The following is a 230686-nucleotide window of genomic DNA, read 5'->3' on the forward strand; positions in this document are numbered from 1 at the left end:
GAATCGTTATCAAAATCATCATACTCTTCCGTAAATTCTAGTAATCTCCAACCTAATTCTCCAGCAAATGCATGGTCATGGTCTATTACATCATGTATATAGAACTTAGAAACATCTTCTATTCCCAAATCTGATGGAACTAACTGGCTAGTTCCTGACATATATAGATTTGCATAGCGATTTTCTATATTTTGATTGCAGTATCCCTTTAACAATATCCAGTCACCTTCATTTCTTGGTAGTTTTTTTATAAAATAATTTCTCATATCCTCAATACTACTTGCTTTTATCCACTCAGGTAAATCTGATAAATTACGGGGCATATAACTTTTAGTTATTAGTGACCTTAAAGGTTTAAAACAAGGATAAGAAGGATCAATATCAATAATGGATGAACGAAATGTTCCTTTATATTCATTCTCAATATATAAATTTAACATCATCCAGCCATATAGCTCCATTAAAGCATGACGCCCATACTTATAAGCATAGTTACACTTTTGATTTCTTCTATATTTAGAATTCTCGTTTTCTTTTGTTTGTAGTTCAGTATAGAATTCTTCATCATACCCTAATTCAAGTATTCTTGTTAATAGCATTCCAAATACTTCTTCCTCTGTAAAATTAGGATCATGCTTATATGAATAAGCATATAAAGGTCTGATATTAAATTTTTCATAATCATAATCATAAATCTGATAAAAAGAGAAATTTTCTATATCAGATTGCCTCCAAAATTCATCTCTATTTTTGTAAAGTATATTTCTATCATAACTCTGACCATATAAATCCTCCCCATAACTATACAAAGTTTCTAAATCGTCCAACAATACAATATGATTAGAATTATAATTAGCTAGATAATCCTCTAAAATAGAAATACAATTATTTATAGTCGATGTTTCCTTTGCTCTCAATCCAATACCTGTTACTATAGATATAATTGATTCAAATATAAAAGGATCTTTTATTGAAAGTAATTTCTGACAAAATATTAAATTACTATTATCTTGTTCAACCCAATAAAATAATTGAGAATGATATTTCTTTCGGTATTCCATATCTGTAATACCACATAAAAGAGTTGCAAGAGTTATAATATCTTCTATCTCAAAATGCTTAGTCCAATACCTATCTGATAATAAATCTTTTTCATGCTCTAAAACACTATAATTTGAAAATTGGAAATTCCAAAACAAATCAAACTCCTTAGACGTAAGATTAAGAAAGAAAGGTACGAACAGAGAAATATATTTTAGATTTGACTGATTATACACTCTTTTGAATAAACTGTTACATATTTTCTCTTTTATAGAAGAAGTGAGATTATTCTTTTCTATTAAAGTTATAAGAGCTTTTCGTCCCGATTCAGAAGCGATAATAATATCCAAATGGTCCATAGAAGATATTATAACATTCTCATTAGGCATAAGTTCATACCATTCTTTGTGAAATTTCAAAGGCACTAAATAGAATAAACTTTTGGATATATCTTCTGCTAATGTATGTCTGTTGATTCCATATAAATAGTCTTTATTACGTTCTATAAAGTTACAAAAGTCCTTTGCATCATTGTATTTATCCAATATTGATTTTGCAATATGATAGCCAGCAACCATATCATATGAAAACTGTATTTGTTCTTCATTTCCAACTCTATCTAGCAAAAAACACATACCTTCATCCAGGAATTTCTCAGTATCCTCTTCAAAAACAGATGCAAAATCAGTATAGAAATTTAAACAACGATTATTCCTTTTCCAAATTAGCTGAGAAATTTTATTGAGATTACTTTCAATTTTAAATCTTTTAAATCTATCACTTCTACCGTTGTGTGTGGCAATCATATTCAATAATTGTTCACTATAATCTTTCATACATGAAGCTAAAGAATAGTCATTTAATTCAAAGTCACATCTCCCACGATTAGTTATACAAAAAACTTTAAGAAGTAGAGGATTATTAAAAACACCACTACTGATAATATTTGTTGGATGTATATTGTATTTTTTAAAGTATCTTTCCGTCGCTTTGTCTAAATCTTTTTCTTCTATTCCATTTAGATGAACAAAATTATTAACTTCAGTGTATTTTTTACGTCCATATATTACTTCTATATACTCATCTTTCTCTCGACATGTGGTAATAAATAGAAGATTTTTTCTTTCTGTTATTTTTCTCCTTAAAGGTGGCAGTTCATCTTTCCAACGTTGTTCATTTGGTGCACTTTCATTTAATCCATCAATAATAATAGGAAACTTACAATGAAAGATTTCTCCCATAAAGTTCATGGAATCAAATATGTCATCAATCAAAGTTCCTTGTGGCAAGTTTAAAATCTCTAAAAGTTTACTCTCACAACTACTACAATTCCTAAATTGAGAACCAGTAAGAAATAATATAGGAAGCCCTCTATTTAACATGTTATTCGCAAGAGAACAAGCAAAATGAGTTTTCCCATAACCAGCTTCTGCAAATATAGAAAAATCCTTTTGGCATAACAGTTTGATTAGAGACCATAAACAATCATCTTTATCATCTGAACTTCCTGTCAATTTGTTTTCTAAAAAGTGTATACGATCTACTAACTCATGTAAAGAATAGTCAATATTATTTCTTTTATTCTTTTTCAACATTAAACCTATTTCTTTATTGAGCAAATCTACACGTTCTCTCCTCTTTACGACATACTCATTAATAAGGATAAATATTTCTTTTATATATTCAGGAGAATCTTTTAATATTGATAAGAATGAATATAATTGTTCTATTATATTATATCTAATATGTATATCATTAATATAGCTTTCCTTAAACGTATCTGATATATATTCATATCCCCAAAGAGTTTCATCAAGAACTGTTTTTTTCTTATCGTCAATTAAGTGATTGTACAATGAAGTTATTCTATTACTTAAATTCTGCTGAGCTATATCTTCGTCAACAATGGATAATAATGACTTCTCAAATTCAGTTGGAGTATGAAGGTCAACGTCAAACTTAGTTTCCAAACATGACAATGTATCCTTTGATATTCGATCAAATAATTCTTTTCCAATAAATTTCACACCAAAATAGTACTGAAAAATACCATTATACCTGACTGGATTATCTATATAAAAATGTTCAAAGATGTCTTTATGCCATGATTCAAATAAACAATCATTCTTAATAACTTGAAGTTTTTCAATAAGGGTATCCCATTGTTTTTGCACAAAACAACCGGGACTACAAACAATCCATAATTTAGTCTTAGCACGATAATCAATAGTTTTTTCAAAACCTTTTACTAATTCACTTATATGGTTTGCATCTAAAGGTGAGTTTTCCTTATCTTTAACTGCTTTCCAATATTTAGCCTGCCACCCTATAACATCACCTATTGAAAAGTTTATTCCAGCATATTCTATGGGCTTATTTAATTCTATGTAAAATTCCGATCCAGGCGTATTGTAAAAATAACTAACAGTCCCACATTCGCCAAATTTGTGAATCGCAATGTGGAAACAAAATTTTTCAAATGACTTATCTTCATCATCTGGAAGTTGAGCCAATTTATCCCAATCTATTCTAACCGACATAGCAAGTTGTTATTTCTGGATAATATGAACAGCATCCACGGCATTGTTTATGCGAAGGACAATCTGCTCTTCTACATTTATTTTTGTTTTTTATACGGTAGACTTTTAATTTATCCAACCATATATCATAAAAATCATATTCTCGTAAATTAAACGAATCATGAGAATTATTACTAAATGAACAAGGTGAAACATTTAAATTGTGATCAATATATACGGAAAAAAATCCGCCTTCACATGTATCTATCAAATCTGGAGAAATATCTGTATGATATAATAGCATAGGAACAAAACATGCATCGAAACCTATTTTAGGTCTAATAATATTTTTTTGCCCTATTTTTTTTAAGAATTCATTCAAATTATAATCATCCTTTAAAATATTATCAATATTTGCTCTCCCAGCAGGTTTATATGTAAGAAAGATAATAGCATTAATGCCTTTAAAATATTTATTTTTCTCTCCACTAACAATACTTATGGCTTCTTTAATATTCTGAGATGAAAGTACATAATGTATATTGACTCTTATATTTTCCTTAATAAGTAAGGATACTTTATCAAAAAAAATATCATCAATTGAAGTTATTGATAATGCAACCGCCCCTATTTTATTTTTAAGTTCTTTACATAATTCAGAGGTTAAATTTAAACCATTTGTTGTAAAATTGGGAACAATGCCATGTTCTAAAGTCTTGTCAATAATAGATAAAAAATCAGGATGTTCTAAAGGTTCTCCACCGCCTATAGCGACTTGAAAAACATTTCCATATTTATGGTGATTCATAGAATCTAAAATATAGCAATAATCTTCAATACTCATAAATTCCTGATTAGGTTTACTATTCTTATAACAAAATGAGCATCCTTTTGTACAGTGATTTGATATAGAGATATCTGCTAATTCTGGAACTGGTGCAAAAATAGGATTATCATTTATTGTCTTACCCCAACGTAATGTTATTCCTGTTTTTGCATCTCCAACAAAATTATAGTTTCCAATGTGTCTTCTTAACATTAATACTGTTCTACTTGTGTTACGCCAAATCCATTTATTAATTCACTAAGTTTGTTTCTATAAATGAGTTCACCTCTTATATAGTTAAACAATTCCTCTTTATTCATTTTTAGAGGATCTGTATTATCTCCATTTTCTTCTAGCATTTGTTTTGTCATACACGTACCATCATCATCGGCAAACTCAATTAAGTAAGAATAGATTTCATGATTATGAAGATAATTAACAGTTCCGTTTTCTAATAAAAAGTCTCTAAGAGCTTCAGCCAGCCTAACTGTATCTTTCATTGTGTCTATTTTATCCCAATGTTTCAAGAAACAATTTACAATATCAACGTCCATAGTTAATATATAACTTACTGAACTGCTGTTGGTAACAAAATCACTACGAATTTTCATTTTTAATATTTTTCTTTTATGTTGATTGAAAATATTGCTTATAAATCTTATACATTTCCAATGTTTATTATCAAATATATTTCAACTCTCAAAGTTAATATTTAATTATCATAATCACAATTCATAAATTTAGTATTATAAGAAAATGATTCTAATTTATAAATATCTAGGCGGTAATATCAATAATCTATTATAATATATGCTACTTAGTACATTAAACCTCTAGCATCATTAAAACTTTAATGATAGTTTTGATATAGTTTGAATTCTCTGAATAACCAATCTCATCAAGCCAAAGCAGATAGTTACCACCTTTGTATTTATATTGTACTTTAGTGTAATAGGCCCGTACACTTTCCGTCCAATGATTGAATTCATAGTATTTTCCTGTACGTGGATTGGTAAGCCCAAAAAGATTGTGTTTGTTCCGGCATACTGATGAACGGAACCATCCGGTCTCCAGTATAGCCTGGGCCAATACGATTTTGGGATATAGGATTCCGTTTCTTATGATTTCTTTATAAAGATTTGGTATGGTAAGTTCAGAAAGATGATTTTCTAATATAGTAATATCATCTGTTTTCTTTTGCAGTTCTGTTTTTAGGGATGCTTTCCTGTCACTATTCCGGCTGTTATCATCCAATTTCTTCTGATTGTCTGGCCCGACAGTCAGGGTATCCTTTACCATTATCTTATTCTTTTTCTCTTCTGTAACATCCTTTCCTGCACGGTTGTAGGCCTCTTTTTGTCTTTCTGTTGGCAAAATTTCCGAATCTCTGGTTATCGTATAGAACTGTGCCGATACGCTTACCGGCAGTAGCATCAGAAGCAGTGAAATCAGAATAGTGTTGTGCATTTCTTTTTCAGGAGATTGCCGTGAATACATTTGTGGCATTCAGGCGGTTAGAACCGCAAATATAACAGCTTAATTACAGTAATATGGAAATGCACAACAGAAATCAGTCCGATTTGTTGCCATACGAAAAACTGGCAATACTGGGTATCGACCGTGAGAAAGCGGACAGCTTGCCCATGGAAGTGAAGGAGAAGCTGATGGCAGGTGAAGTGACTCCCATCATGCAGGTATCCATCAACGCAAGGAACGGCAGCATCATCACCATGCCGATGAAGCTACAGATGACTACAGACAATAACGGTGCTCCGGCTCTGATTGCCTATCCGGTACGTGCAGAACTGGACCGGGAACGCAACAAGGTTCTCAATCTCACTCAGCAGGAGGCTGAACGTCTGGCCAGAGGTGAGGTAATACAGAAGGCGGTCAACGTAAACGATGAAAAGACTCAGCAGTATCTGCAGCTTGATCCGGAGACGAAATCCGTCATTCACAGGCGTGTCACTGACATAAAGCTGGAGCAGCGTCTGAAGGACATGGAGAAGGTGAACGACATTGAACTGGGTATGCAGCAGAAGCAGCAGGTACGGGAGGGAAAACCTGTTGAACTGAATGTGGGCGGCGAGAAGGTTTCAGTCGGTATTGACCTGAAGGAGCAGCAGGGATTCAGGCTTATCAAGGGAGACATGAAGGAATGGGAAAGACAGCAGAAACTCCGATATGACGAGATTCATCCTGAATATCTCGGCCTTGTCATGACTGACAAGAACCGTTGGGAATATCAGAAGGTGGTAGACAAACAGGCCGTGGAGCGTGCTATTTCCCTCTCTCCATCCCGAAAGGAAACAAAAGCAAACAGCCTTAAACTCTAAAACTGATACCTATGGCCAAAAAGACAGATTCAGATAATGATACCGGTATCATCCGGCAGTTCAACGAACTGAAAAAGAAGCATCCGGATGCCATGCTGCTGTTCAGACGGAACAGTTTCTATGAACTCTATAAGCAGGATGCCGTAAAGGCTGCTACAGTGCTTGCCATCGAGATTGCAGACAGGATTCTGCCTGATTACAAGAGACCGGTAAAGGTTGCATCATTCCCACAATCAGCACTGGACATTTATCTGCCCAGACTGATACGTTCCGGAATAAGGGTGGCAATCTGTGATGCATTGGACAGTCCTTTGAAGAAGAAGGCCGGACAGGACAAGACTGAGAATAATGACAGAACCATTCAAAACAGTACAGATATGGGAAAGAAGAAAAAGGAACAGGGTGCGCAGGAAGCTCCTGACAGAACAGTGGAGAACACTGTTGATGTAAAACCTGCAAGGGAAAAGAAGTCGAAGGCCAAAGTTGAAACCAAAGCTGAGACCAGGACGGATAATGAGGCAAAGGCCGAGAAGAAGGACGAACAGAAAACGGAGAAAGCCCAGGAACGAAAGCCCCGTGAGCCGCAGATGGTGACAGCCAACGGTGAAAAGGTAACTCATGGCCATGCCTACCAGAGTACCACCAATCCTGCCGAATGGTACTTTACCGCAAAGATTGACGGACAGCAGCTCAAGCCGCAGAAGATGGATGCAGCAGACCTTGCTGCCTATCAGAACAAGGAAATGACGGTACCGCAACTCATGGAACGCTACTATCCGACAAAGCTGATGCCAAAGGTATCTGAGGAAGCCTTCCGTATGCCAATGGAGATTGCAGGACCGGACGGTTCCATAACCGTAAACAAGTTCAATGTCTATAAGGAGAAGGACGAGCAGCGTCCTGACTTTGGGAAATACAAGTTCTATGTTCAGGTTGGGGATACCAACATGTCTGCCGTGGCTTCACGCCAGGACTTGAATGCCTACTTCGACAGGGTGGCTACTCCGAACCAGCTTATTGAGAAGAACTTCGGTGAGCGTTTGCATCTGAAATCCGCATACGAGAAGTATCAGCTTCCTGAAGGTGTTGACCCCAAGGGTGTACGTGTGGCCAAGGACAGGAACGACAACAAATGGAAGGTATCGGTTGACCTCGGAGAGAAGGGACAGACTTCCCGGCATGAAATCTCCTTTGATGACGGTTATTCGCTCTTCAAGACAAAGACGGCCACAAGGGAACAGATTGCAGCCAAATATCTGAATACGGAGATAACCGGTATGCTTGCTGCCAACACCGCAAAGGTGGAGAAATCGGCTTCGATGAAAATGTAACATAATCAGAAAACTAAAATACAAGTTATATGTCAGCTAAAATGAATCATGAGGAGCTTGTGGAGCTTCTGCAGGAGGGCAAGATAGGTTTCCTCCGCTTTGTTATGGACAGTGAGAATGCAGATGATTATCTGGAATGGTGCCGTTCACACGGTACGGACCCTTCGGATGAATCGGCTGAGTTTTATGTGGAACAGACGGACATCAGGCAGATGGACCGTCAGGTAATGGATGACGACAGCTATGGCATCTGGAACTGATTCTCAGGGAAACAGCGGACAGGCGGCCATAGACCGCTTCGCTGCAATGATGATTGAGCGTATGCAGCAGATGAAGGATACCGGATGGAAACAGGGATGGATTGGCGGCGCATCGGGGTATGCCGGACTGCCGCAGAATGTGGGTGGCCGCAACTATTCAGGTTCAAATTCCTTCTTCCTTCAGATGCATACCGCAGCCATGAACTACCAGCTTCCGGTATATCTGACCTTCAAACAGGCGCATAACCTGAAGGCTCATGTCCTGAAGGGTGAAAAGGCCTTCCCGGTAGTATACTGGGATATGATGATAAAGGACAGTCACGGCAAGAGGATAAGCACGGAGGAATACCGTGCAATGAGCAAGGAAGAGAAAAAGGATATGGATGTCATTCCTTTCATCAAGTCATTCCCGGTGTACAATGTGGCGCAGACCAATCTGGCAGAAGTGCAGCCGGAGAGGATGCAGAAACTCATGGACAGGTTCAAGGTTCCGGAACTTCGGGATACGGAAGGTATGTACACCCATGCCGCACTCGACCGTATGGTGGAAACGCAGCAGTGGCTTTGTCCGATACGTACCGACAAGCGTGAGAACGGTGCCTATTATTCTCCCTCGAAGGATATTGTGGTGCTGCCTATGAAAGCACAGTTCAATATCGGTGGTTCTCCGGAAGAAACCTACCGTGGTGGAATGGAGTATTATTCTACCATGCTGCATGAAATGACTCACTCCACCATGACACCGGAGCGTCTGAACAGGGAGATGGGCGGCAGGTTCGGTGACCCGAAATATGCCAAGGAGGAGCTGGTGGCGGAACTTACGGCTGCCATGATCAGTCATTCCATGGGATTTGATTCCAGGATAACGGATAACTCGGCTGCCTATCTGGACTCGTGGATTGGTGTTCTGAAACAGGAACCCAAGTTTATCGTATCAGTCATGGCTGACGTGAACAAGGCTTCGGACCTGATTCTTGACCATGTGGACAAACAGCGTCTGGCTCTCGGCGAACAGCCTTATCTGGCAAAGAATGACCCACTGGCTCCTGTCAGTGCGGACGAGGAGATGCCTTTCAAAAATGCGGCCATTGTCAAGACCCGTTCCGGAGACTATGCCATCCGTGCGTCATATGATGGTGTGGAGCTGGGGCTGAAGAAGGTTTCAAAGGAAACGGCCAGGACATTCTTCCAGCTTACGGACTGGAAGGACAAGGAGGCTTTCCTGAACATGACGGCACGGAAGACATACGAACCGGAGATTACCATGATGGGCAGGAACCGGAATGCCGGTACAGGACTTGGTATATGAAATTCTGTATAACATCTTAAATCGGAAAGCATGAGTGACTACAAGGTTAATTTCAGGGAAATGAAATCCCGTGTAGGGATTGATGACATTGCATATGCCCTGGGATACCGTCTGGACAGGAAGGCCGGTGTCGGACGTTACATCGAGCTGGTGCTCGGTGAAGGCGGTAACAGGAGGGATACGCTGATTGTCAGCCATCCCAACGACAAGGCAGCACAGACGTTCTTCCGGCGTGACGGTTCCAAGGGCGATGTGGTGACACTCATCCGTGAGAATCTTTCATCCTTTACGGTATCCGGAAAGGATGAGTGGCAGAAGATAGCCAAGGTCATGGCACGTTTTGCCAACATGCCTGAACCTGAATACAGGGAGGACAGGGAGTATGTAAAATCGGCAGGAAAATCATCCGGAGTGTTTGATGCTTCCAGATATGAGGTAAAGCCGGTTGACACCGGAAAAATACCGGGACTGTTTTTCCGGCGCGGACTGTCCAAAGCGACCGTAACGGCTCTTTTGCCTTTTATTTCCCTTATAAGGGACAGGAACAACGGGAAGTTTGAAGGCTACAATATCGGATTTCCATATACTGACGGAAAGGGAAATGAAGTCAGGGGGTATGAAATCAGAGGACATGGCGGTTACAAGTCGAAGGCTGCCGGTACGGATTCGTCATCTTCGGCATGGGTGGCTGTTCCTTCTGGTATCAGTCCGGACAATGTAAGAAGCGTGTTTTTCTGTGAATCTGCATTTGATGCTATGGCCTTCTACCAGATGAACCGGATACAGATTGGGGACAGTGCGGCTCTGGTTTCACTGGGCGGCACATTCTCTGACAGGCAGATAACCGGAGTCATGGAACGCTTTCCCAATGCACGTGCCTTCGACTGTTTTGACAACGACCTGGCCGGGAGGATATACGGACTGCGCATGATGGCTCTGCAGGAAGATATTCAGATGAAGATAAGCAGAACTGACGGCGGCATACGGATTGAAGCGAAGGGAAAGGTATTCGAGCCTGACATGGAGCGTCCCCTACTGACCCAGGTTGCCAGGCTGCTGAACATCCGGTACCGTATGGGACAGTGGCTTCCTCCGAAGGCTTTCAAGGACTGGAACGACTGTCTGCTGAACAGGCCGATGGAGCCGGTGATTTCACCTCACAAGGAGGAACGTGAACAGAATCTGAGCGAACAAAGGAATAAAGGACGTAAAATCTGAATGATATGGACAGAATCAAGTTAAGAATAACGGTAGTGATTGCCCTTGCAGTTTTTCTGCTGAAAGGTACGGACACTTTTGCACAACAGACAGACCCGACGCTGACGGGTGCTGTTTTTGCACAGACATCCACACTGAAGAATATCTATGACAAACGCCAGAAGGCTCATGAGAAAATCATTGCTGCCGAGACTGCCGTAACGGTTGCTCTCGACAGGGTACACAGTGTGGAGGAGAAGATGCTGGAATATCTTTCCAATGCACAGGGTGCCATGCAGAATCTCTATCAGATAAAGCGTGTCGGGGAGCTGGTGGCCACGGAGATACCTCAGAACTGCAGCCTGCTGCTCAAATCGGTAGGAAGCAATCTGAAGGGGACGGCCATTGCTGCAATCGTTTCGGACGAGCTGGCTGATGCCGCAACCCAGATGGCTGCGCTTTATCCGTTCATGAGGCAGCTGGTGACTTCCGGAAGCTATGATACTGGCGGTTCTGACGGAGGCAAGGAGAAGCACAAGGTAAACCTGCTCAGTTCTTCCGAGCGGTACTACATAGCAAACGAGGTACTGACCAGACTGGAGGCTGTTAATACCGACCTCTTTATCCTGGCATGGCAGGTACGCACACTCTCATGGAACGACCTCTGGTTCTCTCTTGACTCGGAAGGATGGGCAAACGTGATGTCCGGCAAGAACATCATAGGAGGAATCGTTGCGGACTGGAACTGGGGGTTCTCATTCAATTAATTCAAACATTGTAATTTATCAGGAATATGGATTCAGAAAAGAAGATTATAGGACGCTGTCCGTTCTGCGGCGGTAACGTGGTGAAGACCTGCAAGGGGTATCGCTGCGAAAACAACACAGGTGAGCATCCTTCTTGTGTACTCAACATCAATGCCATCATCGGCAACCGGAAAATGAATGACGGGGAGATTGCCGAGTTTCTGGAGAAACGCCGAATCCTTCTGGACGGATTCTCCACCAAGGAAGGCAAGACTTTCCCGACAGTGCTGGAACTTGCTGATGACGGTGCTGTCAATATGCAGTCTGTTATCGGCAGGTGTCCGCACTGCGGCGGTGAGGTACGTGTGGGAACAAGGGCTTTCAACTGTTCCAACTACAGCAATCAGGAAGCACCGTGTTCATTCGCCATCTGGAGGAATATAGGAGGCCATCAGCTGACACTGGAAGAGGCGAAGGAACTTTGTGAGAAAAACATTACTTCATCCGAACTGGAGATGTACCGGGAGGACGGTTCTATTTACCGCAAACGCCTCGGTCTTGCTCCGGACAAACTTCAAATCGTAAAGATATGAAACAGGGAAAGAAACTACTGATACTGCCTGCAGTGGCAGTTCTGTTCGGAATGGGAACCAGCTGTTCCGACAACAGCGAAAATAAGGCACAGGATATGGCCGAAAAGGCACTGATGGCTTCGGTAGACAACCCGGAATCTGTAAAGATTGTCGGTATCAGCAAACCGGATTCTGTCTTTGGACGTGAGTATGTCACCATGAAGGAGAAGATGGCTCTTTCTGTGGCCATGATGAAAATCAGCCGCAGGTTTATGGAGGATACGGATTTTGATAATCCGGATTCAGAATGTCACGGAATGTCCGGACATATGAAACATCAGATGGATGCCATGACGGCACTCCGCTCTCTGATGGTTACGGGGGAACTGAAGCCTGCTGGTGATGAAGCCAGGCAGGAACGCAAGCCGTTCAGCGGCTGGAAGGTAAAGATAGAGTATGAAGCTACTGATTCTGACGGGCAACCGTACCGCTCTGAATACTGGTTTATTATGGACAAGGAAGCGCAATGTGTAATCAGGTCATTTGAAATTCCACTGTTATGAAGCTGAAAAGATTTTTATTACCGATTCTGACATGGAGTGGGCTAATGCTCACTTCCTGTCATTGTGAGCATGAAGAAGATGACGGTCTTTTATCTTCCCTTCAAGTCGGCAATGTGGTTTGTTCGGACGGAAATATATTGTCCATGGACAAATTCAAGCAATCTGACAAAGAAGCTGTTGCCATAGTTTTCCATGTAAACCGTAGTGCTGAAACTGACAATCTTGGTTATGCTGTTTACATTCATGATATGGAACCGTTGGCTTTTGCCGACAGTCTTGGTATTGATCAGGGTACTTCTGCATCATTGACTGATGAGGACGGAAATGAGAATACCTATTCTTTGTTCAATAATGATGAAGTCCAATCACCAATGGCTATCAAGTCTTTTGATTTGTGGAGTTATGGACAATCAGCCTATATTCCTTCTGTCCGGCAGCTCTCTTATCTGTTCGCTGTCCGGCATCAGATTAATGAATGTATAACTGAAGTCGGTGGAACTCCGATTAATCTGAATCCGGGTGAATGCTGGTTATGGTCTTCTACTGAAGTGGAAGGGCAAAAGGAGAATAAGGCCTGGCTTTACTCTATGCAGTCAGGAACTATTCAGGAGACACCGAAAGATCAACCTCATAAATCCAGGCCGATAATTTCTATATATACAACCAAATAAATAAAAGTCTAAATATAGTCATCTGTGAAGTTTCAGATACTATATTTAGACTTTCTTCTTAACAGACATTTATCAGTCACAATCAGGTTCAGCAGCCAACAAATGCTCACTCTCATAATCCTCATAAGGTTTTACCCTTCTGTCACTCAAAAAAATATGATTAAGCGTATACTCCAGTGATTTTAAAGTCTGTTCACGAAGTGCTGGTTTCAGTTGACATTCCCATACTGTTATGCAGTGCCATCCCATGGAAGCCAGCTCTTTTTGCTCTTTTATGTCACGCTCCTTATTTTTCTGGATTTTATTCTTCCAAAACTCAGAGTTTGTTTTGGGTAATACAAAATATTTGCATCCGTCATGGCCATGCCAAAAACAGCCGTTTACAAATATTACAGTTCTGTATTTCCGCAATACAAGATCAGGATGCCCCGGCAGACGAGGATGATTAAGCCGATAGCGAAAGCCTCGGCTGAACAAGAACTTACGGACCAGTAACTCCGGCTTGGTATTCTTACTACGAACTGCGGACATATTTTTATGTCGTTGTTCTCTAGTCAATCGGTCTGCCATAAATGATTATTTCAGTTTAATTATTTCCTTTAATTCTTCCACACTATAAGGTGGATTCCTCCTGTGAGTCATAGAATGACAATTGGAACAAAGTGGTACTAGATCTCGCTCAATATCTAAGTTATACCCTTCGCCCATTTTAGAAACAGGTGTTGTATGATGTACTTCTATAAATCCTTTTCCTATATCCCCATATACATCTTGAAAATTCATACCGCAGACAGCACAAGTATATCCTTTTTTATAAAGACATAGTTTTCGATTAATAGGGTTACGTTCGTATCTAATAGATTTAATTTCTTGAATGGTACCTTCAGTCTGAACAGCTTTTTGTAAGAACTCTTCCTCACTTATATCAGTTATAGTGAGAAGAGAGAATATTAATTCAAAGCTGTATCTTACCAATTCAACAAGAATAGACTCACATTCATTAACATTATCCGGTATAGGTATTTTAGTCATTTTAAAATCAAATGTTCTCCACGTAATTGGCCATTTATTTTCCAATAAATCAGATTTATTTACTGAATAACAAGATTTTAATCCTTTATCCACAAGCATCTGTTTATACGAAAAGAAAGTAGATTGCTTTTCTTCTGGTGCATGAGCCATTTCATTGAGAATATACCCACCGTGTTTTTGTGGGTATATTTCAATAACTAGCCTGATTTTATTGTGTATATAAACTTCTACACTGAAATACATCTGGTCTTCATTATAAGGAGAACACACATAATGTACCTCTCCATCTTTAAAGACAGGTTGTATTTCAAATGGCATTGAAAAGTAGTTCTCTAAATCTTGTTTTAGTTTAAGACACAGCTCTTCCATATTATTCTTCTATTGGGAGTTCAGGATCAGGTAAATCTGCTACAAGCCTCTTTAAAATTCTAGATACTGTATATCTCATATCTTCGTAGTTCTCGATTGATGACTGTGATACTGTCGTATTTTCAGCCTCTGCAAGTGCCCATAACAGATCATCAAGACCTTCAACAACTAAATTTTGAGCTAAATAAGGTCCATATATTTTTTTATAGAATGGATGGCTTTCATTGATATTAACAGCATGTTTTCCATCAGCAAGTGCTGGCTCCCATAATGCATTACCCTCAATGGTTTTAACTGGTATAACACGATTCTCCTGAGGATTTACATTATGAAGAATTGATATAGCTTTGGTAAACTTACCATTGCTATTAACTATTTCAGCACTTTCATCATCAATAGGAGTAATAGTTGAACCTTCTAGTTCGGGAGCTTTACTGTCAATATTTTGATTGGATGAGATGTGCGCACCTCTACCAGTATTATGAACATTTTTATTCTCCGTATCTCTGTATCTTTTTTCAGCTTCACGTCTGGGTGCTCCTAAAAATTTCATTATAAAGCTTGCCAATTCCCCTATTAGAAGAATACGGGACTTTTTAATATCGATACTAAGTAGTTCATCAAGTGTATAATCGAATGAAAAATCAACTCTCAGTAATGAATAGTGTGGTTCTTTCTTCAAAAGGCTGAACCAATCTCCACTGTGTATCAAACGATTTTCTCTATAAACATAAATTCCTTGAAAATCATTACTACCACGGGCAGATTTCTCAGCCTCTATGCTGGAATATTCTCCTTTTTTGGGAATAATATAAGCTGCAATATGGAATTTAAGCTGTGTACCATCTGGCATATCAACCGGTACATCTTCTTCCTGTAAGAGTTCTGTATTTTTCTCTTTAGTACAAAATGGATCCCATGGAGAAACTGATTGTGTATTTACTGTTATCTCAACATTTTGTGCACGGCTATCGTTTTTATCTAGATAGCGTTGAAATACCATAGACAGATGAAATCGAAGTTCTTCTAAGATTTTATTCAACCCATTTTGTGCATTCTTAAAATTCTTATAATTTTTCATCAGACGGTCTATCTTCTCCCAAACAAGAAGAGTACCAGAACTTCCTTCTGCTACCATATTCAACATATCCTCTTCATCTGAATCAATAACAGGAAATTGTAATAACCAAGAACCGTTATTTGCTATATAATCTAAATCCCACTGAACCTTCCTCAATTCTGAATCAGGTGAATTTCTGGAAATCAATGAGAATTGTTTGCAGAATGCTGTTGATGCAGTTTTCAGTCCTAATCCAAATTTACCTAAAGAATTTTTCTCTATTCGTTCTTTTGAACCGTATTTCATTGCATTCTTCAAACCGTCCAAATCCATTCCACAACCATTATCCGCAAAATAGACTTTAACTTGCATGTTTGGATCCATGTTTACTTCTATATTGATTTTTGTTGCATTTGCCGCAATTGAATTATCAACGATATCGGCAACTGCTGTATTAAAATTGTAACCAGTATCCCTTAATCCGTTTACAATTCTCTCAGGATCAGGAAGTAACTCAAAATCCTCTTCCGTTTTTTGTTGAACTGTCGTAATCATATATATGTTTTTTAATTATTTTTTATTGAAGGTACTAATTCTAAAGCTCTAAGAATGTCTGCCTTATCTTGGCTCTTACCATCATTCCCTATAATTGCGTATGAAGCAATATCACGTTTCCTTTCAATCCTTTCATTTACAACCTCTTCTACTGTATCAGTGTAATATAATCTATAAACAAATACAGTCTTCTCTTGACCTCGTCTGTATGCACGTGCTGAGGACTGGTCTTCAAGAGAGGGATTCCACTCCAGATTATAGTGTATTACGTGATTCGCTCCTGTTATATTAAGTCCTGTTCCAGCTGCCCTCGGGTTAAGGACCAGCATTGCCGGTTCATCTAAATGATTGAATTTATCAACTATACACTGCCTGTCTTCTATTGGTGTCTCTCCATTTATAGACCATATTTTAATTCCAAACCTGACAGGTATATCCTCTTCAAATATTTCGAACATACGTTTATATGAAGTAAAAACAATTACTTTTTCTTTCCGACTTATAATTTCTTCAACAATTTCACAAAATCTTTGATACTTAACCGACACTACAGATGGATCATCTTTACAAGAACTATCCTTTACTGCATACGGGTGTGTACAATATATGCGTAGTTGTTGTAACATTCCAAGAGAAGGATTTTCTGTATCCATTCCATCCTTCAATGCTTCCAGATAATTACAATATTGTTGACACTCTATCTCCGACATTCGAAGAGGCTGTGTAGATACTATCTTCTCAGGCAAGTCTTTAGCTACATCTGAAACAAGTCTACGTACCATTAGTGCAGAGAGTATTGGCTCAATTTTCTTACCACCTTCAATGTCATCAGTAATGTTTTTCTTGAATGTATTAAGTGTGCCAAGCAAACCAGGCTGAATAAAGTCTACCAATGACCATATATCCGTTATATGATTTTCAAAAGGGGTTCCAGAAAACGCAAGGCTTCTTACTCTATTCAACTGCTTACAGGCTCTAGTTCTGGAACTGTCAGGGTTCTTTATACTTTGAGCTTCATCCAAAACAACCATTTTCCACTTAATCATATTAAGCATATGAATATCACTTATTACAGTAGTATAGGAAGTTATGATCACATCAAATTCAGAAAAATCCCGAAAATTGCTTATCCTGTAAGGCCCATAATGAACTATAACATTAAGTGACGGTGCAAACTTCTTACATTCCCTTTGCCAGTTAGTAAGAAGTGATATTGGTGCAACAACGATTATTGGGGTCATAAACTGACTTTTCAAATATAACATTTCAGTTATTACCTGCATAGTTTTCCCCAATCCCATTTCATCTCCAAGGATACATCCGTTATTTACTTCTAACATAGTCCTTATCCATGAATATCCAGATTCTTGATAAGGGAATAATGTGGCTTTAAGGTCCTTTGGTATACTTGAATCTGTAACTACTGGCTTATGTAAAACGGATTGCTCTACATGATTCTCAACAACATCTAAGTCACCAAATATACTTTGTTCAATAACGCTTAAATACTGTTTTAAATTAATACGCCCAGAAGATACTATTCCAGACTTTGTAATTATCTCCTGAATTATACTGCTTGTTTCTGTTATATAGAACCATATATTGTCACATATGCACTGATCTATAAGCAATCCATTTACAATATCTACAGTTATCTGTTTACCTTTACGAATAGCATAAACATTGAAATATATATCACCTTCGACACTGCTGGTCAACATGATTTTTGCAGCAGCTCCTATTTTAGAGAAACGAGTAGCCGGTAAATCTACTAAAGGGCTTTCACATTCTATTCCGTCTATTCTATTCATATCAGAGAAAGAATAAATCTCTGAAGCACTTAGATGGTAAATATTGTTACCATCCTTCAGCGCCAAATGGTTATCACATATAATCCAGTTTGCCTTCATAATTAACTCATAGATTGAAACCTTTCCAGACTTGCCGCACTTATAGAGATACCTTTATTGGCTTTATAAATCTCGTTTGATTCACAAAGTTTAGTATCAGTTTGAGGCTCTGTTTTATATGGTTTTACAGTTATAGTTTTCTTTTTCAAGTCAATAGTAAAATTATCTGTATTATCTACCAACAACCTTAAAGAAAGAACACAGGAATAATACCATGCTATTGTTGCCAAATATCCAGCACTTGCATTCACTACATTCATTTGATTAAGAAGCGCAGAGAAATAAAAGTCATTTCTGTCCACAGTTTTATTTCCCGCCCACCAGGAATAATCACTTACAAATTTCCAAAGATATGTTGCAACTTTATGTTTATCATCATGTACATCAGAGTAATCATCATTAAGCATTTCCAATGCTGTAGCCATAAAACTGGATTTATCTTCCATAGTTGGAGCCTCTTTTAATCTGGTCGCATATTCTTTCATTCCTTTATGATTAAGCCCAATACGCTCACAAATCTTAAAGAACAGACTCTGATAGCTTAACATCTCCGAACAAAAATCAACAAAATATGAAGCAATTACAAACCATTGGTTAGCTATATAAATTTGTTGTCCAAAAGTATTATTTACAACTGTAGTATAACTGAAATATTCTACCGTACAGTTTTTTTTATTCAACATGTTACGAAAGGTAACTTTGAATGTATCACTCAGCTTAACCTCCTGCGCTATGAACTCATCAGTAAATCTTTTCTTTGCATCTACAAGAACCTGATGTAAATCTTTCAGAATCTGTTTTGATTCAATGACTTGTTCCGTATCTATCACTTTGTTCATATGCCTATATTTTTAATAATTGTTCGACAATTTCTTTTGATAATCTTTTGATAACAGGTATTGCGACACTATTTCCAAACTGATGATATGCCTCCTTTCTTGGAACAACTATGTGAAATTCCAGATTATCAGAATTATAATTTTGGTTATCTGCATTTTCCGGATATTTCCAGCCATTCCCTATAATTCGATAACCCTGTAAACGACCTGCTTCAGTTGGAGTTAGTTTTCTGGGATTTAATCCTTTATCAGATTGATCAATAAGAATTTCGCTACCATCTTTCCAATATCTTGCAGATATTGTACTGCTATATACGCTATTTTCATTAAAAAGTGAATAGCCAAATCCCTTACCGTTAGCCTTGTTCCTTTTCTTTCTCTCTTGATGACCAATCCATAACCTATCACTAATAGTATAGTAACTATCAATAGAATCTTCTGGCTCGAAAATATCTGAAACTTTGGTCTTTATTACCTTATCTCCAAGATCTTTCGATTTTTCATATATTGTACTACCATCAGGTGCTATTCCATAGGGGAATTTAAAAGTTGTAGCTTTAACAATGTCTTTATACCATGCAACAATAAACAATCTTTCTCTATTTTGAGGTACCCCAAAATATTTTGCATTTAAAACATCATAGTTATATGCATACCCCAATTCATCTAATGTTGCTAAAATCGTTTTAAGTGTTTCGCCTTTCATATGAGTCTTCAATCCTTTTACATTTTCCAGGAACAACACTTTTGGTGGAATACCTGAATCAATTTTTTGCTTAACAATATTAGCTATATTAAAGAACAAAGTTCCACGAGTATCTTCAAACCCACGTCTTAAACCTGCAATAGAAAAGGGTTGACAAGGAAAGCCTCCACAACAGACATCAAATGCAGGAATACTTTCTGGTATTGCTTCTGTTATATCGTTGTTAAAAAACAGATAATTCCCATAACTATCTTTTTGGAAAAGATCTGGTTCTATATCTTTATAGTTAGCTTCATATGAAATTCGTGCATATTTATCCCATTCACTGGCAAACACACATTTTCCTCCAACACTATGCATTGCAGTATGAAAGCCTCCAATACCAGCAAACAAATCTATAAATGTAAATTTATTTTTCTTCATCAACTTTTCTTTTTAACAAACGATTGTAAAGATTCCTTGGAAATCTGCAATACTGATTTATGTAAATGTTCAGGAATATCATCTATTACATCATTATTTTTTTTATCACTATTTACAATATACATGGACTGAGCAATTTCCAGAAATTTATTAAATTGTTTCAACCCCCATTGGTTATAAACAGTATACTGAAGTCCGTCATTTAGTGTTATTAATTCATCTGATTCAAGAAAATATCTTGAAGACAAATCAGCATTGTCTTTCATCCATTCCTGTACAACTGATAATGGACGTATGACACCTCTTTGTTTACTTATTATGCCCGATGGGAACACTCTTTCAAGTTCATTATATGTGATACCAGGATGTTCTTTAACATATTGCTTTACTACAGCAAGAACAAACCTTTTTTTAGGATAAAACTGGCTTCCATTAAAAGAGAAACGTGTTGTATCCTTTGTACTCGCAGAATGATTTTCCATTTCTTTAGAACAAAGCTGTTTTTGCGATACAACAATTTCAAGATTCCGCATTTCTTCTTCAATCAACACCCTGTCATATCCCTGTTGCACGAGAAAATCTGAGAATATGGATTTAAGTATATTCCTGTCCTCTGAAATACGTTTAATATCCAAACGTAATTTAGATAAAACCTCATTTTTTTCATTTAGTGAAGTTATATAGTCATGAACTAAAGACTTTTTGAAATGTTGAAACAAAAGTAAATCTGATATTTGTATTCCTTCGTGATTACTTTCCTCTAATAGGATTTCTTTACTAAGGATTATATCTTGATTATTACGATAGAAAAACTTAATACAACTACCGAAGGATATGGCTGCCTCTGTCAATAATTCATCCATTGCAAAGCTTACATTATCTGTTTCATTATACTGAAATTCTCCACACTGGATAAAAACAGGAATATAATCGGATTGCACATTTTCTCCATAAGTTTTAGACAATACAATATCAACATTAGAGCCATTAGGTAAATTATAATTCTTAATCAAAGAGCCATTAGTCTTCCTCCATCCTAGGACTCTAAAACAGTTTTCTACTGCAGAAACAAATTCAGCTTTGCTGTAATTACTGTCTAATGTATTTCTTAATATCTCAACTATTTCAAACCAATTCTCATTCATATTTAAGCCCATACAATACTTTCTTAATCATCCCGTTTTAATAACCAGAATAATGTTTTAAAGATATTTTTATCTATAAAAATCATACTCTTATTATTATGATTCTTACATTATCATGGGTGATAACCATATAATAGAAAATCTATCGGGGAATCACTATTTAATCATACTTTAGGTATCTTTATATAAACAGAGTCATTGGTGGTAGACACCAATAAATCCTTAACATCGACCTCAAGTACTCTTGCAATCTCAACTAAAGTTTCTATTGATGGTTGTGAAACGTTTGTACACCATTTTGAAACAGTAGCAGGGTCTTTTTGCAAAGCTTCTGCAAGCCATTTGTTAGTTCGTTTTTTCTCCACTAAAACGACCTTAATACGATTTATATCTTTTGCCATAAGTATATAATTGTTTGTGCAAAAATAATATAAAAAGATGTATATATGTAAGATTTATAGCCATATTTTCGAGCTATATCTCCATTTCTATTGCGTTTTATGCAATAGAATAAAGTGGTTGTCAGATTTGAGTGACTCTTGCTGCACTGAATAGCTTTACAGTATTTTAGGCATATGACATTAACAACTTATGTTACCATTAGAAATGGTCTGAAAAACGGAGACAAACAGTCCGCTCCGTTGATACAGGCTAGAGCTTGCACTTCCGAAACGGACAATTTCCTTGAAGACTTACCTTTAAATACAGGCAAGCTGTTCAGACTGTTCGTATTTCATGCGATACAGGAACAACTTGCCTTCTAAAACGGAAACTTACCGGTTGACTTATCTCGTATCTCGATACTAGGCAAGTTTCAGCCGACAGGTTTATACAACCATACAGATAAATCAGGACAGTTGCCAAAGACAGAACCATTAAGGTTGCGCTACTCTTCACTTCAAAGACTCTGACATTGGCAACTGATTATCGATAACATGTCTGAAAACGAAAACAAGCAGGCCGTTCCGATGATGCAGGCTAAAGCTTGCAATGCCGGAACGTCCTATATCCCTGAATACTCGTCTTAAAATACAGGCAAGCTGTTCCGACTGTTCGTATTTCATGCGATGCCGGAACAACTTGCCTTATGCTACGAAAACTTACCGGCTGACTTGCTTCGTATCCCGATACCAGGCAAGTTTCAACCGACAGATTCATACAATCATGCAGATAAATCAGGACTGTTGCCAAAGACAGAGCCTTTAAGGTTGCGCTGCTCTTCACTTCAAAGACTCTGACATTGGCAACCGGTTACCGGTGGTTTGTCTGAAAACGGATACTATGCTCCTCAGAAATCTTTGAATACTGAATATCAGGAAATCATTGGAGCATCATAGCCGGAACCGTTTCTTATGTGCAAAGGTACTGCGGACTGGAGAAACGCCAAGTGACGCTTGCACTTTCAGTCGGAGGACTTGACGGCAGCCTTCCGCAAATTTTCTCATACCTCAAAAATTTGGGTATTCCGTCTGCATTCTCTGACTTCACACTTGTCTTTTTCTCCCTTTGGTCCGCAGTCACAAATGCACATAAAACGGTTTTTCCCGGCCATGAAGCTCAATGAGCTTTACTGGAGGGAAAAGAACTGGAACTTCAAAATTCAAGTGTTATGCGAGCAAGAAGAATGAGTATCAAACAATCTTTTAAATTTTTACTGATATGTGCAGATTGATGACGACACAACTGGCGGAAGCTCTGGAGGGTTATCCGCTCTACTCCCAAGACGGCAAGGGAAAAGAGGCTGTTTGCCGTGCGGTTTTTGCCCTTGGTTCTGTAAGGTGGTTTATCCTTGAAGGAAACAGGGAGGATGACGATGTGATTCTATTCGGTATCGTAGTCGGACTCATGGAGGATGAATACGGGTATATTTCCCTCAATGAGCTTTCGGATGTGGAGCTTGACCTGAGTGCTCAGGGGTTTGGCAAGCTTCAGGTAAGACAGCAGCAGAACTTTCAACCGGTTCCGCTGAAACAGATTCAGGACAGCAGGCTTCAGGAATTTCTTGCAAAGTTTGAATAGGCTGTATGAAAACAGAAGTGGCCGGTCCTATCCGTCACGGACAAGACCGGCTGCTTATTATAGCAGGTAAATGAAAACAAAACTATAATTGTATGGTAAATGGAAAATTGTCGTAATATTTTTAATATCTCTGCCCGGCATGGGTGGAGCGTTTCTATGGAAAACATGGATGGAATCCGGTTTCTCAATTTCAAACGGAAGACTTCGAGCGGTGTGCCGTTCTGTTTTACCATTGAAGCCGGTAACGGTACAGCCGGCTGCATAGCTAAAGAAATATTCTCTTTCGTCAGTGCCGCTGTTCCTGAACAATGTGCAAAGGAATGGATGATTCAGTCAGGAGCAATGGAGCCGTCGGAGTTCCTTCAGGCCGTGGCTGACATGGATGATGTCAAGCTAAGGGCAAGGCTGCTGGCTCTTGAACTTGCTGCTATGAATGCCAAATATAATGTCCTGGATACCATTCCATGGGACAGACTGAACTAACGGTGTTTCTTACGCTTGCGGCCACGTTTGGGCAGGCCGGTTTCCTTGTAGGCTATCAGGTCAGTTCCTCTGAACACCCTTTTTGCCTTATCAGGTATCTTCAGGAAAGCCAGCGGCTTTTCCAGGTAGCGGATATAGGAATAGATGGTGCAGCGATGGACACCCAGATAGCGTGCTGCCTCCTTCACTGAATATGTCTTTTCGGGAACGACTTTCATTATTTCTCATGCTGATTATTCTTTCATTTATGCTATGATGTAAAGGTAAGCATCTGATTATTAGTAGTCAATACGTCAAATATGGGATTATTCCGGAGATTGTGGGAATACGATGGATTATGTGTTACCCGTCATATTCGATACGGCTGGACTAAGGCGGTTGATGGTAAATCTGTTTTTACGGAAATAAGGAAGGCATATATTCAGTGGTTGACAGCATTGACAACAAATCCAATGGAAATCCGGCATAAGGTCTGACTGGGAAAGCTGCTGTAACACAGTATATTATATTCCTTCTTACTTTTTCTTATAAAGAATATGATATTATAGTGTGTCAACGTTTGGCTATGGATTTTTAGCGGACTGAAAATTGTGGCTACACTTGTCAACGTTTGTCAACGCATGATTTCTATGTGAAGTATCTGATACACTGGCAGATACTCTCTGTCAACACTGTCACTCCTGAAACGTGTGCATTTTATTATCTGAAAACATCTGATGCGAAAGGGATACATGGTTATCCTAATGTACCATTACAGCCACAGGTTTGTTCAGCATGCCTCTTCAGATATTTTTTTGCAAAGGTATCTCCGGCATTGCAAACGTCAAACACAGGGCTGAAAATCTTCCTCAAACGGGGTTGAGCGTATTTTCAGCTTTCCTTGAAGTTTGCCTTATTGAATGCCTGCGCTTCTGAGAACTGCAAAAAATATCCTTCGGGCAAGCTGAAAAACTTGCTGACAGAAGGGAAAAAAATCAGAGCGTATGGTACAGATGGACGAAAGCATCAGAAAGCAGTTGGAAAAGCCACAGACATGGTTCTGCAAGTATTTTCCCAAACGTATTCAGAATGTGGGCGAGAAGGAAATCGCCGACAGACAGTTGGTTTATGACTTCAAGGACGGAAGGTCTCATGAAGCGGTGGCACAGATGACGGCAGCAAGAATGATTGAGGAACACGGGGACAGATGTTCTCAGTTGGTATTCATTCCGGTTCCGGCATCATCGGTAAGAAAGAATGAAATCCGGTACATGGACTTCTGCAAAAGGGTATGTGAACTCACAGGAGCGATAAACGGGTATGACCATGTAAGGGTATGCGGAGAAAGACTTGCTATTCATGAAAACCGTAAGGCTGAAAAGGAAATCAGAAGGGTGAGCATCATCGAGTTTGATGAAGAGTGGTTCAGAGGCAAGGCAGTCATAGTCTTCGATGATGTAATAACACGCGGATTAAGTTTCGGCATGTATGCGAACCAGCTGGAGAGTTTCGGAGCGAATGTCATTGAAAGCATCTTCCTTGCAAGGACTCATTATAAAGTATAGAACTATGGACAGAATATTATCAGAAAAATCAAAGTCACTGGCTTTCACGGGACACAGAAGTGTTCCCGTAGAAAGGCAGGATGAAATAAGGGCACGGCTTGCTGAAGCCGTGTTGCTTGCCTGCAGGTCAGGCATTACCTGCTTCTACTCAGGCATGGCTATGGGTTTCGACCTGATGGCCGCTGAAACTGTATTGTCACTGAAGGGAAAGTACCCGGATATACGGCTAATTGCCGTTGTACCTTTCAGGAGACAGAGCTGCCTGTGGCCGTCAATGGAAAATGAACGTTATCAGAGAATAATTTCCCAGGCTGACCGGGTTATTGTATTGAGTGAACACTATTTCAAGGGATGCTTTCTAAGGCGCAATGACTTCATGCTGGAGCATTCATGCGGTTTGATTGCCTATTATGACGGCAAGCCTTTGGGAGGAACATTCTATACCTGCAGGGAGGCAAGGAAGAGAGGCATGGATATAGTCAATCTGTACTGAAAACCAGTCCGGATTATAGTGAAAATATTATACAAAACAGATGTGCAATTTTCTTGCATATCTCGTTTATAATGCTTATATTTAGATAGTTAAATAAGTTAAAGAGGTAGTTTTATGAATAATATCTACAACCGATACATTTGGCTGTTGCATACAGTCTATCAGGAAAGAAAGGTCACTTTTGAAAGGCTTTGTGATATTTGGAAGCACCATTTCCTGTACAATGGAAAACCGTTGAGTCTGCGCACATTCCACCATCACCGGAAAATGATTGAGGAAAATTTTGATATAGTTATTGCGTGCAACAGAAAGGACTATACATACTATATCCAGAATCTGGATGAAATAGTCGGTGACAGCTGCCGTAACTGGCTGTTCAACAGCCGTATCATTGATGTGGCCCTGAAAAGCAGTCCGTGTCTGTTTCATCGTGTTGTACTGCCTGACATGTCAGGTGGTATTGAATACATGCCGGATATATCGGAATGTATTAGCGATGGACATGAACTGTACATATTCTACACGAATGACAGGGGCAATGAAGTGGAAGGCAGTTTCCGACCGGAAGGTTTAAAGTTGTTCCATAACCGATGGTATCTGCTCGGGTACAGGAACGGCACAGAATTCAGTTCCGTTCCTCTTGATGCACTGACCAAAATCTATCTCAGCGGTAAGAGATTTGATACTGACTACAAATTTTCTCTTGCCAAACGTCTTTCAGACTCCATTGGTGTTGTGGCACCGACCGGACAGCAGCCGGAAGAGGTTACACTACGGGCTTATGGCCCATTTGCTGATTATCTGAGAAAGCATCCTTTCCACCATTCGCAGGTGGAAAGGAATGATATGGGGACTTTCACGTCTTTTGACTACATGCTTCTTGTGACTGACGAACTGGTAGATGAAATACTGGCTCTTGGTGATAAGGTGGAGATTACTTTTCCGGAAAATTTGAGAATGAAATTACTTCAGAAGATTGGGCGTATCAAAAACAGGTATGCAACATAAAAATCTGCAATTGTAGAATATTACTTTTGAGTAGTAAACATTCGCTCAATCATTGCTTCAAGCTCAGGACTCAATGGACGTTCTGTGTCCATACACTCCTTCTCACCGGCAACCAGGTCACCATATATATTCTTGTAACGTTCAGCTTCACTGCCATCACAGCAAAGCATAGCCGTATCAAACTCCTTAATCATTTTCTTACGCTGGCTCTCTGGATATTCCTTAGTCTTGCCATAACTGGTAATAGTAAATGTTCTTGCCATAATCATAGGATTTATTTGTTATACCTTTGTTTATAATCTTTTTTGCTATACTAATATACGAAAATATTTTGATAATCAGAAATTTAACCGTATAAAACTTCTAAAAAGTTTAATCCAATACGGATGAAACACAACCGGAATCCGCGCATCTTTTTATCAAAAATACAACTATAACAATGAAGGTATTAATAGTACAATCCTGATTATTTAAACAAAAAACTTATATAAATCAACATTTACAACATTAAAAGATAGAAGATATAGGGGCTTTTACGTCATTTGATTACATGCTTCTTGTAACTGACGAACTAGTAGAGAAATCTTGGTTCTCGATGACAAGGTGGAGGTTACCTATCAGGAAAAGCTTAGAATGAAGCTGTTTCAGAAAATTGGACGTATTATGAATAGGTGTTCAATAAATAAAGTAATAATATTCAATATAAAGATTTATCGCTAAATTTGCAATGTTTTAGGTAAAACTATGGTAAATGTCCAGGTAAAGCTCATAAGTTTATGGTTCGATACCATCATTTGCCGCTATGGAGCTAAACTCTACAATTAAAAATTCAAAATTTTTAAATCTAAAGAAAATGAAAAAAAGTTTTTTTTAGGCAGTAGAACCTTTAGTGAAGGTTCATGCCAAAATTAAAAGTCCGAAAGGATAGGTTATTAGTAATTTTTTATCTGTAGGATTAGATGTACTAGGGATTCTTGGAATCCCTGCAGCAAGCAGTATGTCATTGGCAAAAGATAGTACAGAGTTAATAATTCAATGGATATCCCGAAAGGGAGTTGATAAAGGCAAGATCATGACTGTTATTCATGATATTTCAGCTTTTATCCCATTGTACTCGTAGTACCAATCCCTTTTAGCCTTTTCCATTGATTCTGCACAATTGGCTAATGCCATTGAATAGATAAGGAAACAGTAACTAAGATTAAAGCTTGGAGCTTCATGGTTAGTGATGGCATTTCAGGTAGCTAACCACTCCTTTTTTAAACAAAAGCGGTTTGGATTACTCCAAACCGCAACTATTATATTTAAAACAATGATTTAAACTTAAAATGATAGGTTTATACTTCCTGCATTATTTGTATACCTATCTTGTTGTTGATTTCAGTCTCTACAGCATTATATATTTCTGTTTCACTTGTTTCTATAGATATTATTAGAGAATACTTTATAACATTATCAACATTAGCCAGTTTTCTCTCTTTCCACCAACCTGGTCCTGGATAAACAACTATATGACCACAACCTGCTAATTCAGTTGCTGTACACTCAAACCAGTCCGACTGAACAGTACCTTGTTCACGGCGATTTTGCTTGATTGTCCATCTTTGAGTATCATTATCTGTTGTTTTATCTCCTTCATTCTTATTCCTTCTACATAAAAATTCTTCAACATTTTCATGTGGACTCTTCAAGTCAAAATGCAAAGTTGCTGAAGGATAACGATATTTATTTCTTCTACCGGCATAACCAGGAGAAGGCTTTACATAATAGGAAAGTGTAATTCTTATCTTTACTTTTTCTGCTCCCATCTGCTCAAGTAATTCAACAGGCCATGGGAGATCATAAAAATGCAGTTGATTATATGTATTTGAACCATCTTTACGTACATATGGTATCAATTCATTTTCAAAGATGTATGTAGCATATCTTTCATTGCTAAATAAAGCAATTTCTTCATCTGGAATGCCATAACCACATATTGACATGATATCATTGATACTTCCTATACGCTTCATTTCTTCAGTCCATCTCGCAGAATGTACCATCATACCACGTACAGACAACAAAGAAAGGTCAGGATTCACTGTCTTGATTTTTGCTGCCATACGTGCAGCCAATGCTGTGGCTGCACTGGTTGCATAAAATGGCTCCAATGATTCTGCCAAGTCTGCACTGGTCGAAATCAGGCTCAGATTAGGAGTTGTTGTTGTCTGCAGTACAGGATGATTAGCTACATTACCGCCTTCCATTACAATCTCAGGCTTGTTAAGACCATTTCTCCAACTCCAGGAGGTTCTTGACATCGGAGAAATTCCTCCAGGCGCAGCCAGAGGCTTATATCTATCATCAGTTACAACAGTCTTCTCTGTATAAGCTCCTACAGTCAGTGCATTCCATGCCTGTGCCGGACTTTTAATAGCATTAGCTTTACATGATTCTATATAATCTGAAGCGTCTATTTCTGTAGTCTCAATGTTTCCCGCAGAAACGACCACCAGACGATCACAATTCCCTCCATTGTATATACTTTCATCTAGAGCAGCAGAACTTGACGTGGATTTGCAGTCATAAGAAATGTCATCTGTAACAGCCATACATTGTATAGATGCTCCCATTTCATGAGCTTGCTGTATAGCATCCTCTATAACAGCACCATAAAAATCAGAATCAGTTTCATATCCGGATTCATATATTTTCACGGATGCCAAGTTGTTTTCAATTGCAACAGATTTCTTATGCTCATAAATTAAATCTGTCATATCACCATATAGGATAAGGCCAGCCATATCCGTTCCATGGAAGCTATGATCAATAGTGTCATAAACTCCTATTGCACTTTTCATCATATCATCCGATAAGAATGGAGCTATCAAATCATGAGCATTGTTTACACCTGAATCCAATAAGCCCACCCTTACACTGTCACTGTTTATTGAAATCTCAATTTCATCTCTAATAAGCTCACTCCATTCCCTGCTTTCATCATGGGATTTTACAAGTATTGAAGGCTGTTTATAAGGACGTATTCCCTCTATATAACCAACAGATAAAGGTAACTCACATAATTGTTGTTTTGTTGCTTTGATTAACAGAACAGCAACTCCTTCAAAGTCAAGAATATTTTTACCTGCTGATATAAGGCCAAGACTGTCTAAAGTTTTAGTAAGTTCCTCTACATTATAATCATCACCTTTGGTTACCCATATTTCAAATGTCTGCAAATGATTATCTGGTAGCATATCAAAATCTTCAGCAGAAGTATAAAGACTATGAACATCAGCTTGTTCAATAGAATTGATTGGCTCAATCAGAGTTGCATTCTTAGGGTTTCCATTTCTTGTGCAAATTTCTTCATTTGCATACTCATTAGCTTTTTTGTCCAACCAATCTTTTTTTTCTTTCTTGACATATATTGTTACATCTACATTTCCATCACCTTTATCTTCTGAGATTTTTAGAATAGATGCTCCACTACTTTTTGCTAATGTCTGAGGAACAAAACCTGAAACCATGTCAAAGTTCATATAAACACCATCTGCAACGGGTAATCCACTTTCTGATCGTTGTGACAAAGTTTCTATTGCCTTATCAATAGCTGTATTATAAATTTCTTTTATATAAGCCGCATGTTCCTGTCTGTTTCTTTCAGGCATGGTTGGCGGTTGTACAGACCTGGTTCTTGGTGTAAAAGAACGATCTTCTGCTATCTTATTTCCTAAGAAAAAATGTTTCTTTTGCATATTACCTACATATTCAACCTATTTCACGGCACAGCTGATTTCGTTTGTCAACAATCATTTTCACCATTTCCATATCTATAGGCAAATCATTTAACAGTGATTCTTTGAATATGTCGGAGCATACCATTTTTATCTCTGCATGGCTCATTCCCGTAAATAAAGGTTCAGCCTGAGAGAAATCCAGATTTTTTGCTGTATATAAATATTCACGCAACAACAACAAGCGTTGTTCTGCATCCGGCATTCTGTATTCAATGACATCATCAAAACGCCGGAACATTGCCTTGTCGATGGACTCTATTGCATTTGTAGCTGCAACAATAAAACTATCAGAAGAATCACGCTCCAACAACTGCAGGAATGTATTAAGTATTCTGCGTTGTTCACCGACCTCATTTTCCATTCCACGTTGTGCGCCTATAGCGTCAAACTCATCAAAGAGATAAACGGCAGGGACTTCATCTATAAAATCAAAGATACGGCTAAGTTTCTGACCTGTCTCACCCATGAATTTAGTGATAATCTTTTCTGTTCTTACAATAAAGAAAGGAAGATTAAGTTCCTTTGCCAATACCCCTGATGTCATAGTCTTACCTGTACCAGACATACCATAGAGTAACAGCTTACGGCGATTTGCAAGGCCATATTTCTGAAGTTCTTCTCTTCTTGTATATTCCTTTATTACCCTTTCCAGCTTCTCCTTTACAGACTTATCTGTAACCAGATCATTCAAACTGTCATATGTTTCAGTCTGAAGCAACAAATCGTCAACATCCTTATTGCGTGGAATAATTTTTAAATTGCTAAAAGAGGTCTTTTTCTGGCTTAATAATTCCTGGATAGTTCTCGCCAATACAGCATGACCATTCTTTGCCTCTACAGCTGAAATCTGTAAGGCAACCTTTCTGAATTGTGCATCATCATTGTTTAAATGATTGCGTATCAGAGATAATATTTGGTCTGCATTTGCCATCGTAATATGGTTATAAAATTATTGATGTACAAAAATACTTTGTTCCCGTCAAATAGTCAACCCTATCATTAAAAATTGCTAAATATTTATGTTTTTTTATCTAAGAACTTGGTGATTTCACCAAAATAACTAGGAGAAGTCTTTTAATACTACAATTATATTTTTGATTTGTATTAACCCCTTTACTTCTTTCATCATCAGAGTTCAGATTAATCATTTATGTAAAATCAAATTCATTCTGTTTGAAAGTGTGTTGCATTTCTGTCATCACTTCTTCCTGCATGTCCTGCACTTCAGCTACAACCTCAGTTTCAAGATCCAACCCGAAAGTCTCTTTCAACTGGAGATAATCAAAGCATAAAGCCTTCGGTCGGTTTACCTTTACCTTCTTAACCTGCTCTCCATTTACAATGTCGATGGTATAGTCAGGAAGTCCGCTGGGCAGAAGTATGGTGAATCTGTCTTGTTTCAGTCCCAAATATGAAGCATGGGATTTCAGATACGACATGATGGTGGACCAGTTCGAGCGGTTGGAAGTTGAACCTGCATTCCTACTGTTGAACAGTGATGCCACGGCTGCCGTGTTCAGATAGAGAATAGGACGTGCTTCCTTAAATTCTATATCTTCTTTTACAGACAATGGACGGAAGGATTTCATATACCTTATGCGGTAATGTGCTTTCTCAATACATTTCCCTGAAGTCTGGAATCCCTGAAGCATACTCCAGAAATCCGCTATCTCCGAACTTTCCTGAGCCAGTTCATTCTGGTTGCGTATTCCTTTGACTGCTGTTTCAAAAAGCTCCGCATAACTGAAAGGCACGTCAATGACTGTCTCCAGTGTTCTGAAGGTGGCCAGTGGAATAACCCAGTTACCGAATATACGGTCATGGATGGTTTCATTATCCAATTTCGCAGCCAGCTCACGCTTGGTAATGGAGTATATTTCCGGAAAGTTCTTTTCAAACAGTTCCCGGTGTCCCAATATTTCCAGGGTGAGGTGGGTAAGTCCCATATTGCAGACTGATACAAGGTCTTCATAGGCTCTTTTCTCATTCTGGTTGAATGATGTCTTTGAAAAGGCAAGGAAGATAACACGGGTGTAGAGTGCCATATCTTGTGTCGGCTTGTCCTGACCACATAAAGCTACACCTGTTGTGACAATGGTTTGGGCTGCCATACCGTCCGTATTCGTATTCTTCTTAGTCTGGCCGCCACCGCCCCAAAGTCCTTTCAGATAGGCTATCTTGCGGATATCAAGGTCATTCTTGTATTCGTCCAGCACGGCAAGTGTATTGACAGCCTGTGATACACGGTCGTTCATGGCCGGTACGGAAGTTACTCCGAGATTGGGCGGATCAACCCCGTGCAGAAAGAAGGACTGGAGGGAAGTAGCCAGGGTTGTCTTACCGGTTCCTTTCTCACCGAAAAGGTTCAGGATGGGAAAGTGACGGGTGCGTCTGAATATTATGTCACGGAAGAGTGTGGCAAGCAGGTAACAGAAGGCTACACTTGCATTCTCGCCGAACACTTCCATCAGTCTTTTTACGTAATCATACAGCTTTATTCCGTTGCAGTTCTCATGTATCATAAGTCTCTCAAACTGGAATATCTCCGGATTGTTGAGATAGATTTTTGAAGTGGCCGGTATATAGAAAGCCTTGCCGTTGATACCACGGACTATACCCAAATCATCAACGGTATTGAATGTACCTGCAAGGAATATTCCGTTACCGAAAGCGAAGAATCCTTCAGCCGCATTCCAGCCGAGTTTTCTGATACGTTCTGCCGTATCGGTCTTTGAATACAGGTATTCCTTTACACGGTTGAGTTTGTCAATCTTGGCCAGCCATACATAATTGCCCAGTGAGCCGACCTTCTGCTGGAAGTTGCTCAGTGAGCAGAGTTCTGACTCCTTCAGTTCTATGACCCTGCATACATTGTACATATTCCTCATACGGAAGATTCTGGTTCCGTTTATCTCATCCTCGATATGGAACAGCGGTTCCATGATGAAGTTGGAGATTCTTGACGGTTCATCATCATCTTCACCGATGGAGTAGTAACAGTTTTCTCTGACGAACAGACCGAATTGGCGCAGCAGTTCAGCTTCACGCTGCATCTCGTTCATGGCTGCAGGTTTGTCGTTCCTTCTCCTGGCTTCCCCACGTGCCTGGGTAACGGCATCACGCCATAGCTTTACCTTGCCGTGCAGTCTGGAGAGCTGTTCTATGCACTGGTCATACACAAGCTGGTCTTTTATATAGCGCAATAGGTCTGCTATTTCCGCAACACACTTTCTTTCCTCTACCATGGAACCGGCTACCAGAAAACGTTTCTGTGCCAACCAGATGATAAAATGCTTTTCTGGCAGTGAGGTATAATCCTCCCTGCTGCGGATATAGCTGTCGGCATCATTCTTGGCATATTGTACTTCTCCTTCTGCCTCGGATGGTATTTCTGCAAAAGGAAGTTCCCTGACTGTTACATGGAATCCTTTTCTTATGGCTGCAGCCCCGTTGGTCATCACCGCCTCAAATCCCGGTCCGTATGGCTTGCCTTCCGCAATATCTGAATCAGGAATGAAACAGAGTGAGGATACATATTTCTTCAGCTGTTCAAACTGGCTGTCACTCCAGGCTGTTCCAAGTGACGCTACTGTATTGTCGTATCCAATTGACTGCATTCTAAGGACATCAGGAGCACCTTCCACAATGATATAATAGTCGGCATCACGCAGTCTGGCGGCACGGTCAATGCCAAATACTGTTTCTCCCTTGGAGTAAATCATGCTTGTTGCCGAGTTGATATACTTGGGAGCTTTCCTGTTGTCTCCAATGTATCTGGCTGTATAGGCAATGATGCGTCCCCATCTGTTTCTCACGGGAATCATGATACGCTGGCGGAACATGGCGTATGTGTTGCCATCCTCACCACGCTTGAACATACCGAGTTCGTACAGCAGTTCTTCGTTCAAAGCCTTGTTTCTGCAGAAATCCATAAAGGCCTGACCATCTTTCGGTGCATAGCCTATTCCGGCAAAGGCACAGAATTCCTCATGCCATCGGCTGTATGCGTAGGCTCTGGCATCAAGGCTCTCTTCCTTGTCTGTTGCTCTTAAATTTTGTAGGAAGAAGGTCTGGACTGTATCGAGAACTGTCAGAAGTAATTCCCGGTGCCTGGCTTCGGCCATCTGTTCCTCACTGCGCTCTTCACTGATGTATTCTACCGGAATATTATGGTTTCTGGCAATAAATTCCACGGCGGTACTGAAGGAAAGGTTTTCCTTTTCCATTATAAACGTAATGGAATCACCGCCACGGTTACAACTGAAACAGTGGAAGAGATTCTTGCCTGGGGTAACGGCAAAGGAACCGGTCTTCTCAGTATGAAAAGGACAAAGTCCCATCAGGGTTGAGCCTTTTCTGGACAGCCTGACATAAGGACTGAGTACGTCTTCTATGGCAAGTTCCCTTACTTTCCGTATGGTTGTTTCGCTTATCATAACGTACTGAGCAGGTTCCAACAATCGATTATTGACTGGCCGGAGTATTTCGGACGGCTGACATTATTAGGATTGAGCGGTTGGATATACCCGTTTTCTCTGTATTTTTTGAGTGTCTTGTTGCTGATACCGAGTTCAGCACAGGTGCGCTTGACTGAATAGACACCGTTTGGATCGCACGCTGGTCTGATTTCTTTCATTATTATAAAATCATTATGAATGTGCGATAAAAAAAGACCTGTCCGGCTTTATTGTTAAGTGGCAAAACTATAAGCTGGTGAACAAAGGTTACTGACGCACATTCCTGTACCTACTATAATTGCTTTCTTTATATTTCATAGAGTATCACGGCTAAACTAAATAAATAAAGTTTATCAATATTTGATTATTAGCCATAATATGTTTATCACTTATCTTTCTTGACCGGTTTTTCTGCCTGTTTCGGCTGACTTTCATCAAAATAGTCCTGGGTGGTTCGCTGCAAGAGCCTGAGGTCTGCCGTGCGGTATTCCACCTTACCGGGTCTTTTATAGGAGACCACCTTTCCCTGACGTTTCCATCGTTCTACATTCCTGCGGCCAAAAAGTTCGTAAGCCTTCCTATGGCTGATGAATTCAGGATCATCCTTGTCGGCTTTCAATTGCCTGACAATTCTGGAGGAGAGGTCATTCAGGAATGTTTCGTATGGTATAAGATGGTCCAGAAACTGTAATATCTTCATATAAACCTGATTTGGTTTCTATACTGTTCGTTTGACCGTAATGGTATGGTTTTCCCTGTCAGTCCTGGTCTTGAACTGACGGTTGTAGATGGCACCAAGCTCTGAGGCCTGTGTACGGATGCTTTTCAAACGTGAAATGGGGAATGAAACGGATTCACCTACTTCAAGGGCAACAAGTGCCGGACGGATTTTTTCTAAGTTTTCAGACATAATTGTTGGATGTTTAATATTTAATGTTTAACTTTGTATTCACCAAATGAATAGGTTACACCACAAAGTAACATAAAATGGTTTATATAACCAAATATTTGTTTGATGATTTATTGTTTAAGATGTATTTATTGAAGGAATCGCATGGATAATGACATAAAACACGTGCATGTAGGTCAGGCTATCGACAAAAGACGCAACGAGCTTGGATTAAGCAAATCTGAGCTTGGGCGCAAAATAGGTGTACCACAGCAGCACATAAACCGCATACTGGAAAGGGAGACAATGGAAACGAACAGGCTTATTAAAGTCAGCGAAGCATTGGACTTCAATTTCTTTTCCCTTTTCTGTCCGAAACAACATCATATATCGGCACACCTTGCAGCCGTTTCATTGGATGGAAATGCAAATAATCTGATAGGTGATGCAGAACTGGCCGTACAGTTATCCAGCGAAAAGAAAGAAACAGAGAACCTGAGGGAAACAATCAAGCTTCTGAAAGAGCAGATAGAGAGTCTGAACTCACAGATTTTACGTCTTGATTCAAACCTGAAGGATAAGGACGTGATTATTGAACTATTGAAAGATAGGAAATAAACAATACTGAAATTTAAATGAATGCGTCATCTCGTTACAGAGAGGTCAAATCATTCATCCTTAATATCTATTGCAACTGTTCCAAGCATTGTATAGGATTGTATCAAGATGCATACAGATTACATACACAAATATTGCATCTTATTGAAATACAGATATGTATTGGAGAGGCACAAGCTGCGATAGAATAATAATGCTAAGAAAGTAGCAGCTTTAGAAAAAAGTCATACCAAAGCGCATACACTTCACATACACCGGTAATGTAACCTATTGGGAAATAATCGTATATGAAAGTGGCGCAGGCAGCTATTGAGGAAACTATCTAATCCTATTGGATAGTTAAAAATACAGTAAATTAGGCTGATATGTGGCATAATTGCTATATATCAGCCTTTTATTATGTTTTCATTTCTTCTCTTTGATCAAGAGACCAAATAACGAAAGCTGCTTGTGAGAGCGGAAAATTCTTAATTTTAAGTTTGTTGCCATAAGTTCCACCTCTTTTGAGATAATCTGCAAGTCTTTGAAATGATTGCTCCAGAATGTATGAATATGTTAGAAATGAGTTTCTGCAATCCTTTACTACCGTACGTAATAAGAGTTTAGAATCTTTAGTATTTACTCTTAATCATATTTATTTGAATAACAGAAAAATCAAATTATACAATCATCGGGAAACAGATTGAACAATCAAGGATATGAATAAAAATCATGCCCTTTGAGCTCTGAATTCATTCGGAGTGATTCCCACTATACGTTTGAACATGCGGCTCATATGTTGCGGATATTGGAATCCGAGACTGTAAGCTATCTCGCTCATAGGCTTGGATGTGGAGAGCAGTAACTCTTTAGCGCGGCCTATCAGCTTGTCCTGAATATATTCCGTGACAGTCTTTCCGGTCTGCTTACTGATCATGTCACCGAAATAATTGGGCGAAAGAAAAACCTTGTCAGCAAAGTATTTCACGCTTGGCAGACCATTCTCTTGTGGAGCTTTGCTGTCAAAGTATTCGTCAAGCAGACGTTCAAATCGGACAACCACATCCTTATTGGATGCCTCACGAGTAGTAAATTGACGTTCATAGAAGCGCATGCAATAATCGAGTAACAATCCGATATTGGCAGTTATCAGCCTCCGGCTGTGTTTGTCAATATTATGTTCCAGTTCTGCCTCAATCTTACGAAAACAATCCATTATGGTCTCGCGTTCTGTTTCAGACAAATGGAGGGCTTCACTTGTCTCGTATGAGAAGAAAGAATACTTTTTTATCTCTTGCCCCAACATTGTTCCACGGATAAAATCAGGATGGAACAATACGCCGTGCGCCGTAGGTCTGGTATCTTTCAACATCTCTATAGCAGCAACTTGTCTCGGTGCGAAACAGACAATGGTTCCTTCCTTGTAATCGTAGGGCTGACGGCCATAGGTAATATCTCCGCATTTTGTATCTTTCAGAAACAGTGCATACACTCCATAATTGATTTTGAAATGTTCCGGCCATTCGGTTGCTTTTGACAAATCGACGACTGCAACCATGGGATGCAATGTTTCCAACCCGAACAACTTGTTATATTTATCGACGCTATCCAATTTAATTAATTCTTCCATATCGCAAGGCATTATCGTTTTTGCAAATATAGTGCTTCTGTTTTTTATATTTATCCTCTTTCAATCCTTTCAAAACAGGGAAGGAGACGAGATATTCTTTTTTCAAATACAAAATGGATGAAAGTCTCCATCTTTCACAGCGCGAGCAGGCAATTGTGGAATGGGAGCTGTTCGAAATAGAAGAAATGGAGTGTGGAGGCACATTTGCAGTAACGAAAAGATTACTGGCAGGCTAAAAAACAGAATCATCTTATTGATTTGATAAATTCACTAATAGTCTGCCCAGTCATTTGTTTGAAAAAACGCATCAGGTGGTTAGGCTCAGAGAAATGTAACCGATATGCTATTTCTTTTATTGGCAGCCCTGAAAACAGAAGGTCGTTTTTTATCTCTTGTAATAAGCGTTGTTTCAATAAACTGACAGCAGATAGGCCAAATTCGCGCATTACAGCTTTATTTAATGAAACCCTGCTGATATTCATCATCTCTGCATAATCATTTACCCGTGTTATTTTCGAGATATTCTTTTCAAGAAGCTCTTTATAATGGTAGGCATAGTTGTTCAGAGGTGGAGTAAAAGGGAGGTTGAATAGTTTTGCATAGAATCTGTTTAGCTCTAATAAAAATTGATATAGATAAGCTACTATCATATGATAGCTATCTGCTATAGGATTCCGCAATTCCTCTTTCATGCGTTGCAACATATTAAGGAACTGAGACATTTCTTCTTTGTTCATCTCAAAGTACGTCGGGATATTATGTTGATAGCAATATAATAACCTGTACATAAAGTATTTGTCAGATAAGAAATTGTTTATGAATTCTTCTTGAAAAACAAGAAAGGTATAATCAAGTTTACTTAAGTCAATATGCCATTCTTGTAGTTGGTAAGGTGATATAATAAGAACCATATTGGGATGTAATTCAATCCTTTTTCCAGCTAACAGCATATAACCTTCAGCTTGTCTGAAGAAATAAATCTCAAAGAAGTCTGTTTTATATTGTTCATTGAGATTGAACCAGCCTGGTTTCTCTGAACTTTCAGCTGTGTTCAGCAAAAAGTCTACGCCGCAGGAACTCTTGGAATATTTCAGAATAGAAATATGCTTGGCCGTTTTGCTGGCATAAATATCAAATGAATCTTTGTGTTTCATATTGACAGTTTTTTATCATTAATGATAAAATAGACTTCTGTATAAGTAAGAATGCAGTAATTCTGAAAGATTGCACCATTATATTTTTATGATATAAACAGTCTCATATAATATATGGTTATATCGTTTATATACAATTCTTTTGCAAAGATACGAAAATAAGCGTACGACCGTATTTTATTTCTTGTACGCTAAGATTAGATTAAGCAACAGATGGCACATTACATGGTTTATCAAATGTTTCCAAAATATCTTCTTATCAAATTGGTAGTAATTAGGATATATTTGGTAGGTATCCCAGATTATAATCTTTGTTCTTTTGCATGCTGTTAAAAAATATTGGTATATGAAAGTTTTGAATTTTTATAGGATTGTATGTATTATCAGTGCTTTTATAGTTTCACCTTTTTATATTAAAGCTGTAGCACCTGATAGTATAATAAACATGAAAGGGAAAAAGATTATTCTTTTTATAGGAGACGGCATGAGTATAGCTCAATGGCAAACAGGTATGATTATGAATAATGCCCCTCTGAATATTGAGAGAATGCATTCTGTCGGTATTATGCAAACGAACTCTATATCAAATTTTAACGGTGATGGCCCATCTCATGGAACAGCCATTGCTTCTGGTGTAAATACCCGAAATGGATATATCGGTATTGATTCTAATAATAGACCAACAAAATCAATTATTGAATACGCCTCAGAAAATGGTATCAAGACAGGAATTGTATCAGCTAATACATTATTAGATGGAAGTATCTCTCCATTTATAGCTAATGTTAAGGATAGAATGCATAAGGAAGACATCGCTAAGGCATATACCAATTTATCACCGGATGTTTTTATAGGAGGAGGAATGAAGTATTTTGTCAAACGAAAAGATAATGAAAATTTGTTGGATAAGTTGAATGGAAAAGGGTTCCATATTGCAAAATCAATAAGTGAAATTCAGAAAGTTAAATCAGGGAAATTGGCAGGTTTTATTTCAGAGACTGATATGCCGGATATCTTACATGGGCGTGGCGATATGTTAGTAAAATCAGTTCAATCAGCAATAAACCTTTTGAATCAAAGCAATAATGGCTTTTTTTTATTGGTGGGTGATATGTTTGTAGATAGAGCATCTCATAAAGGTGATACAAGATTGGTTGGTTTAGAAACTATAGCTTTTGATAAAGCAATCGGTTTAGCTATAGATTTTGCAGAAAAAGATGGCAATACCCTTGTTGTTGTAGTAGGTGGTCCTGAAGCATCTGGTATGACTCTCGTAGGAGGAGATATAAATAAACAAGAAGTTATAGCAAAGTGGACAATGGAAGGGATGATTCATACAGGAACAATGGTTCCCATATTCTCTTATGGAATAAATTCTGAAAAGTTTCAAGGTTTTATAAAGAACACAGATATATTTTTTATTATTAAGGAATTATTGTGTAATAAATAAAGAAGAGTTTTCACTTATTGAATCAATAGGCATAGCAAATCTGTCATCGGATCAGCTCAAGGATATAGTTGAAAAGTATTTTATTCACTAGAAAGTATAATTGCCGATTTCTATAGACAGGACTTTGGTAAATAGTCTGTATATAAACATTCATCTGAAATTAAGTTTTTTGGTCATAAATGTTTTATAGCAGTATCCTTATAATTGGTTTCTTAAAACCATCTTCCTGTTCCCGCCACCCCTTTTCAAAGATAAATGCAAGAAACGTTTTTTCTTATAAACAATAGCCTGGTCAAACTCCAGCCCCGAGTTGAGAAGAATTTGAAGCAGAAATTCAGGACCATCCGTACAATAACAGTCGGCAGCTTCACCTTTAACGTGTTGGCTCGTCGGAACACCGCCAACAAGATGGTTAAGCTCTTCGCAACGATAACCGCTTGTGACATGAATTGGCTTCCCAAGCTTGTCACGCAAAGGGTGCAAAAGATTTTTACAAAGATTCTTTAAGTTCTCCAAACTTTTTTCATCAGGGCTATTGTCAATTGCATTTTCAATAGCAGTTTGTGAATGAGTAAGTTCGGATATGTTGAAATTTGGTGATAGTTGAATAGTGTTGTATAGCATATAGATTTTTAATTTAGTTGACAAGTTGACAAGGTTTCAGAAACAAGGGGAATATAAGGCTGAAAGCCTTTAGCATAGCCCAGGGCGTGAGCCCTGGGTCACAATTCGCCATCTAAAAACAAGCTCTGAAGGAGCGACACATTTGGCTGAAAGCCTTAAATTTTACAGCACAGGGCAACGCCCTGTGTATCAGATGTGTGTATAGGGATTAAGCCCTGAAAGGGCGGAACTTCCCCCAGTTATGCCCCTTCAGGGCGTATATAGATAGTATGGATGCCTAAAACGTAGGGCGTTGCCCTACGCTATAAAATGCAAGGCCTTCAGCCTTAATGGTTATTCCCCTTGTCTCCTCGTCCCTGATACCTTGTCCCTATACTTATAATCCACCCCAAACAATGCCCCCGCAAACGTCGAAACCTCACCGAAGGCAACCAGGACGGAAGAATGGATCTCCCCTTGAGGTGGAACCCAAAAACCGAGATATAATAACACTAATCCCGAAATGCATAATATTGTAGCAATGTATAGTTGTATGTTTTTCATGCCTCCTTTCTTTTGTTAGTTGACAAGTAAACGAGTTGACAAGGTTTCAGAAATAAGGCCGTATAAGGCTGAAAGCCTTCTTATAGCCCAGGGCGTGAGCCCTGGGTCACCAGCCACCAGCTAAATATAAGCTCTGAAGGAGCGCACCTTGATGCTTAACCTCGCTCTTTCAGAGCTGGGATGAGAGAAGAGGTGCATCGTAACCCGGGGCTCACACCCCGGGCTATAAACCCAAGGCCTTCAGCCTTGATAGCTATTTCCCTTGTCCCCTCGTATCTGATACCTTGTCTCTTTCCTACGGTTCCCCAAACCAATAAATTATAATACCTGCCTGTCTAGGCGTTAACACTCTCTGGCCTCTGTAAAATCCTGCGTCCGCGAGCTCAGCCTGTAGCTGTGTGTTTTTCTGTATCCATCGTGACAACTGTCGGCGGGCAGAATCCGGTGTACTGTTCGGGAAGTACATCAGGGCCATTTCCTTGATTGTAATTGCTTCTGCTTTCATAGCATTAAGATAGTGAAAATCTTGTAAACAGGCAAGTTTTTATTCACTTTTCTTAATGCTATTATAGCAGAAAATCAACCGTTTAGCCTTACTCCAAGTGCGGTTTGTCGCATTCTTCCGTAACCGTAACCGGCTTGACAACTGTGTAGCTAAAGTTGTTCTTCAGGTTTCGGAGAGCCTTGCCCGGCGAGAAGATGATTCTCGCTTTTCGGATGTTGGTTGCCACAGAGAATTCCTCTTCAGTTGCAGCCCCGCTTGAAGAAACCGAAGGGCGGAAGTTTCCCAGTTCGCCAAGTTCCACGATGTTGCCGTTGCTCAGCTCACGGACAAGCACGTAGTTCAGAGAGTCGATGATACTCTTAACGTCGGCACTCGACATTGACGAACGTACTGCAACCAGTTCGCATACGCTTTCCAGTTCCACATTGCTGTTGTAAACGGTGCTTGCAAAGGTCTTTTCAACCTGGGCACCACCTTTAAGGTCTGATACCTTACGTTTTACTAATCTGTACTTTACTGCCATAGATTTTAAGTTTTTAAGTTTGTTAGTTTTTAAGTTTTTTAGTTAGTTGACAAGTTAACAAGGCTGAAAGCCTATACAAATCAGGCATTAGTCTGATTTGTATAGCCTAGGGCGTGAGCCCTGGGTATAACGGTCACCATCCAATCGAAGCTCTGAAAGAGCGACACTAAATTAACCCCCCAAATCACAACAGGACATTGTGTCGCCCCTTCAGGGCTATATTGGTGGTGGGGGAAAATCTGCCTGACCCAGGGCTTACACCCTGGGCTATAACCCCAAGGCTTTCAGCCTTGATATGTCTTTTGAATAATCCATTTCCACAATTATCTATCATTTATAATTTGTAGAACTCTTGTTACTTTTTTAAGTTAGTTTTTGAACTTGTTAGTTGTCAAGGCTGAAAGCCTATACAAATCAGGCATTAGTCTGATTTGTATAGCCCGGGGCGTGAGCCCTGGGTATAACGGTCACCATCCAATCGGAGCTCTGAAAGAGCGACACTCAATTAAACCCAAAAATCACAACCGGACATTGTGTCGCCCCCTCAGGGCTATATTGGTGGTGGAGGAAATCTGCCTGACCCAGGGCTTACACCCTGGGCTTATAAACCCAAGGCTTTCAGCCTTGATATTACAAAGTTACAACTGCCCAAACCTCGCACTGTCCGCCATTGTCCGCCAGCGTGCATCTGTATTCGCCTATTGTTTTCTGTATACGCATAACAGTACGATTGCAGCAGAAATTATAATTAAAATGGTTCGTAGGCTGCTGTCTTTTCCGGTTTCCGTTTCCTTGTTTTGCCGTATTTCGCTGTTTTCATTTTTGCCTGATATCCTTTCATAGCCGTAATACGTTGATTGAATACTGTCGCAAATGGATTCAATAAATAACGTGTCATTTTCGATGGTTGCCTTTACTGTGTTGTGCGCGTTTCGTGCCTGGTATGATGCTCCGGCAGGCGGTTTAGTTATTTTCCCATCGGTTAGCGGAATGGAGAGAAACGCCTTTTTTGCAGGTATGCTCACCGTAGTAGCCTTCAGCGTTTCTGTTGAAAACATATTTCTGCTGGCGGACATGGCGTTTTCCGTTTTTCTACTGCTTCCACAGGCATAGCATACAGGAATCAAAATTGATAATAGGATTCTTTTCATTTACATTATATATTTTACGTTGGTATGATTGGTAAATATACGTTGCTTTCATAGCCCTGCTGTCCGCTTCTGTGTCCCAGTATCCGTATATGTCTTGCAAATGTTTCATTATTATGTTGGGTGTGAATTTACGTTCGGAAGAAAATTAAAATACGTTCGGAAGTAAATTGATTTACCTTCGGGAGTAAATTGATTTTCTTCCGAAAGGAAATATGAATTATATTCGTGGGTAAAATGATTCCTTTCGCCAAACGACGAATTCTTACTATATCGCCAATATTCTACAAATAAGGCAACAGTATCCCACAGTGCACCAAATTATACATATATTTTAAACTAAAAAAATTAAATGATATAAATCAAAATAATTGATAATTAGTGCTATAAATGTTTTATTGTTTAAAAATAAATTGTTATATTTGTTACTGTAAGACAACGGGAATATTCTTGTTGCCAACACCTTAAAATATATTACATGAGAAAAAACAAATCATTAAATCTAAGATTGGAAATCCAATCATGTGAAACCGTTTTAGCAGAAAATGCTGGGAAAAGTATCAATGTGAAAAATACGGGAGAAGAGCTGTTGAAACAGGCTGAAGCCTCTGGTGTTAATGAAAACCTTGCCGATGAAATCCGTAATTACATTATTGAATGCTCAGGTGCAGTGCGTTTGATGCACGAAAATCGCCGACCGATAACTGATGCTTTGACAAAACTGCAAAAGCAGCTTGTTTCGCTTGAAAATGCTATTGATCCGAAAAAGTCAGAATCACCGGCTTATAATTGTAATCAGTTGCTGAAGCAATACCTTAAGTCTGTAGCCGAACAAGCACGTGCGGAAGCAGCAAGATTGCAGAAAAACTATGAGATGTCGCAGAAACGAATCGGAAAAATCACGGACGAAAAGAAAAAGGCCGAAGCCTACAACCGTGCAGCCGAACGCCGTTCTGCCGGACTTGCCTCATTGCAGCTCAAAGCAGTGCAGATGGAGCTTGTTCCTGAAGCCTTGACTAACGAAGGCTATGTTGAGCTGTTCAAATTCTGGTGGGAAAATGTCGGTAAGGGATTGCCCGATGCAGACCTTCGCCGCATAATGCACCCGATGCTGATGTTTGCGAAACAACAGGCTAGGAAAGGTGTTAGAATTGATTCTCCATGCGTGGAATATAAGGAAGAACCTAAAGCGGCGTGATTATGGAGAAATTAAGTAGTCCGTTCCATTGGATTTGTAATCCAATGTGTATGCTATTCGGGATTTTTAATCCCGTTCCAATCAATGTGGATTGCAAATCCACCAAGAATAACCAACGGTTTGCAAATCCGTTGGAACAGAGACAGAGACAAAAAAAGTTAACCCAAGACTCACGTCTTAGGTTAACCCGTTGAAATTTATAAATATTTAAAAACAATAATATTATGACATCTGAAAAAAGGATTTTTCAAATATCAATCAAAAGTAACTACTTAAAAGTAGAAATGGAAATTTTTGATGAAAAAAACGACGATACTTATCGCACAGTTTATTTCAACGAGGCGCCGATTCACGAAGAATTTGCGCTGGCAATGCAAAACCTTGCATTCCATATTGAAAAAATCACGGGAACAAGTTATCACAATCTTGTTGTTGACGGATATTATCGCCAGCCGTCGGGAAATAGTGAGTTGCTGACTATATATGCCCATCTTTCAGTGAATTACGAGTCAACAAGCAATATATCGGTGCGTTTACATTTGGGCAAAGATGAATATGCATGGATAGACCGCCTTCTTGAAGATATGTCACTCTGCGAACGTGAAGCGTTATTGTATATCACGAAAGGCAAGCGTTACGGACTGGACAAGTTCCTGACAATAGAAAACACCAATGTAGAACCTAAAAAAGTAGCATGATTATGAAAAAATACATGATTAATGCAGACAAAGTGCGGGAGTTTATGAACTCCTGCCTTTTCGACAATGAGGCAAAGAAAAAGTACAATGAGCTGAATGTTGGTGAACATCTTAGCCGTGCTTACAGTTTCAACCATAACCACGATTACGGATATTTCTATGAAGAAGCCAACAATGCCTGGATAGCATTCGATAACCGGATGAACACGTATGAGGTTAAAATGTTTGACTCTCAGTATGAAGCTGAGCAATTCCTGATAGATTACAATGAGCTATTCGCCGCTTGACGATATGGTGTTCCGCAACACTGGTTTTCATGTCGTTGCGGAGCACCGTTTCCATCCCACGCGCGACTGGAGCTTTGATTTTGCAGTCATCGAAGCAAAAGTTGCCGTCGAGGTTGAAGGCGGTCTATATAATGGCGGTCGCCATTTCCGCCCCGAAGGATTCCTACGTGATATGGAAAAATACAATGAAGCAGCCGCCTGTGGTTGGTTGCTTATCCGGGTTTTGCCGTCGGAGTTGTTGACTATGAGGACGGGGAGGTTGATTGTGAGGGCAATAAATATGAGGAGACAAGTTGACAAGTAAACGAGTTGACGAGGATTTGAGGCTATCCGTTGCATTGGATTTGTAATCCAATGTTTATGCTGTTCGGGATTTGTAATCCCGTTCCAATCAATGTGGATTGCAAATCCACCAAAATGGAGAAGGCTACAGAGACAAGGGATATAAGGCTGAAAGCCTTTAGCATAGCCCAGGGCGTGAGCCCTGGGTCACTAGCCGCCATCCAAAAACAAGCTCTGAAGGAGCGAAACAATTGGATTTTGGTGTCGCACTTTCAGCGCTCCGTCTCTCGACTTCATGTTAGACCCAGGGCTTACACCCTGGGCTATAAGAAGGCTTTCAGCCTTGATAAATTGCTAACTAATAAACTAAAAAATTATGGCTACAGAAATAAATAAATTATCGTATTTCCCACTGGACACACAATTTTTCGAAAATGAAAAAATCGAAATGCTAATGGCAAATTTTGGTTTTGAAGCATCCGGAGTGTATATAAAACTATTGTGCAAAATATATACGAATGGTTATTATATGCGATGGAATGAAACAATTTGCAAGGTGTTTACATATTCGTTGCACTCACGTTTTAACAGTAAAAAGGTGCAGCAGATAATCGACTTTCTGGTTGAGTTTAATTTCTTTAACAAAAAGCTCTTTTTAGAGCACCAAATCTTAACATCAAAAGGAATACAGGAGCGTTTCTTTGAAATCATATCACGCCGTAAAAACTTTGTATGTGAGAATGTTGAATATCTTTTGGTGCCAATTCCAAAGCGTTTTTCTGAATCAAAAAACGCCTCAAAAATGCAACAATCATCTCCGTTGAATGATGAAAAATGTAACATTTCAGTTGATTCAACGGGTGAAAATGTTGACATTTCCAAACAAAGTAAAGTAAAGGAAAGTAAAGGAAAGGAAAGTATAGTAAAAGAAAGTAAAGTAAAAAATTTATATTCTTCTTCATCATCCGCGTGCGCGTGCGCGCGAGAAGCAAATGGAGTTATAGTTTTAGAGGAAGAAATTAAAAAGCCAAACTCATTCAGCGAAAACTGCAAGAAATGGAATGCCGAGCTTATGAAAGACGAAGAATGGCTGAGCAGCGTTGTCAGAAGCAGCGGGAAAGGATCTCCGGTGTTAAGACTGCTGCCAGAAATTATGGACTATTTTGAACAGCACATAGTGTCAATCGGCGAAACAGGTTCGATGCTTAACATCAACGACTATAAACGCCGTCTGATAAACTGGTGGAGATACCTGAAATTCCAGTCAGTTCCGGAGATATTGGAACAGCAGAATTCAAAGCCCCGTAAAAATCGTGAAGAAAAGAAATCGAAGGTTGACGAGGCTATGGAATGTGCTCAAAAAGCGAGTGTTATTGCCCAACGATTATTAGATGGAGGAGGATTGTGATATGGAAAACAGTTATGAAGAAATGATGCTTTATAAAGCAATGCATGATAGAAAGATAAAAGATATGAGCCAGAAAGAGTTGACCGAGTTTGTATCGTCCCAGATAGTGCAATGCTATTTTATGGTCGGTTACCAGACTTATGAAGAAAAGGCGGTAGGCGTAATTTCCGCAAAACTCGTATCAGACCTTTTTCAGTGTTATTCTTATCTGACATGCAAGGAAATAGAATATTGCTTTGAAAACGGAGCAAAAGGACGTTTAGGCCGCTTTAACGGAATAAATCTTTGGACATTCACAACCTGGCTTGAAAAGTACAAGACAAGCGATATTCGCCAACAGGTGCGCAAAAGGATTCAGGAAGAGCAACAGCAAAAAGCCCTTTCCGCCGACAACAGCCTTTCTTCTGCTGACCGGGATATGCAATACGCCCGCGAAGCCTTTCGCCGCTACAAAAATGGGGAAAGTCTGGAAATGCTCCGCCCGCCATATATCTACAAGACTTTGCAGGACCGTGGAATTATCCATCACACCCGTGAGCAGAAACTGGAAGCCATGGAGCGTTTCAAGGATTTCAAACCGACCGGAGGTTTTAATATCCCGGAACATGCTTGCCAGTATATCATAAAATCCCAAGCGATGGCGTGGCTGCTGATGCAGGAGTTTGATAAGTGGGGGGAGATGAGGGCGTGAAAGATGTTCATTATAAAATTTTATTTCGTATTACTTGTGTTAATAGAAATAAAAATCTTATTTTGTATGATAAATCAGAAAAAACAATAAATCATGACATTCAAAGAAGTCCTAAATAAATTCCGTAAAGAATCTTTTTCAGAAAGAGAGAAAGGCTACAAATTTGAGAAATTGATTAAAGCGTGGTTCAAGACAGATTCACGTTATAGCAACAAATTATCTGAAGTTTGGCTTTGGGAAGAATTTCCGGCAAAAAAGGATTTTGGCGGAAAAGACTTAGGGATTGATTTAGTGGCAAAAACTGATATAGGTGATTATTGGGCTATTCAGTGTAAATGTTATGATGAAAAGGCAGTCATCAATAAAGAAGAAGTTGATTCTTTTTTGGCAACATCGAGCCGCACGTTCATAGATCCTTATACTTTTCAGACTACAGTTTTCAGAGAAAGAATTTGGGTTTCTACAACAAATCACTGGGGTGCAAATGCTGAAGAATCTATTCAGAATCAGAATCCGAAGGTAACTCGTATTGGATTGATTGAACTGGAAACTTCGCCGGTTGATTGGGAAAAACTTTTGGAAGGTAAAAAAGGAGAAGACGCTAAACTGGAAGGTAAGCAGTTGATGGAACATCAGTTGACTGCTATTTCAAAAGCATCGGAATATTATAAAGACCATGACCGTGGAAAGTTGATTATGGCTTGTGGAACGGGAAAGACTTATACTTCGCTTAAAATGATGGAAACATTGTTGCAAGGGAAAGGCTTAGTCTTGTTTATGGTGCCCTCGATTGCTTTGTTGGGGCAGACTTTGAATGCATGGACTTTTGATGCTGCCAAACCGATAAAAGCAATTTGTATTTGTTCGGATGCAAAGGCTTCGAGAAAGGCAAGTAAAGATTTTGATGATAATTTTGAGTCTATTGTTGATTTGGCCTTGCCGGCAAGTACTGATGCCAAATCTGTTATGAATCAGCTTTTGGCTTATCAGGATTATGATGGTTTGGTTGTTGTATTTTCAACATATCAGTCTGTGGATGCAGTTTCGGCAGCACAAATGGAAGTTCTGAAAGCAACTGATAATGCTTATGGCAAATTTGATTTTATTGTTTGCGATGAAGCACATCGAACTACCGGTGTGAAAATATCTGATACGAATGAGAGCAATTTTACCAAAATACATTCAAACGAAAATGTTCAGGGAGAAAAGCGTTTGTATATGACTGCCACACCGCGTTTGTATGGAGAGTCAGTAAAAGTAAAAGCGTCGGAAAAAGATTTGATTCTTTGCTCAATGGATGATACATCTCTATATGGTGAAGAGTTTTATCGTGTAAATTTTAGTTATGCCGTGCAAAATGGCTTACTGACAGATTACAAAGTGCTGGTGCTGACAGTTAGTGAAAACGATTTACCGGACAATTTGGTTGAAGACATCAAGAATGGAGAGAAAAAGGAATTAAACTATAATGACACAACCAAATTAATTGGAGTAATCAATGGTTTGTCAAAAGCAGTTCGTGGTGATGAAGGTGCAACATGGAATGCAGACCCAAGGATGATGCGACGTGCGGTAGCATTTTGTTCTTCGATAGGAAACATTGAAAATCCGGGAACAAGTAAAAATATAGCACATGTTTTGCCTTTGGTTTCTCAGAAATATAATGACTCTTTGGAAGATGTGCAGCGTGAACATGTTGTTCATATACAAACAAAACACGTTGACGGTTCGATGAACTCGCAAGACAGAAATGAGATTTTGGCTTGGTTGAAGGAAGAAGCAGAAGATCCGCAGGAATGTCGTGTGGTTACGAATGTTCGTTGTTTGTCGGAAGGTGTAGATGTTCCGGCTTTGGATGCGGTTCTGTTTTTGGCTGCCCGAAACTCTCAGGTGGATGTAGTCCAGTCTGTCGGTCGTGTGATGCGAAATTTCCGTAAAGGACAAGCCGATGAAAAGAAATATGGATATATAATTATCCCTATAGTAGTGCCAATGGGTGTTTCTCCGGAAGAAGCTTTGAATGATAATGTTCGCTTTAAAGTTGTTTGGGATATTCTGAATGCTTTGCGTTCGCATGATGATCGTTTTAATGCATATATTCATCAGATAGCTTTGAATAAGAAGAAAAGCGGACGAGTAACAGCCGGCGGTGCCGGTTTGGGTAGAGTTTCCGTTATTCTGGGCCACGATGAAGTGGATACCGTTCATCTTTCAGATCAGGAAGTTGCCCAACAGTTGAGCCTGCGTTTTGGCGATGAATTGCGTGAAGGTATTTATGCCAAGTTGGTAGAAAAATGCGGGGATCGTTTGTATTGGGAGAACTGGGCAAAAGAAGTGGGAATGATTGCCCGCACTTTTATTGAGCGCATTTCGGCTTTGATTCTGAAAGAAGGTAAATTAAAGGATGAATTTGAGGACTTTGTAAAAGGTTTGCAAAAGAATCTGAATCCGTCGGTAACAAATGGACAAGCCATTGAAATGTTGGCACAACACATGATTACCCGACCGGTATTTGACGCTTTGTTTGAAGAATATCACTTTGTGAAGAACAACGCTGTGAGCCGTTCAATGCAAATGATGATTGAACTTTTGGAATATGAAGGTTTTGATAAAGATACCGAAGTGTTGAAAAAGTTCTATGAATCTGTGCGTACCAATGTCGGAAAGATTGATAATCTGGAAGGAAAACAGACCATTATTAAGAATCTGTATGAAAAATTCTTCAAAGGAGCTTTTCCTCTGACTGTTGATCAGTTGGGTATTGTTTATACTCCGGTGGAATGTGTGGACTTTATTATTCATTCGGTAAATGATATTCTGAAAAAAGAATTCGATACTTCGCTGACTGAAGAGAATGTTCATATACTTGATCCATTTACTGGAACAGGCACATTCATCACCCGTTTGCTGCAATCCGGCTTAATCCGTCCGGAAGATATGGAACGTAAATATTTGAATGAAATTCATTGCAATGAGTTGGTTCTTTTGGCTTATTATGTGGCAGATGTAAATATCGAAAGTGTTTTTCATAGTCTTTGTAAGCGAGAGGATTATTTGCCTTATGAGGGAATTTGCATGACGGATACTTTCCAACTGAACGAAAGCGGAGATAACGATATTTTCAGTATTTTATTCAAGGAAAATTCAGAGCGTGTTCTAAAACAGAAGAAAGCTCCGGTGCGTGTGATTATCGGCAATCCGCCTTATTCTGTAGGGCAGAAATCGGCTGATGACAATGCGCAGAATTTGAAATATAAGAAGTTGGAAGCGAGAATAGCGAATACTTATGCAGCAAATAGTACAGCAAACTTGAATAAGGCTTTGTATGATAGTTATATCAAAGCTTTTCGTTGGGCAAGTGATCGCTTAGCTCAAAGTAAAGAAGGGGGTATTATTGCTTTTATCAGTAATGGAGCCTGGTTGGATGGAAATGCACAAGATGGTATGCGTAAATCCTTGGAAAATGAATTTTCCGATATTTATGTTTTAAATCTTCGCGGAAATCAAAGAACCAGTGGCGAACTATCCAGAAAAGAAGGAGGAAAGATTTTTGGTTCAGGTTCTCGCACTCCAATTGCCATTACATTCTTAGTTAAGAATCCACGTAAAGAAGGACAAGCAACCATTCATTACTATGATATTGGTGATTATTTGAGCCGAGAAGATAAATTAGGTAAACTGAAAAAATATCAATCTATTTCTTCCAAGAAAATAGATTGGCAATTAATCGAACCTAATGATAAAGCTGATTGGATTAATCAGAGAGATGGGGTGTTTGATGATTTGATTCCGATTGCACCTGAAAAAAAGTTCGCTATAAATAGTAAATCGTTTTTTAATACATATGCTATTGGAATAGCGAGTAATAGAGATGCTTATGTATATAATAGTTCTAAAATAATGTTGAAATCTATCATGGTTGACATGATTGATTTTTACAATAAAGAAGTTTGTAAATATAAAGATCTGCTATGTTCTAACCCTAGTTATAAGTATTCTAAATTAGATGATATTATAAATTTAGATATAAAGAAAATTAGTTGGACAAGGTCTTTGAAAAACTCTTTAAAAAGGCAGAAGATATATATATTTAGTGAAAAGAAAATGGTTGTTTCATCTTATAGGCCGTTTTCTAAGCTATTATTGTATAATGCTCCAGAGTTTATTGAAAGTCCAGGTTTATGGTCTACATTATTTCCAACCCCATCACACAAAAACTTAGTGATTTGCGTAAGTGGAATAGGTGTAACAAAAGACTTTTCATGTATAATATCAAATATATTACCAGATCTGGAATTAATAGGAAAAAGTCAGTGTTTCCCTTTATATTGGTACGAAGAAACGAAAACCACCTTTAATAAAGGCGGAATGGACGATTTATTTGCATCAGTAAATGATGAGCCGCAATATATACAACGAGATGGCATAACTGATTGGATTTTGCAGGAAGTACGCAATCGATATGGAAGAAGTAAGGAAATTACAAAAGAACATATATTCTATTATGTGTATGGATTGTTGCATTCACCGCAGTATCGCGAACGCTTCTCTGCTGATTTGAAAAAGTCGTTGCCAAGAATCCCGATTGTAGATAAACTGGAAGAATTCTTGTCATTCTACAAAGCAGGTAAGAAACTTGCCGATTTGCATTTGAATTATGAAACGGTTCCGGCATACGAAGGTGTGCAAGTGGTGATGGAAGGAAAGAATGAAGAAGAATTCCGTGGTTTTTTGGCAGCAGGTAACAATCCATTCTATAACACCAAAGCAGACTTTGAATATTATGCTGTGGATAAAATGAAGTTCCCGAAGAAAGGACAAAAGGATACTATAATTTATAACCATAATATCCGAATTGAAAATATTCCGGCTGAAGCATATGAATATGTAGTAAACGGTAAGTCGGCAATCGAATGGATTATGGAACGTTATCAGAAAACTCAAGATAAGAAAAGTTTGATTAAGAATAATCCTAATGACTGGTCGTTCGAACATAATCAGCCACGTTATATTTTGGATCTGTTGCTGTCTGTAATTAATGTGAGTGTTCAGACGGTGGAAGTTGTGAAGGGGTTGCCTAAATTGAAGGTTTGATAATATATTGTTTTAATATAGGTGTATATAATGGTACTACATGAATATCTAAAAGAATTAGAATTATTAAGAAGAAAAGCTATTGAAGCAAAAGCTTTTCTCTTAAAGGAATATCATTATGATGAATTGAATGATTATAGAATAACTGTATTAGAGCAAATAGATAGAATACTAATATATCATAATATCAATATAGTATTCTTTATTCGTTATGTGTCGGTTCATCAATATATTTACGACCTGTTTAAAACGATAGAATCTGATTCGAAAAGAATTGCTAATGATTATATATTAAGAAATAGGCATTCTCTCATAATATTTTTACAAAGTGTAGTTGAATCTTATTATAGAGAAATATGCCACTCATTAGGATTAAGTGTACCAAATTCTTTCTCTAAATTGATAGATTGTCTTTTTAGAGAAATGAATATAGAGAAAGATTCAGATTTATATAAAGCAAATAGTATTTTAGCTAAAATCAGAAATACTCTTCATAATAATGGTATTCATCGACACGAAGATGAAAGCATAGAATATAAAGGAGATATTCATGTATTTAAACGTAATGTTTCTCATAGCTCGGCAAATTATAGCACTTTAATTTTTATTTTATCTGATATTATTGACTTTATATTAGAGATAGGGAAAAAAACTTGTTCTATAAAGTCTATTTATAATAATGGTTTTAATGATGCTCTTTAATGAAATAAAGAGGTGTGTGATGTAATACTTTTGTTAAGAAGAAAGATGAAACAAAATTCTGTATTTATAAAACTTGCACTTCCTTTCTCTTGCCAATCCAACAACTTTGGATTACATTTGAGAAGATTTATCATTTAAATAAAACAATATGCAGAAACTTACCATAAAAAATATAGGAGCCATTAAGCTTGTGGAATTTGAGGTAAACAGAATTAATGTTTTTATGGGACCTCAATCTTCAGGTAAGAGTACAATTTCTAAAATACTTTGCCATTGTCAGTGGGTAGAAAAGAGTTGTTTTTTTAATGATAAGCAATTGGAAAACTATCAAAAGCAGGGTGTTTTTTATGATTCTCTTGTTGAATATCATAAACTTGATGGATATTTTCACAAAAACGCCAGTATAAAATATGAAGGTGAGGCAATGACTATCACCTATACACATAGCTCTAAAAAAACAACTATTAAGTTGAAGGATAAAATGGTATTTTCTTATCCTAAGATATGCTATATTCCTTCGGAACGCAATTTTGTAGCAGGAGTGCCCAATTTCAGCAAGTATAATGAGGGAAACAATGTGTTACTATATTTTGCTTATGACTGGTCGGAAGCTAAAGAGGAGATAAAGAAACTTGATATTTCAAATCTTCTTAGCAGGGAAGTTTCATATGAAAATATTAATGACAGGGATTATATATTTGATAATGGTTCCAAGCTGTTGCTTACGAATGCATCAAGCGGAGTTCAATCTGTTTTGCCATTGTATCAAACGATAATCTATATGTTATCCAATTTGTATAAGAAGCCGAGGACATTATCTCCTTTAAAAGAAATGGCAAAAAAGGAATTTTCCAATGCATTGATTTTGATTGCCAATAGAATTGCATCAGGAGAGAATATTGGTAAATTCAAGGAGTATTCTAATATATTGCTTTCAATGTTCAAAATGCTTGAGAGTTATGATGTAAAAGCGATAAGCAAACTATCGGATTTGTCTCCGGAAGATTTATCTCATAATATATATGAGTCTGTCCATGTTATGGACCGTTTGTTTAATTATCATTATACTCAATTGTTTATTGAAGAGCCTGAGCAAAATCTTTTTCCAGATACACAACAGGAGTTTGTTTACTGGTTGTTGGGAACTATGCTGAATGATAAAAAACATTCAGCTATAATTACTACTCACAGTCCGTATATATTGTTTGCCATCAATAATTGTATGATGGGTGGATTGGTGAAAGATAATATTCCGGAAGAGGAAGCTTGTGATTTTGCCTCTCATCCTGCGTGGATTGATCCTAAATTAGTCTCTATTTTTGAATTGGAAAACGGTACTAGTCGCTGTATTCAGGACAAAGATGGCATCATTGAGGATAATTACTTGAATAAGGCATATAAAAAGAATTCTGAAGAATATCTGGAACTTTTAAATTATTACGAAGATGAAGAGTAAAATACAGGCTGTTTATCCTAAATCTGTCTTTCGTAGTAGTGCTGCTCCTAAATTATATATTGCTGATTTTACTGAAAGAACAGGTAGCAACAGAAAAGTGGAGTTTCATGAAACTATACCACTAGTTCCAGATGGCAATACAGATATGGACTGTCTGGTTTTTGAAAACCCGTCATTACTGACAGTTATATGTAATATCTTTGATGATAATCAGTTTAAAGACGAGGTTGGAAATGATTTGCCTCATTGTGAGTGTATTGTGTTTCCTGAAAGTGAGGGGAATAATATAGGTGCGGCTTTTGTGGAAATAAAAGACTGTAAACCTAAAAATATTTCAGAATATAAAGCTATTGTAAAGAATCAGATTATTTCTGCAGTGCAAATATTTAGAGATAAAGGGATTATAGAACATCAGCAACGTGTTTATGGTATAATATCGTTTCCAAGGAGAAATAAAGTATCGTTTAATCAAACTATTTTTGATGATGCATCTGAATATAAGAAGTTACATCAAAAATATAAAATTCGTTTTCTTCCGACAAACTGTATTTTTATTGTTGATGAAAAGAATTTGAAAACTCAATCATAAGAAAATTCTTATTATAATTTAAGTAGGATTTATTATGTCAATACTGAGTAAATAATATGAAGTTATGGAAACACATGTAAGCTTCCAAAATTGGCGTATTGACTAGCATGTTTCTTTCCCATACCTTCGTGCTAAACTTAAAACTTGAAAGATTATGTTTAGCGAAAAAGATTTTGAAAGACTGTGGTTCCTCTACAAAACCGAGGGTGAGCCCAATGGAGTTTCCATCAACTCGTTCTGCATTGGTAACAATATTCCATACACGGCATTCTATGACTGGTTCAAGAAGACACAGAAAAAGGTTGTACCTGTAGAAGTTGAAGGAATTCCGGAAGAGCTGATTCGGACAGGCAATGAAGAACGGCAGGAGGTTGCTAAAGACAAGCTCAAACGTACAACTCCCCATAAAGGAAGCATTATGGTGACGATAAGAACTCGTGAGGGCTTGTGCATACAGAAGAAAGGCTTAGACTATCAGGGGCTGAAAACACTGGTAGAGAAACTGGAGGGCTTATGCTGAGCATCAACGGTCTTCACAACTTCTACTACCTTCCTGAGCTTCACGATATGAGATGCAAGGCTCAGCGTATATGCGAGATAATCCGAGGTCGATACCACCGTGATCCATTGAATGGTGATGTTTACATGTTCATGTCTAAAGACCAGCGCAAGGTTCGCATGATACACTATGAGCGCAATGCCTATTATCTTCATGAGAAGTCCTTCATAAAGGGCTACAGGTTCATGAGGATAGAGCGCAAGGATGACGTGACAGTGTATAAGATAGACTGGAAAGACCTGGTCACGATACTTGAAACTCCGGTAATAACGAGCATAAGAATTTAATGATAAAACTCTGAATATCAGCAATAAAAGCTCTCTAAATATTTGCGTATCTCACTGAAAATGAGTATCTTTACATAAAATTTAGAGAACATGGAAACAGAGGAACTTATAGAACACATACTCAGACAGAAGCATCTTGAAGAGATGATGAACAGACCCGAAAAGGAGCATACACCCCTTGAAGGTATGGATAATGAGCAGATAAAGAGGTTCGCCCTGTTCCTGTTTGAGGAGAATCAGAGCAAGAGCAAGCAGCTTGACGAAATGATAGCACGGCTTGATGAAATAGGAAAAGACCTGAAGGAGTCCAATAAGAAAATAGACTCCCTTACAAATGCCCTGCTTAAGGCAAACAGCAAGGCTGACAAGGTTGTCCTTGAATACAAGCTCCGCGATAAGGAGTATAAAAAACTTGAGAAAAAGTATAATGCCCTTTTAGAACGTCTTTCCATTATGAATACCCAGACCTATGCCTCTTCCAAAAGTCTCAAAGGTATTGACCGTAAAAGGGTCGTAAAAGGGAAGCATGATGACAAGGATGATTTTGACGGTACTCCTACTGCTCCACCAAGCGAGGTCCCACAGCCGGACTCTTCCGCATCATGCGACACGCAGGATACTCCGAAGGCTTCCCTTTCCAAGGAAAGACCATACAGGAAAGGAATGACATACAATAAGACTTGTGTAGGTACACCGATTATACACAGGTCTGATTATACAATGCTTCCTGAGGATTCTGTTGTAATATCGTCAAGCTACCGTAAAATAAGAAGCATTGTGAGCCATATTGAGGAACATCACTTTGAGGTACTTAAGGTGAAGCATGCCGACGGCAGGATTGAAAGCATGTTCCTTCCTATGAAGGATGACGTCCGGGCAAGCCTTTATGACGAGATAGTACCGGGTACAAGCATTACGGCAAACATGCTCTCGTATCTGATGTTTAACCGCTTCCAGATGTCAACACCGGCATACAGGGAGGCGAAGAACCGTCTGTCGGATATGGACTGGAACACCTCTGTGCAGAACCTGCTGAACTGGGCCGACAAAGGTGCCATGCAGCTCAATAAGCTGATACCTGCCCTCAAGAAGATTGCCCTTCAGGACGGTGCCAACGTGAATGTGGACGAGACATGGCTCCGCTATCACGCATACAATAAGAAACGAAAGACCTATATGTGGTGTCTGGTAAACAGAAAAGCGCGTATAGTCATCTTCTTCTACGAGGATACAACGGATGATGAAGGTGTACAGAAACATGGAGGCAGGAACAGAAATGTGTTGAAGGAGTTCCTTGGTGATGCAAAAATCAAATCACTGCAGAGTGACGGTTACAACGTATATATGTATCTAGACAATGAACTTATGGATATAGAGCATCTCTGCTGTCTGGCTCATGCAAGAGCCAAGTTCAAGTACGCCTACGACCAGGGAAGTCTGCAGGCAAGAATCTTCCTTGAGCTGATAGCAAAGCTATACGGCATGGAAGAGACTTACCGTCGGGAAAAACTTACTGCGGACGAGATTTACAGCAGAAGGAACGGTAAGGAAACGACGGAAATCATCGAGAAGTTAAGGACGGAGCTTTATGATTTGCTGGCAAATCCGGATGAGAGCCGAAGCGAACTTATGAGCAAGGCCCTTAACTATCTGAAGAACTTCTGGAATCAGATCTTCTCCTACAGAAATGACGGAGAATACTCCATAGACAATATGACAGCAGAAAGAGCGATAAGACCAATCACTGTCCAACGAAAGAACAGCCTGTTCTTCGGAAGCGTGAAAGGAATACAGAACTCCGCAATCTATAATACCTTTATAGAAACCTGCAAACAGGCAGGAGTCTCCTTCAGGAATTACTTCTGCAAGCTGCTAAGAGAATTAAAGAAGGGAAGAACGGATTACGAAAACCTTCTTCCCATGACAATATGCAAATAATAATCGTTAAATTTGTGGATTCTTTTTTAGACGGGTGCCGACTGGCGCCCGTCTAAAAGGGGCTACCCTAAAATTGGAAGTTTACGAAACACATTGAAAAGAGTGGGTATTTTTACCAACTTTCCTTATTTTTGCACTAATAAGGAAAAATGTTCTGACGACAGTACAGAATGAGTACTTGAATTTAAAACCGAGAAAAGTGACAATACAAGATTTGCTAAATAGTTACTCTGCGCATCCGCAAGTGAAGATGATGGAATCTTTGCTTAAGGACAAACAGATGAAAAATATTGCGGCCAAAGGACTTAACGGCTCTTCTTCTGCTATGCTTATCGCTTCGCTGTCCGAGCGTGACAAGGGGCGTTTTTTGTGTATTCTCAATGATTTGGAAGATGCGGGATATTACTATCACGACCTTACACAGCTTATTTCAGACAAGAATGTGTATTTTTTTCCGTCGGCATATCGCAGATCGATAAAATACGGGCATATTGATGCTGCAAATGAGATATTGAGAACTGAGGTTTTGAGTATGCTTCAGCAGCCTGACAGTAATTTTATTATTGTAACTTATCCTGATGCTTTGTCGGAGAAGGTTGTTGCTAAGGAAACCTTGAAAGAGAATACGTTGCAGATTGCTGCGGGAGAGAAGGTTGACAGTAAGTTTATTTCGGACGTGTTGGACAGTTATGGCTTCGAGCGTGTGGATTATGTGTATGAGCCGGGGCAGTATGCGGTGCGTGGTAGTATTCTCGACGTTTTCTCGTATTCTTATGAATTTCCGTACAGAATTGACTTTTTTGGAAATGAGATTGAGACTATCCGCTCGTTTGATGTGGAAACGCAGCTTTCGAAGGAGAAGCTGGAGAGAATCCATATTGTTCCGAAGATAAATTCGGACAGTGGGAGTGAGGCTTCGCTGCTTGATGTTCTGCCGGAAGATACTTGTGTTGTTTCTTATGATTTGGAATGGTGCAAGGAGAGGATTTGCTCAATCTGGAAGGAAGAGCCGGTTGTTGCCGACGAAGAATCTTTTGCCAGTGCCGAGAGTATGCATGAAAAGCTGGTGCATTGGGAGAGTTTTATCAGAAAGGCGCTGGACTTCAAGAGGATTCAGACGGGAACGCATATCCTTGGAACTCCGGATGTGGTTGTGAAATTCCAGACGCAGCTTCAGCCTATTTATCATAAGAATTTTGATTTGGTGAGCGAATCTTTCGCTAAGTTTATCAACGACGGTTATACAATTTACATATTGAGCGACGTTGAGAAGCAGGCTGCCAGAATACGTGCCATATTTGAGGACAGGAAAGAGAATTTGCCTTTCACTGCCGTGAACAAGACTATTCATGCGGGTTTCAGCGACGAGCAGATGAAAGTTTGCTTCTTTACGGACCATCAGCTTTTCGACCGTTTCCATAAGTATAGCCTTAAGAGTGACAAGGCGAGGAGCGGGAAAATATCTTTGTCGCTGAAGGAGCTCAACCAGTTTTCTGTGGGTGATTATGTTGTGCATATCGACCACGGTGTGGGGCAGTTCGGCGGACTGGTGCGTACGGAAGTGAACGGAAAGGTTCAGGAGGCTATCAAGCTTATTTATCAGAACAATGATATAATTTTCGTCAGCATTCATTCCTTGCACAAGCTTTCGAAATATAAGGGCAAGGACAATGGCGAGCCGCCAAAGCTGAACAAGCTGGGCACTGGTGCGTGGGAGAAGATGAAGGAACGCACCAAGAAAAAGGTGAAGGATATTGCCCGCGACCTGATTCTGCTTTATTCGAAGAGGAAAAAGGAGAAGGGTTTTGCATTCAGCCCGGACAGCTTTATGCAGCATGAGTTGGAGGCTAGCTTTATATATGAGGACACTCCGGACCAGATGAAGGCTACTGCCGATGTGAAGGCAGATATGGAGAGTGACCGGCCGATGGACCGCCTGGTGTGTGGTGATGTGGGCTTCGGAAAGACTGAGGTTGCTATCCGCGCGGCTTTCAAGGCGGTGTCGGACAATAAGCAGGTTGCGGTGCTTGTGCCTACTACGGTGCTTGCGTTCCAGCATTATCAGACTTTCAGCGAGCGACTGAAGGATTTTCCTTGTCGCATTGATTATATCAGCCGTGCGCGTACGTCGGCACAAATCAGACAGACGTTGAAATTGCTTAAGGAGGGCGAGATAAATATTGTTATCGGCACGCATCGCCTTGTGAGCAAGGATGTGGAGTTCAAGGATTTGGGGCTTCTGATTATCGACGAGGAGCAGAAATTCGGTGTGTCGGTCAAGGAGAAGCTCCGACAGCTGAAGACTAATGTCGATACGCTGACTATGACGGCTACTCCGATTCCGAGAACTTTGCAGTTCTCACTGATGGGAGCGAGGGACTTGAGTAGCATTACTACTCCTCCGCCAAACAGATATCCGGTTCAGACTGAGGTGGAGAGATTCAATCCGGACATTATCCGCGAGGCTATAAACTTTGAGATGAGCCGCAACGGTCAGGTTTTCTTCATCAACAACAGGATTCAGAATATATATGAGATAGAGAATCTTGTCCGCCGTGAAGTGCCGGATGCAAGGGTTTGCGTCGGTCACGGGCAGATGGAGCCGGAGCAGTTGGAGAAAATCATTCTTGATTTCGTGAACTACGAGTATGATGTGCTGATTGCTACTAGTATAATTGAGAGTGGAATTGACGTTCCGAATGCAAATACTATAATTGTCAACAATGCGCAGCAGTTCGGTCTGTCGGATCTTCACCAGCTTCGCGGACGAGTTGGGCGAAGCAACAGGAAGGCGTTCTGCTATCTGCTTTCTCCGCCTTTGAGCACGTTGAGCCAGGAGGCAAGGAGGCGACTGCAGGCAATAGAGAATTTCTCTGAGCTTGGCAGCGGTATTCATATCGCCATGCAGGATTTGGACATCAGAGGTGCCGGAAATATGCTGGGCGCAGAGCAAAGTGGCTTTATCGCAGATTTGGGATATGAAACATATCAGAAGATTCTGGAAGAAGCCGTTGACGAACTGAAAACGGAAGAATTCTCTGATTTGTATGCTGAACTGACGGAAAACCAGAAGGACAGGAAAGACTTCGTGCGTGAGACTTATATCGAGAGTGATTTGGAATTGCGTTTCCCTCCTACTTATATCCCGAGCGATTCGGAAAGAATTTCTCTTTACAGGGAGCTTGATAAGATGGAAGAAGAGAGAGATATCCAGGCATTCAAGGAACGCATCGAGGACAGATTCGGTAAAATTCCGACTGAAGGTATGGAGCTGATAAGGATTGTGCGTTTCCGAAGGATGGCAAAGGGTCTGGGAGTTGAAAAGGCTATATTGAAGAAAGGGCAGATGATTCTTTATATGGTTTCCAATCCTAAGAGCCTTTATTATGAGAGTGATTCATTCTCTCACGTTCTGGCTTATATCCAGAGGCATCCGAAGGACTGTAAGCTAAGGGAACAGAATGACAAGCTGAGTATTGTGGTTAAGAATGTCACAACGGTTGGAAAGGCATGTGCCATTATGGAAGAAATCGAAAAAATTAATTGAGAATGAAAAAAACACTTGTTGACTTGTTTGAGTCGTCTGTGGCTCGTTATGGAGACAATGTCTTTTTGTGGGAAAAGACAGGTAAAAAATACGAACCGACAACATATAAGGAAGTCCGGCAGATGGTTTATGAACTTGGGGCGGGCTTCAGAGCGTTGGGAGTGAAGAAAGGCGATAACATGGCTTTGCTGAGCGAAGGCAGGAATGCCTGGATTATCAGTGAGCTGGCTATGTTTTATGCCGGGGCAACCAACGTTCCTCTTTCAATCAAACTTGAAGAGGCAAATGATTTGCTGTTCAGACTGAAACATGCCGAGGTGAAATATATCGTTGTTTCGGCAAATCAGTTGAAGAAAATCAGAAAGATTCTGAATGAGCTTCCTCTGGTGGAAAAGGTTGTTGTTCTGGACAGGATTCCGGAATTCAAGGAAAAGGAAGTATATGTAGGCGATGTTTCTGATTACGGCCGTGATTGGCTAGAAACTCATTCAAGAGAGGAGTTTATGGAAGTTGCCCTGTCATTGCAGAATGACGACTATGCAACGATAACATATACATCGGGAACTACTGCGGATCCGAAAGGTGTTATTCTTACTCACAGGAATTACACGGCGAATGTGGAGCAGTCGCTGACTTGCGTGGATTTGGATTCGTCATGGAGAACTTTGGTTATTTTGCCGCTCGACCATTGCTTCGCGCATGTTGTGGGCTTTTATATCTTTATGTCGAAAGGTGCGTCGGTTGCCACTGTGCAGGTGGGCCGCACGGGCATGGAGACGTTGAAGAATATTCCGATAAATATCAAGGAAATAAAGCCTTATCTGATTTTGAGCGTGCCGGCGCTGGCTAAGAACTTCAAGAAAAGCATTGAGCAGGGCATAAAGGCTCAGGGAAAGACTGTTACAAGGCTGTTTGAATATGCTTTGGAAACGGCTTATATCTATAATGGAGACGGCGGGGATGACAAGGGACGCGGATGGCGTTTCGTGCTAAAACCTCTTGTTTCACTGTTCGACAAAATAATTTTCAGCAAAATACGCCAGAATTTCGGTGGCGAGCTTCGTTTCTTCATCGGTGGCGGTGCATTGCTGGACAAGGATTTGCAGAAGTTTTATTATGCTATTGGTTTGCCGATGTATCAGGGCTATGGCTTGAGCGAGGCAACTCCGGTTATTTCGACAAACGGACCGAAGCGTCATAAGTTCGGAAGCAGCGGCGTGCTTGTGAAGCCATTGGATTTGAAAATATGTGATTCCGACGGAAAAGAGTTGCCATGCGGCGAGAAAGGCGAAATTGTGATAAGAGGCGAGAATGTCATGGCGGGATATTGGAAAAATCCTGTTGCTACATCTGAGACTGTGAAAGACGGCTGGCTCTATACCGGTGATATGGGATATATGAGCAAAGACGGACTGCTTTATGTGCTCGGCAGATTCAAGAGTTTGCTGATTGGAAGCGACGGTGAGAAATATAGTCCGGAAGGAATTGAAGAGGCATTGGTTGAACATTCGTCATGCATCGACCAGCTTATTCTGTATAACAACCAGAATCCGTATACTGTGGCTCTGATTGTTCCAAACAAGGAGCAGCTGAAGAAAATGCTTCCGCAAGGCGAAACGCTGCAGACTGCTGCCGGAAAGGAAAAGGCTGTTGAAATTATTCAGTCGCAGATTGCACGTTTCAAGAAAGGTGGAGATTTGGCGGATATGTTTCCTGACAGATGGCTGCCGGCTACATTTGCCGTTCTGCCGGAACCGTTCACTGAACAGAACGGTATGGTTAACAGCACGATGAAGATTGTGCGCGGAAAAGTGGAGAAGGCTTATGCCGACCGTCTGGAACAGCTTTATACTCCTGAGGGCAAAAATCCGCAAAATAAATGGAACTATGAGTCCATTAATTAAAGGAAATAATCATATCTTTACGGATAAGATAGAAATGTTAGAGTATTAATTTTATTAACACGAAAAGACATGACTGAAAAAGATGATTTTATTTATGATGAAGAAGATTCTGTAAAATTTATCCAGAATTATCTTCCACAGGAATTGAAGGGAAAATTCAGCAATGATGATATAAACTATATCGTTGACTTGATTTATGAATTCTATGATTCAAAAGGATATATGAATATGGACATGGAAGACAATGAAGAAGTTGACATTGATGAAGAAGAACTGGTTCAATTCGTTATAAAGAACGCTCTGAAGGACAAGGTAGGCAAATTCTCAGAGGATGAAATAACTTTCATTGTCCAGGGAGAATTGGCTTATTGCGATTCGATTGATATGTTTGATTGATTTTCAGTTGACAAGAAGACAAGTTGACAAGAGAATTTTTCTTCTTGTATCTGAAGTCTTGTTAACTTTTAAGTTGAGCAACTTGCGAAACTTAAATTGTTTAATTTTAAAAAGGAATTGATTATGAAAATACATTTGTTGTCAGTCGCAGTTTTATCATTGGCAGTAACAATGTCAAGTTGCGGTTCATGGAACAATATGGCTAAAGGAACTGCAATTGGAGTTGGCGGTGGAGCAGCAGTTGGTGCTGGTGTTGGTGCTTTGGCAGGTAATACGGCTTTAGGCTCGGTTATTGGTGCTGCTGTTGGAGGAACAGCCGGTGCATTGATTGGCAAGAAGATGGATAAGCAGAAGAAGGAACTTGAAGCTACTTTGCCTGAGGAAACTCAAGTTGAAACAATAAACAATGGTGAAGCTCTGAGAGTTACTTTTGATTCGGGAATCTTGTTTGCAACTAATTCAAGCACACTGAGCGAAGCTTCAAGAAGTGCATTACGCAAATTGGCGGAAAGTTTGAATCAGAATCCTGATACGGATATCAAGATCGTTGGCCACACTGACAATACAGGTAATGTGGACTATAACCAGACTTTATCCGAGAAGAGAGCCAAAAGCGTATATAATTATCTGATGGTTGACCAGGGTGTCAGCAGCAAGCGTATGGAATATGAAGGAAAAGGTATTCATCAACCTGTTGCAGACAACAGCACAGTTGAAGGTCGAGCATTGAACAGAAGAGTTGAGATTCTGATTTTGCCTAATGAAACAATGATTCAGCAGGCACAGAATGGAACATTGAAATAGTTGATAAGGGAACGAGTTGACGAGTTGGCAAGGAGAACAAGTGCTTTCCTTGTCAACTTGTTCCTTTGTCAACTTGTCTCTGAATAAAAGTAATCCGATAATCAAAATAACAATATGCCACTTAATCTACAGAAAAATTTGCCGGCAATTGATTTGCTGAAGAAAGAACATATATTCGTAATGGACTCATTGCGTGCATCGTCACAGGATATTCGTCCGCTGCGTGTTGTAGTTCTTAATTTGATGCCTTTGAAAATAACAACAGAAACAGATTTGGTTCGTCTGCTGAGTAATACACCGCTACAAATCGAACTAGAATTCCTTAAGATAAAAGGACATACTCCGAAAAATACGCCTATTGAACATATGCGTGAATTCTATAAGGATTTTGATGAAATAAAGAAAGGCTATTATGACGGAATGATTATAACCGGAGCGCCGGTGGAGCAAATGCCGTTTGAAGAAGTTGGCTATTGGAATGAGATTACAGAAATTTTTGACTGGGCAAGGAAACATGTGACTTCTACGCTTTATATATGCTGGGCAGCACAAGCCGGGCTTTATCATTTCTACAACATTCCTAAATATGATTTGCCGGCTAAAATGTTCGGTGTTTTCCGTCATACTTTGCGTGAATCATATCTTCCTATTTTCCGCGGCTTTGATGATGAGTTTTATGTGCCTCACAGCCGCCATACGGAAATAAGAAAAGATGATATTATGAAAGTGCCGGAACTGACGCTGCTGTCGGAAAGTGAGGAGTCTGGTGTTTATATGGTTATGGCTCGTGGTGGCAGGGAATTCTTTATTACAGGACATTCCGAATATTCTCCATATACGCTTAATGATGAGTATGTTCGCGACCTGAACAAAGGACTGCCAATTTCTATACCTAAAAACTATTACAGGAACAATGACCCGTCGATGGGACCGGTGGTGCGTTGGAGAGGACATGCAAACTTGTTGTTTACGAATTGGCTGAATTATTATGTATATCAGGAAACGCCTTATAAACATGAGGATATAGCTAATTTGGGAAGTTTACAGTTAATAAAATAAGAACATTTGTGGCAAAATTGATAAAAAGGAAAATAGAACTGCTATCGCCGGCTAAGGATTTGGCTTGCGGCATTGAGGCTATAAATCATGGCGCGGATGCTGTATATATCGGTGCGCCCAAGTTTGGTGCGCGTGCAGCTGCGGGCAATACGGTGGATGACATAAAGTCGTTATGCGATTATGCTCATTTGTATGGAGCCAGGATTTATGTCGCACTGAATACAATTCTTTACGACAATGAGCTTGACGAAGCCCGTGATATGATATGGAAGCTTTATGATGCCGGAGTTGACGCTCTGATTGTGCAGGATATGGGTATAACACAATTGGATTTGCCTCCGATACCTTTGCATGCCAGCACTCAGACGGATAACCGAACTGTGGAAAAGGTCAAATTTCTTGAATCAGCAGGCTTTACACAGGTCGTTTTAGCCAGGGAATTGTCATTGGAAGAAATAAAGAGAATAAAAGATTCAACAAATGTTTCGTTGGAGGTTTTTATTCATGGTGCTTTGTGTGTGAGCTATAGCGGCCAATGTTATTTGAGTGAGGCTTTGAGCGGAAGAAGTGCGAACAGAGGAGCTTGCGCACAATATTGCCGTCTGCCTTATACATTGATAGATTCTGAAGGCAAGGTCATTATGCAGAACAAGCATCTTTTGTCGCTGAAGGATATGAACCGTTCGGAATATCTGGAAGACTTGCTGGATGCGGGTGCTTCGTCGCTGAAAATTGAAGGTCGCCTGAAAGATATATCTTATGTAAAGAATGTTACTGCTTATTACAGGAAGAAACTTGACGAAATATTCAAACGCCGTCCGGAATATGTGAGAGCATCGGACGGAAGAAGCACATTTGACTTTGAGCCGGAAGTGTCGAAGAGTTTCAACCGTGGTTTCACTCCTTTTTTCCTTAAAGGAAGAAGTGCGGACATTACAGCTTTTGACACACCTAAGTCTCTTGGAGAATTTGTCGGTCATGTAAAGGAAATGAAGGGTAACAGTTTTACTGTTGCCGGAACAAAAGCCTTGAACAACGGTGACGGACTTATATTTTTCAATGCCAACGGAGAATTGGAAGGCTTCAGAGTGAATAAGGTTGATGCCAACAGAGTTTTTCCTCAGGAAATGCCGGCAAGACTTCGCCCGAAAATGGCTTTATACAGAAATTTCGACCAGGCGTTTGAAAAGACTATGGCAAGACAGACGGCGGAAAGGAAGATTCCTGTTGTTATGTCGTTTGCTGACTGCCAGAATGGTTTTTCATTGTCTGTGGAAGATGAAAGCGGTGCTCGTGTAATAATTTACCGGGATTTCAACAAGGAAACAGCAAAGCGGGAGCAGACCGAAAATATTCGCACTCAGTTGTCGAAATTAGGAAATACTCCGTTTTCTGTGGCTAAAGTTGATGTGAATCTGTCGGAAATGTGGTTTGTGCCGTCTTCTCTTCTTTCAGATATGCGCAGGGAAGCCATTGAGAAGTTGATATTGAACCGCAGAACCAGATACAGACGTGAGCTGGTGAAGGTAAGTAATTATCAGGCTAAGCCGCAATTCCCTCAGCGCTCGCTGACATATCTTGGAAATGTGGCAAATGACAAGTCGTATAAATTTTATGCGGAACGAGGCGTGGAGAAAATATCACCTGCATTTGAAAAGGTGCAAGTGGATGATGTTCCTTTGATGTTTACCAAACATTGCCTGCGCTACAGCATGGGCTGGTGTCCGGTAAGGCAAAAAGGAAAATCGCCGTATAAAGAACCATATTATTTACTTTATAAGGATACACGTTTGCTATTGGAGTTTGATTGTAAAAATTGCCAGATGCTTATAAAAAAGGATTCTCAATCGAAAAATTAAATATATAATAATGAAAATAGCAAGAACTTTATTTTTGTGTTTGTTATCTCTTGGCATGTTGGTTTCATGCGGAAAAGAGTCGCTTGATAAGAATAAGCCTGTTTATGTTGAGATTTCAACTACTATGGGTGATGTAACTGTTATGTTATATGATGATACTCCTTTACATAGGGATAACTTTATAAAGCTTTGTAGTGAGAACTTTTATGAAGGAGTGTTGTTCCATCGCATAATCAAGGAGTTTGTGGTTCAAGGTGGTGATCCTTCCAGCAAGGCACATGAACCTGGAGTTCTATATGGTAATGATGGTGGTGGATATTCTGTTCCAGCTGAAATATTGCCTAATCATTTCAATAAACGCGGAGCATTGATAGATGCGAAAGAAGGAGATGATGTTAATCCGGAAAGAGTTTCTGCCGGAACTCAGTTCTGTTTTGTTCAGGGTAAAGTTTGGGACGATAAAGGGCTGGATTCAATGGAAACCAGAATCAACCAGATTAGAAGAAATTGGCTGTATTACAAAATAAGGAAAGATTTGAAAGAAAAATTCCCTGAATATGCATCTCCAGACAAAGAAGAAGACTTGCATATAGAAGCTTCTGTTTTGCTTGAAGATACTCTTGCCAAATTGCCTGCTGTAACTATTCCGGCAGAGCAGAGGGAAGTATATAAAACAATTGGAGGTACTCCTCATCTTGATGGCTCAGTAACAATATTTGGCGAAGTGGTTGAAGGCTTTGATATTGTGGAGAAAATGTCATTAGTTGAAACAGATAAAAATGACAGACCATTGAAAGATGTCATAGTTTTGAAAACAAAAGTATTCCAAAAATGAAAAATTATAAGAGCATATTTTTAGGAACGGTTTGTGTTGCAGGACTTGGACTGACTGCATGTATTACTTTGGGTTCGGACGACTCGATTCGTGCAAAGGAAATGAAACCTCATGTTTTGTCAATGACAGTAACTCCTGAAGTTCCGTCTAAACTGGATTTCTGTGGAGAAGAAGTTGACCTGACTCGTTATAATATGCATGAAGCTCTTGACAGGGAATTAAGCTCATTTACTTATTTCCATTCAACAACTATGCTGTTGATAAAAAGGGCAAACAGATATTTCCCTATTATTGAACCGATATTGAAGAAGAATGGAATTCCTGATGATTTCAAATATCTTGCTGTGATAGAGAGTAATTTGGACCCAAGAATCCAATCCCGAGCAAAGGCTGTTGGAATGTGGCAGATATTGGAAGCAACTGGAAGGGAATATGGCTTGAACATTACGCCGACAGTTGACGAACGATGCAATGTGGAAAAAGCGACTGAAGCTGCATGTAAATATTTGAAGGACGCATACGAAAAGTATGGAAACTGGCCTTCAGTTGCTGCTTCGTATAATGGTGGAATGGGAAGAATTTCCGGCGAACTGGTAAAACAAAATGCCGACAATTATTTTGATTTGTGGCTTGTTGAAGAAACAACTAGATATGTGTACAGGATTATGGCAATAAAACAAATCTTTGAGAATCCATATAAGTACGGATTTGTGCTAAAGGCTTCAGATTTGTACAAGCCTATAGCTTGCGATGTTTATGAAGTAAACAGTGACATTCAGGATTTGGCAGAATTTGCTGTTGACCATAAAATTACGTACGCAGATTTGAAACGTTTCAATCCTTGGCTCAGAGACAGAAAGCTTGTCACACAAGGGAAAACATACAAGCTGATGATTCCGTCAAAGGCTGATATGTATTACAATACGGCAAATACATACGTTCATAATCCGGCTTGGGTTGTAGCCGAGTAAATATTAAAATACCTGTTTTCAGAATTACAGGTTTTTTGTATCTTTACACTCGTTTTAGAAACTTGTTATATTTAAATGGCAATAGACAAACAGGCAGTAGAACACGGAAAAATTTCTGTTTATGGAGCCCGTGTGCATAATTTGAAAAATATCGATGTGGAAATTCCCCGAAATTCTTTAACCGTGATAACGGGCATGAGTGGAAGCGGAAAGTCCTCATTGGCTTTTGATACAATATTTGCTGAAGGGCAGCGTCGCTATGTTGAAACATTTTCTGCTTATGCGAGAAATTTTCTGGGAAATATGGAACGACCTGATGTTGATAAAATAACAGGTTTAAGTCCTGTTATATCAATAGAACAGAAAACCACTAACAAAAATCCGCGTTCCACTGTCGGTACTACAACTGAAATATATGACTTCCTCAGACTTTTGTATGCCCGAATAGGCGAGGCTCATTCTTATATCAGCGGGGAGAAGATGGTGAAATATACAGAAGACCAGATTCTTGAACTGATATTGGATAAGTATGAAGGCAAGAAAACATATTTGCTGGCTCCATTGGTGAGAAACAGAAAGGGTCATTACAAAGAATTATTTGAGCAAATCAGAAAGAAAGGATATCTGAATGTCCGTGTTGACGGAGAAATGAGGGAAATCCTTTACGGAATGAAGCTCGACCGTTACAAGAGCCATAGTATTGAGGTTGTTATAGATAAGATGGTCATTTCCAAGAACGATGAAGCACGACTGAAGGACAGTCTGTCGCTTGCAATGAAGCAGGGAAATGGTCTTGTTATGGTTTTGAATGCTGATACGAATGAAATCAGGCATTTCAGTAAGACATTGATGGACCCGATAACCGGTTTGTCATACAGCGAGCCGGCTCCTCATAATTTCTCATTTAATTCTCCTCATGGTGCTTGTTTGAAGTGTAAAGGTCTCGGACAGCTAAATCTTCTGGATATGGAAAAGATTGTTCCGGATCCTTCTCTCAGTATATATTCCGGAGGAATAACTGCATTAGGCAAGTATAAAAATTCCTTGATTTTCTGGCAGATTGAAGCTATATGCACGAAATATGGCGTCACGCTGAAAACTCCTATCCGTGATATTCCGGAGGAAGCTATCGACGAGATTATGAATGGAACAGACGAGCGTCTCCAGATAAAAAATGAGTCAATCGGAACATCGAACTATTTCCTTTCATATGAAGGAGTTGCCAAATATATACAAATGCAGCAGGAAGCAGATGCTTCTGCCTCGGCACAGAAATGGGCAGGTCAATTTGTTAAAATGACAGTTTGCCCGGAATGCCAGGGAAAACGCTTGAATAAAGAGGCTTTACATTATTATATATGTGGCAAGAATATTGCTGATTTGTCGTCTATGGATATATCGGAACTATATGAATGGTTGTCTGATATTGAAAACAAACTGGATGACAGACAGAAGACTATTGCCTTTGAAATACTTAAGGAAATCCGCTCCCGCCTGAAATTTCTGTTGGATGTGGGACTGGATTATCTGTCGTTGAACAGAGCTTCAGCGACTCTTTCCGGTGGAGAAAGTCAGCGAATCAGACTTGCTACTCAGATTGGTAGCCAGTTGGTCAATGTCCTGTATATATTGGACGAGCCAAGTATCGGTTTGCATCAGCGTGATAATGTAAGGCTGATACATTCTCTTAAACAGTTGCGAGATACGGGAAACTCTGTCATTGTTGTTGAACATGACAAGGATATGATGCTCGAATCTGATTATATCGTTGATTTGGGACCAAGAGCCGGAAGACTCGGTGGCGAAGTTGTGTTTGCCGGAACTCCTCAGAAAATGTTGGAAGCTGACACTATGACTTCTTCATTCCTAAATGGCAAAACAACAATCGACATTCCTGAACAAAGGAGAAAAGGAAATGGACTGAAACTGGAAATTAAAGGAGCTAGGGGAAATAATCTGAAGAATGTAGATGTATCTTTTCCTCTCGGAACTTTTATTTGTGTGACAGGTGTTTCCGGAAGCGGGAAGTCAACATTGATAAACAGAACATTACAACCTATATTAAGCCAGCATTTCTACAGATCTTTGGAAGATCCTCTGCCTTATGATTCAATAGAAGGTATTGAGAATATAGACAAGATAGTCAATGTGGACCAGTCGCCTATTGGCCGCTCGCCAAGAAGTAATCCTGCTACATATATCGGAGTATTTTCGGATATAAGGAATTTATTTGTTGAGCTTCCGGAATCTAAAATGAGAGGATACAAGCCGGGAAGATTTTCATTTAATGTTTCCGGTGGCCGTTGTGAGACTTGTAAAGGTAATGGATACAAGACAATAGAGATGAATTTCCTGCCGGATGTTCTAGTTCCTTGTGAGGATTGCCATGGAAAGCGATATAACAGGGAAACTCTGGAAGTTAGATATAAAGGAAAATCTATTGCTGACATATTGGATATGACGATAAATATTGCAGTAGACTTTTTCGAGAATGTTCCGCAGATTCTATCCAAAATCAAAGTTTTGCAGGATGTTGGCTTGGGATATATCAAGTTGGGACAACCTTCCACAACATTGTCCGGTGGAGAAAGCCAGAGAGTAAAACTTGCCACTGAGTTGTCGAAGAAAGATACTGGCAAAACTCTTTATGTTTTGGACGAGCCGACTACAGGACTACATTTCGAGGATATTCGTGTTCTCCTTGGTGTTCTGAACAAGCTGGTTGACAAAGGAAACACTGTTGTTGTAATCGAGCATAATCTTGATGTTATAAAATATGCCGATTATCTGATAGATATGGGACCGGAAGGAGGAAAGCGAGGCGGCGAGGTGCTGTTTACCGGAACTCCAGAAGATTTGGCAAACTCCGGAATTGGATATACAGCTCCATTCTTGAAAAAGGAACTAGAAGAAATTAATATCGCAAACAAAAAATGATGACAGAAAAAGATACTTATCGTACTATATTCTCAATTTCTGAAGGATACTATACAGAGAAGCGCAGCCGTTTCATATCTTATGCAATACCTGTAAAGTCAGTTGAAGAAGTAAAGGAATATATTGCTAAATATAAAAAAGAATATTACGATGCACGTCATGTCTGCTGGGCATATATGCTTGGAGCTGACCGCAAAACATTCAGAGCCAATGACGATGGAGAACCATCGTCAACAGCCGGAAAGCCAATACTAGGGCAGATAAATTCCAACGAGCTGACAGATATTCTTGTAATAGTAATTAGATATTTTGGAGGAATTGAACTTGGCACTAGCGGACTTATTGTTGCATACAGAACTGCAGCAGCAGAAGCAATTGCCGCTGCTAAAATTGAAGAATGTACTGTAGATGTTGATATTACTGTGGCGTTTGAATATCCATTCATGAATGGAATAATGAAAGTTATCAAGGATGATTCTCCTGCAATCATTTCACAGAAATTTGACATGGACTGTGAGATGACTTTGCGTATAAGGAAAAGTGAAGTGGAGCGTCTTAAAAGCAAATTACTTAAGGTTGAAACAGCATATTTAAAAGAATAATTGAGATAAATAATATTAGGCAGAAATTTAAACTTTAAATCCAATTTATGGAGAAGACTTTTCATGTAATTCTAAAACCGTTGCGTCGTTTTGCAGTGCAAAAACCAAACGCTAGTTTATTGTTGTTTGTAGCTACAATTTTAGCTATGTTATTAGCTAACTCTCCTTTTGCTGACAAATATCAGCAATTCTTGCTTCATCCAATTGAACTTCAAGCAGGAAACTTTAGTTTTTTTGCTCATCATGGTGAGCCTATGACATTGTTGGCATTTGTCAATGATGCGCTTATGGCTGTTTTCTTTTTCACTATTGGTCTGGAAATCAAACAGGAGGTTTTGATAGGAGAGTTGTGTTCGTTCAGAAAGGCTTTGCTTCCTATCATCGCGGCATGTGGCGGTATGGTTATCCCTGTGCTTTTCTACCTTTTAGTTTGTCCATCAGGAAGTGCTGCATCCGGAGCTGCTATACCAATGGCAACGGACATTGCATTCGCATTGGCAGTGTTAGGTTTGTTAGGAAATAAAGTGCCATTAAGCCTTCGTATTTTCTTGACTGCATTGGCAGTTGTTGACGATATAGGTGGTATCATAATTATTGCCCTTTTCTATAGCGGTGAAATAGCTTTCCAGCCATTATTGATATCATTAGCATTGTTATTGGTTTTGTATCTTGGTGGCAAGATGAAAATATATAACAGATTGTTCTATTATGTTTTAGGCTTTTGTGTGTGGATGCTGTTCCTGGAGTCAGGTATTCATCCTACAATAGCGGGAGTGTTGGTTGCATTCACAGTGCCAGCTCGTCCGAAACTTCATCTTGATTGTTTCAGAAGAGATATGGGCGAATATCTGGAAATGCTTGACGCTTCAGAAGCTAAGTGCTCAAACAAAGCGACTGTGCTTAATTCAAGACAAATTCATGTGCTTAACAATATTCATACACTGGCAAATCACACAATCAGTCCATTACAAACAATAACAGACAAACTTCATCCATTTGTAAGTTATGTTATATTGCCATTATTCGCATTTGTCAACGCAGGTGTGACATTTGGAGATATAAATCCAGCATCAATCATAAATGTTCCTTTGGCTGTTTTCTTGGGCTTAGTAGTAGGAAAAACTATGGGTATATTCTCATTTTCTTATATATCAATCAAAAGTGGCTTAATTTCAATGCCGAAAGGAATGAATATCAAGAATCTTTTTGCAGTTTCTGCTTTGGGCGGTATTGGTTTCACAGTGGCATTGTTTATCGCTAACTTGTCTTTTGATGCAACTACACCTGAAGGAATGGATTTATTGAACCAAGCTAAGTTAGGTGTATTTTCCGGTTCATTTATTTCAGGATTGATTGGTTATTTTGCTTTGAGAAAATACTTGACAAATCCGGTTGAACAAACAGAAGATTTGTCTGAGTAAATATTCCGTATATTTGTGTAATCAATTTGCTTAAGGTAATTTGATTTATAGCATTTGGATAAGAAAATATCCTATGTTTTTCAGGCTGCATAAGATATTTCCTGAAAGACATAGGATATTTTATATATATATTTGTGTTGTTATGGTTATAGATGAAAATACAGGATTAGTCTTGGAAGGCGGTGGAATGCGTGGCGTTTTCACTGCAGGCGTACTGGATTATATGATGGATAACCAAATATGGTTTCCATATTCAATAGGAGTTTCTGCCGGTGCCAGTAATGGCATATCATATATTTCCCGTCAAAGAGGAAGATCTTATTTCAGTAATGTGGAATTGCCAACCAAACGCGACTATATTGGGTTGAAACATTTGCTCAAAGGTCACGGATATATAGATTTGGATTTCATATTTTATGAATATCCGGATAAATATTTCCCGTTTGACTTTGAGACATACAAAAACAATAAGATGCGTTTTGTAATTGTTACAAGCAACTGCATCACAGGAGAGGCAAACTACTTTGAAGAAAAAGAAGATTTTTCAAGATTAATTGAAATATGCAAAGCTTCATGCTCATTGCCTGTGATGTGTCCGATTACGTACGTTGATAATATTCCAATGGTCGATGGCGGAGTGTGCGACCCTATTCCAGTTAAGAAAGCTATAAGTGACGGCTACAGCAAGAATGTTATTGTCCTGACCAGAAACAAAGGTTACAGAAAAGAGGAAAAGGATTTTTATCTGCCTTGGTTCATATATAAACGCTATCCTCAAATCAAAGAAAGACTTAAGAAAAGATATTATCATTATAATGAGATATTGGACTTCATAGATACTTTGGAAGAAGAAGGTAAAGCCATTGTCATCAGACCTGAAACTCCATTAAAAGTAGTAAGAACTGAAAAGGATGTTTCCAAACTAAAGGATTTATACTACGAAGGATATAATTTAGCTGAAAAGTATTTGTCAAAAAGGAATTTCTGATTTTTATGCAAAATAAAACAATATATTTATATTCTCTATCTTTAATGTTGCTTGCTTCGTGTCATCCTTTGGAAACGAATAAAACTGAAGGGGAAAGACTCGAAAAGACTGCATTACAAACAGCTTCACCCTGGAAACCGGAACTCGACATTCGTTCTGATATAGCTATTATTTATGGAATGAAAACTCAGGATTATCTGGATTTCGGCGATGGAGAAGCTACATTTGAGGAGAGAGTCCGCTCATGGAGAAATAACGGATATCAGGCACATTTTATGACCGGAATTTCTTGGGGAGAATATGCTGATTATATTTCCGGTAACTGGGACGGAACGCCTCATTATGACGAAGGACAGAAAACTCTGAAAGGTGATACTTGCTGGCATCACGATAATGTTCCATATATTGTCCCTACAGAATCATTCCTTAATTATATGAAATTGTATAAAATCAAAAGAATGATTGATGCGGGGATAGATGTCCTTTATTTGGCTGAGCCTGAATTCTGGGCTTTTGCCGGATATAGTGATGCATTCAAATCAGAATGGGAAAAGTATTATGGATTTGCATGGCGCCCTCAGCATTTGTCGGCAGAAAATCTATATTTGTCTAATAAACTAAAGCATCATTTGTTTTATAATGCGATAGATGAATGTAATGCGTTTGCAAAAAAATATGGGAAAAGCAGAGGCTTGGATGTGAAATGCTTCGTCACTACTCACTCACTGCTTAATTATGCTCAATGGCAAATTGTTAGTCCGGAAGCTAGTCTTGGAGCATTAGCCAATGTTGACGGCTATGTTGGACAAGTTTGGGCCGGAACTTCGCGCTTGCCGAACTATTACAATGGAGAATTGAAAGAACGAATTTTCGAAACAGCTTATCTGGAATATGGACTGCTTGAGTCAATGGCTTCGCCAACCAACAGAAAGCTGTTCTTTTTGACTGATCCGCTGGAGGACTGGCCTCGTGACTGGGAAGAATATCTCAGAAATTATGAAGCTATTTTTGCTGCCCAACTTTTTTATCCGAAGATTGACAACTACATTGTCATGCAATGGCCGGAGCGTATATATGAAGGAGAGTATAAAGCGGGAAAAATGGTGGACAGAAAAAGTCATGTGCCTGAATATTTTTCTGCTCAAATGCAAATTATGGTTCAGTCGTTGAACAATATGCCTGCTTCGGACAATATTATTTCCGGAACTAATGGAATAAGTATCCTGACTTCTAATTCAATCATGTATCAATGTTCAGACGAGCCAATTGACGGATATTTGGATAAGGAATTATCTAACTTCTTTGGTCTTACAATGCCATTCATAAAGAGAGGAATTCCGGTTAATACTATTCATATCGAGAATCTGTCATCACCGAATATTTGGGATAATACCAAGTTGCTTTTAATGACATATTCGAATATGAAGCCTCTTGACGAAAAGGCGCATTACAACATTGCCGACTGGGTAAAAAACGGAGGTGTATTAGTTTATGTATCAAAGGATAATGATCCTTTTCAAGGAATAACGGAATGGTGGAACAGCAACGGAAACAACTGGAAACATCCGGCAGATCATTTGTTTGGACTTATGAATATGCCTGAATTTGCGGACGAAGGAACATACTCTTTCGGAAAGGGAAAAATACGCGTGATAAGGTCAAATCCTGAAGATTTTGTTAAATCAGAAGATGCAGATTTGACTCTTGTCAATACTGTAGATTCTTTATTTTATGGAGTAACAGATGAACATCTGAACATCAAGAATTTCTATGACATCCGTAGAGGTGCATACAGAGTTATTTCTGTTATGGATGAATCACCGGATTCATCAGCATTCAAGGCTTCAGGTCTTTATATTGATTTGTTCTCGTCGTATCTACCAATTGTAGATAGTATTGAAGTTTATCCGGGCGATCAAGCTTTCCTATATGATTTGTCTATGTTGAAAAATAGCGACAAAGCACAAGTAATAGCTTCTTCGTCACGAATATATGATGAAGTATGGAATGAGAATTCCTATTCATTCATTACTAGAGGACCATTATATACCAATTCTGTGTTGAGAATTTATTCTCCGACAAAAGCCAAGAATGTATGGGTCTTGAACAAGAAAGGAAAAAAACAAAAGAATATAACAATAGAATGGGACGAAACTTCCCACACATATTATTTGAAATTTAAGAATCTAAAGGATGGAGTTAAAGTGATGTTTATGCTTTAACATGTGTCAATTGAGGCTTACTATATAGAGCTAATATTTCTTGAAAATATATATAGATGTATTGAAACGTAGGTTCGGTCCTACGTTTCATTATATATTGCCCTAAATCTTGCTAGGTCCGTATATATTTTAAAAAAGAAAAATGTATTTTTATTTATGTAATAATCAGAGAGATAACATTCTCAAACAAAGACAAAGCTATTTTATTTACAAAAAAATAGAACTTTCATGCAGCATTTAATCAACATACTACATCTAATAAATAAAAGAAATCATAAAAGAAACTAGTATGAAAGGATTGATTCTATCATTTTTCGGTATTTTGTTTTGTTATTCTTTGTTCTTTGACACAAAGAATTCAGAAAATACAATGTTGTTGCCTATAGATTCTGAGATAAAAATGGAAAAAGCAAATCTTTTGAATGACACTATTAAAACTATGAATATAGGAAAGTATAAACCTTTGGTAATGCTTTCAGAATAAAAATATTTTTTCCATGAGACAGCTGCGTTATGTTTACATCGAAGCATAGCGCAGCTGTTTTTATTTTATAAATCCTCATATTTTGGAATATCAGACAGAAAAATATATTTGTTGTTGTCATAATCTATTTTGCAGCAAATATGCTTTATTCCATTGCTCAAGATGATATATTTAACCCGTAAAACCATATTATAACGCAGAGCCTGGTCAAATACTGCTTGCGACAAGTCTATCTCCGGAGATTTATACTCTATTATCATTTGAGGCTGCAATGTTTTCGAATAGACTACAGTGTCGCAGCGCTTGCTTGTGGAGTTCAGGCGAATGGAAACTTCATTGGCAATTAATTGCTTCGGATAACTTAAATAGCCTATCAGATAGTTTACGAAATGCTGTCTTACCCATTCTTCAGGCGTAATAACGATAAACTTTTTCCTCAAAATATCATATATATACGCCTTATTTTCTATGTGCTTGATTTTATATTGGAAGGCAGGCAGATTCAAATTATTCATAATTATTACACATTATATGAATGTAAAGATAATGAAAAGCTAGATTATTAGAGTAAAATTGTGTAAGTTTGTTCAACTTGAAAAATTTCTATTTTATGAAAACAAAACAAGAAATTGTTGAAAACTGGCTACCAAGATATACGGAACGAAAACTGGAAGATTTTACTCCGTATATTCTTCTGACGAATTTCACAAAGTATGTGGAAATTTTTGCCGAATTTTTCAATGTTGAAGTTCTCGGACTGAAAAGTGCAATGCCTAATGCTTCGGCAGAAGGAATTACTATTATAAATTTTGGAATGGGAAGCGCAAATGCCGCCACAATTATGGATTTGCTTTCGGCTATTAAGCCAAAAGCAGTTCTGTTTCTCGGCAAATGCGGAGGACTGAAGAAATCAATCAAACTTGGTGATTATTTATTGCCAATTGCAGCAATCAGAGGCGAAGGCACTTCGGATGAATATCTTCCGCCGGAAGTTCCTTCATTGCCGGCATTTTATATGTTGAGAGCAATTTCTTCGGCAATCCGAGATAATGGAAAAGATTATTGGACAGGAACAGTTTACACAACAAACAGAAGAGTTTGGGAATATGATAATGACTTCAAAGAATATTTGATTCAAACTCATGCAAGCGGAATCGATATGGAAACAGCAACATTATTGACCGCCGGCTTTGCCAACAAAATTCCAACAGGAGCTTTATTGATGATTTCCGACAAACCAATGGAAGAAGATGGAATAAAGACTGAAGAGTCTGACAAAAAGATAACCAAACTATTCGTTAATGAGCATGTCAAACTAGGTATTGAATCCTTATTGCAAATCATAAATGAAAATAAAACTATTCAACATATAAGATTTAGCTGGTAAATGCTTATGGCAAAAAAAGAAGAAACATCGTCATTTGAAGAATTATATAAAAGTATCAAATCAAGGAATTATTATCCCATATATTTGCTGATGGGCGAAGAGCCTTATTTTATTGATAAATTGACGGATTTACTGATTGATGAAGTTCTGACAGAAAGCGAAAAGGATTTCAATCAGATGATATTCTATGGAGCAGATTGCGATGCAATCAAAATAATAAATGCAGCCAGAAGATATCCGATGATGTCAGAATATCAATTGATAGTTGTAAGGGAAGCTCAAGTAATTAGGAATATTGATTTGCTTTCCGATTATTTGAAGAATCCTCTTAAATCGACAATTCTTGTATTAAATTATAAATACAAATCAATTGACAAAAGGAAATCTCTTTATCAAATTGCAAATAAAATAGGAAAGGTGTTTGAATCGAAAAAGATACCAGACTATAAATTGCAGTCAGTTGTATTGGGATTTGTTCAAAGCAGAAAATTGGGAATTGATGCTAAATCAACTCAAATGCTGTGCGATTATATCGGAAATGATTTGAGCAAACTCGATAAAGAACTCGACAAACTGACAATAATATTACAGAATAGCGGGGTGCAAAGAATAACACCGGAATTGATTGAAGAGAATATTGGCATCAGTAAAGAGTATAATAATTTCGAATTGATTAGAGCCTTAGCAAATAAGGAAATTCTGAAATCTAATGAAATAATTGATTACTTTGGCAAGAATTCGAAAATGAATCCAATCCAGGTCACTCTTTCTGTTTTATATAATTATTTCTCAAATTTGCTTATATGCTATTATTCAAAAGACCGGAGTGAACAAGCTATAATGACTCTTCTGGGATTGAGAAATTCATATGGAGCAAAAGAATATATTACAGGAATAAAGAATTATTCAGCAATGAAAGCATTCAATATTATTAATGAAATTCGCGAGGCTGATGCTCTTTCAAAAGGATTTGGAACCACAGGAGAAGAAGATGGCGATATATTGAGAATGCTGGTGTATAAGATTCTTCATCTATGATAATATAGTGACAAAGATAAAAAACTTGCTATAAAAATTCCTCTTAAATTACATCCGGATCCAGTCGCCGCTAGGTTCGGATGTAATTTTATTTCCTTCCGTACATAATTAAATTTTCTTCCGTACTTATTTCAATTTACTTCTAGTAGTATTTTCATGTTTTTTGCTTGGAAAATATTGCTTGAATTTTCGCATCCCTATAATTACTCATATAATTTATTCCCGAAAAGTATAACACAGCCGATAAAGTTTACAGAAGAAACCAGGCAAGTGCATAAAGGTAATATAGCCATATATATAAATCATATATGCCAAAATGACATATTAATATTATGTGAAATGTAGTTTATACCAGAAGTATATTAATGTAAAAAATTTCGATTGACTAGTAGTATACAAGATTATATTTTCACCTTTAAAAATACAATTATATACATATTTATACGGGAAAATACTACTATAATCACCTTTGTATACATAAATAAAAGTATACCAAAGTATATAGTAACATAAATATATTTATTGGTTGTAATATACATATGTTCAGCGAATTATATAGTTTTGTTGAAAGTTTACTAAAAACAAATCCATGGATAATGCGCATAATGTATACAAGTCTATAATTTGGCTATAAATATGTATTTATTAATCTATTGCGACCTAGTTTTATATCCGATTTATCTAAAGTGAATTATAACAGAAAAAATCAAAGTTTACAAATGTTCTGTATTCGAATGTAAACAATAATGTATACATTTATGATGTATATTATTATAACATAACATTTGCTTAATTAAAATCTTTGTATAACTTTGTATATAGCAAAAAATCTACTTGAAAAGGACCGATTTATGCCATAATGGCATACTTGTAATTGATATATAAAACACCTAATATATGAAGGAGCGCATTTTGAAAGTAATGGAAACTGAAGGATACAGCCAGGCACAGTTTGCTGCTGAAATCGGCATACAGCGAGCCGCTATGTCCCATATAATTTCCGGAAGAAACAATCCGAGTTTGGATGTTTTACTTAAAATTCTCAGAAGATTTCCATCAGTAAGCACTGACTGGCTTCTTTTTGGAAATGGACCTATGACAAAGAGTGCCCAACCGGCTGAACCAGCTGAAAATACAGCTGTTCCAACCGATTCCAATGTCGCATTTGCCGATAGCATTGCATCATCATTGGTACATCAAGAAAAAGAGAGAGTTGTAACAGTGGAAAAGCCTGCAAAAACGATTTCAAAAATCATGGTATTCTATACGGATAACACTTTCGATACATATACGCTTGAAAAGAAGTGATTAAAAACATCTGAAAAGTACGTGAAAAAACGTATCTTTGCATATATATGTTTCTGAGTACATTATTTATTATACAAAATAATATATGAAAAAGTTTCTATTAGATATGAAGGTTACCGCAAATGAGCGTCTTCATAAAAATTACTGTCTATTAAAATTGACATCAGAATCAGTATTGCCAGAAATGAATCCTGGACAGTTTGTGGAAGTTCGTGTGGATAATTCGCCTTCAACTTTTTTGCGTCGCCCGATTTCAATCAATTTCATCGATAAAGAAAAGAATGAATTATGGTTATTGATTCAATTGGTTGGTGATGGAACAAGAAAATTGGCTGAAGCTCGCGTTGGTGATTTAATCAATATATTATTGCCTCTTGGAAATGGATTCACAATTCCTGAAAAAGGTAATGAATCTAAGAAATTGTTATTAATTGGCGGTGGTGTCGGAACTGCTCCAATGTTATATTTGGGCAAATATCTAAAGGAAGCAGGATTTGAACCAACTTTCCTTTTGGGTGCAAGATCAAAAGATGATTTGCTGCAATTGGATTTGTTTGAATCAATAGGCGATGTATATGTAACAACTGAAGATGCTTCATTGGGTGAAAAAGGATATGTAACAAATCATTCAGTGTTGAGCAAAATCAAATTTGATAAAATATATACATGTGGTCCTAAGCCAATGATGGTGGCTGTTGCAAAATATGCTTCTTCAGAAAAAATTGACTGCGAAGTTTCATTAGAAAATACAATGGCTTGCGGATTGGGAGCATGCTTGTGCTGCGTTGAGAAGACTAAAGATGATCATCATGTTTGTGTTTGTACAGAAGGTCCAGTATTTAATATAGAAAAATTGTCATGGCTGAATTAAAAGTAAATATAGGTGGATTGCAGTTGAAGAATCCGGTAATGACTGCATCAGGAACTTTCGGATATGGAATTGAATTTTCAGATTTGATTGATATATCAAGATTAGGTGGAATTTTCGTAAAAGGAACAACAATTCAACCTCGTGAAGGAAACTTGTATCCACGAATGGCTGAAACTCCTTCAGGAATGCTTAATGCCGTTGGATTGCAGAATAAGGGCGCAAATTATTTCGCAGAAAATATCTATCCTCAGATAAAGGATATCGACACAAATATGATTGTGAACGTGAGTGGTTCGTCAATCGAAACTTACGTTGAATGCGCTGAGAAAATCGCAGAATTGGAAAAGATTCCGGCAATTGAATTGAATATATCATGCCCTAATGTGAAACAGGGTGGAATGGCATTTGGTGTTACTGCATCCGGTGCTGCTGAAGTTGTGAAAGCAGTAAGAAAGGCATATCCAAAAACTTTAATTGTTAAGCTTTCTCCAAATGTAACTGATATTACTGAAATTGCCAGAGCTGTCGAAGCTGAAGGTGCTGATGCAGTTTCAATGATTAATACAATGATGGGAATGGCAATTGATGCTGAAAAAAGAAAACCAATTCTTTCAACAATTACAGGCGGACTTTCCGGTCCATGCGTAAAGCCAGTTGCATTGAGAATGGTTTGGCAAACTTCAAAAGCTATTCAGATTCCAATTATCGGATTGGGCGGAATTTCAAGCTGGAAAGATGCAGTTGAATTTATGCTTGCAGGTGCATCGGCAATCCAAATCGGAACATATAATTTTGTTGATCCGACAATTTCTATCAAAGTAATTGATGGATTGAATGATTATTGCGACAGACATGGATTCAAATCGGTGACTGAACTTACTGGTGCTTTGAATATTTAATACATCCTTTTCTTATTACAGATAATTGGGATTCGAAATATTATGCCTTCGTGATCTCAATTATCTGTTTTTTTTATTTTATATCCTTTACTCCTTATATAATATCTCCAATATTGGCTTATATAGCCTTAAATTTGCTCAAAAAACATTTTTTGCGTGTTTATTCGTGTGTATATTGCGTGTCACAATGATGTTTTTAATCCTTGTTGTCTTTCATATTGCTTTATTATAAGATAATATTCTGTAAAATATTCAGATTATATATTTATATTCATATCTTTATGATATTCCCAAACTTTCTGAGACTCGATTTTTTTTGACTTCCCTTTATCCAGATACGAAAAATAGCCTTAATTTGCAGTTTAAGGCAAAGGATAAAAAAAATTAATTACTTGCTTTCAAGTAATTTTTTTGTTATTATGTGGAGCAACAAAAAATATCATTATGATTGAAACATTAAACGAAATATTAAAATCTACAGAAGTCACTTTTGCTTCTTCGTTATTAAGGCTGATTATAAGTTTTGCCTTAGGTGCATTAATAGGAGTGGAGAGACAGCTCCGACGCCGTGAAGCCGGAATGAGGACTTTTACTTTGATTTGCGTGGGCTCAACTGCTGCCATGTTAGTTTCAATATGGATTCCTCAGACTTATCCTAATTTTTTGAACGGCGATCCAGGACGAATAGCTGCACAGGTTCTTTCCGGAATAGGATTTCTCGGTGCTGGAGCCATTATCCAAAGTCATGGCAGTGTTCACGGGCTGACCACGGCAGCATGCATTTGGGTTACGGCAGTTATCGGTCTTGCTGTTGGTGCAGGAATGTTTTTGCCGGCGGCAATAACAACTCTTCTGACGCTTTTTGCTTTGATTACTTTAGAATATTTTGAGAAGCATGTCTATCTGAATGGAGTAAACAAAGTTTTAAGTATCAGATGTTCGGTTTCAAATCCGGATTTGAAAATTATCCGGGAAATAATAGAGAAAGAAGGAGCTTTTATTGTCAGTGTTTCGCTTGAAGCACTCTATGACACAGACGAAGCAGTAATTACATACAGAGTAAACGTTAAGTCTCTGTCTTCATACAGCCAGCTTTTTGCCAAGATAAAGAAGCTGAACTATATAAAACAAATTAGATTGATGGCGTAGACCATCAATCTAATTCATTCTTAAGCATTTTGCCAGCAATCAATGCTGCTGTTTCTACATACCTGCAGCACGGACGTCTTTTATAATATTCTGCCGTTCTTGGCGATGGAGTAGGGTCGGTTTCTGCTGCATCTTTTGAGCTAAGCAATTCTCGGCAAATTATTGTGTTATGCTTTTCCTTAAACAAGGATGCTACTTTTTGAACCATAGCATAGTTACGCTTTCTAGCTTCTTGGTCTGCCGGATTTTCAACCGGATATTTGAAGCCGGTAAGCATAGCCATTGCACTCATTGTTCCGCATACTTCACGCATTCTTCCCATTCCGCCTCCAAAAGAAACTGACATCTTCTTTGCAGTATCTATATCTATATCAAACAGGTCTGCATATGCCAAAAAAACAGATTGGGCACAATTGTAACCGGACATGAAATTGTGAACAGCTCTGTCAGCACGCTCTTCGATATCAAAGTCTTTCATTTGTGAATGATTAATATTCATAATCTACACAAGCACGGTCAACTTTCACAGGGCCGATTATATTTTTTGCCACAAATACATGTTCCGGATGATTTGCATAAGTAGCAACATCTTCAAGAGTTGCCAATTCTGTTGTAAGGATAAGATCCCAAGTTTCAGCAGGATTGCAATTGAAGTTTACTTCGATTTTCTTCAAAACATCAATTTTATCAATCAACGCTTCCAGACTTGTTTTAATGTTATTCAGAACTTCTTTCTTTTCTTCATTAGAATCAAACTCCTTAAGCTTGAACATTACAATGTGTTTAACCATAACTATATATATTTAATGAAACAATCAAATTTTTTCTTCCATATACGAATCCTTGTAACCAAGGAAATATAAAATACCGTCCAGACCTATTGTGGAAATAGACTGTTCTGCAGTAGCTTTTACTTTAGGTTTAGCGTGGAATGCTATACCAAGACCAGCAATGCTAATCATTGGCAGATCGTTAGCGCCATCACCAACGGCAACAGTCTGGCGAATATCAACATTCTCCACTTGAGCTATTAATCTCAGTAATTCAGCCTTGCGCTTTCCATCAACAATGTCGCCAAGATGTCTTCCTGTAAGTTTTCCATCAACGACTTCAAGTTCATTAGCATAAACATAGTCAATAGCATATCTTTGTTTCAGATAATTACCGAAATAAGTAAAACCACCGGAAAGAATAGCAATTTTAAAACCAACTTGTTTCAGAATTTTCATAAGTCTGTCAACACCTTCAGTGATAGGCAAATTCTCTGCAATTTCCTGCATTACAGAGACATCCAGGCCTTTCAACAAAGCACATCTGCGCTTGAAACTTTCTGTAAAATCTATTTCACCACGCATTGCAGCCTCTGTAATTGCCTTTACTTCATCTCCAACGCCGGCTCTGATAGCTAATTCATCTATGACTTCAGTTTCAATAAGAGTAGAATCCATATCAAAACAAATCAGACGGCGCATACGACGATACATACTATCTTCCTGGAAGGATATATCCATTTGCAAATCAGAAGAAAGTTTCATGAAATCGGCTTTCATTTTCTCCTTGTTTTTAGGAGTTCCTCTTACTGAAAATTCCACACTTGCCTTTGGAGTTCTTTCATTTTCATTCAAAGGAATTCGGCCTGTAAGTCGCTTTATATCATCAATATTCATATCCTGATGGGCGATTATGCGGCTTACACCGGCAATTTGTTTTGCTGTTAATTTTCTGGCTAAGATAGTTACAATGTATCTGTTTTTACCTTGCATACTAACCCATTCGCTATACTCATCTTCTGAAATAGGCTTAAATCTTATATTTACATCTAGTTCATAGCTCTTGAATAAGAGTTCTTTCAGCAAATTACCAGAATTGTTGCCTACACATTGGAAAAGAATACCCAAAGAAAGGTTGTTGTGGATATCAGCCTGACCGATATCCAATATCATAGCGTTGTTTTTTGCCAGAATTTCAGTTAGAGCTGCAGTAACTCCAGGGCGGTCATTCCCGTGAATATTTAGTAGTATTAATTCATTATTTTCCGTCATATAATTGAAGTCGTATTTAATTTCACAAAGGTAGTGAAAAGAAGCTATCAAATCAGCTGTAAACGACAGTCGGTAAGTTAAAATATGTAAATTATATGCTGTAAAACACTTGAGATATATCAAATATATGCTATTAAATACATAAAAAAGCTTGATTTTTAACTATAAAATTGTTATAGCACTTGTAGGCAAAGTTGGGTTTGCAGTATCTTTGCGGGCAATTGGATCAGTCAGTGCTGTTTGCATAGACTTTTCTAAACCTGAAAATCAGGGCTCAAATGAATAGAATCAATATTCATTTGATTATGTGAAACTAAAATATATAAATATGAAGTTTAAGACTTATGTATTTATTGCTTCACTTGTACTATTAGAGGTGGCAGCAGGTTCTAAGGATGGTAATTTTACAGAAGGTGTTAATCCGGGAGATTTAGCTCCAGAACTAATAGTAAAAGAAAAAGAAGGCAATAGTAATATTAAGTTTGCAAATTCAGAAGGCCGTTTTACTTTCGTTAATTTTTGGGCTGCATACGATGCAGAATCTAGATTGAGTAATATTTTGTTCTGTAAAGAAGCAAATGCAATTGGTTCCAATAAGCTTAAGATTTATTCAATTTCAATGGATGCAAATAAATCTGTTTACGACGCTACTATCAAAGCTGACAATTTAGATAAGTCACAACAGTACTGGAATCAAACATTTATTTATCCGGACATTCTAAAAGAATATTCTGTCAACAAGCAAGTTAAGAATCTTTTGATTGATGATAAAGGTATTATCATTGGAAGAAATTTAAAGCCGAGCGAATTGGCGAATATATTAAACCAGGCATAATCCCCATAATTCCCATTATGTTAAATAGGGAATTATAAAAGAATTATCCTTCTCTCTATTTAGCTCATAAGGACTATCTTGATTATAGTTGGTTTATTTTCTACTTTTGCAGTATTTTTCATTTCTAGTATCTAGTAATAAAAAATACTGCTTTTTTTATAAGAGTGCTTGATTAACCTCATTAAAAACAAGAATTTATGCAAAAAAATTTAGTTAGTATACCTTATATGTTATTAGGTATATTATTTAATGTATGTTTGGTTGCTGCCAACCTTTTGGAAACAAAAGTAATTCAGATTGCTGGCATTACTGCAACAGCAGGTCTAATTGTTTTCCCTGTATCGTATATTATAAACGATTGTATTTCAGAAGTATGGGGATTTAAAAAAGCCAGACTTATTATATGGAGTGGCTTCATCTCTAATTTCCTAGTGATTGCTTTTGGTAATCTGGCAATAAATCTTCCATCCGCTCCATTTTGGGAAGGTGAAGAAGCCTTCAATTTTGTGTTTGGATTGGCGCCACGAATTGCTTTTGCCAGTCTGCTAGCCTTTCTAATCGGCTCATTTCTAAATGCTTTTGTAATGAGTAAGCTAAAGCTATATCATAAAGGAAAATATTTTTCCATTAGAGCAGTCTTATCAACATTGGTTGGAGAAACCGCCGATTCCATAATATTCTTTCCGATTGCCTTTGCCGGATTAATACCTGCTAATGAGCTTTTAACAATGATATTAATCCAAGCTTCACTGAAATCTCTTTATGAAATAATTATTCTTCCGATAACAGTAAGATTTGTCAATTACGTAAAGAAAATCGACGGAAGCGATGTTTACGATAATAAGATTTCATATAATATTCTGAAAATAAAAGATGTCTGACACATATTCCTATAATAATTAAGCGTGTAGTTATTATCTGATCATTGATATAACTACACGCTTAATTTCTTTGAAAACAAACTAGGATATTCTTGTTTGAATTGGATTATCAAAAGATAATCTCAACTCTTGTTCCAATCTTTTCTCTCGAATTTATAATAACTTTCCCTCCATAGCATTTTATTATCTTTATGGACAAAGCGAGCCCAATACCATTTCCTTCGAATGATCTGACATTCTTCGCTCTATAAAATGGTTGAGTAATATTCTTCAACTCATCTTTCGGAATACCAATGCCTTTATCCTCGATTATTATGCTTCTATCTTCAACGCTCAAAGAGACATTGTTTTCCCCAGAATATTTACAAGCATTATTTACAATATTGCTTATAGCAATCTTCAGCAAATTAGGATTAGCATTCAATATAAAACCTTTTCCATCATCAATTATTTTCACCTTATCATTCTTGAACTGTCTGACAAATTGATTGATATTTATCGGTTCCACAATGCTCTTCATAATTTCTTTGTCTCCATGCGACAGAAAAAGCAGATGTTTCATCAGCATTATTATTCTCCGTGTCTCGCTTTCTATCCGCATAAGTGAGGACTGATATTCCGCTGCTTTCCTTTCTTTCAGGAGAGTTATCTCGCATTCACCCAAAATAGCAGTCAACGGATTGTTCAGTTCATGAGATGCATTTCGTATAAATGATTTCTCACTTTGGTACGCTTCGTCTATCTTGTTCACCAGCCTTATAGCATAAAGCTTTCCTACACAATACACCAATATAAATGTAACTACAAAAGCACCAAGAAGGAACCATCCCATAAATGATACAATATCAGCTCCATACTTATTATTCGACTGTATTACAACAATAAAATTACCTTCATTGTCCGGGTAATACAGTGCAACACCTCTCTGATATTCTTTACCGCTAAAATGCAGAATATGTGATTTATACAGTTCATCTATTTCTTCATCCGACAAAAAGTCTGAAAGTCTCAAGCGAGCTTTATCTGTAGAATCAGCATTTAATATAAACTCTTTCGCCGTGGGCAAACTCTGCTCATATCTCTTCTGAACCTGCTTGTAGTCAGACTCATCAAGCTCGTCGCGCTCCCAATATTTCTCAGCAGTCACTATTGCCCGTTCCGTAAGATATGAATCATAAACCTTATCTATTGAATGAGCAGTTATAAGAAAGAATATTAAGGCGACAGCCATAACAAGTCCCATTGTCAGCAAAGTATAGACCCAAGCTATTTTGTTTCCCGTCTTCATCCTTCCATCATATAACCAAGTCCTACAACTGTCCTAATCAACTTCTTGTCATGGTTCTTGTCGATTTTAGCTCGCAAATAATTCACATAAACGTCTACAATATTAGTGTTTGTGTCAAAATTCTTGTCCCATACTTCTCTAAGCAACTGTAAACGGCTGAGTGCGATTCCCTGATTATTCATGAAATACTCAAGAAGTCTGTATTCTTTCACTGTCAAATCTATAGTTTCCCCGTTTCTTGTTGCCCTTCTCGAAACCTGATCCAATGTCAAATCTCCGCACTGAAGAATTTGGTTTACTTTCGCTCCTTCTCTCCTTCTGAGCAAAGCCCTAATCCTAGCCTGAAGCTCCGCAAAACTGAAAGGCTTGCTGATATAGTCGTCCGCTCCGGCATCCAGTCCGCTGACAATATCATCCGTAGTGCCCAAAGCTGTGACCATCAATATAGGAATAGAATAGCCCAAATTCTGGCGAATCATCTTGCACAATTGTAATCCGTCTATTTTAGGCATTATTATGTCGAGCATAAACAAATCATATCTTTCTTGCTTGATAAGTTGCCATGCTTCTTCCCCATCATATGCTGCATTAACTTCATATCCACATTCTTGCAAACCACGTTTGATAAATGAGGCAATATTTACTTCATCTTCAACAATCAATATTTTACACATATATATAATCTTTCCTCAAATTTACAAATACTATAATTTTCTCTGCTTCAATTTCCCTTGTTTGTCGAATAATACTCGAGCATAAATATATTCAACTATCAGCGGAAAGACAAACAGCGTAAAGAATGTAGCACTGACCAGACCACCGATAATTACTATAGCCAGCGGTCTCTGGCTCTCCGAACCAATTCCGGTGCTCAATGCCGCCGGCATCAGTCCTATTGTAGCCATCATTGCCGTCATCAACACAGAGCGGACTCTTTCTCCCACACTACTTACTACTGCATTTTCCAAATTTAATCCACATTTCAGATTAGTTTTTATATCAGCTACAAGCAACACTCCATTCTGAATACAAATACCGAATAATGCAATAAAGCCGATTCCTGCCGAAATAGAGAAATTGAATCCCGTAATCAGCAATGCAATAATTCCGCCAACGGCAGCATACGGAACATTCAGCAACACAAGTCCAGCATCGCGTGAATTACCGAACAACACGAATAATATTACAAATATAATAGCAATACTTATGGGAACAACTTGTGCCAACCTTTTTGTTGCACGCTGCTGGTTCTCAAAATCACCAGTCCATTTCAAAGTATATCCTTCCGGCAAATCTACAGATTCCTGCACCTTCTCCTGCGCTTCTTTCACCGCGCTTCCCATATCTCGTCCACGTACAGAAAACTTCACCGCGCAGAATCTGTTATGGTTATCTCTGTAAATAATCAGCGGTCCGGTTATCATTGTAATATCGGCAAGTTCCTTTATAGGAATCATTGAGCCATCCTTTGCCGGGACAAGAATCTTGGATATTTCATTCTCACTTTTCCTGAAATCCTCTGCATATCGCACCATAATATTGAATTTCCTTTCATCTTCATACAATAGCGATGCGCTTTTCCCGCCTATCGCCATTTCAATGATAGATTGCACATCTTCTTTGGCAACACCATATCTTGCAAGATTAGACTCATTCAATTCTATTCTTAACTCAGGCTGACCAATATTTCTGATTACACCTAAATCTTCGATGCCTTCGACCGTCTTCAGCACATTGTAAACTTCAACTGCTTTCTTTTCCGACTCATACAAATCTTTTCCGAACACCTTAACTGCAATTGAACCTTTCACACCGCTGGCAGCTTCTTCAACATTGTCAGTTATCGGCTGAGAGAAATTGAAATCAACACCGGGATAAGTTTCCAGATCTTCCTGCATCTTTTCTATCAGCTGATGCTTTGTCATCTTGCTTTCCCATTCTTTTTCCGGATAAATATCAACGTGGAATTCAACGTTATAGAATCCTGTTGCATCCGTTCCGTCATTCGGTCGTCCTGTTTGCGAAAGAACTTTCCTGACTTCAGGATATTCCGACAGCTTATGTCTCATTTCGTCGGCAAGCTTTACAGATTCCTGGAGAGAAATACTTTGTGGCAAAGTAGCACGGATATAAATTGAGCCTTCATTCAGCTGCGGCAAAAACTCTGTTCCCAGAAAAGAAAAACACCAAAGCCCGGATGCTGCTACAATCGTTGCTAAAACAACAGTCCTCTTTTTAGCTCTATGACACGTTGCGAAAATATCAGATGCAGCCTTATTTACAAATTCCAAAAACGGATTATGCTTTTCCTTTACATTCTTTCTCAGCAGCAATGACGAAAGAACCGGAATCAGCGTCAGAGTAAACACCAATGCGCCAAGCAAGGCAAATCCCAGAGTATAAGCCAAAGGGCTGAACATCTTCCCTTCGACCTTCTGAAATGAAAATATAGGAATCAATGCCGTTATGATAATCAGTTTTGAGAAGAATATTGATTTCGCCTGCCTTTTTGCTGTTTTCCTTATTAATCCCATTTTGCTCATAACATTGAATGCCGGCATCCCAATCTCTTTAGCTTTTCTGTCAAGCACAACAAAAATTCCTTCCACCATCACTACAGCTCCATCTACAATTATACCGAAGTCTATTGCTCCCATCGACAACAGATTGGCGCTCATTCCTTTCAACCGCAAACATATAAAGGCAAATAGCAAAGCCAGCGGAATCACAACCGAAACAATTACCGTTGTTCTCCAGTCTGCCATAAAAATCAGAATAATAAACACCACAAATATGATACCTTCGGCAAGATTCTTCGATACAGTGTTTATTGCCAGCTTCACCAAATCCTCTCTGTCATAAAAAGGCACGATTTCTACTCCTTCCGGCAGCACTTTCTCTATCTCACTGATTGTCTCTTTCAATGAATTGATTACGCTCTCGGGATTCTCTCCTTTTCGCATAATCACAATACCTTCAACTACATCATTCTCGTCCATTCTGCCCACCTGCCCAAGCCGTGGTAACGACGATTCGCTCACCGTCGCCAGATGCTTAACCAGAATCGGTGTACCATTTATATTCTTAACTACAATATTTTCAATCTCCTTGACATTGTTGATAAGACCAATACCACGCACCACATAGGCTTGAGAACTTTTCGTAATCACATCACCGCCCACATTGAGATTACTTTTTGACACGGCATCAAAAAGCTCCAGAGTTGTAACTCCATAGCTCATCAACTGATTAGGATTGACACTGATTTCAAATGTTTTCACCTCGCCACCAAAGCTCACAATATCCGCCACTCCAGAAACAGCACGTAATCGACGGTCAATCACCCAATCCTGAAGAGTTTTCAGCTCGCGCACCGTGTGGTTGTTGCTTCTGAGCGTATATCTGAAAATCTCGCCAGTCGGTCCATACAGCGGCTGAACTTCCGGAGAAACGCCATCCGGCAAATCTGCATCATTCAAAAGATTGAACACTTGCTGACGTGCAAAGAAATCATCGACATCATCCTCAAACATTATATTTATAACCGACAGACCGAAAAGAGTCGTACTTCTGATATCCGTTTTCTTCTGAACCGAATTCATTGCTATTTCAATTGGAATAGTAATGAATTTCTCAACCTCCTCAGCACTTCGTCCCGGCCATTGTGTGATTACCGTAACTTTAGTATTTGTCACATCAGGAAAAGCATCAACCGGTGTATTTTTGTAACATATAATTCCGACAATAACAGCCAGCAACGTACAGAAAAAAACAAAGAATTTGTTTTTCAGCGAAAATGTTATAATATTATCAATCATTTCTCCAAACTTGAATAAACCAACAATGCATTTTTACCAACAATCACATCTCCTGCCTTCAGCCCGTCTTCAATATAGCAGTACTCATTATCCTGTTTGTAAACCTTCACTTCTTTCTTCGAAAGTTTGCCTTCATTATCTTTTATGACCACATATTGCCTGCCATTTTCAAATATTACTGCATTATATGGAACAGTCGGAAACAAATGACTTTCATTATCCCTGCATACATATACATTCGCAAACATTCCCGGCTTCAACAAATAATCCTTATTACTCAATTTAATCCGGACATTCATTGTCTTGCTTTCACTGTTCAATATATGATACACCTTATCAATCTCACCTTTAAATTCAATTTCCGGATAAGCAAGAGTCGTTATCCTCACACTCTGCTTTTCCCTTATTTTATTAATGTCTCTCTCATAAACATCGGCAATTATCCACACCTCGTCCAATCCGGCAATCGTAAATAACTCCTTGTCACTGTCCGGACGAATCAGATAATTCCTGTTTATATTCCTTTCCGTAATAAATCCTGAAACAGGAGAACATAGTATATACAATCCATTTTCATCAATCGGATAAATTGCTTTCAATTTATTCAGACGATTCAATTCCTCTTCAGCTTCAGTCAACTCCTGTCTATAATTCAAAACCTCTCTTTCGGACGACAATCCACCACGCAACATATCTTCAGCAGCTTTATAATTCCTTTCAGCAAGTTTCAACTTATGTTCTGCCGTTTTCATTTCCTTTACAATCGAAGCTATATCCTCACTTTCAATCAGAGCAAGCCTCTCTCCTTTTCCAACATAATCGCCCGTTTCGCCATAAACCTCCTTTACTATTCCACTGATCATAGGAAACACTGGAGTCATATTTTCCATATCAAAATCAACCTTGCCGTTCAAAAGAATTTCCCTTTTCAGAGGAATATTTCTTACCGTATCCAAATGCAAAGCTTCATTAGCCTTATTAGTGCATATATCATTGGTCTTATTATCGTTACGACTACAAGCCATAAACAGTAAATTTGCTATAACACCGGTCATTAATAAACAAAACTTCTTCATATTAATATCTGAAAACATTATGATTAGTAATATAATTTATATCTTCCATAGCCATAAAAACATCCTTTCGTATTTTGTAAGTATTCAGGCTAGTATTCTTATATGCTTCATAGAAATCAATGAATTCAATAATGCTAATATTCTTAGCAATCAAACTCTCATTTAATCCTTTTGTCAGCTTCTCCATATTGAGTTCAATCTCCTTATCCGTCTTATCATATAAATCCATAGCATTTCCCAGCCTTTTATATGAATTACTCAATTCATTCATAGCATTCATATACGAATGCTCTTCCATTATCCTGTTCTGTGCTAAACCGTGTTTCGCAATTCTGATATTTCCCTGGTTTCTGTTAAATACCGGCAATGTCAGATTTATTCCAACTGCAAAATAATCATTGATGAAATTTCCCGCTTTGTCATAAATTCCTTTAACTCTAACTTCCGGAAACGATAATGAACGTTGAAGCTTAATCTCTGTTTCGGCAGATTGAATATTCACTTTAGCCAATTTCATATCCGGACGCTCCAAAACAAATCCCTCCAATTCCGAATATGGAACACTTCCCATATCAAAATCATTCAATAAACTTTCATTTATTACCGGAGTAATATCACTAGCACATTTACCGCCCATCAGCAGCTTCACATTTCCACGAAGAGAAACAATATCATTCGCTACATCATTTCTTTCACTTTCTAACGACAGCAAATAAGCTTCAATCCTCGTTCTTTCCAATAATGAAATATTCCCTTTCTCTTCCTCCTGCTTTATTCTTGTCAGTAAATTCTGCAACGACTTTATTTCTGAATCATAAATATCAATTTCCTTGAGTCTGTAATATAGCGAAACAAATTTCAGTTTTAATTCATTTTTCAGTACCCGGACAGACTCCTCAAACAAATATTCATTCCTTTTCCTGTTATATTTTTCCAATTTAATTTTATTGTTTCTTTGGCCTGCAATATATATCAACTGTTCAATCTCAACAGCTGACTGACCTTTAGACCCAAAATCAAAATATTTCCCATTCAATCTGTTGTAAACATTTTGTTCAAACGACACAACAGGATTATCAAACAATTTCGATTGTACAATGGCAGCATCAGCCTTGTCTATTTCATAGTGCTCAGCAAGCAACTGAAAATTATTCATCATAAAAACATTCTCAGCTTCAGCAATGCTCATCTCCACACAGTTATCGTTTTGAGCCTGCAACAAAGGGCAACAAATCACTAATGCAAAACAAATCATTCTCCTCATTTCTTCACCATTTGATTATTTTGCAGCAAAAATATGTTACCCTTTTATCTGTCTTGCAACGATTATGGTTAGATTTGGTTTAGGAGGGATTAGAATGTTATTAGAGGGAAGAACAGATGTTATTATTATATTTCTGTTGAAATATATCTAATATGAAAATGATGTTTGAAATATTTTAAGGTTAATAGTCTAATTATTATATAACATTCATAAAATCAATACTATAAATATTGTTGTATTTAGTCTGAAATATATATAGACCCAAACCTTTGTTGGGCCGTATATATTTACTCACGGGTCCGTATTTATATTTTACTAGGACTAGATGTATTTAGAAATTAATAAATGAGTGCTTATATATTTTGACAAAATCAATATTAAATAGAAGTGAAAATACATTCGGAAGGAAGTTTAATTTCTTCCGAATCCAAATTGGTTTTCTTTCGGAACAAATTTAAATTACTTTCGGATAGTTTTTTCAAGAATAAAGCATCGAAAAAAACGTGCGATTTATAGGAAATATCTATAAAAAATCCCGAAAGATTCCTTTTTATTTGGCAAAGGAGTCTTTCGGGATTTGACATTAATTTGGATAATTATCTGCTCTAATTTTATTCTACAGTATATTCTCCAATCTGCTTAAATCCGTTAAGGAAATCCGAAACAGACATTCTTTTTTTCCCGGCTAGCTGCAATGATTTCAAACGGATGTATCCACCATTGACGGAAACATCTACATAGCTCTTGCCGTCTGTGAAAATCTTACCGCATGGATAAGAATGTGAGGCTTCACGTTTTTCAGTTTCGTAAACTTTCAGAACAAGTTTCTTGCCTTCCGGTGAAACCAATTCTGTCCAGGCTGCAGGATAAGGAGAAAGACCTCTGATAAAGTCATATACCTGCTTCATCGGTTTGCTCCAGTCGATATGGCAAGTATCTTTGAAAATTTTCGGTGCAGGACGTAATTCCGAAGGGTCTTTGTAGAACTCTTCCTGAGGAACAGCATCTACATTTCCGGCAAGAATTGAATCTACTGTTTCAACAACAAGACCGGCTCCCATCTGCATCAATGCATCGTGAACAATGCCGACGTTATCAGTATCCGCAATAGCCAGTTTCTTCTGCGCAATAATTTTTCCAGTATCAATTTCGTGTGAAAGGAAGAATGTTGTCACTCCGGTTTCGGTGTCGCCATTGATGACGGCCCAGTTAATCGGAGCAGCTCCACGATATTGTGGAAGAAGTGAAGCATGGAGATTGAAAGTTCCTAGGCGAGGCATATTCCATACAACTTCAGGCAACATTCTGAAGGCTACAACAATCTGCAAATCAGCATTCAATGCTCTCAGTTCGGCAAGGAAATTCTCGTCTTTCAATTTTCCCGGCTGAAGAACTGGTAATCCAACAGATTCTGCATATTGTTTTACAGCACTCGACTGAAGCACGCTTCCGTGGCGTCCCATTGGCTTGTCCGGCATTGTAATTACTCCAACTATATTATATCCTCCTTCGACCAGGGCTTTCAAGCTTTCAACCGCAAAATCGGGAGTTCCCATATATACTATTCTCAAATCTTCTTTCTTCATATTATATGTGTTTTTATTATTCGTAAATATCTTTTCCGGAATATATCAATCACCGGAGAAATTATCAACAAGAACTTCTCTGTATGAATTGAATATTTTGGACTTCGACATAAATCCTATGTAGCGGCCGCTTTCGTCAACTACGGGAAGATTCCAAGCTTTCGTGTCGTCGAATATTTTCATTATCTGGTCCATCGGCATGCTCAGATAAATCCTTGCCGGAGCCGACACCATGAATTTGGAAACCTTGAAACGGTTGTAAAGTTCCGGACGGAACATTATGTTTCTGATGTTATCCAATAATACAATACCCAGAAGCAGTCCTTTTGAGTCTACTACCGGGAATGTATTTCGACTACTCTTGGCTATTACCTTAACCATATCACCAAGCGTCATATCCGGCTCGACAGGAAGGAAATCCTTCTCAATAACACTGTCCATGCTGAGCAACGTAAGCACGGCACGGTCCTTATGATGCGTCAGCAACTCTCCTTTCTGCGCAAGACGCATTGAATAGATACTATGAGGTTCAAATATCTTGATTGTGATATATGAACCTATTGATACTATCATCAACGGCAGGAATAGGTCGAAACCTCCGGTAAGTTCAGCAATAAGGAAAACGCCAGTAAGCGGCGCATGCATTACTCCGGACATCACTCCTGCCATGCCCAAAAGGGCAAAGTTCTTTTCGGACACGTATGTGGTGAATGGGAAATAGTTGGAAACGTGGGCAAAGACGAATCCAGCTATACATCCCAAATACAAACTTGGTGCGAAAATACCACCACAACCGCCACCGGCATTTGTAGCACTTGATGCAAACACTTTAGTAAGCAATATGAGGACAAGGAAGATGACAATTCCCCAATATGTTTCGTTTAGATTATAGAACATACTGTTGTCCATCAAATCCACAAACTGGCCGTTGAGCAGCGAGGTTATTGTATCGTATCCTTCACCATATAACGGTGGGAATATAAATATCAAAACACTCAGCATAACACCTCCAAGGAGGAATTTCTTCCAGTATGTGCCAAGTGAACGATACATTCCTTCCACCTTATTCATCACACGGGTGAAATAAAGAGAAACTAGTCCGCAGAATATTCCCAACAGTATCACATATGGAATACGCTCGATGGCAAATTCTTCAGTCTGCGAGAAACTGAACATAGCTTCTGTTCCGGTGAAGATGTATGAAACTGTTGCAGCTGTTACAGAAGTGATAAGCAACGGCAACACTGATGTCATTGTCAAATCGAGCATCAGAACTTCCACAACGAACACAAGGCCGGCAATCGGCGCCTTGAAGATTCCGGCTATGGCTCCGGCTGCACCACACCCAACAAGTAGCATAAGAGTTTTCTGTTCCATTTTGAACAGGCGGCCAAGGTTTGAACCAATGGCTGCACCGGTAAGGACTATAGGCGCCTCGGCTCCTACTGAACCACCAAAACCGATTGTTACGGAACTTGCCACGATAGAGCTCCATACGTTGTGAGGCTTTATCCGGCTTTTACGCTGTGAAATAGCGTATAATATTTTGGTAACTCCGTGACTTATGTCATCACGGACAATATATTTTACAAAAAGACCGGCAAGAAGAATTCCGACAACCGGATATAACAGATACAGATAGTTGACTTCGTCTGCCGCAAAATTTCCCGACAGCAAATGCTGTATCAGATGAATGAGATTCTTCAGGATAATAGCTGCAGTTGCTGTACAAAGACCGACAAGGAAACTTATTATCAAGATGAAATGTTTCTCTTGTATTTTCTTTTCACGCCACAAGAGGAAACGATAAAAGAGATTCTCTTTTTGTGCCATAATTAGTGTTTTAATAATCAAGGTCCAGATATTCTGTTAAACACCTTTTCCTGTGATAACGGTAAGGACGGTATGAATCAGAATTGTTGTATCCAGAGCCAACGACATATTCTCATAATATAATATATCATAATTCAATCTCTCAATCATTTGGTCCACGTTTCCGGCGTAACCGTATTTAACCATTCCCAATGATGTTATTCCGGGGCGCACGTTATGGAGCAAATAATAATATGGAGCTTTGCGGACAATCTGGTTGATATAGTATCGTCTTTCCGGACGCGGACCAACCAGCGACATATCGCCTTTGATTACGTTCCAGAATTGTGGGAGCTCGTCCAGCCTGTACTTACGCATGATGCGTCCGAACGGTGTTATTCTCTCGTCTCCTTCACTGGAAAGCATCGGTCCGTTGGATTCCGAACCAAGATACATGGTGCGGAACTTATATATGTAGAAAGGTTCGCCCATGTAGCCGATACGTTCCTGCTTGAAAAACACCGGTCCAGGAGAATCTTTCTTCACCCGATACGCTATGTAGGCGAACAGTGGAAGCAAAACCACAAGTACAATTGAGGAGATGAACTTGTCCAGAAACCATTTGATATTCTTCTCTGATTCTGACATATTCGATTCTGTCACATCAATCAACGGGCTTCCGTATATTGTACGCAAGCGTCCCCGTGAAAGAGGATTGGACTTTGCCAATAGGATTTTTACGGGAACTTTATATCGGTATAAGGAATATAATTTCCTAATCAGGTCATTGACTTCAATATTGTCCATCGCTATCACCAGCTCATCAACGGAATATTTCGTGAAACATTCCGAGAGATTGTTCCACTGGCCGATAATATCTCCTTTTGGGACATATACATCCTTGTCTTCTCCATCTGGCGAGACAAAGCCCAGTATTGAATAACCTTGCTTCTTCATTTCCTGAGCCACGTTTCTAGCTTTTTCGCCACATCCTATTATCAGGACATTCAGCGAAAAACGACCTCTTCTGATATTGCTGAGACACAGCATGGTTATCGTTAGGCGCGCAGAATATGTAAGCACGAAGTGGAACGTGAACAGGAAAACAAAGAACCGGTAATATATTTGATATACCGGCGGCAAATCATTTAGGACAAACCCTAGGAAAAGAACCACCACTCCGATAGCCGAGGTGAAAAAAGTAGTAAACAACTCTCCTATCCTCGATTTTCCAAAAGGTTTGTTGTAGTATCCGGAGAAAAAATAAAGCACCAGCCACATAAAAGGAACCAGAATCTGGCCTTCCATCACTTTCGAAGATATCAGGTAACTCTTGAGTGAAGAATATCCGTATGTGACTGCCAACTCTTGATAGCGGAATATATTAAAGCACAGCCATGCGGCTGACGCCGTCAGAAAGTCCGATATAATATATTTCTCACGCTGCCAGGATTTGCTCATATCTTATCAGCGAATTACTTTCACGAGCCCGCCATCGCCAAGCATGATAATATTGGAAGGCTGGGCTTTGGTTTTGTCGTCCTGACGATAGTTAACGATATAATCAACTCCGTTTTTGATGACATCAGATATTTCATCAAAATTTGCAGGCGAAGGCTCGCCGCTTACGTTAGCCGAAGTTGATACCAAAGGTTTGCGGAATTGCTCACACAAATCATGAGAGAACTTTTCCCGAGTAATGCGGATACCAATACTGCCGTTTTCTCCAAGAAGATTAGGAGCAAGGTTTTTGCCTTTTGAATATATAATAGTAAGAGGTTTGTCTGCTACTTCAATCAAATCCCATGCAATATCAGGAACATTATCAACGTATGCTTCCAGCTTAACCGTGCTGTCCAACAACACCAGCATAGCCTTGTTGTCAGCTCTCTTCTTCAGCTCATATACACGGCGGACAGCTTCTTCGTTTGTTGCGTCACAACCAATGCCCCATATTGTATCTGTTGGGTATAATATCAGGCCGCCTGCCTGCATTATCTCACATGCTTTTTTAATATCGTCTCTCATATATATAAAACCTTAGATTTCTAAATCACAACTCCACAAAAGTACAAAATAATAAATGAGTAAAAAAATGTTATCAAAAAATTTGTTGTTGCTCTGCAAGCCACCAAACGGTAAAATCAACAAGGTTAAATTGCTGGAGTTTTGTGAAGAATAAAATCTACACATATGAAGATTTAATCATTTTTGTGAAAATATGTTTTGATATTCCTTCAAAAGATGTACTTTTGTTTCAAAATATAATTTAGAACACAAAAAATAAAGTTAGATATCATGGAAACATTAAATTGGTCTGAACTTGGTTTCGGATATATCAAAACAGATTATAATGTTCGTTGCTACTATCGCGACGGCAAGTGGGGTGAACTTGAAGTTTCTTCATCAGAAATACTGAATATACATATGGCTGCAACTTGTCTGCACTACGGACAGGAAGCATTCGAAGGTCTGAAAGCTTTCCGTGGCAAAGACGGCAAAATCAGAGTTTTCCGTATGGACGAAAATGGTAAACGTCTGCAAGCTTCATCAAGAGGTATAAAAATGGCTGAATTTCCAGTTGAGAAATTTGAAGAAGCAGTGCGCAAGGTTGTAAAACTTAACGAGCGCTTTGTTCCTCCTTATGAAAGCGGCGCAGCTTTGTATATCCGTCCTTTGATTCTTGGTTTGGGTGCACAAGTTGGTGTTAAACCGGCTCCGGAATATGTATTTGTAGTGTTTGTAACTCCTGTAGGTCCGTATTTCAAAGGTGGTTTCCAGCCTTCAAAGGTTTGTATCTTGCGTGAATATGACCGTGCTGCTCCTCACGGAACCGGTACTATCAAAGTGGGCGGTAACTATGCAGCGTCTTTGGTTGCAGGCGAAATAGCTCACGAAAAAGGATATGCAGCAGTTTTGTATCTCGACCCTAAAGAAAAGAAATATCTGGACGAATGTGGTCCTGCCAATTTCTTCGGAATCAGAGGTAATAGCTATATAACTCCTCAGTCAAACTCAATTCTTCCGTCAATCACAAACAAGAGTTTACAGCAATTGGCTGAAGACATGGGATTGACAGTTGAAAGACGTCCTATTCCTTTCGAAGAAGTTGCTACCTTCGAAGAAGCTGCTGAATGTGGAACTGCAGCTGTAATCGCTCCTATCTCACAGATTGATGATTTGGACGAAAACAAATCATATGTAATTGCAAAAAATGGAAAACCAGGTCCTGTTTGTGAAAAGCTTTACAACAAACTGCGTGGTATCCAGTATGGCGACGAACCAGATAAATATGGCTGGGTGAAAGTTATCGAATAAAAACAAACTAAAATAGAATTAAGTAATCGGGTGTGTCGAAATCAAGTATTTTGACACACCTGTTTTTTTTATGTATATGCCTAAATCTGCGTATTCATTCCAAAAATGAACCATTATGTTATGGATAAATTTTAAAGATTAAAGTCAATAATGTATATTTGTGATAATTATGCTTCTTATTTATCCATACGTGATGTAATAAGATTAAGCTGAACTAATATTTTGCATTATATAATTTACTCAAGTTTCGTAAGTTCAAGTTTTGGATTAAGATTTAGCAAGAACAGATCTGTTCATTGTCAATTTGTTTCTGAAACCTTGCAAACTCTGTAATTGGGCATCTTGCGAAACTTAAATAACTTATTTATATGGCAGACGACAAGAAGATTATTTTCTCAATGGTGGGTGTGAGCAAGATTTACCCGCCACAAAAGCAGGTATTGAAAAATATCTATCTATCATTTTTCTATGGAGCCAAAATCGGTATTATCGGTTTGAACGGTTCCGGTAAGTCAACATTGCTGAAAATTATTGCCGGCCTGGACAAAGATTATCAGGGCGAAGTAGTTTTCTCTCCAGGTTATTCTGTTGGTTATCTTGAGCAGGACCCAAAACTGGAAAGTGGAAAGACTGTCAAAGAAATCGTTCAGGAAGGCGTACAGGGAATAGTGGATATTCTTAAGGAATATGAAGAAGTGAACGAACGCTTTGCTGACCCTGAAGTTCTTGAAGACCCTGACAAGATGGATGCTCTGATTAACAGACAGGCTGAATTGCAGGACAAGATAGATGCTACTGATGCATGGAACTTGGACAGCCGCCTGGAAAGAGCAATGGATGCTTTGCGCTGTCCGCCTGAAGACCAGATTGTTGATACTCTTTCCGGAGGTGAACGCCGCCGCGTAGCTCTTTGTCGTCTTTTGCTACAACAGCCGGATGTTCTTTTGCTCGACGAGCCTACCAACCACTTGGATGCGGAATCAATCGACTGGCTTGAGCAGCACTTGCAGCAATATGCGGGAACTGTTATCTGCATCACTCACGACAGATATTTCCTTGACCACGTTGCTGGATGGATTCTAGAACTTGACCGTGGCGAAGGTATTCCATGGAAAGGAAACTATTCTTCATGGCTCGACCAGAAGACTAAACGAATGGCTCAGGAAGAAAAGCAGGCTAGCAAACGCCGCAAGACTTTGGAACGCGAGCTTGAATGGATAAACATGGCTCCTAAGGCAAGACAGGCTAAAGGAAAGGCTCGTCTGAACTCTTATGAACGCTTGCTGAATGAAGACCAGAAAGAAAGAGAAGCTAAACTTGAGATATTCATTCCTAACGGTCCTCGCTTGGGTAACAAGGTAATCGAGGCTCAGCATGTTGCTAAAGCATTTGGCGACAAGTTGCTGTTTGACGATCTGAACTTTATGCTTCCTCCTAACGGTATTGTCGGTGTTATCGGTCCGAACGGTGCCGGAAAGACTACTTTGTTCAAGATGATTATGGGAATGGAAAGCATCGACAAAGGAACATTCGAAGTTGGAGAAACTGTGAAAATCGGATATGCAGACCAGACTCACAAGGATATAGATCCGAACAAGACTGTATATCAGGTTGTATCCGGCGGAAGCGAATTTATCCGCGTCGGAGGAAAGGAAATCAATTCACGCGCATATCTTTCAAAGTTCAACTTTGCCGGTTCTGACCAGGAAAAGCTTTGCGGAGTTTTGTCCGGTGGTGAAAGAAACCGTCTTCACCTTGCCCTCACTCTAAAAGCTGAAGCTAATGTGTTGCTTCTCGACGAGCCTACGAATGATATCGACGTAAACACATTGCGTGCCCTTGAAGAAGGTTTGGAAAACTTTGCAGGCTGTGCAGTTGTTGTATCACACGACCGCTGGTTCCTCGACAGAATCTGTACTCATATTCTGTCGTTCGAAGGTGATTCGAATGTTGTGTTCTATGAAGGAACATATTCTGAATATGAAGAATACAAACGCAAGCAGCTTGGTGATGTTGAGCCTAAACGCGTGCGCTATCGCAAACTGATTGTAGATTAATCACTGAAAGTTTCGCAAGCTCGACTTATTCTCTTGCAATCGAAAGTTGAGTTTGCGAAACATTAATTTAATAATACATCTAATTATAAATACAAACTTTTTTACCATGAAAAAAAGATTATTAGCTTTTACATTGTGTGCAGCAGCTATGTTTGGCTGTGCTATTGAATCAAATGCACAAAAGACAGTTAAACTTTTCAACGGAAAAGATTTGTCAAATTGGAGTTTCATTGTTGACAAGAATTCTGTTCCAGCAGAAAAAGTATATACAGTGAAAGACGGATTGATTGAAATCAGTGGCCAGCCTTTCGGTTATATGTACACAAAAGAAAAATATGGAAACTATAAACTTCATGTTGAATGGAGATGGCCAGACGGAAAAGGAACAAACAGTGGTATTTTCCTTTTGATTGAAGAAACAAAGAATCCTTTCCCTAACGGAATAGAATGTCAGCTTCACGCTGGCGATGCCGGTGATTTTGTTCTTCTTGGCGGCTCTGACCTTGCTGAATTCTATGGCCCTCGCCCAGCTTTCCCTGTTGTTAAGAAAGACAAGGATTCAACAGAAAAACCTGCCGGTGAATGGAACGAAGCTAATATCTTTGTAAAAGACGGTGTTATCACTGTGTATATCAATGGTGTATATCAGAATACCGGAACAAACAAAGTAAAAGAAGGTCACATTGGTTTGCAGAGCGAAGGCGGTCCAATCCAGTTTAGAAACGTGACTTTGACTCCGCTTGGAGAATAATGTTGAAAGGAGACGAGATAACGATATCAAGTTGACAAGACAATAGTAAAGGCGGTGAATCCGAAGATTCATCGCCTTTCTTATTATAGTTGACGAGTGGATAAGGGAACAAGTTGGCAAGAATGAGATTAAATTATTAATCTGCTATTTTATTCTTGACTACTCAACTCCTTTACTCCTCCCAATTAATATGCCTTAGCAAACAACACACGGCGTGCTGAAGGTTTGCCTGTCACCATACACTTACCAGGAGTAGTGTCGCCATCCAATGGAATACAACGTATTGTAGCTTTTGTATCGTTCTTAACCTGTTCTTCAGTTTCAGGAGTTCCATCCCAATGAGCCATGATGAAGTAACCCTGTTCGATTTTTTCCTTGAATTCATCGTAAGTATCAACAGTGATAGTACGCTGTTCGCGGTTCTTCAATGCTTTCTGGAAAATATTGTTCTGGATTTCTTCCAACAAATTCTGAACATAAGTTTCGATACCGTCGCAAGTTACAGTTTCTTTTTCAAGAGTGTCACGACGCATAACTTCGATTGTATTGTTTTCCAAGTCACGTCCACCCATAGCAAGACGAACAGGAACACCTTTCAATTCATAGTTAGCGAATTTCCATCCTGGTTTGCGGTTGTCAGCATCGTCGAACTTAACAGAAATACCAAGTTTCTTCAAGTTAGCTACGATAACGTCAACTTTCTCACGAATCTGGTTCAACTGTTCTTCGCTGCGATAGATAGGAATAATAACAACCTGGATTGGAGCCAAATGAGGAGGCAATACCAAACCATTGTCATCAGAGTGTGACATGATAAGAGCACCGATAAGACGAGTAGAAACACCCCAAGAAGTAGCCCAAGCATAATCAGTCTTTCCTTCTTTGTCGATGAAAGTCACATCGAAAGCCTTACCGAAGTTCTGACCAAGGAAGTGAGAAGTACCAGCTTGCAGAGCTTTTCCGTCCTGCATCATTGCTTCGATAGTATATGTATCCAAAGCACCGGCAAATCTTTCACTTGCTGTCTTCACACCTTTGATAACAGGCACAGCCATATAGTTTTCAGCAAAGTCAGCATATACATCCTGCATTTTCTTTGCTTCGATTTCTGCTTCTTCGCGAGTTGCATGAGCTGTGTGTCCTTCCTGCCACAAGAATTCTGCAGTACGCAAGAACAAACGAGTACGCATTTCCCAGCGCATAACATTTGCCCACTGGTTGCATAAGATAGGAAGGTCACGATATGACTGAATCCAATTGCGATATGTATTCCAAATAATAGTTTCTGATGTAGGACGGATAATCAATTCTTCCTCCAATTTAGCTGCCGGGTCAACAACAACGCCGTCACCTTCGCTATTAGTCTTCAAGCGATAGTGAGTTACTACAGCACATTCTTTTGCGAAACCTTCAACGTGTTCTGCCTCACGGCTAAGGAAAGATTTCGGAATCAAAAGAGGAAAATAAGCATTAACATGACCAGTTTCCTTGAATTTATCATCCAGGATACGCTGCATCTTTTCCCAAATAGCGTATCCATAAGGTTTGATAACCATACATCCGCGAACTGCTGAGTTTTCTGCCAAATCCGCTTTAATTACCAAATCCTGATACCACTGCGAGTAGTTTACACTTCTCGGTGTCAGTTCTTTCAGCTCTTTTGCCATATTTTAATAATTTGTATTGAATTGTTCTTTTCTCAGTCCTGCCAGTTATCATTTTGTATTGCAAATCATTTGCCATACAGCACAACAGAACTATTTTCTTTTACAAAGTGCAAAGATATAAAAGAAATCTGAATTGATTAATTTTCTCTTCTATTTTATCTGATACAAGTTTCACAAGCCAGCTTTCAGATTACAACTCGTTCTCCTCTCCTTTTAAACAAGCTATAACAATAAATAGATTAATTTGGGAAGCTTTTATCAAAGATTAGAACGATATTTGCAATGTATTTAGAAAAGGAGTTAACGAGTTGACAAGAGTTCATAGAGACAAGTACTTGAACTTGTCTACTTAAGTAGTGCAACTCGCGAAACTTAAACAAAACATGTATAACAATATAATTAAAACAAAATGATTCTTGAATCTCTGAAAAACGCTGAACGCATTAAGAATTTACATCCTTTATTCAACAAGGCTTTCGAATATATCCTTAACACTGACTTCAGCACAATGAAAGACGGAACTTACGAAATTGACGGAAAAAACATTACGGCAAGTATCCAGCATATCAATTGTAAGGACAAAGCCGGTGCGGCAATCGAAACTCATAATAAATATATCGACATTCAGTTTCCGATTCTTGGTGTTGAGGAAATCGGATGGAAATCAGGAAACGAACTTATGGAAGTTTCCTCGCCATACGACGAGAGCAAGGACATCACTTTCTTCGTTGACAAGCCTACTACCTTCTTCAAGATTTATCCCGGTGAATTCGCCATTTTCTTCCCTGAAGACGGACATGCTCCGGGCGTTGGCCAAGGGCTGATAAGAAAAGTCGTAGTGAAAGTGATTTCTGATTACAAAGAATGATATTCAGTTGACAAGTTAACGAGATACAAGTTTACAAGGAAATAATTTCCAATTCTAATCAACTTGTATCTCGTTCCCTAATCATAATATATATATATGGAAAACACAAACCGAAGAAAATTCTTTAAACAATCACTTATGACCGGAGCTGCCGCTCTTACTGCTCCCGGTTTGCTGGGCTGCAATCAGCCAGAAGAAAAGAGCATTTCCGAACAAATAGAGAATCGTCTGATTGTGCCCAAAAAGGCGGGATTGCAGATTACAGGAACTTTCCTGGACGAGATTTCGCACGATATTCCTCACCAGAACTGGGGCGAGGCTGAATGGGACAAAGATTTCCAATATATGAAGGCAATTGGCATCGACACGGTGATTATGATTCGTTCCGGCTATCGCAAATTCATAACTTATCCCTCAAAATATCTTATTAGCAAAGGTTGTTATATGCCTTCGATGGATTTGCTGGACATGTATCTCAGACTTGCCGACAAGTATAATATGAAATTCTATTTCGGATTATATGATTCCGGACATTATTGGGACACCGGTGATTTGTCATACGAAATCGAAGACAACAAATTTGTCATTGATGAAGTTTGGGAAAATTATGGTTCGAAACACAAGAGCTTCGGAGGATGGTATATAAGCGGTGAAATAAGCCGTGCCACTAAAGGCGCGATTGATGCTTTCCACCAGATGGGAAAACAATGCAAGGATGTTTCCGACGGTTTGCCTACTTTCATCTCTCCTTGGATTGACGGAAAAAAGGCAGTGATGGCAAGCGAAGGAAAACTGACTAAGGCTGACGCTGTTTCCGTGCAGGAGCACGAGAAAGAATGGAACGAGATTTTCGACGGCATTCACGATGTCGTTGATGCTTGTGCTTTCCAGGACGGACATATCGACTATGACGAGCTGGACGCTTTCTTTGAAGTGAACAAGAAACTTGCCGACAAATACGGAATGGAATGCTGGACTAATGCCGAGACTTTCGACCGTGATATGCCGATTAAGTTCTTCCCTATCAAATTCGACAAGCTAAGGATGAAACTTGAGGCTGCCAAGCGTGCCGGATACAAGAAAGCTATAACTTTTGAATTTTCCCATTTCATGAGTCCGCAATCTGCATATTTGCAAGCCGGACATTTGTATGACAGATACAAGGAATATTTTGAGATTTAGAAATCTCTCTAATAGAAATTCAATTTATATATAAAGGGAAGTAAGTTCAGATACATCTATATATATTTGGAAATATATACGGCCCCGCGTCCGCTTACTTCTATATATATTCAGAAATATATACGGATGTATTTTTTGTTAAGTTGACGAGGCTTCTGAGACAATTTGACAAAGGAAAATTGAGCTTGCTAAATCTGATTTTAATCCCGATTTTATACATAACGACTCTTCAAAAAAAATCTGCCGACGTTTTTCCGGAAACGTCGGCAGATTTCATTTTAAACTTAGGCATCTTTTTTCCGCTCAGTCAATACGGAACTTATAAAGCTCTGCCATTGTCTTGTGATAATCATTTTGGAGCTGCAAATAATTCTGCATACTCTGATAAAGAGTTGTGATATTCACAAAATATTCAATCATTGAAATCTGTCCGCTTTGGATTGCCTTGTTCAGAAGAGAAATATTGTTCTGACGGCTCAGGATACTTGAATATTCGTCGATAGATTTCTTCAGCTCACCTGCCTTATTCCATAGCTGACGCAAATTTGCCTCAGTTGTTTCGGATACGTTGTCGAGCATATTGTCGGCATAGAATCGTTCTGCCTTTGCCTGCTGCACTTTGTGGCGATTGGCAAACAAAGGAATTGTAATGCCGACCAGCACACCATTATAGCGGCTGCCTCCGCTTGACGGATTCATTCTGTAGCCAAGAGTAAGCCCCGGCAGCCATTGCTGCTTGCTGACGGAAATCTTTCTGTTTGCAGCAATCTGTTCCTGGCGGAGAGCCTGCAACTCAGGCAACTCGCCCATTGCTTCGGTGCAGAAAGACTGGAAGTCAGTCGGATAAGTTTCATTGCCGATATACACGGTGTCGCTGACGCTCAAGCTCTGTCCGCCATTCAAGGCAGCAAGTTCCTCAAGTTTGGCAACTCGGGCAGCTTCGTTCTGTCTGAATTCATTGCGGACATTCAACAGCTCAAGTTCAATCTTGTTAGTCTCAATAATATTTGCATCTCCTTTCTCAAGTCGTGATTCATAGAATCGGCTCAAATCCTCGGCATTTGAAAGACGCAGCTGAAGAAGATTGCGCACTTGGTTGAGATAAACCAAATCCAGATAGACTTGCTTTGCCTGGAGCAATATTTGCTGACGTAAAACAGCGTGCTGGAAGTCATAAGTTGTGTAGCGCACTTTGTTAAGTTTTCCTCTCTGCACATATAATGACGGGAAATCAAAAGCCTGGCTTGCGATGAATTCTCCGGTGAATCCCATTCCCGGCTTGTTTCCCCACAAATGTGAGTAAGTGACTGTCGGGTCCGGAAGATTGTTTTCCGAAGCCGACTGCAGTTTCAATGAATTTGTCTCAGCCTCGCCTGCCTGCAAAGCTTTGTTGTTTTGCTTCACCATTTCAAGGACTTCCTGCAATCCGGACTGCTGTGCGAAGGAAAAAGGTGCAAGCGCCAATAATGATATTATGATTATGAAATGTTTCATTTTCCTGAGTTATTTAATTTTTCCGACTTATGAGCCGACAATTCTCTGTAAACAATAGGAATGATGAATCCGTTGAGGAAAGTTGACGAAAGCAATCCGCCAAGAATCACCGTTGCCATCGGACTCTGGATTTCGTTGCCCGGCAAATCTCCGTTCAAAGCAAGAGGAATCAATGCAAGAGCAGAACTCAATGCCGTCATCAGAATAGGATTCAATCTGTCCAGTGAGCCATGAACCACAGCCTTATCCAAAGCCATTCCTTCGGAACGCAACTGCTTGTAGTGGCTGATAAGAAGCATTCCGTTTCGGGTTGCAATACCGAAGAGTGAAATGAAGCCGATAATTGCAGGAATACTTATCTCGCCCGATGTGAGTCGCAATATTATCACACCACCAATCAGAGCCAGCGGCAAATTCAGAAGAACAACGCAGCTCTCTCGCGCATCCTTGAATTCGTTGAACAAAAGAAGGAATATGACAAGAATAGACATGAATGAAGTAAGCAGCAAAGTGCGGCTTGCAGCCTGTTCACTCTCAAACTGTCCGCCATATTCGATATGATAGCCTTCAGGCAACTGTATATTCTCATCCACAGCTTTCTGGATATCGTTTACAACTCCGCGCAAATCGCGTCCGGCAACATTGGCGCTGATAACAATTTTGCGCTGCACATTCTCTCTGTTGATTGTGTTTGGTCCGGCAGCCGAGCGAACTTCAGCCACATAGCTAAGCGGCACCTTCACACCATTTGCATCAATCATCAGATTACGGATATCATCCATAGTTGCACGGCTTTCGTTGGAAGTTTTCACTGTCAGGTCAAAGCTCTTTCCTTCGTCATAAACCTGGCTCACAGCTTCGCCGCCAAGCATCACATTCACATATTCGCCGAACTCAGGCAGAGGAATTCCATATTTAGCCAGCATCTCGCGCTTTGGAGTGATAGTAAGCTGCGGACGTTCAATCTGCTGCTCCACTTTCAAGTCCACAAGACCTTCGATGCCGCTGATTTGTGATTTAATCTGATTGCCGATTGCAAACATTCTGTTCAAATCCGTACCGAACAGCTTGATTGCAATATTTGCTTCTGTTCCTGAAAGCATGGCGTCGATGCGGTGAGAAATTGGCTGACCGATTTCGATATTTGCTCCGCTGATTGTGGACAGTTTCTTGCGGACATCCTCAGTCACCTCGTCCCTGCTTCTGTCGGAAAGTTCAAATGGCGCTTCAATTTCGCTGACATTCACACCAAGAGCGTGCTCGTCAAGTTCCGCACGTCCTGTCTTTCTTGCCACAGTCTGGATTTCCGGAACCTGAAGCAGCAATTCTTCTGCTCTGCGTCCTATTTTGTCGGATTCTTCCAATGAAATACCAGGCAATGTGCTGACATTGATTGTGAACGAACCTTCGTTGAACGGAGGAAGGAAGCTGCGTCCCAAAGTAAAGAATATGCCCAAAGATGCGACAAACATCACAACAGTGGCTGCTATCACACCTTTCTTATGCTTCAAAGCCGAAGTCAGTGCTTTCTCATATACATTATGAAGCTTTCTTGCCAGCCAAGCATCTTTCTCAGGAGCCTTATCCTTGTCAGAAGTATTGTTAAGCAAATAGCTGCAAAGTACCGGTGTAAGAGTAAGTGCTACAACAGTTGATGCGAACAAAGCCACGATAAAGGCAATACCAAGCGGCACAAGCATTCGTCCTTCCATTCCTGTCAGGAAAAACAACGGAACGAAGCTGACAACAATAATCAGAGTAGAGTTCAATATCGGCATTCTCACCTCGCGTGATGCTTCAAACACCACGTCAAGAATATCTTTCCTCTCGCCTTCCGGCAACAGCTTGTTCTGTCTTATTCGCTTATACACATTCTCAACGTCAACAATTGCATCGTCCACAAGCGAACCGATAGCAATTGCCATACCGCCCAAACTCATAGTATTTATAGTCAGTCCCATAAAGTGCAAAGTCAATATTGAGACCAAAAGAGACAAAGGCAGTGCCACAAGTGAAATCACCGTTGTGCGCACATTCATAAGGAACAGGAAGAGCACAATCACAACGAAAATACTTCCTTCGAAAAGGCTGCTCTTCACATTGTCGATTGAGCTGTTGATGAATCTGCTCTGGCGGAAAATATCAGTTGAGATATGAACGTCGGCAGGAAGACTCTTCTGCAAATCTTCAACAATTGCATCGAGTTTTTCTGTCAACTCCAATGTACTTGTATTAGGCTGCTTTGTAACAGTGACAAGTACGGCTGGCTTAGTTCTTTCTGATGCCAGACCAAGTTTCGGACTTTTGCCGCCAATTTTCACAGTTGCTATATCCTGTAAAAGGACAGGAATATTTCCAGGCAAAGTCTTTACCACACCTTTTGCTATCTCGTCTGCCTTCGATGTTGAGAGCACACCGCGGATAATATATTCATTGCTGAATTCATAGAGCACACCACCATTGGCATTCTGGTTCATATTGCGGCAAACAGTGAGCACTTCATCCAAACCAACGCCATAATGCTTCATCCTTGCCGGGTCGAGCAGAATCTGATATTCCTTGATATCACCGCCGATAACGGCAACCTGAGCCACACCGCCGGTTGAAAGCAGACGCGGGCGGATTGTCCAGTCCGCCATTGTTCTCACATCAAGCAGTGAAGTTGTATCGGATGTCACACCCAGAATCATCATTTCACCCAAGATGGAAGATTGCGGTCCCAATGTAGGCTTTCCCACATACGAAGGCAAACTCTCACTTACGATGGCAAGTTTCTCCGACACAATCTGTCGTGCCAGATATATATCAGTTCCCCAGTCGAACTCAACCCAGACAACAGAGAATCCTGTAGTTGATGATGAGCGGACACGGCGAACATCAGTCGCACCATTGACGGCAGTTTCAACTGGGAAAGTCACAATTCGCTCTACTTCTTCCGGAGCCATTCCATTTGCCTCGGTCATAATCACAACCGTTGGCGCGTTCAAATCCGGGAACACATCCACATCTGTATGAAAGGCAGTGTATGTTCCGCCAATCATCAGCAGCAAGGCACATATAAGCACAAGCAGACGGTTGTGGAGTGAATAATGTATAATCTTGTTCAACATAATTTCCTCCTTTCCCTATTAATGACTGTGTGAATGAGCAGGAATAGCATTTGAAGCAGAAGAAAGCTTTATCTGATAAGCTCCGTTCACCACAACTTCGTCTCCTTCGTTAAGACCGGAAATGATGCGGACTCTTTCGCCATTGTCTGCTCCGATTGAAACTTCTTGTTTCTTATAAGCTTCATCGTGAACTTTCAGATAGACGAAATACAAGCCTTGTTCTTCAATCAATGACTGACGTGGAACTGAAATCACTCCTGCCACCGGAGATGTCAGAAGATATATATCCACAAATGAGCCCGGAATAACTGTTCCTTTGTTGTCGAACTCGAATGTCACAGGAATATAGAATGAATTGCTGTCTGATGACTTTCCATAACCAAGCAAGCGGCCACCCAGTTCTTCCAGCTTATACAGTTTATCATCATAAGGAGTCTTGAAATTTGCCGACTTAATCAGAGGAAGAGAAGAATAATATTTCTCCGAAACATCAGCCTTGAGCTGAAGTCTTCGAGTCTGTGAAATTGTAGCCAAAGGCTGGCCCACTGTCACATAATCTCCTTCCTTCACCATGATATTCTTCAGATAACCTGAAATAGGCGAAACTACTGAAACACCGCCGGCAGACTGCTTTCCGTCGATTGCGTCATAAGCAATCTTGGCATTCTCATAATTCAGCTTTGCCTGCTCGAAATCTTTAGCCGAAACAATCTTGTCGCCAATCAAGCCTTTCATTCTTTCGTATTCTTTCTTAGCTTTCTCATAATTATGTCTGACACGTGCTGCCACATCTCCGTCAGACAAGGAATTTGATACGAGAGAAAGCACACTTTGTCCTTTCTGAACCATTGTTCCGTCGATAAAAGGCAATTTTCCCAATGTCACAACACCCGGCACAGTAGCAATCAATGTTGATTCAGTGCCCTGTGCAGCCATCACCTTTCCTGCAGTCTTGATAACTTCCACGAAATCAGATTTGGCAACGACTTCTGTTTTAAGACCTGCGGCTTCAGCCTTTGCTTTGCTGAAACTTATTTCGTCGTCGTGAGCATGAGATTCTGCAGATTCGCCATGGCTGTGCTCATGGTCGTGCTCTTCGTGTTCATGTTCATGCTCGTGCTCGTGAGCCTCGTGTTCGTGGTCATGACCTTCATGCTCATGATCGTGATGTTCTTCAGTCAAATGTTCGTGCTCATGGTCGTGATTAGAGTTTTTGTTTTCCGCACACGAAAACAACAGATACGATAACAGTATCCATGATAAGTATATTTTCTTCATTTTGTTTTGCTTTGATAATAAAATGCCCGAAGTCCGGCACACGCCGCCAGACCTCAAAGTCGATAATTTTTTATTGAAATATTAACCAACTCAACAGCAGTCCGCCTATATCAATATCAGCATTGCGGACCAGAAATCAAAGCAGGAGGAGCACGAAGTCCCGATATTCTGATTATCCAAGAATCATAAAGGGACTCGACATAGAAAGCCTTTCCCAAATCAAGAGTAAGACAAGGGACAATAAGGCTGAAAGGATTGATATAATTAAACAATACCAGAAGCGGTATCAAATAAAGGTCGGAAACAGCATGATATTCCAAAGCTGGAGACAAAGCCTGATTATGTCCCACGCAGCCACAATCGTGATGCTCGGAACCTTCAGTCATAGGCTCATCGGCTGCATCACTGGCAATCCAGTGATAACAAGGCATGCCATTATCATGATGATGGTGAGGCACTATCACCGACAACAACAGCAATACGCTGGCAAGCAAACTTATGTATACTGCTATTTGTTCTCTACTCATGATAATCAATTTGAGATGCACATTGGTGTGCACACGCACATTCGGCGCAAATATAGTGAAAGACGAGTGCATATCAAAATAATAATCTTGTTTTTGATATACACTCGCCTTTAGATTTAGTTAACGAGGTGACAAGAAAACAAATTGACAAGGATAAAGCAAAAAGTATTTCTCTGAAACCTCGTCCACTTTATCATATTCCTCCTCCTTCATCAGGATTAATCTGATCGTCAATAGTCTTAGGACGAAGAATATTAATGTCGCCTTTCTTCTTATACTTGATTCCGTCCGAGCCTTCAGCTTCTATAACATAGAAATAGACACCGGGCGAAACATATTTTCCACCTTTCTTTCCGTCCCATCCTTGAGCCGGGTCAGTCCAGTGATAAAGCAATTGTCCCCATCTGTTGAAAATCCAGCATGAGAATTTCACCAAGGATTTATAAACCACACGGAATTCGTCATTCACTCCCGGAGAAGTTCCCGGAGAGAAAGCATTTGGCACATCAAGGAAAGACTCTGCAACTGACACAGATATTTCCTCATACGAAGAGCATGTGCCGCTAGCATCACTCACCTCAATCGAAGCCACATAATCTCCATAGTCAGTGAATGTATATTCAACTTCAGGATCGGAAAAATATACAAAGGCATTCTCCTCGCCTTCTTCCTTCTTATAAATCTTCCATTGGAATATTGATGCTATCGGCTCATTGGTGTGTGCAGTGAAGCGTACTGTGACAGGAGCCGATAAGCCTGCCTGAGCACTCGACATATTGGCTACTTCATCCACAACCATAGTTGTGTCGGCACGGAGCAGAACTGCCTTTGGATTGAACTCATCGCTCACCACTGTGACTTGCTTGCCGAAATGAGCGGCAAACTGGTCGCCAGTCAGCTCAAAGTCTGTAGGAATATAAACTGAGTCAATATCTTTATTGAACACATTCCCGGTCAGCGTGCGGATAGTTTCACGGAACATCCTGTCCTGTTCATTCCACTCAAGAGCATTGAAAGAAAGGGAAATGTCACGGCTGATGCTCACTTTCGAGCCATTGTTTGGCGACATATAATACAATTCGTCAACAGATGGATTTGCCTTAACACGGACAGCGCCACTACATTCGTTCTTCGCAGATTCCACTTCTATGGACTGGACATTGAAAGGATGCTTCGCATAGTCAATTATCCAGACATATTCCGTCAGAACTCCTTCTTTATAGACGAAATATCCGCATCCGTCCTCGACCTGAGATATTGTGGAAGTTGTTCCTGCCTGACTGCTGCTAATCTTTTCCGCCTCAAGAGCCTTAGTCTTGTATTTATACCATTGATGCGCAGAACTCGACGGATCAGAATAGCTTATTTCCACATTCTCAACGCCGTTGACCACATATACTTTCAGCTTGTTAGGCTTGTCTTCAATCATATATGGAGTGCCGCTTCCACCTTTCACCGTGTAATATTGTGCCGATAAAGACATGCACAGCATCCAGAAAGTGACAAGCGACAAAACTTTATTACAATTCATAACGCCTTAATTTTTATCTGCTCAAAAATACGACAAATCTTTAAAATCAACTATAGGAATCCGCAGTATTGATATGGAATTAGGCGGAAACACATAAGACCTCGACACAGCAGGATGGAAATAATACTTGAATTCCCTTGGTTTCACCAAATCCGGCTTCGAAGCTGTGTTCCGATTTTCGGGCAAAGCCTTCAATTCCGTAACCGAAACTTCGTCGCCCACAGCAAATCCGGCGAAATTCAAATCAGTCTTCTCTTCATGCCAAGTTGTGTTTATCACCTTCAAAACAAGTTCTTCCGACAATGTGTCCACAGTGGCAACCGAAACTATCGACGGAACAGAATGCATTGACGTGTCGAATATATTTTCTCCGTTGATGCTGCATTTCACTCTTTCCTCGCGGCATTCCACCACCACGTCATACCATTTGTTGTTCTCAACCACAAAGTCCTTATCTTGAGCTAGTGAATCACGGACATTTCCCGAACAATGATAAAGCTCAATCTTATTGTTGTTGCCAATCACCAGAGCAATATAATCCCGGTTCTCATCCGTGAGTCCGTTGTCGCGCACATGCAATTCCACCATTCCACTACCTTTGTTTCGTCTGATTTTCGCAGTGAAAGTATAGTCATATGATGACGAATCGCCCACAAGCACATAATTCCATTTGTTCGGCGCAGCTTTCAGCACTCCGTTTCCGGCTGTCCATTCTCCGCTCAGCACCTTGCATCCATCCACCGGAACATCATTTATGCGGACATTCTCAAAATCATAGCTATTGTCGAACATAAATGCTCCGGCATATCCGGCTGTGACTATCGGGCGTTCATAAGTATCAACTGTCGATTTCAGCAAATAATTGCCTCTGTTTCTCGCAAACATGCTATACATATGATATGAAGGAGAAAGATAGACATCAGACTGGTCGAAGCTAATAGCCGGAATATATTCTCCTGTATAATGCACATTTCCCAACAGCGGAGAATAAGCCAGTCGCTTTATCGTTCCCGGATTATTCTCAATTCCGGCAAGGAACACAGATTCCGAAAGCGCAGCGCCCATTGTTCCACCATCTGATGAGCCCAAATATCCAAAAGCACCGACAAACAATGCTCCTGCCCTTCGAAGGCTCAGCGACGGGACAAACTTATGATAATTGGACAAATAGAAAGAACTTCCGCCATTAAAGTGCAAGTCGGACCAGTCGCCTCGGCTCTTCTTCTCGTCCACATTATTGCTTATGACTGTTATTTCCGGATATTCTTCCTTGATAGCAGCTTCGAACAGGCGGAAACGACGTGTGTATTCCGTTCCATAATTCTCACTTCCTATCTCGATATATTTCAGTCCGAACGGAGCAGGATGTCCATTGCGCGCACGCATAGCTCCATATGTAGAATCTGCCGGCTGATTGGCATAAGCTATGGCATTGAGAGTTTCCTGGACCATTTTCCCCATTTGCGTGATGTCCTCATATCGCGGACGTCGTTTCTGGCTGGTCACACCGCTGTTCACCACATATATTGGCTCAGCTCCCAAATCCTCACACATCTGCAGATATTCATGGAATCCCATTCCATTAGTCGTGCCATATTCCCAGACCGACCAGAAATGGCGGCGATTCTCAATCGGACCAACTGTTTCACTCCAGACAGGATAAGTTCCTGCTGTATATCCTTCTACAAAAGCTCCACCAGGAAAGCGGACGAAATGCGGCTTCAGATAAGATATTGCCTCCATTATGTCTGCCCTTTGTCCATTATGTCTGCCTTTCCATGTTTCCTTTGGGAAAAGAGAGACCACATCCAGCCAGAATATCTGTGAACTGTCAGTGCGGAAAACCAAACTTGCCCCGTCATTGTCTGCAGAGGCAGTGAATGTGTGTTTCCTTTTCTTCCATTCCAGCGAAGGATTGAATGTGTAAACATCACTCAATATATTGTTAACCGAATCCTGCAGATAAACTTTTATATTCCTTCCAGCCATCAGTGCGCTTCTTGCATAAAACGACAAGTCATATTCCTTGCCTTTCCTCACAGACAAGCCGGAATATCCGGTTGCCACAACTCCTGCACTTTTGCTTATAGAATCCACCGCAGCTGAAACACAAAGCGAGCGCTTGTTATATTCATTGATTGGCATAGTCATATCCGAGTATATTCTCGAAAAGACAGAAAGCGGCTTCCAGCCCGGAACTGAATCAGGACGCATGAATGGAATCTGGAAACCATTTGGAGTGATAAGCATATTTGTTCTGACATTATACGGACAGTTCAGAGGCGGAACTCCATCCTCGAAGCTCCTGTTCTGAATCATTTCCGCATAAAGTCCTCCGTCAACGGAGTGATTAATTTCTTCTATCGTGATGCCATACAAGTCCGAATCAACAGGCATAATCATAGCTTCCATGTCAACTGTAATAGCGGAAGATGACGGATATTCCGGATTACAGGACAAAAGAAACAATGATAAAATTGAAGATGCGATAACCTTGTATATGCCCGATTCATTCATTGTCATTAAGTATATCAAACGACAATTCACATCAAAAGACTCTTAACTATTTCCATTCATTATAGTCTCCAGCAGCGACATACGTTGTTCTTCCGAAAGCTTGTCAAGCATCTTTCTTGCTTCTTTAAACATTTTTTCATTCAAGAGATTAACTTCTTTTTCTCTTTCAATTCTTAGTTTTGCAATCTGAGATTCCAATTCCTTTATCTTGTTGTCGATTTCCTCGATTCTGTTTGCAGGCACTTTTGGAACTCGCTTCTTTCTATTAGCCTTGCGTTCATCGGCTTCTTTTTTCAACACTGAATAATATTCCTGGAATCTATAGTTGAAATCCTCGTTGTCCAATCTGTCGTTAAACATTGAGAAGGCTCTTCCCCTATCATAATTAAGAGTTTCTTTTATATCGTCATCGCCAACTGCATATATAGCTTTAACCCTGTTATCTTCTGTCCATCTCGCAAAAATTGTTTTCAATTTCAAATCTATCATAAATATCTGTTCTTTGGTTTATAAATATTGTTCAAGTTTCGCAAATGAAATTGCCGGAAAAATTAATCGAATCTTATCCTGTTTCCTTTAATTTGAGATTGCGAAGCTTTTTTATTATTTGAAAATTTCAGCAAAAGTAGTGAATTATTTCATTAGGGGTTCACTATTTTTTGATAAAAACAGGATGCGGCTCGGCAAAGCTTTCATTATTTTTGCAGACAAAATCAAAAATCAAATTAATATTTATGCAACCAAGCAATTTTCATAGCCACTGTAATTTTTGCGACGGACGAAGTTTCCCGGAAGATTTCATCAAATTTGCGATAAAGGAAGGATTCAGAGCATACGGATTCTCTTCACATTCTCCACTGCCTTTTGAGACTTTCTGGAATATGTCGGCATCCGACATGGATGAATATATCGCTGAAATCGACAGACTGAAAAACAAATACAAAGGCGAGATTGAAATATACACCGGACTGGAAATAGACTATCTGGACGAAAGCTATAATCCCGCAATTCCATATTTTCAGAATCTTCCTCTCGACTACAGAATCGCATCTATCCATTTCCTCCCAATCAGATTGCCGCTGAAAGAAGAGAATATGGTCTGCATCGATGGTAGCGTTTCCGAATTCAAAGGCAATGTTGAGCAATATTATGGTGGCGATGTCCGCAAAATAGTTGAGCATTATTTCTCGTCAATGGAGAAAATGATTGAAATCGGAGGCTTCGATATCATTGGTCATATGGACAAGATTTATATGAACAGCAAATTCTGTGACAGCTTCGGCATCAGTGAAGATTGGTTCCTTAATCATGTTGAACGAATATTGAATCTCATTGCCGAGCATAATTATATAATCGAAATCAACACAAAGAATTTCAATCGCAAGAAAGAAACTTATCCAAACAAATTGTTCTTCCAGGAAATACTGAAAAGAGAAATTCCTATCATGGTGAATTCAGACAGCCACTATCCTGATCTGGTGAACGACGGAAGAAATGATGTCCTGAAATTGCTCTCAGAAATCGGATTCCGTAAGACAAGAGAATTGGCAGGCGGTGAATGGAAAGACCTTGATATCGAATAATCAGATTAAATGATTAAAAACCTAATGATATGAACTGCAAACTTTATCCTTTGATTTGCTCTCTCTTTGCTTTGAGTGCAAATGCTGAAATCAAGCTTCCGGAGCTGATTGGCGACAACATGGTGCTGCAGCAGCAGACCAATGTGACTCTCTGGGGCGAAGCCACACCGGACAGTAAAGTCACAATTTCTCCATCATGGACCGAATCCGTCACAACCACAACGGCAGACAGCAATGGATTCTGGAAAACCACCGTTGCCACTCCCGAAGCCGGATTCACTCCATATTCCATAACTATCAGCGACGGAAAACCTGTCTATGTCAACAATGTCCTGATTGGTGAAGTTTGGTTCTGCTCCGGACAGTCAAATATGGAAATGCCTCTCAACGGATTCTGGAACTGCCCAATCGACGATGCCAACAATGTGATTGCTGACGCTCCTAATCATCCGGCTATAAGAATGGCAACTATCGAGAAGAAAAAGGCTCTCACTCCACAGAAATATGCAAAAGGCTCATGGAAATGCCCGACTACTGAAAACGCTCAGTGGTTCAGCGCAACTGCATATCACTATGCCATTGCTTTGCAGCGCACACTGAACGTCCCTGTCGGAATAATTTCATGCGCTTGGGGCGGCTCAAGAGTTGAAGGCTGGCTGCCGGAAGAAATAGTAAAGGATTTCCCCGGCGAGGATTTAAGCAAACTCAACAATCCCGAAGGACTGGAATATCTTCTGCCGACGATAATGTATAACGGACTTCTGTATCCATGCCACAACTACACCATCAAAGGCTTCCTTTGGTATCAGGGATGCAGCAACGTCGGTCATGCCGACACTTATGCCGAAAGACTTGCCATCATGGTGAAACACTGGCGTACATTGTGGAACAACAAGAATCTTCCTTTCTATTTCGTTGAAATAGCGCCTTATGCTTATGACAATGACAACGACGGAATAAACGGCGCCTTGCTGCGTGAAGCTCAGTTCAATGCTCAGTCTCTCATTCCAAACAGCGCCCTTGTCTGCACAAACGACCTTGTGAAAGATTATGAGGCTCCACAAATTCATCCTGCTGAAAAAAGGAAAATAGGCGAGCGCCTCTCCTATCACGCTTTGCAGAAGACATATAATATAAAAGGCCTTGCTGCCGACAGCCCGTCATTCAAGTCAATGGAAATCAAGGGCGACACAATAATGGTGTCATTCAACAACGCAAGCGAAGGTTTCAGCCCATGGATTGGCATCAAAGGCTTCGAAATTTCAGAAGATAACAAAACTTTCTTCGATGCAGAAGCATGGCTCGATTCGGGCAGTATGAAAATCTGTGTCAAATCAGACAAAGTGAAGAATCCGAAATATGTGAGATATGGATTCAGGAATTTCAAGCCCGGAAATCTAATCAGCTGCCGAAATCTTCCAGTCTTCCCTTTCCGAAGCAAATAAGCTGACAAAGATTAGCAAGCTATAAAACAAGTCGGCATATTTTCCTGTGAACATTATTAAATGTATTATGGAAAATATGCCGACTTATTTAGAGAAAAAACTATCCGAAATCTATTCAATTTACTTCCGAGAGTAATTTCATTTTCTTCCGAGAGTAAATCAATTTCCTTCCGTATGTATATTAATTTACTCTCGGAAAGAAATTGCATACAAATCTAAACCTTATCAACTAGTCTCCGAATCCTCGTCAACTTCCCTTTCTTTATGCTTCAATATCTCATCATCCGCCCTTCTAGTCACTTCCTCTGCCTTTTCAATAACAGAAGGAAGAAGATTCTTCCATGCAGCATCAGTAAGTTCAGCATCATTTTTCTCAAGAATTCTCAATTCCTGAACTAGATTGTTGGCTCCAAGCATTGAGAAAAGCGGAATCATTTTGTGCGCTATTTTTGCCGACGCGTCCCTGTCATTCTCTTCCAGAGCAGTCTTCATGAGTTGCAGATTCTTCTTTGTCTCTTCAGAGAATGTAGTCAATATTGAAGCGCAAGCCTCCGAATCCTCGCCCGCAAATGCAGTGAGCGATGAAAAATCCCAACTGCTCTCAGGCTCCAGATTCACAGTCAGCAAATCATTCAGCAGCGAGATAAGCTGCACGGCGGTGAACGGCTTGTTCAGGAATGCCGTGAATCCAGCCTCGATATAATGCTCATTCTCATTTGCCACACTTGCCGAAAGAGCAATCACAGGAACTGTATCCGTGCCTTCAATTCCGGAATTGCGAATCATCTTCAGCAGACTATATCCATCCATTCCCGGCATCTGTATATCAGTGATAATAGCATCAAAGCGCGAATTGCGAAGCACATCAGTCACACTCATCGGATTAGTCACACAAGTCACTTCCACATGGCTGCGCTTCAGCAACTCTTCCGTCAGGGCAAGCTGCAGCGGGTCATCGTCCACCAGAAGGCAGAAAATATCCTTATTCTCCAGCACTTCCAGTTTTTCGCCCTCGGCAGCAGAGTTTTCCTCCGTTTCCTCTTCCGTATGCGACAAGTCCATATCTGAAATAGGAAGAGGCAGAATTATAGTGAAATCACTTCCTTTGCCAACATGACTCTGCAGCGACAAAGTTCCGTGCATAAGAGTTATCAAACGTCGGGTGATTGACAATCCCAATCCGAATCCTTCAGTCGATTCCGAACCTTCCAGACGTGTGAAGTCTCCGAATATCCGGTCTCTCTCCGACTCAGGAATGCCCGGTCCCGCGTCACGTACCAGAACAGTAAGCGTCGCCTGTTTCTCCGAATCAATATGAATATACACGGCAAGGAGCACACTTCCTTCCTGAGTAAACTTTATAGCATTCGACAGCAGATTGCTCACCACCTGGCGTATTCTGATTGGGTCGCCCATATAAGCCTTTTCATTCAGCTCTTCCACGGCATCCATATCCAGTGAGAACTGCAATCCCTTTGCCTCTGCCATCGGACGGAAGCTGTCATATATCTCACGGAAGAGCGACGAAACTCTGAACGGAACAGCATGAATCTCCATCTTTCCCGATTCCAGACGGTGGAAATCCAACAAATCATTCACCAAAGAAAGAATATGTTGCGACGAGCCCGTCATATTATCCAGATAATAAGTCTGCCTTTCATCCGGATGACGGCGCTTGAGCAGCTCGATATATCCCATAATTGACGACAGCGGAGCACGGATATCATGGCTGATAGTCAGCATCAGCTTCTCACGGCTGTGCAGCAAATCTTCCACATATTTCTTTGATTTCTCAAGCTGAGTCCTGTAATACCAGCTCTTGGAAATATCCCTGATTATGACAAAAAGGAAAATCACGGCAATTATCACCGAAAGAATAGCAATAGCCGCAATCAGCCGCGAAGTCTCATGCACCAAATCCTGACGCTTCTGCATTCGGGCAAGCGAATGAGTCATTTCCTCTTCCTCAATATCTCTAAGAATCTGATTTATTCGCCTAGTCACGATGGTGTTGTTATATCTCAGACTAGCCGCACGCTGCAACAGCTGCTCCGTCAGAATCTGATGCTGGAAAGTTACAGTGTCCTGCAAGCTTCGCAGAACGCTAACAATCGTATCCGAAGGATTATATTTGAGCGAAACTGTGTCTGTCACAATATGCCTTGTCCTGTTCACAATAATGCTTGTGTCCTGAGTCTCTCGGGAAAAGGCTGCAGCCAGGCGGCGGAAGAATCCTCTTTTCTTTCGTGGCACAACCACGGTGTCTTTGCTTATCTGCACCTCTTCTCTCACCACAATCTTGTTTCCGTTCTTTCCCAAGGCTTCACGGATTTCATAATCATCATCTTTGTCTTTCTTATCCGATGAAATGATATCCGGAATAATTATAGACAGTGAATCAAGGTCTCTGTCAATCTCGCGAGAGAAAATATCACCTATCGACTCCACACCCAAATCCTTCATATAAAGCGAATCGAGCAGAGTCGAATCCTGCACGGCAATGGCACGCTGGATATTCTGAGTATATAGCCTTCCCGTATTCAGTTCATTCAGCGTTTCCAGAAGTCGCCTTGTGTTCCATCGCTTATGGTCGATAAGCATCTCAATTGTATCAATCTTCGAAATAAGGACAGAATCCGTGAGCAGCATTCTAAGGGAATCCATATTGTTCTTTGCCCTCGTCAAAGCCCTGTTGAAATATCGGAAATCATTCTCCGGACCGACAAGCTGCCCCAAAGCCTCGCTTTCATAAAGAAGAGAAAGAGTTTTGGTTACCAGATACACTTTCTGACGCGCCTTCGGATCCGGCTCATCGTCCGATGCCACTTGTTGCACCACGGAATATATATATCCGACTGCATAAACTGCTATTACTATCAGTACTAAATAGCCCCAAATTACCTTTCGGGTGATATGTTTGTTCGATGTTGACACGCTAAATAAATATTTCCGGCAAAAATACTTGTTTTTAAGTAATAAGGAAAGCCATTTTGCAGTAAAAGAAAAAACATATAATTTTGTAATGATAATTAAGTTTCGGAAGTTTCTTAATTTATAAGTTGACAAGGCTTCAGGAACAAGTAAACAAGAGATGAATCCATATTTTCATCGTCAGCTTGTCAACTCGTCAACTATAATAAATAAAATCTACTTATATGAATGTAATCGATCTGGTAAAAAACAGCAACAAAACTGCTTTCTCTTTTGAAATCCTTCCTCCGTTGAAAGGAAATAGCATACAGAAAGTTTATAATGTTATTGACAAACTTCTGGAGTTTGATCCAAAATACATTAACATAACTTCTCATCACAGTGAATATATCTACAAGACAATGCCGGACGGCAGCTTCCAGAAAGTGAACATCAGAAAGCGCCCGGGCTCCGTAGCCATTGCTTCTGCAATCCAGAACAAATATTCAATTCCTGCTGTTCCTCACATCATCTGCAAAGGATTCACAAAAGATGAAACTGAATATGCGCTGATCGACCTGAATTTCCTCGGCGTCCATAATCTCCTGCTGCTTCGCGGCGACATCAAGACTCTCGAAGTTGAGAACAAACCGGAGCTTTATCACGAGCATGCCACAGACCTTCAGCAGCAAGTGAACAATTTCAACAACGGAATAGCTCTTGACGGCTCTAAGATCGACGGCATTGACACTCCTTTCTCTTACGGAATGGCATGCTATCCTGAGAAGCATGAGGAAGCTCCAAATATGGATTCAGATATTTTCTATCTCAAGGAAAAAGTGAAGAACGGAGCAGACTATCTTGTCACTCAGATGTTCTTCGACAATCAGAAATATTTCTCTTTCGTGGACCGCTGCCGCAAGGAAGGCATCAATGTCCCAATCATCCCGGGGATCAAGCCTATCGTATTCAAGAATCAGCTTACAGTGCTGCCTAAAGTGTTCCGCTCTGATATTCCTGAACCTTTCGCTGCCGAGCTTCGCAAATGCAAGACAGACGAAGAAGCCAAGGAAGTCGGAATCGAATGGAGCATCCAGCAGTGCAAGGAACTGATTGCCTACGGAGTCCCAAGCCTCCATTTTTACACAATGATGGCATCAGACAGTGTCAGAAGAATTGCTAAAGAAATTTATTAATTAAGAAGTTGACGAGTTGACAAGGCAACAGAAACGAGAGTTATCATTCTTGACTACTTGACTCGTCAACTTTCAGCAAAACTATAATAAGAAATGCAAAACACAGAATCCGCTTATCTTGCCTCAGGCTGCTTCTGGGGCACACAATATCATCTTAATAAAATTCCGGGAGTTATAAGCACAACTGCCGGATTTATGGGCGGCAAACTCAAATCGCCTACTTATCCCGAAGTGAAAACCGGCACAACCGGACATATCGAAACTGTGGAAGTCGTGTTCGACAAGGATAAGACTTCGTTCGAAACAATTCTCCGCATGTATTTCGAAACTCACGATTTCACCCAGCGCGACGGACAAGGCCCGGACATCGGTAGCCAGTATCTTTCTGTCATCTTCTATAATGGCGAAGAACAGAAGGCAGTTGCCGAGCGCTATATCAGCATCCTCAGGGAAAAAGGATATGACGTGGCAACAGAATTGCGTCCGGCTGAAGAATTCTGGCCGGCAGAGGATTATCACCAGCATTATTATGACAACAAGGGGACAACTCCATATTGCCATATTTACAAGAAAATTTTCTGACGCGAAATGACATATCAAGAAACTTTACATTATCTGTACACAAGCATTCCTGTCTTCCAGCATAGCGGAGCTTCAGCCTATAAGCCGGGACTTGGAACAAGCATTGCCCTCGACAATTATCTGGGCAATCCGCACCGTTCCTACAAGTCTGTCCACGTTGCCGGCACAAACGGAAAAGGCTCAACTTGCCATCTGCTGGCGGCAATACTTCAGGAATCAGGATATAAAGTGGGACTTTTCACATCGCCTCACCTTGTGGATTTCAGAGAAAGAATCCGCATAAACGGAAAAATGATTTCCGAAGATTATGTGATAAACTTTGTGGAAAAGCACAAAGAATTCTTCGAACCGCTCAAGCCTTCGTTCTTCGAACTCACTTCGGCAATGGCTCTTGCCTATTTTGCCGATGAAAAGGTGGACTTCGCAGTAATCGAAACCGGACTCGGCGGTCGTCTCGACAGTACAAATATTATCAGCCCCGTCCTTAGCGTGATAACAAATATCAGCAAGGACCACGTGCAGTTCCTGGGCGACACTCTCGAAAAGATAGCCTTCGAAAAGGCAGGAATCATCAAGCCTCACACACCTGTTGTTATTGGCGACGTGTTCGAGCCGTCAGTAATGCAGGTCTTTCTGGAAAAAGCACACGAAACAGAATCTAAACTGATATCTTCAGTTGTGGAATCGCCGGTCGAAAGCGCTCATCTTGCCGACGACGGGAAGTGGAGATTTCAGACAAAAGAATTCGGCGAAATCGTGGGCGAACTGGGCGGCGCTGTCCAGGTCAACAATGCGGCAACTGTCCTCACTGCCGTGAAAACTCTCCGCGAACTTAATATCTCCATCACCACAGAAGCCGTGGCAAAAGCCTTCTCTTCCGTTGTCGAACTGACAGGCCTTATGGGAAGATGGCAGAAACTCCAGTCAAATCCAAAAGTAATATGCGACACCGGACACAACACCGGAGGCTGGGAATATCTTTCCCGCCAGCTCAGCGGCGAAAGTTCTTTCCACACTAAGCTGCGCATGGTTGTGGGAATGGTCAACGACAAAGATATAAACGGTGTCCTCGACATGATGCCTCGCAACGCTGAATATTATTTCACCCGCGCAGACATCGCACGTGCAATGCCCGAAGACGAATTTGCCGCCCTAGCGTCCAACCACGGACTCAAAGGAAGAGCATTCCATTCAGTGGAAGATGCCGTGAACGCCGCCTTAGCGGACTCAGCTCCTGATGATATGGTATTCATAGGCGGAAGCACATTTATTGTTGCCGAAGCAATTCCCCTTTTTTTATAAAAAAGAAAACTCAAAAACTCAAAAACTCAAAAACTCATAAACTTAAAAACTCAAAAACTTAAAAACTCAAATCATTATGACAGAATTGATCAATAAAAAATTGAATGATTCAAAGGTGGCACGCTGGACGGCGCTTGCCATCGTCTCGTTCACAATGCTGTGCGGATATTTCCTCACAGACGTGATGTCGCCTCTTAAACCGATGCTTGAGCAGGAACTTTCCTGGACAAGTACAGACTTCGGTATGTTCACCAGTGCCTACGGATGGTTCAACGTCTTCCTTCTGATGCTTATCTTCGGAGGAATGATTCTGGACAAAATGGGTGTCCGCTTCACAGGATTCGGCGCCTGCTTCCTGATGCTTATCGGATGCGCCATCAAATATGCTGCTGTTGCCGGATATATCGGACAGAGCGGCGAGATTCTTGGCTTCTCATCACAGGTGATGATTGCATCACTGGGTTATGCAATCTTCGGTGTCGGTGTTGAAATTGCCGGAATCACAGTATCAAAAATTATCGTAAAATGGTTCAAAGGCAAGGAACTTGCATTGGCTATGGGACTTGAAATGGCAACTGCCCGCATCGGAACAATGCTTGCCATGGCTATCACAGTGCCTTTCGCAAAATATTTCCAGAGTGTTTCTGCTCCTGTATTGCTTTGCCTTATCATGTTGTGCATCGGATTGATTTCTTTCTTCATCTACACATTCATGGATAAGAAACTCGATGCTTCAATGACCGACCAGGAAGATGAAGCAGAAGAACCTTTCCGCTTCTCTGATATCGGAGCCATCATCACAAACAAAGGTTTCTGGCTGATTGCTCTTCTTTGCGTGCTGTTCTATTCTGCTGTGTTCCCTTTCCTGAAATATGCGACAGACCTGATGGTCAACAAATATCATGTTGAAGAGGAACTTGCCGGATTCATCCCAAGTTTGCTTCCGCTCGGAACTCTCTTCCTGACTCCGTTCTTCGGAAACCTTTACGACCGCAAGGGAAAAGGTGCATCAATCATGATGCTTGGTGCTGTTCTTCTTATCATCGTTCACTTGCTGTTCACATTGCCTATATTGAACGAATGGTGGTTCGCTACTCTCATTATGATTGTTCTCGGAATCGCCTTCTCACTTGTTCCTTCTGCAATGTGGCCTTCAGTTCCTAAGATTATCCCGGAAAAGCAGCTTGGAACTGCCTATGCTCTTATCTTCTGGGTACAGAACTGGGGATTGATGGGCGTGCCTGCTCTTATCGGATGGGTTCTCGACAAATATTGCAAGCTCGACAACTCTGCTGGCGGTCCAGCATACGACTACACTTTGCCAATGGCAATCTTCACTTGCTTCGGAATCCTTGCCTTGTTCATCGCCTTCCTGTTGAAACGTGAGGATAAGAAGAAAGGATATGGATTGGAGTTGCCAAATATTAAATAATAGAGGAGTTAAGAAGTCAATCAAATAACAACAACATAAATCCAAACAAAAATGAAATCAGACATCGAAATTGCTAGAGAAACCCCTTTAAAGAAAATTAAAGATGTTGCTGAAAGCATCAACATTCCTCGTGAAGAAGTGCTTCTTTACGGAAGATATATTGCCAAATTGCCATTGGAATTGATAAAGGAAGAAAAAATCAAGGAAAATAACCTTATCCTTGTAACAGCTATCACTCCAACAAAAGCCGGTATCGGAAAAACTACAGTTTCCATCGGTCTTGCTCTTGGATTGAACAAAATCGGCAAGCAGGCTGTTCCAGTTCTCCGCGAGCCGTCACTTGGTCCTTGCTTCGGTATGAAAGGTGGCGCTGCCGGTGGTGGATATGCTCAGGTGTTGCCTATGGAAAATATCAACCTGCACTTCACAGGCGATTTCCATGCAATCACATCAGCACACAACATGATTACTGCATTGCTCGACAACTATCTTTATCAGAACCGCAATTCTTGCAACGGTCTGAAAGAAATCAAATGGAAACGCGTGCTCGATGTCAACGACCGCAGCTTGCGTAACATCATCTCCGGTCTTGGTGGCAGCGCAAACGGAATCCCAACAGAAACAGGATTCGACATCACGCCGGCATCTGAAATCATGGCAATCCTTTGCCTTGCTTCAGACCTTGACGACTTGAAACGCCGCGTCGGAAATATCCTTCTTGGATATACTTATGAAGACAAGCCTTTCACTGTGAATGACCTTGGCGTTGCCGGTGCAATCACAGTATTGTTGAAAGATGCTTTGCTTCCGAACCTTGTTCAGACAACTGAAAATACTCCGGCATTTGTTCACGGTGGTCCGTTCGCAAACATCGCTCACGGCTGTAACTCTATCATCGCAACAAAGATGGCTCTTTCATATTCAAACTATGTAATCACAGAAGCCGGATTCGGTGCAGACCTTGGTGCTGAAAAGTTCTTCAACATCAAATGCCGCAAAGCCGGTCTCACTCCAAAGGCAACTGTCATCGTTGCAACAGCTCAGAGCTTGAAGCTTCACGGCGGTGTTCCTGAAGCAGAAATCAAAGAAGCTAATATCGAAGGTTTGAAAAATGGTCTTGCCAACTTGGACAAGCATATCGAAAATATGCAGAGCTTCGGCCAGAAAGTTATCGTCACTTTCAACCGTTATGCATCAGACACAGACGAAGAAATCGCACTTGTTGCAGAACACTGCAAGCAGAAAGGTGTCGGCTTCGCTATGAACAATGTATTTGCTCAGGGAGGCGAAGGCGGTATGGATTTGGCTCGTCTTGTTGTTGACACTGTCGAAAACAATCCTTCTGCTCCTGCATTGAACTTCACTTACAACGACGGCGACGACATCCGCACTAAGATAAACAAGGTGACTAAGAATATCTATGGCGCTGCCTCTGTCACATACACAACTTTGGCAGACAAGAAAATCAAGCAGATTGAATCTCTGGGCATCTCCCACTATCCAATCTGTATCGCCAAAACACAATATTCTTTCTCATCAGACCCGAAAGCTTATGGCGTAGCAAAAGACTTCGAACTCAAAGTCCGCGATATCGTCATCAACAACGGTGCCGAAATGATTGTTGTCATCATGGGCGAAATCATGCGTATGCCGGGATTGCCAAAAGTTCCGCAGGCTCAGAAAATCGATATTGTTAATGGATTGATTGAAGGTTTGAGCTAAAAATAGAAACAAGTTGACAAGGCATCAGAGACAAGGAAATTTCACCTTGTCCCCCCTTGTCAACTTGTTCCCTCGTCACCTATTCCTCTGCACCATCTCCTTCAACGCCTCCTTCCAATATCTCACCCTCACACCAAACGTCTCCTTAACCTTCGTCTTGTCGAGAACGGAATAATTAGGGCGCTTCACCTTGCTTGGAAACTCATTGCTATGGCAAGGACGGATATCACACTCATTGCCGCTAAGCCCGGCAATCTCAATGGCAAAATCGAACCACGAGCACACACCCTCATTACTGAAATGATAAAACCCCGTCTTGTCCATCATATCCTCCTCTATAATCTTATAAATAAGAGCAGCCAAATCGCGGGCATAAGTCGGCGTTCCAACCTGGTCGAACACCACATTCAGAGTGTCACGCTCCGCAGTCAGGCGTTGCATCGTCTTCACGAAATTATTGCCGAACGACGAATAAAGCCATGCCGTACGGAAAATCATATAACGGCAACCACTGTTCAGAATACTCTCCTCACCGCGCAACTTCGTGCGTCCGTAAACACCCAGAGGATTAGTCTCGCATTCCTCATTATAAGGCACATTCTTGTCACCGCCGAAAACATAATCCGTCGATACGTGAATCAGCAGCGCATCATTCTCTTTTGCAGCCACGGCAAGATTCTCCGCAGCCTTGTTGTTCAGCAAGTCGGCAAAAGCCTCGTCGTCCTCTGCCTTGTCCACGTTAGTATAAGCGGCGCAGTTCACAATCACATCAACCTTGTTGTCCGCCACGGCACGAGCCACGGCAGCCGCATCCGTAATGTCCAGCTCCGCCACGTCAGTAAATATATAATTGTTTTTGCTTGCCTTCGCAACACATCTCATCTCGTTTCCCAACTGTCCGTTGGCACCGGTAATAAGTATATTCATAATTCCAGAAAATTTAGTTTCATCGCGGAAAGTTATCAAGAAAAATCCGAATGACAAAACATAACAAAAAAACGGCTGTTCCGTCTTTCACAAAACGAAACAGCCTGTATTAAGCAATATCTCCCAACATCACATATACTCCAAAGATATTGCCCTCAGAAACATATTCTTGATTAATTGACACATGTTTTTCAAAATGCAAAATTGCAATTATCATATTACAACAGCATTTCATAACACTGACAAACCAGTTACATTTCATATACGGAGAAAACCAATTCCCACACATCTGCCCGCCACTTGCCAACTAATTTTTTATTTGTAATTTTGCATCACATCTAAACCAATAAAAATAATCATGAGCACTTCAAAAGTTTATTTTACTAATCTGCGTACCACTCCTTCCAGCAATCTGTTGGACAAAATGGAGCGCGTTGTGCGCCGCGCAGGAATTGCAGACATTAATTTTGAAAAGCAGTTCACTGCAATCAAGATACATTTCGGCGAACCTGGCAACCTTGCCTTTATCCGCCCTAACTATGCAGCCCGCATGGCTAACATCCTTCGTTCAATGGGAGCAAAACCATTCCTTACGGACTGCAACACTCTCTATTCCGGACGCAGAGCCAATGCTGTGGACCATCTGAAGAGTGCTATGGAAAACGGCTTCAACCCAATCTCTGCACAGTGCGACGTTATAATCGCCGACGGACTGAAAGGAACTGAATGCCGCGAAATCGAAATCAACGGCGAATACTGCAAGGCTCCGAAAATCGGTTCTGCCATTGCCGATGCCGACATCATCATATCTATGAACCATTTCAAAGGTCACGAACAGACTGGATTCGGCGGCGCCCTCAAGAACCTTGGTATGGGATGCGCAAGCGTAGCCGGAAAACTGGAACTTCACGGAGCATCACAGCCTCGCATCGACCTTGAGAAATGTAAAGGCTGCAATATCTGTGTGAAAAACTGCCGCCACGAGGCAATCACACTCAACAGCCAGCGCAAGGCAGAAATCAACTACGACAAGTGCGTGGGTTGCGGCCAGTGCGTTGCCCTTTGCCAGTACGACGGTGCTGTTCTCGGCTCATGGGACACTTCTGAAAACCTGAACTGCAAAATTGCCGAATACACAAAAGCTGTGCTTCTGGACAAGCCTCACTTCCACGTGAGCTTCATTATGAACGTATCACCTGAGTGCGACTGCTGGAACCACAACGACGCAGCTATCGTTCCTGACCTCGGTATCGCAGCATCATTCGACCCTGTTGCCCTCGACAAGGCTTGTGCCGACCTCGTCATCAACGCCCCAGTCCTTCAGACAAGCAACAGACTTTCGGACAAACACAGCCACGAACACCTCGAAGGTCACGACAAATTCCATATGATCCATCCGGACACAAACTGGCAGGCAGGTCTTGAACATGCCGAAAAGATTGGAATCGGAACTCAGGAATATGAATTGATTACAGTATAAAATAGGGGACGAGTTGACAAGGTGACAAGTTAACAAGGTGACAAGGCTTCAGGAAATAAGATATTCCTTCTTGACTACTTGACTCCTTAATCCTCTGTTCCTCCGTGACTCTGTGTTTAACCCCTCGTCAACTTGTCAACTCGTCACCTAATTCACAAACCAACTGATAAAAAAATGACAAAAACAACCATCTGCGCCATATCCACCGCCCCCGGCGTCGGCGGAATAGCCGTCATAAGAGTATCCGGACCGGAAGCATTCACAATATGCGACCGCATATTCCGTGCCCGCAAAGCCGGCAAAACACTGGGCACACAGGAAGCCTACACCCTTCTCTACGGAACAATCCTCAATGCCGAGGGCGAATCCGTTGATGATGTAGTGTGTGCAGTATTCCGCGCCCCGCACTCCTTCACCGGCGAAGACACCGTCGAAATAACATGCCACGGCTCGATATATATACAGCAGAAAATAATGGAACTGCTGGTCGAAAACGGTTGCCGCACGGCAAATCCGGGCGAATACACACAGCGGGCATTCATGAATGGCAAGATGGACCTTAGCCAGGCAGAGGCAGTTGCCGACCTTATTGCCTGCACTTCAGCCGGACAGCACAAGCTTGCCCTCAGCCAGATGCGCGGCGGATTCAGCAAGGAGCTGAAAGAACTCCGCAACAAACTCCTTCACATCACATCGCTGATGGAACTCGAGCTCGACTTTGCCGACCACGAAGAACTGGAATTTGCCGACCGCAGCGAACTCAAGGAACTAGCCTCACAGATTTCATCCGTTATCCAGAGACTAGCCGACTCGTTCCGCACCGGCAACGCCATCAAAAACGGAATCCCCGTGGCAATCATCGGCGAAACAAATGCCGGAAAATCCACTCTCCTCAATGCCCTTCTCAACGAAGAGAAAGCCATTGTCAGTGACATCCACGGTACAACGCGCGACGTTATCGAAGACACAATGTATATCAACGGTCTCCAGTTCCGCTTCATCGACACTGCCGGAATCCGCGACACCGACGACACAATTGAAAGCCTCGGCATCGAACGCACGTTCCAGAAAATTCGCCAGGCAGACATCGTGCTTTGGGTAATCGACAGCACCGAAGCTTCAAAACAGATTTCTCTCCTTTCAGAGAAAATCATCCCGCTATGCGAGTCAAAGCAGCTTATCCTTGTGTTCAACAAGGCAGACTTGAGCACAGCCGCTCCGGATCCTTCCATTTCTCTGCCCGAAAACAGCAGACAGATTTCTATCTCTGCACGCGAGAAAGACGGCATCTCTTCTCTGCAGAATATGCTTGTCGAAGCGGCTCAAATTCCAAGTATCTCGCAGAATGATATCATTGTGAGCAATGTACGCCACTACGAGGCTCTCACCCTCGCCCTCGATTCCGTCCACCGCGTTCAGGATGGCCTCGAGAATAATCTCTCCGGCGACTTTATCTCGCAAGACCTCCGAGAATGTATATATTATCTCTCAGATATCGTCGGTGAGGTCACTACTGATGAGGTGCTGGGGAATATATTTAGGCATTTTTGCATCGGAAAATAAATGGCACTTTTTTGAATTGAAAACGGATGCAAAGAAAACCGTATAAAACGCAAATATCAGCAATTAAAACGCTATAAAACAGTATATTGCGGTATTTGCGTTTCTTTGCATGCGAAATCGTTGCTTATTTTGCAGTATCAGATATTTGTTTTAATTTTGTCCCCCAGATGGTCCCCCGAGACAAAAAAGGCACTAAAATTTTGTCCCTTTTTGTCCCTCGGGATTCTCGGGGGACAAAAAATGAATAGTAACGACTAATACTGTAATCAAATGGCAAAGAAAATCGATGTACAAAAAGAGCCTGTCAAGCTACGTGAGAAAGTGCTCAAAAATGGAAGTATCAGTTTATTCCTTGACATATATAGTAATGGCCGTCGCCACAAGGAATATTTGAAACTGTATCTCATCAAAGCTACCACTCAGGCTGAGAAAGAACAAAACAGAGAAACATTGGCAACTGCTCAAGCAATAAAAGCAAAACGCCAAATTGAAATTCAAAATGGTCAGTACGACTTCACTCGTCAGTTCAAGGAAGACATATTGTTTCTTCCCTATTTCAGGGAGATGATTGAAGAACGAGGTAAAAATGCTGATAGTAAAGGTAACTATGGCAACTGGAAGAGTTGTCTTCGTTACTTGGAAATCTATTGTGATGAGAAGACTACATTCCGTGATGTTACTCCTGAATTTGTACAAGGCTTCAAGGATTATCTTGACGTTGCAGACAAGGAAGACTTCAAACGTGGTCCCAATGCACCAAAGCGTGTTTACGAAAAGCTATCAACCAATACAAAAGTATCATACTTTAATAAATTGAGAGCTTGCATCAATCATGCATTCAATGAGCGGATAATCCCGACCAATCCTATAATTGGCATTACAGGGTTCAAAGCAGAAGAAGTAAAAAGAGATTATCTCACTTTTGATGAAGTCAAGCTGCTTGCAAACACCCCATGTGCTTCACCACTGTTGAAAAGAGCTTTTCTTTTCTCTTGCTTAACTGGTCTCCGTGCGAGTGATATTGAAAAATTGACTTGGGAAGAGGTCAAGAAGTTTGGAGAATATACAAGAATTGAGTTCAAGCAGAAGAAGACGGGCGGACAGGAATATATGGACATTCCTGCCCAGGCAGTCAAATATCTTGGTGAACGAGGAGAGCCAACAGAACGTGTCTTTAGTGGATTTAAGTATGGAGTTTGGATAAGCACATATTTGAGGAAATGGTGTGACGCAGCAGGAATTACCAAAAAGGAATTGACATTCCATTGTGGTCGCCACACATTTGCCGTTCTTATGCTTGATTTGGGAACAGACCTATTCACCGTCTCAAAGCTTCTTGGTCATAAAGACATCAAGACTACCCAGATATACGCAAAGGTACTTGACAAGAATAAGCAAAAGGCTGTGTCATTGATTCCTAGTTTAGATGATTAATTTATGGGAAGTATGGAAACAATGAATAGACAACATGCCGTTATAGCAATGGCCAAAATAGGAAGATTGGTTAAACAACTTCGCTATTGGATTGATGCAGAAGCTGACTCGGATCTATATTTCGCAACTTTTGATGAAGACATAAGCCAATCTAACGAATGGTCTGACATCCTCTATAAATATCTGAAAGAGAGTTCTTGTAAGACTGTTGCAGAAGAGTTTGAAAGAATCGGCTTAATAGATGACATTGAGGAATATGTAAATAATAAGAATGGTAGATTGGATGCAAGATTACGTCCAAATCTTATATGTTTCATTAAAAAGATACATAAGATAGAAGCCGTTGTAAGAAAAATCAAGGCTGAGAATAAAGGTGAATATCCTGATTTGATTCCGGCACTGGCCAACGAACGCACGGTCAATCTATTGCAGAGAGCAGTTGAAGGAGGTCTTCTTGATGAGCATTATATGCCATTAGAAACCACCACTGGTTCACAACTCAGAGTAATTGCATATGCTATAGCTACCATTATGAAGTTTCCCAATAGATGTAAGTATGTCTATTTCGAGAGACAATGGAATAGAGCGAGTTATCGTGTAGGTGCTGTCCCCTTGGCTCAATCTGAACAAGGCAGAGTGAAACACGAGTATGCAATGAGTTTATATCCTGAAGCAGATTTTTCATCGCTCCTTCAGGTATCGAGTGACAATGACACGTTCTACTGTCCTTATCCAAAGCAACGAATCAAACGTATGTACCTGGATTTAGTGGAAGGTGGATATATAGCTCACTATACGACATTGGAAGACTTTCAAGGGATATTTGATGCCAACAAGTTCGCCAAACCTGTTGAATGGATAAAAAGCCAAAGACAATTATCATACTTCTTAACCGAGGCTTTTACACCCACGAACAAAAGATTGGTATGGGTTAAAGCATGCTGCTGTTTTAGAATCTTTGGCAAGGTCCCTAATAAAGAGTGTATGGTCTCTGGTCTAGGAGAACTTAAAAGAAAGGGTGTGTATGAAACATACGATCCAGAACTGAAGAATATCGCAAAAAGATATAATGCTAAGTAGTTGTAAATAAGCAAATAAATTCTCTATGAGAACTATATATATAATTGAATTACAAATTAAAAATCAAGGAACAATGAGACGAAATTTATCTTGCCTCATCTCTCTTTTTTGACAAATTTGTAAGGCGTTCGACCTACGTCAGTCCTAAAATTGGGAGAAAAGGCCTAGCTGAATTGCTCAGCACAGCACATGAACTTTTTCAGGAAGAAGTCATTTCATCGAAGAAAAGTTATAAACGCTTCATGAATGACTTTCTAAATTCTATCAAGCATCACGACAATGAAGATGCATGGAGTAAAAACGGTCACGAGCAGAATTACAATATAGTATTGACTCTCTTGACTGAGCACGAAGGATTGGTTAGAAATTATCTCTCGAAACCGCAATTTACGGAAGATGATATAGACCAACTTATAGTTGAGTTTTATCGATTTGACATTCCACAAGGAAAGTCAAGCCCGATTGCGACTGAAGAAATCTCAAATGCACGACCAGTTGGTATTCTTAGTGTAATCAATCCTTCAAACCAAAAACATATAGAGCTTATCGTACATATAGCAAATAAAGTCAACCTGTTTAAGGAACAGATTGATGAAAGCGATGCCAAAGCTCTTATGGGTGAAATGAAGATCAGAAGCCTTAGCTCTTCAAATAATACAAGAGTAGTTCTTTTCTTTGACAGATTGGCTTCACATGGTATACTTGTAAATACATGGCAAGTAGACCTTGCTAAACGCCAAATGGTACGCAGTTCTTCTGGTTGCAAATACCTCGAACAGCACGATTACTCGTCAACTCTCTATAGATTGAAAGAACGTCCTCCGTCACCCAAAGAACGTGAATTGCTTTCTTTGATAGACAAGATTATTGAGAAGTCAAAGGAAGAAAAGTAAGAAAAAAGAAGAAAAAAATGTTGAGAATCGTGTTGAGAATGATGTAGAGAATCAACATTCTCAATTTTGTGAGCCAACTCATCTCTGTAGCTTTGCCCTCGTAACCGGTTATTACTGAGGGCAAAGCCTTTTTTATTCACTTCAAAAATTAGAAAGATGAAACAAAGAAGACAAGAGATGAGGGATTCCATTTCCCCACAAACCATCCAACATCTGGAATCAAGCGTACAGAACCTTCATTCGATGTTGACAAAGCTTGATAAAAGAATAGAATCCGAGATCAATAAGATTGACGATAAGATGTGGACACTTAAAGAAGTACTCACATCATCTGAAGCTTGCATGTTTTTAGGTATATCGCCTAGCTATCTTTACAAACTCACCTCTGCCAAGCTCATTCCATATTATAAGCCCAATGGTGGTATGATATTCTTCAATCATGCCGAATTGAAACAGTGGGCACAACAAAATCCTGTTGTCGCTAGAGCTTTTGATAAGTCTAACTCAAATACTGCATCCCTATGACTCCACGTGAACTAGAACTGTACATCGAGAGACTTAAGAGGGCTCAAGAGATGATTGAAACAAATGACATTGGTCAGTTTCAAGAGAAAATAATGGAAGTTAAGAGCTATCTAGAGCAATTCAACGGATTGCATGAATTGCTTAAGCACATGAAAGCCATTTCTGAGATTGCATATACCATCAAAGAGTTTTATACTATTGATGAAGCGTCTAAATATCTGGGCTTAAGTAAAAGCACCGTGTACAAGATTACTTCAAACAGAGAGCTTACTTACTATAAGCCAAATGGTAAAAGTATTTTCATTAAGCGTGATGACCTACTCAAATGGATTAACCGACATCAAGTACGCTCAATAGATGATATCAATGCCATTGCTGCAACTAAGGCCCATAAACTAGCAAAAGAACATCAACGAAAATCGAACAGAGTATGAAATCACTGATAGATATGAGGAATGGTGCCAAAATTGACGGTACCAATTACAAACTACTCCTGAAACATATAAGGTTGAATGTAACTGACAAATACGAGTTCCCTCCTGAGATTATTAAGGTTAATGGAACAACGGTAGCTACATTGGGAAATTTTAGTGCATCAACAGGCAAGCCTAAGAGCAAGAAAACTTTCAATGTATCTGCACTCGTTGCATCTGCCCTCTCTGGGAAAGAGGTACTGAAGTATAAGACTATTCTGCCCCAAGGTAATGAACGCATCCTCTATGTTGACACAGAGCAGAGCAAATGCCATTGTCATAAGGTCATGCAAAGGATTATGAAGTTGGCCGGCTTGCCCATTGATAAGGAAGATGACAGAATTCTATTCTTCGTCCTCAGAGAATACACACCTGAGCAAAGACGAGAAATCATCAGTTGTGCTTTACAAGAAGAAGAGAATATCGGGTTGGTTATAATAGATGGTATCAGAGACTTGATCCATGACATCAACTCACCGGGTGAATCTCTGAATATCATCAATGAGCTTATGAGATGGTCTAGTTATTACGAAATGCATATTCACACTGTACTCCATCAGAATAAAGGTGATGACAATACACGAGGACATATTGGTACAGAGCTTAATAATAAAGCAGAAACCATATTGCAGGTTTCCAAGAATGCAGAGAATCCCAATATCAGTGAAGTCAGAGCTGTGCATATCAGAGATAAAGAATTTCAGCCTTTTGCTTTTGAAATCAATGAAGATGCATTGCCACAGTTGGTAAACAACTATAAGTTTACAAAGACTAAGGAGAAAATATCTTCATATGCAGACATGAGCAATGAACAGCATCTTGAGGCTTTGGAATGTGCTTTCAAAGACAAACAAAGTATGGGATATCAGGAATTGTTGGATTCCTTAAAGACTGGTTATGCGAGCATTGGGTACGCAAGAGGACGAAATACTATTGTCAAACTCTGCAAGTTCTTGTCCAATATAAACGTTCTAATCAAAGAAGAACAAGGATACATATTTGATAAAGAACCTCTCTGCTCAGGAAGCAGTTTAGTTTAGTTTGGGTATATATATAAGTTGGACTAAACCGAATAGATATGAATATACTTGAAGCAAAGCAAATAAGCATAGTAGAATATCTTAAACAATTAGGGTATCAGCCTACCAAATCAAAGTGTGGACAATATTGGTTCAAATCTCCATTCAGATCAGAGAGAACCGCATCATTTAAGGTTGACAACAACAAGAATGAATGGTACGATTTTGGTGTGGCCGATGGAGGTGATATTATCCTACTTGGGAAGTACCTATTCAATACAAGCAGCGTTAGTGAAGTACTATCTATACTGAGCAATCAGGTTCCCTGTGCGGATTCTATCAGAATCAAGCCATCGACCATACAGCCTCCCCCTATCGAGGATATGTTTAGGAATGTAGAAGTCATCCCTCTCAACAACTATGCATTGTTGTCGTATGTCAAATCTCGTCTCGTAGACATCAACTTGGCAAAACAGTATTGTCATGAGATTCATTACAAATTACGTCAGAGAGCATATTTTGGTATTGCTTTCGCCAATCGTTCAGGTGGTTATGAAATCAGAAATTCCTATTATAAAGGATGCTACAAAAATAAGGATATAACCATGGTATATATGTGCAATGGTGTAATACAAGAACACATATGTATATTTGAAGGATTTATGGACTTCCTTTCCTATTTGACACTGGAAAAAGTTGACAACAGATTCATCTGTATAGAATCATCCACAGATTATATGATTCTAAACTCTATAGGTAATTTGAAGAAGTGTCTCGAAGAACTGGATAAATTCTCATCTATCCATTGTTATTTGGATAATGACACAGCAGGACAAAAGACTGTAGAGACAATCAGAGGTTTATATGACCATAGAGTCTTTGATGAGTCTGTAAGGTACCAGGAATACAAGGATCTCAACGACTATTTATTAGGAAAAAAGAAATAAAACGCATCAACATTAGATTTAGGGCGACTCAAAAGGTCGTCCTTTTTTATTGGCCTTTTCCTTCTCAAAGTATGATATTAAAGTATGATTTATAATATTTCAAACAAAATAGCCCCTTTCAGAGCGGTTTTTAAGAAGATTATTTCGATAAATCATATTTAAGCCTTTCCTTTGCATCAAACTTTAATCATAATTAAATATCATACTTCAAAAGATGAGTTCATACTTTATATTCGCAATTGCTCTCACGGTGGCATACATCATCTACTTTGCAGTAATGATTATGCAGGACCTTTACGGAAAGAAGAAAGACGGTAAAAATGATGTAGAGGTGTTTTCGGTGACAGATGACCCTGATGAAGGTGTACAGGTGTCAGAAAGCGACTCAGGTTTCAGCATTGGAGAGGAAGATTACACTACCGAATATTTGGAACAAGAGAATGCCCCAACTCTCGATGAAAATCCAGAGTCATCCACTGATAGTCCATCTCCAATTGCTGAGATTAAATCACAGATAGATGAAACTATGGATACCGTTGAGTCATTTATGTCAAATCCTTGCACAGATGAAAAACTACAGTTGGCCTTAATTAATGGAGGTCATATTGATGATGATACAGAGCTGGATTGGAAAAAGGTAATCAATGAATTATGAAGTTAACCATATTAAAACCATGCTTACTTATCATGATGCTTGGCATAATACCAATGAGTGTATATGCCAAATGTGGAGGTGTTAATTATAGCTGGGGTGCTGATGCTCTTGCCTCCATGCACGACTATGTAGTCACAATGATGCTTTATGTCTTATACATCTGCTATGCATTGGCTACAGTAGTTGGTATCATATCAGCTCTTCAGATAACAATAAAAATGAATATTGGCGAAGACGGTGTAAAGAAAGCCATTATGATGTTAGTCGGAGCTATACTCTTTATCATTAGTGCTTCAATTGTCTTCCCTGCTTTCTTTGGATATAGAATCTGGTAGTTATAAACTTATTGTTTCACTTTTAATTAAAATCTTATGTATCAGAAAGTAAAAAGCTTTTTTAAGAAGATGGCAGCCTCTAAGAACTTGAAGGCATTGGCCATTATGTTGTTGTGTGGTGTAGGCTCAGTCTATGCTCAGACTACAGCTGGAGACTATTCGGCAGGTACAGGAGCACTGACCACTGTAGCCGAGGAGATCGCTAAGTATGTTCCTATCGTTGTCAAGTTGTGTTATGCAATTGCCGGTGTTGTAGCCGTAGTGGGTGCAATTTCGGTTTACATCGCCATGAACAACGAGGAACAGGATGTCAAGAAGAAGATCATGATGGTCGTTGGTGCTTGTATCTTCCTTATTGCTGCGGCTCAGGCTCTTCCTCTTTTCTTCGGCATTGGAGGCTAAACCTAAGGTTTCATGAGTAAGGATAGAAAAGAGTCCTATCCTGATTACCCTATTTTCAAGGGGTTGCAAAGACCCCTTGAATTTATGGGTATTCAAGGAAGATATATTTACTGGGCGGCAGGAACCATTGGTGCAGCCATAGCAGGATTCATTATCGGCTACTGTATCGTAGGGTTTATATTAGGACTGATATTTCTGGCTACAGCATTAGTAATTGGAATTGGACTCATCTTATTAAAGCAAAGGAAAGGCCTACACACGAAACAGAACAAAAAGGGCATCTACATATATGCCTATTCAAAGAAGATTTAAGAAAGAAACCATGGCTAATACATGGCTAATTTAATGTTGAACGTGGGTAGGTTGACAAGACAGTTGACCTACCCCTATTTATTTCTAACTGATGGTTTTATATATCATACTCATATTCACAGCTCTCTGCATAGGAATGGCAATTTCTGTATATGCATTCGGTACTGGAGGTAAACGCAAGCATATCTTCCAGGATATCTATTATTCTGTTGAAGACAATGATGGCATTGGTGTACTCTATACGAAGAAAGGAGAATACTCTGCTATCCTTAAGGTTGATAATCCAGTACAGAAATATTCGGCAAACATAGATGCATACTATGAGTTCACTCAGGCATTGACAGCTATTATGCAGACGCTTGGTGAGGGCTATGCCATTCATAAACAGGACATCTTTGTTAGGAAGCAATTCAACGACGAAAGCGGAATCAATCACGAATTTCTATCAGAATCATACTTCAAGTATTTCAATGGACGTAACTACACCGAAAGTACTTGTTATTTGACAATAACACAGGAATCTAAAGGAAGTCGTATATTCTCATATGACAATAAGAAGTGGAAAGAGTTCCTTGTAAAAGTACGTAAAGTACATGACCAGCTCAGAGATGCAGGACTTCGTGTCCGTTACTTGTCTAAAACAGAGGCTAGTGAGTATGTCGACAGATATTTTGCAATGAACTTTAAGGATAAGATTATCTCTATGTCAAACTACAAAGTTGATGGCGAGACTATCTCAATGGGTGGTAGAACAGCAAAGGTTTATAGCCTTATCGATGTTGATCATACAAATCTACCCTCTATTATCCGACCATATACCAATATCGAGGTAAATAATGTCAGTATGCCAGTTGATCTATTATCAGTGATTGACAGCATACCTCATGCAGATACAGTCATCTATAATCAGATAGTATATCTCCCAAATCAGAAGAGAGAACTATCGATGCTCGACAAGAAGAAAAACCGCCATGCTAGTATTCCTAACCCTAGTAATCAAATGGCGGTTGAAGACATTAAGAAAGTCCAAGAGGTTGTAGCTCGTGAGAACAAACAGTTGACATACACTCATTTCAACTTAATTGTCTCTGTGCCTGAAGATACTGATATTCAAAAGTGTACCAACCACTTGGAAAATAGTTTCAGCCGTTTGGGTATCCATATATCCAAACAAGCCTACAATCAATTGGAGTTGTTCGTAGGGTCGTTCCCAGGTAACTGTTATACAATGAATGAAGAATATGACAGATTCCTAACTCTCGGAGATGCAGCGGCATGTCTGATGTATAAGGAGCATATACAACATAGTGAAAACACTCCGCTAAGAATCTATTACACAGACAGACAAGGAGTTCCTGTGGCTATTGATATTACAGGTAAAGAAGGAGCAAACAAACTTACAGACAACTCAAACTTCTTTTGTTTGGGACCATCTGGAAGCGGTAAATCTTTCCATATGGACTAAAACGCATCGAAAAGAACTCCAAACAAAACTTAGAGAAACGTCATAAATAGCTCATTTTCAATACATATTCATTAACATAACGCTCCAACCGCCTATTGCGAGTTTCATCCGTTTATAGTAATTTTGTACCACGGTTGTACCATGGGCAGAGGGACACACGGTTCTTAATGAGGGTTCTTATTTCCTCTTATTTCCCCTTGTTTCCTCTTAAAAGTTTCCGTCAAGGACCATCCCCCATGAGTCACTGCAAAATTCAAAAATAACGGTAAAAATGAATACTACAACTCGCATTCCAATCGTGCTGATGTCCGTAGAGGAAACAGCGCAGGCAGTAAGCATCAGCGTCAAGACAGTACGCAGTCTTATTCGTCAAGGCAGGCTAAGAGCCGTAAATTTCGGTACACGCATGACCAGGATCTATTTGCAAGACCTTCTTGAAATAGCCAAGGGACAAGGTTATCAGGTGGTTCTCCCTTCTTCCCTATCGTTAGAAGGAGCAACGTCCAAGAAAGCACAGAGGCTAAAAGATGCCGAGACTGGCTCAGTCAACAAGTTGGCAAAGTGTCGCAAGACTCCCAGGGCTGGTGAAAGAGCACCTGATGGAGTAACCCACGACACCCATTACACAATGGCAGAGGTGTTGAGCACCTTTAATATCAAGTATGGAAGATTCTATGAAGTCCGCAATCGTTACCAACTCCAGTCAGTTCACGCATGGGGAACGACCTGCTTCAAGAAAGAAGACGTGGAAAGGGTTATCGGGCTTTATAATGAAGAACAGGGTAAGAACATTTCCGATGACTGGTACACCTGCTTCGACATCATGAAACTCTACGGATTAGGCAAGACACAGGTACGCAGATTTGCGGAGACCCATGGAGTGAGAATCCGAAAGTTCAAAGGCGGAAGAGCCAACTACTATCTGAAAGCAGACTGGGAGGCTGCACGCAAGAAGGCAGAGAAAAGCAGTACTACGACCAAGGCAAAACGGAAGTGAGACACAAGTCAAGAGATGGTTCAAACAAACTCATATACGACCCATGCCGTTGCAATTGCTATGCAGCACCCATCCATGTCGGTCGAAACAAACCCACAACGCAGAGTAACGGATATAAGACAAAAAACGCATCCAATACCTGCTTTTAGTCTGATTTTGAGCGTAAAATCATACTCAAAAGCAAATTCAGGTTAAATTCTGGCTGTATTTGAAGCCATCTTTGCTTTTCTCTTTTCACGGCAATCTAACTTTGCATCGGATTTGAGAGTTAAAGCGTTGCGACCATGGCTATTCGCATCCACAGATACACATCGGTAAGAATAATAAAAGAATAACAATATGACGAACATTTGTACAAAGGTCACCGTGCGGAAACGACCTATCAAGAACGGACAGACTTCCCTCTATCTGGATTTCTATCCTCCAATCCGCAACCCGAAGACAGGCAAGCTCTCACGCAGGGAGTACCTTGGTCTTTACATCTACACCAACCCTGTTGAACGCTTTCAGCAGGAGTACAACAAAAGTATGATTCAGAAAGCGGAAATCATCAAGTGCCGCAGGACTGAGTCCATCATCAATGAGGAGTATGGCTTCCTCGACCGCAACAAGGGCAAGGAGAGCTTCTTGGAATATTTCAAGAACCTCATGATTGAGCGTGGCAGCAGCCAGAACTGGGCAACCGCCTACATGCACTTCCACAATTACACGCATGGCGAGTGCCGCTTCTGCGACCTTACCGTTCCGTACTGCCAGGGATTCCTCGACTACCTGTTGTCGGATGCCTGTATGCACAACGGCAAGCGCATGATGGGAACAACAGCCAACAACAACCTTACCAAGTTGAAGTGCATCCTTGCCATCGCATACGAGGACGGACTGCTCAAAGAGAATATCGCCAAGAAACTTGTGCGTGCCAAGGCTCATGGCAACAAGCGGCAGTTCCTCACCAAGGAAGAGTTGTTGCAGTTGTCTCAGACTCCTTGCAAGAGTGATGTCCTTCGCCGTGCAGGTCTCTTCTCCTGCCTTACAGGTCTTCGCCTTTCTGACTGCATCAGACTCCAGTGGGAGAATATCGTCAAGTTGGCTGATGGCGGCTGGGGAATGGACATTATCACAAAGAAGACTTCCACCGCTGCAATCCTGCCTATCAGCGAAGAGGCTTTGCAGCTCTGTGGCGAGCGAAGCACTGGACAGGTGTTCAAGAATCTCACGAACAGTACAGTGGCATTGTATCTCAAACCGTGGATAAAGGCTTCCGGCATCGAGAAACACATCACCTTCCACTGCTTCCGTCATACCTTTGCCACCTTGCAGTTGGCAGAGGGAACGGACATCTACACCGTGAGCAAGCTGCTTACCCATAGCAATCTTGCCACTACTCAGGTGTATGCCGATGTGGTGGACGAACTCAAACGTGATGCGGCAGAACGTATCTCGCTCAAAATACCAACAAAGGAAGAGAGTGACCAGACATAAGTGAAAAACATAATCAGGATAACAAATGGAAGAAAACAAATCATTATCGTTCGACCAACTGCCCAGTGCAGTTGGCGAACTTCTGACAAAGGTCAATACGATGATGACTCGTCTTGATGACATTGGTCAGAGAATAGGCAATGCTCCGAGCGAGAATGACCATGTTCTTATGGACATCAGAGAGGCAAGTGCCTTCGTCCGAAAGAAAGTCTCATCGCTTTATGCTTACACATCTGAAAGGCGCATTCCTTTCTACAAGAGAGGGAACACGCTCTACTTCTTCAAAGACCAGCTGATAAAATGGATTGAGGCAGGTGGCTCATGGGACAAGCCTTACGAATCGACCCAGGAGGAACAGGCAGACTTCGAGGCTCATCTGGCAATGTTGCAGAAAAGCAAGAAGAACAAGCCTGCCTCCATGAAGAGGGTCAAGGGCGAGAAAAATCCTGATGGGGAAGAATGGCATGACGGATAAGAGAATCATGTAATCTACTTTTTACGAAAGGGGAAAGAGAAACTATTCATTCTTTCTTTGCTGAGTAATCCGTTTCACTAATAATCAGTTTTTCAAGATGAGTAACCAAAGCATAAAATACGGAATCCTGCTGACCAAGGAACAGCTCGATTTCTTGAAGGATGACAGGCAGGGCTTCCACCGCATGACCGCCTTCGGCACTTTTGTATCAATGGCATCCACCAAGCCAAGTGTTTATCTGAAGACAGGCTTCTCCGCTTCTCTCTCCATCGGGCAGTTTGCCATCTCTACCGTTGAGCTGTCTGCCCTTTGGAAGTGTGACCGCAAGACAGCGGCAAAGGTGGTGGAACTGTTCAATCAGGTGGGCATCCTCTCAACCGAGAGGAACAACCGCACCTCCATACATACGATACTATGCATCGCCTTCTGGTACGTTGACGGCATCAAGGAAGCCATCAAGAACCCCTTCTACAACCGTCAATCCGTGACTTCCGCCACCCAAGAGGAATCGGTGTCCAATGTCCCATCCGATACCGCTTGCTCTTCGGAAGGCAATCTTTCCAATGGCATAGGTCAGCAGAAAGACAGCAGCGTCAATCCTGCCACTACTGACATTCTGCAGCCCCATGTTCCTGCCTCTTATAATACCTCTTCCCCTTTCGTTAATTCTCATGTTATCGGGGATGGACTTTCAGATCCTTCTCCGATACCACAAGACTTCAAACAAAGGGAAAAGGAAGGTGATGACCATTTTGAGTATGAGGTTGGACAGCCGTCAGAAGATGACTGCAATCAAGGAGAAGGGGCATCACCCATTGAGTTGCTGCCGTCTCCTGTCTATGATGACGAGGGCAACCTCTTGCAGCCACCGCCCCATGAAGGACGATGCGAGGATCACACGGAGAGACATGGCGCGCATATCACCCCAAGTCACTCATGATGTCATCTCTACTTTTCCCTTATTTCGACTATTGACGTTCCCGACAGGCAAGCTATCCAGAAGCCGCTACCTCTATTAGCCGTAGTTTTTTTTCGGAGGTCTAAACAAGAAGTACCAGTGTCAGACGGTTTCGCTTCGCCCACCGCTTCCTACTGGCATTCTTGAATGTTCGCAGGCTCACATTGGCTGTCCTGTTATATCAAGTATAAACTTTATAAACCCCATCTACAATGACAAAAGACAAGAATAACAACACGGAGAAAACCTCAAGGAAGAGACCTCCGAAGACCAGACACATTGACGTTCGTTTCACAGAAGAACACTACGACTTGGTAGTACATAATGCCCGACTGTCAGGCAGGAGCAAGAGCACATATCTTCATGACTTAGGCATCGGACACAAGCCATCCCTACCCATGACCGCAGAGCAGGAGGAAGCCTTGAAGGGCTTAATCGGGGCAAGGTCTGAACTGGTTTATGTGCGCAATGCGCTTCATGCCCTGCCACAGACCGAGAGACTAAAACTCTTCAAGAGAGCCGACTTCATGGAACGTTGGCTTCAAGGCATCAACACCCTGATAGAGGAATTGAGCCGCATTAGAGACAAATTCTTGGATATGTTATGATAGCAAAAGCGTCAGCAATTCAGCATGGTCAGGCAATGACCAATTACGCAACCAAAAACAATCGCGCGGACATCGTCAAGACCAACCATCTCAGCGAGGGTCTGCCGCCGATGGGCATGTGGGACGAGATGGTGCTGCATCAGTCCATGTTCAAGCAGAGGTATGCCAAGAAGCCCATCGAACTGACGTCCATCCGCTTTGAGCTTTCCCCATCTGAGGAGGAGGCACGTAACTGGACTATGGAGGACTGGAGAAGATTCCTTGACGAGTTCATTCGTGAGATGGATGGTATCTCCAAGGTGAACCACATCGGCAAGAAGAAAGGCAAGGCTGCAACTTCGGTCAAGCCGACCAACATAGCCAACTCCCAATATTTTGCCGCCCTTCACCGTGACTCCAAGAGTGGCATTCCCCACCTGCATCTGGTGGTGAACCGCATCGACATGGACGGTAATCTCAATGATGTGAAGTTCATCGGTGAGCGTGCCGTGATGGCTGCGAAAGCCATCAATCAGCGTCATGGTTGGAAGGATGCCATGGATATTCGTCAGGAACGCATTGCAGAGGTGACCAAAGCCTGTATGGATGTGCTGCGTTCAATGCCGTTCTTTGATTGGGATGAATATGCCGACCGATTGAGGGCAAAGGGATATGACATCGAGCTTATCCGTGACAAGAATGGTCAAGGCAGGGTGCATGGCTACCGCTTCAAGTTCGGAAAAACTACCATCAAGGCTTCCGAACTGGGTGTAGGAAGGAATCTCACCGCATCGAAAATCGGGAATACCTTCCGCAAGCTGCACCCTCAGCCAACACCTGTTGCAGTTGGTCAAAGACCTTCTCCTTCTGTTTCAAACGCTACCACATTGGACAGCAGAAATACGGCATCGCAAGGTGGTCTGTCTCGTACAAGCAATGTTGCCAAACCTGACCTTCCTGCCGGATTGAGAAAGATTATTGAAGTCGATGGTGAGCGTTTCAGCATAGTCATGCCGAGAACTGCTTACGACACGATGAACAGTTGTATCGAAGTTCCCGAGAATGGATCCGCAAGCCACACTGACATTCTGAATGTAGCCATGCTGCTCTTCATGAACTACCTTGATGCTGCCACATCGATGTCTGAGTCATGTGGTGGCGGTGGCAGTCCTGGCAGTGGCTGGGGACGTGATAAGGACGATGATGACCGTGAATGGGCAAGACGTTGCGCAATGCAAGCAAACACACTCTGCAAGCCGATAAAGAGAGGCATGAAACGATAACTTTTCAAACAAGAACGGTATGGGAAGAAACAAGAAAGATGCCACACAGGATGTGCTTAACCTGTACAATCAGATGCAGGAGGACGAGAACATCGAGAGTGGCAAGGAAGAAATCAAAGTGACCCTGAAAGAGATTGAATCAGCCAAGAAAGCACTCTATGAGGCAAAGGAGGAACTGGGCAATGCCTATCGGAGGTTGGAATCAACGAAAGTGGCACTTATGGCTGCCCACAGGAGCACGGACAACATCGTGGATAGTATATGCCATGCCATAGTCAAGGCAGAGCAGAGCAACCTCAAAGTCGGCATCAACGATGAAGGAGTTGCCCAGTTGGATAAGCGGAACAACACCGCCATTTCTGCTTTCAAGCAAGCCCTTGACGAGCATGAGAAGCGGATAAACGACCTGTTCACTCACCAGCAGAAAGAGCTTAAACGAATCCGCAATATCGAGGAGGGTGCATACTTCAACGGTAGCACCTATGCCTGGATGTTCGGCTTGGCTTTCCTAAGTTGGTCTATCATCTTTGTTGAAATCACCATTTGGATATGCATCACACTTTTTTAGAAAACTCAAAACATCAGAATCATGACAGACAACGAATACAGCAAGGCAAGAAAAGCCGCTGTTGATGCCCTTATCTACTGGGCAAAGACAGGCATGAGAGAGTTCACCATGCGTGACGCAGTAAACGACTATCTGGAGGCGAGCGGTGCTAACCGCCCCTCCATCGGTGGCGAATAGACCATCCTTGCACACAGAAAAAATGCAGCCAACCGACTGGCGATTGACTGCATATACAATTCATTTTGCAATAAGATTACTTACTTTCCCTCTTTTCCATCGGTTTTATTAGATGAGTTTGTTTTTGTAGTTGCTGTTTTTGATGAGGTTGCTCGTGGAAGAAGAGTTGGATTAGAGCCTATTGACCAACGATTATTCTTCGGTTGCGACGGAGGAACATTTGTGTTTGTGCGACTGGTTTCTTTTCGCTTTTGTTCCGCTTTTCTTTTTTCCTCTGCTCTTCTCCTCGCATTTTCCCGTTCTAAAGCAATGCGATTACGTTCATTAATCTCATGAAGACGTTGATTGTTTATCCTTTGTTGCTCTTGTTGGAATCGTCTCTCATTTTCTTTTCTAATTTGTTCATTACGTTCTTCTTCAAGATATCCTAAATTCCGCAGCATTTTAGTTTAACTTATTTTATAAGTACCTGAGCAACAAAAAGTTGCTCAGGATTTTGCCATGTCAGATTTTTCACCTATCTTAGTGTTGCAAATCAAAATATGTATCAAACCCGACAGACATGGCAAAGGTAGCAATAAAATCTGAGAAACTCTCTCCTTTTGGAGGAATTTTTTCAATAATGGAGCAATTTGACTCCAATCTCTCATCTGTAATCGACTCAACCCTCGGTATGAGATGTAGGCTGTATGGTTATCAATACAGCGAAATCATCCGTTCGCTTATGAGCGTTTATTTCTGTGGCGGCTCATGCATAGAGGATGTCACCACTCATCTGATGTACCACCTCTCGCTTCATCCGACATTTCGCACATGCAGTGCCGACACGATTCTCAGAGCCATAAAGGAACTGACCCAGGATAACATTTCCTACACATCCGACACTGGCAAGACCTACGACTTCAACACGGCAGACATGCTGAATACACTGCTCCTCAATTGCCTATTGTCCACAGGGCAGCTGAAAGAGGGCGAGGGGTATGACGTTGACTTCGACCACCAGTTCATAGAGGCTGAGAAGTTTGATGCGAAACCCACATACAAGAAGTTTCTCGGGTACCGTCCAGGTGTGGCTGTCATTGGCGACATGATTGTCGGCATAGAGAACAGCGACGGCAACACTAACGTTCGTTTCCACCAGAAGGACACGTTGAGGAGATTCTTTGAGAGGATTGAACAGAAAGGATTGACAGTCAATCGTTTCAGGGCAGATTGCGGATCCTGCTCAGAGGAAATTGTGGAAGAGGTCGGAAAGCATTGCATGACTTTCTATATCCGCGCCAACCGCTGCGGTTCGCTCTACGATGACATCTTTGCACTCAGAGGGTGGAAGAGAGAGGAACTGGGCGGCATTGAGTTTGAACTGAACTCCATTCTTGTTGAGAAATGGAAAGGGAGGGCATACCGTCTTGTAATCCAAAGGCAGAAGCGAATTGACGGTGAGATTGACCTGTGGGAAGGCGAATACACCTACCGCTGCATCCTTACAAATGACTACGAGTCTTCCGAGAAAGAGATTGTCAAATTCTATAACCTCCGTGGAGGGAAGGAACGCATCTTCGATGAAATGAATAACGGATTCGGCTGGAACAGGCTTCCAAAATCCTTCATGGGAGAAAACACGGTGTTTCTTCTGCTTACGGCACTCATACGCAACTTCTATAAATTCATCATGGCGAGGCTTGACGTGAAGAGGTTCGGACTCAAAGCAACAAGCCGCATCAAGGCGTTTGTCTTCAAGTTCATCTCTGTGCCAGCCAAATGGGGCAGGACATCAAGGCAGTATGTGCTGAATATCTATTCATGCAACAACGCTTATGCTGATGTGTTCCAGAATGACTTTGGATAACACCGACAACTTATGGTCGTGACTTTGCGTATTGCCTCAAGTCGCATGGTGGGGTAAGGGGCGTTTATATGTCTTTATGGTGACATTCGATGCACTGTGCCCCCTTTTTACTAACGATGCAGATTATTTTCGCTTCTGTATCATATAGGCGCGTAGTTGCGGATTTGAGGTTATAAATGCAACTTTTTGGGTGCGGATAATAAGCAATAAAAACATTTATTTTTCAGAGAGGAAAGAGAGACAATGTCCCCCTTTCTCTCACTCTGAATGGATAAAGTTTGCTATCTTTGCTTTAATTGTCCGTCCAAAGAAAAAAAAGTTGCAGATGAGCAAACATATAACCGAGGAACAAAGGTATGCAATTTCTATGATGTTGCAAATACCGATGAGCAAAAAAGCAATAGCGGAAGCTATCGGAGTAGATAAAAGCACTGTTTACAGGGAGATAAAGCGCAATTGCGACGCCCGAAGTGGTAGCTATAGCATGGAGCTTGCCCAGCGAAAAGCAGACAGGCGCAAGCAGCAAAAACATCGCAAGGAAGTGCTTACACCGGCAATGAGAAAACGGATAATAAAGCTGTTGAAGAAAGGATTCAGCCCGGAGCAGATTGTCGGCAGGAGCCGCTTGGAGGGAATTGCGATGGTATCTCACGAAACGATATATCGCTGGATTTGGGAGGATAAGCGGCGGGGTGGCAAACTGCACAAATATCTTCGCAGACAAGGTCGCAGGTATGCCAAACGTGGTTCTAAAAATGCAGGGCGAGGATTTATCCCAGGCAGGGTGGATATTGATGAGCGTCCCGAGATAGTGGAACTGAAGGAGAGATTTGGTGATTTAGAGATAGATACAATTATTGGTAAGAACCACAAAGGTGCCATTCTTACCATTAACGACAGAGCAACAAGCAGGGTCTGGATACGCAAGTTGTCGGGAAAAGAAGCCATCCCGGTAGCTAAGATTGCAGTATGGGCACTGCGGAAAGTGAAAAACTTAATACACACAATTACGGCTGACAATGGAAAGGAGTTTGCAAAGCACGAGGAAATTGCGCAAAAATTGGAAATAAAATTCTATTTTTGCAAACCATACCACTCATGGGAACGTGGTGCCAATGAAAACACCAACGGGCTTATCAGGCAGTATATCCCAAAGGGTAAGGACTTTAGTGAAGTAACCAACAAACAGATTAAGTGGATTGAAAATAAACTCAATAATCGACCTCGTAAAAGACTTGGATACCTCACGCCAAACGAAAAATTTAAACAAATTATTAATCAGAATTCTGTTGCATTTGCAAGTTGAATTCAGCCTTGAATTCAAATCACAGAGAAGTGAATAGACAGTATTACCCGACAGAGCAACTACGACAAAGCAATGCCATCAAAAAAAATGACAGCACACACAAAGCATAGACTGATTGTCTTGCCCTAAAAGATTGATTGGAATTTATTCAGGACTGCCTATCACTTAGATAGAAGTCCAAGGTCTGCTGAAATACATAATTCAAAAATTGAAATTGCTTGACTGCAAATTTAGTAACTTTGCTTGACAAATTAACGAGAAAGAAGAGAAAATGAAAGCCGACCGCATAACATCACCTATACGCAAGCAGGGGGTTCGTGCTTCGTAAGACAGGAAAGTGGTAAATTTAAAGTTCAGTTCATCGTAGGTAGCTTAGTGGTAAAAATCCCTGCCTGCGTATAGCTGCAAACCGTTGTTAGCAATCCGCTGCGCTCCTTGCTAACAATGGCTCGGCGACTTACGTCGCTTGCCGTAAGCCGCCGCTTCGCGGACTGCTTACAACAAGCGACTTGGCTAAATAGCTCCGCTTTTGTATCTTCGATACAGCTTCGCTACTTCGCCAATTCGCCGAGCCATTGTTATGGGCCATTTTTGAATGACAATGCGAATAGATACAGACAAACAAATGAATTTACTTAGTGATAAGAACGTTGCAATAATTGGTGGTGGACCCGTTGTACTGACTATGGCAAAATTATTACAGCAAAACGGCATAGACGTTTCAGTTTACGAAAGAGACAACGACCGAGAGGCAAGAATTTTTGGTGGAACCCTTGACCTACACAAAGGTTCAGGTCAGGAAGCAATGAAAAAAGCGGGATTGTTACAAACTTATTATGACTTAGCCTTACCAATGGGTGTAAATATTGCTGATAAAAAAGGCAATATTTTATCCACAAAAAATGTAAAGCCCGAAAATCGATTTGACAATCCTGAAATAAACAGAAATGACTTAAGGGCTATCTTGTTGAATAGTTTAGAAAACGACACGGTTATTTGGGATAGAAAACTTGTTATGCTTGAACCTGGTAAGAAGAAGTGGACACTAACTTTTGAGAATAAACCGAGTGAAACAGCAGATTTGGTTATTCTTGCCAATGGCGGGATGTCCAAGGTAAGAAAATTTGTTACCGACACGGAAGTTGAAGAAACAGGTACTTTCAATATACAAGCCGATATTCATCAACCAGAGATAAACTGTCCTGGATTTTTTCAGCTATGCAATGGAAACCGGCTAATGGCATCTCACCAAGGTAATTTATTATTTGCTAACCCCAATAATAATGGTGCATTGCATTTTGGAATAAGTTTTAAAACACCTGATGAATGGAAAAACCAAACGCAGGTAGATTTTCAAAACAGAAATAGTGTCGTTGATTTTCTTCTGAAAGAATTTTCCGATTGGGACGAACGCTACAAAGAATTGATTCATACGACGTTGTCATTTGTAGGATTGGCTACACGGATATTTCCTTTAGAAAAGCCTTGGAAAAGCAAGCGCCCATTACCCATAACAATGATTGGGGATGCCGCACATTTGATGCCGCCTTTTGCAGGGCAGGGAGTAAATAGTGGGTTGGTGGATGCCTTGATATTGTCTGATAATCTAGCCGATGGAAAATTTAATAGCATTGAAGAGGCTGTTAAAAATTATGAACAGCAAATGTTTATCTATGGCAAAGAAGCACAAGAAGAATCAACTCAAAACGAAATTGAAATGTTTAAACCCGACTTTACGTTTCAGCAATTGTTAAATGTATAAAATGGAATAAAACGGCACATAACAAACAAATTGGCAATAGAGCCGGTGAAGTACTTCTATTGAACTTTTGTGCAATGTTGAAGATTAGTAATTCTATTCAACATTTGTGCTAAAAGTCGGCTCCATCGCCAATTTGCCAGCCGTTATGCGGCAGCTTAAAAAAAGACGACACCAAACCAAAAAAATCATCTTGACAACCACCCGACTTTGAACTACGAAGGATGAAATTTTTCAGGGACAACTTCCAGCATTTCCAAAAAACAGTTTAACCATTGACTTGGAGACAAACAAACAATTTGAGCATTAAGGTTTAAACCGAATTTTTCCGAAATTGACCTGACCTGACTTTTCCTGAAAATCGACTTTAAAGCTGTTTTTACAGATAAATCAGGTTTCTCTAACAGACAGGAAATAAATGCTAAGTATTTGGCTTTAAACTTAAAATCAAAAAATAAGTGTTTTCTTTTAATGTTTAACAGGGCTGATTTGACAGTTGGCGGTGGCAAGAAACTTTCAGGACCTACCTCATAGACAAGTTTCAAATCAAAAAAAGTATGATAGAGAACGGTATATGGATTGTAAAGCTTCCTCGAAAATAACTTTTGTGTAGGTTCTAATTGAAGGACAATGGAACCTCCCAGAAAATTTCCAAGACTCTCAAACATCAGGATTTTGAAAATATCGGAAGTAATGCCATAAGGAATATTTGACACCACTTTGAAAGGAAATTTCGGAACTGCAAAATTCCTAAAATCACAACCGACAACTTGAACATTTCGGGCATCAGAAAATAATTTTCGTAAATGTTCAACCAAAGCTGTGTCGTTTTCAATAGCAACAACATTGTTGGCGATTTTTAATAAATGAACAGTAAGAAACCCCTTGCCTGCCCCAATATCTAAAACCGTATCCTGATTACTTATATTTGCTTGTCTTATTGCATCTTTTATTAGCACTTTATCAATAGTAAAGTGCTGACCCGTAAAACGAACGGGCAATTTCTTTTTTGTCATTAGTAACTTCTTACAGGTGAATACTTCTTGAGTTCAACTTATACCTTAATTCCGCAACACTATTATAAATATAACTTTTTAAGGTGTTGAAGCAACTGTTCATACAACGGTTGTTACATCCTGCGCATGACATTGCATTTGCAGTTTCTGACAAGATAGGACTTGACAGGAGAGCTGCACCAGCCAAAATAGGCAGAGCACCTTTAGCGGCTCTCTTAAAGAACTCACGACGAGACTGAAGTTCTTCATTCTTACCATTTTTCTTCATAAAATAAAAAATTTAAATTAAACAATATGCCTTTCGGCATTATTTGACAATCTCAATAAAATCAGTAGGAATATACGCAGTAGCGACAAGGCACAATCCCGAGATCTCAACAACAATTCTTTGTTGTCCTGCTATTCTGGCAACTTTTCCAACCACTCCCTTGAAGTCACCAGCTATTACTCGTACTTTATCTCCACTTTTATAGTGACACTGTTCCGCTGTAACAATGCGTACATGCTCACTATCAGTACTTGTTGCTTTGATAAAATTTATCATTGCATTGTATGGTATAATAAGCGGAGGATTTTTACCGTTTGCCTCTGGAGGAAGCGTCTTATCCAAATAATATTTTATAAAAGAGATTGGGGCATCAACTGTCTTTTTCACAAAACTGTCTGATTGTTCCCTTGTGGCGTATATAAAAAGAAAGTTGGGAAGAAGAGGCTGTTGTATTCGCTTCTTCTTCCCAGCAATCACTTTTAGTACATAGTGCATCGGCACGTATGTCTTAATATCATTCTTCTTTGCTTTCTCTACGGCTGCATTTACCCTGTTATAAGTAGCACGAAGAACAAACCAGTTGTAACCTTCCTGCTGGACATATTCCGAGGACACCCCTGTTTGTGAGCTTTGGGCTTCGGGGGAGACATTGGAGGCAAATCCAATGTGAGGAGGTGAATCGCAACCTCGTTTGGTATGCGCATTAAGCAATGCGTTCATATCGGCTTATATGTCGTTGCTCGTTAATAGCAATATAGACATAAAAAGAGCGTGGAAACGTCTGTTGTCTATTCCACAGTCTGAGGCTCTAGCAATTGCCTATCATAGTTGAACAGACAACGTCAGAGCCCACGCCGATATGAATAATCATTTCCATTAGGAGACCATAATAAACAATTGTTGTGCCCGAAAAGGTACAATCCGTGCTTACAGGTCTCCGCAGGAGCGATATTATCACACCCGGGACATCTACCGTTGGCTTTGCTCAAGACTATGATAACTGTTAATTTGCTAGATTACAGACTGTCTTAAACAGAGCGTTAGTAAACGCCTTCATTATGTCTGGACTATCTTTCCCACCCAATGCCCGCTTTGTACCGCTTTGTCATTATGACTCCGCCATACTCAGCACGGCGTAGGCTGCCTTGTATGCCATCACGAAAGAACACGTCTAACCTCAATGGCTATAAACATGGCGATAATAGTCCGCTGCAAAAGTACAAAGAAAATCTCAATACAACCTCATTTTGTTATGGAAAAGTATGTATAAACCTTAAATTTAACCATAATTAACTAAATTCTTGCTCAAATCTCGTATATTTTGTGTAAGGAAATGGCCTCTTATTGGCGTAAAAAGCAAAAGACAGATGCGAATGTCACATCTGTCATTATTGTTGTCGCACATGTCTTTCTTGAAAGAAAGCCTATGGCTGGTTTATTTCAGAATGATTTTCTCCTTTGCTGGATGACATAAGGAGAATGTACTTTTGCCGTCTTTGTTTGTATAGCAGAAGTCGCATGAATTTATAATATCCATGCCAATCACCACATCATAGTCTGAATTGTCGTTAAGCAGAGCCTGAACATTCAACTCTGCTGTTCCTGTTGGAAGGATAACATGAACAAGGTAAGTCCAGGATTCGACATCACCTCCTGCACTCGAAATAAGAGCCTTGTTCTTCGGTTGTAACCCTAAAGCATTTACAACTTCCTGTGAAATCAATGTATTGGTCGCTCCTGTGTCCCACAATACATTTTCAACTTGGCAATGAACAGGAACAGCCACGTTTGCCGACAAATCTACGGCTGGACAGATAATGACGTTTGTAAGAATAGCCTCTGGCTGGGATTCGTATTCTTTTGTATATACAGCCATTCCTACCTCAACTCAATTTTTCCCGTATATGAAGTTTGTTGAGGAACAGGCTCGTCAGTGATAAGGCGAACCAAACGGACATAACCTGTCCGTGCAGCTCTATTTCCGTTAATGACGGGAGCCTGAACTGCGGTTGCAAAATCTATTGTCTTGTTCTTTATAACTTTCATATACCTACAATTTAAAAAATGTCCCGCTGGGTACGCTGTTCTTATGGGAAGCGAGCGGGATTTGTCAATGCAAAGGTAGGCATTCAATTCCAAAAAACCAAACAATTGGAAGAAAAACTAATCTAACTACCCTAAATTTAACATTTTATCAGGAAAACTACTAAACAATGAATACGTCTTTCAAACGCTATTCTATTGCCGCCGAATTATTAACCTGCATTGTCTATCAGCAATATATGCCGACTGAGATACAACTGAGGTACAAGACATCCATTTTCGCCCAATGTTGAAGCCACCAAGAAGGCTCTCTCATCCCTCTTTTTCTTTTTCGATTGTCACACTCTTTATGGCTGATGGAGGTGGGACTTATTATCAAAAATGCGCTCTTTGGATAGCAATCAGCCAAAATTACCCAAAATATTTTCATAAATAATCTTAAAACCACTTTTTACCCCTGTCATAGTTTTTTCTCTTTGCCGAGTGCTTTGAACTATAGATTTTCGCCTGTTCAAAATTTGTACCGTTTTGAATTTGTTGTTTTCAAGAGAGTGCTGTAGCTCAGCGTGTTAGGAGATATAAAAAGGCTTCCACATGCATGCCATATGAATAGTGTTGTAAGACAGCTCTGGGAGCAGAACACAGACATTGTTATGGTAGATACTGGTAACTCTTACGAAGGTCTTTGTGAATATGTGGGCGGTAAGTATATAGCATATACTGATGAGAAACCTATTACGATGAACCCTTTCAATATAAGTAAGCAGGAGTTAAATATCGAGAAGATAGACTTTTTGAAGAACTTGATACTGCTTATATGGAAAGGCTCAGACAGTCAGATACCGGAACTTGAGTTCCGCGTAGTCGAACAGCTGATTACAGAATACTATGATTTCTACTTCAATGGAGCACAACCCTACACGTCTTCACAAAAGGATTCTATTAAGAAGAATCTTACAACAATGGAGAAAAGACGAGGTACAGACTTGATGCAAATCCATGATAAGATTACCGATATGATATCGACATTGGAGAAGAGACGATTGGCATTGAACATAGAATCTCTGTCTTATGACACATTCTATGATTTTGCGTGCGAACGACTCGACCAGATTTGTGTGGAGAACAACATTACGACCATTGACTGTGACAACTTTGCATATATGCTTCAGAACTTCTATAAGGGAGGTAAGTATGAAAAGATCCTTAATGAGAATGTGGATTCTACGTTGTTTGATGAGACATTCATCGTGTTTGAAGTGGATGCAATCAAGGAAAACAAGCAGTTATTCCCGATTGTCACGCTCATCATTATGGATGTATTCCTTCAAAAGATGCGTCTGAAAAAGAACAGAAAATGTTTGGTCATTGAAGAGGCATGGAAAGCTATCGCCTCCCCTCTTATGGCCGAATACATCAAGTATCTGTATAAGACAGCAAGAAAGTTCTGGGCTAGCGTTGGAGTTGTCACTCAGGAAATCCAGGATATTATCGGTAGTCCTATTGTGAAGGAAGCTATCATCAACAACTCAGATGTTGTGATGCTACTAGACCAAAGCAAATTCCGTGAACGATTTGATGAGATTAAGGCAATCCTTGGTTTGACAGATGTAGACTGCAAGAAGATCTTCACAATCAACAGACTTGAGAATAAGGAAGGTAGAAGCTTCTTCCGAGAAGTATTTATCAGACGTGGTTCAACAAGTGGTGTCTATGGAGTTGAAGAGCCTAAAGAATGTTACATGACCTATACAACAGAACGTGCAGAAAAGGAAGCATTAAAACTGTACAAGGCTGAACTTAAGTGTAGTCATCAAAAAGCTATTGAAGCCTATTGCAGAGATTGGAATGCAAGCGGTATAGAGAAATCACTTCCATTTGCACAGAAGGTAAATAGTAATGGTAAAGTACTAAATATCAATAATTAAAAAAATGAAACGACACTTGTTCATAATAATCATACTGGCAACAGTTTCAGTTCATAGGACGTATGCCCAATATTACAGCATCAACTATGACACAAAAACTGTTGCTGCGATGGCTGCTGCCTTTGGAACAGAGGTGGTGGCAGAGAGTTATTACAATGAACAAGTAGCAGCTATACTCAAACATTATAGTGCAGCAGAAGTTGCTACGGCTGGCATTTTTGCAAGTAAGTTCCTAGAAAGGAAGGCGTTGACAGACCTTGGTATATGGAGCAGTGCCACAGAGAACTATTACTACCGACGCATTTACCACATGGTAGCAAACAAGATTATACCAAAGATATGGATTGTTGCTGGTCAAATGCTCCGTTCACCACATAATGCAATCTATTGGGGCAGTTATCTAGTGAAGATTTGTGACGAGGTTAAGACTCTTTGTATGCAGTTTGAAAGCGTTGTAACAAATAGCACCCTTTCATTCAAAGATGTCATGTTCCTTGAGTTTAAGAGTGAGATTGCCCAAATATTCAGACTGTCAGAGATCGGGAATATAGACTGGGAGCGTTTTTTTAACGATTTGAGTAAAGTACCCAACAATTTCAACTCAGAAAACTTAAAAGCAGATATAGATCACCTATATCGTGTAGGTGCCAACCTTGCTTCTGCTGGCATAACAAATCTTGGAGATGCATTATTACAGCAAAGCAACTTCCATGAACTTATCAATGGGAATGTATCCAAAGTAAAGGATATATACGACAACTATAGTGTATTATTTGAGCAACTGGAACATAACACAGGTAATACCTTGCTTGCTTTGGTTGGAGGAAAGGACAATGTTGCAGGGCTTTTTCAGCTGAGTGATTATAATCTTACATCATGGATGACTGATTATCTTGAACAGACTAAAGGTAACTATTACACCCAGCGTTGGTATATCGCCCGTAGAGACCAAGGAACAGAGACACTATGTGATTACTATCCTCCTACTGATGATAACAGCATATTAAATGGCAGTCAATGGGTGCGTTTTAACACATCAGATGCCAGTTTCTATCCGAATGCTCAACAAAGAGAACAAGTGTTATCCAATTCTGAAAGTTATGCAGGATGGTCAAGAAGCAAGGTTAACAATCTTAATTCTAAGAATGACGGCTATAACTATACCATCAACTATTACATGTCAGGGTATCTGATTAACAAAGGCAGTAAGTTAGTAAAGAAAGCCTATGCGTATGAAATCCATGTATATAGAAGTTGGAATAACGAAGAAGTGGTTTATGAAGACTACTTCGATTCATATACCATGGATCTGAATACATTCAAGGCTCAGATGAATGCCAAACTATCCGAGTATAATGAAAACGAAGAAGGATATGTTTATTATCTGGAATCTGACAGCAAGAACTACTATCAGGCTTCAGATGAGATGAAACTACAAGGTTGTGAGACCGTAACGATAAGCGTTACCTGTTCCGATGGAGCATTGCTTGGTCAAGGTTCAACACAATATAAGTGTCGCCAATGTGGAAGTTCTTTGAACGCTCATAGCAAAAGCTGTGCTATGACAACTACCATCTCAGAGAATGATGTTGACCTTTCTGAACTTCATCAAATGAAAACAGAAGCGGACAACAAAGTATCACTTCTTCAAACGCAGATCAATCAGCTTGAAACAGAGAATAAAGAACTGCTGAAGTTAATATCTGAAGCAAGCATAGAGGATGCAGTTGCACTTAGACAACGCTATAATCAGAATAAGGATACGATTGATGAACTACGTTCAGAACTAACGACTTGGCAACAGAAACAATCTGAAATCAATGACGCAATGAACGAAGCTGGTCAGGATAATGATGTAGCAACTGATGATTATTATAGAATACCGGCCATTATGCAAGATTGTAAAATCGCATATAATCTTACATGGCAAGATAACGGTAATTGGAGTGGATATACGTTCATTCGTAAAGCTACGATGCCTAACATAAATGGCATTATAACCTTTAGTGCAACCTTGAAGATTGCGAGAAAACCCAAATACTTTTTGGGCATAAAGATTCATAGAGCCATACTACAAATTAACTGGGAACTTACTTCCGAGTACTCGCAGACACATGTGGCAGAGGTTATAACTCTCAATCACGATATGTCTGAAGCTGAGAAAAAGAAAATTGTCAACGACAAAATCTCTGAGATAGCAAGGCAATATCCAAACTGTAAGATAACAACAGAATACTCATATAGTGAACCTATCGAGGAGGAGCCGAACAACGATGTAATTCATCTTCTTTGGTCCAGTGACAGACTTGAGATTGCACGTGAAGTTGACTCTAGAATAACTAAAATCTATGCGGACTTGGTTTCGCTTGAAAAGATGATGCATTACAAAAGAGACATTGTAGATGTGCTTAAGGATGTTCTTCCTCCTTTGGAATATGATTTAGGAAGAAGAAAAACGCTCATTGAAGAGTGCCATGACAGATGGATTGATAACGCTAAACTACGGAATAAGCCATGAAACAGAGATGTATCATTATAATCATGTTCATTTGTCTGATGCCTGGTGTCGCCAAAGCCCAATGGACGTTTGATGTTCTCTCCGTAGAAGCATACATCAACGACCATAAGAAGCAAAGAAGCTTATTGTTGGCTCGTTCAACATTGGAACATAGCAACAAACTTCTTCATGAGTATACTTCTGATGAAGTCGGTGGCTACAAAAATCTTAATGTGGATTTGGACAAATATACAAGAGCATTTGATGTCATTGATGTAATGTACCAATCCCTTAGAACTGCACTGAATGCACGAAGTACATATAGTGAGGTTAGCCAAAGGATTGTGGACTACAAAAATCTCTTGACAGACTTCAATGAAAAAGTGGTCAAACGAAAACATATCGAATTGGCAGACACGCTGATAATCTCAATCAATGCTAGGATGATAGAGAACGTGGCAGAAGAGGGAGAACATTTATTCAGGTCATTAAGCGATTTGGTGCTTTATGCGACAGGTGCTGCTGCATGTTCGACAGCAGATTTGATGTTAGTGCTGGATGCAATAAACAATTCAATGGACAACATTGAAAAGCTTTTGAACAGAGGGTATTACGAGACATGGAGATATATCCAGTTACGCATAGGATACTGGAAAGAAAAAGTATATAGGAAGAAAAGCAAACAGCAGATAATTAACGATGCCTTTGGCAGATGGAAAGATGCCGGGTATAACTATAACAACTATTGATATGAAAAGGTTTTTGTTGGCAATAACATTAGTAGTCAGTATGACCAAAGTTCATGCTCAGGTCTCTGTGACATATAACCATGACTCTCCAAAACAGAATCAGTTCACAGTCATGGAGGTGGGCACTGGAGCTTTAACGCCTGATGCCTATTATTGGGCATTACATAACAAGTATAGGAAGAATGCAGCTGTGAAAAATAAACTTGGTTATCGTACCACAGCAGGTATAGGATTATATAATCAAAAAGATGAAGCAGAAAAAATAGATTCTTCCTTGACCCAACGAGCCAAAATTGAGGCATTGAATGTTGCAGACAGACAGGTAGACCTTGCCTGGCAAGTAGAAGGTAACAAGATAACATCAGCAATGGAGAATTTTGGCATCAACATCAACCGTATTGTTGCTGTGGGAGGAACACCAAATGAAAGAGAGCGTTGGGATGGACTCTTTGACATGTATAATTGTGCAATAAGAGCAACAAGAGAGGCATACATGCCTAATGCTCAGCGTAAGAAGGAGTACCTGAAGATATATGCAGAAGTTGAAAGTCAAAACGATTTATTGATCAAGTACTTAGTACAACTTCACAACCGTTCACAAACCACAGAGATTTTAGAAGCAGAGAATCCTGTAAAAGTCAATAAAGCAGCCATTGCAGCTTCAGCAATGTCCCGATGGAAATCATCCAGTCAAAAAGGAGGAAGTGGAAACGGAGGAAATTCAAATGGTAACGATAATGAAGAGGTGATTATTAAATAGGTGTGTAACAAAAAAAAGAAAAACAATGAAGAATCAGTTACAAATATTCCGCAATCCCGAATTTGGAGAAGTAAGAACTCAAGTCGACGAGAAAGGTGAACCTTGGTTTTGTGCAAAGGATGTTTGCGATGCGTTGAAACATACAAATAGCCGTAGAGCGATTGCTCAATTAGTAGATGAGGGGGATGTAACCAAACGTTACACCCCTACCTCTAGCGGTGACCAACTGATGACTTACATCAACGAGTCAGGACTCTATTCACTTATTCTATTCTCTAAGCTTGAGAGTGCAAAGCGATTTAAGCACTGGGTGACATCAGATGTTCTTCCTACAATTCGTAAGCGTGGAGCATTTTTTACTAATGATGCTCTTGAGCGTGCCGTAAGAGAGCCTGATTTCTTAATCAAACTTGCATCGGCCATAAAGCATGAGAGACAGCAAAAAGAGATGTATGCTCAAAAGTGTACAGAACAAGGTGAGACTATCAAGCAATTGGAGAAACAATCTGCATACGTTGATTATGTTCTGCAAAGCCCTGGCTTACTGAATATAAATCAGATTGCACAGGATTATGGCATCTCTGCACAATGCCTTAACAGTTTGTTAAGACAGCACTTAATTCAGTACAAGAGCAACAATCAATGGATCCTTTATGCGAAGTACAAAGACAAGGGATATGTGCACAGTACGACCCATATCTTAGACAATGGCATTGTGGTAATGCATACACAATGGACTCAAAAGGGACGATTATTTCTATATGAGCAATTGAAATCCTGGGGCTTCTATCCTATTATGGAGCAGCAAGATATGATTAAGAGAACAGACTTATTCTCAATGGACTATGGCAGATAATGGTATTATTTCAACTTTTGGGATCAACTTGTTGGAAGAAGAAATTGATGATGTAATCTTTCAAACCAATGAGTTTCTATGTGATGCCACTTTTACTGGTACGCAAGGCCCATTTTGGTGGATTCTTCAGATGTGTATGGCGTTAGCTGCACTATTTTCTATAATCGTTGCAGCAGGAATGACATATAAGATGATGGTCAAGAATGAGCCATTAGACATCATGAAACTGTTCAAGCCGTTGGCTATTTCGTTCATTTTATGTTGGTGGTATCCTCCAGCAGATACTGGAATGGCCAATAGCAACAGCAGTTGGTGCTTCTTGGATTTCTTGTCATACATCCCTAACTGTATAGGCTCTTATACGCATGACCTATATCAGGCTGAAGCAGCACAGATTACGGATAAGTTCGCTGAATTGGAAGAACTCATCCATGTCAGAGATACAATGTATAGTAATCTTCAGGCTCAAGCTGATGTAGCTCACTCAGGTATATCAGACCCAAACCTTATCGAAGCCACAATGGAACAGACTGGAGTCGAAGAGGTTACTAATATGGAAAAGGATGCCAGTAAGTTATGGTTCACGTCACTAACATCAGGTATCGTAGTTGGAATAGATAAGATTGTCATGCTCATAGCCCTGATTGTATTCCGCATCGGATGGTGGGCGACTAACCAATTCTACATTTTAATCATTTCATTATCAATTGTTTATATCTGATTTCTAAAGAAAGAGTAACAAAATAGCATCAAATGATGATTTTATTTGAAAGCAGATACAAAACGCACATGTTTTTCTAAAGAGAATGATTCATTATTGGGTTTTGCTTGCACATCATTTGTTTTCGCAAAGTTACGGGATTTTTCCGAATTATTCAATTGAAAATGCTTAATCATGATTAGTGTTACATAATCTTAAAGAGAGTCTTGTATAGTTTGATATTATAAACATGACAAACTCCCTCTTCAATTAAGAAAAGGGAGTTTGTCATTACAAGCCTTATGGCTGAATCACTTTTTACGTCCTCTTTTTAGGGCTTCTTACGGACAGCACGGACATGAATTACCTCGTTACGGTCCCATGGGTTAGTAGAACCTCCCGCCGTATATTTGTAAGCTGTGGTTCCCGGATTTGTGATAGCTGTAGATGTCCAATAATCACCAGACAGATTGTCGTTCATGCTAGAAGCTTCGTTTTGGGCGGGAAGATACCATACTATGTCGTTTTGTTCAAGCACCGGACGGTAAACAGTTCCATTTGCGTTAGATTCGACTTTTACTTTATATTTATTTTTCATTGCGCAAGCACGTGCTGCAAATTCTGTCGGATTGGTTGGTAATATTTTGTCAGCGACTCCGCCCCATGCTTCCAATTGATTCATAAGAGCTGAAGCCTCATTTATGCCATTGAAAGTATAAATCTCCCATGTATTCTGTGCTCCATCACTCGTACTGGTGGCAGTATTCAAATTCCTGAGTTCGCTAAAATTAATTGTTACTTTTCTTGCAGAACCAATTATCCCCTCAACTTTAATATATGTATAGCCAGAGAAGAAATTTAAATACCAACCTATTAATAAACGCCTCCATGAGGGTTGACTCATAAAATCATATGTTACTGTCATATCTGAATCCCAGTTGAATCCCCACGGATAATCTTTGTCCTGTATTCGTTCCACGCCTATGCCGTTGTTCCATGCCGGACAATATTGTGTAAACGAAAATTCTTTGGCCTCGTAATTTCCTTGAGCGACAGGTTTCAATGAAAGCGTGATATTACGGTCAGCTTCAGTTACGTTTTCTTTTAAGAATACGTATACCTGTACATCTCCTGTTGTTGTACTTGTCAATGTGCTTATTCCGTTATAACCATCAAGCCAATAGCCCGCATCCACAAGTGCTTGTACATCATTGCTTACAAATTTGTCTTTCTCCACGAAAGTGACATTAGTGGGATCATTAGACGTTAACGTCCAGCCTCCTGCCGGCAGCTTGTCATCACTCTTAATCGTAATCGGATAAATCACATAGTGCGCATCCTGCACTTCAGGTTGGGAAACAAATTCCAATTCATATTCCGGCGTGATGGAGAGTTTGTAAGTCACGGTAGTCCCCATAGTCCATTGCGTGTCTCCGATAGAGGCGGTAAGCGTGCGGTCAACACCTGAAGCATTGGTAAAGACGACTTTTATCATCGCATCTGCAGGCAGTATCTGCGGCAGCATCATGAATGTGCCTTCTGCGCTGGTGATTTCGTCTCCGTTGCCTTCATTTCCAGTTGTCTCTTTGTCCAAAGTCTGCGAGAAATCCGCAGTCGCATCACCGAGAGTCCATGCACCGTTAGCCATATTGTAGGTTCCGGCATTTTTGACACCTTTCAATGCCACGCTCTTAATCTGTCCGGGTTGCATCTGGCTGCCCACGGCAAAACGCACGGCGGTGCAGATGTGTTTGAAGGTGAGAGGTACGGCATTGTTATTGTCACCTCGTATCTCTGTGGTAGTGGCCACCACAATGTCTTTCTGTTCGGCTGCATTTGCTGGAACTGTATAGCTGAGTTCTTTGCTTTGCGGAGTGGATGGGGTGGTCAGCTTATCGGCATCCGTTGGTGCCCAAGCATAGAATTGGAACGAATGGTCTGCTCCCGGCCAATAATATATCTGATCCGTACTCCAAACGGAACCGTTATTGGCTGCATCCTCGTCCATATAGAACTGGTCAACAAGCGTTCCATTTTTACTCCAGTATGCCAGTACATGAAACTTCTCGAAATTATCTTTTGTGACAGGCACACCGCGTGTCAAGGTTTGTTCGTCCTCGAAGCCGGACACGTTGATACCGTCTGAAACAATGGCACGGACACAAAGCGTGTCTGCCGAGTTGTCCGACCGCAAAACGAAACGGCCAGCAGTATATCCTTCGTTATCACTATCGGCATATCCCCTTGTCTGTATGCTCTTATCGGACGATATGCCAAAACAAATGTTGTCACAGGCCTTCTCCGGATTTCCGTTTTCGAGAAAGTCCTCGTTATTGCACGAGAAAAGTAGCGTGCATAACAACATCGTTGCCATGCCGCCCGCCATCCAACTCGGATTTTTCTTATGTACCTTCATCTCTTCTGTTTTATATTTGTTGGCCAGAGGCAATACGCCCCGGCTGTTAGTGAGTGTAAGGGGACATTCAACCCCTTACACCCTGTAGGATTGCATCTCTATGGATAAGGCCGTTTTATTAAACCGGCTTTACGAGGATGCGAAATGAATCTTACTCAACGGTAATGTCATTATTAGTAAAAGCACCCCAAGGATCAACTTCTGCAGTAAATTCAATCTGGAAGAGCTCATCTTCTGTAATATTTTTCTCATTAAGTTCAGCGATGAAATTGTAGCTCTTGCTTTTCTCCATTCCGGTTGTAATAGTAGAGGTGTGCTGATATTCTGTTGTCGCTCCATTCTGATCCAATACTACTGTGAATTCGACTGTATATTCAGGTGCTGCGACAGGAATAAGGTACATGTGACTGGTCTCGGCAACACCTGTACCGGCAACGAGGTCTTTGACTGCATCGCTTGCAAAAACAACCGAGAGAGTTTTGTCAGCGTCTACAACAGTCCATGCGGTATTAGCTGCAGCCGGAGTAATTGTTCCGTTCTTGTAAGCATTCGTAATCCTTACATCCTTTACGCTGATTTTTGCTGCGGCGTTTTCAGGGAATGTGTTCTTGAAGGTAAATTTCACACGTGAAAGCATATGTCCGAATGTGAAGTTTACTTCTCCCGGGTTAGTGGTAACTTCAGCACCTGTTGTTTTATCAGCAGCTTTTGAATAAAGCAGGTCGGTTTCAGAGTCGCTGACGAAAGTGATGGTACCACCATCTTTTGCAGCGGCAAATGTAACCCCATTTTCACCTGACTTGGGAGCGATTGCCTCGAAAGCATAGGTGTAGCCGGGTTCCCAGTACTGGAGCGGTAAATAGGTTCCATTACCAGTAGCATCAACAGTTACGGCTTTTGCGTTGAAAATCGGAGCATCATCTCTCCAGCCGTACACTTCAATGGCACCAAGGTTAGTGATGTCAGTGTCTGTAGCACGGGTGCTTTTGTCAATAAATGATGAGAAACCGATGGCTTTTGTGTTTTGGGCCATTTCCACAGTCTCGTCGTTGCTGCAGCTTGCCAACATGGCTGTTGCCGCCAATCCAATCAAAAAGATTTTTTTCATTTGATTAAAAATTAAATTGTGAATAAAAATGTTTTGATAACTCTCTATGCAAATCAAAGAGGAAGTTCTATGTCCTCGTAATCTCCCCAGTCGTCCACATCCACATCGAAGCCGGAGCCGCCTTCCGTACCCTCTTCATCGGATATCTCGATGCCCTTCACCACGATGACACCTCCTTGCGGTTGCGCCGCCACCTGGTCGGTCACGTCGAAATCGAACGACTTGATTTTTCCGTTCTTCAAGCGTACTTCCAGATTCAGCCCGTACTTACGTCCGGCCCTTGTTCCGTAGTGTTCGTTAGGGAAATCAGGTATTCCGAAAGAACGCACCAAAGCCTGTGTGCCGAAATATTCCACCGTACAATCGTACAGTACGGTTGCGGCTTCATCTGACGTGCGCCCGCTGTTCAACCATACCGCCTGCGCCATGCCCGCTAACGCCCCGCGTGCCAATGACACATATTCCAGCCCGTGGCTGAACTCGTAACGTACCAGATAGGTGAATACCAATGGATGCATGGTGACAGGTATCACGTCGGTCTCGATCGAACGTTCTGCCACGTATGACTCCATGTAACTACCATAAAGCATATCGGGCTGGTTCACTGTATTCTCACTTTTTGTATCCATTAAGGAATTGCCGAGGTAAGAAGATCGGGTGCGAGAGCGAGTAGTCGCCTTTGCCGAAGCGAACGACTGCATTTCGTCGAACACGATGTATTCCGTGTCGTTGTTGTAGAACAGCAGGGAGTGTTCACCCGGTCTCATGTACACGACATCCCCCTCGGGCGCGATATTGATGATGTCATCTGAACCGTCCGTATTGTACACTTGCACACGCAACCCATCCGGCATTCCCGGGCGCAATGTGTTGTATTCCATACCGAACGATTCCTGCCATGTGGGATAGTTCTTCCAATCCGTACTCCCCTCGTGGGTGTATTGCCACTCTTTTTCGTATTCAGCTTCTATGCGTACCTCCGATTTCGTGGCATGCGGGTCATGGTCAAAACATAAGTCCTTGTGCTCGCAAGATGAAAACAGCATGAGCATTCCCGCACACAAAGGAACATATCTTCTAATTGTGTGTATCTTTTTCATTTTACGCCTCCTTTCTTATTGTTGCTGTTGCCCCTTCCGAGAAGCCATACCAGAGAGATTTCCGCTTTCGTCGGACCGAACCAGTGACGGTTCTTGGTTGCCTTCCATACATAGTGACCGTCCAAGGGGGTATATTCATAATATTTCCCTCCCCAGTAACCCACGCCCAGCGTGAAGTCGATGTTCAGACGGTTTGCGACGGGCAACGAGTAACCGTATTCCACGCCTGCCGCATAATTCGTCTTGTCCCAAAGTGTCCCACCGGGTTCACCGCCCATGTAACCTTTGCCTCCCCATTCGAAATCGTATGTGAATGCCTGCCCGTAAACACCTACGTGATGCCCCGTGAGTGGCTTTTCATTAGCTTTCTTTCCGAACCATTTACGCACGGCGATGTCACCGCCATAGATGCGCCAGTAACGGTGGTTGCTGTTCTTTTTCCACCAACCGTACATCCAGTTACCGGCGATTGACCAGTTCTTGCCCAAATAGAATTCCAACCCAATATTGGGAACGGCCAGCACGTCATAGAGCATATTGGTCTTGAGGGCCATGTAGAAAGGTTTTGAAGTTTCAGGGAAAAACGCCACGACCGTATCCGCTTTCTCTACAACGGATGTCGTGTCGGCAGGAGTCGGCACAACCGGGTCTTCCTTGACAACCGGTTTTTCCTCGATTATAGGCTTTTGGCGGATCGTCACGAGAATAACACTGGCATTCCGGATCTGATCAAAGAAATGTTTGTGCATGTAATGCCAAGTCCGGCCATATTGCAGCTCCATCAGGTGTTTCTTGCGGCTGTCAACCAGTACACCTTTATTATTATAGGTAAATTCGGGTACGTTGCGCAACACGTCCACCGCCTCTTCCTTGTGGGGCATATCGGACACCTCGACCAGCTCTGCAAGGCGTTCCCACGCGATAAATCCTTCGGGACGTGATATGATACCATCCGGAAGTGATATGCGTTCACGTACATAACGCTCCAAAGAATTGCGGCGTTTTTCCGCTAATTCCTTGTTTATTGCAAATCCGCCCTCGGGTGAAGCGGAACCGCAAAAAGACACTCCGACCAATTCGAGTGTATTGTCTTTTTTCACACTTTCCAGAAACGACACCACTTCGGACAGGCGTGTGGCGTTGTCACCATAAGCCGTGTCCAGTGTCGAGTCGCCGACCGGAAATCCGATACAGACCTCCTTCCGGCTCTCTTGCCCGAACGCCTGGATGCACCCGAGCAACATGAACGCTGATACTATTAAACCTCTCATGTGCATATTATCTTTATTTAAGTCCGTTTCTTATGAAGAAACGGGCGTCTTGCATAAGACATTGACAATCTGCACTATATCAGAGATTAAAGACTCGTTTGTTTGATAATAATTATGTTTTCGAGCACAACTTGTGAAAATTTCCATATTCCAATAGCATACTATTCTGGATTTTTTCATATTTTTACATCGGAAATCCGTTTCTTCATAAGAAACAGATAATTTTGTCTGACAATCATTCCCCCTTACAGATCCTTAATAATCAGTTCGTTTGCCCGGTCGATAGTGGACGTGTCAATCGAAGCCAGATATATCTGCGTGGTGGCTATGGAATCATGCCCGAGCGCATCCGAAATGACATTGACAGGTATATTCTTCGATTTGGCAATGGTCGCCCAAGCATGGCGGCTGACATACGTCGTGAGCGGTATCGGCAGTTTAACCATGCCGGCTATGGTTTTGAGGGATTTGTTTACGCGCCGCAATGCCGTTTCATACTGCCTGCGTTCATCACAGTGGGGACGGGTTATAATAGGAAGCAAGTAAGGGGAATCATTGCTTGAATAACGGTCAACCAGTTCTTTGATTGGTTTTATGATTTTGATGTGAAGCACTTGGTTCGTCTTATGCCGCCGGTAAGTCAGTATGCCGCTCTGAATGTCCGACTTCTTCAGGAACGCCGCGTCAATGAATGACATTCCCCTGCAAAGGAAAAGAAAAAGGAAGAGGTTGCGGGCAAATTCAAGATTGGGTTTTAGCGAGAGGTCAAGGTCTCTGATCCGTTTGATGTCACTGATTGATATGGCTCGTTTGCGAGTCTTCTCCACTCCGGTAAACACCGTGCGGAAAGGATTCCGGTCTATGGTCAGTTCTTGCTCCACGGCACGGTTATAGACTGCGCGGAGAATACGCATATAAAAGGAAATGGAATTGGGTACGACTCCCAACGAAGCCAAATATGCCTGATAATCCTCCATGAGTATGTGGTCTATTGCTTCCATCTGGATGTCCTCGTTATTACGGAACCGCTTGAAACTGCCGAGCGCGGCACTATAATTCTTGGCGGTACCGGAGTGATTCAACTGCCGTAACCGTTCGATGACACCCTCCATAAAAACAAAAAGGGTGTTCTCTTTTCCGGTACGCCGGAACTTTTCTACCACATCATCCGATGAATAATTACGGCTTAGGTTCTCGAACCGTTCTATGATTGCCGACAATCGTTCCATGTCCGAACGTAACTTCCGGGTTATCGACTGCACGATAGCTGCACGCCTGTCATTGCCTGCCGCTATCGGTTCGGAACACTTTTCGTCCCATTCGCGTGGGAACACTTTGTAACTGGTAGTGATCTGTCTGGCAATACGGCGGTGAGTTACCAGATAGACGATAGTGCCCGGACGGTCTTTGACCGTCGAGGGGCGGAATTTTGCTTTTACTGTCGTAGTCATACTTATATTGTTTAAATTGATAATGTACCATAGTCAGCGTTTTAACTTGTGGTATGTAAAAATGGTCAGCGCAACGCAGACGACAAAAAAGCCTGCCGTATAACCGAGCACTTTCCACAGCATGAGGCTGTGTATAAACTTGGCATTGGCCATGCAGATACAGGCGAAAGCCGCCAAAAGAGAAACAATCACCTCTATCATGCACCAGAAGGCGGTGGCGGAAATCACCACGCGGTCCCGCATCGAAAGGCGTTCGAGCAGTCTGGCGCTCTCCTTGTCGATCCTTTCGGCCATCTTCCGGCAAACCGCCTCACCTTCCTGCTCAAGCGTCCGCCGGGCTTCCTCGCTAATGGTAATTTTATTCGCTTCGCGCAGGGAAGAGACCGCCTCGTCCAGTCCGGGCAGGACTTCCGAGAGCCTGCCTTCGAGTTTCTCCACCCTGTCGCTCAAAATACCGACGGCCTTGTAATTGTTTTCCAGCGTATCGGTCAGGCGGTCTTTCTCCTGCATCCTTTCGGCTGCCGGGAGCGCCGCGTCTATTTCTGAAAAATCGAATCTGTCCTTACCCATGTCTCTTATCGTTTTCGTCCGGTCTTGGGTTTCCTGCCGATCATCCTTTCCGCTTCCCGGGCGCAGCGGCGGGCCCATTCCCGGTCATCCTCGTCCTCGCGTCTTCCCCAAGGCAGGTCGCTGGAACCGCCGCCACCTCCGCCGGAGGGTGCGGCCTGCGCCGACATCATGCCCACGAAGAGGGCCACCGCCCTGTCGGTGAGCTCGCGGCTGTTGGCCGTCTCGCGGTAGTCGAACTCCTCGTCGAACACTTTCAGGGCCTCGTCGGGTATGAAGTAGCCGGGGCTTTCCCTGTCGTCGCCGATACGGTACGGGACAGTGCCGGGGCGGTAGTCGGTATATTGCGGAAGCGGTGCCGTTCCTTGCGCCCTGACCGGTGCAGGGCGGGCGGTGGTCGGTGCCGGTGTGCCTGCGGCGGGTCTCGTCGAAACGGCCTTTGCCTTGGGAGCCGCGTGCAGCTTCTTCCACGTGCTTTCGAGCTTGCTCACCATGAGGTTGCGCCCCCTGCCGAGTTCGGAAGCCTTGTACCGGGCGTTGCCTTTCTTCAACACATAGCCGCGCAAGAGGTTCTTGCCGTCCTGCAGTTCCCAAAGCTCGTAGCCCTTGTCCCGTAGCCGGGCGGCGTATTCGAGCCATGACCAGCTTTCCATGGATTGCAGGATTTCCATGCAGTCCCGGTTCACCTGCCCGATGTTCGTGTCCCGCACCTCTGCGGCGGTAGTCCAGCCCCGTTTCAGGGCCACACGCTCGGCGGCACGCTGCGCACGCAGGTGGATGTCATGGTCGTTGTTGATGCGCCCCTGCTCGTCGATGCGGCAGAACGCGCCGTGAAGGTGGGGAATGCCGCTCTTGGATTCCAGATGAAGCCGCACCGTGCCCTTGCTGCCCGTGAGGTTGGTTTTCGGGGAATACGTCCTGCCGTTCTTGTCATACAGCTCGATGTTGTCGAACTCTCTGATGAAGTCGTCCCACAGTTTTTCCCAGTCGGCGATGGTGAAGTCTTTGGTGTGCTCCGGTGCGGGGCTGACCTCGATGCGAATGACGGAATTTTTGACCTTCTTGAACTTGTCCAGCGTCAGCCGCATGGAATCCCATATTCCCGTGGCGTCCAAACCGGGCGGCAGCAGATTGTCCTTGACGTGGAAGATGCGCTCGGGGTGTTTCTTGTTCCTCGACTCTCCCGTGATATAGCTGATGTCGTTTATCCCGTGGGAGATGGATTTCGCTTTTGCTATCATGGTTCCTCCTCCTCGTCTTTATCGTTCCTTGTCCCGTCGGGCAGGCGGTTGTCCGTCCGTAGCCTGTCGAGCACGCCCGTGATGCGCTCGGCGAGCCTGCCCAGTTCCTTGAGCCACCCGAGCATGAACGGGTAGCTGCCGAACATCTGCCTGCGCTTCTCCGGGGCCATGCCGCGGAGCGCGGAGGTGTAGTTCAGAAGGTCGCTCCGGCAACCGATAAGGGTTTCCATGACGGCCTCCTGCCTTGCCGTCAGCCTCGCCTTCGGCCTGTAACCGAAAGCCCTTGCCAGCATGTAGTTGCTGACGGTCATGCCGCACTCGTCGGCGAGGCGGCGGATATGCCGTTTCTGTCCCGGGGTGACCTTGGCGCCGACATACTCGGTGCGCCTCTCTTCCTCGGGCGGAAAGGGTGTATGTTGTATATTCTGTTTCTCTTCTGTCATAAACATTGTCTTAAAAAGGGTTATAAATAAGGTGCGAGCTTGCGAGCGCCGCCACCGGCGAACTGCCAGTGAGCCGCGAGAGCGCCGAGGAATGACCGACCAAAGGGAGGTGATACCTTGGCATATCTCGAAACTGAAAGACGTTTTTGCTTTCCCTGCGGCGTGCCTCCACTGCCAGATAGATACCGTTCAAAAGCTGTTCAGGGGGCGTTCAAGTGCCGTTCAAATGCCATTCGGGGCGGTATGGTAAGGGTTGCCCACATAGCTGCCCTGCCTGTCAGTCCAGCCCTCTATGCAGGTCACGGAGGCCACGGAAGCGACTTTGGTGCTGCTTACCGCTATCAGATCCAGCCTCTCCATCGTGGCGAACAGGTTGCGGACTTTTTTCCTCCCCATGTGCCATTCTTCCGCAAGTCCGGTTTCCGAGAACTGCAACTGTCCGGCCTGTAGCTCCTGCGGCCTGCGGAATGAACCGTCCCTGCCGGGGATTAAACGCATACGTGAAAGTAGGTTATAAAAGAGAGTGTGATTGCCGATTGCATTGTCATCGTCATCTTTCGTTGTTCCGTCGAGCCATTCGATAGCCTCTGCTGCAAGGTGGAAACGGATTGTCCGGAATCCCTGCGGCTTACTGAAAAGATATGTTTCCTTGTCCTTCATGTTTTCCTGTATCATTTAGCGTAGATAAGGGAACGGAACGGCGGAATGGTTGGCAACGGTTTTGGTAAAATGCCGTGAATGGAATTTTCCTTGTCCCCTGCGGTTGCATCCGACGTCCCGTTCCGGTTTGGTTTCAGTTCTTCCCTCCGTTCGTGGAGGGTTGGGATTGCAGGTGCTGCCGTGCTTCCTCCACCGCCTTGAAGTCGGACGAGATTTTCATCAGCGCGACACTGATACGGCAGAGCTGGCCTATGTCTACAAAGCCCTTGACCGCTTCCATCAGTCTTTGCACGCGCTCCTGACGGTGTCTCATCACGGCCTCGCTGCTTGTCCCGCTCTCACGGGTAAGCCCGTGGTTGAGAAAGCGGTTGACGGCCAGCATGTCGGTAGCCTCAATCGTGTCGATGTCACCCTGCCCCGTGCCGTAGCCGACCATCACCCGGATGGAGTCGGCCTCGTAGGGCGAACAGGCACGGAGAAACTCCAGAATGGTCTGGGCTTTCGCGCCGATCACGGGCCTGCTCTCTTTTTTCTTCTGTTCCTTGTTTGCGGAATCCTGAACCGTGCTATCCTCGATACCCGGCTCCTTGTTCGTCAGATTGTCCATGTGCATTTTTAATCATTCGTTAATAAATCATTTGTTCCTCTCACGTCCGGCCAGATAGCGTGCGGCCTCGCTGTCGATCTCGTCCTGCGATTTCACCCGTACCCGTTTCAGCCACGCGTCGAGGTCTTCCTTGGCGAAGAAGCACAGTTTGCCGTTAGGCTTGTAGTAAGGGATCGCACGGCGCATCATCATCTTGTAGAGATAGCTGGGTTTCAGCCCGAGATACCGGGCCGCCTCCGTGGTGGTCATCAGGTTGCGTTCATTTTCCATATTCGTTCATTTTTTGATGGTTCCTTAATTGTTCCTTGTTCTCTCGGAAAACCGGAAAACGCTGTTTGTCAGCCTTTTCCTTTCTTCTGTTTCCGATGCAAAGTTAAGTTTGACCTGAAGTGGCCCAATGTGGGACAAATGGGGAAAGTGCATGAAAAAGAAAATGCGCCATACCGTTGTGTATGAACGGTATAGCGCATGGCTACGGTCTGTCGTTTTTATATCGTATGGGGAAGCGGCGGGCGGCTATGGGGTACGGTTCAACCGCTTTGCGTTTTCAATGGCCTTGTCGATGGCCTTGCGGTAATCCTGATTCTCCCTTGTGGCACCTTTGCCGCAAACGTCGCTGCGGTGTTTGTCGTAGTACGACTTGGATATGCCGCAACGTTTCAGGAACTCTTCCGCCCAGAGTTTTCCACGTTCCCGTGGTTTGATGGTCTGCGAGACGGAGAACACCATGTAGCAGACACGCAGGTTCTCTTTCGGGCGCACGGTGACGGCCCGTGAAGCGGGTTTCAGGTTCAGGAAGTTCACGAAGTCACTGCCCGGCAGGAAGTCGAACTGGTAGTCGTTGCACACCTCGTAGATGAACAGGCACAGGGCGAGGTCAACGGTATCCGTCCATGAGGATGTCTCTTGCAGCAAGGCGTTCATGGCTTGCCCTCCTTCATGCGCCCGATATCGGAGATGATACTCCCGGCGATTCCTTTCAGGCGTTCTACCAATACGTCGAGGAATACCGGTTTGAAGCACCAGACACAGAAATACCGGTCACGCTCCTGCTGCCATTCTTCATATAATAGGTTCGCGTGCGCGTGGACTTCGTCATACTCCGCCTTTGCCGCGCTGCATTCCGCGTCGAGTGACTTGTATTCTTCCGAATCCAGCGGTAGGAAATCCAGCCGGTTGCTCATGGCCGAATACTTGCGCCAGAGTCCGGTGGCGACGGTTTTCGTTTCCTCGTACCGGAATTCAAAAGGTTTGAGGTGTTCTTCGAAAAGGGCTGCAAAGTCCACCTTCTGCAACGGTGTCCTGTCAAGCGAGAGGTATTTGTCCGTTTCCGAAAAGAGGGAAGAAGAAAATTCCAGAAGCTCTCCGGGGTTCTCCCTTACCAGACAGGCCGCCTCCTTGACAAGAATATTCGTGTCATTGAAATCCTGATAGAACAAGGATGGCGGCAAGGCTTGTTCAAAAGACAGTTCACCTTGTTTATAAGTGGCGAGAAGCGTGTTCACCTCACGCAATCGTTGTAAAATATCGGGTAGCATACAGTTATTCATAATCATAGAAACATGGTCATATATACGGGAAGATACAGCACGTCCCCGTCCTTGCGCAGGTCTTTCGTGTAAACCAGATACTTGTTCCTTATCCGAGAAGAGAATTTCATGCAAAAGGCGTCCAGCGAGGTATGCGCCTTATAACCAGATGATTTGACTTCGACAGGGCTCACCTTGTCACCGTCCGCAATCAGGAAATCCACCTCGTAGTTATGTTTTCCACTTTCAGTAGGGAAGGTATAATAGTACAACTCGTGTCCGGCGGCTTTCAACATCTGGGCCACCACATTCTCATAAACATACCCGAGGTCTGTGCTCAACTTGTCACTCAAAAGTTTATGATATATTGTATTGTCTGTGAATTTCCTATCCCAGAATGCGAGGGTGACGAACAGTCCGGTATCACCCGTGAACATCTTGTATTTGTTGGGGTCCTGATGCAATGCCATTCCCGCACTCGGATCGTTGGCATGGTAAGCCATATTGACGACCATCGACTCCTTGATTTCGGAAATGATTTCTGCCAGTACGGAATTACGCGTACCATCCGTTGCGCTCCATGCCAGATACCTGTTGGCGTTGTTCGTCAGTTGGGCCGGAATCTGGCGAAACATCTTGGAAGCGTTGCCTGTGGGGTCTATTTTGTTGAAATCATCCTCATACAGCGTTATGATGGAACGCTTTACACTGTCCACCTTTTCCAGATTGTTGGTTTCAAGATAAGCGGCCACAGCCTGCGGCATACCGCCGACAAGCATATACAACCGAAAATCGCGCATCAGCTTGCGGTTCGTGGCGTCACCCATGGACGTCCTGCCGTGAAAACATCCTTGGAGCAGCCTGATTGTGGCGGTGTCCCCCAATGCCCACCTGAACTCCTCGTAATCCATGGGAAACATGTGGAGTTTGACTTCCTCGCTCGGAATCAGGATGTCCCTGACATTCTTACGGATCGAAATCAGCGAACCGGTTTCCATGTAATCATATCTGCCGTCCTTTACAAGATACTTGATTGCCTGCCTCGCCTTGGGTGCAAGCTGGACTTCATCGAAAATGATGACAGACTTCCGTTCCTTCAACTCGACACTGTATTCCAGTTGTAGACGCATGAAAATACGGTTAAGGTCGGAAACATCGTTGAACAGTTCCCGGATTTCTACTGAACACGCGGCAAAATCCACCAGAATATGGGTCTCGTATTCGTTTTCCGCAAATTCTTTGGCGATGGTGGATTTCCCGACACGTCTCGCCCCTTGTATCAACACGGCTGTCCTGCCCTCGTCCGTCCGCTTCCATTGCAGAAGCTCATCATATATTTTCCTTTTGAATATCATATAGCTGCATCGTTATCAATCGTCTGCAAAGATAGTATAATCAACACGAATCTCAAAATGTTTTCATTAAGAAATTGCACAAATCTCAATAATTGAACAATGCAACACGATTCTCAATTTTAATATCGCCTGGAATGGCATGATTCTCAAAATATCCTGCTAATCAAACACGCTGTCCACCAGATTGACCGCCTCGACTTTCTTGCTGTCAACGATTTTCGCGTAAATCTGCGTGGTCTTCACGTTGGCATGTCCGAGCAGTTTCGATACCGTATAGAGGTCTGCACCAAGCGTCAACATCATCGTGGCGAATGTGTGGCGGCTGGTGTGATAGGTGATTTTCTTGGCTATTTTGGCCGTCTCCACCCACTTGGCCAATACCTTGTTGATATTGGGCTCGGCAGGCAATCCGTCAAATATTTTTAATTCGTTGCCTTCTCCGTTTCTCTCGGGCAGCCAGCGGATGGCATGGCGGGAAAGAGGCAGGTAAATCGGTGTGGTGGTCTTCTTCATCACGGTTGACATCCGGTATTGTTCCCCGTCCAGAATGATGTCCTTCCACCGCAGGGCGTACACGTCGCTCAACCGCAGGCCGCAGTAGCAAGAGAAAAGATAGGCACGCTTCACGTCCTCACGGGGACACTCGGTGTCAATCAGAACCTTTATCTCGTCAATGGTCAGATATTCACGCTTGGATTCCGGCACCTTGATGCGTTCCGTGGCTGCAAGTGTCATGATCGGGTTTTCCGGGATGACCTCGGCACGGACAGCGGCATTGAGGGCGGTGGAGAAATAGCCCACGTAGTCCGCTGCACTTTTGGGAGAAAGCGGCTTACCCCACCGAGTTTTGTAAGTATGCTGAATCCAGTCGATAAAATCCAGACACCACTCCTTGTCGATTTCCTGCATCCTCACCTTTTTCCTGTAAAGGGGAAGCATACGGCAGACCGTCCGCAACAGTTTCAGCCCTCTTGCGCCCTTACGTTCCTGTTCGGCAAGATAGGTTTCCATCCAGTCGTCCAGCAGCATTTTGGAACGGACGGATGTCTTTTTCAGCCCGGCTTTCGAGTGGGTCAGTTCGATGATGCGTTTCGACTTGATGGCCTCCACCGCTGCTTTGGTGGCCCGGTTCTGTTCCTTGATCATGGAATTGATTTCAGGCAGCAGGTACAGTTTCAGGAACTCGTAACTGCGCTTGCCGTCCATGTAGATGTCGAGATAATAGGATTCCGAGCCGTCGGCGAGCTTCTTGGTGCGCACTTTCACTGGCTCTTTGAGTCTGGTTGCCTTCCTTGTTGTTGCCATATATTATGATGTATTTAGAATGCGTTGTCAACCAATGCGATTGCATCGTCTTTCTTCTTGTCCACAATTTTCGCGTAAACCTGCGTGGAACGCACGGAACGGTGGCCGAGAATTTTGGAAACGGTATAGATGTCCGCCCCGAGCGTCAGCAGCAGCACCGCGCATGAATGCCGGGCCGTGTGGAAGGTCACGTTCTTCTTCACCCCGGCCTTTTCCGCCCAGTTCTTGAGATTGACACAAAGATTGCCTTCATTGGGCAGTCCTCCGAAAACAAGGCCGTCGGGCGTGCAGTCCCCTCGTTCCGGCAGCCATTTCACGGCTTGGGATGATAGGGGGATATAGACGGGATGGATGGTCTTCGTCATCACCACCGATGCACGCCATTGTCCACCTGACATGGAGAGGTCACGCCAGCGCAGCTTTCGGATATCGCTGATACGCAGCCCGCAGAAACAGGAGAACAGGTATGCCTGCCGTACCTGCTCGTTAAAGAACGGCGTGGCCATCATCCTCTTTATTTCCTCGATGGTCAGGAAATCCCGCTTGCTCTCGGGTACCTTGATTTTCTCGGTCATTTCCAGCCTGTACCACGGGTTCGAGGCAATCAGGTTCTCACGGACGGCCTCGTTCAATGCGGTGCGCAAGGTCGTATAATAGGAATGCGCCGTTTTGGGAGATACAGGTTTGCCCCATGCGGTCTTGCAGGAAGAGCGGAGCCAGTCGATATAGTCAAGATAGAATTGCTTGTCCACATCACAGAGCCTGACATCCACACGGAATTTCAACAGGTTCTTGCGGGCGTTGTCGATACCGTTCAGGTCACGCGCTCCCCGGTGCTCGTGGTTCTTACGAACAATGGCCATCCAGTCGGATAGCAGCATGTCGGAGGATGTGCTTTCCGGCACCGCTTCCACCTTTGCGTTGAGCAGTGCTTCCGCCCGCTCACGCCGGATGTCTTCCGCCTTGCGGAGTGTCCGCGCGTTTTGCCGCTTCGCTTGGGTGGATGTCTCCGGCACGAGATAGAGTTGCAGGAACTCGTACTCGTGCCCGCCGTTCACGCTACGGTCAAGAAACAGGGATAAACGCCCGTCCGCCAGTTTGCGGTGGCGTAACTTGAACGGAGATTTCTCTATCAATGATTTCTTTTTTCTTCCCATTGTCAGTCAGTGATTTATATCCATGCACAAAGATACGAAATAATCCGAAAATGAGTATCGTTTTAGGTAACAAAAATGGTGAATAATAGCGATTTTTAAGGAATACAATAGAAATCATTATCTATTTATAATATATTGATAATCAGTAATTACATGGATTTTCTTTGTTTTTATTTTCCCTTATTTTGCATACATTGGCTAATGGGCGACTATTTACTGCCAACAGATTCTTCTAGGCATGTTGACGATATTCGGACCGATCCAATGGGCATTCAGCCTATTACCGAAATGGGAAAGCAGCTGGGCAAAGTGGTTGACGAGATACTTGACGGTACACTTTTATGGAGCTATGCTATACTTTGTTGGCTTCTATGTTCTGCTACTGTTTGACATCGTATTGTGCATTCAGGTCGAGAACCTTGCTGCAATCACTGTTAATGAACAGACTATGGCTTCATATCTACAGAACTCATTCTTCTCAGCTGGTTACTTGATGGCTGCATCTATCGTAGCACTCAAGTGCTTGAACCTTGTTCCAGACTTAGCTGCATGGATGATTCCTGAAGGTGAGACAGCATTCTCAACCCGAAATTTCGGTGAAGGTGTTGCTAGTCAGGCCAAGATGTCTGCAACTGGTGCAATGACCTCTATGATGAGATAACATAAACTGTAAAATAAAAATTATGAAGATTGAAAAGAAGATTGAGCATTGGCTCAAAGATGAGAATTTTTGTGATTACTGTAACACAAGAATCAATGAAGAAATAAAAGAAATTCTATTGAATGGTGCGTATGACCACTTCTTTGAACTGTTGGATGAAGGCTTTGATGGAAACGACGAGTACGTTGTTCCATTGGTAGAATACTTATCGTGCAAACTTCACTATGCAAAGCTATTGAAGAACAAAGCTAAAAGAGAAAGTATCATCTGGTGGGTATTTACTCAGTTGAATTATGAGGGTTTCTATACAAAAGTATTCGCAATATACTTTGATCCATTGGTAAAGGAGACCAATATCACCATTATTAAGATGCTGAGAAAAGAGTATTTGCTATTAAAAAAACAAAGTGCATAAGTTATGGTAATCAAGAATTTAGAGAATAAGATAAAACTTGTCGGAATTATATGTACAGCATTCCTGATTGGATGTATTCTGATAAGCGTTTCCAGCATTTGGACAGCTCGTACAATGGTTACAGATGCTCAGAAGAAAGTCTATGTACTTGATGGCAATGTGCCTATCCTTGTCAATCGTACGACAATGGAAGAGACACTTGATGTAGAAGCCAAGAGTCATGTTGAAATGTTTCACCATTACTTCTTTACACTGGCTCCTGATGACAAGTACATCAAACATACAATGGAAAAAGCCATGTATTTTATTGATGAATCAGGATTAGCCCAGTACAATACTTTGAAGGAACGTGGATTTTATTCTAACATCTTAGGTACAAGTGCCGTCTTCAGTATCTTCTGTGACAGTATCAAATTCGATAAGCCTAATATGGAGTTTACCTATTATGGTAGACAGCGAATTGAACGACGTAGTAACATACTCATGAGAGAATTGGTGACTACAGGTAAACTGATGCAAGTTCCAAGAACAGAGAATAATCCTCATGGCCTTTTGATAGTCAATTGGAGAACATTGATAAACAAGGATATTGAACAGAAGACAAAGTCTAACTATTAAGCCTCATTGATATGAATGTTAAAGGTTTCAGAAGGATGCTCTTAGGCGAAAAGATGCCCGATAAGAACGATCCACAGTATAGAGAACGCTATGAACGTGATGTAGATGCTGGTCGTAAGTTCGCAAAAGCTGTAGGTATAGACAAGGCTGCTGCTAAAGTCCAACTCTTCGCAAACAATCATAAGAACTTGTTCTTGATAATCATTTTCAGCTTTATGATAGGTTGTTTTGCTTGGAATATCTACAGAATAACAACAGTGTATAATAGGCCAGAGAGTCAGCAGACGGCAACAGAGCGTCAAGATAGCATCTTACGCTCACGCCATAGTTTGAACAATAAACAAACAATTGAAAGATATGAAGATAACCGATAAAATTAATTTCAAACAGCCCAAGTACATGTTACCGGCTATCCTTTATATTCCGTTGTTGGTTGCATCATATCTCATATTCGACCTATTTGGTGCAGAAAAAGCTGAGATACCTGATGAAACTCTTCAGACAACAGAATATCTGAATCCAGAGATACCTGATGCTGCTATTCGTGGTGATGGTATCGGAAGTAAGTACGAAAATATGACCAAGTCTTTCGGTAAGATTGCCGATTATTCAGCGGTTGAGACCATCGAGCGTGAAGACCCGACAGAGACAAAAGAGAGTTATGAATCCCAATATACGGAGGAAGACATTGCCCAAATTGTAGAGAATACAGACGAAGAGGCTATGACCGAAGCCAAGAGAAGAGAACAAGAGGCATTGGCCGAATTGGAAAAAGCACTTGCAGAAGCTCGACTTCGTGGCCAGCAAACGGTATTAGAGAATCAACCAACAGAACAAGATACCGTAAGCAGTTCCCCTCCTACCATAACGATGAAAGGTGAACTATCTGAAGACAGTAAGGCTGTAAACGCTATAAGTGAAAGCGATGAAGCTTCGGCTGTGGTTAAGAAGGTAAAGACTTCGTCTGATTACTTTAATACGTTATCTCAAGAAGATAAAGAGCCTATGCTGATAAAGGCGATTATCGATGAAAACATAAAAGCTGTTGATGGGTCCAGGGTAAGATTACGATTGTTAGATGATGTTGAGATAAACGAGACCATTGTAAAAAGAGGTACTTACCTATATGCCACACTGAGCGGCTTTTCATCTCAACGAGTAAAAGGTAATATTACAAGCATTCTGGTTGGAGATGAATTGGTAAAGGTCAGTCTGTCTATATACGATACAGATGGACTTGAAGGATTATATGTTCCATCGAGTCAATTCAGAGAAACAGCAAAGGATGTGGCAAGTGGAGCCATGAGTGGTAATATGACCATCAATAGCGGAAACTATGGAAACAGTTTTTCTCAATGGGGAATGCAAGCTATTCAGAACGCCTATCAAAAAACTACAGGTGCAATAGGCAAAGCCATCAAGAAGAACAAGGTAAACCTGAAGTATGGAACATTCGTGTATATCATTAATAGTAAAGAACAGAAACAAAATTAAGGTTATGAAACTCGGAAAAATATTTAGCGTAATGAGTCTTGGATTGGTATTCTCTTCTCAAGCATTCGCACAGCAAACCTATCAGGAGATAGAACAGCTGACAGTCAATGAGTCTGTAACAACTGTAATCACTGCATCAGAGCCAATTCGTTTTGTGGATATATCTACCGATAAGGTTGCTGGCGATCAACCTTTAGATAATGTCGTCAGATTGAAACCCAAAGAACCAGGCCATGAAGATGGTGAAGTATTGGCTATAGTAACGGTTGTTACTGAACGATACAGAACTCAGTATGCGTTGGTATATACCACACGAATGACAGAAGCTGTAATAGATAAAGAGGTCCAACTTCAGGAAATGAATGCATATAACAATCCTAAAATATCCATGTCTACAGCTGATATGGTAAGCTTTGCCAGACAAGTTTGGAACTCTCCTGCAATGTTCAGGAATGTGGCTCACAAAGAGCATAGAATGGAAATGAGGCTGAATAATATCTATGCCGTAGGAGACTACTTCTTCATAGACTTCTCTATCGAGAACAAGACTAACATCCAGTTTGACATAGATGAGATAAGAATAAAGTTGGCCGATAAGAAAATCAATAAAGCTACTAATTCTCAGATTATTGAACTCACGCCTGCATTGATCCTTGAGGATACAAAATCATTCAAGAAGGGCTATAGAAATGTGATTGTCTTAAAGAAACTTACATTTCCTAACGACAAAGTCATAACTATCGAGATGACTGAAAAGCAGATTAGTGGTCGTAACATCAGCTTGAATATCGATTATGAGGATGTTCTTTCGGCAGATTCATTTAACAAGGTATTATTGGAGGAAAGATAGTATGAAGAAAATAATGTTTTTGATAGCAGCATTAGCCGTTATGGTAGGTACTGCAAATGCACAGAACCGTTCGGGAAGGCTGAGTTTAGGAACAGGTTTATTGTATGAAAGAGGCATGGATTTAACCTTAGCCTATGAGTATGAAACCAAGTATCATAATAGTTGGGAGTTCTTTGCTAATGCATATCTGAAGTGGGATGACTGCTCAGAGTGCAACCATATCTGTCCCCAATCATTTTGGAACAACTATAACTCTTATGGATTTGGTGTAGCTTATAAGCCATGTGTTATTAGAGGAAGAAATCATCATGGCAACCTACGAATCGGAGCTTCAGCAGGAAGTGATACAAAGAGTTTTTTAGGTGGTTTTCATCTAGGATATGAACACAACTATGTACTCCGTGGCGGATGGCGTTTGTTTGCTCAAGTGAAGAGTGACTTAATAATTAAAGGCGAAGATCTCTTCAGGACTGGAGTTGTATTAGGAGTTAAGATACCACTAAATTAATGATTGATTATGAAGAAAATACATTTCATTTTGATTGCAGTTATAGGACTTATGTGTGTAGCGTGCGACAAACATATAGAAATGCCTGATTTGACATTGAAAACGGGACATGTTCTATGTACAGACGGAAGTCTATTGCCTTATAGTGAGTATTCCAAATCAAAGAGAAGAGCTATTGCTGTAGTGTTTCATATCAACCATAATCAAGACGTACAAGGTGATGGTTATGCAGTATATTTGAATGATATATACCCAAGCGAGTTTGCCGATACATTGGGTATTAAGCAAGGGACATCGTGTAGCATTACAGCCCATGATGGTAATGAGAATACCTACGCTCTTCTCAATACAGCAAAGGCTGCATCACCTTTAGCTGAATCAGTTTTTGCCATGTGGCAATATGGACAAAGTGCTTATATCCCTTCTGTTGAGCAAATGAGACTATTGTATTCAGCTAAGTCTACTATTAACCCGATATTGGAACAACTTGGTGGAGAACCATTGCCTGATGAAGCAGATGATTGTTGGTATTGGACCAGTACCGAGGTTGAAGGTCAAGATTCTCACAAGGCATGGCTCTACTCTTTAGGTAGTGGAGCTATGCAAGAGACCCCCAAGTTACAAGCTCACCGTTCTCGTCCTATTGTAACATTAAACAAATAACTTTAACTCATGGAAGAAAGCAAGGAATTACAAGGTTTTTATAAGATATTCAGAGCCGTCATCTATATCTCTGTCCTATTGGAGTTCTTTGAATATGCTATTGACCCAGCTACACTTGATAGTTGGGGCGGTATTCTATGCGACATACATGGACGAATCAAGAGATGGATGATATATAATGACGGAAATCTTATCTACAGCAAGATTTGTACGTTCATTCTGATTTGCATTACATGTATTGGAACCAGAAACAAAAAGAAGCTAGAGTTCAATGCCAAGAAACAAGTCATCTTACCATTAGCCTTTGGTTTGGCACTTATTGGAACATCCATTTGGTTATTCAATAATCCAATGGAAATGAGATTGTACACTCTTCCACTGAACATCATACTATACATGATAGCGTCTCTTATTGGTGTTATACTGATTCATATCTCTTTTGACAATATTTCAAAATTCCTGAAAGAGGGACTATTGAAAGATCGCTTCAATTTGGAGAATGAAAGCTTCGAGCAATGCCAAGAGTTTCAAGAGAACAAGTATAGTGTAAATATCCCCATGAGATATTACTATAAGGGAAAGTTCCGTAAGGGATGGGTAAACATAGTCAACCCTTTCCGAGGCACTTGGGTTGTCGGCACTCCTGGTTCTGGTAAGACCTTCTCAATCATAGAACCGTTTATCCGTCAGCACTCTGCTAAAGGCTTTTCTATGGTAGTGTATGATTATAAGTTTCCGACTCTTGCCACGAAGCTATACTATCATTACAAGCTGAATCAGAAGCAAGGAAAACTTCCTCAAGGTTGCAAGTTCAACATTGTCAACTTTGTGGATGTAGAATACTCTAAACGAGTAAACCCAATTCAGCTCAAGTATATCAACAGTTTGGCTGCTGCATCAGAAACTGCCGAAACGCTTCTTGAGTCTTTGCAGAAAGGAAAGAAAGAAGGTGGTGGTGGTAGTGACCAGTTCTTTCAGACATCAGCAGTCAACTTCTTAGCTGCATGTATCTACTTCTTCTGTAACTGGGAGAAAGAACCATACGACAAAGATGGAAATATACTCACAGCTGAAAAGAATCAAGACCCACAAACAAAGAGGATGATTCCTACAGGAAGAGTCTTTGATGCTAATGGTAATGAAGTTGAACCAGCCTATTGGTTGGGTAGATACTCCGATATGCCTCATATTCTGTCATTCCTCAATGAAAGTTACCAGACTATCTTTGAGGTTTTAGAGACCGATAACGAGGTAGCACCTCTCCTAGGCCCATTTCAGACAGCAATGAAGAATAAGGCCTTTGAACAGTTGGAAGGTATGATAGGTACTCTGCGTGTCTATACTTCACGATTAGCAACAAAAGAAAGTTATTGGGTATTCCATAAAGATGGTGATGACTTTGACTTAAAGGTTTCAGATCCGAACAATCCAAGTTATCTAGTTATTGCCAATGACCCAGAGATGGAAAGCATTATTGGTGCTTTGAATGCTCTAATCTTGAACCGTCTTATTACTCGTGTAAATAGCGGTCTAGGCAAGAATGTGCCGGTGAGTATTATTGTCGATGAGTTACCAACGCTTTACTTCCACAAGATTGACCGTTTGATAGGTACAGCCCGTAGTAACAAAGTAAGCGTTGCTTTAGGTTTTCAGGAATTGCCACAGCTGGAAGCAGACTATGGCAAAGTTGGTATGCAGAAGATTATAACAACCGTAGGTAATGTCGTATCGGGTTCTGCTCGTTCCAAAGAGACATTGGAATGGCTTTCAAGTGATATTTTTGGAAAGGTTGTGCAGCTAAAAAAGGGTGTAACAATCGATAGAGACAAAACCTCTATCAACCTTAATGAGAACATGGATAGCCTTGTTCCGGCATCTAAGATTTCTGATATGCCTACCGGTTGGGTATGCGGTCAGACTGCAAGAGACTTCGTACAAACCAAAGTTGGTCCGAATGGCTCTATGAACATTCAAGAATCTGAGGAGTTCAAAACTTCTAAATTCTTCTGCAAGACAGACTTTGATATGACTGTAATCAAAAAAGAGGAACAAAATTATATATCTCTCCCTAAGTTCTACAAGTTCAAGTCTAGAGACGAGCGTGAACGTATTCTATACAAGAACTTCGTTCAAGTTGGCGAGGATGTCAAAGCTATGATTAAGGAAATCCAGCAGTATAAAGTTAAGTGAGGTTTATAGCCTCACTTTTTTATTTTCTGATGAAATGCTCAATTGCTGAATGCACCAATATGTAATGAGTCTTAGTTTGTTTGCACTGCTTCTCAAAGGGGTTGTAAAACTCCAGGCACAAATCTCTATACAAATCTGGAAGTTCTTTCTTAATTTTGGATACTAATCTTTGGTAAGAACACTTTCTAGCTCCTTTCATAAGGCTATACCACTCATCAATACTAATACTTGCACAGTTGGTTTCGTAATACATAAGCACTTTTTTTTATTTCCCTCATGTTCAGAATACTTCATTTGGGAATTATTTTTGTGCCTACAAACTGAGAATATGTTAAATAAGACAAGGAATATTCTCATTATAACCATAGGGTCATTATGCGAATATATGTGTAGCGGTACTTGTCGATTGTACATCGAAGTAACTTTGCACATAAATAATTGATGCAAATGGATATAAAAAAAGCTTCCGCTACGGGAAGCCTTTAGTTATTGGCAGTGTCCACGATTTTGTGTAAATAGTCAAAACAAAAGAACCCGTCAACAACTCATAGAACTGCTGACGGGTCACTTTTTATTGTTATTCTCTAAATTGGCTGGTATTTAGCAATGGAGGATACTTCTACGGTATCCTGCCATTGCGGTGTTAGGGTGTTTATTTATCTATAAAAGTAATTATCAATTAATATATTTTGCAACTTTATATTAATAACGATATATTATAGTGTGATTTCTTGTAACTTTGGATAAAGCGATGGCGACTGCTCATATATGAGTAGTCGCCATTAGTTTAATGTTAGTTTCTTATTCTCGATCTAAAGCTGGAAACCAATCCTAAATTGTAAGTGGGGTTCGAAGTAGTGTCTGCCATAGTTACCTGAGTAATAGCCAATACCGCCACCAATGGTAAACTCGCAGAACCAATGTTTATCAAAATCACGCTTTATACCATATACAGGAACTAAGGAAGCCTTAAAAGGGGTATTGGGTATCAAGATTGCTCCGGTGGTCTTAAGCGAAAAGAAATCCAGCTCATTAAGATAGTATCTCGGTTCTATCGTTAGATTAAATCCACTGTTGAGAGAGTAATTATTTTTTGAGGGGCTATATACCTCACCGCCAGCACCAACGCGACCAATCAATGCCATTCCGCTATCCCATTTGTACTCATAGCTATATTCAAGACCATACAATGTCCTCAATGAGAAGGAGTGTGTAGAATGCTCCTGGGCGTTTGCGCTGAGAGCGAATGTCACAATAGCAAATACTGAAACTAATAATTTCTTCATACTTGTAGTAATTGAGTCGTGTTATTTTACATTATTGTAATGTTCTTAGAGCTACAGCTGTTATAAGTAATATGATACCAATAACATTTATAATCACTCCCCAGAATCGTCCTTTTGATTTCTTCTCTTTTAATGCTCTTACGAGGTTGATTATTGCGATAATCAGTAACACCAACATCAAAATATAAAATTTACTCATATGACTAATTTTGCTATTATAATTGAACTATTGTATACCAAAACGAGAAGTATCCACCTCCTTACGAGTCTTGTTTTTATAGCCCTTAAATTTATATGTAAAGCTTAATGTTATGTTTCTGCTATATGCACTTGAGTTAATATCTTGATGCTGATTTTCAAATCGCACCTTAATCTTTGGATACATTGATTCGAAAATATCATTACATTGCAAGCTTAAAATAGCATTGTCTTTCAAGAAAGAGTATTTTATTCCAGCGTTTACACACCAGTTACTCCCTAGATCCCATATGCCTTGTATAGTAGGTGTTCTATAGAATAACATTAGATTGGCAGATAACTTAGGCTTTTGAGATATATTAAATGTATTATTCAACATAAACATACCAGTCCATTTATCTCTATCATATTTATAGCCATACCAATCGTTACTCTTATACCTTTCATTATATGCACTTACAATAAAGTTGGAACTATACCACTTTCCAATGCTAAATGGGATTATTGAAGTAAAATTCAAACTAGAGGTATAATCTATATTAAATGACTTATACAGAAGCTTTAATTCATCAGGCATCTGATAACTTTGTGATACAAAGAAGTCGTCAACTCGATAATATGATGCCTGGAATATATATTTTTGCTTTAGCACATAGGTAAACTCAACATTTGAAGTTCTAGCAGGCTTTAACAATGGATTACCCATATTGACGATATACTCGTCACTATATGAAGTATAATCCTGTCTTTGCCAATATGATGGATAAGTACGCAATGAATTAAATCCAATCTGGAATATATGATTATATGAAGGCATATAGGTAATGCCGACATTAGGAAGTAAAGCATTTTTTGTGTAATCGTTAATCTTATATAACTCTCCTGATAGCGATGCGTTTACAGACAACTTACCACTAAAGAATGATTTTTGAAACCCAACATATGCTATTGCCGAATGCTCATCAATAACAGATTCTGTACGATAATTATTTTCTCCAGAATTTTGCAAATCATCGTTTTCTTGGATATTTGAATTCTTTACGAAATTATAATTGACTCCATAATTGATTGTCCAATCGTCCTTTAATACATCCTTAATTCCGCAACACTATTACAAATATAACTTTTTAAGTACCTGAGCAACAAAAAGTTGCCCAGGATTTTGCCATGTCGAAGAATTCACTTATCTTAGTGTTGCAAAAATAAACAAGCAAAACTCTGATATGACATGGCAAAAATACAAATTAAATCTGAGGAACTCACTCCTTTTGGAGGAATATTTTCAATAATGGAGCAATTTGACTCCAAGCTCTCATCTGTTATAGACTCAACCCTTGGTATGAGATGCAAGCTGTATGGTTATCAATACAGCGAAATCATCCGTTCGCTTATGAGCGTTTATTTCTGTGGCGGCTCATTCATAGAAGATGTCACCACTCATCTGATGTACCACCTCTCGCTTTATCCGACACTTCGCACATGCAGTGCCGACACTATTCTCAGAGCCATAAAGGAACTGACCCAGGATAACATTTCCTACACATCCGACACGGGCAAGACCTATGACTTCAACACGGCAGACAAGCTGAATACACTGCTCCTCAATTGCCTGTTGTCCACAGGGCAGCTGAAAGGGGGCGAGGGGTATGACATTGACTTCGACCACCAGTTCATAGAGACTGAAAAGTATGACGCGAAGCCCACATACAAGAAGTTTCTCGGATACCGTCCTGGTGTGGCAGTCATTGGCGATATGATTGTCGGCATAGAGAACAGCGACGGCAACACTAACGTTCGTTTCCACCAGAAGGACACGTTGAGGAGATTCTTTGAGAGGATTGAACAGAAAGGATTGACAGTCAATCGTTTCAGGGCAGATTGCGGATCCTGCTCAGAGGAAATTGTGGAAGAGGTCGGAAAGCATTGCATGACTTTCTATATCCGCGCCAGCCGCTGCGGTTCGCTTTACGATGACATCTTTGCGCTCAGAGGGTGGAAGAGAGAGGAACTGGGCGGCAGTGAGTTTGAACTGAACTCCATTCTTGTTGAGAAATGGAAAGGGAGGGCATACCGTCTTGTAATCCAAAGGCAGAAGCGAATTGACGGTGAGCTTGACCTGTGGGAAGGCGAATACACCTACCGCTGCATCCTTACAAATGACTACGAGTCTTCAGAGAAAGAGATTGTCAAATTCTATAACCTCCGTGGAGGGAAGGAACGCATCTTCGATGAAATGAATAACGGATTCGGCTGGAACAGGCTTCCAAAATCCTTCATGGGAGAAAACACGGTGTTTCTTCTGCTTACGGCACTCATACGCAACTTCTATAAATTCATCATGGCGAGGCTTGACGTGAAGAGGTTCGGACTCAAAGCAACAAGCCGCATCAAGGCGTTTGTCTTCAGGTTCATCTCTGTGCCAGCAAAGTGGATCAGGACATCAAGGCAGTATGTGCTGAATATCTATTCATGCAACAACGCTTATGCTGATGTGTTCCAGAATGACTTTGGATAACACCGACAACTTATGGTCGTGATTCTGCGTATTGCCTCAAGTCGCGTGGTAGGGTAAGGGGAATTTATGCGTCTTTGTGGCGATTTTTGCTGCGTTGCGCCCTCTTTTGCCGCAGTGACGCTACCTTTTTGACCTCTGTGTCATCTTATGAGGGCGGTTGCGGATTTGAGGTTAATGACATTGATTTTTGGAACATGAATAAAAGTTTATCTTTTTCGTTCATGCGGATATTATCAGAATAACCGTCTTTTGTTATTTGATACCCACATGGCTTAACCATAAAAATGCCTAAGCCCTTAGTGTACGAACTTACTTCTGAGGCATAGTCTTTACTTGTATTTAATGGAACTTTCCCTTTAATATGACACCACTCATTATTACAACTGATGTCTTCAATCTCAGACATCATTTTTTGCAAATCTGTAATAGCTTTGGAACTCGCTACTTGGGGTATCTGCAACTCAAAACAGAGCATCGGTTCGAGAATGTCCACACCTGACTGTTGCAAAGCCAGCCTGAAGACATAAGGGGTCAGCTGTCTGAAATCAGCAGGTGTACTTACCGGGCTATAATACTCGGCTTGAGTAAAAGTTACTTTCAGATCTGTCACTTCCCATCCATGTAAACCAGATTGGCAAGACATACGAATCCCTTCAAAAACGGCATTTTGAAAAGAATGGTTCAGATAACCATAGGAGATGTCACTTTCGATTTGCAACCCTGCCCCTAACGGTAAGGGTTCAAGAGTCAGCCCTATTGTGGCCCAGTAAGGGTTGGGTGGTACTTCGATCTGAATAATCTTATTGACCTTTTTTATAGGTCGTTCTTTGTAGATAGTCTTGATCTCATCAAAATGGACCTTTACGGAAAATCGTTCTTCCAGCAATGTCTGTATGATTTCCTTTTGGGTCAAACCATATAACGAGATTTCCAATTCATCACTATATGAGTTTATGGAAAAGGACAAAGACGGGTCTTCAATCCACAATGTATTCAGAGCGGATATCACCTTGCTTCTCTCTTCGGGCTTATTTGGCCGGACGGAGGATTTGAGAGCGGGATGCTGATGAGATAATCCTTGAATCAAACAAGGTTTAGCACCTAAATAATCTCCGATTCGAAAATCTTCTATATCTTCTACAATCGCGATATCATTGGCACCCACTTCATCAACATTTATCTCTCTGCCCTGATAAATAGTCTTTAGATTTTTAATCTTGATGAATTTTTCCGAATCGTTGATTCTTACAACGTCTCGAAGTCTCAGACTTCCGTCAATTATTTTAAGAAAACTTCTTTTATGCCCTTTGGGGTCATGCTCTATCTTATAGAGATAAGCTGAAAGTCTGTTTGAGACTGATGCCGGAGGAAGTATAAAAGAAGAAATGGCGTCCAACAACTCATTGATACCGATATTGAACATTGCTGATCCATGTAGCACCGGATAGACTTTGGCTTTTGCCACAAGAGCGATTATCGTATTCCAATAATCAGCCGGTGAAATTTCGCTATCCGCCAAATATCGTTCTAATATATCGTCGTCATGGTTGCATACAAATTCTTTGTATTCTTCCTTTATATATGTTTGGGAGCAAACCGGATAAACCGATCCATCGACAACAGTTTGCATAAACAGGACATCTTGCGACAGATTTGTTTTTATATCCATATACAAACGCTCCAAATTCACACCGGCACGGTCAATCTTATTGATAAATATAATTGTCGGGATTTGCAGCTTTTGTAAAGTACTGAACAGCAACTTTGTCTGCGCTTGTATGCCTTCCTTTGCGGATAAGATGAGGACTGCTCCATCAAGCATTTTGAATGTCCGCTCCACTTCCGCAATAAAATCCATGTGTCCCGGAGTGTCAATGATATTGCATTTCACTCCATTCCAGATAATAGATGTCGTAGAAGCCCGGACAGTAATTCCTCTACGTTTCTCTATATCCATAGAGTCCGTTATGGTGTCACCATTATCCACACGGCCGCACTTTTCCGTTGCTCCACTGGCAAACAGCAGATTCTCGGTTACGGAAGTTTTTCCTGCATCAATGTGAGCAAGAATTCCTAAATTTATAATATTCATTTGGATTAAGCAATAATATACTACAGTAGATGCATTGTCGAAACGCACCTTTTAATACCTCCTCGTAGCATATGAGAACTACAGGATTACTAACTCGTATTAATATGTATATTATTACTGCCGCATAACGATTACAAAATTACACAAAAAAATATATCTAACAAAAGTGGGAGGATTTTTTAACTTTTTACCATAGACATTTTATGAGAAATATCAACACCTACAACAGAAGAAGCACCGTGTTCCATCGCATAAATACAGTGCCATCCATAGCCGCATCCTAAATCAAGCACACGCTTATCTTTAAAATCCGGCAGCAGCTTTCTCAATGTTTCCCATTCTCCTGCACCGGCTAGTCCCTGCTGTGAGCGACTCATTTGACTGTATTTTTGAAAAAATATATTATCATCATATTTGTTTTCTTTCATCTGAATTCTCCTCGTTTAAAAAGTTATTTATCTCCGTTGCAATTTTTTTCACTTCTTTATAAAGCTTCTCGGTCATATCGTAGCATTCAAAAAGTGAAAGACCGAGTACTTCAAAAATATGATTAACTCTTTCGGCATATTTTTCAGGTTTATATTCAAAAGTTTCAAGCAGTTTTATAGCTTTCTTTTCGCCCTTTATTTGCTTACCCTTGACATCAAAACTACGCACTCCACGTGGCTCGAGTTGATGGAATTGATGTCTTTGGCTAATTTTAGAGCCCGACGTATGCGGAAACATATCTATCAATTTTTTACTGTTTTTTGAGAAAACGAGGTATGAGGGAACATATCGAAGTAATAAACACCAATAATACGCATTAAAAACTAATCACTGTTGTATTTAAACTATTCGAAAAGGATTTAAATATTAAGGGAAGACTCTATAGATCTTTTCAAATAATTAACGAGTTCAATTATCTCAGTCTCCATTCCTTCCCACTTGTCATCATAATCTCCCAAATAAGCCTTTTTTGCTTTTTCAAGTAAAGTAGCATGCTCTTTGGCTAATTTAGGTATCGCCCATTCAGCAGCCTGATCTTTTGAGCAAATTCTACCGGAAGAGGATGTCAGCCACATTCTGGCTAAAGTTAAAATCACATTGCGTTCGTCACCTTCAATGCTAGCTATCAACCCGGGTAAGGATTCTTTAATCGCCCTTCGAATATCTGTCATTGGTACAGGCTCAATCACTTCTGTTGCCTCTGGTCCGAAAAGGTTAATACTATTTTCTCTTAATTGAGATAAAAGAATTGCTAAATCGGGATCATAAGTTGGCTCAGGAATTGCTCCCTTATCAAACTGCTCCCTTAGCCACTCACCATACATAAATTCATGTTTAGGAGGAAATTTCCAAGGGACAACATCCTTTTGATTTATGACCGTAACTTCAAGTGGTCTAATAGCATTTATGTTTCTATATAAGGCAAAGAGGATAATTTTTCTGTCACTGATTGAATAATATTATCTATCATACGAACACGCCCTTTATTTTATTTTGCATCTAATTTTCTAACCTCAGTTATCATGGGGCAAGCTATGGCAATGCCAATAATTAAAACACCTGATAGTAAAAACCAATGATTTACACCGATTCTATCAGCAAAGAACCCAGATAGAATTAACCCAATTGGCATAGCAAGTGACATGATACTTCCGGTCAAAGAAAATACACGTCCTAAATATTCAGGCTTAATTTTCTCCTGAAAAAGAGCTGTTTGCACACCGCTGTAAAACGGAACCGAAAGCCCCATTATTGCACAGCAGACTACAAATATGAAAAATCCACTTTGGGGAAGTAATCCTGAAATGGTTAAGCTTATCCCCATCATAAAAATGGATGCCGTTATTAATAAGATTCGCTTTTGGTAATTCCCAAATAACCCTAATAATAGACCCCCTATCAACATACCAGAGGCATAAGCAATCTCCGTAATAGAAATATGCATCGGTGTACCATTAAAACATTCCATAGTGATTAAAGGATATAAAGCATTTATGGGCATAAAAACAAACATATATAATGTTCCAACGAGTAATAAAGCAAATAATCCTTTATTTTGCCGTAGTACAGCCATTCCTTCTTTCATTTCTCTTATGAAATTTGGTTCCAAACTTTGCACTCGATCACCCAGCTTAGGTATACGTACAATTGCTACCGTAATAGATGCAATCACAGCACCCAATACGTCGATGGCAATAATAGCATTTAAATCCCAAACGGAGTATAAGAGTGCTGCAACTGCCGGACTATGCCCCTGAAAAGGGTGCTGAATATGCTACCTACATTTATCCCTTCATACGGGATGCCATGCTCCGTTTTCGCATGGGCGAAGAACAATGGTCGGTATCCTCGCTGACCAGCTATAAGATGCTCCGCACCATGGCATGGCTTTACCACAACACAAAAGATGCCATTGCTGAATTTTCAAAAAAATATAACTGCGATCTTGCGCTGGCAGAGGAATATTTGAAAGTTGTCCGTGGTATCCGCAATCAGCAGCCATTCTTTGTGACCGAGCAGGACGAGGACGGCGAGGAAACAGGCGAGGATGTGACCCGTGACTATAGCTGGAACTATGCCGATATTCTATGGGATGGTATACAGGCTGAAAAGGTGCGGAAAGCATTTGAAAAGCTGAACTACCGGGAACAAACCTTGTTGGAAAAACGGCTTGCCATCTGCATGACCTGTGGGCGTGTCGGTTCATGGAAAAACCGCCCTACCTTTGAAGAATTGGCTGTCATGTTTGAGGGCAGCTCCGCCAGCGGTGCGGAACGAGCCTACCGGAAAGCAGCGGAACATCTGACACTGCTGTTGGTAGAAAACGGCGGTATCCATGCAGTCCGGCTGAAACAGAAGTCCAAAACCAAACGAAAAAAGAAAATTGCCACCGCAGTCTACGAATATCAGGCAGACTGCGATGGCGAATGGGGAGAAATTTTATTCGATTTTGAAAACGGCACAGGGTCGATTGTCCGGCTTGCCGACTGGGATACCATGATTTCCAATGTTTTTGCAAAACGGGTGATCCGGTATCTGCTGAATTGCGAAAATGATAGATTGCCAAAAGAAACCATGTTTGCGTTTGAGATGTATGAATAAAGGCGAGTAAAGTTTACCAGCCATAAGAAGAAAAAACTCGAAAATAAAAAAAGCCGCTGCCGCATGGTTGGTTCCATGTAGCAGCGGTTTTTCACCGGCAGCATTCAATCAATATTCAATAGGCAAATTATGCTGCTTCAAAAAAGACAGTTTATCCCAATATCCTCTCTGGAACAGAATTTTACCATTTACAACATGGAAGAAGCCGCATCCCCGCAGTCCCAGCGGGTCTTTCCACTCCAAAATTGCCCATTGTCCATCTTCAAAAATATTCTCTACAATGGCTGTCATATCGGCAGTGGCAAATTCTGCTGTAAACATTTCTCTGATTGCGTCTATCCCGATCACAGGCTCATTGGTCACCTGATGGTTGGTTGCATTATCATGGTACAGGCTCACGATTGCATCTACATCGTGGCCATTAAAGGCATCTACCCATTTGCATACTACTTCTTTTGGTCGTAACATCATGATTTCCTCCATATATCTTTGTCTACTGTTTTCATTATACAATCTTCATGTAAAAAAGCAATTCCCCCATGAAAACAGGAATTGCTTTTTTATGTAGACTTGAGACAGTTATACTGAAGATTTGAACATAGGCTTACAATTCACGCCGCTTCCACTGATTCAATGCAGCAACGATACAAGCACCCACAACAGCGAATGTCAAAACGATAAAGGAAAGTCGGAATCCGTGCAGTGCCACCTCATACACATCGTAGTAGCGCAGAGGGGTCAGGTAATCCAAAATTTGATTTTCTGTGTATTCGGCTGTAAAGGCCAGAGCATAGGCAGCCAGCATGGAAATCGTACCTGTCCTCACCGCAGCCTTATAGGACATAAACAGGCTGGCAAACAGCAGCCCCAGAGCGAAAAAGAGGAACTGGGTAAAGAACATTCCCATGGTTGTGGTGAGCACTGCTCCCGGCTGTTCCAGACCGCCCAAAGGAAGAACGATTGTAAAATAATTACATAAACCGCTGAACAGGGCAAACACCAGCAGATTTACCGCCGAAACGATCACCTTCGCCAGTACAATGGTTTTCCGTTCCACAGGCTTTGTGAACAGGTATTCCGAGGTTCCGAACTTCTTTTCCTTCGCCACACAGGACAACCCCAGAGACATGGCATAAGGGAACGCCAGCAATCCTTCCCAGAAATAGATGCACACATACCAGCCAAGGGATGTGGTTAAATCGCCTTTGACCCCAAACATAATCATGATCAATCTCGGAAATTGGCTGACCATCGTTGCCATTTCATTCAGACTGTCCTGTAGAGACAGAAGCTCAAAATAGCAGAAACCGCACAGAAGCAGCATGATCCCTAACCAGATCAACAAGAGCCTTCTGGTTTGGCGGAACTCATTTTTAATCAATGTTTTCATGTTTGCACCCCCTTATGAACGAAACTGAATGTCTTTTTTCAGAAAGACACCGTAAGACAGCACCAAAAACAGGGTAACCAGCAGCACGCCCCAGCCAAGATAGGTCATATCATAGAAGCCAGTTTCGGAAATTTTTGCAGCTCCAAAGAAGGAGTATGGGGACAGGAAACTGATAGCCCGGTTACTGATGATGTTGGAGAAGCTGGTTATGCAATACTCCACAAATACGACTAATCCGGCGGTCAGCAGCGGACTGCGGTTGCGGGAAAACAAAATTCCCACCATCAGACCCATTGCAGCAAAGAACAGCGTAACAAGGGTCAGGGACAGGGCAATCAGAAAAAACTCTCCCCATGGAGTTCCGGAACGGAATATTGCCATGGCGAAAAGGGAAGCCAGCAGATACCCCGTACCCACAATCGCCACGCCGACAAACACAGTCAATGCCTTTGCCCAATAGATTGTTTTCCGAGGAAAGGGCTTTGTAAACAGGTATTCCGAAGTTCCTTCCGTACATTCTCTGGTGTGAACGGAAATGCCGAAGTGCATTCCGAAAACGCCGGAGGCAATCATGAAAAAGCTGGTCAGGAACCCATAAATGCCCAGCGAAGAGGTTAGGTATTCCATCGATACGCCGACACTCCTGTAAAAGTCCGTGGTGCCCATGGTTTCAAAGAGTTCCACGGAGGCAGCATCCAGAAAGCTGTAATAAGTCGGCGTCATCAAAAAAATACACAGTGCCAAGGCGATAGCCCAGCCCAGGATATAGGTTCGATGCCTTTTCAGTTCATATTTCAAAATGACCATACCTGACACCTCCTTACTCATAGTAGTGCATGAAGATTTCCTCCAAAGAGGGCTCTTCCAAAATCACATCGTCCAAATGCAGCAGGTGAAGCTTGTCGATGATCGCTGTGATATTGCCGTTATACATAAAGGAAACAGAGGTCTTGTCAGGACTCTCGGTGTAGTTGGCAATGCCGGGCAATCCCCAGAAGTCACGGGGAATGGTTGTTTTGACGGTGATGCTGACCTTTTTATAGCCGCTTTCCCGAAGCTCTTTGATGGACTGAATGCCCACGAGCTTGCCTTCTTTTAAGATTGCCACCCGGTCACACAGCTTCTGTACTTCGCTGAGGACATGGGATGAGAAGAAAATGGTGGTTCCCCGGCTGTTCTCCACCTTCAGAATATCGTAGAAAGCCTGCTGGATCAACGGGTCTAAGCCGCTGGTAGGCTCGTCCATAATCAGCAGCTTGGGCGAGGTCATGATGGCAGACACAATCCCCACCTTTTTCTTGTTACCCAGAGACAGGTCTGCTATTTTCCGGGTCAAATCCAGATTGAGGCGCTCAGAAAGCTCATACATTTTCGTTTCGCAGTCCCTGCCGTACAGGTCAGCGGTGTATTGCAGCAGTTCCCGTACCTTCATGTTTTCATAATAGCTGTTCTCGCTGGGAAGGTAGCCCACATCTCTGGCAATGACACTGGCCTTGGTCTGGCAGTCCAGACCGAAAATAGAGGCGTTGCCGCCGCTGGGATGGATCAGGCCCATCAGCGTGCGGATAGTGGTGGATTTTCCTGCACCGTTGGGGCCAATGAAGCCGAAAAACTCGCCCTCATTCACCGAGAAACTGAGGTCGTTGATCCCCCGATGGGTTCCATAGTGCTTGGTCAGCTGGTTTAAGACAATTGCTTGCTCCCTCATTTTTGATACTCCTCCTTATCCTTAATTCCGCAACACTATAATTTAACTTTATTTATAAGTTCCTGAGCAACAAAAAGTTGCCCAGGATTTTGCCATGTCAGAATTTTCACTTATCTTAGTGTTGCAAAAAGAAAACAAGCAAAACTCTAATATGACATGGCAAAAATACAAATTATCTCTGGAAAAATCTAACGAATGAGGGAAAATAATGATGGCGGAACTGGTGTTCAATGACTTATGAGGACTTTTGATGAAAGCCTCTCCGATGCAAAAGTGCAAGGAAATGAAAGGTTATGAGGGCGAACGGTTTTCAAATCATTACCCGATAACGAGGTAAGTTTATAGGTCGTTGGAGTTTATTTCTACTCTCTGCCACATTCTGCATGACAATGTACAACTCGCTGATAACTAATTTTGTAACCAAAAAAGAATTGGATTATGCGAAGTACATTTAAGGTGCTGTTCTACGTGAACGCAAGCAAGGAGAAAAACGGTATTGTCCCCATTATGGGACGAGTTACAATCAATGGTTCGGTGGCTCAATTCAGTTGCAAACTGACCATTGCAAAAACGATGTGGGATGCCAAAGGCAATCGGGCAAAGGGTAAGAGCAAGGAGGCACGAGACATCAATTTGGCTTTGGATAATATCAAGGCTCAAATTATCAAGCACTATCAACGAATCTCAGATAGAGAAGCCTATGTTACTGCCGAAATGGTACGCAATGCCTATCAGGGTATCGGAACGGAGTATGAAACATTGCTCGGTGCATTTGATAAGGACAATGAAAGTTTCAAGAAACGTATAGGTATAGACCGTGCAGCAAGTTCCTACAAGGTGCGTGTAAGGTCACGAAATCATTTGGCTGCGTTCATCAAGAAATGCTACAAGCGTAGTGATATTTCTATGCTCGAACTTACTCCCGACTTCATTAAGGAGTATGAAATCTATCTTGCAACTGATGCCGGACTGCATAATGGTAGTGTATGGTCGCATTGCATGTGGTTGAAAACAATCGTTGCGAAGGCTCATTACAACGGACTGACACCGAGAAATCCGTTTGCTCAGTATCGGGTAAATCAGAATATCAAGGAGCGACAATATCTTACAGAAGATGAAATCAAGGCTGTAATGACACACGAGTTTGCGGATAAGAAGTTGGCTTATATCCGAGACTTGTTCGTGTTTGCAAGTTTCACAGCCTTGTCATTCGTGGATATTAAGGAACTGACTACCGATGATATTGTAGAGATAAACGGTGAGAAGTGGATTCTATCCAAGCGACACAAGACAAAGGTAAATTTCCAAGTGAAGTTGTTGGATATTCCGTTACAGATAATCAAGCGTTATGAGAGATTTCAAGAGGACAAGTTGGTATTTCCTAATCTTAACTATTGGAACATCTGTAAACCATTGAAAAAGATGATAAAAGAGTGCGGAATTTCAAAGGATATTTCATTCCATTCAAGTCGGCACGGGTTCGCGACATTGGCTCTCAGCAAGGGCGTTCCCATCGAGAGTGTAAGCCGAGTATTGGGGCATACGAACATTACCACGACACAAAAGTATGCCAAGATTACCACCGAGAAAATCGACAAGGATTTGACAATGTTTGGCAACCGACTTAATCAATCGTTTAGTGAAATCTCAATAGCAATGTAACTATGGAACGAGCAATTATAACAATCAGCGAAAGCGGCAGAGTAAATATCCCAAGCAACGATGTTTGGATGTCTGAAATGGAATTGATGGAGTTGTTTGGGGTAATAGCCCCGACACTCCGAGCCACCATAAAAACGATGTACAAGAGTGGAACACTTTGCCTTGTAAGCACCCAGCAATGTGATTTGGCTACGCCTAAAAGTTGGGCTACATTCTACAACCTTGAAGTGATTATTGCCCTTGCGTTTCGTTTGAATACCCATGAGGCAAGCAAGATAAGGCAAAGGGTATTGAAGAGTTTATGCCTGCGAAAAGAGAATGGAATTAGCATACTGTTATCGTTAGGAAATTTCGGGCATCATATCTCATCCCAAGGGCTGTGCTAATATCAAAATGAGACCTGCTATTCTCACGAACGGCAGGTCTCGAAAACTTGTCATATGTAAGTTTTTACTTTTCTGTGCTTTTTATTAATATAGCCGTAAAACAATTTAATTTTGTCTTCCGACAATCTCATTCTTAATATTACCACCTTTATTATCGTGGGTACAACCTTCAATAGCAGATACGGTTACATTTTCTGCAGAACAACCGCTAACAGTTACATTTGCTGAATTACATCCGACAATCTGACCTGCATCACGACCAGCCTTAACTGTTCCATTCTTTGCAGTACAATCTTTTACAGAAGTTGTCGATTCGTTGGTATATCCAACAATCATGGCAGCCTTATCACCGCAGGCATCATCATTTGCGTGAGAGCAAACAACGTTTGAATTGGTCACATGACAGTTTTGAATTGTTCCGGAAATATAACCGCAAACTACGGCTGTCCAGTGATGTCCTTCAATAGTTGCATTATCAAATGTAACATTTTTGATAACTGCATCTCCTGCATCTACAAAGCCAAAGAAGCCTGTTGCATAATTCGCACCTTCACCGTGTGTTGCGTTAGGCGTAATAGTCATATTCTTGATTGTATAACCCTGTCCATCAAAAACTCCTTGGAAATAAGTTGCAACACTATTACTACCGGTCTGACCAATCGGTTCCCATGCTTCACCTGCGAGGTCAATATCAGCAGTCAATTTGATTGTCTTGCCGGAATAGCTATTGCCACTAACATTTACAGCATCCTTAAATGCCTTAAGCTCAGCTACTGTACCAATTTTTACAGTATTAGCAGGGTCTGATTCTACACTGTTGTTAGACAGAGTCAATGTGAATGTTGTTACATCGGTATCCGATTCATAGATATAGTTGTTCTGGTCGCCGGGCTGACATCCAATGAATGAGCTGTTCTTGATAGTTACCTTAGTATCTGCATTCAAGTCGCCAATAGCTACACCGGGCTTCTTAGACAGAGGACCGAACTCACAAGCATCAATAGTAACCTCGGCAATCTCAGAACCATAATCTTCATGCATCTTCAAACCGCGAGTTCCTTCGAATTTACAGTTAGAGAAAGTAGATGTACCATCAGAAACCCAAACAGAATAAACACTTTCTTCATTTGTAATAAAGGTACAGTTGGTGAATGTTGCATTAAGCGCAGCTTCGTTGTCTTCTGTTTGAAGTTGAATACCACTATTGAAAGTCACATTGTTAAACTCAAGATTACCTGCAAGTTCCAAGTATGTAAGTTCCCAAGCATCTTCGTCATAAGATACACTATTATCCACGATGGTCATATTCTTAACAATAAGTTTTGCGCCATTTGCAGCACGGAGTGAACCTACACCGGCACCGTCAACAACAAGCACACTGTTTTTGCCTTCTCCCTCGATTGTAATAGTTTCTGTGGTGGTGTTAGTTGAACCGATAAGAGGTGTTGAACCATGACTGCCACCTGTTGTCCAAGAAACATATGAACCTGTAGCTACCTTGATAACCGGGTTCTTTTCAGCACTAATCTTTTCCAATACAGTTTCCAACTTTTCAGGATGTTCGGCAGTTCCACCTGCATAAACAAGTTTATAATCCGGCTCTTCAAATTTCTCATCAATAGTAATGTTAAATATAGCAGGATTGGTCAACAGGTAACCCACGATGTTTGTACGGTAATTGCGTTGCACCGGAATGTTCTTAAAGACAGTCACAGGGCTGTTTGTCTTTCCGTCAGCAGTCTGCCATTCAAATGTAACGTCTGTCAAGTTCTTTTCACTGTCGGGATCTCCTACCAACAGGTAGTTCAGAGCCAAATACTCGAATTCCTCATCCGCAGTTTCCTTGTTGTCATCCATATCTACAGACAACTTCTGAGTGGGGATTTCGTTCATTGCGAATGTCACCTCTGAAGTCTCACCTACAACTGCATTCTCATAAGTATTGAATGTTGTGTAGACATTGCTGACAGTAATTTTACTGTTTGTAACCACAACACCTGCTTTTCTTGCAGCCTCCACATCCTCGGCATATGAACCAAGGTTAAGCTGTGCAAACGGGCGATAAAGAGTTACCGATCTCTCTACAGCATTCATTGACTCCTCTGCTGTCACAACAGTGTAGTTGGTGAAAGCATCACGGTGCTCAATGTTCGAAGCAGCAGCTTTAATCTTGATTGCTGTCATATCGGTCAAGTCATAATAGTCGTTTTCACCATTATCTTTGCCATAGTATGCAAAGAATGTGATACGATATTCCTGACCCTTAACCAAGCGGATGGAGTACTGGGCTTTCTTTTCGTTGATTGCCTGATACTGACGCAATTCTTTCATTTCAGCACCTTTTGCATCATAAACTGCACAAGCCACATAGTTTACGGTTGTACCCTCTCCCACATTCGTTGCGCCACGAGTACCGATACCGGCAGGCGTCTCGATTGTAAACTTCGCATTAACATAATCGCCGGTAGACGGTTCGTTAAGCAATTCGTCTTGCGAACACGAGGTCGCAAACAGCATACTTGCCATTGCAAGCATACTTACAAACAAATTCTTTTTCATCTTGAAATGTTTTAAAAATTTTTAAATAAAAAGTTTATATTCTTTTCTTTCTTTTCACGCTTTCCCACACATTTACATATGCCGGATTTCGTTCAGTATTCATAAGGATTATTCCTTAGGGAGCAAATTCATCATAGTAAAAATCTCCATTGAGAGATTCCAAACGGATCACATAAGGATTCCAATTGTTTCTTTGTACTATCTAACTCTGTTTCTTGAAATTGAATTAATAGGTTATACACTTTATTCTATTGTCTCGTTATTTTCTGTCGTATCGAAATCCTTCTCAAAAGTGATGGTATATGTAATTGTTCCTGTCAACAGACCGCCTACCACATTTGTACGATAGTTGTTTTCCAACGGAATGTTTTGAATGGTTACATCCTCACGAATAACTTCATCGTCTTGGTCATAGATAGTGTACGTAATATCAATATTCTCTTGTCCGGCATCAGGATATACATAACACATCGCAATGCTTTTGTAGGTCACTTCTCCGGCCACAAGGTCTTCACCGGACACATCAAGAGTATATGTTACCTCTTTATCCTCCCCTGTGGTTGCCCCTGTAAGGGCGTTGAATGTATCCTTGCCTGTCATTGTGACAACCATCTTCGTAGGAGTCATTCCAAATGTTTCGTCACTTGCCACAGCGTTCCAGTCATCAGATGTTACACCCAGATTCAGTTGTGCCAGTGGACGCTTGAGCGTTACTGTTTCCGACTTGGAGCCTGTTACCTCGACCTCTACACTTTCTGTGAATGCGTCAAAATCACTTTCAGCAGCAGTTGCTCCCGAAGCACGAGTAATGGCGGTCATATCGTCCACATCATAATTGTCGTCTTTCATAGCCCAAAAGACAACATTGTATGTACGACCTTTAATCAAGCGAGGAGCAAATACGATGTCTTCCCCTTCTTGAATTGTAATAACTTCACGCAAGGTGCTGATTTCTTCTCCGCCTTCAAATACGGCACACACCACCTTATTCACATTCAAATCGGTTGTGCCAGCACGTGTGCCAATTCTTTTCGGCAATTCTGTACTGAAACTTACCTGAACGGTTTCTTTGCTTGCCATCTCTTCGTCTTTAATGCAAGATGTGAAGAGCAGTGGCATTGCCAATAGTAGATAGATTAATTTTTTCATTATTGAGTTATCTTAATAATTTTTTGCTACAGTAATTGATTTTCCATTCACAGAAACGGTTCCTTTGGTATCTTCAATCTTTGCTATAAAAGCATTAATAGAAGTGTAATAGCAATGGCCTATATATTTGCATCCGGAATATTGATCCTTGCGATTTTTATATACATTTCCGGTGAAGTTTTTTTCGTCGTATGTAATAGTAATCTTTTGGCCAGATGTTGTTCTAATATCCCCTATGAATTCATTGACGTGTCTTCCTGCATATTTAAAGAATAATGCTACTGTGCCGTTATTAACACCAACACAATTCAATGTTGTGTTTTTTACATAACACCCGCTGATAGTAGAGTTGGCGGCTATGAAACCAAATGCTCCACCGACTTCACCATTGGCCTTGAATCCTAATTTGTCTTTACCTCCCGAATCATAATTTTCTATACTCAATCCGTCCACACTACAATTTGTAGCATTAAATGTACCCGTTATATATCCGGCAATACCACCCATTTTATTGCAACCATAGAGTTTTCCTCCAATAACTTTCACATTGGTCATTGCGTTGTTACCTTCAGCTGTGCCACAAACAATTGATGCATATGCATCACCATCACTACCAGAAGCATGAGTTACTTTTACATCGGCATCCTGGAATGTAATATTCTCAATGGTAGCAGCACTACACCTTCTAATAAATCCACCACCATCCCAAGAATTGGTATTAAAGGTAGTTTCCACTTTCATTTTGTAAATGGTTTTACCTTCACCTGAAAGTTTAGAAATGTTTGTTAATGGATTAAAGACTTTTGATGCTAAATCAACATTCTCCATAAATTTGATTATACCAGGATTTGTTCCAGCACAATTTGCCAAGTCAAATGCCGAGTAAATCAGTTTGGTTTTCTTATCTGAATCAAGTAGAGGTGTGACTTTTTTTACGCCATCCCAGCAAGGAATAAATTGTGTGTCGCCATACATCACGGTACCCCGATAACATTCCTCATCACCTAACCAACCATCATATTTAGAGTAATCATTGCTCGCAAGCCAAGTACCCTCATTACCTTCACGGTAAGGAGACACAAACTCATCAGCAGACCTTGCGATAGCAGAAAGAGTAAGTGTACAATTACTCTTGAATTGCAAAGTTTCGTTATTATCATAGCCACGAAGCAAACCTACAAAATGACCTTCACTATGTGTGCCATCTACGGTTGTTTCCGTTACATGGCAATCATCAAAGATTACGGTCAATTTCTCTTCCCGATTATTCGGATCTTTACGGGAAATATATCCAACAATGCCTCCTGCAGCTCCCTTCTGTGTACTGACGGATGAACTCTTGATATGAATATTACTGAATGTATTGCTTCCTTTGAGGGTATTTACCAGTACCCCTACGTGGGTTACATCGGCTGATGTGTTTACTATAGTTGCTTCTTCGATATTTAAGTTCTTGACAGTAATGTCTGTCACATCCCCCAAGAGAGCATTCTCCAATCGCAGACCTTTAATGGTATGTCCGTCACCGTCCAATGTGCTTCCCGAAGGGAGTTGTATAGTCGCAAGGCCACTGCCGTTGTTCATATCCACATCGACAGTCATCACGAAAGTGCTGTTGGCAGCAAGGCTCTGGGCATTCTCCTCAACACTCAACCAAGCCACATCATCGGCTTCATCGATGATATAACGATTCTGATTCTCAGAATCCGTTGTCAAAGTTGATTCTGTCGGGATAGTACCATACCACACACTCCAAGTTTCAGGCTCTTGCACGATAGCCCCCAGTATGTTGGTCTTCTTGTTTTGTTCTATGGTTATGTCATCCAACTCAACCTTCTTTATAGAGGTGCCATCTATATTTTGTAAATCAAGAGTTGCCCTGATTGTGGCTGTTGTTTCAGCTTGAGGCGCAAACACATAGTTACTTGATATATAATAATATTCATTGTTAGAGACATTAACAGACAGTGTTTCATCTGGGAAATCTTCGAAGGTGAAGGTTATATCATTTTCCGACATTCTAATCTCACCAGTAAACGGATTGAAAGAAGTGGGTAATCCATGATATGTCACTATTGCTTTATGGGTTCCCAAAATAGGCTTGGTAGTGTTATCTGCAAAATTGACTTGAGCAAGTGGACGTGACAATTTTATTTCTCCCTTGTTTTCAACTTTTTGCGTTCCAACAGTAATGGATGATATGCCAAAGAATACATCCATTTCCTCCATTTTGGCAAAACCTCCGTTTATGTAATTGTCATAATTTACTGTTATTCTACCATCATCAGTTATGGTATATGCTGAGTTTTCACTATTCTCTGCCCAAAACAGTATTTTATATGAGCGCCCCTCAATCAAAGTCAAGGCAATACCGTTTCTCTTTACTATATCCCATTCTTCCGAGAAAGAGAATTTCTTTGACAGTGTTTGCGAACCTTCATATACAGCTACCGTCAGACGATCGATACCGGTAGCATCACCTATAGTTCGTGTGCTTAACTCACCACCTAATGTAGGGTAGAAAGTTATAGACACGTTTTCACCTTCCGTCTGTAGCGGATAATCATCATTAGAACAGGCGGACAATGAAAGCACGGCAAACGCCAAAATCAGACTTCTAATATATTGATATTGTTTCATCATTATTCAATTACAATGTTATGGTTTCCGTCAAAAACAGGATTGATAGTAATACCTCCAGATGCTTCTTGCATTAGGAACGAACCTCTAAGAATTGTGTGATGACTTCTCCGTAAGGGTACATCAATAGGTTCAGATAAGGCAATCTGTCTATCTTCTCCATCATACAACCCAATTTGAACGGATACTCCGGCTTCCTTACCGTTTACGAATACATAGTCAAATCCCAATGATGCTTCATTTTCATTCAAAATGTTAAGTCGAGACTCAAAGATTACACCCATAGATGAATCAATGGGTTTGTCCGTATTCATGTTATAGGTATTAGGCATAAATCCAGCATATTGAAAAACAACTTTATAATTCTCTGTATCAACTCTGGTCGGAGGAACATCACCTCTTGTCGCAGCCTCTTTCTTTAAAAATTCTATTTCCTTATCTATAAACTCTTGTAAATCTGTGGTTACGAACTCAAATTTGGCAAGCGGTCGTTGCATTGCTATATCCAATGTATCTGGCAGATGCTCCACAATATCCGAAATGAGAGTTATGTTGTTCGTGCCCCTGAAAGCATCACGGTAGTCATTGTTACCCTTATGGTCGCCTTGCAGGGTGATTTCTGCGAAGTTATCGGCATTGTGGAAATGGCTGTCACCGCTTGTCTGCACCAAGTCCGACCATACCATCACATTGTAGTTACCGGGCAGAACATCAAGGGTCACTTCGTGGTCGTACCCCTCTGCGATATCCTTTGTAAATACGAACTCCTGTGTATAATCCGATGTGGTACGCATTTTCTCCGATATGGGATAGGTGCGAACGATATAGCGTATCTTGCCATAGTCACGATGATTGTCGTAGGTCTCGCCATATCCCTGCTCAATGACCTCTGCACCATCGTATAGATGTTCCCATTCGGTCATATCCGTTTCATAATTCAGGCGAAGATGCAGTTTTACAAATTCGGGAGTTTCGGGCCATTCGTGAACATCGCAAGCCGAAAGAAGCAATATCGGCAGACATATAATAAGGTATAGAATCTTTCTCATCGCTTGCCTCCTTTCTTCTTTAAGTCAAACGAATAGGAGAACGATACTGCCGCTTGGTCAATGCCCCAATAGGTCTTCTTGATGCTCTCTATCATCAGTCCGTCTTTTGTACGAGGGGTATTGTGAAACTTGTCATAGTGGCGCGAATATACACCTGCTCCGAGAGAGAACTCCACTCGCCAGCGGTTGTTCTTGCTGATTGGCATACGATAGCCGATGCTTACACCTCCACCGATGGAAGGTGTCTCACAGTTATGGTCTTGGTAGCGGTAATCGCCTTCAAAAGCAAAATTGTAGTATGCCAATCCAAAATGTGCTCCTGCAAAGAATCCGTCATTCTCTTCCGATAACCAATAGCGAAACTCAGGCTGAACGGCAAGTGTACGGAACTTGATGGTCGATTTGAAATAATCCCAAGCGGAATAATAGACAGGAAGCGTAAACGACCAATGCTTTGCCAAATCAATTTCTACCGCTGCATTGGCGATAGCCAATCCCAGACCTATGGCATTGGTCTTTAAGTGAAGCTTGCGATTCCAGCCCTCTATCTCGGGGATGACCGTTTCTACAATTGCTGTTGTGTCGGGTACGATTTCAACGGCTTCGACAAGTGGCTCAACCACAACGGTATCAGGCACGATTACAGACTCTTGCACGGGTGATAACTCTTTCTTGTAGGTTACGAATACCGCACAGGCATTTCTCATTTGCTCGAAGAAGAGTTTGTTCATCTGTTGCCATACCTTGCCACCGTCTAATGCTCTTAATTTTACGATGCGGTTGTCGATATGCGTATTCGGGTGATGATAGTCCACTAATCGGGCTTCTTCCTCCAAAATGGCAATCACTTCATCTTTACGGATAAGTCCAGAATCCTGAATCTGTGATTTCAGATAGTCCCAAGGTATATAGCTGTCATTATAGGTAATAAGGCTGTCGGGAATATCCACCTCACTGCGGATGAACTTTTCAAGTGCCGAAAGACGGCCTTGTGCCAACTTGCGGTTGAGTTGATAACTGCCTTCCGGTGAGGCTGCTCCACAGAAGGAAACTTCGATGATATTGATTGTACTGTCCTGTCGGATAGTCCGCAGAAACTCCACCATTTCCTGCATACGGGTGGCATTGTCCGAGTAGGAGGAGTCGATGACAGTACTGTTCACACGGAAATCGATACAGATTTCCGTGTGTCTCTCTTGCGAATGCGCAGCACCTACACCAAACAGCAAGAGAATCAGCGTTATACAATATTTCTTAATGCGCATAAATCAGAATTATAGGTCACTTCTCTTTGGAAGAGTGATTTATGCGATATATCCCTCTTGATTATGAGACGGTTATTTGAATAGATACAATGTAATTTGCTCAACAATCCTCTTATTCCCCAAACCCGATTTAATTTTTACATAACATTTTTTAGTGTAAATTGGTGCCATTTGCCGAAAAATGTGTAATTTTGCATCGGTAATCATTTCTCTTCCAAAGAGATAAGTTCTCTCTTCCAAAGAGACCTTTCATTCGCTCAACAATCCGTCACTTACAGAGATTTCAATATCATACTGTTCGCCTTGTCGATGGCTACGGTGTCCAATGATGCAAGGTAGATGCGTGTGGTAGCCTCCGAGTCGTGCCCCATTCCCTCGCTGATAACCGACAGCGGTACATTCTTGCTCTTGGCTATGCTCGCCCAAGCGTGTCGGGCAACATATAAGGTAAGCGAAACGGATAATCCCAACTCCTTGCCGATGATTTTCAGGCAACGGTTGATGTTATGGGCTGCATAGATATATTGCTTGCGTTCGTCAATATTGTTAAACGGCTTGATGATTGGCAATAGGTAGTTGGACGATGAAGTATCATACTTCTCCACAATCTCCTGCATACATTTCTCCCACTTAATAAAAAGTTGTTGCCCCGTCTTGCGTCTGCGATAGGATAAAACACCATTCTGTAAATCCTTTTTTCGCAGGTATGCCATATCTACGAATGACATTCCGCGTGTATAAAAACTCAGCAGAAACATATCTCTGGCGAAATCAAAGGTCGGATTCATAGAGAAATCCATTTCTTTAATTCGCTTGATGACTTTCAGGGGTACGGCTCGCTTGACGGTCTTATCCACTCCAGTATAGACGTGCTTGAACGGAAAGCGTTGCGATGTCAATTCCTTTTCTACTGCACGGTTATACACAGCCCGAAGATTACGCATATAGAATGATGATGAGTTTGGACTCACTCCGCTATCCTTCAAATAGGCTTCGTATGCCATCATCATATCGGAGTCCATATCATCCAATGGCACATCCTTGTCCTCTCGGAAGCGTCTGAAACTGCAAAGGGTTGCAGCGTATGTTTCCGATGTGCGTATCTTGCCCAATGTTTTCAGATTGGCAATGACTCCCTCCATAAATGGGAAGAGAAAATTCTCGGGGATGTCCGATGTATATTCCGCTATCACATCATCTGCGGTATAATCACAACCGCTATGCTCAAAATCAGCGATGACCTTTTGGAAATGCTTGACATCCATTCGGATTTTGTCGCCAATCTCCGAAAGATAGCGTTTCCTGTTCTCGTTAAACTTAGGTAATACCACCTCCGACAAGTGGCTGTTCCACTCATGGCCGTAGAGACGGTAGCCCGTCTTTTGCTGACGGGCTACACGATTGTGGATTACCTGATAGAAAATTGAGCCTTGTCCGCCATCAACTGTTGATGGTCGGAACTTAATCTTTACTGTTGCCATATCACAATCAGGGTTTTGATTTATTTTGATTAACCTTACTATTATCCTGCTTGTTCTTGATAGACTTGGCTTTGCTCTCCTGTTCCTTTGCAGCCTGCTCTTTCAAGCGTGCTTGCTCGGCAAGGGCGGCTTGTTTTCGGACAGCCTCTTCGTAGGTTTCCACATCTTCACGCATCTGCTCAATCTTTTGATCGTTGCGGTTGAGTTCAAAGATGTCCTCCAGCGTGGCTATCTGCTCTGCCGAAGCATCACCCTTCATCTTGATGTAGCGGTATTTGAGGGCATCATCATCTCTCTGAACATTTGGTCTTGACAAGTGGTATATAGCCGATGCTCCAGATGCCAATAGCATGACAATCATTGACAAAAGAATCCATGCTTCCTTTGTGTAAAGAGCAAACGAGTGGCGTTTCTCGTCAATGTTGTGCTTTACCTTTATTTCATCCATCTTGTCGATAGCCTCTGTAAGCTGTTGTTTTACACCCTCAAAGTCGGGTTGCTCCTGCTCACCGATGCCGTCCATTCGCTTGTTTATTTTGCCAAATTCATTGACTACAAATCCTGCGAGTTTATTAGTTTTAGCATCATAATACTCTTTGTTTTCCCGATTAACATTCTCGATTAGCTCCTTAATTGGTGTCAAATCTACATTGGCGTTTACAGTTTGTTCAGTGCGTTGGCTCTTGCTGATGGTCAGCAACTCTTCCAACATTGCGATAATAATTGAATTATTCTCTTGCATATTTCTTCTGTTTTTTAAGTGGTTGATGATTAGAGTTTGAATCCTCTTGTTCTCTTTTTCTTCGGTTTCTGCTGCATCTGGCGGCGGAAATCAGCCTCTTCCTGACTATCCACATCTGGCGAAGAAGTGAAGTCCAACAAGCCTAATGAACCGCTGATAAGCTCCGATTCTTTGTTATCGAAATGGCTTATCTGCATATGATGTGGTTCATATTGTCGCTGATTCTCCGATTGATTATTACCTTTCAGTGCCTTATCAATCTTTGAATAGCTGAAACTTCGGTCTATCTTCGAGCCGTTGAAGTGGTAGCCATTCTTGGTAAAGATTATGCCTTGCACCTCATTGGTCTTGCCCTTATACTTGAAGCGAACATCTATGTCTTCGGCTTTCAATCGTTTCAGCAGTGTAGTCCAATCAGAGCATCGTGCAACCTCCCGTTTGAGAACTTGGTATATTTCGTAACGGGTTTTGTCAGGCTCTTTCAATCGGTGCGTTTTTACCTGTTCCTTGCCGTTTGCGAAGTACAGTCCGTATTTGCGTGTCAGCTCCTTGCAGATGCGTTCACTGCGGTAACGGTCGTTTCTGTCACTGATGGTTCTGCCGTTATTATCCACCCGATTGAAGGCAATATGAACGTGCGGATGCTCCTTATCGTAGTGTCGTCCGATGATATATTGCGTATCACGAATGCCCATCTTCTCCATATATTCCCTGCTTATCTGAATCATAAGTTCGTCCGTTAAGCGTGGCAAATCCTGCTTTGAGAAGCTGAGTGATATATGTCCGATGAACTTATCCACTCGTGGATTAAGCCTCGATTGAGCAATAAAACTTTTGGCTATCGTGCCGCTGTCATTGAACAATACACCTTGACAATCTATGAGTGTCGCTTGCTTCTTCTTGTCGAGAATATAATCGACAATTCCTCTGGCTCCTGAGCCTTTCACAATCTTGGCCATCATAGGCTTATATGGTCTATAATGTTTTCCAATGACAACAATAGATGTTGGCATTGCCCGTAGTGCAGCCTTACTCCTTCGCGATGTGCCTTGCGAGTGAGCTGATTGAGATTGTTTGCCATTCCACATAGCTTTCGGATATAATCCGCTTGCTCGGTGGTTAGGCGTGCCCTGATATGGCAATCACGGATAGCCATTCTTACAATCTCACTTGCCGAGACTCCTGCGTTCTTTGCTTTGAGTTTCATTGCGTAGTACTCTTCAGTAGCCATCTTTACCGTTATGCGGTACTTACGTTTCTCGGACAACTTCTTCTTTGGTCGTCCTCCCTTGTTGAGTGTCTTGTTATTGATACTTCGTTTCATACGATTACTCTTTTTTGAAATGATACACACATTGTTTACTTGATAGACCAACGGGATGTCCTCTTCTGCGAGCTTCGGGAGTGGAAGCAAGTGTTTTGGTCTGCCCAAAACATAAACTTGCTTCCCCACTAACTGAAGGTCAATCAATTTTGAGTGCCTCAAAATGAAATACCGTTGGAATAGTTCTTAAATAGAATGGATTAAGAGGTTACATTCCTTTCCAATGCTCGAAATCTTCTGAATAGAGTTCGATGTGATGGCTAACGATGTTCTCCAATAGTCCCGACATACTCATTCTATCCTCACCGATTTTGCAGGCGAACTTATCGAGCATCTTTCGCAACTTGCCACTGATGAATACCGGCTTACGGTCTTCAATCTTGTAGGGTCGCATAAAGGTTTTGCGGTACTCCTCCAACGAGAGCTTGCGTTGCTTACTGCTCACTCTGCGTTGGATGGGTGATGTCGCTGGCTGTTCCTCGGCATTAACAATAGGTGAAATCTCTGTAGCCACCTCTGCAACGGAAGACGCTGCTTCCGTTTGGGCTTGTTTTGCTACTGACGGTAGAGGCTCTGGCAGAATGTCGTCAATGGATGATCCTACGGATTCCATTGTTTGCAAATTCTCCATATCTGAGCTATTACCCTTATCACTCCTGTAAAAAGACCTTGTAGTCATTTGGTCGATAATTTCTTGACACTGTTCTTGTGTCAACTCAACTTGTTTTTTCTTCATACTTATCACTTTTTGAATGTTCAACAATATGGTCTTTGTGCACAATTATGACCGATTATCTGCTGCAAAGAAAATGTGCATACAATTCTGCCACAACTAATTAGGTCTATGTGGGCAATTATGAATTGTATTGCATTTAGGGGTGATTCTTAAGCAGTGCCAACTGCATAATTCTTCCCAGATTGAATGGGTAATGAAAGATTGGGGCGAAATGCTTAATTGAAGAAATTAAGGTCTTAAATACGATAGCGGATAGACGGACTGCCGAAGTGTCGGGAGTTGGTCTATCCGCTATACTTCTATTATAGAATCAGCGACTATCTGTTTCGGCTGTTCGGAGCAGAAGTTTGGCAGACGGATAGGCATCGGTCTGACAAACGACAATGCCACGGACAAGATCCGAGACGGGTAGTCGCTTGGGGATATTCTTATATAATTCAACTTTCGCAAGTAAATAATGGAGACAAAAGGAGATAATAGGGAGATAAATGGAGATAAAGGCCAAATGTTTTGTTTGGTGTAAACATCAGTCGAAGCTCTCGGCATTTATCTCCCCAAGGAGCGAAGCGACTATCTCCCTTTAACTCCTTTATCTACAAATAATTCCACTTGCGAAACTTATATTATATAATATTGGTTACAATGTGATGTATGCTTAAAAATGTATCATCATATACATCTAAAAGTGCCACGAACTGTGCCACATACTGCAACAGGCTCACCGTATGATTGAGGTGTGATAACTTATCTATTTCTTTGCCATCAGAAAACGGAACTGCGTATGAGAACAGAGCCTATTTCAATGGCTGAATATCGTGTCTGTGATGAAACGATATGACAAGGAATGACACCTATTGTTAGTGCCATTGAAGTATAAAAATCTCTTCCTTATTTAGCAGTGCGAAACAAGAAAACAAGTGAAATAATATAAAACAAAAGCGTATGGATTTAATCATTTTTGAGAGAAAGGCATTCGAGGAATTTGCCACGAAGATTGAGCAGTTCATTCTGCGAGTATCAAATTCACCCGTTGTCAAGAACGGGAAGAAAAAGACAAACAATTGGCTCGACCATCAGGATGTTTGTCAGCGATTGAAGATAAGCAAGCGTACATTGCAGACCTTGCGTGATAATGGTACACTTGCCTATACCAAAATCGGCAACCGGACTTACTATCTACCCGAAGATGTGGATAGCATTATTACGAAGGTAGAGGACAGACGAAAAGAAGCCAAATGGAAAGGGCGAGAAATCTAATCAATGTATAACAATAAAACCATTTGAACTATGTATCAAGAGATGAGAACCAAAGATGATGCGTGGATGCAGTCCATTCACGAGAGTATCGACCAGCTATCGGAGATTATTGATAGTATGCCCAAAGATGGGACAGCCTTACAAAACGATGATGAGTATCTATGCGACAAAGAGGTGGCTTATATGCTTAAAGTCAGCCGAAGGACATTGAGCGAATACCGAAGCAATGGCACATTGCCTTACTATGTTCTAGGTGGCAAAGTTCTGTACAAGCGAAGTGAGATTGAGCAGGCATTAAAACGAGAGTATAACGGCAAGCACCTGATGAGTAGCAGCGGATAAACCTCGCTATATTTTTGGAGGGAGTGAAATTTACCGCTTGCCCTATATTCATCTGTGCAAAATAATAGTGCCCCCATGGATAGAAACAAGAACAGCATACAAATGGGTTATCAATGTAAGAACCCATTTGTATGCTGTCTGTTTATCTTTATCTACATTTTCGTCAGTCGCTCATTTCCGTTGCCGTCTGCATTCTGAGTACAGACATTGAAAGGGGAAAGGTTTTCGGGGTGAATACTCTCCGTAGGAGGAAGATTCAGACCGAAACGGCTTGCCGTCCGACCTTTCAACTTTCAAGGGCTGATGTACTACCTTCGCAGACGAGCAAAGGAGAGGGGCGAATGACGGAATCGGGAAACTCATAATATCGCAGATTGATGATAGACCAAATCAAATTTTATCCTGCAACAATGAAAAACACACCGTCCTTTTGCTCGTTCATAAAAAAGTTGTACCTTTGTTCCAAGATGAGTTGTACATCAATGCAAATCACTCAAGTATGTAGAAATCAGAACAGTTGCCAACTCATTACCTCGTTCTTGAACTTTCCGCATAAACTTTTTATTCTTAGCGGATTATGAGATTATTCCAAAAATAAGGTTTAAATCTGAGAAACTCACACCTTTTGGAGGAATTTTTTCAATCATGGAGAAATTTGACTCCATGCTTTCACCCGTTATCGACTCAACACTGGGTCAGAGATGCAGCAGTATCTTCGGATATCAGTTCAGCGAGATAGTCCGTTCGCTGATGAGCGTTTATTTCTGTGGCGGCTCATGCGTGGAAGATGTAACGTCACAACTGATGCGCCATCTCTCGTATCATCCTACCCTTCGTACATGCAGCTCTGATACCATCCTCAGAGCCATCAAGGAACTGACACAGGAAAACATCTCCTATACTTCCGACCAAGGCAAGACCTATGATTTCAATACTGCAGACAAACTCAACACATTGCTTATAAACGCTTTGGTTTCTACAGGCGAGTTGAAGGAAATTGAGGAATACGATGTTGACTTTGACCATCAGTTTCTTGAAACGGAGAAGTATGATGCAAAACCGACCTACAAAAAGTTCCTCGGCTACAGGCCTGGCGTATATGTTATCGGTGACAAGATAGTCTATATCGAGAACAGCGATGGTAACACGAATGTGCGTTTTCATCAGGCAGACACCCATAAGAGATTCTTCGCTCTTCTGGAATCCCAGAACATCCGTGTAAATCGCTTCAGGGCAGACTGCGGTTCCTGCTCGAAGGAAATCGTCAGTGAGATAGAGAAGCATTGCAAACATTTCTACATCCGTGCCAACCGATGCAGTTCGCTCTACAATGACATCTTTGCTCTGAGAGGATGGAAGACGGAGGAGATTAACGGCATCCAGTTTGAACTCAATTCCATTCTTGTTGAGAAATGGGAAGGCAAGTGCTATCGTCTTGTCATTCAGAGACAAAAGCGCATGGATGGAGAGCTTGACTTGTGGGAAGGTGAATACACCTACAGATGCATTCTTACCAACGATTACGACTCATCAACAAGAGACATCGTCGAATTTTACAACAAGCGTGGGGGCAAAGAGCGTATATTCGATGATATGAACAACGGATTCGGCTGGAACAGGCTCCCCAAGTCGTTCATGTCAGAGAACACCGTATTCCTTCTGCTTACGGCATTGATACACAATTTCTATAAGACCATCATTAGCAAGCTTGACACCAAGGCTTTCGGGCTCAAGGAAACGAGTCGCATAAAGGCTTTTGTCTTCAGATTCATCTCCGTACCTGCCAAGTGGATCTTGACTGCAAGGCAATACGTGCTGAATATCTACACAGAGAACCGAGCTTATGCAAAACCCTTCAAAACTGGATTCGGATAAGAATCCTTTCTTTCCGGTTAGAATATGCGTATTACCTCAAGTCGCATCGTGGGGTAAGGGGATGGTGGCTACATATTGATGTTGTGCTGTTGCTTTTTACTGAAAGCTGCTACTAACGACTCATAAATCTACCCTTAATCGTGTATTGGATGATAGTTGCGGATTTTAGGATTCAGATAAATTCGCAACATTTCGTTTGCTACTATTTTTGCAACTTTAAAATCGCAAATCGTAGAAAAATTAGGGTCTCTTTCAAAATAAAATGTTTCCATTGTCATTTGAATATCTTGTTTTCCTCTCAGAAAAAAGTACTTATCCAAATGCGTACTTCCCGAACGGTAGTATTTATAGAAATCAATGTTCTTATTGTAGAAATTCTCTAACTGATTCAGTTCATTGATGAAATAATTTTTCAGCACACAATCTTGTCCGTTGGGGCGCATCATTTCGATGTTATACACTTTCCTGTAATAGATTAGTTTACTAAAAAACTTGGGTTTTATTATCTTGAAAAAGAATATTTCATCCATTTCACTTTTGAACTTATAAAACGAAACTATTTCTTTCAATTCCGAGAACCCCTGTTCCAACAGCAATATTATTTGAGGAATATCTTTAATCCTGTCATTTAAATCGAGTTCATGCATCCTGATTTGATGTTCTAATTTTTCTGCAATGTTTTTTATCTTATCTTTCATTTTTATTGATTTTGAGTAAAAAAAAGGATGATATCGTCAGTTGACGACACACAAAGGCGTTCACTGAATTCCGATAGGATTCAGTGAACGCGAAGCAACAACATGTCGCTGAAAGATAATTAGTGATAGATTTGCCAGAAATACATAATACAGAATTTGTTGAAATCAACACCTAATCTTACTTATAACTTCCTTTGATTCCGTAGTCGGTATCCTGATTATTCAGCGATTTAGTACCGACAAGATGAGTTTTTCCGAAATTAAAATTCCAAGTGAGCGTGGCAACGAGAATTCGGGATGCATCGCTAAAACTTTCTCTTCGGAAAGGCGCTTGTGCATTTTTGTTTTCCATAATGGTTCGGGAAACATTCTTAAACGGATTGAACGCACCTATGCCAAAAGAAAAATTAGTCGCATTGTACCGGATAGCCAAGTAGTGATAATTACCATCCTTTATGACGGTTTCGCCGTATAACCTTTCGTCAAAAGGCTGTAGCTGGCCTATCAGCATCCATTTCTTATACATTGCCAAAACATCTGCCCTGTAATAAAAATTAGAATGGGTATGCGAATAGTTGTTCCCACGACTGTCAAAGTGGTTGAAGCCTCCTGTAACCGAAAATTGCAGGAAGTTTTTTATCATCCCTACTTTCAATGTTATCTCCGCATTATACTTATTCCAATCTTTCATGTTTTCGGGCATTGTCAGGAACACATTTCCATGTTCTCTTTTCGATTCCATGATAGGATTGTGTTTGTAGTGATGATGCAGGCTTGCATTGAAAGCGAACAACCCTTTTCTGTTTTCGTAATATAAATTATTATTCAGATTCAGGTACGGTTGAAGCAACAGATTCCCTTTCTCGGCAAGATACGAGTCAAGACGGATTTCCGTGTCGGCCAACTCCATCAGGGTTGGATTCGTTTGACTCATCTCCGCATCATACCGGATAAAAGAATTATCACTGAACCGATAGCCAACCATCGCTTTGGGTAAGAAATGGTAATAGCTTTTGGTAACAGATACATTGGAAAAATGCAGGCGATTCAGGCGAAGTCCCAAGCTATAGCTGAATTTGCCCTTACTATAAAACCACTCTGCAAAAACCGACGATTCCGCCTGATTCAAATCCGATTTGAATTCCTCGCCCTGATTAATTGTCTGCTCTGTAAACGACTGAATATGTTTTATCCCGAATTTCAAATTTCCATGGGCAAATCCTTTTTCGTATATGCCTTCGGCAATCAGTGAATATTTATCGGAAAACAGTTCCGAACGTTCGCTGAAAAGAGTATCAACATCGTTGTATTCGCAGTAATTCCGCGAAGATGCTGCGTTCGCATAACTCCCCACCACATTAGCATATATTTTCTGATTTTTGGGTAAACCATACTGGTAATACAAGTCGATGGTAGGAACATTAATTTTTTGCTGACTTCCGTCAAAAATCAACCCTTTGTCCGTGCCATTCTCTTTTAGAAAACTGTTGAAATCGTTGTGAGGCTGATTGCTCAGATTATATTTCAACTTGGCATTGAAAAAAGCCGAATCGCTCTGCTGATAGTTGTATGTCAGCGAAAAATCATGCATTTGGTACGAATAATCACCTCCGGCACTGATTTCTTCCCTCAATATAGGGGATGAATTTTCAAACTGATAACTACCTGTGCGATTTCTGTTATTCGTGTTGATGCGTTGAAACGCTGCGGTGTAGTTCAAAGCATATTCCGATTTTCCTTTGTTGAATTTGGCAAAGAAAACATCGCCCCCTGCAAGGATATTCAGCGAGTTCATCAAATCCACACCAACAACACCGCCTTTATCATCCCTTACTACCACGTAGTTGATAACTTTGGAAGCATGTCCGTATCGGATACCTGCATAATCCGAATATTCTATCCGCTTGATTTGGCGGGGTTGCAAGGTCTGAATTTCTTCCGGCGTGGTATTTACGCCGTTAATCTGCAAAATGACTTTCCCGCCGTCGGATGATGAAATCGTATTCAGCATCGGATTGATGTTCAAGCCGGGAAGCATCATTGTATTCAGCAATTGCATTCCGTTGGCAGAATGGCTGATTTGCAATTTTGTCGGGAACACAATCCGTTGGTTAATCTTGTTTATTGTGGAAGAAGCAGAAATCACCACTTCCCCAAGTAACAAAACATTTTCATTCAAATACACATCTATTTGTGCTGATTCCGTCAGATTCTGTATCAAAATCCGCTTTGTTTCAAATCCTAAACAGGATACTGACAGCACATAATTATCTGTGGGAAGATTTTCAAATTCAAATCTTCCGATAGTGTCTGTCGTTGTTCCTTTCAGAAAGACTGAATCTTGTTTGAATAGAACGACATTAGCAAACTCAACAGGTGTTTGCGTATTTTGTTGAAGTACTCTTCCTGAAACATGAATCGATTGTCCGGACACACTTAGGCCGGAATACAGGAAAAATACGATAAGATATAATAATCGAGCTTTATTAAAGTCCATACTTGTTTTCTTATAATGGGTTACGGATACAGATATAGCATCTGCATCATAAACCTCATGAATAAATGATAACCTTAATTCCGCAACACTATAATTTAACTTTATTTATAAGTTCCTGAGCAACAAAAAGTTGCCCAGGATTTTGCCATGTCAGAATTTTCACTTATCTTAGTGTTGCAAAAAGAAAACAAGCAAAACTCTAATATGACATGGCAAAATACAAATTAAATCTGAGAAACTCACACCTTTTGGAGGAATTTTTTCAATCATGGAGAAATTTGACTCCATGCTTTCACCCGTTATCGACTCAACACTGGGTCAGAGATGCAGCAGTATCTTCGGATATCAGTTCAGCGAGATAGTCCGTTCGCTGATGAGCGTTTATTTCTGTGGCGGCTCATGCGTGGAAGATGTAACGTCACAACTGATGCGCCATCTCTCGTATCATCCTACCCTTCGTACATGCAGCTCTGATACCATCCTCAGAGCCATCAAGGAACTGACACAGGAAAACATCTCCTATACTTCCGACCAAGGCAAGACCTATGATTTCAATACTGCAGACAAACTCAACACATTGCTTATAAACGCTTTGGTTTCTACAGGCGAGTTGAAGGAAATTGAGGAATACGATGTTGACTTTGACCATCAGTTCCTTGAAACGGAGAAGTATGATGCAAAACCGACCTACAAAAAGTTCCTCGGCTACAGGCCTGGCGTATATGTTATCGGTGACAAGATAGTCTATATCGAGAACAGCGATGGTAACACGAATGTGCGTTTTCATCAGGCAGACACCCATAAGAGATTCTTCGCTCTTCTGGAATCCCAGAACATCCGTGTAAATCGCTTCAGGGCAGACTGCGGTTCCTGCTCGAAGGAAATCGTCAGTGAGATAGAGAAGCATTGCAAACATTTCTACATCCGTGCCAACCGATGCAGTTCGCTCTACAATGACATCTTTGCTCTGAGAGGATGGAAGACGGAGGAGATTAACGGCATCCAGTTCGAACTCAATTCCATTCTCGTTGAGAAATGGGAAGGCAAGTGCTATCGTCTTGTCATCCAGAGACAAAGACGCAACAGTGGCGACCTTGACCTGTGGGAAGGCGAATACACTTACCGTTGTATTCTGACCAACGATTACAAGTCATCGACAAGGGACATTGTTGAATTCTACAATCTGCGTGGCGGCAAGGAACGTATCTTTGACGACATGAACAACGGATTCGGTTGGAGCAGGCTCCCCAAGTCATTCATGGCGGAGAATACTGTCTTTCTTCTGCTTACTGCATTGATACACAATTTCTACAAGACCATCATGAGCAGGCTTGACACCAAGGCTTTTGGGCTCAAGAAAACGAGTCGCATAAAGGCTTTTGTCTTCAGATTCATCTCCGTACCTGCCAAGTGGATCATGACTGCAAGGCAATACGTGCTGAATATCTACACAGAGAACCGAGCTTATGCAAAACCCTTCAAAACAGAATTCGGATAAGAATCCTTTCTTTCCGGTTTGAATCTGCGTATTACCTCAAGTCGCATCGTGGGGTAAGGGGATGGTGGCTACATATTGATGTTGTGCTGTTGCTTTTTACTGAAAGCTGCTACTAACGACTCATAAATCTACCCTTAATCGTGTATTGGATGATAGTTGCGGATTTTAGGGATATCTCAAATGCAATACACAAATTTTGCATACTAGAAGACAAAGAGGAACTATATGCTACGCATTTCTTGGCCCACTTAATCTACGGACTACGAACAGGTTTTACCAAAAAAGATGCAGCTCTGGTGGATTTTTGTGGAACATTCAGATCTTTTACAAAAGAAGTACATTGGAAGACTGGTCATGGTGTATTAAGTTATCTTGTACGTGCTTGGATGTCGTTCTACGATGCATTTGACTTTGGCAGTGCAATTCATAATGCTGTTAAGAAACCAGGCAATCTGACCCTAAACTGCATTCTTGCCGGAGCGTTAGCTGATGCGACGTATGGTTGTGGTGAATACTTCGTCAAGAATAAATTTGAGGGTGGCCGTTACATTGAGCGTTTGGATTTCGTTGACAACTCATTGTACAACCTGACTAGTTCAAAGCGAACCTTCTTTCCTAAAAATAATGCCAGGACAAATGTAGAAAGACATTATTGGTATGATGCACCTTGTCCATTCTCTAACAAGGTTATTACACCAGAACTGAAACGAAGAATCACCAAAGCATTCTACACAGATTGGGAGAATAGATTTGGTTTCTATTTAGACGATGGTTGGTTCTATATCTATCGAAGTTTTACTCTGCTGGCACGCTTCAAGTTTAAAGAACTTCCAGATGGTACTTACAGAATTGCTAACTACCAAAAGTCTGATGAGTCAAAAGAGTGGGATAAGGATGACACAGCTATACATTGTGCTATGTATTCGGTAGAACATCATTGGGACTTAGTCTCAAACGAGTAATATAACCAAGAATTAAGGAAGGGTCAATGGCTCTTCCTTTTATTTTGCATGTCAGATGCAGATGTTCTCCAGTAGAACGCCCTGTATTACCAGTGACACCGACCACCTCTCCTACTGTCACAAATTCGTTCTTGTTTTTCAATACTTGAGATAGATGGCAATAGCTTACTGTTATACTTCCGTGCTGAAGCGTTATGTAATTCCCTGAAACCTTATCATATCCGACTTTAAGAACCTTGCCAGGCATCATAGCGTAAACCTTATCTGATGATGCACGAAAGTCCATTCCGCTATGCATTTTACGCTTTCGAGTAAAAGGATCTATTCTATAACCGTATGGAGAGGTTACTATAAGCGTATCAAGAGGCAAACGAAATATGCTGACTGGTGTTAGTTCTCTCGCTTCATGTTCAGTTATAACCGTTTCAGGTGTGAAAACTATCCCCCTCCTATTATCGTCATCAACATTATCTGAAGCAGCAGCAACTTCCACTTTGTAAAATGACTTTTCCATGCTCACTGTGTTAAACTGAGCATATGAAATTGAGTGCGTCATCGTTATCGCACAAATAGCCAGTAATCTCTTTATTTGTAATTTCATGGAAGCAAAATTATTTCCCTTTTATTAAGCGACCAAGCAATGCAATAATTATCAACTTACAAATACCTTAATTTTATTGTCAGAGTATGATTATTTTTAGAATATCATACTTTGAGAACTTTTTTCACTCTCAAATATCATCTTTTAGAGTATATTTTATTGCGTATCTTATTTCATTCATATCTTTGCCAAAGTATAATTAAAATATTATTCAAAGTATGAAGAAAGTACAATTCTATGAATCCGAATACCCCTATGATACATTGGAGAAATTCGGTCTCACACGAGAGATGATTGAAGACCTTCCTATGCATGTACTTGATGACCTTTCAGCTGGTCTTCGTTCTCCAGTATTACCGATTAAGGTAAAAAACGATAATGGAGATGAAATTGCATGCAGGTCTCGTTTCTCATTTGTTTATTCCGATGAAGGAAAGGTTCAAGCAGTATTTTATCCAGCCTTGAAAACTGCTCCTTTAGAAAAGTTTGGAGCTGAAGAGCAGAAATCCCTGATGGCCGGCAAAACGATTGTATCGGATGTGAATCTTCCCGATGGATTAAGTACTAGGGCATATATTCAGATTGACCCCGAAACCCGTCAAGTCATTACAGCACCTGCATCTCTCATTGAAAACAACCTTAAGTTAGCCAGTGATGCATTCCATCTGGCACAGCAGGAAGTAACCAGTATCAAGAATGGAAAACCTTTAACCTTTTCTATCGGCAATGACCCTATTACTATCGGTGTAGATCTTACTGATAAAAAAGGTATACGAATCTGTGAGGGAGACGATATCGAATGGAAGAACCAGTCCAAAAAGGAATGGGGAAAGTACACGTTCGGATGTTATGGATGCTGGATTACTGATAGTGACGGCAACCATGACTATATCAGTGAAGAAGATTATACAGAAGAGTTATGGGATGAACAGAAAAAGGCTGGTCAGCGAAATATCAGTTCCGGATTACGCAAATAACATATAAATAGTTGTATGAGACACAAATATTATCCTGAAGATGAACTTATTGCCAAGTTGGAGAGTGGTGAGTTTACATGGTTAGACTATGTCAATCATTTCTCCGAGGAGTGGCAAAATGAATATCAAG

Annotated in this window: 206 protein-coding genes and 7 pseudogenes (2 of these 213 cut by a window edge); 117 read left to right on the forward strand and 96 right to left on the reverse strand. The window is 40.9% G+C overall.

From position 1 onward, the window contains the following. The 4 genes from ACYIAR_RS00515 to ACYIAR_RS00530 form a co-directional block, all read right to left on the reverse strand. Positions 1-3581 carry the 5' portion of a hypothetical protein gene (locus ACYIAR_RS00515; protein WP_480331415.1) on the reverse strand. It extends 385 nt beyond the left edge of the window, so 3581 of the gene's 3966 nt are visible here — the first part of the coding sequence; the start codon lies at positions 3579-3581; its stop codon lies off the left edge, out of view. Further along, positions 3571-4599, reverse strand: coding sequence for a radical SAM protein (locus ACYIAR_RS00520; RefSeq protein ID WP_242385301.1), 1029 nt, complete (start codon positions 4597-4599; stop codon positions 3571-3573). Before ACYIAR_RS00520 ends, ACYIAR_RS00515 begins: the two co-directional genes overlap by 11 nt. Further along, the gene (locus ACYIAR_RS00525) at positions 4599-4997 is read right to left on the reverse strand and encodes a hypothetical protein (protein ID WP_057252616.1); all 399 of its coding nucleotides are present in this window, start codon (positions 4995-4997) and stop codon (positions 4599-4601) included. Before ACYIAR_RS00525 ends, ACYIAR_RS00520 begins: the two co-directional genes overlap by 1 nt. Positions 4998-5211: 214 nt before the next feature. Further along, the gene (locus ACYIAR_RS00530; RefSeq protein WP_480331418.1) at positions 5212-5853 is read right to left on the reverse strand and encodes a glucosaminidase domain-containing protein; all 642 of its coding nucleotides are present in this window, start codon (positions 5851-5853) and stop codon (positions 5212-5214) included. A gap of 83 nt (positions 5854-5936) precedes the next feature. Between ACYIAR_RS00530 and ACYIAR_RS00535 the strand changes: the two genes are divergently transcribed. Genes ACYIAR_RS00535 through ACYIAR_RS00575 form a run of 9 tightly spaced genes read left to right on the forward strand, consistent with a single transcriptional unit; the run spans position 5937 to position 13371 of the window. Further along, positions 5937-6722, forward strand: a complete 786-nt coding sequence (locus tag ACYIAR_RS00535) for a DUF4099 domain-containing protein (RefSeq protein WP_480331420.1) — start codon at positions 5937-5939, stop codon at positions 6720-6722. Positions 6723-6733: 11 nt separating this feature from the next. Next, complete coding sequence (locus tag ACYIAR_RS00540; protein WP_480331422.1) at positions 6734-8053, forward strand: MutS N-terminal domain-containing protein; 1320 nt, start codon at positions 6734-6736, stop codon at positions 8051-8053. A 29-nt stretch (positions 8054-8082) separates the two neighbouring features. Then, positions 8083-8313: a hypothetical protein gene (locus ACYIAR_RS00545; protein WP_005649252.1), complete on the forward strand. Its 231-nt coding sequence runs from the start codon at positions 8083-8085 to the stop codon at positions 8311-8313. Continuing rightward, positions 8297-9622, forward strand: coding sequence for an ArdC family protein (locus tag ACYIAR_RS00550; protein ID WP_134978517.1), 1326 nt, complete (start codon positions 8297-8299; stop codon positions 9620-9622). The genes ACYIAR_RS00545 and ACYIAR_RS00550 overlap by 17 nt, the downstream gene beginning before the upstream one ends. A gap of 30 nt (positions 9623-9652) precedes the next feature. Then, a complete protein-coding gene (locus ACYIAR_RS00555) occupies positions 9653-10840 on the forward strand; it encodes a toprim domain-containing protein (protein WP_134978511.1) in 1188 nt (395 codons plus the stop codon). Positions 10841-10845: 5 nt separating this feature from the next. Continuing rightward, positions 10846-11586, forward strand: coding sequence for a hypothetical protein (locus tag ACYIAR_RS00560; RefSeq protein ID WP_480331426.1), 741 nt, complete (start codon positions 10846-10848; stop codon positions 11584-11586). Positions 11587-11612: 26 nt separating this feature from the next. Then, positions 11613-12158, forward strand: coding sequence for a topoisomerase C-terminal repeat-containing protein (locus ACYIAR_RS00565; protein WP_134978513.1), 546 nt, complete (start codon positions 11613-11615; stop codon positions 12156-12158). After that, positions 12155-12700 (forward strand): hypothetical protein, encoded by a 546-nt coding sequence (locus tag ACYIAR_RS00570; RefSeq protein WP_480331428.1) that lies wholly within the window; start codon positions 12155-12157, stop codon positions 12698-12700. The genes ACYIAR_RS00565 and ACYIAR_RS00570 overlap by 4 nt, the downstream gene beginning before the upstream one ends. Further along, positions 12697-13371: a hypothetical protein gene (locus ACYIAR_RS00575; protein ID WP_480331430.1), complete on the forward strand. Its 675-nt coding sequence runs from the start codon at positions 12697-12699 to the stop codon at positions 13369-13371. The genes ACYIAR_RS00570 and ACYIAR_RS00575 overlap by 4 nt, the downstream gene beginning before the upstream one ends. Positions 13372-13443: 72 nt before the next feature. Here the strand turns inward: ACYIAR_RS00575 and ACYIAR_RS00580 are convergent, their stop codons facing one another. The 8 genes from ACYIAR_RS00580 to ACYIAR_RS00615 all read right to left on the reverse strand — a co-directional run bounded on the left by ACYIAR_RS00580 (position 13444) and on the right by ACYIAR_RS00615 (position 21811). Then, the gene (locus tag ACYIAR_RS00580; RefSeq protein ID WP_005837609.1) at positions 13444-13941 is read right to left on the reverse strand and encodes a very short patch repair endonuclease; all 498 of its coding nucleotides are present in this window, start codon (positions 13939-13941) and stop codon (positions 13444-13446) included. 6 nt (positions 13942-13947) lie between these two features. Next, positions 13948-14772 (reverse strand): HNH endonuclease, encoded by an 825-nt coding sequence (locus tag ACYIAR_RS00585; RefSeq protein ID WP_005837607.1) that lies wholly within the window; start codon positions 14770-14772, stop codon positions 13948-13950. 1 nt (position 14773) lies between these two features. Then, positions 14774-16387 carry an ATP-binding protein gene (locus ACYIAR_RS00590; RefSeq protein WP_005837606.1) on the reverse strand — a complete coding sequence of 538 codons (1614 nt, stop codon included), beginning with the start codon at positions 16385-16387 and terminating at the stop codon, positions 14774-14776. 11 nt (positions 16388-16398) lie between these two features. After that, complete coding sequence (locus ACYIAR_RS00595) at positions 16399-18198, reverse strand: DEAD/DEAH box helicase (RefSeq protein WP_480331433.1); 1800 nt, start codon at positions 18196-18198, stop codon at positions 16399-16401. Between the two features lie 101 nt (positions 18199-18299). After that, the gene (locus tag ACYIAR_RS00600; protein WP_005837604.1) at positions 18300-19136 is read right to left on the reverse strand and encodes a hypothetical protein; all 837 of its coding nucleotides are present in this window, start codon (positions 19134-19136) and stop codon (positions 18300-18302) included. Positions 19137-19140: 4 nt separating this feature from the next. Further along, positions 19141-20265 carry a DNA (cytosine-5-)-methyltransferase gene (gene dcm / locus ACYIAR_RS00605; protein ID WP_005837603.1) on the reverse strand — a complete coding sequence of 375 codons (1125 nt, stop codon included), beginning with the start codon at positions 20263-20265 and terminating at the stop codon, positions 19141-19143. Beyond that, positions 20265-21410 (reverse strand): hypothetical protein, encoded by a 1146-nt coding sequence (locus ACYIAR_RS00610; RefSeq protein ID WP_271703142.1) that lies wholly within the window; start codon positions 21408-21410, stop codon positions 20265-20267. Before ACYIAR_RS00610 ends, dcm begins: the two co-directional genes overlap by 1 nt. A 164-nt stretch (positions 21411-21574) precedes the next feature. Then, positions 21575-21811, reverse strand: coding sequence for a helix-turn-helix transcriptional regulator (locus tag ACYIAR_RS00615; RefSeq protein ID WP_005836494.1), 237 nt, complete (start codon positions 21809-21811; stop codon positions 21575-21577). A 174-nt stretch (positions 21812-21985) separates the two neighbouring features. Between ACYIAR_RS00615 and ACYIAR_RS00620 the strand changes: the two genes are divergently transcribed. The 3 genes from ACYIAR_RS00620 (at position 21986) to ACYIAR_RS00630 (ending at position 23912) form a co-directional block, all read left to right on the forward strand. After that, positions 21986-22174, forward strand: coding sequence for a hypothetical protein (locus ACYIAR_RS00620; RefSeq protein ID WP_034523158.1), 189 nt, complete (start codon positions 21986-21988; stop codon positions 22172-22174). 895 nt (positions 22175-23069) lie between these two features. Then, positions 23070-23429, forward strand: a complete 360-nt coding sequence (locus ACYIAR_RS00625; RefSeq protein ID WP_480331437.1) for a hypothetical protein — start codon at positions 23070-23072, stop codon at positions 23427-23429. 99 nt (positions 23430-23528) lie between these two features. Beyond that, positions 23529-23912, forward strand: coding sequence for a hypothetical protein (locus ACYIAR_RS00630; RefSeq protein WP_480331439.1), 384 nt, complete (start codon positions 23529-23531; stop codon positions 23910-23912). On the opposite strand, the gene ACYIAR_RS00635 is transcribed toward ACYIAR_RS00630, so the two are convergent. After that, on the reverse strand, positions 23909-24130 hold the full coding sequence (locus ACYIAR_RS00635; RefSeq protein WP_480331441.1) for a helix-turn-helix domain-containing protein: 222 nt from the start codon (positions 24128-24130) through the stop codon (positions 23909-23911). The genes ACYIAR_RS00630 and ACYIAR_RS00635 overlap by 4 nt on opposite strands. Positions 24131-24211: 81 nt before the next feature. Here ACYIAR_RS00635 and ACYIAR_RS00640 point away from each other — a divergent pair, with 81 nt between their 5' ends. The 4 genes from ACYIAR_RS00640 (at position 24212) to ACYIAR_RS00655 (ending at position 26957) form a co-directional block, all read left to right on the forward strand. Further along, positions 24212-24388, forward strand: a complete 177-nt coding sequence (locus ACYIAR_RS00640) for a hypothetical protein (RefSeq protein WP_480331443.1) — start codon at positions 24212-24214, stop codon at positions 24386-24388. A gap of 507 nt (positions 24389-24895) precedes the next feature. Further along, entirely contained in the window at positions 24896-25456 is a 561-nt protein-coding gene (locus ACYIAR_RS00645; protein WP_480331445.1) for a phosphoribosyltransferase, read from the forward strand. 4 nt (positions 25457-25460) lie between these two features. After that, positions 25461-25949 (forward strand): SLOG family protein, encoded by a 489-nt coding sequence (locus ACYIAR_RS00650; protein WP_480331447.1) that lies wholly within the window; start codon positions 25461-25463, stop codon positions 25947-25949. Between the two features lie 114 nt (positions 25950-26063). Further along, on the forward strand, positions 26064-26957 hold the full coding sequence (locus ACYIAR_RS00655; protein WP_480331449.1) for a helix-turn-helix transcriptional regulator: 894 nt from the start codon (positions 26064-26066) through the stop codon (positions 26955-26957). Between the two features lie 20 nt (positions 26958-26977). On the opposite strand, the gene ACYIAR_RS00660 is transcribed toward ACYIAR_RS00655, so the two are convergent. From ACYIAR_RS00660 to ACYIAR_RS00690, 7 genes are all read right to left on the reverse strand, one after another. Continuing rightward, positions 26978-27220 carry a hypothetical protein gene (locus ACYIAR_RS00660; protein WP_480331451.1) on the reverse strand — a complete coding sequence of 81 codons (243 nt, stop codon included), beginning with the start codon at positions 27218-27220 and terminating at the stop codon, positions 26978-26980. 1074 nt (positions 27221-28294) lie between these two features. Beyond that, positions 28295-30697: a S8 family peptidase gene (locus ACYIAR_RS00665; protein ID WP_480331453.1), complete on the reverse strand. Its 2403-nt coding sequence runs from the start codon at positions 30695-30697 to the stop codon at positions 28295-28297. A 13-nt stretch (positions 30698-30710) separates the two neighbouring features. Next, a complete protein-coding gene (locus tag ACYIAR_RS00670) occupies positions 30711-31670 on the reverse strand; it encodes an AAA family ATPase (RefSeq protein ID WP_172775732.1) in 960 nt (319 codons plus the stop codon). 217 nt (positions 31671-31887) lie between these two features. Next, on the reverse strand, positions 31888-35175 hold the full coding sequence (locus ACYIAR_RS00675) for a DNA primase (RefSeq protein WP_289105786.1): 3288 nt from the start codon (positions 35173-35175) through the stop codon (positions 31888-31890). Continuing rightward, on the reverse strand, positions 35172-35375 hold the full coding sequence (locus ACYIAR_RS00680; RefSeq protein WP_005649194.1) for a hypothetical protein: 204 nt from the start codon (positions 35373-35375) through the stop codon (positions 35172-35174). The genes ACYIAR_RS00675 and ACYIAR_RS00680 overlap by 4 nt, the downstream gene beginning before the upstream one ends. A gap of 206 nt (positions 35376-35581) precedes the next feature. Beyond that, positions 35582-35896 (reverse strand): hypothetical protein, encoded by a 315-nt coding sequence (locus ACYIAR_RS00685; RefSeq protein WP_480331456.1) that lies wholly within the window; start codon positions 35894-35896, stop codon positions 35582-35584. Positions 35897-35914: 18 nt separating this feature from the next. Continuing rightward, entirely contained in the window at positions 35915-36106 is a 192-nt protein-coding gene (locus ACYIAR_RS00690; RefSeq protein ID WP_480331458.1) for a hypothetical protein, read from the reverse strand. 144 nt (positions 36107-36250) lie between these two features. On the opposite strand from ACYIAR_RS00690, the gene ACYIAR_RS00695 reads away from it, so the two are divergent. After that, positions 36251-36703 (forward strand): helix-turn-helix domain-containing protein, encoded by a 453-nt coding sequence (locus ACYIAR_RS00695; protein WP_005836511.1) that lies wholly within the window; start codon positions 36251-36253, stop codon positions 36701-36703. Between the two features lie 709 nt (positions 36704-37412). Here the strand turns inward: ACYIAR_RS00695 and ACYIAR_RS00700 are convergent. Beyond that, a complete protein-coding gene (locus ACYIAR_RS00700) occupies positions 37413-38312 on the reverse strand; it encodes a helix-turn-helix domain-containing protein (protein WP_480331461.1) in 900 nt (299 codons plus the stop codon). Positions 38313-38425: 113 nt separating this feature from the next. Between ACYIAR_RS00700 and ACYIAR_RS00705 the strand changes: the two genes are divergently transcribed. Continuing rightward, entirely contained in the window at positions 38426-38548 is a 123-nt protein-coding gene (locus tag ACYIAR_RS00705) for a hypothetical protein (RefSeq protein WP_480331463.1), read from the forward strand. 9 nt (positions 38549-38557) lie between these two features. Here ACYIAR_RS00705 and ACYIAR_RS00710 read toward each other — a convergent pair whose 3' ends face one another. Beyond that, positions 38558-39466 (reverse strand): helix-turn-helix domain-containing protein, encoded by a 909-nt coding sequence (locus ACYIAR_RS00710; RefSeq protein WP_480331465.1) that lies wholly within the window; start codon positions 39464-39466, stop codon positions 38558-38560. A gap of 346 nt (positions 39467-39812) precedes the next feature. Between ACYIAR_RS00710 and ACYIAR_RS00715 the strand changes: the two genes are divergently transcribed. Then, the gene (locus tag ACYIAR_RS00715; RefSeq protein WP_480331467.1) at positions 39813-40916 is read left to right on the forward strand and encodes an alkaline phosphatase; all 1104 of its coding nucleotides are present in this window, start codon (positions 39813-39815) and stop codon (positions 40914-40916) included. Positions 40917-41114: 198 nt separating this feature from the next. Here the strand turns inward: ACYIAR_RS00715 and ACYIAR_RS00720 are convergent, their stop codons facing one another. The 5 genes from ACYIAR_RS00720 to ACYIAR_RS00740 form a co-directional block, all read right to left on the reverse strand. After that, on the reverse strand, positions 41115-41540 hold the full coding sequence (locus ACYIAR_RS00720) for a D-Ala-D-Ala carboxypeptidase family metallohydrolase (protein ID WP_480331469.1): 426 nt from the start codon (positions 41538-41540) through the stop codon (positions 41115-41117). 333 nt (positions 41541-41873) lie between these two features. Then, a complete protein-coding gene (locus tag ACYIAR_RS00725; RefSeq protein ID WP_480331471.1) occupies positions 41874-42083 on the reverse strand; it encodes a hypothetical protein in 210 nt (69 codons plus the stop codon). A gap of 295 nt (positions 42084-42378) precedes the next feature. Beyond that, positions 42379-42588 carry a DUF4248 domain-containing protein gene (locus ACYIAR_RS00730; protein WP_480331473.1) on the reverse strand — a complete coding sequence of 70 codons (210 nt, stop codon included), beginning with the start codon at positions 42586-42588 and terminating at the stop codon, positions 42379-42381. Positions 42589-42676: 88 nt separating this feature from the next. Next, entirely contained in the window at positions 42677-43111 is a 435-nt protein-coding gene (locus ACYIAR_RS00735) for an HU family DNA-binding protein (protein WP_480331475.1), read from the reverse strand. Positions 43112-43809: 698 nt separating this feature from the next. Then, positions 43810-44262 (reverse strand): hypothetical protein, encoded by a 453-nt coding sequence (locus ACYIAR_RS00740; protein ID WP_480331477.1) that lies wholly within the window; start codon positions 44260-44262, stop codon positions 43810-43812. A 475-nt stretch (positions 44263-44737) separates the two neighbouring features. On the opposite strand from ACYIAR_RS00740, the gene ACYIAR_RS00745 reads away from it, so the two are divergent. The 27 genes from ACYIAR_RS00745 to ACYIAR_RS00875 all read left to right on the forward strand — a co-directional run bounded on the left by ACYIAR_RS00745 (position 44738) and on the right by ACYIAR_RS00875 (position 79477). Further along, complete coding sequence (locus ACYIAR_RS00745) at positions 44738-45457, forward strand: hypothetical protein (protein ID WP_480331479.1); 720 nt, start codon at positions 44738-44740, stop codon at positions 45455-45457. Between the two features lie 284 nt (positions 45458-45741). Continuing rightward, positions 45742-46155 (forward strand): hypothetical protein, encoded by a 414-nt coding sequence (locus tag ACYIAR_RS00750; RefSeq protein ID WP_480331481.1) that lies wholly within the window; start codon positions 45742-45744, stop codon positions 46153-46155. Positions 46156-46157: 2 nt separating this feature from the next. Next, positions 46158-46442 (forward strand): hypothetical protein, encoded by a 285-nt coding sequence (locus ACYIAR_RS00755; RefSeq protein WP_480331483.1) that lies wholly within the window; start codon positions 46158-46160, stop codon positions 46440-46442. Next, entirely contained in the window at positions 46423-46746 is a 324-nt protein-coding gene (locus ACYIAR_RS00760) for a hypothetical protein (RefSeq protein ID WP_480331485.1), read from the forward strand. Before ACYIAR_RS00755 ends, ACYIAR_RS00760 begins: the two co-directional genes overlap by 20 nt. A 354-nt stretch (positions 46747-47100) precedes the next feature. Further along, positions 47101-48132 (forward strand): DUF4373 domain-containing protein, encoded by a 1032-nt coding sequence (locus tag ACYIAR_RS00765; protein WP_480331487.1) that lies wholly within the window; start codon positions 47101-47103, stop codon positions 48130-48132. Between the two features lies 1 nt (position 48133). Then, positions 48134-48823, forward strand: a complete 690-nt coding sequence (locus tag ACYIAR_RS00770) for a hypothetical protein (RefSeq protein WP_480331489.1) — start codon at positions 48134-48136, stop codon at positions 48821-48823. Positions 48824-48916: 93 nt separating this feature from the next. Further along, positions 48917-53917, forward strand: coding sequence for a DEAD/DEAH box helicase (locus tag ACYIAR_RS00775; RefSeq protein WP_480331491.1), 5001 nt, complete (start codon positions 48917-48919; stop codon positions 53915-53917). Between the two features lie 30 nt (positions 53918-53947). Continuing rightward, a complete protein-coding gene (locus ACYIAR_RS00780) occupies positions 53948-54619 on the forward strand; it encodes a hypothetical protein (protein WP_480331493.1) in 672 nt (223 codons plus the stop codon). A gap of 148 nt (positions 54620-54767) precedes the next feature. Further along, a complete protein-coding gene (locus tag ACYIAR_RS00785; RefSeq protein ID WP_480331495.1) occupies positions 54768-56075 on the forward strand; it encodes an AAA family ATPase in 1308 nt (435 codons plus the stop codon). After that, positions 56065-56664: a hypothetical protein gene (locus ACYIAR_RS00790; RefSeq protein WP_480331497.1), complete on the forward strand. Its 600-nt coding sequence runs from the start codon at positions 56065-56067 to the stop codon at positions 56662-56664. Before ACYIAR_RS00785 ends, ACYIAR_RS00790 begins: the two co-directional genes overlap by 11 nt. A 154-nt stretch (positions 56665-56818) precedes the next feature. Beyond that, positions 56819-57184 carry a hypothetical protein gene (locus ACYIAR_RS00795; protein ID WP_007901163.1) on the forward strand — a complete coding sequence of 122 codons (366 nt, stop codon included), beginning with the start codon at positions 56819-56821 and terminating at the stop codon, positions 57182-57184. Further along, complete coding sequence (gene tnpB, locus ACYIAR_RS00800) at positions 57178-57510, forward strand: IS66 family insertion sequence element accessory protein TnpB (RefSeq protein ID WP_008767179.1); 333 nt, start codon at positions 57178-57180, stop codon at positions 57508-57510. Before ACYIAR_RS00795 ends, tnpB begins: the two co-directional genes overlap by 7 nt. 90 nt (positions 57511-57600) lie before the next feature. Further along, entirely contained in the window at positions 57601-59448 is a 1848-nt protein-coding gene (gene tnpC / locus ACYIAR_RS00805; RefSeq protein WP_008767178.1) for an IS66 family transposase, read from the forward strand. Positions 59449-59647: 199 nt separating this feature from the next. Further along, entirely contained in the window at positions 59648-62995 is a 3348-nt protein-coding gene (gene mfd, locus ACYIAR_RS00810; protein WP_480331499.1) for a transcription-repair coupling factor, read from the forward strand. A 2-nt stretch (positions 62996-62997) separates the two neighbouring features. Further along, positions 62998-64899 (forward strand): AMP-dependent synthetase/ligase, encoded by a 1902-nt coding sequence (locus tag ACYIAR_RS00815; RefSeq protein ID WP_480331501.1) that lies wholly within the window; start codon positions 62998-63000, stop codon positions 64897-64899. A 69-nt stretch (positions 64900-64968) separates the two neighbouring features. After that, the gene (locus tag ACYIAR_RS00820) at positions 64969-65295 is read left to right on the forward strand and encodes a hypothetical protein (RefSeq protein ID WP_480331503.1); all 327 of its coding nucleotides are present in this window, start codon (positions 64969-64971) and stop codon (positions 65293-65295) included. Between the two features lie 123 nt (positions 65296-65418). Beyond that, complete coding sequence (locus tag ACYIAR_RS00825) at positions 65419-66099, forward strand: YiaD family glycine zipper/OmpA-like lipoprotein (RefSeq protein WP_480331505.1); 681 nt, start codon at positions 65419-65421, stop codon at positions 66097-66099. Positions 66100-66213: 114 nt separating this feature from the next. Continuing rightward, positions 66214-67158 carry a homoserine O-acetyltransferase MetA gene (metA, locus tag ACYIAR_RS00830; RefSeq protein ID WP_480331507.1) on the forward strand — a complete coding sequence of 315 codons (945 nt, stop codon included), beginning with the start codon at positions 66214-66216 and terminating at the stop codon, positions 67156-67158. A 17-nt stretch (positions 67159-67175) separates the two neighbouring features. Continuing rightward, positions 67176-69017, forward strand: coding sequence for a peptidase U32 family protein (locus ACYIAR_RS00835; protein WP_480333500.1), 1842 nt, complete (start codon positions 67176-67178; stop codon positions 69015-69017). 10 nt (positions 69018-69027) lie between these two features. Next, entirely contained in the window at positions 69028-69852 is an 825-nt protein-coding gene (locus ACYIAR_RS00840; RefSeq protein WP_480331509.1) for a peptidylprolyl isomerase, read from the forward strand. Further along, entirely contained in the window at positions 69849-70823 is a 975-nt protein-coding gene (locus ACYIAR_RS00845) for a lytic transglycosylase domain-containing protein (protein ID WP_480331511.1), read from the forward strand. Before ACYIAR_RS00840 ends, ACYIAR_RS00845 begins: the two co-directional genes overlap by 4 nt. 75 nt (positions 70824-70898) lie before the next feature. Then, positions 70899-73760: an excinuclease ABC subunit UvrA gene (gene uvrA / locus ACYIAR_RS00850; protein ID WP_480331513.1), complete on the forward strand. Its 2862-nt coding sequence runs from the start codon at positions 70899-70901 to the stop codon at positions 73758-73760. Beyond that, positions 73760-74362: an IMPACT family protein gene (locus tag ACYIAR_RS00855; RefSeq protein ID WP_480333501.1), complete on the forward strand. Its 603-nt coding sequence runs from the start codon at positions 73760-73762 to the stop codon at positions 74360-74362. The genes uvrA and ACYIAR_RS00855 overlap by 1 nt, the downstream gene beginning before the upstream one ends. Before the next feature lie 47 nt (positions 74363-74409). After that, positions 74410-75783: a Na+/H+ antiporter NhaA gene (gene nhaA, locus ACYIAR_RS00860; RefSeq protein ID WP_480331515.1), complete on the forward strand. Its 1374-nt coding sequence runs from the start codon at positions 74410-74412 to the stop codon at positions 75781-75783. A 142-nt stretch (positions 75784-75925) separates the two neighbouring features. Further along, positions 75926-76771, forward strand: a complete 846-nt coding sequence (locus ACYIAR_RS00865) for a patatin-like phospholipase family protein (RefSeq protein WP_480331517.1) — start codon at positions 75926-75928, stop codon at positions 76769-76771. Between the two features lie 5 nt (positions 76772-76776). After that, complete coding sequence (locus ACYIAR_RS00870; protein ID WP_480331519.1) at positions 76777-78993, forward strand: hypothetical protein; 2217 nt, start codon at positions 76777-76779, stop codon at positions 78991-78993. A 289-nt stretch (positions 78994-79282) separates the two neighbouring features. After that, on the forward strand, positions 79283-79477 hold the full coding sequence (locus tag ACYIAR_RS00875) for a hypothetical protein (protein ID WP_480331521.1): 195 nt from the start codon (positions 79283-79285) through the stop codon (positions 79475-79477). A 65-nt stretch (positions 79478-79542) separates the two neighbouring features. Here the strand turns inward: ACYIAR_RS00875 and ACYIAR_RS00880 are convergent, their stop codons facing one another. Further along, a complete protein-coding gene (locus ACYIAR_RS00880; protein WP_480331523.1) occupies positions 79543-79992 on the reverse strand; it encodes a type I restriction enzyme HsdR N-terminal domain-containing protein in 450 nt (149 codons plus the stop codon). A gap of 95 nt (positions 79993-80087) precedes the next feature. On the opposite strand from ACYIAR_RS00880, the gene ACYIAR_RS00885 reads away from it, so the two are divergent. From ACYIAR_RS00885 to ACYIAR_RS00910, 6 genes are all read left to right on the forward strand, one after another. After that, complete coding sequence (locus tag ACYIAR_RS00885; protein ID WP_480331525.1) at positions 80088-80864, forward strand: AMP nucleosidase; 777 nt, start codon at positions 80088-80090, stop codon at positions 80862-80864. Between the two features lie 6 nt (positions 80865-80870). Further along, entirely contained in the window at positions 80871-81902 is a 1032-nt protein-coding gene (gene holA / locus ACYIAR_RS00890; protein ID WP_480331527.1) for a DNA polymerase III subunit delta, read from the forward strand. An 897-nt stretch (positions 81903-82799) separates the two neighbouring features. Next, positions 82800-83210 (forward strand): helix-turn-helix transcriptional regulator, encoded by a 411-nt coding sequence (locus ACYIAR_RS00895; protein WP_480331529.1) that lies wholly within the window; start codon positions 82800-82802, stop codon positions 83208-83210. 85 nt (positions 83211-83295) lie between these two features. Next, on the forward strand, positions 83296-84081 hold the full coding sequence (locus ACYIAR_RS00900) for a dihydroorotate dehydrogenase electron transfer subunit (protein WP_480331531.1): 786 nt from the start codon (positions 83296-83298) through the stop codon (positions 84079-84081). Then, the gene (locus ACYIAR_RS00905) at positions 84069-84980 is read left to right on the forward strand and encodes a dihydroorotate dehydrogenase (protein ID WP_480331533.1); all 912 of its coding nucleotides are present in this window, start codon (positions 84069-84071) and stop codon (positions 84978-84980) included. The genes ACYIAR_RS00900 and ACYIAR_RS00905 overlap by 13 nt, the downstream gene beginning before the upstream one ends. 444 nt (positions 84981-85424) lie before the next feature. Beyond that, positions 85425-86129, forward strand: a complete 705-nt coding sequence (locus ACYIAR_RS00910) for an MgtC/SapB family protein (protein WP_480331535.1) — start codon at positions 85425-85427, stop codon at positions 86127-86129. Positions 86130-86133: 4 nt separating this feature from the next. Here the strand turns inward: ACYIAR_RS00910 and ACYIAR_RS00915 are convergent, their stop codons facing one another. The 3 genes from ACYIAR_RS00915 to serB are packed head-to-tail and all read right to left on the reverse strand — an operon-like array spanning position 86134 to position 88171. Then, on the reverse strand, positions 86134-86607 hold the full coding sequence (locus ACYIAR_RS00915) for a C-GCAxxG-C-C family protein (protein WP_480333503.1): 474 nt from the start codon (positions 86605-86607) through the stop codon (positions 86134-86136). 10 nt (positions 86608-86617) lie between these two features. Then, positions 86618-86920 (reverse strand): Dabb family protein, encoded by a 303-nt coding sequence (locus ACYIAR_RS00920; protein WP_480331537.1) that lies wholly within the window; start codon positions 86918-86920, stop codon positions 86618-86620. Between the two features lie 24 nt (positions 86921-86944). Beyond that, positions 86945-88171: a phosphoserine phosphatase SerB gene (serB, locus tag ACYIAR_RS00925; protein ID WP_480331539.1), complete on the reverse strand. Its 1227-nt coding sequence runs from the start codon at positions 88169-88171 to the stop codon at positions 86945-86947. A gap of 328 nt (positions 88172-88499) precedes the next feature. Here serB and ACYIAR_RS00930 point away from each other — a divergent pair, with 328 nt between their 5' ends. Next, positions 88500-89006, forward strand: a complete 507-nt coding sequence (locus ACYIAR_RS00930) for a hypothetical protein (RefSeq protein ID WP_480331541.1) — start codon at positions 88500-88502, stop codon at positions 89004-89006. Positions 89007-89203: 197 nt separating this feature from the next. After that, positions 89204-89887 carry a queuosine precursor transporter gene (locus tag ACYIAR_RS00935; protein ID WP_480331543.1) on the forward strand — a complete coding sequence of 228 codons (684 nt, stop codon included), beginning with the start codon at positions 89204-89206 and terminating at the stop codon, positions 89885-89887. A gap of 109 nt (positions 89888-89996) precedes the next feature. Here the strand turns inward: ACYIAR_RS00935 and ACYIAR_RS00940 are convergent, their stop codons facing one another. From ACYIAR_RS00940 to ACYIAR_RS00980, 9 genes are all read right to left on the reverse strand, one after another. Continuing rightward, the gene (locus ACYIAR_RS00940) at positions 89997-91175 is read right to left on the reverse strand and encodes a sensor histidine kinase (RefSeq protein WP_480331545.1); all 1179 of its coding nucleotides are present in this window, start codon (positions 91173-91175) and stop codon (positions 89997-89999) included. Beyond that, positions 91172-91849, reverse strand: coding sequence for a response regulator transcription factor (locus ACYIAR_RS00945; protein ID WP_480331547.1), 678 nt, complete (start codon positions 91847-91849; stop codon positions 91172-91174). The genes ACYIAR_RS00940 and ACYIAR_RS00945 overlap by 4 nt, the downstream gene beginning before the upstream one ends. Before the next feature lie 30 nt (positions 91850-91879). After that, the gene (locus ACYIAR_RS00950; protein WP_480331549.1) at positions 91880-94993 is read right to left on the reverse strand and encodes an efflux RND transporter permease subunit; all 3114 of its coding nucleotides are present in this window, start codon (positions 94991-94993) and stop codon (positions 91880-91882) included. Then, on the reverse strand, positions 94990-96069 hold the full coding sequence (locus ACYIAR_RS00955) for an efflux RND transporter periplasmic adaptor subunit (RefSeq protein WP_480331551.1): 1080 nt from the start codon (positions 96067-96069) through the stop codon (positions 94990-94992). Before ACYIAR_RS00955 ends, ACYIAR_RS00950 begins: the two co-directional genes overlap by 4 nt. Position 96070: 1 nt before the next feature. Further along, on the reverse strand, positions 96071-97333 hold the full coding sequence (locus ACYIAR_RS00960) for a TolC family protein (protein ID WP_480331553.1): 1263 nt from the start codon (positions 97331-97333) through the stop codon (positions 96071-96073). A 611-nt stretch (positions 97334-97944) separates the two neighbouring features. After that, complete coding sequence (fmt, locus tag ACYIAR_RS00965) at positions 97945-98919, reverse strand: methionyl-tRNA formyltransferase (protein ID WP_480331555.1); 975 nt, start codon at positions 98917-98919, stop codon at positions 97945-97947. Positions 98920-98964: 45 nt separating this feature from the next. Further along, complete coding sequence (locus ACYIAR_RS00970; RefSeq protein ID WP_480331557.1) at positions 98965-100752, reverse strand: chloride channel protein; 1788 nt, start codon at positions 100750-100752, stop codon at positions 98965-98967. A gap of 36 nt (positions 100753-100788) precedes the next feature. Beyond that, positions 100789-102192, reverse strand: a complete 1404-nt coding sequence (locus ACYIAR_RS00975) for a sugar transferase (protein ID WP_480331559.1) — start codon at positions 102190-102192, stop codon at positions 100789-100791. Between the two features lie 6 nt (positions 102193-102198). Next, entirely contained in the window at positions 102199-102759 is a 561-nt protein-coding gene (locus tag ACYIAR_RS00980) for an L-threonylcarbamoyladenylate synthase (protein ID WP_480331561.1), read from the reverse strand. 270 nt (positions 102760-103029) lie between these two features. Here ACYIAR_RS00980 and ACYIAR_RS00985 point away from each other — a divergent pair, with 270 nt between their 5' ends. From ACYIAR_RS00985 to ACYIAR_RS00995, 3 genes are all read left to right on the forward strand, one after another. Further along, positions 103030-104049: a branched-chain amino acid aminotransferase gene (locus tag ACYIAR_RS00985; RefSeq protein ID WP_480331563.1), complete on the forward strand. Its 1020-nt coding sequence runs from the start codon at positions 103030-103032 to the stop codon at positions 104047-104049. Between the two features lie 368 nt (positions 104050-104417). Continuing rightward, positions 104418-106106, forward strand: a complete 1689-nt coding sequence (gene ettA / locus ACYIAR_RS00990) for an energy-dependent translational throttle protein EttA (protein ID WP_480331565.1) — start codon at positions 104418-104420, stop codon at positions 106104-106106. 106 nt (positions 106107-106212) lie between these two features. Further along, on the forward strand, positions 106213-106857 hold the full coding sequence (locus ACYIAR_RS00995) for a 3-keto-disaccharide hydrolase (RefSeq protein WP_480331568.1): 645 nt from the start codon (positions 106213-106215) through the stop codon (positions 106855-106857). A 185-nt stretch (positions 106858-107042) separates the two neighbouring features. Here ACYIAR_RS00995 and proS read toward each other — a convergent pair whose 3' ends face one another. Beyond that, positions 107043-108524 (reverse strand): proline--tRNA ligase, encoded by a 1482-nt coding sequence (proS, locus tag ACYIAR_RS01000; RefSeq protein ID WP_480331570.1) that lies wholly within the window; start codon positions 108522-108524, stop codon positions 107043-107045. A 409-nt stretch (positions 108525-108933) separates the two neighbouring features. On the opposite strand from proS, the gene ACYIAR_RS01005 reads away from it, so the two are divergent. Further along, the gene (locus ACYIAR_RS01005; RefSeq protein ID WP_480331572.1) at positions 108934-109392 is read left to right on the forward strand and encodes a NanQ anomerase/TabA/YiaL family protein; all 459 of its coding nucleotides are present in this window, start codon (positions 108934-108936) and stop codon (positions 109390-109392) included. A 96-nt stretch (positions 109393-109488) separates the two neighbouring features. Next, complete coding sequence (locus ACYIAR_RS01010; protein WP_480331574.1) at positions 109489-110574, forward strand: DUF4434 domain-containing protein; 1086 nt, start codon at positions 109489-109491, stop codon at positions 110572-110574. A 303-nt stretch (positions 110575-110877) separates the two neighbouring features. Here ACYIAR_RS01010 and ACYIAR_RS01015 read toward each other — a convergent pair whose 3' ends face one another. The 7 genes from ACYIAR_RS01015 to ACYIAR_RS01045 form a co-directional block, all read right to left on the reverse strand. Beyond that, complete coding sequence (locus ACYIAR_RS01015) at positions 110878-112068, reverse strand: TolC family protein (RefSeq protein ID WP_480331576.1); 1191 nt, start codon at positions 112066-112068, stop codon at positions 110878-110880. Further along, complete coding sequence (locus ACYIAR_RS01020) at positions 112065-115178, reverse strand: efflux RND transporter permease subunit (protein WP_480331578.1); 3114 nt, start codon at positions 115176-115178, stop codon at positions 112065-112067. Before ACYIAR_RS01020 ends, ACYIAR_RS01015 begins: the two co-directional genes overlap by 4 nt. 18 nt (positions 115179-115196) lie before the next feature. Beyond that, entirely contained in the window at positions 115197-116456 is a 1260-nt protein-coding gene (locus ACYIAR_RS01025) for an efflux RND transporter periplasmic adaptor subunit (protein ID WP_480331580.1), read from the reverse strand. A 116-nt stretch (positions 116457-116572) separates the two neighbouring features. After that, on the reverse strand, positions 116573-116983 hold the full coding sequence (locus ACYIAR_RS01030; protein ID WP_480331582.1) for a DUF6769 family protein: 411 nt from the start codon (positions 116981-116983) through the stop codon (positions 116573-116575). 193 nt (positions 116984-117176) lie between these two features. Then, positions 117177-118514 (reverse strand): T9SS type B sorting domain-containing protein, encoded by a 1338-nt coding sequence (locus ACYIAR_RS01035; RefSeq protein WP_480331584.1) that lies wholly within the window; start codon positions 118512-118514, stop codon positions 117177-117179. A 21-nt stretch (positions 118515-118535) separates the two neighbouring features. Continuing rightward, entirely contained in the window at positions 118536-121031 is a 2496-nt protein-coding gene (locus ACYIAR_RS01040) for an alpha-L-arabinofuranosidase C-terminal domain-containing protein (RefSeq protein ID WP_480331586.1), read from the reverse strand. 42 nt (positions 121032-121073) lie between these two features. Beyond that, on the reverse strand, positions 121074-121520 hold the full coding sequence (locus tag ACYIAR_RS01045; protein ID WP_480331588.1) for a hypothetical protein: 447 nt from the start codon (positions 121518-121520) through the stop codon (positions 121074-121076). Positions 121521-121765: 245 nt separating this feature from the next. Here ACYIAR_RS01045 and ACYIAR_RS01050 point away from each other — a divergent pair, with 245 nt between their 5' ends. Continuing rightward, the gene (locus ACYIAR_RS01050) at positions 121766-122614 is read left to right on the forward strand and encodes a histidinol-phosphatase (protein WP_480331590.1); all 849 of its coding nucleotides are present in this window, start codon (positions 121766-121768) and stop codon (positions 122612-122614) included. Positions 122615-122643: 29 nt separating this feature from the next. Next, positions 122644-124059 carry a sialate O-acetylesterase gene (locus ACYIAR_RS01055; protein ID WP_480331592.1) on the forward strand — a complete coding sequence of 472 codons (1416 nt, stop codon included), beginning with the start codon at positions 122644-122646 and terminating at the stop codon, positions 124057-124059. A 225-nt stretch (positions 124060-124284) separates the two neighbouring features. On the opposite strand, the gene ACYIAR_RS01060 is transcribed toward ACYIAR_RS01055, so the two are convergent. Continuing rightward, the gene (locus ACYIAR_RS01060) at positions 124285-126843 is read right to left on the reverse strand and encodes an ATP-binding protein (RefSeq protein WP_480333505.1); all 2559 of its coding nucleotides are present in this window, start codon (positions 126841-126843) and stop codon (positions 124285-124287) included. A 371-nt stretch (positions 126844-127214) separates the two neighbouring features. On the opposite strand from ACYIAR_RS01060, the gene metF reads away from it, so the two are divergent. The 5 genes from metF to ACYIAR_RS01085 all read left to right on the forward strand — a co-directional run bounded on the left by metF (position 127215) and on the right by ACYIAR_RS01085 (position 133203). Continuing rightward, entirely contained in the window at positions 127215-128165 is a 951-nt protein-coding gene (gene metF, locus ACYIAR_RS01065) for a methylenetetrahydrofolate reductase [NAD(P)H] (RefSeq protein ID WP_480331594.1), read from the forward strand. Between the two features lie 93 nt (positions 128166-128258). Beyond that, a complete protein-coding gene (msrA, locus tag ACYIAR_RS01070; protein WP_480331596.1) occupies positions 128259-128747 on the forward strand; it encodes a peptide-methionine (S)-S-oxide reductase MsrA in 489 nt (162 codons plus the stop codon). A gap of 6 nt (positions 128748-128753) precedes the next feature. Next, positions 128754-130049, forward strand: coding sequence for a bifunctional folylpolyglutamate synthase/dihydrofolate synthase (locus ACYIAR_RS01075; RefSeq protein ID WP_480331598.1), 1296 nt, complete (start codon positions 128754-128756; stop codon positions 130047-130049). Positions 130050-130125: 76 nt separating this feature from the next. Further along, positions 130126-131481: an MFS transporter gene (locus ACYIAR_RS01080; RefSeq protein ID WP_480331600.1), complete on the forward strand. Its 1356-nt coding sequence runs from the start codon at positions 130126-130128 to the stop codon at positions 131479-131481. Between the two features lie 51 nt (positions 131482-131532). After that, positions 131533-133203: a formate--tetrahydrofolate ligase gene (locus ACYIAR_RS01085; RefSeq protein ID WP_480331602.1), complete on the forward strand. Its 1671-nt coding sequence runs from the start codon at positions 131533-131535 to the stop codon at positions 133201-133203. A gap of 75 nt (positions 133204-133278) precedes the next feature. On the opposite strand, the gene rfbD is transcribed toward ACYIAR_RS01085, so the two are convergent. Continuing rightward, the gene (rfbD, locus tag ACYIAR_RS01090; RefSeq protein WP_480331604.1) at positions 133279-134130 is read right to left on the reverse strand and encodes a dTDP-4-dehydrorhamnose reductase; all 852 of its coding nucleotides are present in this window, start codon (positions 134128-134130) and stop codon (positions 133279-133281) included. 358 nt (positions 134131-134488) lie between these two features. On the opposite strand from rfbD, the gene ACYIAR_RS01095 reads away from it, so the two are divergent. The 22 genes and pseudogenes from ACYIAR_RS01095 to ACYIAR_RS01200 all read left to right on the forward strand — a co-directional run bounded on the left by ACYIAR_RS01095 (position 134489) and on the right by ACYIAR_RS01200 (position 153237). Then, positions 134489-135610 (forward strand): DUF362 domain-containing protein, encoded by a 1122-nt coding sequence (locus tag ACYIAR_RS01095; protein WP_480331606.1) that lies wholly within the window; start codon positions 134489-134491, stop codon positions 135608-135610. A gap of 174 nt (positions 135611-135784) precedes the next feature. Next, positions 135785-137173: a tRNA uridine-5-carboxymethylaminomethyl(34) synthesis GTPase MnmE gene (gene mnmE / locus ACYIAR_RS01100; protein WP_480331608.1), complete on the forward strand. Its 1389-nt coding sequence runs from the start codon at positions 135785-135787 to the stop codon at positions 137171-137173. A gap of 270 nt (positions 137174-137443) precedes the next feature. Beyond that, entirely contained in the window at positions 137444-138607 is a 1164-nt protein-coding gene (locus ACYIAR_RS01105; protein WP_177470134.1) for a site-specific integrase, read from the forward strand. Between the two features lie 21 nt (positions 138608-138628). Next, positions 138629-139687 carry a hypothetical protein gene (locus tag ACYIAR_RS01110; protein WP_480331610.1) on the forward strand — a complete coding sequence of 353 codons (1059 nt, stop codon included), beginning with the start codon at positions 138629-138631 and terminating at the stop codon, positions 139685-139687. A 242-nt stretch (positions 139688-139929) separates the two neighbouring features. Continuing rightward, positions 139930-140580, forward strand: a complete 651-nt coding sequence (locus tag ACYIAR_RS01115) for a hypothetical protein (RefSeq protein ID WP_480331612.1) — start codon at positions 139930-139932, stop codon at positions 140578-140580. A gap of 156 nt (positions 140581-140736) precedes the next feature. Further along, positions 140737-141105 (forward strand): helix-turn-helix domain-containing protein, encoded by a 369-nt coding sequence (locus ACYIAR_RS01120; protein ID WP_081354183.1) that lies wholly within the window; start codon positions 140737-140739, stop codon positions 141103-141105. Beyond that, a complete protein-coding gene (locus ACYIAR_RS01125) occupies positions 141102-141539 on the forward strand; it encodes a helix-turn-helix domain-containing protein (protein ID WP_480331614.1) in 438 nt (145 codons plus the stop codon). Before ACYIAR_RS01120 ends, ACYIAR_RS01125 begins: the two co-directional genes overlap by 4 nt. Beyond that, positions 141536-142618 carry an AAA family ATPase gene (locus ACYIAR_RS01130; protein ID WP_480331616.1) on the forward strand — a complete coding sequence of 361 codons (1083 nt, stop codon included), beginning with the start codon at positions 141536-141538 and terminating at the stop codon, positions 142616-142618. The genes ACYIAR_RS01125 and ACYIAR_RS01130 overlap by 4 nt, the downstream gene beginning before the upstream one ends. Positions 142619-142656: 38 nt before the next feature. Beyond that, positions 142657-143544 carry a toprim domain-containing protein gene (locus ACYIAR_RS01135; protein ID WP_074708025.1) on the forward strand — a complete coding sequence of 296 codons (888 nt, stop codon included), beginning with the start codon at positions 142657-142659 and terminating at the stop codon, positions 143542-143544. A gap of 214 nt (positions 143545-143758) precedes the next feature. Then, entirely contained in the window at positions 143759-144199 is a 441-nt protein-coding gene (locus ACYIAR_RS01140) for a hypothetical protein (protein ID WP_413553315.1), read from the forward strand. A 32-nt stretch (positions 144200-144231) separates the two neighbouring features. Further along, entirely contained in the window at positions 144232-144534 is a 303-nt protein-coding gene (locus ACYIAR_RS01145) for a DUF4134 domain-containing protein (protein WP_074708069.1), read from the forward strand. Between the two features lie 36 nt (positions 144535-144570). After that, on the forward strand, positions 144571-144936 hold the full coding sequence (locus ACYIAR_RS01150) for a DUF4134 domain-containing protein (RefSeq protein ID WP_074708023.1): 366 nt from the start codon (positions 144571-144573) through the stop codon (positions 144934-144936). A 12-nt stretch (positions 144937-144948) separates the two neighbouring features. Next, positions 144949-145248: a DUF4133 domain-containing protein gene (locus ACYIAR_RS01155; protein ID WP_074708021.1), complete on the forward strand. Its 300-nt coding sequence runs from the start codon at positions 144949-144951 to the stop codon at positions 145246-145248. A 91-nt stretch (positions 145249-145339) separates the two neighbouring features. Further along, positions 145340-146710: pseudogene (locus ACYIAR_RS01160) on the forward strand (TraG/VirB4 family ATPase); the annotation flags it as partial. Between the two features lie 274 nt (positions 146711-146984). Then, the gene (locus tag ACYIAR_RS01165; protein WP_048317560.1) at positions 146985-147710 is read left to right on the forward strand and encodes a helix-turn-helix domain-containing protein; all 726 of its coding nucleotides are present in this window, start codon (positions 146985-146987) and stop codon (positions 147708-147710) included. A gap of 339 nt (positions 147711-148049) precedes the next feature. Beyond that, positions 148050-149189, forward strand: a complete 1140-nt coding sequence (locus ACYIAR_RS01170) for a site-specific integrase (protein ID WP_048317558.1) — start codon at positions 148050-148052, stop codon at positions 149187-149189. 25 nt (positions 149190-149214) lie between these two features. After that, positions 149215-149664, forward strand: coding sequence for a helix-turn-helix domain-containing protein (locus ACYIAR_RS01175; protein WP_048317556.1), 450 nt, complete (start codon positions 149215-149217; stop codon positions 149662-149664). A gap of 97 nt (positions 149665-149761) precedes the next feature. Beyond that, positions 149762-150604 carry a hypothetical protein gene (locus ACYIAR_RS01180; RefSeq protein WP_048317554.1) on the forward strand — a complete coding sequence of 281 codons (843 nt, stop codon included), beginning with the start codon at positions 149762-149764 and terminating at the stop codon, positions 150602-150604. A gap of 230 nt (positions 150605-150834) precedes the next feature. Next, the gene (locus ACYIAR_RS01185; protein ID WP_048317552.1) at positions 150835-151230 is read left to right on the forward strand and encodes a plasmid mobilization protein; all 396 of its coding nucleotides are present in this window, start codon (positions 150835-150837) and stop codon (positions 151228-151230) included. Positions 151231-151469: 239 nt separating this feature from the next. Further along, positions 151470-152492 carry a relaxase/mobilization nuclease domain-containing protein gene (locus tag ACYIAR_RS01190; RefSeq protein ID WP_480331621.1) on the forward strand — a complete coding sequence of 341 codons (1023 nt, stop codon included), beginning with the start codon at positions 151470-151472 and terminating at the stop codon, positions 152490-152492. A 19-nt stretch (positions 152493-152511) separates the two neighbouring features. Continuing rightward, on the forward strand, positions 152512-153060 hold the full coding sequence (locus ACYIAR_RS01195) for a hypothetical protein (RefSeq protein ID WP_048317548.1): 549 nt from the start codon (positions 152512-152514) through the stop codon (positions 153058-153060). A 21-nt stretch (positions 153061-153081) separates the two neighbouring features. Then, on the forward strand, positions 153082-153237 hold the full coding sequence (locus ACYIAR_RS01200; protein WP_153093198.1) for a hypothetical protein: 156 nt from the start codon (positions 153082-153084) through the stop codon (positions 153235-153237). Between the two features lie 80 nt (positions 153238-153317). On the opposite strand, the gene ACYIAR_RS01205 is transcribed toward ACYIAR_RS01200, so the two are convergent. Then, complete coding sequence (locus ACYIAR_RS01205; RefSeq protein ID WP_053078087.1) at positions 153318-153680, reverse strand: hypothetical protein; 363 nt, start codon at positions 153678-153680, stop codon at positions 153318-153320. Positions 153681-153799: 119 nt separating this feature from the next. Here ACYIAR_RS01205 and ACYIAR_RS01210 point away from each other — a divergent pair, with 119 nt between their 5' ends. The 3 genes from ACYIAR_RS01210 (at position 153800) to tet(X) (ending at position 158154) form a co-directional block, all read left to right on the forward strand. Next, positions 153800-155086 (forward strand): IS1380 family transposase, encoded by a 1287-nt coding sequence (locus ACYIAR_RS01210; RefSeq protein ID WP_048318236.1) that lies wholly within the window; start codon positions 153800-153802, stop codon positions 155084-155086. A 325-nt stretch (positions 155087-155411) separates the two neighbouring features. Further along, positions 155412-156392, forward strand: coding sequence for an IS30-like element IS4351 family transposase (locus ACYIAR_RS01215; RefSeq protein WP_005794072.1), 981 nt, complete (start codon positions 155412-155414; stop codon positions 156390-156392). 595 nt (positions 156393-156987) lie between these two features. Then, positions 156988-158154, forward strand: a complete 1167-nt coding sequence (gene tet(X) / locus ACYIAR_RS01220) for a tetracycline-inactivating monooxygenase Tet(X) (protein WP_081106166.1) — start codon at positions 156988-156990, stop codon at positions 158152-158154. A gap of 212 nt (positions 158155-158366) precedes the next feature. Here the strand turns inward: tet(X) and erm(F) are convergent, their stop codons facing one another. The 5 genes from erm(F) to ACYIAR_RS01245 form a co-directional block, all read right to left on the reverse strand. Then, the gene (gene erm(F), locus ACYIAR_RS01225) at positions 158367-159167 is read right to left on the reverse strand and encodes a 23S rRNA (adenine(2058)-N(6))-methyltransferase Erm(F) (protein WP_480331626.1); all 801 of its coding nucleotides are present in this window, start codon (positions 159165-159167) and stop codon (positions 158367-158369) included. A 10-nt stretch (positions 159168-159177) separates the two neighbouring features. Continuing rightward, positions 159178-159435 carry a hypothetical protein gene (locus ACYIAR_RS01230; protein WP_117719809.1) on the reverse strand — a complete coding sequence of 86 codons (258 nt, stop codon included), beginning with the start codon at positions 159433-159435 and terminating at the stop codon, positions 159178-159180. Between the two features lie 39 nt (positions 159436-159474). After that, positions 159475-160155, reverse strand: a complete 681-nt coding sequence (locus ACYIAR_RS01235) for a UpxY family transcription antiterminator (protein WP_049129570.1) — start codon at positions 160153-160155, stop codon at positions 159475-159477. Positions 160156-160870: 715 nt separating this feature from the next. Continuing rightward, positions 160871-161311, reverse strand: a complete 441-nt coding sequence (locus tag ACYIAR_RS01240; protein ID WP_048316574.1) for a retropepsin-like aspartic protease — start codon at positions 161309-161311, stop codon at positions 160871-160873. Positions 161312-161313: 2 nt separating this feature from the next. Beyond that, complete coding sequence (locus ACYIAR_RS01245; protein WP_153877556.1) at positions 161314-161481, reverse strand: hypothetical protein; 168 nt, start codon at positions 161479-161481, stop codon at positions 161314-161316. A gap of 599 nt (positions 161482-162080) precedes the next feature. On the opposite strand from ACYIAR_RS01245, the pseudogene ACYIAR_RS01250 reads away from it, so the two are divergent. The 6 genes and pseudogenes from ACYIAR_RS01250 to ACYIAR_RS01275 all read left to right on the forward strand — a co-directional run. Beyond that, a pseudogene (locus ACYIAR_RS01250) lies at positions 162081-163406 on the forward strand (TraG family conjugative transposon ATPase); the annotation flags it as partial. 4 nt (positions 163407-163410) lie between these two features. Beyond that, a complete protein-coding gene (locus tag ACYIAR_RS01255; protein WP_480331630.1) occupies positions 163411-165924 on the forward strand; it encodes a hypothetical protein in 2514 nt (837 codons plus the stop codon). Beyond that, positions 165921-166652, forward strand: a complete 732-nt coding sequence (locus ACYIAR_RS01260) for a hypothetical protein (protein WP_258899078.1) — start codon at positions 165921-165923, stop codon at positions 166650-166652. Before ACYIAR_RS01255 ends, ACYIAR_RS01260 begins: the two co-directional genes overlap by 4 nt. A 1-nt stretch (position 166653) precedes the next feature. Continuing rightward, positions 166654-167412: a DUF5045 domain-containing protein gene (locus tag ACYIAR_RS01265; protein ID WP_480331632.1), complete on the forward strand. Its 759-nt coding sequence runs from the start codon at positions 166654-166656 to the stop codon at positions 167410-167412. A gap of 25 nt (positions 167413-167437) precedes the next feature. Then, complete coding sequence (locus ACYIAR_RS01270; RefSeq protein WP_258899076.1) at positions 167438-168268, forward strand: phage antirepressor; 831 nt, start codon at positions 167438-167440, stop codon at positions 168266-168268. Then, positions 168258-168983, forward strand: a pseudogene (locus tag ACYIAR_RS01275) (hypothetical protein); the annotation flags it as partial. The gene ACYIAR_RS01270 and the pseudogene ACYIAR_RS01275, both read left to right, overlap by 11 nt. A gap of 316 nt (positions 168984-169299) precedes the next feature. Here ACYIAR_RS01275 and ACYIAR_RS01280 read toward each other — a convergent pair. From ACYIAR_RS01280 to ACYIAR_RS01355, 16 genes are all read right to left on the reverse strand, one after another. Continuing rightward, positions 169300-171384, reverse strand: coding sequence for a fimbrillin family protein (locus ACYIAR_RS01280; RefSeq protein ID WP_195305240.1), 2085 nt, complete (start codon positions 171382-171384; stop codon positions 169300-169302). A gap of 151 nt (positions 171385-171535) precedes the next feature. Further along, positions 171536-172492 (reverse strand): fimbrillin family protein, encoded by a 957-nt coding sequence (locus tag ACYIAR_RS01285; protein WP_480331634.1) that lies wholly within the window; start codon positions 172490-172492, stop codon positions 171536-171538. A gap of 53 nt (positions 172493-172545) precedes the next feature. Then, positions 172546-173592 carry a DUF5119 domain-containing protein gene (locus tag ACYIAR_RS01290; RefSeq protein ID WP_480331636.1) on the reverse strand — a complete coding sequence of 349 codons (1047 nt, stop codon included), beginning with the start codon at positions 173590-173592 and terminating at the stop codon, positions 172546-172548. Then, positions 173589-174863, reverse strand: coding sequence for a DUF3575 domain-containing protein (locus tag ACYIAR_RS01295; protein WP_005867860.1), 1275 nt, complete (start codon positions 174861-174863; stop codon positions 173589-173591). Before ACYIAR_RS01295 ends, ACYIAR_RS01290 begins: the two co-directional genes overlap by 4 nt. A gap of 245 nt (positions 174864-175108) precedes the next feature. Next, complete coding sequence (locus tag ACYIAR_RS01300) at positions 175109-176314, reverse strand: tyrosine-type recombinase/integrase (RefSeq protein WP_005867861.1); 1206 nt, start codon at positions 176312-176314, stop codon at positions 175109-175111. Positions 176315-176347: 33 nt separating this feature from the next. Continuing rightward, positions 176348-176884 carry a hypothetical protein gene (locus ACYIAR_RS01305; protein WP_005867862.1) on the reverse strand — a complete coding sequence of 179 codons (537 nt, stop codon included), beginning with the start codon at positions 176882-176884 and terminating at the stop codon, positions 176348-176350. 5 nt (positions 176885-176889) lie between these two features. Further along, positions 176890-178122: a hypothetical protein gene (locus ACYIAR_RS01310; protein WP_005867863.1), complete on the reverse strand. Its 1233-nt coding sequence runs from the start codon at positions 178120-178122 to the stop codon at positions 176890-176892. Beyond that, the gene (locus ACYIAR_RS01315; protein WP_008777909.1) at positions 178119-178565 is read right to left on the reverse strand and encodes a plasmid mobilization protein; all 447 of its coding nucleotides are present in this window, start codon (positions 178563-178565) and stop codon (positions 178119-178121) included. The genes ACYIAR_RS01310 and ACYIAR_RS01315 overlap by 4 nt, the downstream gene beginning before the upstream one ends. A gap of 222 nt (positions 178566-178787) precedes the next feature. Then, a complete protein-coding gene (locus ACYIAR_RS01320; protein ID WP_005867866.1) occupies positions 178788-179225 on the reverse strand; it encodes a hypothetical protein in 438 nt (145 codons plus the stop codon). Positions 179226-179358: 133 nt separating this feature from the next. Further along, complete coding sequence (locus tag ACYIAR_RS01325) at positions 179359-179832, reverse strand: hypothetical protein (RefSeq protein ID WP_005867867.1); 474 nt, start codon at positions 179830-179832, stop codon at positions 179359-179361. Positions 179833-179859: 27 nt separating this feature from the next. Continuing rightward, positions 179860-180102, reverse strand: coding sequence for a helix-turn-helix domain-containing protein (locus tag ACYIAR_RS01330; RefSeq protein WP_005867868.1), 243 nt, complete (start codon positions 180100-180102; stop codon positions 179860-179862). 246 nt (positions 180103-180348) lie between these two features. Beyond that, positions 180349-180756: a hypothetical protein gene (locus ACYIAR_RS01335; protein WP_005867869.1), complete on the reverse strand. Its 408-nt coding sequence runs from the start codon at positions 180754-180756 to the stop codon at positions 180349-180351. Beyond that, positions 180753-181388, reverse strand: a complete 636-nt coding sequence (locus tag ACYIAR_RS01340; RefSeq protein WP_008777912.1) for a hypothetical protein — start codon at positions 181386-181388, stop codon at positions 180753-180755. The genes ACYIAR_RS01335 and ACYIAR_RS01340 overlap by 4 nt, the downstream gene beginning before the upstream one ends. Further along, positions 181385-182716 carry an ATP-binding protein gene (locus ACYIAR_RS01345; RefSeq protein WP_005867872.1) on the reverse strand — a complete coding sequence of 444 codons (1332 nt, stop codon included), beginning with the start codon at positions 182714-182716 and terminating at the stop codon, positions 181385-181387. The genes ACYIAR_RS01340 and ACYIAR_RS01345 overlap by 4 nt, the downstream gene beginning before the upstream one ends. A 159-nt stretch (positions 182717-182875) precedes the next feature. Beyond that, positions 182876-184021, reverse strand: coding sequence for a site-specific integrase (locus ACYIAR_RS01350; RefSeq protein WP_005867874.1), 1146 nt, complete (start codon positions 184019-184021; stop codon positions 182876-182878). Positions 184022-184035: 14 nt separating this feature from the next. Beyond that, positions 184036-185178, reverse strand: a complete 1143-nt coding sequence (locus tag ACYIAR_RS01355; RefSeq protein ID WP_005867876.1) for a site-specific integrase — start codon at positions 185176-185178, stop codon at positions 184036-184038. A gap of 202 nt (positions 185179-185380) precedes the next feature. On the opposite strand from ACYIAR_RS01355, the pseudogene ACYIAR_RS01360 reads away from it, so the two are divergent. From ACYIAR_RS01360 to ACYIAR_RS01400, 9 genes and pseudogenes are all read left to right on the forward strand, one after another. Beyond that, positions 185381-185839: pseudogene (locus tag ACYIAR_RS01360) on the forward strand (hypothetical protein); the annotation flags it as partial. A gap of 22 nt (positions 185840-185861) precedes the next feature. Next, positions 185862-186254 (forward strand): hypothetical protein, encoded by a 393-nt coding sequence (locus ACYIAR_RS01365; RefSeq protein WP_480331644.1) that lies wholly within the window; start codon positions 185862-185864, stop codon positions 186252-186254. Positions 186255-186257: 3 nt separating this feature from the next. Then, a complete protein-coding gene (traK, locus tag ACYIAR_RS01370; RefSeq protein ID WP_413552111.1) occupies positions 186258-186872 on the forward strand; it encodes a conjugative transposon protein TraK in 615 nt (204 codons plus the stop codon). Between the two features lie 11 nt (positions 186873-186883). Continuing rightward, on the forward strand, positions 186884-187246 hold the full coding sequence (locus ACYIAR_RS01375) for a hypothetical protein (protein ID WP_177467333.1): 363 nt from the start codon (positions 186884-186886) through the stop codon (positions 187244-187246). After that, positions 187230-188366, forward strand: a complete 1137-nt coding sequence (traM, locus tag ACYIAR_RS01380; RefSeq protein ID WP_480331647.1) for a conjugative transposon protein TraM — start codon at positions 187230-187232, stop codon at positions 188364-188366. The genes ACYIAR_RS01375 and traM overlap by 17 nt, the downstream gene beginning before the upstream one ends. Positions 188367-188370: 4 nt before the next feature. Beyond that, positions 188371-189216 (forward strand): conjugative transposon protein TraN, encoded by an 846-nt coding sequence (gene traN / locus ACYIAR_RS01385; protein WP_480331649.1) that lies wholly within the window; start codon positions 188371-188373, stop codon positions 189214-189216. A 1-nt stretch (position 189217) separates the two neighbouring features. Beyond that, positions 189218-189724, forward strand: coding sequence for a hypothetical protein (locus ACYIAR_RS01390; protein WP_480331651.1), 507 nt, complete (start codon positions 189218-189220; stop codon positions 189722-189724). 6 nt (positions 189725-189730) lie between these two features. After that, a complete protein-coding gene (locus ACYIAR_RS01395) occupies positions 189731-190387 on the forward strand; it encodes a DUF1566 domain-containing protein (RefSeq protein ID WP_480333508.1) in 657 nt (218 codons plus the stop codon). A gap of 9 nt (positions 190388-190396) precedes the next feature. Continuing rightward, complete coding sequence (locus ACYIAR_RS01400; RefSeq protein ID WP_480331653.1) at positions 190397-192577, forward strand: type IV secretory system conjugative DNA transfer family protein; 2181 nt, start codon at positions 190397-190399, stop codon at positions 192575-192577. A gap of 812 nt (positions 192578-193389) precedes the next feature. Here the strand turns inward: ACYIAR_RS01400 and ACYIAR_RS01405 are convergent. Both ACYIAR_RS01405 and ACYIAR_RS01410 read right to left on the reverse strand, forming a co-directional pair. Next, positions 193390-193863 (reverse strand): hypothetical protein, encoded by a 474-nt coding sequence (locus ACYIAR_RS01405; protein ID WP_480331655.1) that lies wholly within the window; start codon positions 193861-193863, stop codon positions 193390-193392. Positions 193864-194089: 226 nt separating this feature from the next. After that, positions 194090-195160, reverse strand: a complete 1071-nt coding sequence (locus tag ACYIAR_RS01410; protein ID WP_480333510.1) for an outer membrane beta-barrel family protein — start codon at positions 195158-195160, stop codon at positions 194090-194092. 129 nt (positions 195161-195289) lie between these two features. Here ACYIAR_RS01410 and ACYIAR_RS01415 point away from each other — a divergent pair, with 129 nt between their 5' ends. Then, positions 195290-196576, forward strand: a complete 1287-nt coding sequence (locus tag ACYIAR_RS01415) for an IS1380 family transposase (protein WP_480331657.1) — start codon at positions 195290-195292, stop codon at positions 196574-196576. 145 nt (positions 196577-196721) lie between these two features. Here the strand turns inward: ACYIAR_RS01415 and tet(Q) are convergent, their stop codons facing one another. The 5 genes and pseudogenes from tet(Q) to ACYIAR_RS01440 form a co-directional block, all read right to left on the reverse strand. After that, positions 196722-198668, reverse strand: coding sequence for a tetracycline resistance ribosomal protection protein Tet(Q) (tet(Q), locus tag ACYIAR_RS01420; RefSeq protein ID WP_480331659.1), 1947 nt, complete (start codon positions 198666-198668; stop codon positions 196722-196724). 197 nt (positions 198669-198865) lie between these two features. Continuing rightward, positions 198866-199096: pseudogene (locus ACYIAR_RS01425) on the reverse strand (class I SAM-dependent methyltransferase); the annotation flags it as partial. Further along, a complete protein-coding gene (locus ACYIAR_RS01430; protein ID WP_428844997.1) occupies positions 199077-199394 on the reverse strand; it encodes a hypothetical protein in 318 nt (105 codons plus the stop codon). The pseudogene ACYIAR_RS01425 and the gene ACYIAR_RS01430, both read right to left, overlap by 20 nt. Before the next feature lie 102 nt (positions 199395-199496). Further along, positions 199497-200068, reverse strand: a pseudogene (locus tag ACYIAR_RS01435) (aminoglycoside adenylyltransferase domain-containing protein); the annotation flags it as partial. Positions 200069-200145: 77 nt separating this feature from the next. Next, positions 200146-200904: pseudogene (locus tag ACYIAR_RS01440) on the reverse strand (MFS transporter); the annotation flags it as partial. Here ACYIAR_RS01440 and ACYIAR_RS01445 point away from each other — a divergent pair. Continuing rightward, positions 200886-201758, forward strand: a complete 873-nt coding sequence (locus ACYIAR_RS01445; protein WP_480331661.1) for a sigma-70 family RNA polymerase sigma factor — start codon at positions 200886-200888, stop codon at positions 201756-201758. The pseudogene ACYIAR_RS01440 and the gene ACYIAR_RS01445 overlap by 19 nt on opposite strands. Before the next feature lie 108 nt (positions 201759-201866). Here ACYIAR_RS01445 and ACYIAR_RS01450 read toward each other — a convergent pair whose 3' ends face one another. The 4 genes from ACYIAR_RS01450 to ACYIAR_RS01465 form a co-directional block, all read right to left on the reverse strand. After that, a complete protein-coding gene (locus ACYIAR_RS01450) occupies positions 201867-202229 on the reverse strand; it encodes a nuclear transport factor 2 family protein (protein WP_200895800.1) in 363 nt (120 codons plus the stop codon). Between the two features lie 133 nt (positions 202230-202362). Beyond that, positions 202363-203148 carry an ABC transporter permease subunit gene (locus ACYIAR_RS01455; RefSeq protein ID WP_008726796.1) on the reverse strand — a complete coding sequence of 262 codons (786 nt, stop codon included), beginning with the start codon at positions 203146-203148 and terminating at the stop codon, positions 202363-202365. Positions 203149-203160: 12 nt separating this feature from the next. Continuing rightward, positions 203161-203955 carry an ABC transporter permease subunit gene (locus ACYIAR_RS01460; protein ID WP_480331665.1) on the reverse strand — a complete coding sequence of 265 codons (795 nt, stop codon included), beginning with the start codon at positions 203953-203955 and terminating at the stop codon, positions 203161-203163. A 13-nt stretch (positions 203956-203968) separates the two neighbouring features. Next, on the reverse strand, positions 203969-204856 hold the full coding sequence (locus tag ACYIAR_RS01465) for an ABC transporter ATP-binding protein (protein ID WP_480331667.1): 888 nt from the start codon (positions 204854-204856) through the stop codon (positions 203969-203971). A gap of 435 nt (positions 204857-205291) precedes the next feature. Here ACYIAR_RS01465 and ACYIAR_RS01470 point away from each other — a divergent pair, with 435 nt between their 5' ends. Both ACYIAR_RS01470 and ACYIAR_RS01475 read left to right on the forward strand, forming a co-directional pair. Then, complete coding sequence (locus tag ACYIAR_RS01470; RefSeq protein ID WP_480333512.1) at positions 205292-206518, forward strand: site-specific integrase; 1227 nt, start codon at positions 205292-205294, stop codon at positions 206516-206518. Between the two features lie 2 nt (positions 206519-206520). After that, the gene (locus ACYIAR_RS01475) at positions 206521-206904 is read left to right on the forward strand and encodes a virulence RhuM family protein (protein WP_480331669.1); all 384 of its coding nucleotides are present in this window, start codon (positions 206521-206523) and stop codon (positions 206902-206904) included. Between the two features lie 105 nt (positions 206905-207009). Here ACYIAR_RS01475 and ACYIAR_RS01480 read toward each other — a convergent pair whose 3' ends face one another. From ACYIAR_RS01480 to ACYIAR_RS01525, 10 genes are all read right to left on the reverse strand, one after another. Then, entirely contained in the window at positions 207010-209463 is a 2454-nt protein-coding gene (locus ACYIAR_RS01480; RefSeq protein WP_480331671.1) for a hypothetical protein, read from the reverse strand. 243 nt (positions 209464-209706) lie between these two features. Beyond that, entirely contained in the window at positions 209707-210612 is a 906-nt protein-coding gene (locus ACYIAR_RS01485; RefSeq protein ID WP_480331673.1) for a hypothetical protein, read from the reverse strand. Positions 210613-210624: 12 nt separating this feature from the next. Continuing rightward, positions 210625-213255 carry a hypothetical protein gene (locus tag ACYIAR_RS01490; RefSeq protein ID WP_480331675.1) on the reverse strand — a complete coding sequence of 877 codons (2631 nt, stop codon included), beginning with the start codon at positions 213253-213255 and terminating at the stop codon, positions 210625-210627. Further along, positions 213255-214301, reverse strand: a complete 1047-nt coding sequence (locus tag ACYIAR_RS01495) for a DUF6562 domain-containing protein (RefSeq protein ID WP_480331677.1) — start codon at positions 214299-214301, stop codon at positions 213255-213257. Before ACYIAR_RS01495 ends, ACYIAR_RS01490 begins: the two co-directional genes overlap by 1 nt. Further along, positions 214298-215566: a DUF3575 domain-containing protein gene (locus ACYIAR_RS01500; RefSeq protein ID WP_480331679.1), complete on the reverse strand. Its 1269-nt coding sequence runs from the start codon at positions 215564-215566 to the stop codon at positions 214298-214300. The genes ACYIAR_RS01495 and ACYIAR_RS01500 overlap by 4 nt, the downstream gene beginning before the upstream one ends. Positions 215567-215838: 272 nt before the next feature. Next, the gene (locus ACYIAR_RS01505; protein WP_480331681.1) at positions 215839-217047 is read right to left on the reverse strand and encodes a site-specific integrase; all 1209 of its coding nucleotides are present in this window, start codon (positions 217045-217047) and stop codon (positions 215839-215841) included. A 7-nt stretch (positions 217048-217054) separates the two neighbouring features. Then, positions 217055-217789 (reverse strand): hypothetical protein, encoded by a 735-nt coding sequence (locus ACYIAR_RS01510; protein WP_480331683.1) that lies wholly within the window; start codon positions 217787-217789, stop codon positions 217055-217057. A 29-nt stretch (positions 217790-217818) separates the two neighbouring features. After that, positions 217819-218751: a relaxase/mobilization nuclease domain-containing protein gene (locus tag ACYIAR_RS01515; protein WP_480331685.1), complete on the reverse strand. Its 933-nt coding sequence runs from the start codon at positions 218749-218751 to the stop codon at positions 217819-217821. Then, complete coding sequence (locus ACYIAR_RS01520) at positions 218748-219113, reverse strand: plasmid mobilization protein (protein ID WP_480331687.1); 366 nt, start codon at positions 219111-219113, stop codon at positions 218748-218750. Before ACYIAR_RS01520 ends, ACYIAR_RS01515 begins: the two co-directional genes overlap by 4 nt. Before the next feature lie 208 nt (positions 219114-219321). Further along, complete coding sequence (locus ACYIAR_RS01525) at positions 219322-219792, reverse strand: DUF3408 domain-containing protein (RefSeq protein WP_349205429.1); 471 nt, start codon at positions 219790-219792, stop codon at positions 219322-219324. 999 nt (positions 219793-220791) lie between these two features. Between ACYIAR_RS01525 and ACYIAR_RS01530 the strand changes: the two genes are divergently transcribed. The 3 genes from ACYIAR_RS01530 (at position 220792) to ACYIAR_RS01540 (ending at position 223323) form a co-directional block, all read left to right on the forward strand. Continuing rightward, complete coding sequence (locus tag ACYIAR_RS01530) at positions 220792-221106, forward strand: helix-turn-helix domain-containing protein (RefSeq protein WP_118307836.1); 315 nt, start codon at positions 220792-220794, stop codon at positions 221104-221106. A gap of 30 nt (positions 221107-221136) precedes the next feature. After that, complete coding sequence (locus ACYIAR_RS01535) at positions 221137-221448, forward strand: helix-turn-helix domain-containing protein (protein ID WP_237039573.1); 312 nt, start codon at positions 221137-221139, stop codon at positions 221446-221448. Positions 221449-222033: 585 nt separating this feature from the next. Further along, complete coding sequence (locus ACYIAR_RS01540) at positions 222034-223323, forward strand: IS1380-like element IS612B family transposase (protein WP_480333514.1); 1290 nt, start codon at positions 222034-222036, stop codon at positions 223321-223323. Positions 223324-223457: 134 nt separating this feature from the next. Here ACYIAR_RS01540 and ACYIAR_RS01545 read toward each other — a convergent pair whose 3' ends face one another. Beyond that, on the reverse strand, positions 223458-224021 hold the full coding sequence (locus ACYIAR_RS01545) for an RteC domain-containing protein (RefSeq protein WP_052484764.1): 564 nt from the start codon (positions 224019-224021) through the stop codon (positions 223458-223460). Positions 224022-224199: 178 nt separating this feature from the next. Further along, positions 224200-226518, reverse strand: coding sequence for a TonB-dependent receptor (locus ACYIAR_RS01550; protein WP_008781630.1), 2319 nt, complete (start codon positions 226516-226518; stop codon positions 224200-224202). Positions 226519-226735: 217 nt separating this feature from the next. On the opposite strand from ACYIAR_RS01550, the gene ACYIAR_RS01555 reads away from it, so the two are divergent. Together ACYIAR_RS01555 and ACYIAR_RS01560 are read left to right on the forward strand one after the other, a co-directional pair. Beyond that, positions 226736-228016 (forward strand): IS1380-like element IS612 family transposase, encoded by a 1281-nt coding sequence (locus ACYIAR_RS01555; RefSeq protein ID WP_034533139.1) that lies wholly within the window; start codon positions 226736-226738, stop codon positions 228014-228016. A gap of 239 nt (positions 228017-228255) precedes the next feature. Beyond that, positions 228256-228978, forward strand: a complete 723-nt coding sequence (locus tag ACYIAR_RS01560) for a hypothetical protein (RefSeq protein ID WP_480331692.1) — start codon at positions 228256-228258, stop codon at positions 228976-228978. Here the strand turns inward: ACYIAR_RS01560 and ACYIAR_RS01565 are convergent. Beyond that, positions 228932-229534 (reverse strand): M23 family metallopeptidase, encoded by a 603-nt coding sequence (locus tag ACYIAR_RS01565; protein WP_480333516.1) that lies wholly within the window; start codon positions 229532-229534, stop codon positions 228932-228934. The genes ACYIAR_RS01560 and ACYIAR_RS01565 overlap by 47 nt on opposite strands. A gap of 263 nt (positions 229535-229797) precedes the next feature. Between ACYIAR_RS01565 and ACYIAR_RS01570 the strand changes: the two genes are divergently transcribed. Continuing rightward, positions 229798-230556 carry a DUF4099 domain-containing protein gene (locus ACYIAR_RS01570; protein WP_480331694.1) on the forward strand — a complete coding sequence of 253 codons (759 nt, stop codon included), beginning with the start codon at positions 229798-229800 and terminating at the stop codon, positions 230554-230556. Positions 230557-230571: 15 nt separating this feature from the next. Continuing rightward, positions 230572-230686, forward strand: partial view of a hypothetical protein gene (locus tag ACYIAR_RS01575; RefSeq protein WP_074707987.1) — the 5' portion only. It continues 107 nt past the right edge of the window; only the first 115 of its 222 coding nucleotides appear in the window; its start codon is at positions 230572-230574; the stop codon falls past the right edge of the window.

The sequence above is a fragment of the Parabacteroides sp. KHUB-01 genome (genome assembly GCF_056640935.1).

Excerpts from the sequence above, each read along its gene's own strand:
- ACYIAR_RS00520 (WP_242385301.1), bottom strand. The coding sequence starts at position 4,599 with ATGTTAAGAAGACACATTGGAAACTATAATTTTGTTGGAGATGCAAAA.
- ACYIAR_RS00525 (WP_057252616.1), bottom strand. The coding sequence starts at position 4,997 with ATGAAAATTCGTAGTGATTTTGTTACCAACAGCAGTTCAGTAAGTTAT.
- ACYIAR_RS00530 (WP_480331418.1), bottom strand. The coding sequence starts at position 5,853 with ATGCACAACACTATTCTGATTTCACTGCTTCTGATGCTACTGCCGGTA.
- ACYIAR_RS00535 (WP_480331420.1), top strand. The coding sequence starts at position 5,937 with ATGGAAATGCACAACAGAAATCAGTCCGATTTGTTGCCATACGAAAAA.
- ACYIAR_RS00540 (WP_480331422.1), top strand. The coding sequence starts at position 6,734 with ATGGCCAAAAAGACAGATTCAGATAATGATACCGGTATCATCCGGCAG.
- ACYIAR_RS00545 (WP_005649252.1), top strand. The coding sequence starts at position 8,083 with ATGTCAGCTAAAATGAATCATGAGGAGCTTGTGGAGCTTCTGCAGGAG.
- ACYIAR_RS00550 (WP_134978517.1), top strand. The coding sequence starts at position 8,297 with ATGGCATCTGGAACTGATTCTCAGGGAAACAGCGGACAGGCGGCCATA.
- ACYIAR_RS00555 (WP_134978511.1), top strand. The coding sequence starts at position 9,653 with ATGAGTGACTACAAGGTTAATTTCAGGGAAATGAAATCCCGTGTAGGG.
- ACYIAR_RS00560 (WP_480331426.1), top strand. The coding sequence starts at position 10,846 with ATGGACAGAATCAAGTTAAGAATAACGGTAGTGATTGCCCTTGCAGTT.
- ACYIAR_RS00565 (WP_134978513.1), top strand. The coding sequence starts at position 11,613 with ATGGATTCAGAAAAGAAGATTATAGGACGCTGTCCGTTCTGCGGCGGT.
- ACYIAR_RS00570 (WP_480331428.1), top strand. The coding sequence starts at position 12,155 with ATGAAACAGGGAAAGAAACTACTGATACTGCCTGCAGTGGCAGTTCTG.
- ACYIAR_RS00575 (WP_480331430.1), top strand. The coding sequence starts at position 12,697 with ATGAAGCTGAAAAGATTTTTATTACCGATTCTGACATGGAGTGGGCTA.
- ACYIAR_RS00580 (WP_005837609.1), bottom strand. The coding sequence starts at position 13,941 with ATGGCAGACCGATTGACTAGAGAACAACGACATAAAAATATGTCCGCA.
- ACYIAR_RS00585 (WP_005837607.1), bottom strand. The coding sequence starts at position 14,772 with ATGGAAGAGCTGTGTCTTAAACTAAAACAAGATTTAGAGAACTACTTT.
- ACYIAR_RS00590 (WP_005837606.1), bottom strand. The coding sequence starts at position 16,387 with ATGATTACGACAGTTCAACAAAAAACGGAAGAGGATTTTGAGTTACTT.
- ACYIAR_RS00595 (WP_480331433.1), bottom strand. The coding sequence starts at position 18,198 with ATGAATAGAATAGACGGAATAGAATGTGAAAGCCCTTTAGTAGATTTA.
- ACYIAR_RS00600 (WP_005837604.1), bottom strand. The coding sequence starts at position 19,136 with ATGAACAAAGTGATAGATACGGAACAAGTCATTGAATCAAAACAGATT.
- dcm (WP_005837603.1), bottom strand. The coding sequence starts at position 20,265 with ATGAAGAAAAATAAATTTACATTTATAGATTTGTTTGCTGGTATTGGA.
- ACYIAR_RS00610 (WP_271703142.1), bottom strand. The coding sequence starts at position 21,410 with ATGAATGAGAATTGGTTTGAAATAGTTGAGATATTAAGAAATACATTA.
- ACYIAR_RS00615 (WP_005836494.1), bottom strand. The coding sequence starts at position 21,811 with ATGGCAAAAGATATAAATCGTATTAAGGTCGTTTTAGTGGAGAAAAAA.
- ACYIAR_RS00620 (WP_034523158.1), top strand. The coding sequence starts at position 21,986 with ATGACATTAACAACTTATGTTACCATTAGAAATGGTCTGAAAAACGGA.
- ACYIAR_RS00625 (WP_480331437.1), top strand. The coding sequence starts at position 23,070 with ATGTGCAGATTGATGACGACACAACTGGCGGAAGCTCTGGAGGGTTAT.
- ACYIAR_RS00630 (WP_480331439.1), top strand. The coding sequence starts at position 23,529 with ATGGAAAATTGTCGTAATATTTTTAATATCTCTGCCCGGCATGGGTGG.
- ACYIAR_RS00635 (WP_480331441.1), bottom strand. The coding sequence starts at position 24,130 with ATGAAAGTCGTTCCCGAAAAGACATATTCAGTGAAGGAGGCAGCACGC.
- ACYIAR_RS00640 (WP_480331443.1), top strand. The coding sequence starts at position 24,212 with ATGGGATTATTCCGGAGATTGTGGGAATACGATGGATTATGTGTTACC.
- ACYIAR_RS00645 (WP_480331445.1), top strand. The coding sequence starts at position 24,896 with ATGGTACAGATGGACGAAAGCATCAGAAAGCAGTTGGAAAAGCCACAG.
- ACYIAR_RS00650 (WP_480331447.1), top strand. The coding sequence starts at position 25,461 with ATGGACAGAATATTATCAGAAAAATCAAAGTCACTGGCTTTCACGGGA.
- ACYIAR_RS00655 (WP_480331449.1), top strand. The coding sequence starts at position 26,064 with ATGAATAATATCTACAACCGATACATTTGGCTGTTGCATACAGTCTAT.
- ACYIAR_RS00660 (WP_480331451.1), bottom strand. The coding sequence starts at position 27,220 with ATGGCAAGAACATTTACTATTACCAGTTATGGCAAGACTAAGGAATAT.
- ACYIAR_RS00665 (WP_480331453.1), bottom strand. The coding sequence starts at position 30,697 with ATGCAAAAGAAACATTTTTTCTTAGGAAATAAGATAGCAGAAGATCGT.
- ACYIAR_RS00670 (WP_172775732.1), bottom strand. The coding sequence starts at position 31,670 with ATGGCAAATGCAGACCAAATATTATCTCTGATACGCAATCATTTAAAC.
- ACYIAR_RS00675 (WP_289105786.1), bottom strand. The coding sequence starts at position 35,175 with ATGATAAGCGAAACAACCATACGGAAAGTAAGGGAACTTGCCATAGAA.
- ACYIAR_RS00680 (WP_005649194.1), bottom strand. The coding sequence starts at position 35,375 with ATGAAAGAAATCAGACCAGCGTGCGATCCAAACGGTGTCTATTCAGTC.
- ACYIAR_RS00685 (WP_480331456.1), bottom strand. The coding sequence starts at position 35,896 with ATGAAGATATTACAGTTTCTGGACCATCTTATACCATACGAAACATTC.
- ACYIAR_RS00690 (WP_480331458.1), bottom strand. The coding sequence starts at position 36,106 with ATGTCTGAAAACTTAGAAAAAATCCGTCCGGCACTTGTTGCCCTTGAA.
- ACYIAR_RS00695 (WP_005836511.1), top strand. The coding sequence starts at position 36,251 with ATGGATAATGACATAAAACACGTGCATGTAGGTCAGGCTATCGACAAA.
- ACYIAR_RS00700 (WP_480331461.1), bottom strand. The coding sequence starts at position 38,312 with ATGGAAGAATTAATTAAATTGGATAGCGTCGATAAATATAACAAGTTG.
- ACYIAR_RS00705 (WP_480331463.1), top strand. The coding sequence starts at position 38,426 with ATGGATGAAAGTCTCCATCTTTCACAGCGCGAGCAGGCAATTGTGGAA.
- ACYIAR_RS00710 (WP_480331465.1), bottom strand. The coding sequence starts at position 39,466 with ATGAAACACAAAGATTCATTTGATATTTATGCCAGCAAAACGGCCAAG.
- ACYIAR_RS00715 (WP_480331467.1), top strand. The coding sequence starts at position 39,813 with ATGAAAGTTTTGAATTTTTATAGGATTGTATGTATTATCAGTGCTTTT.
- ACYIAR_RS00720 (WP_480331469.1), bottom strand. The coding sequence starts at position 41,540 with ATGCTATACAACACTATTCAACTATCACCAAATTTCAACATATCCGAA.
- ACYIAR_RS00725 (WP_480331471.1), bottom strand. The coding sequence starts at position 42,083 with ATGAAAAACATACAACTATACATTGCTACAATATTATGCATTTCGGGA.
- ACYIAR_RS00730 (WP_480331473.1), bottom strand. The coding sequence starts at position 42,588 with ATGAAAGCAGAAGCAATTACAATCAAGGAAATGGCCCTGATGTACTTC.
- ACYIAR_RS00735 (WP_480331475.1), bottom strand. The coding sequence starts at position 43,111 with ATGGCAGTAAAGTACAGATTAGTAAAACGTAAGGTATCAGACCTTAAA.
- ACYIAR_RS00740 (WP_480331477.1), bottom strand. The coding sequence starts at position 44,262 with ATGAAAAGAATCCTATTATCAATTTTGATTCCTGTATGCTATGCCTGT.
- ACYIAR_RS00745 (WP_480331479.1), top strand. The coding sequence starts at position 44,738 with ATGAGAAAAAACAAATCATTAAATCTAAGATTGGAAATCCAATCATGT.
- ACYIAR_RS00750 (WP_480331481.1), top strand. The coding sequence starts at position 45,742 with ATGGAAATTTTTGATGAAAAAAACGACGATACTTATCGCACAGTTTAT.
- ACYIAR_RS00755 (WP_480331483.1), top strand. The coding sequence starts at position 46,158 with ATGAAAAAATACATGATTAATGCAGACAAAGTGCGGGAGTTTATGAAC.
- ACYIAR_RS00760 (WP_480331485.1), top strand. The coding sequence starts at position 46,423 with ATGAGCTATTCGCCGCTTGACGATATGGTGTTCCGCAACACTGGTTTT.
- ACYIAR_RS00765 (WP_480331487.1), top strand. The coding sequence starts at position 47,101 with ATGGCTACAGAAATAAATAAATTATCGTATTTCCCACTGGACACACAA.
- ACYIAR_RS00770 (WP_480331489.1), top strand. The coding sequence starts at position 48,134 with ATGGAAAACAGTTATGAAGAAATGATGCTTTATAAAGCAATGCATGAT.
- ACYIAR_RS00775 (WP_480331491.1), top strand. The coding sequence starts at position 48,917 with ATGACATTCAAAGAAGTCCTAAATAAATTCCGTAAAGAATCTTTTTCA.
- ACYIAR_RS00780 (WP_480331493.1), top strand. The coding sequence starts at position 53,948 with ATGGTACTACATGAATATCTAAAAGAATTAGAATTATTAAGAAGAAAA.
- ACYIAR_RS00785 (WP_480331495.1), top strand. The coding sequence starts at position 54,768 with ATGCAGAAACTTACCATAAAAAATATAGGAGCCATTAAGCTTGTGGAA.
- ACYIAR_RS00790 (WP_480331497.1), top strand. The coding sequence starts at position 56,065 with ATGAAGAGTAAAATACAGGCTGTTTATCCTAAATCTGTCTTTCGTAGT.
- ACYIAR_RS00795 (WP_007901163.1), top strand. The coding sequence starts at position 56,819 with ATGTTTAGCGAAAAAGATTTTGAAAGACTGTGGTTCCTCTACAAAACC.
- tnpB (WP_008767179.1), top strand. The coding sequence starts at position 57,178 with ATGCTGAGCATCAACGGTCTTCACAACTTCTACTACCTTCCTGAGCTT.
- tnpC (WP_008767178.1), top strand. The coding sequence starts at position 57,601 with ATGGAAACAGAGGAACTTATAGAACACATACTCAGACAGAAGCATCTT.
- ACYIAR_RS00815 (WP_480331501.1), top strand. The coding sequence starts at position 62,998 with ATGAAAAAAACACTTGTTGACTTGTTTGAGTCGTCTGTGGCTCGTTAT.
- ACYIAR_RS00820 (WP_480331503.1), top strand. The coding sequence starts at position 64,969 with ATGACTGAAAAAGATGATTTTATTTATGATGAAGAAGATTCTGTAAAA.
- ACYIAR_RS00825 (WP_480331505.1), top strand. The coding sequence starts at position 65,419 with ATGAAAATACATTTGTTGTCAGTCGCAGTTTTATCATTGGCAGTAACA.
- metA (WP_480331507.1), top strand. The coding sequence starts at position 66,214 with ATGCCACTTAATCTACAGAAAAATTTGCCGGCAATTGATTTGCTGAAG.
- ACYIAR_RS00840 (WP_480331509.1), top strand. The coding sequence starts at position 69,028 with ATGAAAATAGCAAGAACTTTATTTTTGTGTTTGTTATCTCTTGGCATG.
- ACYIAR_RS00845 (WP_480331511.1), top strand. The coding sequence starts at position 69,849 with ATGAAAAATTATAAGAGCATATTTTTAGGAACGGTTTGTGTTGCAGGA.
- uvrA (WP_480331513.1), top strand. The coding sequence starts at position 70,899 with ATGGCAATAGACAAACAGGCAGTAGAACACGGAAAAATTTCTGTTTAT.
- ACYIAR_RS00855 (WP_480333501.1), top strand. The coding sequence starts at position 73,760 with ATGACAGAAAAAGATACTTATCGTACTATATTCTCAATTTCTGAAGGA.
- nhaA (WP_480331515.1), top strand. The coding sequence starts at position 74,410 with ATGGAGAAGACTTTTCATGTAATTCTAAAACCGTTGCGTCGTTTTGCA.
- ACYIAR_RS00865 (WP_480331517.1), top strand. The coding sequence starts at position 75,926 with ATGGTTATAGATGAAAATACAGGATTAGTCTTGGAAGGCGGTGGAATG.
- ACYIAR_RS00870 (WP_480331519.1), top strand. The coding sequence starts at position 76,777 with ATGCAAAATAAAACAATATATTTATATTCTCTATCTTTAATGTTGCTT.
- ACYIAR_RS00875 (WP_480331521.1), top strand. The coding sequence starts at position 79,283 with ATGAAAGGATTGATTCTATCATTTTTCGGTATTTTGTTTTGTTATTCT.
- ACYIAR_RS00880 (WP_480331523.1), bottom strand. The coding sequence starts at position 79,992 with ATGAATAATTTGAATCTGCCTGCCTTCCAATATAAAATCAAGCACATA.
- ACYIAR_RS00885 (WP_480331525.1), top strand. The coding sequence starts at position 80,088 with ATGAAAACAAAACAAGAAATTGTTGAAAACTGGCTACCAAGATATACG.
- holA (WP_480331527.1), top strand. The coding sequence starts at position 80,871 with ATGGCAAAAAAAGAAGAAACATCGTCATTTGAAGAATTATATAAAAGT.
- ACYIAR_RS00895 (WP_480331529.1), top strand. The coding sequence starts at position 82,800 with ATGAAGGAGCGCATTTTGAAAGTAATGGAAACTGAAGGATACAGCCAG.
- ACYIAR_RS00900 (WP_480331531.1), top strand. The coding sequence starts at position 83,296 with ATGAAAAAGTTTCTATTAGATATGAAGGTTACCGCAAATGAGCGTCTT.
- ACYIAR_RS00905 (WP_480331533.1), top strand. The coding sequence starts at position 84,069 with ATGGCTGAATTAAAAGTAAATATAGGTGGATTGCAGTTGAAGAATCCG.
- ACYIAR_RS00910 (WP_480331535.1), top strand. The coding sequence starts at position 85,425 with ATGATTGAAACATTAAACGAAATATTAAAATCTACAGAAGTCACTTTT.
- ACYIAR_RS00915 (WP_480333503.1), bottom strand. The coding sequence starts at position 86,607 with ATGAAAGACTTTGATATCGAAGAGCGTGCTGACAGAGCTGTTCACAAT.
- ACYIAR_RS00920 (WP_480331537.1), bottom strand. The coding sequence starts at position 86,920 with ATGGTTAAACACATTGTAATGTTCAAGCTTAAGGAGTTTGATTCTAAT.
- serB (WP_480331539.1), bottom strand. The coding sequence starts at position 88,171 with ATGACGGAAAATAATGAATTAATACTACTAAATATTCACGGGAATGAC.
- ACYIAR_RS00930 (WP_480331541.1), top strand. The coding sequence starts at position 88,500 with ATGAAGTTTAAGACTTATGTATTTATTGCTTCACTTGTACTATTAGAG.
- ACYIAR_RS00935 (WP_480331543.1), top strand. The coding sequence starts at position 89,204 with ATGCAAAAAAATTTAGTTAGTATACCTTATATGTTATTAGGTATATTA.
- ACYIAR_RS00940 (WP_480331545.1), bottom strand. The coding sequence starts at position 91,175 with ATGAAGACGGGAAACAAAATAGCTTGGGTCTATACTTTGCTGACAATG.
- ACYIAR_RS00945 (WP_480331547.1), bottom strand. The coding sequence starts at position 91,849 with ATGTGTAAAATATTGATTGTTGAAGATGAAGTAAATATTGCCTCATTT.
- ACYIAR_RS00950 (WP_480331549.1), bottom strand. The coding sequence starts at position 94,993 with ATGATTGATAATATTATAACATTTTCGCTGAAAAACAAATTCTTTGTT.
- ACYIAR_RS00955 (WP_480331551.1), bottom strand. The coding sequence starts at position 96,069 with ATGAAGAAGTTTTGTTTATTAATGACCGGTGTTATAGCAAATTTACTG.
- ACYIAR_RS00960 (WP_480331553.1), bottom strand. The coding sequence starts at position 97,333 with ATGAGGAGAATGATTTGTTTTGCATTAGTGATTTGTTGCCCTTTGTTG.
- fmt (WP_480331555.1), bottom strand. The coding sequence starts at position 98,919 with ATGAAGAAAGAAGATTTGAGAATAGTATATATGGGAACTCCCGATTTT.
- ACYIAR_RS00970 (WP_480331557.1), bottom strand. The coding sequence starts at position 100,752 with ATGGCACAAAAAGAGAATCTCTTTTATCGTTTCCTCTTGTGGCGTGAA.
- ACYIAR_RS00975 (WP_480331559.1), bottom strand. The coding sequence starts at position 102,192 with ATGAGCAAATCCTGGCAGCGTGAGAAATATATTATATCGGACTTTCTG.
- ACYIAR_RS00980 (WP_480331561.1), bottom strand. The coding sequence starts at position 102,759 with ATGAGAGACGATATTAAAAAAGCATGTGAGATAATGCAGGCAGGCGGC.
- ACYIAR_RS00985 (WP_480331563.1), top strand. The coding sequence starts at position 103,030 with ATGGAAACATTAAATTGGTCTGAACTTGGTTTCGGATATATCAAAACA.
- ettA (WP_480331565.1), top strand. The coding sequence starts at position 104,418 with ATGGCAGACGACAAGAAGATTATTTTCTCAATGGTGGGTGTGAGCAAG.
- ACYIAR_RS00995 (WP_480331568.1), top strand. The coding sequence starts at position 106,213 with ATGAAAAAAAGATTATTAGCTTTTACATTGTGTGCAGCAGCTATGTTT.
- proS (WP_480331570.1), bottom strand. The coding sequence starts at position 108,524 with ATGGCAAAAGAGCTGAAAGAACTGACACCGAGAAGTGTAAACTACTCG.
- ACYIAR_RS01005 (WP_480331572.1), top strand. The coding sequence starts at position 108,934 with ATGATTCTTGAATCTCTGAAAAACGCTGAACGCATTAAGAATTTACAT.
- ACYIAR_RS01010 (WP_480331574.1), top strand. The coding sequence starts at position 109,489 with ATGGAAAACACAAACCGAAGAAAATTCTTTAAACAATCACTTATGACC.
- ACYIAR_RS01015 (WP_480331576.1), bottom strand. The coding sequence starts at position 112,068 with ATGAAACATTTCATAATCATAATATCATTATTGGCGCTTGCACCTTTT.
- ACYIAR_RS01020 (WP_480331578.1), bottom strand. The coding sequence starts at position 115,178 with ATGTTGAACAAGATTATACATTATTCACTCCACAACCGTCTGCTTGTG.
- ACYIAR_RS01025 (WP_480331580.1), bottom strand. The coding sequence starts at position 116,456 with ATGAAGAAAATATACTTATCATGGATACTGTTATCGTATCTGTTGTTT.
- ACYIAR_RS01030 (WP_480331582.1), bottom strand. The coding sequence starts at position 116,983 with ATGAGTAGAGAACAAATAGCAGTATACATAAGTTTGCTTGCCAGCGTA.
- ACYIAR_RS01035 (WP_480331584.1), bottom strand. The coding sequence starts at position 118,514 with ATGAATTGTAATAAAGTTTTGTCGCTTGTCACTTTCTGGATGCTGTGC.
- ACYIAR_RS01040 (WP_480331586.1), bottom strand. The coding sequence starts at position 121,031 with ATGAATGAATCGGGCATATACAAGGTTATCGCATCTTCAATTTTATCA.
- ACYIAR_RS01045 (WP_480331588.1), bottom strand. The coding sequence starts at position 121,520 with ATGATAGATTTGAAATTGAAAACAATTTTTGCGAGATGGACAGAAGAT.
- ACYIAR_RS01050 (WP_480331590.1), top strand. The coding sequence starts at position 121,766 with ATGCAACCAAGCAATTTTCATAGCCACTGTAATTTTTGCGACGGACGA.
- ACYIAR_RS01055 (WP_480331592.1), top strand. The coding sequence starts at position 122,644 with ATGAACTGCAAACTTTATCCTTTGATTTGCTCTCTCTTTGCTTTGAGT.
- metF (WP_480331594.1), top strand. The coding sequence starts at position 127,215 with ATGAATGTAATCGATCTGGTAAAAAACAGCAACAAAACTGCTTTCTCT.
- msrA (WP_480331596.1), top strand. The coding sequence starts at position 128,259 with ATGCAAAACACAGAATCCGCTTATCTTGCCTCAGGCTGCTTCTGGGGC.
- ACYIAR_RS01075 (WP_480331598.1), top strand. The coding sequence starts at position 128,754 with ATGACATATCAAGAAACTTTACATTATCTGTACACAAGCATTCCTGTC.
- ACYIAR_RS01080 (WP_480331600.1), top strand. The coding sequence starts at position 130,126 with ATGACAGAATTGATCAATAAAAAATTGAATGATTCAAAGGTGGCACGC.
- ACYIAR_RS01085 (WP_480331602.1), top strand. The coding sequence starts at position 131,533 with ATGAAATCAGACATCGAAATTGCTAGAGAAACCCCTTTAAAGAAAATT.
- rfbD (WP_480331604.1), bottom strand. The coding sequence starts at position 134,130 with ATGAATATACTTATTACCGGTGCCAACGGACAGTTGGGAAACGAGATG.
- ACYIAR_RS01095 (WP_480331606.1), top strand. The coding sequence starts at position 134,489 with ATGAGCACTTCAAAAGTTTATTTTACTAATCTGCGTACCACTCCTTCC.
- mnmE (WP_480331608.1), top strand. The coding sequence starts at position 135,785 with ATGACAAAAACAACCATCTGCGCCATATCCACCGCCCCCGGCGTCGGC.
- ACYIAR_RS01105 (WP_177470134.1), top strand. The coding sequence starts at position 137,444 with ATGGCAAAGAAAATCGATGTACAAAAAGAGCCTGTCAAGCTACGTGAG.
- ACYIAR_RS01110 (WP_480331610.1), top strand. The coding sequence starts at position 138,629 with ATGAATAGACAACATGCCGTTATAGCAATGGCCAAAATAGGAAGATTG.
- ACYIAR_RS01115 (WP_480331612.1), top strand. The coding sequence starts at position 139,930 with ATGAATGACTTTCTAAATTCTATCAAGCATCACGACAATGAAGATGCA.
- ACYIAR_RS01120 (WP_081354183.1), top strand. The coding sequence starts at position 140,737 with ATGAAACAAAGAAGACAAGAGATGAGGGATTCCATTTCCCCACAAACC.
- ACYIAR_RS01125 (WP_480331614.1), top strand. The coding sequence starts at position 141,102 with ATGACTCCACGTGAACTAGAACTGTACATCGAGAGACTTAAGAGGGCT.
- ACYIAR_RS01130 (WP_480331616.1), top strand. The coding sequence starts at position 141,536 with ATGAAATCACTGATAGATATGAGGAATGGTGCCAAAATTGACGGTACC.
- ACYIAR_RS01135 (WP_074708025.1), top strand. The coding sequence starts at position 142,657 with ATGAATATACTTGAAGCAAAGCAAATAAGCATAGTAGAATATCTTAAA.
- ACYIAR_RS01140 (WP_413553315.1), top strand. The coding sequence starts at position 143,759 with ATGAGTTCATACTTTATATTCGCAATTGCTCTCACGGTGGCATACATC.
- ACYIAR_RS01145 (WP_074708069.1), top strand. The coding sequence starts at position 144,232 with ATGATGCTTGGCATAATACCAATGAGTGTATATGCCAAATGTGGAGGT.
- ACYIAR_RS01150 (WP_074708023.1), top strand. The coding sequence starts at position 144,571 with ATGTATCAGAAAGTAAAAAGCTTTTTTAAGAAGATGGCAGCCTCTAAG.
- ACYIAR_RS01155 (WP_074708021.1), top strand. The coding sequence starts at position 144,949 with ATGAGTAAGGATAGAAAAGAGTCCTATCCTGATTACCCTATTTTCAAG.
- ACYIAR_RS01165 (WP_048317560.1), top strand. The coding sequence starts at position 146,985 with ATGAATACTACAACTCGCATTCCAATCGTGCTGATGTCCGTAGAGGAA.
- ACYIAR_RS01170 (WP_048317558.1), top strand. The coding sequence starts at position 148,050 with ATGACGAACATTTGTACAAAGGTCACCGTGCGGAAACGACCTATCAAG.
- ACYIAR_RS01175 (WP_048317556.1), top strand. The coding sequence starts at position 149,215 with ATGGAAGAAAACAAATCATTATCGTTCGACCAACTGCCCAGTGCAGTT.
- ACYIAR_RS01180 (WP_048317554.1), top strand. The coding sequence starts at position 149,762 with ATGAGTAACCAAAGCATAAAATACGGAATCCTGCTGACCAAGGAACAG.
- ACYIAR_RS01185 (WP_048317552.1), top strand. The coding sequence starts at position 150,835 with ATGACAAAAGACAAGAATAACAACACGGAGAAAACCTCAAGGAAGAGA.
- ACYIAR_RS01190 (WP_480331621.1), top strand. The coding sequence starts at position 151,470 with ATGGAGGACTGGAGAAGATTCCTTGACGAGTTCATTCGTGAGATGGAT.
- ACYIAR_RS01195 (WP_048317548.1), top strand. The coding sequence starts at position 152,512 with ATGGGAAGAAACAAGAAAGATGCCACACAGGATGTGCTTAACCTGTAC.
- ACYIAR_RS01200 (WP_153093198.1), top strand. The coding sequence starts at position 153,082 with ATGACAGACAACGAATACAGCAAGGCAAGAAAAGCCGCTGTTGATGCC.
- ACYIAR_RS01205 (WP_053078087.1), bottom strand. The coding sequence starts at position 153,680 with ATGCTGCGGAATTTAGGATATCTTGAAGAAGAACGTAATGAACAAATT.
- ACYIAR_RS01210 (WP_048318236.1), top strand. The coding sequence starts at position 153,800 with ATGGCAAAGGTAGCAATAAAATCTGAGAAACTCTCTCCTTTTGGAGGA.
- ACYIAR_RS01215 (WP_005794072.1), top strand. The coding sequence starts at position 155,412 with ATGAGCAAACATATAACCGAGGAACAAAGGTATGCAATTTCTATGATG.
- ACYIAR_RS01230 (WP_117719809.1), bottom strand. The coding sequence starts at position 159,435 with ATGAAGAAAAATGGTAAGAATGAAGAACTTCAGTCTCGTCGTGAGTTC.
- ACYIAR_RS01235 (WP_049129570.1), bottom strand. The coding sequence starts at position 160,155 with ATGAACGCATTGCTTAATGCGCATACCAAACGAGGTTGCGATTCACCT.
- ACYIAR_RS01240 (WP_048316574.1), bottom strand. The coding sequence starts at position 161,311 with ATGGCTGTATATACAAAAGAATACGAATCCCAGCCAGAGGCTATTCTT.
- ACYIAR_RS01245 (WP_153877556.1), bottom strand. The coding sequence starts at position 161,481 with ATGAAAGTTATAAAGAACAAGACAATAGATTTTGCAACCGCAGTTCAG.
- ACYIAR_RS01255 (WP_480331630.1), top strand. The coding sequence starts at position 163,411 with ATGAAACGACACTTGTTCATAATAATCATACTGGCAACAGTTTCAGTT.
- ACYIAR_RS01260 (WP_258899078.1), top strand. The coding sequence starts at position 165,921 with ATGAAACAGAGATGTATCATTATAATCATGTTCATTTGTCTGATGCCT.
- ACYIAR_RS01265 (WP_480331632.1), top strand. The coding sequence starts at position 166,654 with ATGAAAAGGTTTTTGTTGGCAATAACATTAGTAGTCAGTATGACCAAA.
- ACYIAR_RS01270 (WP_258899076.1), top strand. The coding sequence starts at position 167,438 with ATGAAGAATCAGTTACAAATATTCCGCAATCCCGAATTTGGAGAAGTA.
- ACYIAR_RS01280 (WP_195305240.1), bottom strand. The coding sequence starts at position 171,384 with ATGAAGGTACATAAGAAAAATCCGAGTTGGATGGCGGGCGGCATGGCA.
- ACYIAR_RS01285 (WP_480331634.1), bottom strand. The coding sequence starts at position 172,492 with ATGAAAAAAATCTTTTTGATTGGATTGGCGGCAACAGCCATGTTGGCA.
- ACYIAR_RS01290 (WP_480331636.1), bottom strand. The coding sequence starts at position 173,592 with ATGAAAAAGATACACACAATTAGAAGATATGTTCCTTTGTGTGCGGGA.
- ACYIAR_RS01295 (WP_005867860.1), bottom strand. The coding sequence starts at position 174,863 with ATGAGAGGTTTAATAGTATCAGCGTTCATGTTGCTCGGGTGCATCCAG.
- ACYIAR_RS01300 (WP_005867861.1), bottom strand. The coding sequence starts at position 176,314 with ATGACTACGACAGTAAAAGCAAAATTCCGCCCCTCGACGGTCAAAGAC.
- ACYIAR_RS01305 (WP_005867862.1), bottom strand. The coding sequence starts at position 176,884 with ATGGGTAAGGACAGATTCGATTTTTCAGAAATAGACGCGGCGCTCCCG.
- ACYIAR_RS01310 (WP_005867863.1), bottom strand. The coding sequence starts at position 178,122 with ATGATAGCAAAAGCGAAATCCATCTCCCACGGGATAAACGACATCAGC.
- ACYIAR_RS01315 (WP_008777909.1), bottom strand. The coding sequence starts at position 178,565 with ATGACAGAAGAGAAACAGAATATACAACATACACCCTTTCCGCCCGAG.
- ACYIAR_RS01320 (WP_005867866.1), bottom strand. The coding sequence starts at position 179,225 with ATGAAGGACAAGGAAACATATCTTTTCAGTAAGCCGCAGGGATTCCGG.
- ACYIAR_RS01325 (WP_005867867.1), bottom strand. The coding sequence starts at position 179,832 with ATGGACAATCTGACGAACAAGGAGCCGGGTATCGAGGATAGCACGGTT.
- ACYIAR_RS01330 (WP_005867868.1), bottom strand. The coding sequence starts at position 180,102 with ATGGAAAATGAACGCAACCTGATGACCACCACGGAGGCGGCCCGGTAT.
- ACYIAR_RS01335 (WP_005867869.1), bottom strand. The coding sequence starts at position 180,756 with ATGAACGCCTTGCTGCAAGAGACATCCTCATGGACGGATACCGTTGAC.
- ACYIAR_RS01340 (WP_008777912.1), bottom strand. The coding sequence starts at position 181,388 with ATGATTATGAATAACTGTATGCTACCCGATATTTTACAACGATTGCGT.
- ACYIAR_RS01345 (WP_005867872.1), bottom strand. The coding sequence starts at position 182,716 with ATGATATTCAAAAGGAAAATATATGATGAGCTTCTGCAATGGAAGCGG.
- ACYIAR_RS01350 (WP_005867874.1), bottom strand. The coding sequence starts at position 184,021 with ATGGCAACAACAAGGAAGGCAACCAGACTCAAAGAGCCAGTGAAAGTG.
- ACYIAR_RS01355 (WP_005867876.1), bottom strand. The coding sequence starts at position 185,178 with ATGGGAAGAAAAAAGAAATCATTGATAGAGAAATCTCCGTTCAAGTTA.
- ACYIAR_RS01365 (WP_480331644.1), top strand. The coding sequence starts at position 185,862 with ATGAAGATTGAAAAGAAGATTGAGCATTGGCTCAAAGATGAGAATTTT.
- traK (WP_413552111.1), top strand. The coding sequence starts at position 186,258 with ATGGTAATCAAGAATTTAGAGAATAAGATAAAACTTGTCGGAATTATA.
- ACYIAR_RS01375 (WP_177467333.1), top strand. The coding sequence starts at position 186,884 with ATGAATGTTAAAGGTTTCAGAAGGATGCTCTTAGGCGAAAAGATGCCC.
- traM (WP_480331647.1), top strand. The coding sequence starts at position 187,230 with ATGAAGATAACCGATAAAATTAATTTCAAACAGCCCAAGTACATGTTA.
- traN (WP_480331649.1), top strand. The coding sequence starts at position 188,371 with ATGAAACTCGGAAAAATATTTAGCGTAATGAGTCTTGGATTGGTATTC.
- ACYIAR_RS01390 (WP_480331651.1), top strand. The coding sequence starts at position 189,218 with ATGAAGAAAATAATGTTTTTGATAGCAGCATTAGCCGTTATGGTAGGT.
- ACYIAR_RS01400 (WP_480331653.1), top strand. The coding sequence starts at position 190,397 with ATGGAAGAAAGCAAGGAATTACAAGGTTTTTATAAGATATTCAGAGCC.
- ACYIAR_RS01405 (WP_480331655.1), bottom strand. The coding sequence starts at position 193,863 with ATGAAGAAATTATTAGTTTCAGTATTTGCTATTGTGACATTCGCTCTC.
- ACYIAR_RS01415 (WP_480331657.1), top strand. The coding sequence starts at position 195,290 with ATGGCAAAAATACAAATTAAATCTGAGGAACTCACTCCTTTTGGAGGA.
- ACYIAR_RS01430 (WP_428844997.1), bottom strand. The coding sequence starts at position 199,394 with ATGTTTCCGCATACGTCGGGCTCTAAAATTAGCCAAAGACATCAATTC.
- ACYIAR_RS01450 (WP_200895800.1), bottom strand. The coding sequence starts at position 202,229 with ATGATGTTACGACCAAAAGAAGTAGTATGCAAATGGGTAGATGCCTTT.
- ACYIAR_RS01455 (WP_008726796.1), bottom strand. The coding sequence starts at position 203,148 with ATGAAAACATTGATTAAAAATGAGTTCCGCCAAACCAGAAGGCTCTTG.
- ACYIAR_RS01460 (WP_480331665.1), bottom strand. The coding sequence starts at position 203,955 with ATGGTCATTTTGAAATATGAACTGAAAAGGCATCGAACCTATATCCTG.
- ACYIAR_RS01465 (WP_480331667.1), bottom strand. The coding sequence starts at position 204,856 with ATGAGGGAGCAAGCAATTGTCTTAAACCAGCTGACCAAGCACTATGGA.
- ACYIAR_RS01475 (WP_480331669.1), top strand. The coding sequence starts at position 206,521 with ATGGAACGAGCAATTATAACAATCAGCGAAAGCGGCAGAGTAAATATC.
- ACYIAR_RS01480 (WP_480331671.1), bottom strand. The coding sequence starts at position 209,463 with ATGAAAAAGAATTTGTTTGTAAGTATGCTTGCAATGGCAAGTATGCTG.
- ACYIAR_RS01485 (WP_480331673.1), bottom strand. The coding sequence starts at position 210,612 with ATGAAAAAATTAATCTATCTACTATTGGCAATGCCACTGCTCTTCACA.
- ACYIAR_RS01490 (WP_480331675.1), bottom strand. The coding sequence starts at position 213,255 with ATGATGAAACAATATCAATATATTAGAAGTCTGATTTTGGCGTTTGCC.
- ACYIAR_RS01495 (WP_480331677.1), bottom strand. The coding sequence starts at position 214,301 with ATGAGAAAGATTCTATACCTTATTATATGTCTGCCGATATTGCTTCTT.
- ACYIAR_RS01500 (WP_480331679.1), bottom strand. The coding sequence starts at position 215,566 with ATGCGCATTAAGAAATATTGTATAACGCTGATTCTCTTGCTGTTTGGT.
- ACYIAR_RS01505 (WP_480331681.1), bottom strand. The coding sequence starts at position 217,047 with ATGGCAACAGTAAAGATTAAGTTCCGACCATCAACAGTTGATGGCGGA.
- ACYIAR_RS01510 (WP_480331683.1), bottom strand. The coding sequence starts at position 217,789 with ATGCAAGAGAATAATTCAATTATTATCGCAATGTTGGAAGAGTTGCTG.
- ACYIAR_RS01515 (WP_480331685.1), bottom strand. The coding sequence starts at position 218,751 with ATGATGGCCAAGATTGTGAAAGGCTCAGGAGCCAGAGGAATTGTCGAT.
- ACYIAR_RS01520 (WP_480331687.1), bottom strand. The coding sequence starts at position 219,113 with ATGAAACGAAGTATCAATAACAAGACACTCAACAAGGGAGGACGACCA.
- ACYIAR_RS01525 (WP_349205429.1), bottom strand. The coding sequence starts at position 219,792 with ATGACTACAAGGTCTTTTTACAGGAGTGATAAGGGTAATAGCTCAGAT.
- ACYIAR_RS01530 (WP_118307836.1), top strand. The coding sequence starts at position 220,792 with ATGGATTTAATCATTTTTGAGAGAAAGGCATTCGAGGAATTTGCCACG.
- ACYIAR_RS01535 (WP_237039573.1), top strand. The coding sequence starts at position 221,137 with ATGTATCAAGAGATGAGAACCAAAGATGATGCGTGGATGCAGTCCATT.
- ACYIAR_RS01545 (WP_052484764.1), bottom strand. The coding sequence starts at position 224,021 with ATGAAAGATAAGATAAAAAACATTGCAGAAAAATTAGAACATCAAATC.
- ACYIAR_RS01550 (WP_008781630.1), bottom strand. The coding sequence starts at position 226,518 with ATGGACTTTAATAAAGCTCGATTATTATATCTTATCGTATTTTTCCTG.
- ACYIAR_RS01565 (WP_480333516.1), bottom strand. The coding sequence starts at position 229,534 with ATGACGCACTCAATTTCATATGCTCAGTTTAACACAGTGAGCATGGAA.
- ACYIAR_RS01570 (WP_480331694.1), top strand. The coding sequence starts at position 229,798 with ATGAAGAAAGTACAATTCTATGAATCCGAATACCCCTATGATACATTG.